Origin of the sequence: Streptomyces sp. CWNU-52B (genome assembly GCF_047444975.1) — a bacterium.
Lineage (GTDB): Bacteria > Actinomycetota > Actinomycetes > Streptomycetales > Streptomycetaceae > Streptomyces.
In genome coordinates this window covers 1-172,010 of record NZ_JBLFJV010000060.1, presented here as the reverse complement: position 1 = coordinate 172,010, position 172,010 = coordinate 1, and the positions used below count along the sequence as shown (strand labels likewise).

The 172,010-nt window shown below is 71.0% G+C and carries 163 protein-coding genes, 1 pseudogene and 1 riboswitch; of the genes and pseudogenes, 73 read left to right on the top strand and 91 right to left on the bottom strand.

Going from position 1 to position 172,010, the window contains the following annotated elements; genetic code table 11:
• Positions 1 to 308 precede the first annotated feature (308 nt).
• On the bottom strand, positions 309 to 950 hold the full coding sequence (locus ACLVWQ_RS38855) for a DNA-3-methyladenine glycosylase (protein ID WP_414114027.1): 642 nt from the start codon (positions 948 to 950) through the stop codon (positions 309 to 311).
• Between the two features lie 168 nt (positions 951 to 1,118).
• On the opposite strand from ACLVWQ_RS38855, the gene ACLVWQ_RS38850 reads away from it, so the two are divergent.
• From ACLVWQ_RS38850 to ACLVWQ_RS38840, 3 genes are all read left to right on the top strand, one after another.
• A complete protein-coding gene (locus tag ACLVWQ_RS38850; RefSeq protein ID WP_414114026.1) occupies positions 1,119 to 1,904 on the top strand; it encodes a sporulation protein in 786 nt (261 codons plus the stop codon).
• A gap of 50 nt (positions 1,905 to 1,954) precedes the next feature.
• Positions 1,955 to 2,494: a YbhB/YbcL family Raf kinase inhibitor-like protein gene (locus ACLVWQ_RS38845; protein ID WP_414114025.1), complete on the top strand. Its 540-nt coding sequence runs from the start codon at positions 1,955 to 1,957 to the stop codon at positions 2,492 to 2,494.
• 144 nt (positions 2,495 to 2,638) lie between these two features.
• Entirely contained in the window at positions 2,639 to 3,142 is a 504-nt protein-coding gene (locus tag ACLVWQ_RS38840; RefSeq protein WP_414114024.1) for an HNH endonuclease, read from the top strand.
• A 142-nt stretch (positions 3,143 to 3,284) separates the two neighbouring features.
• Here ACLVWQ_RS38840 and ACLVWQ_RS38835 read toward each other — a convergent pair whose 3' ends face one another.
• The 3 genes from ACLVWQ_RS38835 to ACLVWQ_RS38825 all read right to left on the bottom strand — a co-directional run bounded on the left by ACLVWQ_RS38835 (position 3,285) and on the right by ACLVWQ_RS38825 (position 5,687).
• Entirely contained in the window at positions 3,285 to 4,238 is a 954-nt protein-coding gene (locus ACLVWQ_RS38835) for an SPFH domain-containing protein (RefSeq protein WP_414114023.1), read from the bottom strand.
• A 153-nt stretch (positions 4,239 to 4,391) separates the two neighbouring features.
• Complete coding sequence (locus tag ACLVWQ_RS38830) at positions 4,392 to 4,823, bottom strand: NfeD family protein (RefSeq protein WP_414114022.1); 432 nt, start codon at positions 4,821 to 4,823, stop codon at positions 4,392 to 4,394.
• A gap of 72 nt (positions 4,824 to 4,895) precedes the next feature.
• Positions 4,896 to 5,687, bottom strand: coding sequence for an ABC transporter ATP-binding protein (locus tag ACLVWQ_RS38825; protein WP_414114021.1), 792 nt, complete (start codon positions 5,685 to 5,687; stop codon positions 4,896 to 4,898).
• Between the two features lie 134 nt (positions 5,688 to 5,821).
• Between ACLVWQ_RS38825 and ACLVWQ_RS38820 the strand changes: the two genes are divergently transcribed.
• Positions 5,822 to 6,610: a hypothetical protein gene (locus ACLVWQ_RS38820; protein ID WP_414114020.1), complete on the top strand. Its 789-nt coding sequence runs from the start codon at positions 5,822 to 5,824 to the stop codon at positions 6,608 to 6,610.
• Between the two features lie 169 nt (positions 6,611 to 6,779).
• Here ACLVWQ_RS38820 and ACLVWQ_RS38815 read toward each other — a convergent pair whose 3' ends face one another.
• From ACLVWQ_RS38815 to ACLVWQ_RS38800, 4 genes are all read right to left on the bottom strand, one after another.
• Positions 6,780 to 7,019, bottom strand: coding sequence for a chaplin family protein (locus ACLVWQ_RS38815; RefSeq protein WP_414114019.1), 240 nt, complete (start codon positions 7,017 to 7,019; stop codon positions 6,780 to 6,782).
• Between the two features lie 223 nt (positions 7,020 to 7,242).
• On the bottom strand, positions 7,243 to 7,491 hold the full coding sequence (gene chpE / locus ACLVWQ_RS38810; RefSeq protein WP_414114018.1) for a chaplin ChpE: 249 nt from the start codon (positions 7,489 to 7,491) through the stop codon (positions 7,243 to 7,245).
• Between the two features lie 196 nt (positions 7,492 to 7,687).
• The gene (locus ACLVWQ_RS38805; protein WP_414114017.1) at positions 7,688 to 8,329 is read right to left on the bottom strand and encodes a response regulator; all 642 of its coding nucleotides are present in this window, start codon (positions 8,327 to 8,329) and stop codon (positions 7,688 to 7,690) included.
• Entirely contained in the window at positions 8,322 to 9,467 is a 1,146-nt protein-coding gene (locus ACLVWQ_RS38800) for a GAF domain-containing sensor histidine kinase (protein WP_414114016.1), read from the bottom strand. The genes ACLVWQ_RS38805 and ACLVWQ_RS38800 overlap by 8 nt, the downstream gene beginning before the upstream one ends.
• Positions 9,468 to 9,945: 478 nt before the next feature.
• Between ACLVWQ_RS38800 and ACLVWQ_RS38795 the strand changes: the two genes are divergently transcribed.
• Complete coding sequence (locus ACLVWQ_RS38795; protein WP_414114015.1) at positions 9,946 to 10,629, top strand: transglycosylase SLT domain-containing protein; 684 nt, start codon at positions 9,946 to 9,948, stop codon at positions 10,627 to 10,629.
• Positions 10,630 to 10,752: 123 nt separating this feature from the next.
• On the opposite strand, the gene ACLVWQ_RS38790 is transcribed toward ACLVWQ_RS38795, so the two are convergent.
• On the bottom strand, positions 10,753 to 13,254 hold the full coding sequence (locus ACLVWQ_RS38790; RefSeq protein ID WP_414114014.1) for an FHA domain-containing protein: 2,502 nt from the start codon (positions 13,252 to 13,254) through the stop codon (positions 10,753 to 10,755).
• A 241-nt stretch (positions 13,255 to 13,495) separates the two neighbouring features.
• Here ACLVWQ_RS38790 and ACLVWQ_RS38785 point away from each other — a divergent pair, with 241 nt between their 5' ends.
• Positions 13,496 to 15,307: a streptophobe family protein gene (locus tag ACLVWQ_RS38785; protein ID WP_414114013.1), complete on the top strand. Its 1,812-nt coding sequence runs from the start codon at positions 13,496 to 13,498 to the stop codon at positions 15,305 to 15,307.
• A gap of 189 nt (positions 15,308 to 15,496) precedes the next feature.
• Complete coding sequence (serB, locus tag ACLVWQ_RS38780; protein WP_414114012.1) at positions 15,497 to 16,714, top strand: phosphoserine phosphatase SerB; 1,218 nt, start codon at positions 15,497 to 15,499, stop codon at positions 16,712 to 16,714.
• Positions 16,715 to 16,855: 141 nt separating this feature from the next.
• Here serB and ACLVWQ_RS38775 read toward each other — a convergent pair whose 3' ends face one another.
• From ACLVWQ_RS38775 to ACLVWQ_RS38760, 4 genes are all read right to left on the bottom strand, one after another.
• Positions 16,856 to 17,374: a SixA phosphatase family protein gene (locus ACLVWQ_RS38775; protein ID WP_414114011.1), complete on the bottom strand. Its 519-nt coding sequence runs from the start codon at positions 17,372 to 17,374 to the stop codon at positions 16,856 to 16,858.
• Between the two features lie 76 nt (positions 17,375 to 17,450).
• Entirely contained in the window at positions 17,451 to 17,666 is a 216-nt protein-coding gene (locus ACLVWQ_RS38770) for a hypothetical protein (RefSeq protein WP_414114010.1), read from the bottom strand.
• Between the two features lie 182 nt (positions 17,667 to 17,848).
• On the bottom strand, positions 17,849 to 17,965 hold the full coding sequence (locus ACLVWQ_RS38765; protein ID WP_414114009.1) for an SGM_5486 family transporter-associated protein: 117 nt from the start codon (positions 17,963 to 17,965) through the stop codon (positions 17,849 to 17,851).
• Positions 17,966 to 18,008: 43 nt separating this feature from the next.
• Complete coding sequence (locus ACLVWQ_RS38760) at positions 18,009 to 19,529, bottom strand: CynX/NimT family MFS transporter (RefSeq protein ID WP_414114008.1); 1,521 nt, start codon at positions 19,527 to 19,529, stop codon at positions 18,009 to 18,011.
• A gap of 103 nt (positions 19,530 to 19,632) precedes the next feature.
• On the opposite strand from ACLVWQ_RS38760, the gene ACLVWQ_RS38755 reads away from it, so the two are divergent.
• A complete protein-coding gene (locus ACLVWQ_RS38755) occupies positions 19,633 to 20,319 on the top strand; it encodes a FadR/GntR family transcriptional regulator (RefSeq protein WP_414114007.1) in 687 nt (228 codons plus the stop codon).
• Between the two features lie 15 nt (positions 20,320 to 20,334).
• Here the strand turns inward: ACLVWQ_RS38755 and ACLVWQ_RS38750 are convergent, their stop codons facing one another.
• From ACLVWQ_RS38750 to fabG, 3 genes are all read right to left on the bottom strand, one after another.
• Positions 20,335 to 20,661: a hypothetical protein gene (locus ACLVWQ_RS38750; protein WP_414114035.1), complete on the bottom strand. Its 327-nt coding sequence runs from the start codon at positions 20,659 to 20,661 to the stop codon at positions 20,335 to 20,337.
• 320 nt (positions 20,662 to 20,981) lie between these two features.
• Complete coding sequence (gene fabI, locus ACLVWQ_RS38745) at positions 20,982 to 21,752, bottom strand: enoyl-ACP reductase FabI (RefSeq protein ID WP_414114006.1); 771 nt, start codon at positions 21,750 to 21,752, stop codon at positions 20,982 to 20,984.
• Positions 21,753 to 21,757: 5 nt separating this feature from the next.
• Entirely contained in the window at positions 21,758 to 22,477 is a 720-nt protein-coding gene (gene fabG, locus ACLVWQ_RS38740) for a 3-oxoacyl-[acyl-carrier-protein] reductase (protein WP_414114005.1), read from the bottom strand.
• A 267-nt stretch (positions 22,478 to 22,744) separates the two neighbouring features.
• Here fabG and ACLVWQ_RS38735 point away from each other — a divergent pair, with 267 nt between their 5' ends.
• From ACLVWQ_RS38735 to tyrS, 3 genes are all read left to right on the top strand, one after another.
• On the top strand, positions 22,745 to 24,268 hold the full coding sequence (locus ACLVWQ_RS38735) for a TldD/PmbA family protein (RefSeq protein ID WP_414114004.1): 1,524 nt from the start codon (positions 22,745 to 22,747) through the stop codon (positions 24,266 to 24,268).
• Positions 24,265 to 25,659, top strand: a complete 1,395-nt coding sequence (locus ACLVWQ_RS38730; RefSeq protein WP_414114003.1) for a metallopeptidase TldD-related protein — start codon at positions 24,265 to 24,267, stop codon at positions 25,657 to 25,659. Before ACLVWQ_RS38735 ends, ACLVWQ_RS38730 begins: the two co-directional genes overlap by 4 nt.
• Positions 25,660 to 25,735: 76 nt before the next feature.
• The gene (gene tyrS, locus ACLVWQ_RS38725) at positions 25,736 to 27,001 is read left to right on the top strand and encodes a tyrosine--tRNA ligase (RefSeq protein WP_414114002.1); all 1,266 of its coding nucleotides are present in this window, start codon (positions 25,736 to 25,738) and stop codon (positions 26,999 to 27,001) included.
• A gap of 199 nt (positions 27,002 to 27,200) precedes the next feature.
• Here tyrS and ACLVWQ_RS38720 read toward each other — a convergent pair whose 3' ends face one another.
• Complete coding sequence (locus ACLVWQ_RS38720) at positions 27,201 to 27,488, bottom strand: GlsB/YeaQ/YmgE family stress response membrane protein (protein WP_414114001.1); 288 nt, start codon at positions 27,486 to 27,488, stop codon at positions 27,201 to 27,203.
• Between the two features lie 217 nt (positions 27,489 to 27,705).
• Between ACLVWQ_RS38720 and ACLVWQ_RS38715 the strand changes: the two genes are divergently transcribed.
• Positions 27,706 to 28,092, top strand: coding sequence for a DUF3099 domain-containing protein (locus tag ACLVWQ_RS38715; RefSeq protein ID WP_414114000.1), 387 nt, complete (start codon positions 27,706 to 27,708; stop codon positions 28,090 to 28,092).
• 240 nt (positions 28,093 to 28,332) lie between these two features.
• Positions 28,333 to 28,599, top strand: a complete 267-nt coding sequence (locus ACLVWQ_RS38710; RefSeq protein ID WP_414113999.1) for a hypothetical protein — start codon at positions 28,333 to 28,335, stop codon at positions 28,597 to 28,599.
• A 4-nt stretch (positions 28,600 to 28,603) separates the two neighbouring features.
• Here the strand turns inward: ACLVWQ_RS38710 and moaA are convergent, their stop codons facing one another.
• From moaA to ACLVWQ_RS38695, 3 genes are all read right to left on the bottom strand, one after another.
• A complete protein-coding gene (gene moaA / locus ACLVWQ_RS38705) occupies positions 28,604 to 29,593 on the bottom strand; it encodes a GTP 3',8-cyclase MoaA (RefSeq protein ID WP_414113998.1) in 990 nt (329 codons plus the stop codon).
• A gap of 191 nt (positions 29,594 to 29,784) precedes the next feature.
• A complete protein-coding gene (locus tag ACLVWQ_RS38700) occupies positions 29,785 to 31,428 on the bottom strand; it encodes a cation acetate symporter (RefSeq protein ID WP_414113997.1) in 1,644 nt (547 codons plus the stop codon).
• Positions 31,425 to 31,781 (bottom strand): DUF485 domain-containing protein, encoded by a 357-nt coding sequence (locus ACLVWQ_RS38695; protein WP_414113996.1) that lies wholly within the window; start codon positions 31,779 to 31,781, stop codon positions 31,425 to 31,427. Before ACLVWQ_RS38695 ends, ACLVWQ_RS38700 begins: the two co-directional genes overlap by 4 nt.
• Before the next feature lie 448 nt (positions 31,782 to 32,229).
• On the opposite strand from ACLVWQ_RS38695, the gene ACLVWQ_RS38690 reads away from it, so the two are divergent.
• From ACLVWQ_RS38690 to ACLVWQ_RS38680, 3 genes are all read left to right on the top strand, one after another.
• A complete protein-coding gene (locus ACLVWQ_RS38690; RefSeq protein WP_414113995.1) occupies positions 32,230 to 33,768 on the top strand; it encodes a S8 family peptidase in 1,539 nt (512 codons plus the stop codon).
• A 95-nt stretch (positions 33,769 to 33,863) separates the two neighbouring features.
• Positions 33,864 to 35,399 (top strand): S8 family peptidase, encoded by a 1,536-nt coding sequence (locus ACLVWQ_RS38685; protein WP_414113994.1) that lies wholly within the window; start codon positions 33,864 to 33,866, stop codon positions 35,397 to 35,399.
• Positions 35,400 to 35,509: 110 nt separating this feature from the next.
• The gene (locus tag ACLVWQ_RS38680) at positions 35,510 to 36,532 is read left to right on the top strand and encodes a CopD family protein (protein ID WP_414113993.1); all 1,023 of its coding nucleotides are present in this window, start codon (positions 35,510 to 35,512) and stop codon (positions 36,530 to 36,532) included.
• Here ACLVWQ_RS38680 and ACLVWQ_RS38675 read toward each other — a convergent pair.
• From ACLVWQ_RS38675 to ACLVWQ_RS38640, 8 genes are all read right to left on the bottom strand, one after another.
• Entirely contained in the window at positions 36,501 to 37,391 is an 891-nt protein-coding gene (locus ACLVWQ_RS38675; RefSeq protein WP_414113992.1) for a sterol desaturase family protein, read from the bottom strand. The genes ACLVWQ_RS38680 and ACLVWQ_RS38675 overlap by 32 nt on opposite strands.
• A 129-nt stretch (positions 37,392 to 37,520) precedes the next feature.
• On the bottom strand, positions 37,521 to 38,192 hold the full coding sequence (locus ACLVWQ_RS38670) for a hypothetical protein (protein ID WP_414113991.1): 672 nt from the start codon (positions 38,190 to 38,192) through the stop codon (positions 37,521 to 37,523).
• Positions 38,189 to 38,536, bottom strand: a complete 348-nt coding sequence (locus ACLVWQ_RS38665) for a hypothetical protein (RefSeq protein ID WP_414113990.1) — start codon at positions 38,534 to 38,536, stop codon at positions 38,189 to 38,191. Before ACLVWQ_RS38665 ends, ACLVWQ_RS38670 begins: the two co-directional genes overlap by 4 nt.
• A 7-nt stretch (positions 38,537 to 38,543) precedes the next feature.
• Entirely contained in the window at positions 38,544 to 43,814 is a 5,271-nt protein-coding gene (locus tag ACLVWQ_RS38660) for a caspase family protein (RefSeq protein WP_414113989.1), read from the bottom strand.
• Positions 43,815 to 43,939: 125 nt separating this feature from the next.
• Positions 43,940 to 45,178 (bottom strand): amidohydrolase family protein, encoded by a 1,239-nt coding sequence (locus ACLVWQ_RS38655; protein WP_414113988.1) that lies wholly within the window; start codon positions 45,176 to 45,178, stop codon positions 43,940 to 43,942.
• Positions 45,175 to 46,470, bottom strand: a complete 1,296-nt coding sequence (locus ACLVWQ_RS38650) for an amidohydrolase family protein (RefSeq protein ID WP_414114034.1) — start codon at positions 46,468 to 46,470, stop codon at positions 45,175 to 45,177. The genes ACLVWQ_RS38655 and ACLVWQ_RS38650 overlap by 4 nt, the downstream gene beginning before the upstream one ends.
• 18 nt (positions 46,471 to 46,488) lie before the next feature.
• Complete coding sequence (locus ACLVWQ_RS38645; protein WP_414113987.1) at positions 46,489 to 47,373, bottom strand: SDR family NAD(P)-dependent oxidoreductase; 885 nt, start codon at positions 47,371 to 47,373, stop codon at positions 46,489 to 46,491.
• The gene (locus tag ACLVWQ_RS38640; protein ID WP_414113986.1) at positions 47,373 to 48,170 is read right to left on the bottom strand and encodes an acetoacetate decarboxylase family protein; all 798 of its coding nucleotides are present in this window, start codon (positions 48,168 to 48,170) and stop codon (positions 47,373 to 47,375) included. Before ACLVWQ_RS38640 ends, ACLVWQ_RS38645 begins: the two co-directional genes overlap by 1 nt.
• A 212-nt stretch (positions 48,171 to 48,382) precedes the next feature.
• On the opposite strand from ACLVWQ_RS38640, the gene ACLVWQ_RS38635 reads away from it, so the two are divergent.
• The 5 genes from ACLVWQ_RS38635 (at position 48,383) to ACLVWQ_RS38615 (ending at position 53,316) form a co-directional block, all read left to right on the top strand.
• Positions 48,383 to 49,375 (top strand): DEDDh family exonuclease, encoded by a 993-nt coding sequence (locus ACLVWQ_RS38635; protein ID WP_414113985.1) that lies wholly within the window; start codon positions 48,383 to 48,385, stop codon positions 49,373 to 49,375.
• Positions 49,376 to 49,524: 149 nt separating this feature from the next.
• Positions 49,525 to 49,758, top strand: coding sequence for a hypothetical protein (locus tag ACLVWQ_RS38630; protein WP_414113984.1), 234 nt, complete (start codon positions 49,525 to 49,527; stop codon positions 49,756 to 49,758).
• Positions 49,759 to 49,807: 49 nt separating this feature from the next.
• Complete coding sequence (locus ACLVWQ_RS38625; RefSeq protein ID WP_414113983.1) at positions 49,808 to 50,605, top strand: SURF1 family protein; 798 nt, start codon at positions 49,808 to 49,810, stop codon at positions 50,603 to 50,605.
• Between the two features lie 79 nt (positions 50,606 to 50,684).
• On the top strand, positions 50,685 to 52,556 hold the full coding sequence (locus ACLVWQ_RS38620; protein ID WP_414113982.1) for a glycoside hydrolase family 15 protein: 1,872 nt from the start codon (positions 50,685 to 50,687) through the stop codon (positions 52,554 to 52,556).
• Positions 52,557 to 52,560: 4 nt separating this feature from the next.
• On the top strand, positions 52,561 to 53,316 hold the full coding sequence (locus ACLVWQ_RS38615) for an SDR family oxidoreductase (protein ID WP_414113981.1): 756 nt from the start codon (positions 52,561 to 52,563) through the stop codon (positions 53,314 to 53,316).
• A 124-nt stretch (positions 53,317 to 53,440) separates the two neighbouring features.
• On the opposite strand, the gene amaP is transcribed toward ACLVWQ_RS38615, so the two are convergent.
• From amaP to ACLVWQ_RS38590, 5 genes are read right to left on the bottom strand one after another with little or no spacing between them, the layout of a single operon-like run.
• The gene (gene amaP, locus ACLVWQ_RS38610; RefSeq protein ID WP_414113980.1) at positions 53,441 to 54,028 is read right to left on the bottom strand and encodes an alkaline shock response membrane anchor protein AmaP; all 588 of its coding nucleotides are present in this window, start codon (positions 54,026 to 54,028) and stop codon (positions 53,441 to 53,443) included.
• A complete protein-coding gene (locus tag ACLVWQ_RS38605) occupies positions 54,025 to 54,714 on the bottom strand; it encodes a DUF6286 domain-containing protein (protein WP_414113979.1) in 690 nt (229 codons plus the stop codon). The genes amaP and ACLVWQ_RS38605 overlap by 4 nt, the downstream gene beginning before the upstream one ends.
• The gene (locus tag ACLVWQ_RS38600; RefSeq protein WP_414113978.1) at positions 54,711 to 55,109 is read right to left on the bottom strand and encodes a hypothetical protein; all 399 of its coding nucleotides are present in this window, start codon (positions 55,107 to 55,109) and stop codon (positions 54,711 to 54,713) included. The genes ACLVWQ_RS38605 and ACLVWQ_RS38600 overlap by 4 nt, the downstream gene beginning before the upstream one ends.
• 5 nt (positions 55,110 to 55,114) lie before the next feature.
• Positions 55,115 to 55,309 (bottom strand): hypothetical protein, encoded by a 195-nt coding sequence (locus ACLVWQ_RS38595; RefSeq protein ID WP_414113977.1) that lies wholly within the window; start codon positions 55,307 to 55,309, stop codon positions 55,115 to 55,117.
• Positions 55,310 to 55,351: 42 nt separating this feature from the next.
• Entirely contained in the window at positions 55,352 to 55,840 is a 489-nt protein-coding gene (locus ACLVWQ_RS38590) for an Asp23/Gls24 family envelope stress response protein (RefSeq protein ID WP_414113976.1), read from the bottom strand.
• A gap of 84 nt (positions 55,841 to 55,924) precedes the next feature.
• Here ACLVWQ_RS38590 and ACLVWQ_RS38585 point away from each other — a divergent pair, with 84 nt between their 5' ends.
• Positions 55,925 to 56,677 (top strand): nucleopolyhedrovirus P10 family protein, encoded by a 753-nt coding sequence (locus tag ACLVWQ_RS38585; protein WP_414113975.1) that lies wholly within the window; start codon positions 55,925 to 55,927, stop codon positions 56,675 to 56,677.
• A gap of 79 nt (positions 56,678 to 56,756) precedes the next feature.
• On the opposite strand, the gene ACLVWQ_RS38580 is transcribed toward ACLVWQ_RS38585, so the two are convergent.
• From ACLVWQ_RS38580 to ACLVWQ_RS38570, 3 genes are all read right to left on the bottom strand, one after another.
• On the bottom strand, positions 56,757 to 57,548 hold the full coding sequence (locus ACLVWQ_RS38580) for an enoyl-CoA hydratase/isomerase family protein (protein WP_414113974.1): 792 nt from the start codon (positions 57,546 to 57,548) through the stop codon (positions 56,757 to 56,759).
• A gap of 131 nt (positions 57,549 to 57,679) precedes the next feature.
• Positions 57,680 to 57,901: a helix-turn-helix domain-containing protein gene (locus ACLVWQ_RS38575; protein ID WP_055513143.1), complete on the bottom strand. Its 222-nt coding sequence runs from the start codon at positions 57,899 to 57,901 to the stop codon at positions 57,680 to 57,682.
• Between the two features lie 452 nt (positions 57,902 to 58,353).
• Positions 58,354 to 59,952, bottom strand: coding sequence for an ABC-F family ATP-binding cassette domain-containing protein (locus tag ACLVWQ_RS38570; protein ID WP_414113973.1), 1,599 nt, complete (start codon positions 59,950 to 59,952; stop codon positions 58,354 to 58,356).
• 267 nt (positions 59,953 to 60,219) lie between these two features.
• Here ACLVWQ_RS38570 and ACLVWQ_RS38565 point away from each other — a divergent pair, with 267 nt between their 5' ends.
• Together ACLVWQ_RS38565 and ACLVWQ_RS38560 are read left to right on the top strand one after the other, a co-directional pair.
• Positions 60,220 to 61,113 (top strand): neutral zinc metallopeptidase, encoded by an 894-nt coding sequence (locus ACLVWQ_RS38565; RefSeq protein WP_414113972.1) that lies wholly within the window; start codon positions 60,220 to 60,222, stop codon positions 61,111 to 61,113.
• Between the two features lie 107 nt (positions 61,114 to 61,220).
• Positions 61,221 to 61,634, top strand: coding sequence for a VOC family protein (locus tag ACLVWQ_RS38560; protein ID WP_414113971.1), 414 nt, complete (start codon positions 61,221 to 61,223; stop codon positions 61,632 to 61,634).
• A 32-nt stretch (positions 61,635 to 61,666) separates the two neighbouring features.
• Here ACLVWQ_RS38560 and ACLVWQ_RS38555 read toward each other — a convergent pair whose 3' ends face one another.
• The 3 genes from ACLVWQ_RS38555 to ACLVWQ_RS38545 all read right to left on the bottom strand — a co-directional run bounded on the left by ACLVWQ_RS38555 (position 61,667) and on the right by ACLVWQ_RS38545 (position 65,243).
• Positions 61,667 to 63,172 (bottom strand): hypothetical protein, encoded by a 1,506-nt coding sequence (locus ACLVWQ_RS38555; protein ID WP_414113970.1) that lies wholly within the window; start codon positions 63,170 to 63,172, stop codon positions 61,667 to 61,669.
• Between the two features lie 157 nt (positions 63,173 to 63,329).
• Positions 63,330 to 64,463, bottom strand: coding sequence for an alpha/beta hydrolase (locus tag ACLVWQ_RS38550; protein ID WP_414113969.1), 1,134 nt, complete (start codon positions 64,461 to 64,463; stop codon positions 63,330 to 63,332).
• 72 nt (positions 64,464 to 64,535) lie between these two features.
• Complete coding sequence (locus ACLVWQ_RS38545) at positions 64,536 to 65,243, bottom strand: class II aldolase/adducin family protein (protein WP_414113968.1); 708 nt, start codon at positions 65,241 to 65,243, stop codon at positions 64,536 to 64,538.
• A gap of 203 nt (positions 65,244 to 65,446) precedes the next feature.
• Here ACLVWQ_RS38545 and ACLVWQ_RS38540 point away from each other — a divergent pair, with 203 nt between their 5' ends.
• From ACLVWQ_RS38540 to ACLVWQ_RS38520, 5 genes are all read left to right on the top strand, one after another.
• A complete protein-coding gene (locus ACLVWQ_RS38540; RefSeq protein ID WP_414113967.1) occupies positions 65,447 to 66,199 on the top strand; it encodes a lysozyme in 753 nt (250 codons plus the stop codon).
• Between the two features lie 168 nt (positions 66,200 to 66,367).
• On the top strand, positions 66,368 to 67,612 hold the full coding sequence (locus ACLVWQ_RS38535; protein WP_414113966.1) for an anion permease: 1,245 nt from the start codon (positions 66,368 to 66,370) through the stop codon (positions 67,610 to 67,612).
• A gap of 13 nt (positions 67,613 to 67,625) precedes the next feature.
• On the top strand, positions 67,626 to 67,847 hold the full coding sequence (locus ACLVWQ_RS38530) for a hypothetical protein (protein WP_414113965.1): 222 nt from the start codon (positions 67,626 to 67,628) through the stop codon (positions 67,845 to 67,847).
• A 536-nt stretch (positions 67,848 to 68,383) separates the two neighbouring features.
• Positions 68,384 to 69,241, top strand: a complete 858-nt coding sequence (locus ACLVWQ_RS38525) for a helix-turn-helix domain-containing protein (RefSeq protein WP_414113964.1) — start codon at positions 68,384 to 68,386, stop codon at positions 69,239 to 69,241.
• Positions 69,242 to 69,283: 42 nt separating this feature from the next.
• Positions 69,284 to 69,856: a hypothetical protein gene (locus ACLVWQ_RS38520; protein WP_414113963.1), complete on the top strand. Its 573-nt coding sequence runs from the start codon at positions 69,284 to 69,286 to the stop codon at positions 69,854 to 69,856.
• Between the two features lie 264 nt (positions 69,857 to 70,120).
• Here the strand turns inward: ACLVWQ_RS38520 and ACLVWQ_RS38515 are convergent, their stop codons facing one another.
• Positions 70,121 to 70,342: a DUF397 domain-containing protein gene (locus tag ACLVWQ_RS38515; RefSeq protein WP_414113962.1), complete on the bottom strand. Its 222-nt coding sequence runs from the start codon at positions 70,340 to 70,342 to the stop codon at positions 70,121 to 70,123.
• A 192-nt stretch (positions 70,343 to 70,534) separates the two neighbouring features.
• A riboswitch (cobalamin riboswitch) is annotated at positions 70,535 to 70,668 on the top strand.
• A 121-nt stretch (positions 70,669 to 70,789) separates the two neighbouring features.
• Here ACLVWQ_RS38515 and ACLVWQ_RS38510 point away from each other — a divergent pair.
• Genes ACLVWQ_RS38510 through ACLVWQ_RS38490 form a run of 5 tightly spaced genes read left to right on the top strand, consistent with a single transcriptional unit; the run spans position 70,790 to position 77,567 of the window.
• A complete protein-coding gene (locus ACLVWQ_RS38510) occupies positions 70,790 to 71,800 on the top strand; it encodes a cobalamin biosynthesis protein (RefSeq protein ID WP_414113961.1) in 1,011 nt (336 codons plus the stop codon).
• Positions 71,797 to 73,329 carry a cobyric acid synthase gene (locus ACLVWQ_RS38505; RefSeq protein WP_414113960.1) on the top strand — a complete coding sequence of 511 codons (1,533 nt, stop codon included), beginning with the start codon at positions 71,797 to 71,799 and terminating at the stop codon, positions 73,327 to 73,329. The genes ACLVWQ_RS38510 and ACLVWQ_RS38505 overlap by 4 nt, the downstream gene beginning before the upstream one ends.
• Before the next feature lie 49 nt (positions 73,330 to 73,378).
• The gene (locus tag ACLVWQ_RS38500) at positions 73,379 to 75,481 is read left to right on the top strand and encodes a putative cobaltochelatase (RefSeq protein ID WP_414113959.1); all 2,103 of its coding nucleotides are present in this window, start codon (positions 73,379 to 73,381) and stop codon (positions 75,479 to 75,481) included.
• Entirely contained in the window at positions 75,481 to 76,080 is a 600-nt protein-coding gene (gene cobO, locus ACLVWQ_RS38495; RefSeq protein ID WP_414113958.1) for a cob(I)yrinic acid a,c-diamide adenosyltransferase, read from the top strand. The genes ACLVWQ_RS38500 and cobO overlap by 1 nt, the downstream gene beginning before the upstream one ends.
• Positions 76,080 to 77,567, top strand: coding sequence for a cobyrinate a,c-diamide synthase (locus tag ACLVWQ_RS38490; RefSeq protein ID WP_414113957.1), 1,488 nt, complete (start codon positions 76,080 to 76,082; stop codon positions 77,565 to 77,567). The genes cobO and ACLVWQ_RS38490 overlap by 1 nt, the downstream gene beginning before the upstream one ends.
• An 11-nt stretch (positions 77,568 to 77,578) precedes the next feature.
• Here ACLVWQ_RS38490 and ACLVWQ_RS38485 read toward each other — a convergent pair whose 3' ends face one another.
• The gene (locus ACLVWQ_RS38485; RefSeq protein WP_414113956.1) at positions 77,579 to 78,307 is read right to left on the bottom strand and encodes a ZIP family metal transporter; all 729 of its coding nucleotides are present in this window, start codon (positions 78,305 to 78,307) and stop codon (positions 77,579 to 77,581) included.
• A 146-nt stretch (positions 78,308 to 78,453) separates the two neighbouring features.
• Here ACLVWQ_RS38485 and ACLVWQ_RS38480 point away from each other — a divergent pair.
• From ACLVWQ_RS38480 to cobC, 3 genes and pseudogenes are all read left to right on the top strand, one after another.
• Positions 78,454 to 79,233: pseudogene (locus ACLVWQ_RS38480) on the top strand (cobalamin biosynthesis protein); the annotation flags it as partial.
• A gap of 167 nt (positions 79,234 to 79,400) precedes the next feature.
• Positions 79,401 to 80,282 (top strand): sirohydrochlorin chelatase, encoded by an 882-nt coding sequence (locus tag ACLVWQ_RS38475; protein WP_414113955.1) that lies wholly within the window; start codon positions 79,401 to 79,403, stop codon positions 80,280 to 80,282.
• Positions 80,272 to 81,378 carry an Rv2231c family pyridoxal phosphate-dependent protein CobC gene (gene cobC / locus ACLVWQ_RS38470; RefSeq protein ID WP_414113954.1) on the top strand — a complete coding sequence of 369 codons (1,107 nt, stop codon included), beginning with the start codon at positions 80,272 to 80,274 and terminating at the stop codon, positions 81,376 to 81,378. Before ACLVWQ_RS38475 ends, cobC begins: the two co-directional genes overlap by 11 nt.
• Before the next feature lie 251 nt (positions 81,379 to 81,629).
• On the opposite strand, the gene ACLVWQ_RS38465 is transcribed toward cobC, so the two are convergent.
• The 5 genes from ACLVWQ_RS38465 to ACLVWQ_RS38445 form a co-directional block, all read right to left on the bottom strand.
• Positions 81,630 to 82,532: an SCO1860 family LAETG-anchored protein gene (locus tag ACLVWQ_RS38465; RefSeq protein ID WP_414113953.1), complete on the bottom strand. Its 903-nt coding sequence runs from the start codon at positions 82,530 to 82,532 to the stop codon at positions 81,630 to 81,632.
• A 361-nt stretch (positions 82,533 to 82,893) separates the two neighbouring features.
• Entirely contained in the window at positions 82,894 to 83,985 is a 1,092-nt protein-coding gene (locus ACLVWQ_RS38460) for an amidohydrolase family protein (protein WP_414113952.1), read from the bottom strand.
• Positions 83,986 to 84,024: 39 nt separating this feature from the next.
• A complete protein-coding gene (locus ACLVWQ_RS38455) occupies positions 84,025 to 84,828 on the bottom strand; it encodes an amino acid ABC transporter ATP-binding protein (RefSeq protein ID WP_414113951.1) in 804 nt (267 codons plus the stop codon).
• Positions 84,825 to 85,658, bottom strand: a complete 834-nt coding sequence (locus tag ACLVWQ_RS38450; RefSeq protein ID WP_414113950.1) for an amino acid ABC transporter permease — start codon at positions 85,656 to 85,658, stop codon at positions 84,825 to 84,827. The genes ACLVWQ_RS38455 and ACLVWQ_RS38450 overlap by 4 nt, the downstream gene beginning before the upstream one ends.
• Positions 85,655 to 86,497: an ABC transporter substrate-binding protein gene (locus ACLVWQ_RS38445; protein WP_414114033.1), complete on the bottom strand. Its 843-nt coding sequence runs from the start codon at positions 86,495 to 86,497 to the stop codon at positions 85,655 to 85,657. The genes ACLVWQ_RS38450 and ACLVWQ_RS38445 overlap by 4 nt, the downstream gene beginning before the upstream one ends.
• 200 nt (positions 86,498 to 86,697) lie before the next feature.
• Between ACLVWQ_RS38445 and ACLVWQ_RS38440 the strand changes: the two genes are divergently transcribed.
• The 5 genes from ACLVWQ_RS38440 (at position 86,698) to ACLVWQ_RS38420 (ending at position 91,652) form a co-directional block, all read left to right on the top strand.
• Positions 86,698 to 87,744: a pyridoxal-phosphate-dependent aminotransferase family protein gene (locus ACLVWQ_RS38440; RefSeq protein ID WP_414113949.1), complete on the top strand. Its 1,047-nt coding sequence runs from the start codon at positions 86,698 to 86,700 to the stop codon at positions 87,742 to 87,744.
• Positions 87,745 to 88,017: 273 nt separating this feature from the next.
• Positions 88,018 to 88,734 carry a DsbA family oxidoreductase gene (locus ACLVWQ_RS38435; protein WP_414113948.1) on the top strand — a complete coding sequence of 239 codons (717 nt, stop codon included), beginning with the start codon at positions 88,018 to 88,020 and terminating at the stop codon, positions 88,732 to 88,734.
• A 115-nt stretch (positions 88,735 to 88,849) separates the two neighbouring features.
• A complete protein-coding gene (locus ACLVWQ_RS38430) occupies positions 88,850 to 89,899 on the top strand; it encodes an aminotransferase class V-fold PLP-dependent enzyme (RefSeq protein WP_414113947.1) in 1,050 nt (349 codons plus the stop codon).
• Positions 89,900 to 89,962: 63 nt separating this feature from the next.
• On the top strand, positions 89,963 to 90,580 hold the full coding sequence (locus tag ACLVWQ_RS38425) for an RNA polymerase sigma factor (protein WP_414113946.1): 618 nt from the start codon (positions 89,963 to 89,965) through the stop codon (positions 90,578 to 90,580).
• A 25-nt stretch (positions 90,581 to 90,605) separates the two neighbouring features.
• Positions 90,606 to 91,652, top strand: a complete 1,047-nt coding sequence (locus ACLVWQ_RS38420) for a maleylpyruvate isomerase family mycothiol-dependent enzyme (RefSeq protein WP_414113945.1) — start codon at positions 90,606 to 90,608, stop codon at positions 91,650 to 91,652.
• A gap of 80 nt (positions 91,653 to 91,732) precedes the next feature.
• Here ACLVWQ_RS38420 and ACLVWQ_RS38415 read toward each other — a convergent pair whose 3' ends face one another.
• Complete coding sequence (locus tag ACLVWQ_RS38415) at positions 91,733 to 92,275, bottom strand: MarR family winged helix-turn-helix transcriptional regulator (protein ID WP_414113944.1); 543 nt, start codon at positions 92,273 to 92,275, stop codon at positions 91,733 to 91,735.
• A gap of 136 nt (positions 92,276 to 92,411) precedes the next feature.
• Between ACLVWQ_RS38415 and ACLVWQ_RS38410 the strand changes: the two genes are divergently transcribed.
• Positions 92,412 to 93,473 (top strand): alkene reductase, encoded by a 1,062-nt coding sequence (locus ACLVWQ_RS38410; protein WP_414113943.1) that lies wholly within the window; start codon positions 92,412 to 92,414, stop codon positions 93,471 to 93,473.
• 102 nt (positions 93,474 to 93,575) lie between these two features.
• On the opposite strand, the gene thpD is transcribed toward ACLVWQ_RS38410, so the two are convergent.
• The 6 genes from thpD to ACLVWQ_RS38380 form a co-directional block, all read right to left on the bottom strand.
• Entirely contained in the window at positions 93,576 to 94,463 is an 888-nt protein-coding gene (gene thpD / locus ACLVWQ_RS38405; protein WP_414113942.1) for an ectoine hydroxylase, read from the bottom strand.
• Between the two features lie 4 nt (positions 94,464 to 94,467).
• A complete protein-coding gene (locus ACLVWQ_RS38400) occupies positions 94,468 to 94,872 on the bottom strand; it encodes an ectoine synthase (protein ID WP_414113941.1) in 405 nt (134 codons plus the stop codon).
• Positions 94,873 to 94,949: 77 nt separating this feature from the next.
• Positions 94,950 to 96,221, bottom strand: a complete 1,272-nt coding sequence (gene ectB / locus ACLVWQ_RS38395; protein ID WP_414113940.1) for a diaminobutyrate--2-oxoglutarate transaminase — start codon at positions 96,219 to 96,221, stop codon at positions 94,950 to 94,952.
• Positions 96,222 to 96,248: 27 nt separating this feature from the next.
• Positions 96,249 to 96,788: a diaminobutyrate acetyltransferase gene (gene ectA / locus ACLVWQ_RS38390; protein ID WP_414113939.1), complete on the bottom strand. Its 540-nt coding sequence runs from the start codon at positions 96,786 to 96,788 to the stop codon at positions 96,249 to 96,251.
• Positions 96,789 to 97,121: 333 nt separating this feature from the next.
• A complete protein-coding gene (locus ACLVWQ_RS38385) occupies positions 97,122 to 97,730 on the bottom strand; it encodes a DUF1349 domain-containing protein (protein WP_414113938.1) in 609 nt (202 codons plus the stop codon).
• Between the two features lie 169 nt (positions 97,731 to 97,899).
• Complete coding sequence (locus ACLVWQ_RS38380) at positions 97,900 to 99,429, bottom strand: aldehyde dehydrogenase (NADP(+)) (RefSeq protein ID WP_414113937.1); 1,530 nt, start codon at positions 99,427 to 99,429, stop codon at positions 97,900 to 97,902.
• 131 nt (positions 99,430 to 99,560) lie between these two features.
• Here ACLVWQ_RS38380 and ACLVWQ_RS38375 point away from each other — a divergent pair, with 131 nt between their 5' ends.
• The 3 genes from ACLVWQ_RS38375 (at position 99,561) to ACLVWQ_RS38365 (ending at position 102,348) form a co-directional block, all read left to right on the top strand.
• Positions 99,561 to 100,334 (top strand): IclR family transcriptional regulator, encoded by a 774-nt coding sequence (locus ACLVWQ_RS38375; protein WP_414113936.1) that lies wholly within the window; start codon positions 99,561 to 99,563, stop codon positions 100,332 to 100,334.
• Positions 100,335 to 100,344: 10 nt separating this feature from the next.
• The gene (locus ACLVWQ_RS38370; RefSeq protein WP_414114032.1) at positions 100,345 to 100,818 is read left to right on the top strand and encodes a GNAT family N-acetyltransferase; all 474 of its coding nucleotides are present in this window, start codon (positions 100,345 to 100,347) and stop codon (positions 100,816 to 100,818) included.
• Positions 100,819 to 100,896: 78 nt separating this feature from the next.
• On the top strand, positions 100,897 to 102,348 hold the full coding sequence (locus tag ACLVWQ_RS38365; protein ID WP_414113935.1) for a peptidoglycan D,D-transpeptidase FtsI family protein: 1,452 nt from the start codon (positions 100,897 to 100,899) through the stop codon (positions 102,346 to 102,348).
• Between the two features lie 155 nt (positions 102,349 to 102,503).
• On the opposite strand, the gene ACLVWQ_RS38360 is transcribed toward ACLVWQ_RS38365, so the two are convergent.
• Positions 102,504 to 103,955 carry an NCS2 family permease gene (locus ACLVWQ_RS38360; RefSeq protein WP_414113934.1) on the bottom strand — a complete coding sequence of 484 codons (1,452 nt, stop codon included), beginning with the start codon at positions 103,953 to 103,955 and terminating at the stop codon, positions 102,504 to 102,506.
• 151 nt (positions 103,956 to 104,106) lie between these two features.
• On the opposite strand from ACLVWQ_RS38360, the gene ACLVWQ_RS38355 reads away from it, so the two are divergent.
• The 3 genes from ACLVWQ_RS38355 to ACLVWQ_RS38345 all read left to right on the top strand — a co-directional run bounded on the left by ACLVWQ_RS38355 (position 104,107) and on the right by ACLVWQ_RS38345 (position 106,524).
• Positions 104,107 to 104,700 carry a SigE family RNA polymerase sigma factor gene (locus tag ACLVWQ_RS38355; RefSeq protein WP_414113933.1) on the top strand — a complete coding sequence of 198 codons (594 nt, stop codon included), beginning with the start codon at positions 104,107 to 104,109 and terminating at the stop codon, positions 104,698 to 104,700.
• On the top strand, positions 104,697 to 105,557 hold the full coding sequence (locus ACLVWQ_RS38350; protein ID WP_414113932.1) for a hypothetical protein: 861 nt from the start codon (positions 104,697 to 104,699) through the stop codon (positions 105,555 to 105,557). The genes ACLVWQ_RS38355 and ACLVWQ_RS38350 overlap by 4 nt, the downstream gene beginning before the upstream one ends.
• A gap of 133 nt (positions 105,558 to 105,690) precedes the next feature.
• Positions 105,691 to 106,524 carry a pectate lyase gene (locus ACLVWQ_RS38345; protein WP_414113931.1) on the top strand — a complete coding sequence of 278 codons (834 nt, stop codon included), beginning with the start codon at positions 105,691 to 105,693 and terminating at the stop codon, positions 106,522 to 106,524.
• Between the two features lie 245 nt (positions 106,525 to 106,769).
• Here the strand turns inward: ACLVWQ_RS38345 and ACLVWQ_RS38340 are convergent, their stop codons facing one another.
• From ACLVWQ_RS38340 to ACLVWQ_RS38270, 15 genes are all read right to left on the bottom strand, one after another.
• Positions 106,770 to 107,912, bottom strand: a complete 1,143-nt coding sequence (locus ACLVWQ_RS38340) for a right-handed parallel beta-helix repeat-containing protein (RefSeq protein ID WP_414113930.1) — start codon at positions 107,910 to 107,912, stop codon at positions 106,770 to 106,772.
• A 117-nt stretch (positions 107,913 to 108,029) separates the two neighbouring features.
• Positions 108,030 to 109,259 (bottom strand): dienelactone hydrolase family protein, encoded by a 1,230-nt coding sequence (locus tag ACLVWQ_RS38335; RefSeq protein ID WP_414113929.1) that lies wholly within the window; start codon positions 109,257 to 109,259, stop codon positions 108,030 to 108,032.
• On the bottom strand, positions 109,243 to 110,307 hold the full coding sequence (locus ACLVWQ_RS38330; RefSeq protein WP_414113928.1) for a pectinesterase family protein: 1,065 nt from the start codon (positions 110,305 to 110,307) through the stop codon (positions 109,243 to 109,245). The genes ACLVWQ_RS38335 and ACLVWQ_RS38330 overlap by 17 nt, the downstream gene beginning before the upstream one ends.
• A gap of 1 nt (position 110,308) precedes the next feature.
• Positions 110,309 to 111,457 carry a pectinesterase family protein gene (locus tag ACLVWQ_RS38325; protein WP_414113927.1) on the bottom strand — a complete coding sequence of 383 codons (1,149 nt, stop codon included), beginning with the start codon at positions 111,455 to 111,457 and terminating at the stop codon, positions 110,309 to 110,311.
• A 2-nt stretch (positions 111,458 to 111,459) separates the two neighbouring features.
• Positions 111,460 to 112,776 carry a pectate lyase family protein gene (locus ACLVWQ_RS38320; protein WP_414113926.1) on the bottom strand — a complete coding sequence of 439 codons (1,317 nt, stop codon included), beginning with the start codon at positions 112,774 to 112,776 and terminating at the stop codon, positions 111,460 to 111,462.
• 149 nt (positions 112,777 to 112,925) lie between these two features.
• Positions 112,926 to 113,726, bottom strand: coding sequence for a rhamnogalacturonan acetylesterase (locus tag ACLVWQ_RS38315; RefSeq protein WP_414113925.1), 801 nt, complete (start codon positions 113,724 to 113,726; stop codon positions 112,926 to 112,928).
• 198 nt (positions 113,727 to 113,924) lie between these two features.
• Positions 113,925 to 115,286: an ABC transporter substrate-binding protein gene (locus ACLVWQ_RS38310; protein ID WP_414114031.1), complete on the bottom strand. Its 1,362-nt coding sequence runs from the start codon at positions 115,284 to 115,286 to the stop codon at positions 113,925 to 113,927.
• Between the two features lie 112 nt (positions 115,287 to 115,398).
• Entirely contained in the window at positions 115,399 to 116,706 is a 1,308-nt protein-coding gene (locus ACLVWQ_RS38305) for a family 43 glycosylhydrolase (protein ID WP_414113924.1), read from the bottom strand.
• Positions 116,707 to 116,768: 62 nt separating this feature from the next.
• A complete protein-coding gene (locus ACLVWQ_RS38300) occupies positions 116,769 to 117,611 on the bottom strand; it encodes a PmoA family protein (protein ID WP_414113923.1) in 843 nt (280 codons plus the stop codon).
• On the bottom strand, positions 117,611 to 118,840 hold the full coding sequence (locus ACLVWQ_RS38295; RefSeq protein ID WP_414113922.1) for a Gfo/Idh/MocA family protein: 1,230 nt from the start codon (positions 118,838 to 118,840) through the stop codon (positions 117,611 to 117,613). The genes ACLVWQ_RS38300 and ACLVWQ_RS38295 overlap by 1 nt, the downstream gene beginning before the upstream one ends.
• On the bottom strand, positions 118,837 to 119,703 hold the full coding sequence (locus tag ACLVWQ_RS38290) for a carbohydrate ABC transporter permease (RefSeq protein ID WP_414114030.1): 867 nt from the start codon (positions 119,701 to 119,703) through the stop codon (positions 118,837 to 118,839). The genes ACLVWQ_RS38295 and ACLVWQ_RS38290 overlap by 4 nt, the downstream gene beginning before the upstream one ends.
• 32 nt (positions 119,704 to 119,735) lie before the next feature.
• Positions 119,736 to 120,674 carry a carbohydrate ABC transporter permease gene (locus ACLVWQ_RS38285; protein ID WP_414113921.1) on the bottom strand — a complete coding sequence of 313 codons (939 nt, stop codon included), beginning with the start codon at positions 120,672 to 120,674 and terminating at the stop codon, positions 119,736 to 119,738.
• Between the two features lie 174 nt (positions 120,675 to 120,848).
• Positions 120,849 to 122,621: an L-arabinonate dehydratase gene (gene araD / locus ACLVWQ_RS38280; protein WP_414113920.1), complete on the bottom strand. Its 1,773-nt coding sequence runs from the start codon at positions 122,619 to 122,621 to the stop codon at positions 120,849 to 120,851.
• Positions 122,618 to 123,535, bottom strand: a complete 918-nt coding sequence (locus ACLVWQ_RS38275) for a dihydrodipicolinate synthase family protein (protein ID WP_414113919.1) — start codon at positions 123,533 to 123,535, stop codon at positions 122,618 to 122,620. The genes araD and ACLVWQ_RS38275 overlap by 4 nt, the downstream gene beginning before the upstream one ends.
• On the bottom strand, positions 123,532 to 124,188 hold the full coding sequence (locus ACLVWQ_RS38270; protein ID WP_414113918.1) for a GntR family transcriptional regulator: 657 nt from the start codon (positions 124,186 to 124,188) through the stop codon (positions 123,532 to 123,534). Before ACLVWQ_RS38270 ends, ACLVWQ_RS38275 begins: the two co-directional genes overlap by 4 nt.
• Before the next feature lie 355 nt (positions 124,189 to 124,543).
• Between ACLVWQ_RS38270 and ACLVWQ_RS38265 the strand changes: the two genes are divergently transcribed.
• The 5 genes from ACLVWQ_RS38265 (at position 124,544) to ACLVWQ_RS38245 (ending at position 130,097) form a co-directional block, all read left to right on the top strand.
• Positions 124,544 to 125,545: an NAD(P)-dependent alcohol dehydrogenase gene (locus tag ACLVWQ_RS38265; RefSeq protein WP_414113917.1), complete on the top strand. Its 1,002-nt coding sequence runs from the start codon at positions 124,544 to 124,546 to the stop codon at positions 125,543 to 125,545.
• A gap of 379 nt (positions 125,546 to 125,924) precedes the next feature.
• Entirely contained in the window at positions 125,925 to 127,097 is a 1,173-nt protein-coding gene (locus ACLVWQ_RS38260; protein ID WP_414113916.1) for a prenyltransferase/squalene oxidase repeat-containing protein, read from the top strand.
• Positions 127,094 to 127,957 carry a hypothetical protein gene (locus tag ACLVWQ_RS38255; protein WP_414113915.1) on the top strand — a complete coding sequence of 288 codons (864 nt, stop codon included), beginning with the start codon at positions 127,094 to 127,096 and terminating at the stop codon, positions 127,955 to 127,957. Before ACLVWQ_RS38260 ends, ACLVWQ_RS38255 begins: the two co-directional genes overlap by 4 nt.
• Before the next feature lie 130 nt (positions 127,958 to 128,087).
• Positions 128,088 to 128,711, top strand: coding sequence for a class I SAM-dependent methyltransferase (locus ACLVWQ_RS38250; RefSeq protein WP_414113914.1), 624 nt, complete (start codon positions 128,088 to 128,090; stop codon positions 128,709 to 128,711).
• A 96-nt stretch (positions 128,712 to 128,807) separates the two neighbouring features.
• Positions 128,808 to 130,097 carry an MFS transporter gene (locus ACLVWQ_RS38245; RefSeq protein ID WP_414113913.1) on the top strand — a complete coding sequence of 430 codons (1,290 nt, stop codon included), beginning with the start codon at positions 128,808 to 128,810 and terminating at the stop codon, positions 130,095 to 130,097.
• Here ACLVWQ_RS38245 and ACLVWQ_RS38240 read toward each other — a convergent pair.
• The gene (locus tag ACLVWQ_RS38240; RefSeq protein ID WP_414113912.1) at positions 130,031 to 131,200 is read right to left on the bottom strand and encodes a hypothetical protein; all 1,170 of its coding nucleotides are present in this window, start codon (positions 131,198 to 131,200) and stop codon (positions 130,031 to 130,033) included. The two genes, ACLVWQ_RS38245 and ACLVWQ_RS38240, sit on opposite strands and share 67 nt — an antisense overlap.
• The gene (locus ACLVWQ_RS38235; RefSeq protein WP_414113911.1) at positions 131,197 to 132,138 is read right to left on the bottom strand and encodes a 5-dehydro-4-deoxyglucarate dehydratase; all 942 of its coding nucleotides are present in this window, start codon (positions 132,136 to 132,138) and stop codon (positions 131,197 to 131,199) included. The genes ACLVWQ_RS38240 and ACLVWQ_RS38235 overlap by 4 nt, the downstream gene beginning before the upstream one ends.
• Positions 132,139 to 132,410: 272 nt before the next feature.
• On the opposite strand from ACLVWQ_RS38235, the gene ACLVWQ_RS38230 reads away from it, so the two are divergent.
• From ACLVWQ_RS38230 to ACLVWQ_RS38195, 8 genes are all read left to right on the top strand, one after another.
• On the top strand, positions 132,411 to 133,235 hold the full coding sequence (locus ACLVWQ_RS38230; RefSeq protein ID WP_414113910.1) for an NAD-dependent epimerase/dehydratase family protein: 825 nt from the start codon (positions 132,411 to 132,413) through the stop codon (positions 133,233 to 133,235).
• Positions 133,236 to 133,527: 292 nt separating this feature from the next.
• Positions 133,528 to 134,298 carry a DeoR/GlpR family DNA-binding transcription regulator gene (locus ACLVWQ_RS38225; RefSeq protein ID WP_414113909.1) on the top strand — a complete coding sequence of 257 codons (771 nt, stop codon included), beginning with the start codon at positions 133,528 to 133,530 and terminating at the stop codon, positions 134,296 to 134,298.
• A gap of 121 nt (positions 134,299 to 134,419) precedes the next feature.
• Positions 134,420 to 135,790: an ABC transporter substrate-binding protein gene (locus ACLVWQ_RS38220; RefSeq protein WP_414113908.1), complete on the top strand. Its 1,371-nt coding sequence runs from the start codon at positions 134,420 to 134,422 to the stop codon at positions 135,788 to 135,790.
• Positions 135,787 to 136,725, top strand: a complete 939-nt coding sequence (locus tag ACLVWQ_RS38215; RefSeq protein ID WP_414113907.1) for a carbohydrate ABC transporter permease — start codon at positions 135,787 to 135,789, stop codon at positions 136,723 to 136,725. The genes ACLVWQ_RS38220 and ACLVWQ_RS38215 overlap by 4 nt, the downstream gene beginning before the upstream one ends.
• On the top strand, positions 136,722 to 137,603 hold the full coding sequence (locus tag ACLVWQ_RS38210) for a carbohydrate ABC transporter permease (protein WP_414113906.1): 882 nt from the start codon (positions 136,722 to 136,724) through the stop codon (positions 137,601 to 137,603). Before ACLVWQ_RS38215 ends, ACLVWQ_RS38210 begins: the two co-directional genes overlap by 4 nt.
• Positions 137,600 to 138,589: a zinc-dependent alcohol dehydrogenase family protein gene (locus ACLVWQ_RS38205; protein ID WP_414113905.1), complete on the top strand. Its 990-nt coding sequence runs from the start codon at positions 137,600 to 137,602 to the stop codon at positions 138,587 to 138,589. The genes ACLVWQ_RS38210 and ACLVWQ_RS38205 overlap by 4 nt, the downstream gene beginning before the upstream one ends.
• 137 nt (positions 138,590 to 138,726) lie before the next feature.
• Positions 138,727 to 138,948: a hypothetical protein gene (locus tag ACLVWQ_RS38200; protein ID WP_414113904.1), complete on the top strand. Its 222-nt coding sequence runs from the start codon at positions 138,727 to 138,729 to the stop codon at positions 138,946 to 138,948.
• Between the two features lie 64 nt (positions 138,949 to 139,012).
• A complete protein-coding gene (locus tag ACLVWQ_RS38195) occupies positions 139,013 to 140,224 on the top strand; it encodes a TerD family protein (RefSeq protein WP_414113903.1) in 1,212 nt (403 codons plus the stop codon).
• A 222-nt stretch (positions 140,225 to 140,446) separates the two neighbouring features.
• Here ACLVWQ_RS38195 and ACLVWQ_RS38190 read toward each other — a convergent pair whose 3' ends face one another.
• Positions 140,447 to 141,910 (bottom strand): alkaline phosphatase PhoX, encoded by a 1,464-nt coding sequence (locus ACLVWQ_RS38190; protein WP_414113902.1) that lies wholly within the window; start codon positions 141,908 to 141,910, stop codon positions 140,447 to 140,449.
• Positions 141,911 to 142,215: 305 nt separating this feature from the next.
• Here ACLVWQ_RS38190 and ACLVWQ_RS38185 point away from each other — a divergent pair, with 305 nt between their 5' ends.
• The gene (locus ACLVWQ_RS38185) at positions 142,216 to 142,404 is read left to right on the top strand and encodes a hypothetical protein (RefSeq protein ID WP_414113901.1); all 189 of its coding nucleotides are present in this window, start codon (positions 142,216 to 142,218) and stop codon (positions 142,402 to 142,404) included.
• Between the two features lie 97 nt (positions 142,405 to 142,501).
• Here the strand turns inward: ACLVWQ_RS38185 and ACLVWQ_RS38180 are convergent, their stop codons facing one another.
• Entirely contained in the window at positions 142,502 to 143,944 is a 1,443-nt protein-coding gene (locus tag ACLVWQ_RS38180; protein ID WP_414113900.1) for a hypothetical protein, read from the bottom strand.
• Between the two features lie 416 nt (positions 143,945 to 144,360).
• On the opposite strand from ACLVWQ_RS38180, the gene ACLVWQ_RS38175 reads away from it, so the two are divergent.
• Positions 144,361 to 146,193 carry an endonuclease/exonuclease/phosphatase family protein gene (locus ACLVWQ_RS38175; protein WP_414113899.1) on the top strand — a complete coding sequence of 611 codons (1,833 nt, stop codon included), beginning with the start codon at positions 144,361 to 144,363 and terminating at the stop codon, positions 146,191 to 146,193.
• 69 nt (positions 146,194 to 146,262) lie between these two features.
• On the opposite strand, the gene ACLVWQ_RS38170 is transcribed toward ACLVWQ_RS38175, so the two are convergent.
• From ACLVWQ_RS38170 to ACLVWQ_RS38160, 3 genes are all read right to left on the bottom strand, one after another.
• On the bottom strand, positions 146,263 to 147,243 hold the full coding sequence (locus ACLVWQ_RS38170; protein ID WP_414113898.1) for an Lrp/AsnC family transcriptional regulator: 981 nt from the start codon (positions 147,241 to 147,243) through the stop codon (positions 146,263 to 146,265).
• Between the two features lie 263 nt (positions 147,244 to 147,506).
• Complete coding sequence (locus ACLVWQ_RS38165; RefSeq protein WP_414114029.1) at positions 147,507 to 149,114, bottom strand: DHA2 family efflux MFS transporter permease subunit; 1,608 nt, start codon at positions 149,112 to 149,114, stop codon at positions 147,507 to 147,509.
• 254 nt (positions 149,115 to 149,368) lie between these two features.
• Complete coding sequence (locus ACLVWQ_RS38160; RefSeq protein WP_414113897.1) at positions 149,369 to 150,169, bottom strand: LysR family substrate-binding domain-containing protein; 801 nt, start codon at positions 150,167 to 150,169, stop codon at positions 149,369 to 149,371.
• Here ACLVWQ_RS38160 and ACLVWQ_RS38155 point away from each other — a divergent pair.
• Both ACLVWQ_RS38155 and dapA read left to right on the top strand, forming a co-directional pair.
• Positions 150,162 to 150,317, top strand: coding sequence for an SDR family oxidoreductase (locus ACLVWQ_RS38155; protein ID WP_414113896.1), 156 nt, complete (start codon positions 150,162 to 150,164; stop codon positions 150,315 to 150,317). The genes ACLVWQ_RS38160 and ACLVWQ_RS38155 overlap by 8 nt on opposite strands.
• Before the next feature lie 108 nt (positions 150,318 to 150,425).
• Positions 150,426 to 151,376, top strand: coding sequence for a 4-hydroxy-tetrahydrodipicolinate synthase (gene dapA / locus ACLVWQ_RS38150; RefSeq protein ID WP_414113895.1), 951 nt, complete (start codon positions 150,426 to 150,428; stop codon positions 151,374 to 151,376).
• 34 nt (positions 151,377 to 151,410) lie between these two features.
• Here dapA and dapD read toward each other — a convergent pair whose 3' ends face one another.
• From dapD to ACLVWQ_RS38135, 3 genes are all read right to left on the bottom strand, one after another.
• Positions 151,411 to 152,400, bottom strand: a complete 990-nt coding sequence (gene dapD, locus ACLVWQ_RS38145; protein WP_414113894.1) for a 2,3,4,5-tetrahydropyridine-2,6-dicarboxylate N-succinyltransferase — start codon at positions 152,398 to 152,400, stop codon at positions 151,411 to 151,413.
• Positions 152,401 to 152,621: 221 nt separating this feature from the next.
• A complete protein-coding gene (locus tag ACLVWQ_RS38140; protein ID WP_414113893.1) occupies positions 152,622 to 153,158 on the bottom strand; it encodes a TetR/AcrR family transcriptional regulator in 537 nt (178 codons plus the stop codon).
• A complete protein-coding gene (locus tag ACLVWQ_RS38135; protein WP_414113892.1) occupies positions 153,158 to 153,478 on the bottom strand; it encodes a DMT family transporter in 321 nt (106 codons plus the stop codon). Before ACLVWQ_RS38135 ends, ACLVWQ_RS38140 begins: the two co-directional genes overlap by 1 nt.
• 274 nt (positions 153,479 to 153,752) lie before the next feature.
• On the opposite strand from ACLVWQ_RS38135, the gene ACLVWQ_RS38130 reads away from it, so the two are divergent.
• Positions 153,753 to 154,643, top strand: coding sequence for an AbfB domain-containing protein (locus ACLVWQ_RS38130; RefSeq protein WP_414113891.1), 891 nt, complete (start codon positions 153,753 to 153,755; stop codon positions 154,641 to 154,643).
• Positions 154,644 to 154,784: 141 nt separating this feature from the next.
• Here ACLVWQ_RS38130 and ACLVWQ_RS38125 read toward each other — a convergent pair whose 3' ends face one another.
• The 8 genes from ACLVWQ_RS38125 to ACLVWQ_RS38090 all read right to left on the bottom strand — a co-directional run bounded on the left by ACLVWQ_RS38125 (position 154,785) and on the right by ACLVWQ_RS38090 (position 161,429).
• The gene (locus tag ACLVWQ_RS38125) at positions 154,785 to 155,117 is read right to left on the bottom strand and encodes a metal-sulfur cluster assembly factor (RefSeq protein ID WP_053741509.1); all 333 of its coding nucleotides are present in this window, start codon (positions 155,115 to 155,117) and stop codon (positions 154,785 to 154,787) included.
• Positions 155,114 to 155,581, bottom strand: coding sequence for a Fe-S cluster assembly sulfur transfer protein SufU (gene sufU, locus ACLVWQ_RS38120; RefSeq protein WP_414113890.1), 468 nt, complete (start codon positions 155,579 to 155,581; stop codon positions 155,114 to 155,116). The genes ACLVWQ_RS38125 and sufU overlap by 4 nt, the downstream gene beginning before the upstream one ends.
• A 16-nt stretch (positions 155,582 to 155,597) precedes the next feature.
• Positions 155,598 to 156,854, bottom strand: a complete 1,257-nt coding sequence (locus tag ACLVWQ_RS38115; RefSeq protein ID WP_414113889.1) for a cysteine desulfurase — start codon at positions 156,852 to 156,854, stop codon at positions 155,598 to 155,600.
• Entirely contained in the window at positions 156,851 to 157,615 is a 765-nt protein-coding gene (gene sufC / locus ACLVWQ_RS38110) for a Fe-S cluster assembly ATPase SufC (protein ID WP_414113888.1), read from the bottom strand. Before sufC ends, ACLVWQ_RS38115 begins: the two co-directional genes overlap by 4 nt.
• 7 nt (positions 157,616 to 157,622) lie before the next feature.
• The gene (locus ACLVWQ_RS38105; protein WP_414113887.1) at positions 157,623 to 157,958 is read right to left on the bottom strand and encodes a non-heme iron oxygenase ferredoxin subunit; all 336 of its coding nucleotides are present in this window, start codon (positions 157,956 to 157,958) and stop codon (positions 157,623 to 157,625) included.
• On the bottom strand, positions 157,958 to 159,136 hold the full coding sequence (sufD, locus tag ACLVWQ_RS38100; protein ID WP_414113886.1) for a Fe-S cluster assembly protein SufD: 1,179 nt from the start codon (positions 159,134 to 159,136) through the stop codon (positions 157,958 to 157,960). The genes ACLVWQ_RS38105 and sufD overlap by 1 nt, the downstream gene beginning before the upstream one ends.
• A gap of 68 nt (positions 159,137 to 159,204) precedes the next feature.
• A complete protein-coding gene (gene sufB, locus ACLVWQ_RS38095) occupies positions 159,205 to 160,629 on the bottom strand; it encodes a Fe-S cluster assembly protein SufB (protein ID WP_414113885.1) in 1,425 nt (474 codons plus the stop codon).
• Positions 160,626 to 161,429 (bottom strand): helix-turn-helix transcriptional regulator, encoded by an 804-nt coding sequence (locus tag ACLVWQ_RS38090; protein ID WP_414113884.1) that lies wholly within the window; start codon positions 161,427 to 161,429, stop codon positions 160,626 to 160,628. The genes sufB and ACLVWQ_RS38090 overlap by 4 nt, the downstream gene beginning before the upstream one ends.
• Positions 161,430 to 161,589: 160 nt before the next feature.
• Here ACLVWQ_RS38090 and ACLVWQ_RS38085 point away from each other — a divergent pair, with 160 nt between their 5' ends.
• The 4 genes from ACLVWQ_RS38085 (at position 161,590) to ACLVWQ_RS38070 (ending at position 165,332) form a co-directional block, all read left to right on the top strand.
• Entirely contained in the window at positions 161,590 to 162,429 is an 840-nt protein-coding gene (locus ACLVWQ_RS38085) for an aminoglycoside N(3)-acetyltransferase (protein ID WP_414113883.1), read from the top strand.
• Positions 162,430 to 162,497: 68 nt separating this feature from the next.
• Positions 162,498 to 163,421 (top strand): ABC transporter ATP-binding protein, encoded by a 924-nt coding sequence (locus ACLVWQ_RS38080; RefSeq protein WP_414113882.1) that lies wholly within the window; start codon positions 162,498 to 162,500, stop codon positions 163,419 to 163,421.
• Positions 163,418 to 164,221, top strand: coding sequence for an ABC transporter permease (locus ACLVWQ_RS38075; RefSeq protein WP_414113881.1), 804 nt, complete (start codon positions 163,418 to 163,420; stop codon positions 164,219 to 164,221). Before ACLVWQ_RS38080 ends, ACLVWQ_RS38075 begins: the two co-directional genes overlap by 4 nt.
• Positions 164,222 to 164,324: 103 nt before the next feature.
• Complete coding sequence (locus ACLVWQ_RS38070; protein WP_414113880.1) at positions 164,325 to 165,332, top strand: COX15/CtaA family protein; 1,008 nt, start codon at positions 164,325 to 164,327, stop codon at positions 165,330 to 165,332.
• 58 nt (positions 165,333 to 165,390) lie between these two features.
• Here ACLVWQ_RS38070 and ACLVWQ_RS38065 read toward each other — a convergent pair whose 3' ends face one another.
• The 4 genes from ACLVWQ_RS38065 to ACLVWQ_RS38050 all read right to left on the bottom strand — a co-directional run bounded on the left by ACLVWQ_RS38065 (position 165,391) and on the right by ACLVWQ_RS38050 (position 169,029).
• Entirely contained in the window at positions 165,391 to 166,152 is a 762-nt protein-coding gene (locus ACLVWQ_RS38065; RefSeq protein ID WP_414113879.1) for a nucleotidyltransferase domain-containing protein, read from the bottom strand.
• Positions 166,153 to 166,170: 18 nt separating this feature from the next.
• On the bottom strand, positions 166,171 to 167,277 hold the full coding sequence (locus ACLVWQ_RS38060) for an amidohydrolase family protein (protein ID WP_414113878.1): 1,107 nt from the start codon (positions 167,275 to 167,277) through the stop codon (positions 166,171 to 166,173).
• A 126-nt stretch (positions 167,278 to 167,403) separates the two neighbouring features.
• Positions 167,404 to 167,727 carry a hypothetical protein gene (locus tag ACLVWQ_RS38055; RefSeq protein ID WP_414113877.1) on the bottom strand — a complete coding sequence of 108 codons (324 nt, stop codon included), beginning with the start codon at positions 167,725 to 167,727 and terminating at the stop codon, positions 167,404 to 167,406.
• Positions 167,728 to 168,072: 345 nt separating this feature from the next.
• Entirely contained in the window at positions 168,073 to 169,029 is a 957-nt protein-coding gene (locus tag ACLVWQ_RS38050) for a heme o synthase (RefSeq protein ID WP_414114028.1), read from the bottom strand.
• 355 nt (positions 169,030 to 169,384) lie between these two features.
• Here ACLVWQ_RS38050 and tkt point away from each other — a divergent pair, with 355 nt between their 5' ends.
• Positions 169,385 to 171,487 (top strand): transketolase, encoded by a 2,103-nt coding sequence (gene tkt, locus ACLVWQ_RS38045; protein ID WP_414113876.1) that lies wholly within the window; start codon positions 169,385 to 169,387, stop codon positions 171,485 to 171,487.
• Between the two features lie 50 nt (positions 171,488 to 171,537).
• The coding region (locus tag ACLVWQ_RS38040; RefSeq protein WP_414113875.1) for a transaldolase family protein at positions 171,538 to 172,010 on the top strand (473 nt) is incomplete at its 3' end.

Below are 172,010 nucleotides of genomic sequence, written 5' to 3'. Positions count from 1 at the left end.
GTTCTACTGTGTTGTGCTTGTCTTGCTGTCCTGCGTTTCCGACTCTATCAGACCGTTTCGGGCCGTGATTCCCAGTCGAGGGGTTTTGCCTTTTGGCCTCGCGGCCTTTCGACATTCACTACGTTAGCCGATTCCCTCAGCAACTCATAATCGAGTTCCGCGAGTTCCAATTCAGGCATGCGGACATGCTGAATAGACCCTCGCTGAGAGGAAGTCGTAGGTAGTGGGTTGGCCACTTCCGGCTGCTGACTGAACGCAGTACCCGGTTCAAGCGGCTCGGGCTACGTTACGTATCGCCCAGGTGCGAGTCAAGTTCGGCGGCGGCGGGGGGTGTGGGCCCGATAAGGGCTCACGGTCGGGTCGTCGGTGATCCAGAAGCGCCACGGGTGGACGCTCCCGTCGCCGGCCACTCCCGTGCGCGGACCGCTGAGTACCTGGTCGGAGGTCGCGGGGGTGCCGCGCAGGAGGCTCAGCGGTGAATCCTCGATGGCGCAAGCGTCCGTACCGTCCAGGGACCTGTCCACCCCCAGGGCCGTGGCCAGGCGGGCCGGTCCTTTGGCCAGTTCTCTGTCGTGTCGGGCCGAAAGTCGACGTTTGCGAGCGACTTCGACCCCTTCGGTGATCTCCCCCGCGCGCAGCAGGACCCCGCTCGCCCTGCCCTCCGGACCGCAGACCAGGTTCATGCAGTGCCACATGCCGTACGTGAAGTAGACGTACACGTACCCGGGCGGACCGAACATCACGGCGTTGCGGGGCGTGCGGCCGCGATAGGCGTGCGAGGCGGGGTCGTTCGGGCCGTCGTAGGCCTCCACCTCCGTGAGGCGCAGTTCGATCGGACCGTCCGGGGTGCTGCGTACGAGGACGCGCCCCAGGAGGTCGGGGGCGACCTCCAGTACAGGTCGGTCGAAGAAGTCCCGTGTGAGGGGCGTACGGTCAGGGGCCGCGATCATGGCTTACGAGCGTAGTGCAGGTGTGTGACCGCGCGCGGGGTGGTCAGGGAGCGTCCTGCTTTGCCAGGGTGAGGACGCGGAACCGGACGCGGCTGGATCGCGTATGTATGGATCAAGGATCCGATCCGTACGGAACATCAACTGGGCGTTGCCCGAGGAGGAAATGACATGGGGTTCAAGCGGCTGCTTGCGAGCCTGGGGGCCGGTGGGGCTTCGGTCGAGACGGAGCTGACCGAGGTCAACGTCGTTCCCGGCGGTGTCGTCCAGGGTGAGGTGCGGATCCAGGGCGGATCCGTGAACCAGGCGATCGAGGGACTGGCGGTCGGGCTGCAGGCCAGGGTCGAGGTCGAGGGCCCCGACGACCAGGAGCACAAGCAGAACATCGAGTTCACGAAGCTCCAGCTCGGCGGTGCCTTCGAACTGCAGGCGGGCGGGGTGCACTCGGTGCCGTTCGGGCTGGAGATCCCGTGGGAGACGCCGATCACGAGCATCGACGGTCAGTCGCTGCGCGGTATGAACGTCGGCGTGACCACGGAGCTGGCGATCGCGCGCGCGGTGGACTCCGGTGACCTGGACCCGATCAACGTGCACCCGCTGCCGGCGCAGCAGGCTCTCCTCGACGCCTTCATCCAGCTGGGCTTCCGCTTCAAGAGCGCGGACCTCGAGCGCGGTCACATCCGGGGTACGCGGCAGAAGCTGCCGTTCTACCAGGAGATCGAGTTCCACCCGCCGCAGCAGTACCGCGGTCTCAACCAGGTCGAGCTGACCTTCGTCGCGGACGACCGCGAGATGGACGTCATCCTGGAGATGGACAAGAAGCCGGGTCTGTTCAGCGAGGGAAGCGACTCCTTCCGCTCCTTCCAGGTCGGTCTGGGCGACTTCCAGGGGACCGACTGGGCGGCGTACCTCAACCAGTGGCTGTCCGAGGTGGGTAGCCGCCGCAACTGGTTCTAGGCTCGGCTCACAAGTTTCCACGGAGCAGGAACCGATCAGGAGGTACCGAGGTGACGGAGTCCAAGAGGCCGCCCCTTCCCCATGACTTCCATCCCGTCGTGCCGTCGTTCACGGTCACGAGCGAGGACGTCGAGGCGGGTGGGACGCTGAAGGACGCTCAGGTCCACGCGGCCGGGAACACCTCGCCGCAGGTGCGCTGGGAGGGTTTCCCGGCGGAGACGAAGAGTTTCGCCGTGACGTGCTTCGACCCGGACGCCCCCACGGGGAGCGGCTTCTGGCACTGGGTCGTGTTCGACATTCCTGTCTCGGTGACGGAACTGCCGACGGGCGCGGGTACGGGGAAGTTCGAGGGCCTGCCCGCGGGTGCCGTCCAGGCGCGCAACGACTACGGGTCGAAGGACTTCGGGGGCGCCGCGCCTCCGGCGGGTGATCCGGCACACCGGTACGTGTTCACGGTGTACGCGGTGGACCAGGAGAAACTCGGTCCGGACTCGGATGCCTCACCGGCTTTCGTGGGCTTCAACCTCCGGTTCCACACGCTGGCGAGGGCGCAGTTCGTCGCCGAGTACGCGGCTCCCGCGGAGAGCTGACCGTTCACTGAACGTTTGCCCGTCTCTGGTCATGGAATTGATCAGAGACGGGCATTTTTATTGCGTTGTCCATCTCGGCGTGCCCGGCCAGAGTTGATCCAAGCCCGCCAGGTGGTGGGCCGGTGCACATGGGAGGTGGGCTGGATGCGTGACACGCTGGTGCTGAATGCGAGCTTCGAGCCGCTGTCGACGGTGACGTTGAACCGTGCCGTCGTTCTGGTGCTGCAGGACAAGGCAGTCGTCGAGCAGGCCCACCCCGAACTGCGCATGCGCGGAGCCGCGCTGGACATACCCGCGCCTCGGGTGATCAGGCTCTGCCGTTATGTACGGGTGCCGTTCCGAAGACAAGCGCCGTGGTCGAGGCGGGGTGTGCTGGTGCGTGACCGGCACAAGTGCGCGTACTGCGGGCGGCGGGCGACCACGGTGGACCATGTCGTGCCGCGGGCGCAGGGTGGGCGGGACTCGTGGTTGAACACGGTGGCGTCGTGCGCGGAGGACAATCACCGCAAGGCCGCGCGTACGCCTGACCAGGCGGGGATGCCGTTGTTGCGGCGGCCGTTCGAGCCCACGCCGGCCGATGCGATGTTGCTGGCGCTGGGGCGGGACGATCTTGAGGCTTTGCCGGAGTGGCTTGCCCAGCCGGCGTGACGATCCACCGGGGGGGGGTGGGGCGTCGGGTGCAAGTGCGTTGTAGCTGGTCGCGCCCACGCGGCGGAGCCGCACGTCGGCACAGCCCCGCGCCCCTAGAAGACGGCAGGGGCTCGCCTCCTTGGAGGGGAGCCCCTGGGGGTCAGTCCGTCACCGGAGGGTTCTCTCGGCGTTCCGTGGGCGCGTTGCCCTGCTGGTTGCCGCCTCCGCCCATTCCGCCCATCGGGCCGAAGTTGCCCATGGCGCCGCTCAGGCCCTTGAGCGCGTCGCCGATCTCGCTGGGCACGATCCAGAGCTTGTTCGCGTCGCCCTCGGCGATCTTCGGGAGCATCTGGAGGTACTGGTAGGCGAGGAGCTTCTGGTCCGCGTCACCGGCGTGGATCGACTCGAAGACCGTACGGATCGCCTGGGCCTCACCCTCGGCGCGCAGGGCGGCCGCCCTGGCCTCACCTTCGGCCCGGAGGATCGCGGACTGCTTCTCGCCCTCGGCGGTGAGGATCTGGGACTGCCGGATGCCTTCGGCCGTGAGGATCGCCGCGCGCTTGTCGCGGTCGGCGCGCATCTGCTTCTCCATCGAGTCCTGGATGGAGGTGGGCGGCTCGATCGCCTTGAGCTCGACACGGTTGACGCGGATGCCCCACTTGCCGGTGGCCTCGTCGAGGACACCGCGCAGGGCCGCGTTGATCTCCTCGCGGGAGGTCAGGGTCCGTTCCAGGTCCATGCCACCGATGATGTTGCGGAGCGTGGTGACGGTGAGCTGCTCGATCGCCTGGATGTAGCTGGCGACCTCGTAGGTGGCGGCGCGGGCGTCGGTCACCTGGTAGTAGATGACGGTGTCGATGTTCACGACCAGGTTGTCCTGGGTGATCACCGGCTGGGGCGGGAACGGCACGACCTGTTCACGGAGGTCGATGCGGTTGCGGATCGAGTCTATGAACGGGACGACGATGTTCAGACCCGCGTTGAGGGTCCGTGTGTAGCGGCCGAAGCGCTCGACGATGGCAGCGCTGGCCTGGGGGATGACTTGGATGGTCTTGATCAACGCGATGAAGACCAACACCACCAGAATGATCAGGACGATGATGATCGGTTCCATCGTGGCTCCCCGTACCCTTCTCCGCCTCGGTGTTTCCGGAAGATCCTGTGTCTGTCGAAGATCTTGCTGGACGAGTGTGTCAGACCACAACTCGCCCCGTGGGACGTTCCGTTCAGTGGACGCCGCGACGGCTGCCGCGAGGTCCTCCGTGGGTCACACAATGATCGCGGTGGCCCCTTCGATCTCCACCACGTCCACCTCTTGCCCCACGTCGTAGGCGCGGCTGGTGTCGAGGGAGCGTGCGGACCAGATCTCGCCGGCCAGTTTGATCCGGCCGCCCGAACCGTCCACCCGCTCCAGGACGACGGCTTGTCTGCCCCTCAACGCGTCGATGCCTGTGGCCAGTTGGGGCCGTTGGGCGCGGTGCCGGGTCGCGACGGGGCGTACGACCGCGATGAGCGCGACCGAGACGACGGCGAAGACCACGACCTGGAGGACCACACCGCCCCCGAGCCCCGCGGTCACGGCGCCCGCCACGGCGCCGACGGCGAGCATTCCGAATTCCGGCATCGCGGTCACGACCAACGGGATTCCCAGCCCGGCCGCGCCGATCAGCCACCACACCCATGCGTCGATGTCGTCCACGTGGTCATGGTAGGTCCGCAGGTCCCGTCCCCGACAGGGCGCCGATCCGGTTGGGGCGGGTGTTTCCGGTTGTCAGGAGAGGGGCAGGCCCTGTGCGGTCCAGCGGTCACCGGCCTGGGCGACGACGAGCGGGAGCCCGAAGCACAACGACAGGTTGCGTGAGGTGAGTTCGAGTTCGAGGGGACCTGCCGCGAGCACCTTGCCCTGGCGGATCATCAGGACGTGGGTGAATCCCGGGGCGATCTCCTCCACATGGTGCGTGACCATGATCATGGAGGGGGCGATCGGGTCGCGCGCGAGGCGGCCGAGGCGGCGCACCAGGTCCTCGCGGCCGCCGAGGTCCAGGCCCGCGGCGGGCTCGTCGAGGAGCAGCAGCTCGGGGTCGGTCATCAGCGCGCGGGCGATGAGGGTCCGCTTGCGCTCGCCCTCGGAGAGCGTGCCGAACCTGCGGTCCACGAACTCGGTCATGCCGAGGCGGTCGAGGAACGCGCGGGCGCGCTGTTCGTCGATGTCCTCGTAGTCCTCGTTCCAGCCCGCCGTCATGCCGTACGCGGCGGTCAGCACCGTCTGCAGGACGGTCTGGCGCTTGGGGAGCTTCTCGGCCATCGCGATGCCGGCCACGCCGATGCGCGGGCGCAGCTCGAAGACGTCGACCTTGCCGAGGGTCTCGCCGAGGATGGTGGCGGTGCCGTGGCTGGGGAACAGGTAGCTGGAGGCGAGGTTGAGAAGGGTCGTCTTCCCGGCGCCGTTGGGGCCGAGGATGACCCAGCGCTCGCCCTCCTTGACCGACCAGGAGACCTGGTCCACCAGAGCCCGGCCCTCTCGGACCACGGATACGTCCTCAAGCTCCAGAACATCGCTCATGAGCGCGCTGTCTCCCATTGCAGTCTCGGCCGTCGCTGACGTCTGTGGACGCAGCCCCCAGGGAAAACCTACGCCACCGGCCGACCCGTCCAATCCATCGGCCGTGCCTTAAGCCTGTCCCTAAGGTGGGAGTCATGCTTTCGGAACCACGTTCAGGACGGCTGGCAGCATGGGGAAACGCCCTGTTGGCCGGATTTGTCTCGCCGGACGACGCGGTCGTCGCCATCGTCGGCGAGGACGCCGTGCACCGGGTCGAGGGGCTGCCCGGTGAGACGGCGCCCGTCGGACTCTCACTCGCGCTGGGGCGGCTGCGCGCGCTCGGGGTGACCGGCCTGCGGGTCGCGCTGCCCGCCCCCGGCCATCCGCTCGGGCTGAGCGGGCCGCCGGAGTTCAACGCGCGCGCCCTGGAGGCCGAGGAGGCGGTGGTCTGCCACGGGGTCGCCCTCGGCCTCGTACCCGAGGTGTACGAGGCCGGGCCGGAGGGCGATGTGCATGTGGAGGTCGTCTGGCACTGTCTGGCCGTGCGCGAGGCGCCGCCCGCCGACGTGCCGTCCCTCGGTGAGGCGGAGCGGGAGCTCGCGGAGGCGCTGCGTGACGCGACCGACGTGCTGTCGCGGCTCGATGTGGCGGGTTCGGGTCCGGCGGCCGAGGCGGCGATCGACGCGTACCGGGCGCGGGCCGAGCGGGACGGCGAGGCGCTCGCTCCCGGCTATCCGCCGCGGGCGGTGCGGGTACTGGCGCTGTCCCGGCGGGTGGGTCTGCTCGTCTTCGTGGCGTACGGCAACGGGCACGGCGGGGCGGTGAGCGCTTCGGAGATGGCCGCGCGCTCCGAGGCGCTGCGACCGGTCGAGCGTACGGCCCGGCGGGCTCAGGTGGCGGCGTACAACGCGTTCGTGGAGGAGCGGGAGCGCGGGGTTCGCTGAGGAACCGGCGGGGCTCGGCGGAACGGCGGCAGAAGGGCGCGGCGGAGGCCCGTCCCGGTGCGGGTCCTGTTCCGGGTCCGGCCGTGTCCGGTCCGGTTCCGCCTGCTGCCGAAAAGGCGAGGGCCCCGCGGACCGTGTGGTCCGCGGGGCCCGCCGGCCGGACGTGGCGTCAGCCGTTGACGCCCGTGTTGCCGAACGCCGGGTTCAGGAGCCCGATCACGTTGATGCTGTCTCCGACGACGTTGACGGGGACGTGGACCGGGACCTGGACCGCGTTGCCCGAGGCGACGCCCGGGGACTTGACGGCAGCACCCTGGGCACCCGAGTCGGCGGCAGCGGCACCGGCCGAGGCGCCCGCTGCGATACCGGCGACGGTGATGGCCAGAGCGGCCTTCTTGGCGATGTTCATGAAAAACGTTCCTCCTGCGATTGCGTATCCGGCCCTGCCGCGGGCCGTAGCTTGAGCAACGCCCGAGGGGCCGGGACGGCACGGCGGACGGGCAGGGTCAGCCCGTTCGGTCCAGTGATGTGACGAACCGACAACCGGACCGGCCTCCCAGGCGGACCTGGAAGGCCGGTGGTCACTTCGACCCGGGACGTACGTCAGCGGTCGAACACGTCGGCTGAATACGTCAGCGGTTGAGGCCGTGGTTGCCGAACGCCGGGTTCAGGACGCCGATGACGTTCACGGTGTTGCCGACCACGTTCACCGGGATGGCGACCGGGACCTGGACGAGGTTGCCCGAGACGACACCCGGAGAGCCCACGGCCTTGCCGCCGGCGTGCGCGCCGCCGTCGGTGGCGGAGGCGAAACCGGCGCCGGCGGCAACGAGGCCACCGGCCACCATCGTGACGGCTGCGGCCTTCTTCAGGTTCTTCACTTCTGAGCCCTCTCCTTGTGAACCACTGCGGCAAAGCGCCGCAGCACGCACTGGAGAACGCCTCCGGGCCCGGAAGGATGCGCCATTCGGGGGACATTCCCACGACGGTATGAATCTCATTCCGGAGCGAGGTGCTCCGCCTCGCCGTCCCGGAGACCCGCCGTTTCCGCGGATCAGCAGGTCACCGGCAGGGCCGTCAGCCCGCCACGCCGTGCCGCACGGCCCACAGCGCGGCCTGGGTGCGGTCGGAGAGGTCCAGTTTCATCAGAATGTTCGAGACATGCGTCTTGACGGTCTTCTCGGACAGGACGAGGGCGCGGGCTATCTCCCGGTTGGAGCGGCCGTCGGCGATCAGGCCGAGCACCTCGCGCTCCCGCTCGGTGAGCGAGCCACCTCTCCCCTGGCCGTAGTGGGTCTCCTCCTGGGACAGCAGCGCGCCGGCCACCTCGGGCTGGAGCAGGATGTGCCCGGCGTGGACCGAGCGGATCGCTCCGGCGAGGGCGTCGGGATCCACGTCCTTGTAGACGTAACCCGCGGCGCCCGCGCGCAGGGCCGGGATCACCGTGCGCTGCTCGGTGAAGCTGGTGACGATGAGCACGCGCGCGGGGTTGTCGAGTTCCCGGAGCCTGCGCAGCGCCTCCACGCCGTCCATGCCCGGCATCTTCACGTCCATGAGGACGACGTCGGGCTTCAGCTCCTCGGCGCGCGCGACTCCCTCGGCGCCGTCGGACGCCTCCCCCACGACCTCGATGTCGTCCTGCACCTCGAGGAAGGTGCGCAGTCCCCGGCGGACCACCTGGTGGTCGTCGACGAGCAGCACCTTGATTGCGTCAGCCACCAGGGACCTCCATCTCGATCATGGTGCCCTTTCCGGGCGCCGACTGCACCGTGAGCGTCCCGCCGACGCCGTTCGTCCGGTCGCGCATGGACACCAGGCCCAGGTGGCGGCCCGCACGACGGGTCATGCCGGGCTCGAAGCCACCGCCGTCGTCGCCGACCCGCAGGACCGCTCCAGGGCCGCGTCTGGCCAGGGTGACGTCGACGCGGGCCGCGCCCGAGTGCCGCAGCGCGTTGTGCAGTGCCTCCTGGGCGACCCGCAGCATGGCTTCCTCCTGTGCGGCGGGCAGTGCGCGGACCCCGTGGCTGTCGAAGGTCACGCGCGCGGAGTGGGCCCGGTCGAGGACCTGTATCTGGGTGCGCAGGGTGGCGACCAGGCCGTCCTCGTCGAGAGCGGCGGGACGCAGCTCGACGACGGCGGCGCGCAGTTCCTCGGCGGCCTCGGCCGCGAGGGCGGCCACCTGCTGGAGCTCGCCCTTGGCCCGGCCGGGGTCGCGGTCCACCAGGGCCGCCGCGGCCTGGGCGGTGAGGCGCAGGGAGAACAGCTTCTGGCTGACGGCGTCGTGCAGCTCGTGGGCGAGGCGGGAGCGCTCCTCGGCGATGGTGAGCTCGCGGCTGCGCTCGTACAGGCGGGCGTTCGTGAGGGCGATCGCGGCGTGCTGGGCGAGGATCCCGAGGAGGTCCTCGTCTTCCTCGGTGAAGCCGCAGGTGCCTTCCGGCTTGGCACAGTTCTTGTTGGCGAGGAAGAGGGCGCCCAGGACCTCGTCGCCGTCCCGGACGGGCAGGCCCAGGAAGTCCGACATGTCGGGGTGGGCGGCGGGCCAGCCCTCGAAGCGCGGGTCCTTCCGCACGTCGGCGAGGCGCTGCGGGCGGGCCTCGTGCAGCATCGCGGCGAGGATGCCGTGCTGGCGCGGGAGCGGGCCGATGGCCTTCCACTGGTCGTCGCTGACGCCGTCGACGACGAACTGGGCGAAGCCTCCGTGGTCGTCGGGGACCCCCAGCGCCGCGTACTGCGCGTCGAGCAGCTCGCGGGCCGAGGCGACGATCGTCTTGAGGACGTCGCGCACCTCGAGATGCCTGCTCATGGCCAGCAGCGCGGTGCTCACCGCGAGCAGGCCCGCACGGGGTCCCTGACTCATGTCCTCACGGTACCGGCGGGGTGTGACAGCGCGTATCGGACCGGTGGGGGGCCTGCCTGGGCCGCTGGACCTAGGTCCAGCGGCAGGTCGTGTCCACGACCGTCGAGGACAGCTTCCGCGACCCCGCGTCCTGAAGGCGCGGAGCCCCTCACACAGAGGGTTGCTTCAGCAACTGCGGGTGAGTTCGGAGGGTGGCCGATGTGAGCCCGCACATAGGGCACACATCACGTACGAACGGACATAGGAGATAAACGGACTCGTCTTGAGCGGGAAGGACGTAGTGGTCTGTCCCGTTTTGCCCTGTGGGGGTCCACTACCTCGGGTCGTACGTCACACCTTTGCCAGCGAAAATTCTGGCCGCTAACAATGGCTGCCGTCGCTCGACATCGCTGGTGCTTACCCGCGGTGTTAGTTCCGGAAACCTTTTGTCCCCGCCGGACCAGAGCGGCCTCCGCTACTTCGAAGAGGTCCCTCAGCCATGCCCAAGCAGCACACCACTCCTGGTCATAGCCGCACGCTGACCAAGGCCCGTAAGCTCTCGTTCGCCGGTGTCGCCACCCTCGGCGCCGCCGCCCTCGCGTTCTCCCTCGCCCCGGCCGACACAGAGACCAGCACCGAGTCGGCCTCCGCCGCTCCGGCCGCGCTCTCCTCGGAGCACCTCAAGGTCAAGACCGTCGGTCTCAGCGGCCAGCTCGCCGAGGCCCAGGCCGCGGCCTCGAAGAAGAAGACCGCGGACGCCGCCGCGGCGGCGAAGAAGGCGGAGGACGCCCGCAAGGCGAAGGAGGCCGCGAGCCGCTCCTCCCAGCGCGCCGCGATCAAGCCGACCGCCGCGAAGACCTACACGAACAACCTCGACGGCTGGATCCGCCAGTCGTTGGACATCATGAAGAAGCACAACATACCGGGCACCTACGAGGGCCTGCACCGCAACATCATCCGGGAGTCCTCCGGTAACCCGAACGCGATCAACGGCTGGGACATCAACGCCATCAACGGCGTCCCGTCCATCGGCCTGCTCCAGGTCATCAAGCCGACCTTCGACGCGTACCACGTCGCCGGCACGGTCAAGAGCCAGTACAACCCGGTCGCCAACATCACCGCCGCCGCCAACTACGCGGCGGACCGGTACGGCTCGATCGACAACGTCGACAGCGCGTACTGAGTCCGGGGACCTCTGACCCGTACGCCGAAAGGGCGGCACCCCACCGGGGTGCCGCCCTTCGCGCGGCCCTGACCGCTCGGGCCCTGCCCACTCGGGTCCGGGCCGTTTCCCACGGTCAGGGTGCTACTTGCGCATGACCTCGGGCTCGTGGCGGCGCAGGAAGCGCGCCACGAGGATGCCGCAGATCACGGCGATCACGAGCAGGGCGGCCATGTCCATGCCCCAGGCCGCGATCTCGTGGTCCCAGAGCGGGTCCGTCTTGCCCGGGTCGTCCTTGTTCGGGCTGAGCACGTTGAAGTCGAGCGTGGTGCCCGCGGCGCCGACCGCCCAGCGCGAGGGCATCAGGTACGAGAACTCGTTGATGCCGATCGCGCCGTTCAGCGGGAACAGGCACCCGGTGAACACGACCTGGATGATCGCGAACATCACCAGCAGCGGCATGGTCTTCTCGGCGGTCTTCACCAGGGCGGAGATGATCAGGCCGAACATCATCGAGGTGAAGCCGAGCGCCATGATCGGCAGGCAGAGCTCCAGCAGCGTCAGGTTGCCCAGGACGAGACCCTCCTTGGGGATCTCGCGGGTGGAGAAGCCGATGACACCGACGAACGCGCCCTGGAGCACCGTGATGAAGCCGAGGACGATCACCTTCGACATCAGGTAGGCGGAACGGGACAGGCCCGTCGCCCGTTCCCGTTCGTAGATGACCCGTTCCTTGATCAGCTCACGGACGGAGTTGGCCGCACCCGCGAAGCAGGCACCGACCGCGAGGATCAGCAGGACCGTCTGGGCCGTGGCGTTGCCGATGTTCCGGCCGTTCGCGGCGGTGCGCGGCAGCAGGTCGTCGCCCGCGTCGATGAGCAGGCTGACCGAGCCGAGCACAAGCGGCAGGATCACCGTCAGGGCCAGGAAGCCCTTGTCCGACACGATGACCGACACATAGCGCCGGATCAGCGTGGTCAGCTGGGACAGCCAGCCCTGCGGCTTCTGCTGCCGCATCACCTGCGCCGGCGGCATGTCCACGGACTGCGCGGCGACCGCGTCGATGTCCGCGGCGTACATCTGGTAGTGCTGCGAGCCCTTCCAGCGGCCCGCCCAGTCGTAGTCGCGGTAGTTCTCGAAGGCGGAGAAGACATCGGCCCAGGTGTCGTAGCCGAAGAAGTTCAGTGCCTCCTCGGGCGGGCCGAAATAGGCCACCGCGCCGCCGGGCGCCATGACCAGAAGTTTGTCGCAGATGGCCAGCTCCGCCACGGAGTGCGTGACGACGAGGACGGTACGGCCGTCGTCGGCCAGGCCGCGCAGCAGCTGCATGACGTCGCGGTCCATGCCCGGGTCGAGGCCGGAGGTCGGCTCGTCCAGGAAGATCAGCGACGGCTTGGTGAGCAGTTCGAGGGCCACCGACACGCGCTTGCGCTGGCCACCGGAGAGGGAGGTGACCTTCTTCTCCTTGTGGATGTCCAGCTTGAGCTCGCGCAGCACCTCGTCGATGCGGGCCGAGCGCTCGGCCTCCGTGGTGTCCGCGGGGAAGCGCAGCTTGGCCGCGTACTTGAGGGCCTTCTTGACGGTCAGTTCCTTGTGCAGGATGTCGTCCTGCGGGACCAGACCGATGCGCTGGCGCAGCTCGGCGAACTGCTTGTACAGGTTTCGGTTGTCGTAGAGGACGTCGCCCTCGTTGGCGGGGCGGTAGCCCGTGAGCGCCTTCAGGAGGGTCGACTTGCCGGAGCCTGAGGGGCCGATGACCGCGATGAGCGACTTCTCCGGGACACCGAAGGAGACGTCCTTGAGGATCTGCTTGCCGCCGTCGACCGTGACGGTCAGGTGGCGGGCCGAGAAGGAGACCTCACCGGTGTCGACAAACTCCTCGAGGCGGTCGCCCACCAGGCGGAACGTCGAGTGGCCGACGCCGACGATGTCGTTCGGGCCGAGCAGCGCGGAGCCGCTCTTGGCGATCGGCATACCGTTGACGTACGTGCCGTTGTGCGAGCCGAGGTCGCGGATCTCGTAGCGCCCGTCGGGCGTCGCGTGGAACTCGGCGTGGTTGCGTGAGACCTGCAGGTCGGACACGACCAGCTCGTTCTCCAGCGCACGGCCGATCCGCATCACACGGCCGAGGGACAGCTGGTGGAACGTGGTCGGGCTGCGGTCTCCGTAGACCGGCGGCGCCCCCGCGCCCCCACCGGGACCCTGCTGCTGCGGGATGTTCCCGCCCTGCTGCGACTGCTGCCAGCCCTGCTCCGGCGCCTGGGGCTGCTGCTGCGGCGCCTGCTGCGCCCAGCCGGCCGCGGGCGCCCCCTGGGCGGCGTACGGCTGCTGCTGGGGCTGCGCCTGCTGCGCGGCGGCGCCCGAGAGGCTCAGCCGTGGTCCGTCGGTCGCGTTGCCGAGGTTCACGGCCGAGCCGGGGCCGATCTCCAGCTGATGGATCCGCTGCCCCTGCACGAATGTGCCGTTGGTGCTGCCGTGGTCCTCGATGACCCAACTGCGGCCGCCCCAGCTGATCGTGGCGTGCCGCCAGGACACCCTGGCGTCGTCGAGCACGATGTCACCCTGCGGATCCCGTCCGAGGGTGTAGGGCCTGGACGCGTCGAGCGTCCAGGTCCGTCCGTTCAATTCCAGTACTAGTTCCGGCACTCCATGCCCCACTGTGTTGTCCCCCGGTTTATCCCCAGCACAGGGAGTCTAGGGATGTCGAACATCGGGGGGAACTATTTCAGTAGGAGCCCCTTGACCGAAAGTCGGGCCTCGGGAAGACGGCGTACGGGCGGCTTGTCCGTTTCCGTTGACGGGGTTGAAACCGGACCGGAGAGTGGTAATCCCACGCGAGGGGGACACCGCGACGGGAGCGTCGTGGTGCGGAGTCGGGGGGCTGACGATGAGCGACGGGTCGGTGGGGCACGGCAGGCGCGTACCGGTGGGTGATGTTCTGCTGTCCTCGGTCGCCGCCGTGAGCTGGGCGTTGATAGGCATGGCAGGCGTGGGGGCGCTGGGGCTCCATCTGCTCGAAGCGGACGCGACGGCCTCGCTCGGGCCGATGACCGCGGCGGTCGTGGCGCTCGGGGCGGGTGGGTCGGTGACCCCGTCGGGCGACGTGTCGGCGTTCGGCCTGGAGGGCGCGCAGGCCGACACCGCCCTGCAGATCACGCCACTCGGTGTGAGCCTGGTGGGCGCGCTGCTGCTGGCCTGGTTCTTCCTGCGTTCCCTGCGCTCGGCGGGCGCGGTGATCTCACCCGCCGAACTGGTGGCGCGGGCGGGCACGGTGGCCGGCCTCTTCGTGGCGATGCTCGGCGGTCTGGCCTGGGCGGGCCACGACATCGTCACGATCGACGGCGGTGCCCTCGGGCTCGACCGGCTGCCGGGCGGCGGGCTGCCCGACGACGTGAAGGTGCCGGGGCTCGGCGACATCGGCGGCCTCCTGCCGGACCGGCTCGGCGATCTCGCGGACGCGAACGCCAAGGTGGGCTTCACCGTCGACACCGTGCCGACGCTCCTCGGCGGCCTGGGCTGGGTGCTCGGCGTCCTGCTGATCGCGCTGCTGGCCTCCCGCAGGACCCCGCTGCCGCGCGGCTGGCAGTCGGTGCACCGTGTGGTGCGGCCCGCGGTGTCCGCACTCGTCACGGTGTTACTCGTGGCGGTCCTCGCGGGGTTCGCGGCGGCGGCGTACGCGGCCGTGGGCGACGACCACCCCAAGCGGATCGCCGGCGCCGCCCTGCTCGGGGCGCCCAACGGCGTGTGGCTCGGCATCCCGATCGGGCTCTTCGTGCCCTGGGACGGGAAGGCCACGGGCCCCTTCCTCCAGTTCCTGCCCGATCCCCTGGACGACCTGCTGAAGTTCTCCACCGACCAGCCCGTCACGCTGGGCAGACTGGCCGAACTGGACGGCCGGGTCTGGCTGCTGGGCATCGCGACGGCGCTGATGATGCTGTTCGCGGGCGTGCTGACCGCCGCGCGCACACCGTTCGTACGGGAACGGGGTGTCCTCGGTCTCGCCGGCCGCTGCGCGCTGCGCCTGGCGATCGTGACCGCGCTCGCGCTGCCGTTGCTGGCCTGGCTGACCGAGGTGTCCGTGAACGCCTCGCTGTCGGTGCTCGGCATCGACGGGTTCGACTCCGGGCTCGAACTGCGCGGGCAGCTCGGCATGGCCCTGCTGCTCGGAGCGCTGTGGGGTGCTGGGGCGGGGGCGGCGGGCGCGCTGCTCGCGAGCGCCACGGGCGCGGCCGGCCGGCAGGCGGCACCGCTGGCACGCGGTGACGCGGTCATACCGGAACCCGTCGCCCCGTACGCGGATCTCGCCGGGGAGAGCGGGCACGGCGAGCAGGTGCACGGGGAGAGCGGGCCCTACAGCCCGGGGGCGCCGTTCCGGCCGGCGAACCCGGAGACGAACCCCTATCTGCGGCTGCCCGACGAACTGCGGGAGCCCGGCCCCGGCGGGCAGCCACGGCCTCCTGGCGGGGGCGGACGGACCCCCGGTGAGCAGGCTCCCGGTGGGCAACCGCCCGGCGCCAGGCCGCCCGACGACGTGTACGGGGCCCAGACGGTGGCCGGACCCTTCGCGCCGTCGCCCCGTCCGGCGCCGCCCGCTCCAGGGTCCCGGCGCCGGCCCCGGTCGTCGCAGGACGGGCCTCCTCCGCCGCCGGACGAGCTCCCGCCGCCGCCACCGCCCCGCAAGCCGGGCGGACGACGTTGACCGGCACGACCGGCACCGACCGGCGCCGACCGAGGTGACCGGGAGTGATCGGATGTGGACCAGGGGTGAAAGGCGGGGCGGACACGGCCTGTGCAGGCCGCGGACATCCGGACGACATGTACTGTTCCCCGTCCGTCAGGCGGACCTCAGGGGCATCCGGCACGGAGTGCCGGATACGGTGGAAACACCATGAGCGCATCGCAGACCTCTGATATCCCCTCCGATATCCCCACTCTCCTTGTCAAGATCTTCGGCAAGGACCGCCCCGGCATCACCGCCGGGCTCTTCGACACCCTCGCCGCCTACTCGGTCGACGTGGTCGACATCGAGCAGGTCCTCACCCGTGGCCGGATCATGCTGTGCGCACTCCTGACCCATCCCGCGGCCGGTCTGGAAGGCGATCTGCGCGCCACCGTGCACAGCTGGGCGGACTCGATGCGGCTGGAGGCCGAGATCATCTCCGGGCACGGCGACAACCGGCCGCGCGGGCACGGCAGGTCGCTGGTGACCGTCCTCGGGCATCCGCTCACCGCGGAGTCGACGGCCGCCATCGCCTCCCGGATCACCGGGACCGGCGGCAACATCGACCGTATCTTCCGGCTGGCCAAGTACCCCGTGACGGCGGTCGAGTTCGCCGTGTCCGGCACGGAGACCGAGACGCTTCGGACGGCGCTGGTGACCGAGGCGGCGGCCCTCGGCGTCGACATCGCGGTGGTCGCGGCCGGGCTGCACCGGCGGGCTCAGCGCCTGGTCGTGATGGATGTGGACTCCACGCTCATCCAGGACGAGGTCATCGAGCTCTTCGCGGCGCACGCCGGCTGCGAGGACGAGGTCGCCGAGGTGACGGCGGCCGCGATGCGCGGGGAGCTGGACTTCGAGCAGTCGCTGCACGCGCGCGTACGCCTGCTCGCGGGGCTCGACGCCTCCGTGGTGGACAAGGTGCGCAGCGAGGTACGGCTGACGCCGGGTGCGCGCACACTCATCCGTACGCTGAAGCGGCTCGGCTACCAAGTCGGGGTCGTCTCGGGCGGGTTCACCCAGGTGACGGACGACCTGAAGGAACGGCTCGGGCTGGACTTCGCCCAGGCCAACACGCTGGAGATCGTCGACGGGAAGCTGACGGGCCGGGTCACCGGCGAGATCGTGGACCGCGCGGGCAAGGCGCGGCTGCTGCGCCGGTTCGCCGCGGAGGCCGGGGTGCCGCTCGGTCAGACGGTGGCGATCGGTGACGGCGCCAACGACCTGGACATGCTCAACGCGGCCGGTCTCGGAGTGGCCTTCAACGCCAAGCCGGTGGTGCGTCAGGCCGCGCACACCGCGGTGAACTTCCCCTTCCTGGACACGGTCCTCTATCTGCTGGGCGTGACACGCGAAGAGGTCGAGGCGGCGGACATGCACGTGGACTGAGCCCCACGGCCAACGCGCCTCCCCGAGGTCACCGCCTCCCCTGAGGCTCCTGTGCTTTCTGTGCCTCCCGCGGCAGAGACGGGGCCCGGCACCCACACGATCGACCGTGGGTGCCGGGCCCCGTCCGCGCTCACGGTGCGGTCACTCGGACGGGTTCCAGTGGTCGAGCAGAGTGGCCACGCCCGGCTCCAGGCTCTTCCACGAGCCGGTGAAGGAGAGCACGGCGAAGGCGGCGGCCGGGAACTCCTGGTGGCTCATCCGCTCCTGCGCGTCACCCTCGGACCGGCCGGCCAGGACGTCGGCGAGGCCCTGCACTCCGGGGTTGTGACCGATCAGGACCACGTCGTGCACGTCGTCGGGGGTTTCGTTGAGCACGGCGATCAGCTGGCCCGGGGCGGCTTCGTAGAGCCGCTCCTCGTAGACCGTCTTCGGCCGGTGCGGAAGCTCCTGGACGGCGAGCTTCCAGGTCTCGCGGGTCCGGACCGCGGTGGAGCAGAGGGCCAGCTCGAAGGGGATGCCGGTGTCGGCCAGCTTGCGTCCGGCGACGGCGGCGTCCTTGCGGCCCCGCTCAGCGAGCGGACGCTCGTGGTCGGGCACCTCGGGCCAGTCGGCCTTCGCATGCCGGAAAAGGACAATCCTGCGGGGTTCTGCGACGCTCATGGGTCCCAGCTTCGCACGAAACACTCCATGGGGCGCAGGGAGTTGATGCGCTGCCCGGCCGTGAGTCGCGGAGGGCTCAGGAGGCCCTGTGCAGCAGGATCTGCCGGATCCGCTCGATGAGGTCGCCGATCACCGGGTCCCCGCCCGCCGCCTGGGCGTCCGCGGGGTTGGCTATCAGCAGCAGGAGCGCCGCGAAGGCGAGCACCGGGAGCACGAGGGCCCACCAGGGCAGCCGGGCTTCGACGCCGCGCCCGGTCGCCGGGTGGGGCGGGGTGTGCGTAGGGGCCGACATGCCGCCTCCGTGGGGCTCCGAGTGGTCCGTGGTCCGCGTCCTCGCGGTCACATCTCGAAGGTACGGACTCGGAGTCCCTCAACCCATCCGGTGATCCACCCACTTGACCCTGACACTCGCCCCCTAGGGGACAGGGGGGTTAGCCCCACCGTCCGGGCCGGATCAAGATCACTCCGGCTCGGTCAGGGTGAGGCGATCGTCGCGATGACGCCGATGACCACGAAGATGACGAGGAACGCGCCGAAGACGAGCAGCATCTTCTTCTGGCCGTTCTGGGGGTTCGGATCGAGCACGGGCATGGGACAAGTCTCGCACTGTTCGCCCGGCTCCTCACCGGTGGGGTCACCGCGCGGCCTCGTCCTCCACCGTGCGGTCGCGGCCCGCCAGGACGCCCACCACGATCTGCGGGACCATCAGGCCCGCCATCAGTGCGATCGGCAGTCCCCAGCCGCCGCTGTGCTGGTAGAGCACGCCGACCAGCACCGGGCCGGGGATCGATATGAGGTAGCCGGTGCTCTGCGCGAAGGCCGACAGCTGCACGACCCCCGCTCCGGTCCTGGCCCGCATGCCGACCATCGTGAGGGCCAGCGGGAAGGCGCAGTTGGCGACCCCGAGCAGCAGGGCCCACACCCAGGCGCCGCCCGCCGGAGCCAGGTAGAGCCCGGCGTAGCCGACGAAGCCGCAGAGTCCGAGGGCCACGACGATCGGCCCCTGGTTGGGCAGCCGGGTGGCCAGCCGCGGTATGACGAAGGCCAGCGGGACACCCATCACCATCGTGACGGCGAGCAGCAGTCCGGCGGTGCCCGCCGAGACTCCGGCGTCCCGGAAGATCTGTGCCATCCAGCCCATCGTGATGTACGCGGCGCTCGCCTGGAGCCCGAAGAAGACGGCGAGCGCCCAGGCGGTACGGCTCCGGGTGATCCGCAGCGGAGCGGCCGCCCGGCCGGTTCCGGAAGCCGGCACCGAGGCGGGCACGGCGGCGGGGACGGAAGCCGGGTCGGTCGGCTGGTCGGGAGCCGGGACCGATGCCGGTACCGAGGACGGAGCCGAGGCCTGGCCGGGGGTCTGGACAGGCGCCTGGACAGGGATCCGGGCGGGGGCGGGATCGGCGGACAGGACCGTGCCCTTGGCCCGCGCCAGTGGGATCCACGGCAGGAGCGCGGCGACCGCGAGGCCCGCCCAGACCGCGAGGCCCCACTGCCAGTCACCGCCCAGGGACCTGGTCATGGGCACGGTGACGGCGGCAGCGCCGGCGGTGCCGAGAGCGAGGGCCATCGAGTAGAGGCCGGTCATGGAGCCGACCCGGTCCGGGAACCAGCGCTTCACGATCACCGGCATGAGGACGTTGCTCACCGCGATGCCCATGAGGGCCAGGGCGCTGGCGACGAGGAAGCCCACCGTGTTCCCGGTGAACGGCCGGATCGCCAGGCCCGCGCCGATCGCCACCATGCCGGCGCACACCACGGCGGCGGGCCCGAAGCGACGGGCGAGGCGCGGCGCCATGACGCCGAAGACGGCGAAGCAGAGCGGGGGCACGGAGGTGAGGAGTCCGGCGACGCTGCCGCTCATGCCGAGCCCGTCGCGCACCTCTTCCAGGAGGGCGCCCAGGCTGGTGATGGCGGGACGCAGGTTGAGAGCCGCCAGGACGATGCCGGCGATCACCAGTCGCGTCAGCCACGCGCGCGTGACGGGCGGGCGGAGATCCACGTCGTGGTCCGCGCCCCGGCCCTGCCCCGGGCCCCGGCTCTGCCCCGGGCCCTGGCCCTCGCTCCGGGCGGTGTCATGGCCCGTGTCCGGTGCGGAGCCGCGTATCGACGGGGACACGGCCGTCCGGCTCTCTTCGCTCGTCATGAGCACCATCATAGAATCATGGGATGATTGGTTGTCCAATCCCTTGGTGCACAATCGCCGGACACCCGCATCGCGGTACGTCCTCCTGGTGCACCCCCTGGCGCGAAGGGCCGTCATGTCACTGAGTCACCCCCGCCGTTCGGCCCTGTCCGAACAGGTCATCGCCGCGTTGCGGAACGAGATCACGTCGGGCGAGTGGCCGGTGGGCTCCCGTATCCCCACCGAGCCGGAGCTGGTCGAGCAGCTGGGTGTCGCCCGCAACACGGTCCGCGAGGCCGTCCGGGCGCTCGCGCACAACGGTCTGCTCGACATCCGGCAGGGTTCGGGCACCTACGTCGTGGCGACCAGCGAGCTGGCCGGCGTGATGCAGCGCCGATTCGCGGACGCCGACCCTCGGCACGTCGCCGAGCTGCGTTCCACGCTGGAGTCGAGCGCGGCGAGGCTGGCCGCCGAGCGCCGCACCGAGCGTGATCTCAAACAGCTGGACGCGCTTCTCGTACGCCGGGAGGAGGCCTGGGCGTCGGGTGACGCGGACGCCTTCGTGGCCGCCGACACGACCTTCCACCTGGCGGTGGTCGCCGCGTCCCACAACGACGTCATGACGGCGATGTACGCGGACCTGGGCGAGGTCGTGCGCGACTGGCTGCGCGAGGACATCGGCGAGGAGCTGACGCCCGAGACGTACTCGGACCACGCGCGCCTGGTGGACGCGATCCGCGCGGGCGACGTGCAGACGGCGGGCTCGGAGGCGGCCGGCTATCCGTATCTGTGCCGCCCGGGGCTGGGCGGGCCGGGGGCCTGAGCGGCCCGGGAAGCGTCACTTCCGGTGGCTGACCCACGCCGAGCGGACTTCCTTCCAGCAGCGGCCGGTCAGCCGCACGTTCTGCGCGGGGCCCGCCTCGACGCTGACCCCGTCGGCGTCGATGTCCCACCACCGCTCGCACTCGATGTGCAGACCGAGGTGGTCGGGCTCCGGATAGGGGTTGCGGCAGTACGCCGTCACGTGCGAGCCGTCGACGACGGTGCGGCACGCCGCTCCGAAGGGCCGTTCCTCCACCGGCACGCGCGCGTGGGGCGCTGTTCTCGCGGTGTGCGAGGCGGCGCCGGCGGGCACCGCGAGCAGGAGGGTCAGAGCGGCGAACAGTGCCGCAGGGGGTGACGCGAAGCCATTCCTGTGGAGCCGATGCTCGCATCGGCGCGGGGACAGGCGCACAAGGGGACCTCCTCGGCTGGGCTCGGGAGGGTCTCGGGAGAAGAACTCCTACTCCAGAGTGGGCCGTTACCCCCCTTCGCCGCCCGGCCGGTGGGGCCGAACGGGTGACGCCCCGCTCCCCGCGCGCTGCGGGGAACGGGGCGCCGACTCCGTACGGGAACACTGGCGCAACCGCTTACGCAACCGTTCGCGTAAACGCTTGCGCAAGCGTGTGCGTGAACGCTTGCGCAAGCGTTCACGCACCTCTGCGCCTAGGCGCCGATCGCGTGCAGTCCGCCGTCGACGTGGATGATCTCGCCGGTGGTCTTCGGGAACCAGTCGCTGAGCAGCGCGACGACGCCGCGCCCGGCCGGCTCGGGGTCCTTGAGGTCCCACTCCAGGGGCGAGCGGTTGTCCCAGACGGAGGCCAGCTCGGTGAAGCCCGGGATGGACTTGGCGGCCATCGAGCCGAGCGGGCCGGCCGAGATGAGGTTGGAGCGCACGTTCTGCTTGCCCAGGTCGCGGGCGAGGTACCGGCTGGTGGCCTCCAGGGCGGCCTTCGCCGGGCCCATCCAGTCGTACTGCGGCCAGGCGTACTGGGCGTCGAAGGTGAGGCCGACGACCGAGCCTCCGCCGTTCTGCATCAGCGGCAGGCAGGCCATGGTCAGCGACTTCAAGGAGAAGGCGGAGACGTGCATGGCCGTGGCGACCGACTCGAACGGCGTGTTGAGGAAGTTGCCGCCCAGGGCGTCCTGCGGGGCGAACCCGATGGAGTGCACGATGCCGTCAAGGCTGCCCAGCTCTTCGCCCACGGCCTCGGCGAGCCGCCCGAGGTGCTCGTCGTTGGTCACGTCGAGTTCGAGGACCTTGGTGGGCTTGGGGAGCTTCTTGGCGATGCGCTCGGTCAGCGTGGGCCGCGGGAAGGCGGTCAGGATGATCTCGGCGCCCTGTTCCTGGGCCAGCTTCGCGGTGTGGAAGGCGATGGACGACTCCGTCAGCACGCCGGTGATCAGGACACGCTTGCCCTCGAGAATTCCACTCATGGTGATCAGTGACCCATTCCCAGTCCGCCGTCTACGGGGATGACGGCTCCAGTGATGTACGAGGCTGCGTCCGAGGCGAGGAACCGCACCGTCGCGGCGATCTCCTCGGGCTGCGCGTACCTGCCGAGCGGCACCTGCTTCACGATGGCCGCGCGCTGTTCGTCGGTGAGCGCCTTGGTCATGTCGGTGTCGACGAAACCGGGTGCCACGACGTTGAAGGTGAGGTTGCGCGAGCCCAGCTCACGGGCGAGCGAGCGAGCGAACCCGACCAGGCCGGCCTTGGAGGCGGCGTAGTTCGCCTGCCCCGGCGAACCGAGCAGGCCGACCACCGAGGAGATGAGGACGACCCGGCCCTTCTTGGCGCGCAGCATGCCGCGGTTGGCGCGCTTCACGACCCGGAAGGTGCCCGTCAGGTTGGTGTCCAGGACGGACGTGAAGTCCTCCTCGGACATCCGCATCAGCAACTGGTCCTTGGTGACACCGGCGTTGGCGACGAGGACCTCGACCGGGCCGTGCTCGGCCTCGATCTCCTTGTAGGCCTGCTCCACCTGCTCGCTGTCGGTGATGTCGCACCTGACGGCGAGGCAGCCCAGTTCGGTCAGAGCGGCCGGCGGCTCGCCCGAACGGTATGTGATCGCGACCTTGTCACCCGCGTCGGCGAATGCGCGGGCGATGGCGAGGCCGATGCCCCGGTTGCCTCCGGTGACGAGAACCGAGCGGCTCAACGGATCACCCTTTCAGTAGCCGGTCTGGTACCTCGAAAACCTATCGGTACGACCAGCTCTGCGGAGAATCGGGCACCGACAGTGACGCACCCTGCCTGCTGTCGGATCCCTACATCGTGTCACGTCCTGCCGCGGGAACGGAACGACGCGCGGACGGAGCTCCCCTGAGCAGAACGCGAATCCGCTGGAAGCCGGGTTGTCCGCGCTGCATGATTCACTGCGAGGCATCTCGACGACCTCGACAACAGTGACAAAGGGAGGCCGCTCGTGGCCCACGAAGTCGATCAGTCATTCCTGGCGCTGCCGCTGCGGGCCCTGGCCGACGCGGCGCTCGCCCGTGCCCGCGCGCTCGGCGCCGATCACGCGGACTTCCGGTTCGAGCGGGTGCGCGGCGCGACCTGGCGGTTGCGGGACGCCAAGCCGGCCGGGTCCTCGGACACCACCGACCTGGGGTACGCGGTGCGGGTGGTGCACGGCGGGACCTGGGGGTTCGCCTCCGGCGTGGATCTGACGATGGACGCCGCCGCGAAGGTCGCGTCGCAGGCCGTGGCGATGGCCAAGCTGTCGGCGCAGGTCATCAAGGCGGCGGGGTCCGACGAGCGGGTCGAGCTGGCGGGCGAGCCCGTGCACGCCGAGAAGACATGGGTCTCCTCGTACGAGGTCGACCCCTTTTCCGTGTCCGCCGAGGAGAAGGCCGGGCTGCTGGCCGAGTGGAGCGCCCGGCTGCTCGCGGCGGACGGCGTCAGTCATGTCGACGCCTCGCTGATGACGGTGCACGAGAACAAGTTCTACGCGGACACCTCCGGCACGGTGACCACCCAGCAGCGGGTCAGGCTGCACCCCCAGCTGACCGCCGTGGCCGTCGACGAGTCGAGCGGCGAGTTCGACTCGATGCGCACGATCGCGCCGCCCGTCGGGCGCGGCTGGGAGTACCTGACCGGTACCGGCTGGGACTGGGCCGGCGAGCTGGAGCGCATCCCCGAGCTGCTCGCCGAGAAGATGCGGGCGCCGAGCGTCACGGCGGGCGCGTACGACCTGGTCGTGGACCCGTCCAACCTGTGGCTGACCATCCACGAGTCCATCGGCCACGCGACCGAGCTGGACCGTGCGCTCGGCTACGAGGCCGCGTACGCGGGGACCTCGTTCGCCACCTTCGACCAGCTGGGCAAGCTCAGGTACGGCTCCGAGCTGATGAACGTCACCGGCGACCGCACCGCCGAGCACGGGCTCGCGACCATCGGGTACGACGACGAGGGCGTGGCCGGGCAGTCCTGGGACCTGGTGAAGGACGGCACGCTCGTCGGCTACCAGCTGGACCGCAGGATCGCGAAGCTGACCGGCTTCGAGCGGTCCAACGGGTGCGCGTACGCCGACTCCCCCGGCCATGTGCCCGTACAGCGCATGGCGAACGTGTCGCTCCAGCCTGATCCCGCCGGGATGTCCACCGAGGACCTCATCGGGAGTGTCGACCGGGGGATCTACGTGGTCGGCGACCGGTCCTGGTCCATCGACATGCAGCGCTACAACTTCCAGTTCACGGGCCAGCGCTTCTTCAAGATCGAGAACGGGCGGATCACGGGCCAGCTGCGGGACGTCGCCTACCAGGCGACGACCACGGACTTCTGGGGCTCGATGGCGGCCGTCGGCGGCCCGCAGACCTACGTCCTGGGCGGCGCGTTCAACTGCGGCAAGGCCCAGCCGGGCCAGGTCGCCTCCGTCTCGCACGGCTGCCCGTCCGCCCTCTTCAAGGGCGTCAACATTCTGAACACCACCCAGGAGGCCGGTCGATGAGCGCCGTCGCGAACAAGCCGCACGAGATCGTCGAGCGCGCTCTCGCACTGTCCCGGGCCGACGGGTGCGTCGTCATCGCCGACGAGCAGTCGACCGCCAACCTGCGCTGGGCGGGCAACGCGCTGACCACGAACGGCGTCACGCGCGGGCGCACGCTGACCGTCGTCGCCACGGTCGACGGGCGTGCGGGCACCGCCTCCGGGGTCGTCTCGCGTTCGGCCGTGACCGCCGACGAACTGGAGCCGCTGGTACGGGCCGCCGAGGCCGCGGCACGCGGGGCGAGCCCCGCGGAGGACGCGCAGCCGCTCGTCGAGGGCGTACCCGCCTCCCCCGACTTCACGGACGCGCCCGCCGAGACCTCGTCGGCCGTCTTCACGGACTTCGCCCCGGCGCTCGGCGAATCGTTCGCACGCGCGCGTGCGGGTGGCCGCGAGCTGTACGGCTTCGCCAACCACGAGCTCGTCACCAGCTACCTCGGTACGTCCACGGGGCTGCGGCTGCGCCACGACCAGCCCAACGGCACGCTGGAGCTGAACGCCAAGTCGCCGGACCGTACGCGCTCCGCGTGGGCCGGGCGTTCCACGCGGGACTTCAAGGACGTGGACCCGGCGGCGCTCGACGCAGAGCTGGCCGTCCGGCTGGACTGGGCCCGGCGCCGCGTGGACCTGCCCGCCGGGCGGTACGAGACGCTGCTGCCGCCGACCGCCGTCGCGGACCTGCTGATCTACCAGATGTGGTCGGCGGCGGCCCGGGACGCGGCGGAGGGCCGGACGGTGTTCAGCAGGCCCGGCGGCGGTACCCGCGTCGGTGACCGCCTCACCGAGCTGCCGCTGACCCTGCGCAGCGACCCGAACGAGGCCGGACTCGAAAGCGCCCCGTTCGTCCTCACCCACTCCTCCGGGGACGACGCGTCCGTCTTCGACAACGGGCTGCCGCTCAGCGCCACGGAGTGGATCCGCGAGGGCGAGCTGAAGCGTCTGACCAGCACCCGGCACAGCGCGGGCCTGACCGGTCTGCCGGTGGCCCCCGGCATCGGCAACCTCGTCCTCGACGGCGGCGAGGACACCTCCCTGGCGGAGATGGTCGCGGCCACCGAGCGCGGGCTGCTGCTGACCTGCCTCTGGTACATCCGCGAGGTCGATCCGGCGACCCTGCTCCTGACCGGGCTGACCCGGGACGGCGTCTACCTCGTGGAGAACGGCGAGGTCACGGGTGAGGTGAACAACTTCCGGTTCAACGAGTCGCCGGTGGGGCTGCTGGGGCGGGCGACCCAGGCGGGGCGGACCGAGAAGACGCTGCCGCGCGAGTGGAGCGACTGGTTCACCAGGGCCGCGATGCCGGCGCTGAGGGTGCCCGATTTCAATATGAGCTCTGTCAGTCAGGGCGTATAACCTCGGTAGCCTCGGGTCGGTCGGCCACGTCGGCCACCCGGGCATCTGAACGATCATTCGAGGAGACACGAGAACCGTGACGGACATCGTCGACGAGCTGAAGTGGCGTGGGCTGTTCGCCCTGTCCACCGACGAGAACGCACTGCGCAAGGCGCTCGCGAACGGTCCCGTCACGTTCTATTGCGGCTTCGACCCCACCGCGTCCTCGCTGCACGTCGGGCACCTGGTGCAGGTCCTCACCATGCGCCGTCTCCAGCAGGCGGGGCTGCGCCCGCTGGCCCTGGTGGGCGGGGCGACCGGCCAGATCGGCGACCCGCGCCCGACGGCGGAGCGCACACTGAACGACCCGGAGACGGTCGCAGCCTGGGTCGGCCGGCTGCGCTCCCAGATCGAGCCGTTCCTGTCCTTCGAGGGCGAGAACGCCGCGGTGATGGTGAACAACCTCGACTGGACGGCCGGTCTCTCGGCCATCGAGTTCCTCCGGGACATCGGCAAGCACTTCCGCGTCAACAAGATGCTCACGAAGGACTCGGTCGCCCGGCGTCTGGAGTCCCAGGAGGGCATCAGCTACACGGAGTTCAGCTACCAGCTGCTCCAGGGCATGGACTTCCTGGAGCTGTACCGGAGGTACGGCTGCACGCTCCAGCAGGGCGGCAGCGACCAGTGGGGCAACCTCACGGCGGGCCTGGACCTGATCCACCGGCTGGAGCCGGACGCCGAGGCGCACTGCATCGCGACGCCGCTGATGGTCAAGGCGGACGGCACCAAGTTCGGCAAGACCGAGGGCGGCGCCGTCTGGCTCGACCCGGAGATGACGACGCCGTACGCGTTCTACCAGTTCTGGCTGAACGTGGACGACCGTGATGTGTCGACGTACCTGCGCATCCTGTCCTTCAGGTCCCGTGCGGAGCTGGAGGAGCTGGAGCAGCAGACCCAGGAGCGTCCGCAGGCCCGTGCCGCCCAGCGCGCGCTGGCCGAGGAGCTGACCACGCTGGTGCACGGCGCCGACCAGACGGCCGCCGTGATCGCCGCGTCGCGGGCGCTCTTCGGCCAGGGCGAGCTGGCCGGGCTGGACGCGGCGACGCTGAGCGCGGCGCTCTCCGAGCTGCCGCGCGTCCAGGTCGCCGAGCTGGGCCCGGTGGTGGGCCTCTTCGCCGAGGCGGGTCTGGTGGCCAGCAAATCCGCGGCACGGCGGACGGTCAAGGAAGGAGGCGCCTACGTGAACAACGTGAAGGTCGCTTCCGAGGACGCCGTTCCCGACGCGGGGGATCTGCTGCACGGGCGGTGGCTGGTGTTGCGGCGGGGCAAGAAGAACCTTGCCGCGGTCGAGGTCGGCGGGTAGCTCCACGCGGGCGTTCCGCCGGGGCCGCCGGGTCGGTGCGGCCGAGTGGGGTGCGGCCGGGTTGTCCGTGGGGTGCGGGTACGTGGGGGCTTGTCACCGCCGTTTCCCCGCGCCCCTTTCGGGCGCCACCAGAAGTGCGCGACGGCGCGAGGAGGGGTACGCGTCCGGTGTCGGACACGTACCCCTCCTCGCGCGTTTCTCAGATGCGCTGTCTGCTGTTTCCCTTGTTGCCTCGGATCGCCGAGTAGAGCATGTCGCCCAGAAAGACGATGACGATGGCGGCGACGAGCTGGAGGGCGTGCCGGCCCCAGTCGATGCCCTTGGTCTCACCGATGCCCATGCCGCGGGCGATGGCATTGCCCACGATGGCACCGATGATTCCGAAGATCGTGGTGAGCCAGAGCGGACTGTGCTGCTTGCCAGGAATGATCGCCTTGGCCAGCAAGCCCAGTACGAATCCCACGATGATTGCCCACAACCAGCCCATGGCTGCCTCCTATACGGCTACGGCTCTACGCGAGCATTACGCCCAGTGTCGACCCGTGTGCCGTACGGCGCATGTCGGGCCCGCCATACGCGGTACGACGCAGTCGGCACCCTCCTGACCGGTGCCGCCCCCGGTCTCGTCGGCGGCACGGCCGCCGCGTACCGTTGGTGCCACGTACGGGCCGGGAGCGTCCGATGCAGGTGGGTGGTGGAACGTGATGCGGAAGCAGAGCGACGCGGAGGTCTTCCGGATCACGGGAGCCAGGCAGGGGCTCGCGGACGACGTACGCGGCAGGCAGCGCCGGTACATCATCTCGATGTCCGTGCGCACGCTGTCCGTGATCCTCGCGGCCACGCTCTGGAACGTCGAGCGGCATGTCGCCGTCGTCGCCCTGGTGCTCGGCATCCTGCTCCCGTACATCTCCGTGGTGATCGCCAACGCGGGGCGGGAGAACGCGCCTTCGCTGCCGTCCACCTTCGTGACCGCGCCCACCCGTCCGATGCTCACGGGGCCGGCCGCGGGCGGTGTCGCGGAACCCGCCCCGGAGGACCTGCCGGACGATCCCGACGCACGGCTGCGGGACGAGCCGCACGAGCGGGCCTGAGCACTCCGGGTGGACCCTGAGCACGGGATTCCGGAAAAGCGGAGTCCTGTGTCCCGCTCAAGTCTGAGAAAAGCTTCAGATCAATCATGTTGTTCCGTTGCCGGGCCATGGGCTACCCGTGACATACTTGATGGGCGCTCCGCATCCCCCGTCGGAGCGACAGACCGACGCCGGGCAGCTCCCCCCGTGGCTGCTCGGCGTCGCCTTTTCAGGTCGAGCACGTCGACTACTGTCGGGGACGTGATTCTGAACGTTCCCGGTTCCGGCCCGTCGCCCGAGTCCTCGCCGTCCTCCCCCGTCTGCTCCGCCAAGGGCTGCCGGGCGGACGCCGTGTGGGTGCTCGCCTGGAACAACCCGAAGCTGCACACCCCTGAGCGCCGCAAGACCTGGCTCGCGTGCGAGGAGCACCGCGACCACCTGTCGAAGTTCCTGAGCATCCGCGGCTTCCTGAAGGACGTGGTGCTCCTCCAGGAATGGGAGTCCGCGCAGCAGCCGCCCGAGAGCTGAGCGGTCAGCCGCCGATCGCGGACATCGGGCGGTCCGGCTGGACGAACGACGGGTCGTCCAGACCCGCTCCGGCCTTCTTCCCCCACATCGCCAGCCGCCAGATCCGGGCGATCTCCTCGTCCGGCGCGTCCGAGCGGAGCGCCGCCCGCAGGTCGGTCTCCTCCCTGGCGAAGAGGCAGGTGCGGACCTGGCCGTCCGCCGTCAGCCGCGTACGGTCGCAGGCCGAGCAGAACGGGCGGGTGACCGAGGCGATCACTCCGACCCGGTGCGGACCGCCGTCCACGACCCAGCGCTCGGCGGGGGCCGAGCCCCGCTCGCCGGACCCTTCCTCGGTGAGCTCGAAGCGCGTACGCAGCGAGGCGAGGATGTCGCCCGCGGTGACCATGCCGTCGCGCTTCCAGCCGTGCTGCGCGTCCAGGGGCATCTGCTCGATGAACCGCAGTTCGTAGTCGTGCTCCACGGCCCAGGCGAGCAGGTCCGGCGCCTCGTTCTCGTTCAGTCCCGGCATCAGTACGGAATTGACCTTGACCGGTGTCAGGTCCGCCGCACGGGCCGCTTCGAGGCCCTCGATGACGTCCTTGTGGCGGTCACGGCGGGTGAGGGTCTTGAAGACGTCCGGGCGCAGCGTGTCGAGCGAGACGTTGACCCGGTCGAGGCCCGCCGCCTTCAGGGCGGTCGCGGTGCGCTTGAGACCGATGCCGTTCGTCGTCAGGGACATCTGGGGGCGGGGGGCGAGCGCGGCCACCCGCTCCACGATCCCGACCAGACCGGGGCGCAGCAGGGGCTCGCCGCCGGTGAAGCGGACCTCTTCGATGCCCAGCCGGGTCACGGCTATGTCGATGAGGCGGACGATCTCGTCGTCCGTGAGCAGGTCGGGCTTGCCCAGCCACTGCAGGCCCTCCTCGGGCATGCAGTACGTACATCTGAGGTTGCACCGGTCGGTCAGCGAGACGCGCAGGTCGGTGGCCACCCGGCCATAGGTGTCGATGAGCACGTGGGCCCCTCCCTCGATACGGACCGCGGCACGGACCGGACTGCGACGAACGCCTGGACGGCTTCGAACGATCAGTCGACCCGATACCAGCGAGCGTACGTGACGGGACCGACAACACGAGTGGCCCGATCCCACGAGACGCACGACGGCCGCGTCGTAGGGATCTACGACGCGGCCGCGGTGTGGGTCGGTCAGTGCGCCCCGGTTCCGGTGAGGGAGCGGACCTCCAGCTCGGCGTACTTGCCGGTGTCCGGCTCCTCCTTGGACAGGAGGGTGCCGATGATGCCCAGCAGGAAGCCGACCGGGATCGAGATGATGCCCGGGTTCTCCAGCGGGAACCAGTGGAAGTCGACGTCCGGGAACATCGAGGTGGCCTTGCCCGAGACGACCGGCGAGAACAGCACCAGGCCGACCGCCGTGGTGAGGCCTCCGTAGATCGACCACAGCGCGCCCTGGGTGGTGAAGCGCTTCCAGAAGAGGCTGTAGAGGATCGTCGGCAGGTTGGCGGAGGCGGCGACCGCGAAGGCGAGCGCGACCAGACCGGCGACGTTGAGGTCACGGGCCAGGGCGCCGAGGCCGATGGAGACGATCCCGATGCCGATGGTGGCGTATCGGGCGGCCCTGACCTCTTCCTTCTCGGTGGCCTGGCCCTTCCTGATGACGTTCGCGTAGATGTCGTGGGCGAACGACGAGGACGAGGCCAGGGTCAGCCCGGCGACCACCGCGAGGATCGTGGCGAAGGCCACCGCGGAGATCGTGGCGAGCAGGATCGCGCCCCAGGCCGAGTCGACGCCGCCGAGATGCAGGGCGAGCAGGGGCGCGGCCGTGTTGCCCGCCGGGTTGGATTCGACGATCTCCTTCTTCGAGATGAGGGCCGCCGCGCCGAAGCCGAGCGCGATGGTCATCAGGTAGAAGCCGCCGATGATGCCGATCGCCCAGTTGACGGACTTCCGCGCGGCCTTGGCGTTGGGGACCGTGTAGAAGCGGATCAGGATGTGCGGCAGGCCCGCGGTGCCCAGCACCAGGGCGATGCCCAGCGAGATGAAGTCGATGCTGGAGGTGGTCGTGAGCCCGTACTTCAGGCCGGGCTCCAGGAAGGCCGAGCCCTGGCCGCTGTTCTTGGCCGCGGAGCCGAGCAGGTCGGAGATGTTGAAGTCGAACTTCAGCAGCACCAGGAAGGTGATGAGCAGGGTGCCGCCGATGAGCAGCACGGCCTTGACCATCTGGACCCAGGTGGTGCCCTTCATGCCGCCGATGGTGACGTACACGATCATCAGGACGCCGACCAGGGCGACGATGCCGACCTTGCCCGCGTCGCTGGTGATGCCGAGCAGCAGCGAGACCAGGACGCCCGCGCCCGCCATCTGTGCCAGCAGGTAGAAGATCGAGACGACGATCGTGGAGGTACCGGCGGCCGTACGCACCGGACGCTGGCGCATGCGGTAGGCGAGGACGTCGCCCATCGTGTAGCGGCCGGAGTTGCGCAGCGGCTCGGCGACCAGGAGCAGCGCCACCAGCCAGGCGACGAGGAAGCCGATGGAGTACAGGAAGCCGTCGTAGCCGAAGAGGGCGATGGCGCCCGCGATGCCGAGGAACGAGGCCGCGGACATGTAGTCGCCGGAGACGGCGAGCCCGTTCTGGAAGGCGCTGAACTGGCGCCCGCCCGCGTAGAAGTCGGCGGCGTCCTTGGTCTGCCGGCCCGCCCAGACGGTGATGACGAGGGTGGCGAGGACGAAGACCGCGAACAGGGAGATGATCAGCGGCCGGTGCTCGCTGGCCTCCCCCGCCGCGAGCTGCACCTGGGTGAGCTGAACCTGACTGATCGCGGGGCTCATGCGCCGCCCTCCATCCGGGACTTGATCGCCTCGGCCTTGGGGTCGAGCTTGCTGGAGGAGTGCCGCTCGTACCACCAGGCGATGAGGAACGTACTGAGGAACTGGGCGAGGCCCAGGACGAAGGCGACGTTGAAGTTGCCGAACAGCTTGGTGGCCATGAAGTCGTCCGCCCAGATCGAGAGCAGGACGTACACCAGGTACCAGGTGATGAAGCCGACGGTCAGCGGGAAGGCGAAGGAGCGGTGGGCGCGGCGCAGTTCACCGAACTCCGCGCTCTCCTGCATCTCGACGAACTCCGCGGTGGACGGGAGATGGGGTTCGGTTTTCGAGGGGGGCGGTGCGTCGGTGGCCACGGAGTCTCCTCGCGTTGCGGGTGCGGGTGCGGCGTCGGACGGGGGTGTCTCGGGTTCGGCGGACGGTTTCGGTCCAGGGGGCGGATCCGCCTCGGGGGACGGATCGGATTCGGAGGACGGACTGGGTGCGGGCATGGCTGATTTCTGACCTCACGGTGACGTGGATCACGTGGGCCGGGTGGTGATGCTAGGTGCCCCGGGCGTGATCCAACAGAGGGCACGACGGTGCTCGTGCTCCCTGCTCAACGTCACGGCGCCGCAGCGGGAGCGGTTCAACTGCGGGCACTTCTTTCGGAACTCGGCCGCGCCGTTCGCGAAGACATCCCCGTAAGTCATTGCTGGCCAGGGACGACGGGGGATAGTTTCGGCCCAGCACCACCCGTCATGTACCTGCCCGAGCACCACCTGTGTTCGGGCCGGTTCCTTTTCCGGATGATGTGGAGACCCCATGGCTCATCTGCGTTCCAGACGCCGGCTCGCTCTCGCCGTGCCCGTCGTGCTGTCGCTCACCGCGTCACTCGGGTTCATACCGGGCGTCGCCTCGGCGGCCCCGCAGTCCGCGCCCGCCGTCACCACGGCCGGCACCGCTGCGGCCGACGGACCGAACCTCGCGTACGTGGTCAACACGAAGACCGACCACCGCACCGTCGGGTCGGTGAAGAAGGCGATAGCCAAGGCCGGCGGCACCGTCGTCGTCACGTACGACAAGATCGGCGTCATCGTCGTCCACTCGGCGAACCCCGGCTTCGGAGCGCAGATACGCGCCGTGCGCGGCGTCCAGTCCGCCGGTGCCACCCGTACGACCCCGCTGACCGCGGCGGGTACGACGGACGAGGGCGCCGTCGAGCGCCTGTCGGCCGCTCAGGCCGCCGAGGCCGAGGCCGCGGCCACCCCCGGGAGCGAGCCGCTCGAGGCCGACCAGTGGGACCTGCGCGCGATAGGCGCCGACAAGGCGGCACAGATCAACCCGGGCAGCAGGAAGGTCACGGTCGCCGTGATCGACACGGGTGTCGACGACACACACCCGGACCTGGCCCCCAACTTCTCCGCGAAGCAGTCCGCGAACTGCGTGGGCGGTGTGGCCGACACCAGTGAGGGCGCCTGGCGTCCGTACACCGCCGACGACTACCACGGCACGCATGTCGCCGGTGAGATCGCCGCCGCGCGCAACGGCATCGGCGTCGCCGGTGTCGCACCGGGCGTGCAGGTCTCCGGCATCAAGGTGAGCGACCCGGACAACGGACTCTTCTACTCGGAGAACGTCGTCTGCGCCTTCGTGTTCGCCGCCGACCACGGCGTCGAGATCACGAACAACAGCTACTACGTCGACCCGTGGCTCTACAACTGCCTGGACGACCCCGACCAGAAGGCGATCGTCGACGCCGTCGACCGGGCCCAGCGGTACGCCACGAAGAAGGGCACCCTGCACCTCGCGTCGGCTGGCAACTCCAACCACGACCTGGCCTCGGACGCCATCGTCGACGAGAGCAGCCCCAACGACTCGACGCCGGGCACCCGCACGATCGACCCGCACGAGTGCTACGACGTGCCGACCCAGCTGCCGGGTGTCGTCACGGTGAGCGCGACCGGCGTACAGGACCTCAAGTCGTACTACTCGACGTACGGCAAGGGTGTCATCGACATCGCCGCTCCGGGTGGTGACGGGCGCTACCAGATCCCGGACACCCCGTCGAAGAACGGCCGCATCCTCTCCACGCTGCCGGGCGGCCAGTACGGCTTCCTGCAGGGCACGTCGATGGCCTCGCCGCACGCCGCGGGTGTCGCCGCGCTGCTCAAGTCCGCGCACCCGAGGGCGACTCCGGCCCAGTTGCAGGCGCTGCTGAAGGCCCAGGCGAACAACCCGGGCTGCCCGGACTCCTACGACCAGGACGGCAACGGCACCCAGGACGCCACCTGCGAGGGCGGCCCGCGCGTGAACGGCTTCTACGGCTTCGGCATCGTCGACGCGCTGAAGGCGGTCAAGTAGCCCGCGTCCGCTCCCCGTCCTTCCCCGCTCCCTCCCGGAGCTGCCCGCAAGCCCGCACGGCCCGCAAGCACTCGCGAAACGAAACTGGAGACAGCATGACCGCGCCCACCGCACGCTCGCGCCGCGCCATAGCCATCCCGCTGGGAACGGCCATGGCCACGGCTCTCGCCTTCCTGCCGAACGTCAGCGCGACCGCGGCCCCGGTGGCCGGCTCGGCCGACGTGGCCGGGCAGATCTCGGCGGCGGCCACCCCGCTGAGCTACGTCGTCAACATCCGTGCCGGGCACGGGCCGTCCCCCCAGGTGAAGAAGGCCATCGCCAAGGCCGGCGGCACGATCGTGACGACGTACGACCGCATAGGCGTCGTCGTCGTGCACTCGTCGAACGCCGACTTCGCCAAGACGATCCGCACGGTGCGCGGTGTGGAGTCGGCGGGCTCGACGCGTACGGCGCCGCTGCCCGCGCAGTCCACGACCGACGTCGGCACCCCGAAGGCGCTCAGCGCGGACGAGATCGCGGACGTCGAGGCGGCGGACGGCCAGGACCCCCTGGAGCCGCTGCAGTGGGACCTGCCCGCCATCAAGGCGGACAAGGCCCATGAGAAGACGCTCGGCAGCAAGAAGGTCACCGTCGCCGTGATCGACACCGGCGTCGACGACACGCACCCCGACATCGCGCCGAACTTCGACCGCGCCGCCTCGGTCAACTGCGTGTCGGGCAAGGCCGACACCACCGACGGGGCCTGGCGGCCGAGCGCCGCGGAGAGCCCGCACGGCACGCACGTGGCGGGCGAGATCGCCGCCGCGAAGAACGGCGTCGGCGTCACCGGTGTCGCGCCCGGCGTCAAGGTCTCCGGCATCAAGGTCTCCACGACGGAGGGCTTCTTCTACACGGAGGCCGTCGTCTGCGGCTTCATGTGGGCCGCCGAGCACGGCGTGGACGTCACGAACAACAGCTATTACACCGACCCCTGGTACTTCAACTGCAAGAACGACCCGGACCAGAAGGCGCTCGTCGAGGCCCTCACCCGGGCGACGAAGTACGCGGAGAAGAAGGGCACGGTCAACGTCGCGGCGGCGGGCAACGAGAACTACGACCTCGCCGCGGACGAGATCACCGACCCGACCTCGCCCAACGACTCGACCCCCGGGGACCGGGTCATCGACCCGTCCGAGTGCCTCGACATCCCGACCCAGCTGCCGGGTGTCGTCACGGTCGCGTCGACGGGCGCCAAGGGCATCAAGTCGTCCTTCTCCAACCACGGCCTGGGCGTCATCGACATCGCCGCACCCGGCGGCGACTCCACGAGCTACCAGACCCCGGCCCCGCCCGCCACCAGCGGCCTGATCCTCGGCCCGCTCCCGGGCGGCTCATGGGGGTACATGGCCGGTACGTCGATGGCGTCGCCGCACGTCGCGGGCGTCGCCGCGCTCATCAAGTCGACGCACCCGCACGCCTCGGCGGCCCTGGTGAAGGCCCTGCTGTACGCGGAGGCCGACGCCACGCCGTGCACGGACCCGTACGACATCGACGGCGACGGCAAGGTCGACGCGGTCTGCTCGGGGCCGAAGAACCGCAACAGCTTCTACGGCTGGGGCACCGCGGACGCGCTGGACGCGGTGACGAAGTAAGGCGCACCATCTGACGAAGGGGCCGGGCGGCCGAGCGCTGCCCGGCCCCTTCGCCGTACCTTCGTTCCCCGGACTTGCCCGGATCCGGGACGACTGGTGAAGATCTTGGGGTGAGTTCGATCAGACCGACTGCCGACACGGGTGGCGAGGCGGGCGCGCCCCGGGTGAGCGCGGCCGCCGTACGACGTTCCGTCACCGTCCTCGCCCTGGTAACCCTTGCCGCCCTGATCCCCCTGCTCGGGCCGCCCGTCGTGCTGCGCGGCACGGGAGAGGCGGCCGCGCCGGGGGCGGGCGGCATCGCGCTGCTGCGGGCGGTCCTGTTCGGAGCGGTGTGCGTGTCGGCCGGCGAGGTCTTCGTCACCCGGCTGGCCCGCGGGGTGCCCGGCGCCCCGTGGGAGGACGCCCCGCGGGCCTGGGCCCCGGCGGCGGCGGCCGCCGGCTTCGCCGCCGCGCTCGGGCTCGCCTCGGTGGTGGCCACCGGGAACCTGGTGCCGCGCGGCCTCTCCGACATGGACATCGGCGGGCTCTACCAGTCCAGGGACGGGGCGCTCGCGCTCCTGGAGGTCAACGCGTTCGTCGTCCTGGGGCTGTGCGCCCTGTCGAAGCGCCCGGCCGCCCAGGTGTGGCCACTGGCCGCGGTGGCCCTCGCGGAGGCCCTGCGCGCCCATCCGACGACCGAGCAGAGTCCGCTGATCGGCTCGGGCCTGACGCTCGTCCATGTGACCTGCGCGGTCCTGTGGGCGGGCGGGCTGCTGCAGGTGCTGCGCACGCTGGTCCGGTGGCGGGACACCGCCCCCGGGGAGGGCGTCGCGCTGTTGGGCCGCTACGCGCGCGTGGCGGCCGTTCTGCTCGCCGTGATCACCGCGACGGGGATCTGCAGCACCCTGCGCCGGATGCCGCCGGGCACGGTCCTGGACCAGTTGACGACGACGGCGTACGGGCGCGTCCTGCTCGCGAAGGTGCTCCTCGTGGCCGGCGTCGCCGTCCTCGCGCTGTGGGCCCGCAGGCGGCTGCGCCGGGCGGCCGAACCGCTCACCGCCTACTCGCCCGCGCGCGCGGAGGTGGTGGTTCTGGGTCTCGTGGTGGCGGTGTCGGCGGTACTCACGGCCGTGCCGGTGCCGATCCGCTGGTGACAGGGGCGGCCTCGGCCGCGGGCACGTGATCCGCCGGCTGCCAGCCCGGCCCCCCGAACACCCGCCCGGCCCGCTCGCGCCAGCTCCCGGCCGCCCTCAGGTCCCGGGCGATGGCGGCGTACTCGTGCGTGGCGACCTGGATCGGGTTGTACGTGTGGATGTTCTTGGTCAGCCCGTACACCGGCCGGTCGGTCTCCGGGACGAACGACCCGAAGAGACGGTCCCAGACGATCAGGATCCCGCCGAAGTTCCGGTCCAGGTAGCCGCCCTGGGAGGCGTGGTGGACCCGGTGGTGCGAGGGCGTGTTGAAGACGAACTCGAAGGCCCGCGGCAACTTGTCGATGCGCTCGGTGTGGATCCAGAACTGGTACACGAGGTTCGCGGACGAGCAGAACGCGAGCGCGGCCGGATGGACACCGAGGGCGATGAGCGGCAGGTAGAACGGCCACACGGTCCAGGTGGTCCAGGGCTGTCGCAGCGCGGTGGTGAAGTTGAACTTCTCGCTGGAGTGGTGCACCACGTGGCAGGCCCACAGGATGCGGATCACATGGTGCCCGCGGTGGGACCAGTAGTAGAAGAAGTCCTGCGCCAGCAGCATCAGCGGCACGGTCCACCACAGGACGGGCACCCGCAGGGGCGTCAGCTCGTAGACGGCCGTGTAGACGGCGACGATCGGGATCTTCCACAGGAAGTCGAAGGCCATACTGCCCAGGCCCATGCCGACACTCGTGGCGGCGTCCTTGGTGTCGTACCCCGCGGCGTCCTCGTCCGGGTGGATCCGGACACTCACCATCTCCACCACGGTGAGCAGCACAAACGCGGGTATCGACCACAACACGACATCGGGCAGGTTCGGCATGAGTGCACCGTAGATCGGCCGGACCGGTCTCCGCTAGACGTTGTTACTCACAAGTATTACCAGCGGTAAGTGCACGTTTCTTGGAGATCTCCACCAAAGAGTGCGGTCTGCCGGAGTCCGGTCCGCCGGTCAGCAGCCGCGGACGGGGGTGATGGAGCGCACCTGGTCGAAGGGGATGCTCCGCCACCGGCTCGCCGCCGGTGTCCGCCCGCCGGGCTGCCCGCTCTCCCCGGCGACCTCAAGTGTCAGCGTCCGGGGGCCACCCGCCACGAGCTCACCGCAGCGCGGGCCGTCGGCGGTCACCACCAGCACGTACGGCACCGCGCCGGCGGGCTCCCCGCTCCCTCCCGAACCCCCTCCCCCACCCTCCTCCACCGGAACGACCCAGGACACCGCGATGGCGGCGACGATCGCGCACAGTCCCACGACGGAGGCCCGGCGCGCGGCGGTCAGGGCGTCCTGGGTCCGTTCGACCTCGTCCAGCACGGCCGCGAAGAGCCGGTCCCCGGTCAGCCAGGTCTGCTGTCCCAACTGCCCGTGCGCGGCCCGGACGGCACCGAGGGCCCCGATCAGCAGCAGGACGAAAGCGGACACGAGCAGTGCCGCGGTGGTCCAGCGCCACACGGCGGGCATCCCGGCCACGCTCTCCCGGCCCTTGAGCACGAAGACCACACCGACCAGGCCGGTGAGCCCGGTCAGGCCGTTGCGCCACCCCTCGGCCTGCCTGCGTACGACGGTGAGCTGGTCCAGCTGCAACTGCTGGCCGAGTTGCGCGAACCGCTTCTTGGCCAGGTCCGTCACGTGGCCGTCCTCGGCGCGGGCGAGGGCACGGGGACCTCCCAGAAGGCACCGCAGCCCGAGTCGGGCGACTCCGGCGGCTTCTCCGCGTGGGGGTACCCGCACTGGCAGTAGACGGGAATGCTGCCGGTGAGCGGTTCGGGCGTACGCGGACCGCGCCTCCGGAGCCGCTTGGGCGGACCCAGCACCCCGTACGCGACACGGAAGACCACCGTCGCCCTGCACGTCGGGCACGGGCCGGTCACCGTGTACCAACGGCCGTCCTCGGACCGTACGACGGCGAAGGTGTCGGCGGGCGGGACGGCCGGCTCGTGTTCCCGGAACTCGGTCGGTACGTGGTCGGGCATCAAGTCCTCACTCGGTGTGGTCCCGGTAGGGACGGGATACCGGCGTCGGGGCCGGTTCGGCGGGGCAGTCCGCCGGCAGGGTGAGACCGAACGGCGCGGCGTAGAGGGCCAGGCGGTCGTGGACCCAACCGGTCGGCCGCTCCAGCTCCCGCGCGGTGAGGGCGATGCGCTCGGCCGTGACCTGCCCGCCGAGCGCCGGGGCCGAGCCCGTGCAGTGCTCGGTCAGGAGGATCAGGTCCTCCCAGGTCGGCACCGCGTCGAACTCCGGGCGCGCCACCATCAGTTCGAGCCCGAACGGACGGTAGACGGCCAGCCGGTCCCACGCGTGGTCGATCCGCCATCCGAACCGGGCCGCCACGCGCAGCAGTTCGAGAGGCCCCGCGGGGCGGTCACCCACCAGATCGGCGTCGAAGATCGCCTTGTCGTGCGCGGTGGGCCGGTGCTCCCGCCAGTCGGCGAGACCGGCCGGGCGCGGGTCCTGGCCCTGGACTCCGCCCTCTCCCGCGGGTTCTCGCCAGGGAGCGCCCAGCGGGGCGTAGCGGATCAGGACCGCCATGCTCTCGCCGAGGGTGCCGTTCGTGGCGAGGGCGTGCTCGACCAGCCTGGCGGGGTCGGAGTCGGTGCGCCAGTCCAGTCGGCCGTTCTCCAGCGCGCAGCACGCCTCGATGTCCGCCGGGGTGGGGCGCGTCTCGGCGAGGGAGGCCGGCAGCGCCGGAGCGGACACCGCGAGCCCGACGAGAGGGCCCACGGCCACCAGCCGCGCGACCGCGGTACGCAGGGGCATTCCGGCGTACGCAGCGGCCAGGACCGCGTAGGGACCGTGGAGCTCACCGTTCACCACTATGGGCGCTCCCTCCTGCGCATAGCCGTACAGCTCCTCGCGTCGGCGGCCGGGCGCCGGGAGCAGATCCCAGTCGTGCTGCGAGATGTCACGCCAGCGCCCGACCAGGGCCGGTGCCTCCGTGGCCACCAGACCGTCGGCCGCCAGTCCGCGAAGGCTCTCCGTGACCTGCTCCGCGGTCTCCTGCACCGCGCGTACGGCTGCCGCCGTCTCAAGCAGCGGAGCGGGACAGGTGGCCCCTCCCGGCGGGTGACGGACCCCGTCGTTCAGCGCGGCGCCCAGCAGGTCGCTGTCGAGTCGGCTGAAGACCCGGCCGGCCAGATCTCCGTAGTCGGGAATCCGTACGGAAGCGGCCCTGAGGGGAGCCTCGTACCGCGCGGCGACCTGCTCGACGGGCAGCGACAGCATCCCGGACCCGCGCGCCAGTTGACGCAGGGTGAGGGCACCCAACTCCCCGAACCAGGATGCCCCGAGGCTCCGCGAGAACTCCTCGCGCTGTTCCGACGGCATGATGAGGTACAGCGACCCCTGATGCCTGGCGTCGGTCCCGGGATTCCCGGCCTCCTCGGGCAGCGCCACAGGGGTCACTCCGAGCCAGGCGTACCGGTGCAGGACCTCCTCGTACTCCTCGGCGTCCGGGACCCCGCCGCGGGGCGGGGTCCCGGACCGCACGTACTGGAGGTGCCAGGACAGCAGCCGGAGTTCCTCCTGGGTGGCCACCTCGGTGCCGGGAGGTTCGGCGACCGTCTCGGGGACTGCCAGCGGAAACCCCGCGGCCACGAAGCGCCGGGCCCGGCCCACCGCCTCACGCAGCGGCAGCCCCTGTTCCACGCTGAAGCGGCTGAGCACGGACAGCACATCCGCTTCGTCATGGCGGTCCCGACCGAGAAGGGATCCGGGATAGCCGCGACCCCCCATCAGCAGCTCGCGGTCCGTGGCGTCCAGCGTCATGGCGTGCGCGGCGTCGAAGCCGGTCGCCGCGGGCAGCTCCAGGCCCAGGACGGCATAGGGCCGCAGCCTCCGCCACAGACCTCCGAGAGTCAGCACCTCGTCCGTGCGGTGCTCCAGCGCGGCTCGCCGCACGCCGTCGAACGGCCTCAGCGGAATGTTCCTGCCGACGTGCACCTCCCAGGCCTGTGGTGCCGGATGGCCGGCCGCCGTCTCCGGCACCGCCAGCCGGCCCAGCGGCACGCCGAGTTCGATACCCGCGGAGCGCAGTACGCCGGCGCGCCACGCCGTCAGAGTCTCCTCACCACGGCTGACGGAGCTGACGGAGCTGACGACACTGTGTCCACCGTGCTCCGTGCGGAGCGCCACCAGGCCCGAATCGAGCGGGAAGCAGCCCACCCTCCGGAACTCGATAACGGTCGACCGGTCCCAGCCGAGTCTGCTGGTGACGCGCGCGTCGGCGGCGAGCAGGCGCTCCGTGACGCGTACCGCCCCCTCCGGGTGCCGGACGGCGAAGGCCCAGAGCCACTCCATGGTCAGCCAGTCGGGTGCCTCGAAGTCCCCGCAGGCGTCCAGGACCCGATCGGCCACCCAGTCCCGGTCGTACGAGAGGAGACTCGTCCTGCTGGTACTGATGTCCGGGGCGTGTGTCTCCCGCAGGTCCACCACGCAGCCGAACGGAGGCCTTTCGGCCGCGCGTGTTCCCGCTTCGTCGAGGTGGTCGGGGTACGGCGCGTGACGGTCCTCCCGGAGCCAGGCCTGGGCGGTGCTGTCGCCCGTACCGAACATGGCTCCCGTGTCGACCAGCACCCCGTCCGCCAGCAGGCACCCCTTGCCCTCCACCCACCACATGTCCTTCCCCGCCGGCACCGGCCGGGTGTGGTCGCCGAAGTAGTAGAGGGCCTTCTTCTCCCAGGTCCGCACGGTTTCGCCATGGTCCTCCACGCGCATCGCGAAGTCCGACCGCCAGACGTGCTTGCCCAGTTGTCCGGCCACGTCGACGCCGTCGGCCTGCAGATAGAGCCGCACCCTCGTGCCGCCCCGGGCCTGTGCCTCGTCGTTCCTGCGGATGCGGAACAGGCTCCCGCTGGAGGCGATGTCGACGCGTAGCCCGCCGGACGGGTCCTCGCGTCCGTACTCGTCGGTGGCGCGGGTCCAGATGCTGATCTCGTCGGCCAGCATGAAGTAGCTGAAGACCCCCACGCCGAAACGGCTGTTGGGGTAGATCCTCAGCTCCGGGTCGGCCCGCCGCCAGTTGGCCTGTTCCCGCCGGTACTCGCGGGACTGCTCGAAGCGCCGGCCGGCCCGCGCGAAGGTGCCGCGCAGTGTCTCGTGCCCCATGCCGACGCCGTTGTCCTCGCACTCCACGTAGGGACGGCCCTCGTCGTCGACACCCTGCCGGAAGACGATCTCTCCCTCCCAGTTCCGGGCGGTCCTCCGGCGGACCTCCCCGTACCGCACCCGGGCCTCCCGGTAGCGGCAGGCGTCGAGCGCGTTCTGGTAGAGCTCCCGCAGCGCGAGGGCGGGGTCGCCGTACAGCTGGGTGCCCATGAGGAGTTCACGCATCTCGTCCTCGGCGAGGGCGAACCGCATCAGCGGCACTCCGTAGGCGTCGCTCCTGGTCGTGAGGTCGTACTGCGGGCGGAGCTTGCGGCAGGTGACCCGCTCGGGCAGGTGCGTGAGGAGCTCGGTCGGCCCCGTCGGCGCGGTGTGGGCCCGGATCCGCTGCACGGCGTCGTCGGTCCAGTGGGTCAGGGCCTCCAGCGCCGCGTGGACGGCGGGATGGGGGCAGGGCAGGTCGAGGTCGAGGGCCTTGCTGTGCCGGTCCCGGGACCACCTCAGCTCTCGTACGCTCTGGACGGCCTGGGCGGGTCGCAGGCCGTCGGTGATGCCGATGTTGTCCACCAGGACCCCGGGCAGCAGGCGCAGATCCCCTCCGAGCAGGCCCGCGACACCGGTCAGCCAGGACAGCTCACGGGGCCGCCAGCGCTCCACCACCGAGTCCGGGCGCACGAGTTCGTCCAGCCGCCAATGGGTGTCGGTGCCCGCGCGTTCGCCCTGGTGGGGCGGGGCGGGGACGATCGCGGTCTGACGGCAGACGCGTACCAGTTCGTCCGTGAGTTCGCCGATCCTGGCGGGGGCCGCGTCGGCGCCGATCATCGCCTTCGCGAGCGGGGTGAGGAGTTGCGGGGCGTAGGTGTCCCACAGCTCCTCCTTGCCGTCGACGTGCCGGTGGACGAGCCAGGCGGCGACGGCTCCGGCGTCCTCCTCGCGTCCGCGGCCCGCCAGTTCCCGGCCCTTGCGCCGCAGCAGGGCGTGCGCGGCGAACGTGTGCTCCAGGTCGACGCGTTCGGGGTCGCGTCCCGCGTCGCCCGTGGCCGGGTCGAGCCGGAGCGGGTCGAGGCCGGCCACGCTCCTGATCCCCATCGCGTGGACCGCCTCCCGTACGAACGGCGCGGCGGCGAGCAGGGCGAACTCGCCCGCGTCGAGCAGGGGTCCGCCCTGGGTCTGCGACGGTGCCAGGAGGGGTCTGAGTCCACGTGACAGGACCCGTACGGGATAGTCGTCGTCCTCCCAGGGGTCGGGGACCAGGGCGAGGGCGCCGCGGCGCCACTTCGCACACTCCTGTGTCAGCCGGACCAGGGCCCGCTGGAGCTCGGCGCGGCGTTCGTCCCCGCACCGGACCGACGCCCACAGCTCCGGGTCGCGGACCGCCAGGGTCCACTCCTCCTGGAGCGTGCGGCCCGCGCAGAGTTCGACCTCGTTGACGGCGTCCGGGCCGCTCGGATGGTAGTGGGTGGCCGGGGTCTGCTCCTCGCGAGCGGCCCGTGCGAACTCGGTGGTCCTGCGGACGGTGTGGGTGATGACGTCCGCCACGGTGCGCGGCGCGGTGTCGGCGTGCAGGGCCTCGGCGAGGGCCCGTGAGAAGTGGCTGCCGTGTTCCGCGTCGGAGCCGCACGTCTGGCCGGGGCCGCATCCGAAGAGAACGGCGACCCGCTTCCGCCAGGCCGGGAAGTTGGTCGCGGGGCCACCGTAGGAGGGGCCGTCCGCACCGGCGGTGTCGCGGCAGGCGTCCACGGTGAGCAGCACCGTGTCCGCCCGGCAGCCTTGGAGCAGTTCCGCGAGGTCGAGCCCGATGAGGCTGTCGAGCGCGACCTGCGGCGGCGCGGTCGCCCAGGTCAACTGGGCGTCCGCGGGGACGAGATGGTCGGCGCCGCCGACGGAGAGGCCGTGCCCGGTGAAGTGGATGAGAACGGTGCTGTCCTCCGGCGCGGTGGCGCACACCCGGCTGATGGTGCTGCGGATCCGGGAGCGCAGGGCGGGCTCGTGCGGGGGCGCGCCGACGAGTTCAACGCTGTAGCCGGAGGAGCGCAGCGCCTCGGTCATCAGCTCGACGTCCCGGCCGACGACGTCCGTCAAGTCCTCGAAGCGGTCCGCGAGTTCGTACTGGGGCACCGCCACGATCAGCGCCTGTCTGCTCTCCCCCATGCCGCCGCCTCCCCGTGTACGTCACCTGCGCAGGTCAGGATGGCACAGGGAGGCTGGACCGTTCCCCGGTTCACCCACCACGAGCGGCGGGCCGTGAGCGGCGGACAGCGGGCGGTGGGCGGTGTTCACCAGACCCGTACCGAGCCTCCCCTCGCGAACACCGGGCTCGTCGCGTCCGCCGGGGGCTCCCCCAGCGGTGCGGCGATCTCCTCGGCCGTCGGGCCCGTCCGCGCCGCGACGGCGTCCAGGAGGTCCAGGTCGAAGCCGTACACGCGGGCCGCGTTCCCGCCTGTCATCGCCGCGATCTCCGCTCGCGGCAGGCCCGCGTACGCGATCCGCAGGCCCTCCCGGCTGTAGGGGTACGTGCCCTCGTCGTGCGGGTAGTCGCTGCCCCACATGATCTTGTCGAGGCCGATGCGGTCCCGCAGCGGCACCTCGTGCGGGCGCATGAAGCTCGCTCCGACGAAGCAGTTGTCCCGCCAGACCTGCGAGGGCCCCTGCCCCATCGAGGCGGCGAGGCCCGCACCGAACTTGGACTCGGCGGTGGCCGCGTTCGCCCCCGCGGCCACCAGGCGGCCGTGGTAGTAGTCCAGCATGTCGAGCACCCCGGGGATCCAGCCCGAGCCCTGCTCGGTCAGGACCAGTTTCAGGCCGGGGTGCCGGCGGAAGGCGCCGCCGAAGATCAGGTGCCAGAGCGCGCGGTGCGAGAACCAGGTCGTCTCCACCATGAAGACCGCACGCGCCGCGGGCTCCTCCCCGAGCGGCGGCGAGGCCGAGCCCGCGTGGTGGTTCACGGGCACGTCCAGCTCCTCGCACACCGCCCAGATCGGGTCGTACGCCGACGAGTACAGCTCGGGAAGCCCCGAACCCGGCGGGGTGCCGGGCAGCAGCAGCCCTCCCTTGAGCCCCGCGCCGACGGCCCACCTGATCTCCTTCACGGCCTCCCCGACGTCGTTCAGGAGGATCTGGAAGACACCGGCGCGGCGGCCGGGCGCCGCCGCGCAGAAGTCAGCCAGCCAGCGGTTGTGGGCGCGCAGCCCGGCCCAGCGCCGCTCGAACTCCTCGGCCGTCGGCGCGGGCGCCATCAGGGACCCGGACGGGAAGAACGGCGGGACGGTGTTGGGGAAGACGACCTCGGCGACGATCCCGTCCTGCTCCAGTTCCGCGAGGCGGCGCCGCGAGTTCCAGTTCCGCTCGGCGGTGTCGGCCGTCAGGTCCTCGTACGGGTTGACGTACGTGGCCGCCCAGGCGTCGAACTCGTCGTGGAACGCCTTCTCCAGGTACGGCCGGTAGTCCAGGAGGTCGGCTCCCGCGTGGCAGTCGGCCGAGATGACCGTGTACCGGTCCGTGGCGTGGGTGTTCACGGGGTCACCCCCAGCGCCGGGAAGTCGTGGTCGGTCAGCCAGTGGCGGCCCACCTCGCGCGAGCGCGCCCAGGACGCCTCGACCGCCCGCTGGTCCTCGGGCTGGCCGAGAGCGGCCGGTGTCGGGCCGATGCGCCGCGCGAGCGGGGCCAGTCCGTCGGTGTCGAAGCCGAAGACCTCGGCGGCCGCGAGCCCCAGCATGCGGCGGGTCTCCGTCACCGGGATGTCGTGGAAGGTCCGCGTCAGCCACGCGCGCGTGTCGGGCCAGGTGCCCTCCGGGTGCGGGAAGTCGCTGCCCCAGAGGATGTTGTCGACCCCGATCTCGTACCGCTGGGCCAGCTCACGCCGCTTGGTGTTGGTTGCGCAGACGAAGACCTGCCGGTCCAGGTACTCGTGCGGCGGGCGCCGCAGCTCCGCGAAGGGGGACAGCTTCTTGCCGCCGTGCGCGCCCAGGTAGAGCCGGTCCATGAACCACAGCAGGTTCGGCAGCCACCAGCACCCCGACTCCGCCACCCCGAACCTGAGCCCCGGGTGGCGCTCGAAGACGCCGGACCAGAGCAGGAACCAGAGGGGCCGCGCGGGCCACCAGGTCACCTCGCTCACGTAGATGCCGAGGTGGTCGCCGTACTCGTGGCGCGGCGCCGCCCCGGAGTGCGTCACCACCGGCATGCCGCACTCGGCGGCCGCCGCCCACACGGGGTCGTAACGGCGGTCGTGGTACGGCTCCTTGTCGACCCACATGGAGGGGATCATCAGGGCGCCGAGTCCCGACTCCTTGGCGCGGTACACCTCCGCGACGACCTGTTCGGTGGGTCCCGTGACGGGCAGCAGCGCCACTCCGCAGTGCCGTTCGGGGTTCGCGCCGACGAACTCGGCGAGCCACCTGTTGTGCGCCCGCGCGCCCGCCATGCCCAGGTCGGAGTCGTGGTCGCCGGAGAGGCCGAGGCCCACGCCGAAGGGTGCCGCCGTCCGGCTGTCCACCGCGTCGGCGTCCGGGAAGACCACCTCGGCCGCCACCCCGTCGCCGTCCAGCTCCTTGAGGCGCTGTGCGGAGTCCCAACCGCCGCGCAGGCCCTCCTCGTTGTCGTGGAACCACTTGTCGGCGAACGCCTCGTTGCGGATGCCGAGGCGGGTCATCTCCTCGCGGCGGCGGCTCTGTCCCGCGAGGAACGCGTCGAATTCCCGGTGGAACCGGGCGTCCAGATAGGGCCGGTACTCCTCGGTGGGCAGTCCGGCGTGGCAGTCGGAGGAGATGATCAGGTAGGGCTCTGTCGCGTCGGCCACATCGGCCATATCAGCCACAACGACTCCTCAGTCAAGAATGAAGTTCTCCAGGTACGCCGGATCGGCGCGGTCGAGCATCGACCGCGCCCGCGCGCGGATCTGCGCGTCGCTGTGCTCGCTCTCGGGCAGCAGCCAGAACCGGTCCGCGCGGATGCCGTCCACCACGAGCCCCGCGACCTCCTCGACCGGCGTGAACCGCACCTCGCGCCCCGCCTCCCGCATCGCGGCCTCCCACTGGCCGAGGCTGCGGTACGGCGTCCTGCGGGGCCGCTGCTTGGCGTACCGCGCCGGCCGGTTGCGGTGCGACTCCCACAGGCCCGTACGGAGCATGTGGGGCCCGGGGAAGAGCACGGAGGCGCCCACGCGCGCGTGCTCGGCCCGCAGATGCGCGTACAGGGACTCGGTCATCGTCACGACGGCCGCCTTCGTGACGGCGTACACGGACGCGGTGGGCAGCGGCGCGATACCGCCGTCGCCGGACGAGGTGTTGACGACGTGTCCGGGTTCGCCGCCGGCCAGCATCCGCGGCACGAAGGCCTGGACGCCGTGGAAGACACCCCACACGTTGACCGCGAAGGCCCACTTCCAGTCGTTCGGGTCGTGCTCCCACATCCGGCCCTCGGCGCCGGAACCGACCCCCGCGTTGTTGCACAGGACGTGCACGGCGCCGAACCTGCCGTACGTCTCCTCGGCGAGCGCGACGACCTGCTCGCGCTCCCCGACGTCCACCACGCGCGCGTGCACCACGGCTCTGTCCGCGCGCAGCGCGTCGGCGGCCTTCGCCAGGGCGCCCTCCTCCACGTCCGCGAGGACGACCTTCAGCCCCTCGGCCGCGAACCGCCGTGCCATGGCCAGCCCGACACCGCTCGCCGCGCCCGTGACGACGGCGACCTGTCCCCCCGCCAGTTCCATCAGGCACTCCCCCGGGGCGGCCCGTCGAGGATCTGCTGGGGGTCGTCGTACCGCTGGTGGATGTAGGGCAACAGCGCCCGCGCGTCGACCCGTCCGGCGACCGTGCCCTTCTGGTCCGTCGTCTTCTCGCCGATGGTGATCCCGACGAGCGCGCGGACCGGGAGGTCGGCGACCGGGTCGTACATCGACTCCCGCAGGACGACGTCACCGGTGATCCGCTCCAGCCTGCGCACCTTCTCGTCGCGTACGCAGTGCACGAGGACGGGGTCACCGTCGAACCCCGAACCGTCGACCGCGGGCAGGAACTTGAAGTAGAAGTCGGTCTTACGCACGGGCTCCGGCAGGGGCAGCGGCCCGCTCACGGCGCCGCGCACCTCCACGAACTCGATGCCGTGCCGGGCGAGGGCCGCGCGTACGACGAGACCGTCGCGCTCGACCGTCACCTCGCCCAGCTTCTTGGGCTCGCCGAAGACCTCCCGGCCGCCGATGAGGGCCCGCTCATGGGTCATCGGCATGACGAGCGGATACCAGCCCTCGATCCCGTCGTGCGCGGCGGCGACCGCGAACGAACCGGCGCCCAGGGGGTATCCGGTCAGCTCGACCTTGCTGATGTTCACCCGGACGAGGGGGCGTCCGGTGGGTTTGAGCGGCGGCGGCAGGACCGCCGCGACCGCGTCCGGGTCGCTCTCCCAGACGGCCACCACCCCGGTCGACCAGATGTCGGGGAGCCGGGAACCCGCGGTGCGCGCGGCGGCGGTCTCCGCCTCGGTCCGCGCGCCGTACCGTACGCGTGCCATGCCGTACCGCCCTTCGCGTCGAGTGCAGTCCAGGCGGGAGCACCGTCGCACCGGGCGCGGCAATGGTCCATAGCCGTGCAGGGACGAGCCCGCGCCAAATCCCCCGCGCCGGACCGGAGAACCCCGGACGCGCCCTCCGCCGGCCCCGGCTCGGCCCCGAGTTCGGACGCCGGGGACAGGAGTGTCAGTCGCGCCCCTTATCCTCAGTGACCATGCTCGAAGACCGTCAGACCGCACCGTCCGCCGCTCCGTGGCCGGCCGCCTACCCCCAGGGGTACGCGGTCGTCGACGTGGAGACCACGGGGCTGGCCCGCGACGACCGCATAGTGTCGGCCGCGGTCTACCGCCTCGACGCGCGCGGCGAGGTCGAGGACCACTGGTACACGCTGGTCAACCCGGAGCGGGACCCGGGCCCGGTGTGGATCCACGGTCTGACGAGCGACGTGCTCGAAGGGGCGCCCCTTTTCCCGGAGATCGCCGAGGAGTTCGCGGCCCGGCTGGCGGGCCGGGTGCTCGTCGCGCACAACGCGGTCTTCGACTGGTCGATGATCGCCCGGGAGTACGCCCGCGCGCAGCGCGAGGCGCCGGTCCGTCAGCGGCTGTGCACCATCGCGCTCTCCAAGGAGCTCGGCCTGCCGCTGGCCAACTACAAGCTGGAGGCGCTGGCCTCGCACTTCGGCGTCGTACAGCAGCGCGCGCACCACGCGCTGGACGACGCGCGGGTGCTCGCCGAGGCGTTCCGGCCGAGTCTGCGGGCCGCCGCGCGGGAGGGCCTGCGGCTGCCGCTCCTGGAGTGCCTGCCGCTGACGGAGTGGACCGACCGGGCGACGCCGCGCATCGGACGGCAGTCCGCGGGCCCGTCCGGTGGTTATCCGTCGGGGAGTTGGCGGCCCTCGCGCAAGCGGCCCGCCTGCCCGTACCCGAATCCGGGGCGGTACGAACCGGGCAAGCAGCTCAAGCAGGGCATGCGCGTCGCGTTCTCCGGGGACACCTCGACCGAGCGGGACCTGCTGGAGGACCGTGCCGTCGAGGCCGGGCTGCATGTCGCGACCAGCCTGTCCCGGCTGACCAGCCTGCTCGTCACGAACGACCCGGACTCCGGTACGTCCAAGGTGGTCAAGGCCCGCCAGTTCGGCACGCCGGTCGTCGACGAGGCGGCGTTCGGGCAGCTCCTCGGGAACGTGGCACCCGCGTCACAGAAGTGACCGCGGGACGAGACCTGCGTGACCGGGCCGACGGGTGAACGGACGGATGGGCAGACGGGTGAGCGGACCGGTGAGCGGACGGGTGATTGGAGCGCGACTCGCCCGGAGCCCCCTCGCCCGCGCCCCGCTGACGGCCCACCCTGTGGCGCATGGCGACATGTGAAGTTTGCGGCAACAGTTACGGAATGACCTTCGAGGTGCGCGCCCAGGGTGCGACGCATGTCTTCGACTGCTTCTCCTGCGCGATCCACCGCATGGCTCCCCTCTGCGAGCACTGCCGGGTCCAGATCATCGGGCAGGGCGTCGAGGTCGAGGGGCACTGGTACTGCGGCGCGCACTGCGCGCGGGCGGAGGGAAAGGCGGGGATCGTCGACAGGGTGTGACCCGGTACCCGACGGAACGCGCCCCACGACCCGGTTGTACCGTCGTGGGGTGTACCGCTTCCTGGTGTCCCGGCAGTGGGTGATCCTCACCCTCCTCGCGCTCGCGCTCATCCCCACGATGATCGAGCTGGGCTTCTGGCAACTGCACCGGCACGAGCACAAGGTCGCGCTGAACCAGGTGATCTCCGAGTCGCTGTCCGCGGAGCCGGTCCCCGCCGAGTCGCTCACCGCGCCGGGCCGCGGGGTCGAGCACGAGGACCTGTACCGCCGGGTGACCGCGAAGGGCACCTTCGACACCGCCGACGAGGTCGTGGTCCGGCGCCGTACCAACTCGGACGAGGAGGTCGGCTTCCATGTGCTGACGCCGTTCGTCCTCGACGACGGCCGGGTCCTGATGGTCAACCGCGGCTGGATCCCGGCGGACGGCGCGCAGACCGAGTTCCCGAAGGTCCCCGCGCCCGCGAAGGGCGAGACCACGGTCACCGGCCGGCTGATGGCCGACGAGACGACCACCGACAGCGGCATCAAGGACGTCCGCGGCCTCCCGGACCGCATGGTCATGCTGATCAACAGCGAGCAGCAGTCGAGGGCGCTCGGCAGGCAGGTCCTCGGCGGCTATGTCGAGCTGACCGCGCCGGAGCCGAAGGGGGACGTCCCCGAGCTGATCCCGGCGCCCGACCACAGCGACATCGGCCCCCACATGGCGTACGCGGTCCAGTGGTGGCTCTTCGCCGCCGGCGTCCCCGTGGGCTGGGTGGTCCTGGTCCGCCGCGAGCGCAGGGACCGCGCGGAGGCCGCCGAGTCCGAGTCGGAGTCCGCCACGGAGGCGGAGCCCGCCGCCGTCTAGGGCCTGTCCGGCCGATACGTGCCCACCGACACACCCTGTCCCTGGATTGATCACCCGATGCCCCGGGAACGCGGCACACGTGCACCCTTCCATCGAGGACTACGCGCTCATCGGCGACCACCAGACCGCGGCCCTGGTCGGGCGGGACGGGTCGGTCGACTGGCTCTGTCTGCCCCGGTTCGACTCGGCGGCCTGCTTCGCGAAGCTGCTGGGGGACGACGACAACGGACACTGGCGGATCGCGCCGAAAGAGCCGACGGGGTCGGGCGCCTGCACCCGCCGGGCGTACCGGCCCGACACCCTCGTGCTCGACACCGAGTGGGACACCGAGGAGGGCTCGGTACGCGTCACCGACCTGATGCCGCAGCGCGACCGCGCACCCGATGTCGTACGGATCGTCGAGGGCCTCAAGGGCCGGGTGACCATGCGCAGCACCCTGCGGCTGCGCTTCGACTACGGCTCGGTCGTCCCGTGGGTCCGCAGGTCGGACGGCCATCGGGTGGCCGTGGCCGGCCCGGACTCGGTGTGGCTGCGCAGCGAACCCGAGGTGCGCACCTGGGGCGAGGACTTCGGTACGCACGCGGAGTTCACCGTCGCCGAGGGCGAGAAGGTCGCCTTCGTACTGACCTGGCATCCCTCGCACGAGCCGCGCCCCAAGCTCGTCGACCCGTACGAGGCGCTGGACCAGAGCGTCTGCGACTGGCGGGCCTGGGCGGCCCGCTGCCGCTACGACGGACCGCACCGTGACGCGGTCGTCCGCTCCCTGATCACCCTCAAGGCCCTCACCTACGCCCCGAGCGGCGGAATCGTCGCCGCCCCCACGACCTCCCTCCCCGAGGAGATCGGCGGGGTCCGCAACTGGGACTACCGCTACTGCTGGCTGCGCGACTCCACGCTCACGCTGGGCGCGCTGCTCGCGTGCGGCTACCAGGAGGAGGCGGAGGCCTGGCGCGACTGGCTGCTGCGCGCGGTCGCGGGCGATCCGGCGGATCTGCAGATCATGTACGGCCTGGCGGGCGAGCGGCGGATCCCCGAGTACGAGCTGGCGTGGCTGCCCGGGTTCCGCGGCTCGGCGCCGGTGCGGATCGGCAACGACGCCGTGCACCAGTTGCAGCTCGACGTGTACGGGGAGGTCGTCGACTCCCTCACGCTGGCGCACCACGCCGGTCTGCCCGTCGAACCGGACATGTGGCGGCTGCACCAGGCCCTGATGGACTTCCTGCACTCGGCGTGGCGCAAGCCGGACGAGGGGCTGTGGGAGGTGCGCGGACCGCGCCGGCACTTCGTCCACTCGAAGGTGATGGCGTGGGTGGCCGCCGACCGTACCGTGCGGACCCTGGAGGAGAACCCCGGTCTCGACGGTGACGTGGAGCGCTGGCGCGCGATGCGCGACGAGGTGCACCGCGAGGTGTGCGAGCGCGGCTACGACCCGGAGCGGAACACGTTCACGCAATCCTACGGCTCCCGTGAGCTGGACGCCGCGCTGCTGCTCCTCCCCCGCCTCGGCTTTCTGCCGCCGGACGATCCGCGGGTGGTCGGCACGGTCGACGCGGTGCGCGCGGAACTCGCCCGCGACGGGTTCGTACGCCGCTACGACGCGGCCCGGACCGCCCCGGGCCGGCCCGGCTCGGACCTGGCGGAGGTCGACGGGCTGCCGGGCGGCGAGGGGGCGTTCCTCGTCTGCTCGTTCTGGCTGGCGGACGCGCTGCATCTGACGGGCCGTACGGAGGACGCCCGGGACCTGTTCGAGCGGCTGCTCGCGCTCCGCAACGACGTGGGGCTGCTCGCGGAGGAGTACGACCCCGTGGCCGGACACCTGCTCGGCAACTTTCCGCAGGCGTTCAGCCACATCGGTCTGGTGGGCACGGCCCTGACCCTGTTCGACGGCGAGGGGACGGCCGACGCCGGCGGGCGGACCGCTGGAGTGCCCGGGAGCGAGGAGGCAGGATAGGGCCATGGATCTTGGACTGAAGGACCGCGTCTACGTCGTCACCGGAGCAACCCGCGGCCTGGGCCACGCCTCCGCGCGTGAACTCGTCGAGGACGGCGCGAAGGTGATCGTCACGGGGCGCGACAAGAAGACGGTGGACGAGGCCGCGGCGGCGCTCGGCCCGAACGCCCACGGGGTGGCGGTGGACAACGCCGACCCCACGGCCCCGGAGACTCTCGTCGCGGCCGCCCGCGCGCGCTTCGGCGGCTTCGACGGCATCCTGATCAGCGTCGGCGGCCCGCCGCCCGGCTCCGCCGCCGGCAACACCGACGAGCAGTGGCGGGCGGCGTTCGACTCCGTCTTCCTCGGCGCGGTGCGGCTGGCCAGGGCCGCCGCCGCCGAGCTGGGTGAGGGCGGGGTCATCGGGTTCGTGCTCTCCGGCTCGGTGCACGAGCCGATTCCGGGCCTGACCATCTCCAACGGGCTGCGTCCCGGGCTCGCGGGCTTCGCCAAGTCGCTCTCCGACGAGCTCGGGCCGCGCGGGGTGCGGGTGGTGGGGGTGCTGCCGGCCCGGATCGACACGGATCGCGTGCGCGAGCTGGACGGGTACGCGGCTGATCCGGTGGCCGCCCGTGCGGCCAACGAGGCGCGGATTCCGTTGCGGCGGTACGGGAGGCCGGAGGAGTTCGGGCGGGTGGCGGCGTTCTTGTTGTCGCCTGCCGCGGGGTATCTGACGGGGGTCATGGTGCCGGTGGACGGTGGGGCGCGGCACGGGTTCTGAACCCGTGCCCGACCGGGCCGGTGCCACCGGTGGGCGTCGTCTCGTACGTGCGGGCCGGTGGGGGCTTGTCGCACAGTTCCCCGCGCCCCTCGATGCACAAGGCCCCGCCGACCCGCGAGTGGGCTCAGGTGACCCTTTCCGGGGTGTGTTTGGTGGCTCGCAGGCGTACCTCTGTCGGGAGGGAGGCCAGGCCCGCGGAGTCTCTCGCGTGGGTCAGGGACTGTGTCGTCAGGCGGTGCAGGGTGTCCCCGGGGTCGGCGTGCGGCCGCAGGCGCAGGCGGACCCGTGCCTCGGGGGAGCCGCGCCGCCCCGTGAGCGACGCCTGCGCGCCCTGCACCCCCTCCAACGCGCCCGCCTCACCGGCCAGTACGCCTTCCAGGGCCCGCCCCCGCAGCAGCGCGCCCGAGCCGTCGCCGGTGTCGACCAGCACCTCGGCCAGCCGGCGCCGCCGCAGTACCGCCGCGAGCCATCCCAGGCCGAGCAGCAGGGCCACCGCGAGGACGGCGACGACCGTCGGCCACCACCAGCCCTCGTCCCGCCACCGCGTCCGGTCGGCGCCGCTCAGGAGCACGTCGTGCCGCCCGTCGTGGATCCACCACGAAGGCGGCTTCACACCGAGGCCGACGGCGAGCACGGAACCGCCGAGCACGACCAGGAGCAGTCCCGTGAGCCCCAGCAGGACCCGGTTCACGATCCTCAGCACTGACGTCACCCCTTCTTGGCCGGCCGGGCGACCCGCACCGACAGCGAGGGCCGCCGGGTGAGGCCGAGCCCCCTGATGCCGTCGGCGAGCGTGGCGTCCAGGTCGGCGCGTACGTCGTCGAGTTCACGGAAGTGCGAGACCGCGCGGACGTCGGTCTTCCGGCGCCGCATACGCACCCGGACCGACTGCACGCCGGAGACCTCCATGGCCCGGTCGCGCAGCACCATCGCGGCGGCGTCCCGGTGCAGTCCCGCGCGCACGTCGGGATGGGGGCGCCGCATCGGCAGGACCTGGCGCAGGCCGGGGGTCGCGGCGAGGATCAGCAGCCACAGGCCCAGGGCGGTCGCGACACCGGCGCCGACGAGCACCCAGGTGTCGTCCAGGGGCCGCTCGGCGAGTTCGCGGGCCAGGGACCCGCGCCAGCGCATGGCGGGCCGGTCGGCGCGGACCGCGACGACGTCGTACAGCAGGAGGCCCGTGGCGGCCAGGAGCAGCAGCGCAAGGACGGCCGCGGGGATCCTGCGCGCCGACCAGAAGCGGCCGCTGCCGTCCTTGGCTCCGTCGAGGGTCGGCAGGGGGGTGTAGTCCGCCGCGGAGGCGGACTGGCCCAGTTCGCCCTCGGTCTTCCCGGGCTTCCCGGACTTCTCGATGACGGGCAGGTGCTGGGTGCTTCCCAAGCCCTGGGGCTCGCTCACTGCGTCCTCCCCTGTACCGCGCCGCGTGTCCGTGCGGAGTGCAGCCGTTCCACCTGGACGGCGACCTCGGGCACTTTCATTCCCGCCAACGCCTCTACCCGCTGGGCGACCTGACGACGCACGGCGCCGCACCGGCCGCCGATGTCGCTCGGGTAGTCGAGTTCGAGGCTGACCCGGACGCGGGCGAGGTCATGGCGCACGACGACCGTGGCGTGCGGGGGCGCCGCTTCGGGGGGCAGCACGACGAGTGCCTCGCGTGCCGCCTGTGCCGCGATCTTCGCGACGACGCGGTCGGCGATCCTGGTGGCACCACGCTCGCCCGGTGCGACGGCGGCGCCATCGGTACCGCCGGACGGGACGACGGCCCCGGACCCGGCGGGCGGCTCACCGGACACGCGCGTCACCGCCGGCGGTCGTCGCGGCTGCCGCGGGAGCGGAAGAATTCACCGGGATCCAGGTCCCCTTCCACGAAGCGCCCCACGACGAAGCCGATGGCGCCCAACGCCGCCACCAGCAGGAAGGCACCGAACCCGCCGAAGTACCCGGCGAATCCCAGCGCCATTCCGGCGATCAAGCCGACCACGGCCATGCTCATGGTGCGCTCCTCAACAGGTCTCTGGCATATCAGGCATGTCACTCACTGGAGCCGGTTCTCCGGCTCGTCGTCCTCTTCGTCGGGCAGCTTGACGTCGCTGACCGCGATGTTGACCTCGACGACCTCCAGGCCCGTCATGCGTTCGACGGCCGCGATCACGTTCTCCCGTACGTCCCGGGCCACGTCGGCGATGGACACGCCGTAGTCGACGACGATCTCCAGGTCGAGCGCGGTCTGCACCTCGCCGACCTCGGCCTTGACGCCCCGGGTGACGGACTTCGAGCCGCCGCCCGGCACCCGGTCGCGAACGGCGCCGAAGGTCCGCGAGATCCCGCTGCCCATGGCGTGCACGCCGAGGACGTCGCGGGCCGCGAGCCCGGCGATCTTCTCGACGACTCCGTCGGCGATCGTGGTACGCCCCCGGGTCGACGGGGCGCCACCGCCGCGCTTGGTCGCCCCGGTCCTTCTCTGCTGGTCCGGCTGCTCGGCCTCCGGGCTCTCCGGCCGCTTCTGCTGAGTCATGTCGCTCATCGCCGCATCCCTTTCGGTAGGCCTCTTCGCCCACACTAAGGCGGGTTGCCGGGTCGCGCGCCGGGGATACGGCAGGCTGGGGCAATGACCGCGGACCGATTGACGCAAGCAGTACGGCAACAGCTCGGCCTGGGCAGACTGCTGCCGTTGGGCAGCCCGGGTGACGGCGCGTGGATCACGGAGGCGGCGGCCACCTCGGTGCTGCGCCGCGCGGTACGCCGGATGCCGGGCGTACGCCTCGGTTCGGTGCGCCTGGCCCTCGTCGACCCGGACGGCGCGGCCGAGCCCGCCGTGCCCCCGCCGCCGAGCGCGCTGCCGCCGGGGCCGCTGCGGGTCACCGCGGAGTTCACGGCGACGCTCACGCCCCGGGACCCCTTCCCCACGACCGCGGCCCGGCTGCGCGCGGCCCTCGCCTCGGCGGCGACGGACCGGCTGGGACTGGCGGTCACGGAGGTGGATCTACGGATGACGGGGCTGATCGAGGAGGACCCGGGTCCGGCCGCCGTGGACGACGACGAGGAACGGGCCGGGGGCGAGGCGGACGACCGTTCCGGTGAGCCGGGGCTCCGGACGGACGACGACGGGGCCCGGGTGGCCACCGCCGTGCGGTCCGTCCCCGGGGTCACCCGACTGGGCGCGGTCCATGTCACGCACCCCGCCGACGCGTCCGGCACAGCGGCGGCCGTCCCCCGCCGTCACCTCCGCGTGGAGTTCGAGGCGGGGGCGGCCGAGCGGACGCTGGACGTGGCCGGAGCCGTCCGCGCGGCGGTCACCCGTGAGCTGCCCGACCACCCGTCGGTGGCCGTGCTCGTGACAGCGGTGCGCTCCCCCGCGTAGGAGGACCAGTGGCAGGACCACAGTGGGAGGTACCAGTGAGCAGAACGCCGAGCAGTACAACGGTCGTCGGCGGAAGCCCTCAGTCGGACAGGCCCGCCAGGTCCCGCAGCCGTCGGCCCTGGGCGGCCCGCTCGGCGGCCCGCTGGTCCGCGTACGTACGGTCCACCGCTCCCTGGAGCAGGACCTTCGTCTCGACCAGGGCGTCGCGCGGCGCGGCCAGGAGCGCCGCCGCCAGCTCGGCCACCGCGTCGTCGAGCCGGTCGGCCGGCACGGCGGTGTTCGCGAGTCCGGTCCGCTGCGCCTCCTCGGCGAGCACGTACCGTCCCGTCGCGCAGATCTCCAGCGCACGGGCGTAACCGACGAGTCCGACCAGCGGATGCGTACCCGTGAGGTCGGGAACCAGGCCGAGGCTGGTCTCGCGCATGGCGAACTGCACGTCGTCCGCGACGACGCGCAGGTCACAGGCGAGCGCGAGCTGGAACCCCGCCCCGATGGCATGCCCCTGCACGGCGGCGATGGACACGATGTCGCTCCGCCGCCACCAGGTGAAACCCTCCTGGTACTCGGCGACGGCCGCGTCCAGCTCGGTGTCGGAACCGCGCGCGAGATCGATGAAGGACGGCTCGCCGTCGAACCCCTCGGGCGTGAACGCCTGCCGGTCGAGCCCCGCGGAGAAGGACTTGCCTTCCGCGCGCAGCACGACGACCCGGACGGTGCCCGGCAGCAACTGCCCCGCCTCGGCCAGGGCCCGCCACAGAGCGGGGCTCTGCGCGTTGCGCTTGGCCGGATTGGACAGTGTCACCGTGGCGATCGCGTCGTCGACGGTGAGCCGTACGCCGTCCTTGTCGAGCAGCGGGTCGAACGAAGCCATGGGACGCCTCCGATGGATGCGGTCAGAGGGAGCGCCGGAGAGGCACACCCTTAAGTGACTGCACAGTAACCACCCGGGCGGTCAATCGACCGACCGGGTGGTCACCATCGGAGAACGGGAACCGCCCGGCGTCAGCCCGACGCGGACTTCTTGCCCCGCGTCGCTCCGCCACGCCCACGGAGCGTGACGCCCGACTCACTGAGCATCCGGTGCACGAACCCATACGAGCGGCCGGTCTCCTCGGCCAGTGCCCGAATGCTCGCACCGGAGTCGTACTTCTTCTTCAGGTCAGCCGCGAGCTTGTCGCGCGCGGCACCGGTTACCCGGCTGCCCTTCTTCAGAGTCTCGGCCACCCGTGCCTCCTCATGGGAAGTGCGCTCTGGACTTCTCATGATCACCCCTCAAGAGCTTCCTGGCCACCCATTCGGCAAGGTCGGTGGGACGAGCTTGTGTCGTGAAAGGCCGTCACCACGAGCGGAATTCCACATTCCGTCGATTTCCGTGCCGCACGACTGACCGAGTTCTTCGGCGAAGTGCCAGGTCAGAGACGTGCGACGGCCGGGCCCCGGAGGAAAAGGGCCCGGCGCGGAAATCGGTGTAGGACACACCTCAGTACGAGGAGATCTCACACAGATGGTGGATCACGGATCGGCCGAATGATCCATAGGAAGTGGATCAGCTGATCGATCAAGCGATTGATCAGGCATGACCGACCGCTTTCGCACACGGCCGGTCACTCACCGTCGACCATTCACCGTCACTCACGGCCGTCACTCGCGGCCGACGTCCGGGCGGTGGGTGGTGATCAGGCCAGGGACACCAGGTCCGCGTAGTCGGCACCCCACAGGTCCTCGACCCCGTCGGGCAGCAGGATGATCCGCTCCGGCTGGAGCGCCTCGACGGCTCCCTCGTCGTGGGTGACGAGGACGACCGCGCCCTTGTAGGTGCGCAGCGCGCCGAGGATCTCCTCGCGGCTGGCCGGGTCGAGGTTGTTCGTGGGCTCGTCGAGGAGCAGGACGTTCGCGGACGACACCACGAGGGTGGCGAGCGCGAGGCGGGTCTTCTCGCCGCCGGACAGGACGGAGGCCGGCTTGTCCACGTCGTCGCCGGAGAACAGGAACGAGCCGAGCGTCTTGCGGACCTCGACGAGATCCAGGTCGGGGGCGGCGGAGCGCATGTTCTCCAGGACCGTGCGCGCCGGGTCGAGGGTCTCGTGCTCCTGCGCGTAGTAGCCGAGCTTGAGGCCGTGACCCTCGATGACCTGGCCGGTGTCGGGCTTCTCCGCGCCGCCGAGGAGGCGGAGCAGGGTCGTCTTGCCCGCGCCGTTCAGGCCGAGGATGACGACGCGGGAGCCCTTGTCGATGGCCAGGTCGACGTCGGTGAAGATCTCCAGGGAGCCGTACGACTTGGACAGGCCCTCGGCCATCAGCGGGGTCTTGCCGCACGGGGACGGGTCGGGGAAGCGCAGCTTGGCGACCTTGTCGGACTTCCGCACGGCGTCGAGGCCCGCGAGGAGCTTGTCCGCGCGCTTGGCCATGTTCTGCGCGGCGACGGTCTTGGTGGCCTTGGCGCGCATCTTGTCGGCCTGGGCGTTCAGCGAGGCGGCCTTCTTCTCGGCGTTGTGCCGCTCGCGCTTGCGGCGCTTCTCATCGGCCTCGCGCTGCTGCTGGTAGAGCTTCCAGCCCATGTTGTAGACGTCGATCTGGGCGCGGTTGGCGTCCAGGTAGAACACCTTGTTGACGACCGTCTCGACCAGGTCGACGTCGTGGGAGATCACGATGAAGCCGCCGCGGTACGTCTTCAGGTAGTCGCGCAGCCAGACGATGGAGTCGGCGTCGAGGTGGTTCGTGGGCTCGTCCAGGAGCAGGGTGTCCGCGTCCGAGAAGAGGATGCGGGCCAGCTCGATACGGCGGCGCTGACCACCGGAGAGCGTATGGAGGGGCTGGCCGAGCACCCGGTCGGGCAGGTTGAGCGCGGCGGCGATGGTGGCGGCCTCCGCCTCGGCGGAGTACCCGCCCTTGGTGAGGAACTCCGTCTCCTGGCGCTCGTACTGCCGCATCGCCTTGTCGCGGGTGGCGCCCGCGCCGTTCGCGATGCGCTGTTCGTTCTCGCGCATCTTGCGGATCAGGGTGTCCAGGCCGCGCGCGGACAGGATGCGGTCGCCCGCCAGCATGTCGAGGTCGCCGGTGCGCGGGTCCTGCGGGAGGTAGCCGACCTCGCCGGAGCGGGCGACGGTGCCCGCGGCGGGGGTGCCCTCGCCCGCGAGGACCTTGGTGAGCGTGGTCTTGCCCGCGCCGTTGCGGCCGACCAGGCCGATGCGGTCGCCCTTGAGGATGCGGAAGGTGGCGGACTCGATGAGCATGCGGGCGCCGGCACGCAGTTCGATACCGGAAGCGGAAATCACGGACAGACTCCTGGGCAGGGTGGTTGACGGGGCGGGCGGCTGAGGGCGTTCACGCCGTCTAATGCACGAGGAGAATGGCCATGGGCCAAGTCTAACGGGGCGATGCAACCACTTTTTCTGTGTGCGGGGGTTCGGGGGTGTGACGCTCATTGCCCCGGCCGGCACCGGCGGCGGTGTCCCCCGTTCGGCCCGCCGCCCGGCGCCGCGTCCCGGGGAGCGGGCGAGGATGACGCCAGGGGGACGACGTACGCAGAGGGTGGAGCGCCCATGCAGTTCGACGACGACGCCGGTCTGGACACCTCCGAGGTGCAGGATGTGCGCGGCAGTCGGATCCCCGGCGGCAAGGCCACGGTGGGCGGCGGCCTGGCCGGTCTGATCGCCCTCCTGCTGGGCCTCTTCTTCGGTGTCGGACCCGACCAGCTGGGCCTGTCCTCCGGGAACGAGGCGCAGCCCTCGCCGACGGCTTCGTCCCTGGCCCAGGTCCAGCAGACGTGCCGTACGGGGCGGGACGCGAACACCAAGGAGGACTGCCGCGTCGTGGCGGTGGTCAACAGCGTCCAGGACTACTGGGCACAGGAATTCGAGCGTCGCGGCGGTACGTACACCCGGTCGCCCACCGTCTTCTTCAGCGACCGGGTCGGCACGGCGTGCGGATCGGCGACCTCGGCGGTCGGGCCCTTCTACTGCCCGGGTGACCGGAAGGTCTATCTGGACCTGGGCTTCTTCGACGAGCTGCGGACCAAGTTCGGGGCCGGCGGCGGGCCGTTCGCACAGGCGTACGTGGTGGCACACGAGTACGGGCACCACGTACAGGACCTGATGGGGACCCTGGACCGTTCCCAGGACGGACGGACCGGCGCGGACAGCAACGCGGTGAAGGTCGAGCTGCAGGCCGACTGCTACGCGGGCGTGTGGGCGAACCACGCGACGACCACGAAGGACGAGTCGACGGGCAGGCCGCTGATCACCGACCTGACCGAGGCCGACATCCGGGACGGCCTCGACGCGGCGGCGGCCGTCGGCGACGACCGGATCCAGGAGCGGTTCCAGGGCCGGGTGACCCCGGAGTCGTGGACGCACGGGTCGTCCGCGCAGCGGCAGAAGTGGTTCCAGCAGGGCCGGCGCACCGGGGACATGGCCCGCTGCGACACCTTCGGCTGAACGTCCGCGGGCGTTGTCGGTGGCGGGTGCCACACTGTGGGGCAGGTCACATTCAGACGCTGTCCCGGCAGTGGTGCGGGGCGGGGCGACCGGAGGGAGTGGTCGGCATGGCAGGCACGGAGGGCGGACGCCCGAGCATCTGCCCGACGCTGTTGTACGCGGACGCCACAGCCGCGATCAGGCAGCTCACGGAGGCTTTCGGGTTCATCGAGTCGTCGGTGTACGAGGACGAGCGCGGCAAGGTGGTGCACGCCGAGCTGACACAGGGCAACGGCGCGGTGATGCTGGGCTCCAAGGGCACCGGCAGCCGCTTCGACGAGGCCATGAAGAGCGCGGGGCCCAGCGGGGTGTACGTCGTCGTGGACGACGTGGACGCCCACCACCAGCGGGCCGTCGACCACGGGGCGGAGATCCTGATGCCCCCGACGGACCAGGACTACGGGTCGCGGGACTACATGGCCCGGGACGTCGAGGGCAACATCTGGAGCTTCGGCACGTACGCCCCGGAGACGAGGGGCTGACCCGCCGCGCGGGCCGATCCGACCGAAACGCCTCAGTTCCCCCAGGTGTGGACCTGGAAGGCGGCGCGGCGTACGGCCTTGGCCAGGGCCGGGTCGGGGTGGGCGGCGGCGAGCGCGACCAGGACCTGGACGGTGCGGGGGTGGCCGACCGCGCGCACCTCGGCCAGGAGCGCGGGGACGGTCGGCTGCACCGCGGACTCCAAGTGGCGTACGAGGAGCGGGGCTTCGCCGTGGTCGGCGACGGCCGCGGCGGTGTCGACCCACAACCAGGTGGCCTCCTCGCGGGTGAGCACCAGGTGGGCGTCCTCGGGGTCGTGCCCGTCGTGCTCGGCGAGCCACAGCAGGGCGTACGGACGCAGCGGCGTCTCCTCCGCCACCGAGCGGACGTCGGGCTCCGCGGGGGCGCCGACCACCCGCAGCGCCTCGAAGGCGAGGCCGCGCAGGAGGGCGTCCTCGCCCCGTGCGGCGGCGAGGAGTTCGGTGACGGCGCTGCCGACGGGCCGGGCGGCGAGCCAGGCGCGGTACTCGGCGCGGGCCGCGTTGGGCCGCAGCTGGGCGCAGCCGCGGAGCATGTCCTCGGCGCCCTGCTCGATGTTCCCGGCGGGGCTCTGCGCGGCCACGCAGATCTGCTCCAGCTTGACCCAGACGGCCCAGCTGCCGAGCGGGGTGAGCGTGGCCTGGCCGTCGGCGCAGGTCAGAGCCCCTACGCCGGCGATGGCGTGCAGGGCCCAGTCGAGGAGGGGTTCGAGGGGGGTGTCCTCGGCCGGGCTCTCCACCGGCACCGGCACGGGCACGGGCTCGGGCTGTGGCCCGTAGGGGATCTCGCAGCGCTCGGTGCGCAGTTCCGTGACGCGCTGTCCGAGAAGGTCGAGCAGTTGCGGGACCGGGACGGGGCCCGCGGACAGCTGGAGGAAGGAGAGGACCTGCGGCATCGCGGAGACGACCTCGGCGACGGCGGAGGGCTCCTGTCCTTCGGGGCCGGGGTGGGCGATCGACCAGGCGTCGAAGAAGGCGACCCAGCCCCGCAGGACGGCGCTGTCGTCGCGGTTCCAGGCCCGCAGCCGCCAGCCGGGGCGCGCGGTGTCGCCGTGCACCTCGACGAGGCCGGCGAGCCGTGCGACGTCCCAGTCCGCCCGCACTTGATCCGGGCTCAGGCCCAGGTCCGTGGCGGCTCGTTGGGCGGTCGCGTCGGAGAGGGCGCCTTTGCCTTCGGACGGGCCGCCGGACCCGCCCTCGGAGCTGTCCTCGGAGGTGCCCGGTGAACCGCCCTCCGGACTGCCGTCGGGCGTACTGCCGAGGACCGTGCCTGCACGGTCCCTGGCGGGGTTCAGGTCCGTGTCGGCCCAGCGGGCGACCCGGGCCGCGCCGGCGAGTACGGCGCGCGCCATGCGGGCGAGCTCCGCGGGGGCCGGTGTGCCCTCCGGTGGGCGGGGTGCGGGGCGACGGGCGGGCCTCTGGGTCATCGCTCGGGGGGCGGCGGCCAGGGTTCGCGGGCGGACGAGTCGGAGCCTGGAGTCGCGCGGGATACGGGACGTCACGGGGGCAGTCTTCCGGTTGACGGTCCGAAAACCCAAACGGAATGCCGCGCGAGGTCGCGGAGGGGCTCGTCGAACCGTTCCCCGCGGGCGCCCTGGCAGGTACGTACCCACTGGTACACGGTTAAACGGAAGCTCCGGGGCAGGGCGTGCGCAGCGGCTACATCAGCGGGGTGAGAAAGCGGCGGAGTGCCTCTTCGTAGCCCGCCGGGTCGGCGTTCCACATGGCGCCGTGCGGGGCGTCGTGGACCGTGTGCAGGGTGACGAGGTCGGGGCGGCGGGCCGCGAGGCGGCGAGCGGGCCCCCAGGGGGCCACGACGTCGTCGGGCCCGTGCAGGACGAGGGCCGGTACCTCCAGCCGCTCCGGGTGGGCCCCGACGGCACGGTCGCCGCTCAGGCCCGTACGCCCCTGGGCGGCGCGGACGGCCAGCGGCAGCAGGGCGCCCGGGGTGCGGCGGGCCGTGGCGAGGGCGCGCAGGGTGGTCTCCCAGCTGAGGACGGGCGAGTCCAGGACGAGCCCGGAGATCCGCCCGCGCAGCGCGGAGTGCTCGGCGGCGCGCAGCGCCATGGTGGCGCCGGTGGACCAGCCGTGCAGGACGACCCGCTCGGCGCCGTACCGCACGGCGAAGCGGACGGCCGCGTCCAGGTCGCGCCACTCGGTCTCGCCGAGGTGGTTCAGCCCGTCCGGGGGACGGGGCGCGCCGGCGTCCCCGCGGTAGGCGAGGCCGAGCACGGGAAAGTGGTGGTGGTGCAGGAACTCCATGACGTTCATGGGGTGTTCTCGGGTGGTGCCGAGGCCGTGCACGGTGATGACCCAGGTGTCGCGGGCGGCGGGCACGAACCAGGCGGGCAGGGTGCCCAGCTGGCTGGGGATCTCCACGTCCGCGTGGTCGAGGCCCAGGGCGGTGCCGGGGTCGCCGACGTGCACGCCCGGGGTGAGCCACACCTTGTCCCCGGGGCGCAGGGTGCCGTGCGTGACGCGCTCCAGCCGGCGCACCACCGTGTCGGCGGTGTGCGGGGCGTCGGCCAGGAGGCGGCCGACGACGGCGTGGCTGCCCTCGCCGCGCAGGCCGTACACACCCGGGCGCCGGGAGGCGAGGGCGCGGGTCAGGGAGATCCGGCCCGCGGCCGCGTCGTGCACGGTGAGGCGGGGTTCGGTGGGCAGCGGCCGGTCAGGTGACGCCTTCAGGGCCGCGTCGCTGGCGTAGCGTCCTGCCGCTATACCGGCGGCGCCGGCCACGGCCATGGTGAGGGCGGTGGTCAGGGCCGCGGTCGTCGGCTTCACAGTGCGCACGGGTCCAGTCTCCTGACGTAACCCGCCGGCTGCCAGTGGAAGCGCGGCCGGGCCCGCGCGCCGGGCCCTGCGTCACCCCTGCCCGTATCCCTTCAGGCGCTCCCCCACCTCCGCCACCTGCTCCTCGGTCAGCAGGGTGGGCGTGCGGCCCGGTACGGACGACGCGGTGAGCCACACGCGGCACATCCATTCCAGCTGCGCCGTGCGGTCGTAGGCCTGGTCGAGGCCGGCGCCGTACGCGAGGGTGCCGTGGTTCTGCAGGATGCAGGCCGTGCGGTCGCGCAGGGCCGGGAGCATGTTCTCGGCCAACTTTTCCGTGCCGTAGGTGGCGTAGGGGGCGACGCGCACGGGGCCACCGAGCGCTGCCGCCATGTAGTGGACGAGGGGCAGCTCGGTGACGAGGGTCGAGACGGCCGTGGCGTGCACGGCGTGGGTGTGGACGACGGCGCGCGCTCCGGTGGAGCGGTAGACGGCGAGATGCAGGGGCAGTTCGCTGGTCGGAACGAGTGAACCGAGTACGCGCCGGCCGTCGAGACCGACCCCGCAGAGGTCCTCGGGGGTCAGCCGGTCGTAGGGGACCCCGGACGGTGTGACCAGGACGGTGTCGCCCACGCGCACGGACACGTTGCCGGACGTGCCGACGACCAGACCGTCGGCCACCGTGCGGCGGGCCGTGGCCACGAGGTCGTCCCAGGCCCGCTCCAGCTCCTCCCCCGCCCGGGGCGCGCCCGTCCCACCCGTGTCCCGTCCGCCTCCGGTGTCCCGCCGCCGCTCAGCCATGCCGCGATCCTGCCAGCCGCTCGCCCGCTCCGTCCCGCCGTGTCGGGGCGAGGGCACTGTAGGGCGGAATCCGCACATCCGACAGGTCGTGAACAGGTGCAAATCAACCGCCCGAACGAATGACCGGCGGGCGACGGGAGTTCGCGGATCTTCCAGTAATCTCTGGGAGATTTTTCGTACACGCCGCCATTCCGGGGGGAAATATGGCTCGTGATCACAAACCGTTCCGCCGGCACGTCCGTCAGCACGCCCGCCTCCTCGCCGCCTCCACGGCGGCCCTGGCGATCGGCGGCACCGCTCTCGTCGAGGTGCCGGCGTCGGCGGCCGCCAGACCGAAGGGGCACGACGTGTCCTCGCACCAGAAGAACGTGAACTGGTCGAAGGCGAGGAGCAAAGGCGCGAAATTCGTCTATGTGAAGGCGACCGAGTCGCACACGTACCGCAATCCGTACTTCGCCCAGCAGTACGACGGCTCGCGGGACGCGGGCATCCTCCGCGGCGCGTACCACTTCGCGCTGCCGCACAAGTCGTCGGGCACCAAGCAGGCGGCCTACTTCCTGCGCAACGGAGGCGGCTGGCGGGCGGACGGCTGGACGCTGCCGCCGGCGCTGGACATCGAGTACAACCCGTACGGCAAGAAGAAGTGCTACGGGCTGAGCAAGGCCGGGACGGTCGGCTGGATCAAGGCGTTCAGCAACGAGGTGAAGCGGCAGACCGGCCGCCGGCCGGTCATCTACACCAACTACAACTGGTGGAAGACGTGCACGGGCAACAGCGCCGCCTTCGCCGCGAACCATCCGCTGTGGCTGGCGCGCTACAGCGCCTCCGCGGGGTCGCTGCCGTCGGGCTGGGGCCACTGGACGTTCTGGCAGTACGACAACAGCGGCGCCCTGCCGGGTGACCAGAATCTCTTCAACGGTTCCCTGTCCCGACTGAAGAGCTTCGCAAGGGGGTAGCGGACCCCCGGATTCCGCCTCTGTTCGAGGACTCTCACCGCCACTTCGACACAAGCGGAGTGGCGGCACCTCAATCGGGTCACCCCACCGCCCAACTCAGTTCATCTTCCGTTCACTCAGGTTACTTACGTTCCTCGTGCCACTGTCGTCCAACAGAAGCCTGGGTAAATGGAACACATCACGCTCCTCCTCGGAATCGTGATCGTCACCGCTCTCGTGTTCGATTTCACGAACGGTTTCCACGACACTGCCAACGCGATGGCGACGACCATCTCGACCGGCGCTCTCAAGCCCAAGACGGCGGTGGCCATGTCCGCCGTGCTGAACCTCGTCGGTGCGTTCCTCTCCGTGGAGGTCGCCAGAACGATCTCCGGCGGCATCATCAACGAAGAGGGCATCCGCACCGAGGTGATCTTCGCGGCGCTCGTCGGCGCCATCCTGTGGAATCTGCTGACCTGGCTCCTGGGTCTGCCCTCCAGTTCCTCCCACGCCCTCTTCGGCGGCCTCATCGGCGCCGCGGTGATGTCGGCCGGCTGGTCGTCGGTGAACGGCTCGACCGTGGTCAGCAAGGTCCTGATCCCCGCGGTCGCCGCGCCCCTGGTGGCCGGACTCGCCGCGATGCTCGCCACCCGGCTGACGTACCGGATCAGCAACAAGGCCGGCGAGCAGGCCACGTCCAAGGGGTACCGCGCGGGCCAGATAGCCTCCGCGGGCCTGGTCTCGCTGGCCCACGGCACGAACGACGCGCAGAAGACCATGGGCATCATCACCCTGGCCCTGGTCACCGGCGGGGTGCTCTCGCCCGGCTCGAACCCTCCCCTGTGGGTCATCGTCTCGGCCGGCTGCGCCATCGCGCTCGGCACCTACCTGGGCGGCTGGCGCATCATCCGCACCATGGGCAAGGGCCTCACCGACCTCGCGCCGCCGCAGGGCTTCGCCGCCCAGACCAGCGCCGCGACGGTCATCCTGGCCTCGTCCCACCTCGGCTTCTCCCTCTCCACCACCCAGTCCTGCTCCGGCGCCGTGATGGGCTCGGGCCTGGGCCGCAAGGGCGGTGTCGTCCGCTGGTCGACCGCGACCCGGATGTTCATCGCCTGGGGCCTCACCCTCCCCGCCGCCGCCCTGGTCGGCGCGGGCGCCGAGTTCCTCACCCAGCAGGGCACCTGGGGCATCGTCGTCACCGGCGCGCTGCTGATCGCCGGCTCCGGGGTCATCTGGCACCTGTCCCGCCGTCAGCCCGTCACCGTCGACAACGTCAACGACGAGCCCGCCGGCGTCGTGACCACCGCGATCGCCGCCGTCACCCCGCCTCCCGCGGGCCCGGTCGCCGCGGCGGGCGACCTCGCGACGGGCGACCTGAAGACCACCATCCCGGGCCCGGACACCGAGCCCGCCCGTCCGGCCACGGTGTAAGGAATCCAACCGCATGAAGATCGACTGGGCAGCCCTCGGCTCCGTGTTCGGAGTCAGCCTCATCGCCACCGTCGCCCTCGTGGGCCTCTTCACCCTCGGCATCGTCGGCCTCTCCAAGCGGGAGTCGGCAGCGGCCCAGGGCGGCTCCGCGACCCTCGCGGTCACCGGCGCGTACGCGTGCTTCGCGGCCTGCGCGGCGGCCGTGGCCTACGGGATCCACCTGATCATCGTCTGACCCGGCCACCCGCCGGGCCCGTCCACCTCACCCCGGGCCCTCTCCACCGTCGTCCCACCCCGAGGCCGCCCCCGACCCACCCGGTCGGCAGGGCGGCCTCAGCCATGTCCGACGGTCGAATTCCGGTCACCTCACCCGCGCACCGGCGCGCACGGCACCGCGTAACGCCCCTGGCTCGTACGCCGGTCAGCGCCCCCTCGTGTCACTCCGGCCTCGCGCCGGCCACGCCGTGCCGCACCGAGCCGTACGAGCAGTGGTCGCGGATCCCGTGACCACGTGACGCACGGCACAAAACGGCTCCGGCGCAGGCGTGACTCCCCGGTCGGACCCCTGGCGCGATATAAGTCGGTCCGCGGCCCGTCGACATGCCATATGGCATTATGACGGAGACCCGTAGACGTATGGCATTAGGGTGCCCTTCCATCAGATCCCTGTCGGACCGGTGTATGCCTCGCATACGCAGCCGCACAAGGTTCTGGTGCCGCACCCGGCACACCACCCGACATACGTCTGACCGGTCCACGAGGAGCAACCCCATGCCCAGGGAAGTCGACCCAAGCCTGAATCGCCGCCGACTGCGCATCGAGCTGCGCAAGGCACGTGAGGCCACCGGCCAGACACAGACCGATGCCGCCCGAGCCCTCGAGTGGTCGCTCTCGAAGATCATGCGCATCGAGGCGGGCACGGTCAGCGTCTCGGTGACCGACATCCGGGCACTGATGCAGCAGTACGAGGTGACGGACCCGAAGCAGGTCACCGAGTTGGAGGACGCCGCGCGCGGCAGCAAGGGTCCCAGCTGGTGGGCGGCGTACAACGACATCCTCAGCCCCGGTTTCAGGAGCTACCTCGGGTACGAGTCCGCCGCCGCCTCGATCCGCACCTACCACCCCGTGGTCGTACCCGGCCTGTTGCAGACCGAGGACTACGCGACCGCCGTGCTGAGGCAGCGCGCGGACGAGGCGCGCACTCGGCGCATCGTGGAGCTGCGGACGGCGCGCCAAGAGCGTGCGCTGGAGGGCGACGCGCCCCCACCGTGGCTGTTCTTCGTCGTCGACGAGGCCGCGCTGCACCGGCAGGTGGGCGGCCCGCAGGTGCAGCGCAACCAGCTGCAGCACCTCGTCACCATGGCGGCACAGCCCCGTGTCTCGCTCCAGGTGCTGCCGTTCACCGCGGGCGCCCACTACGCCACGATGACGAGCTTCGTGCTCCTCGGCTTCCTGGACGACGAGGACCTGCTGTACCTGGAGCAGCAGGGCAGCACGACGGTGCGCGACGACTTCGAGCTGATCGTGCGCTACCAGGAATGCTTCGAGAAGCTCCGCGAGACGGCGTACGGCACGGAACGCAGCATCGACCTGATCAACCGGATCAGGGAGGGCATCGGCACCGCCTGACCCCGGGCCCTGTGCCCGGGGAGAATGAGGGGAGGCCGCGACATGACGGTCGCGTGGACGGAGTGGTGGCAGGGGGTTCGCGCGGCCCTCCTCCGCTTCCCCGGGCCGACTCCCGGGACGAGTGGGGCGGGTGGGACGAGCGGGGCGCCGGAGGGCGAGGGGGATCCGGACGAACCGGGTCCGGCGGCCGGGGTGCCGGGCCCCTCGTACAACCAGCTCGTGCGTGACGCGATAGCGGACGCCGCGCGTACGGACCGGATGAACAGCCTCGACGAGAACCGCACGGCGGACCGGATCAAGGTGCTGCGGGCCCGGAGCGAGGAGCAGCGGCTCTCACTGAGGACGACCGTCGTCTACTGCACCGGTGGCGTGGTCGTGGTGCTGTTCGCCTTGGCTGGACTGATGACGGTCGCGGGAGTCTTCCACCTCACCTCCGCCTGGGTGCTCGCCCCGATGATCGCGACGGCGATGTCCCTGGTCACCGGTTTCGGCGTCCGGCTGGGCCAGATCATGGCGCGGCACACGGCGGCGGACCACGACGCGGGTGCCGGTTCCCTCAGCGAAGACCGCCGGGCCGTGACACCGGACGAGACCTCGCCCAGCGGACGGGCCTGAGCCGGTCCGGATGCCGGCCCCGCCAGATTCCCAGGAGCAGCGCCACGACGGTGGCGACGGCCACCCACAGGGCCGGGCTCAGGGTGCCGCCCGGCAGCAGCCCGGCCGCCGCGACGCCCACGAGTGTGGCGCTCACCCCGCCGAACACACAGAAAGCGACCAGTCTCGGGGCCGAGGCCGGTTCGGAGGGCGGTAAGTGTGCGCTGTCGCTCCCCCGGTGGACCATGTCGGTCGGCTGACGGCCTGTCATCGCGCTCCCCCTCGTCATGTCCGGTGCCCGGCAACGGACTCCTGCGTGGCCACCGCGTCGAGAACACCGACGAACGCGAGCCACCGGGTTCGGGAGAAGACGACCTGGCCTCCGCTCCGGTTCCAGGAGTCGCGGACCGTCACCGAGTTCTCCGTGACCGCCACCTCGACGCATTCGTCTTCCCCGCTGTGGCTGCTGGTGTGCCAGCGCGGCACGGACAGGTCCTCGTGGTCCACACCGACCTCCTCCTGCCCGAGAGCCGGCGCCCCCCGCGCTGGACCGCCACCCCCGTGTCCGCCTTCCGTGCTCCGTTCAGTCTAGGAAAGCCCGGTGTGGCCCACCAGGGGAAAACCGGCCCGTTCCCAGGGGCCTGTGGGCCTCAGCACACTCTCTCTTCGCAGGTCAACAGCAAGTTGACGGGTGTTCGCGGGCCGTGGTGGACTGCCGGGGCCATCTACGACGGCAGAAGAGGAAGCCGGTGCGAATCCGGCGCGGTCCCGCCACTGTCACCGGGGGTCTCGATCCCCGGGAGCCAGGAACTCTCGTCGTCGGTCTCGTCGAACCAGGGCGCGGACACCCTGAGTGAGGACATATCGCCATGCGCGGCCGCCTGTTGTGGACCTGTGTGTCTCCTGCCAGGTCCTTTCCCGGGGCTCCACCGTCCGTGACGGCGGGCTGAAGCGGTGCGTGCCGATCGCGTCTTCGCGTACGGTGCCGCCGCCGGCCTCCTCGGTGACCTGCTGCTCGGCGATCCCCGCCGGGGGCATCCGGTCGCCGCGTTCGGCCGTGGAGCGCAGGCCGTCGAACGGGTCCTGTGGCGGGACCACCGGGGCTGGGGCGCCCTGCACACCGCGGTGTGCGCGGGCGGCGCCGTCGCCGCCGCCCGCGCCGCCGACCGCTCCGTCCGTGCCTCGGGTGCCGCGTCCGTCGCGCTGACCGCCGCCGCCACCTGGGCCGTCGTCGGAGGGACCTCGCTCGGCCGTGAGGCACGGGCCGTCGGCGCGGCGCTGGCCGCCGGGGACCTCGAGGTGGCCCGCGAGCGGCTGCCGCATCTGTGCGGACGGGACCCGCAGGCGCTGGACGCCGACGGGATCGCGCGGGCCGTCGTCGAGTCGGTCGCCGAGAACACCTCCGACGCCGTGGTGGGCGCCCTGGTGTGGGGCGCCGTGGCGGGGGTGCCCGGTCTGGTCGGGTTCCGCGCGGTCAACACGCTGGACGCCATGGTCGGACACAGGTCGGCCCGCCACCGTCGGTACGGGTGGGCCTCCGCGCGGCTCGACGACGTCGCGGGGTGGCCCGGGGCCCGGCTGACGGCGGCCCTCGCAGCCGTCGCCGGGGGCGATCCGCGCGGCGCCGTCCGCGCCTGGCGCGCCGACGCCGCCCGGCATCCCAGCCCCAACGCCGGCCCCGTCGAGGCCTCGTTCGCGGGTGCGCTCGGGGTGCGGCTCGGCGGGACCCTGTCGTACGCGGGACGGGTCGAGCACCGGCCCGTGCTCAACGGCGCGGGGCGGGCCGTGCGCACCGGGGACATCGAACGGGCCGTCCGGCTCTCGCGACGCGTGAGCCTGCTCGCGCTGGGCGCGAGCGTCGCCGGACGGCTGCTCGCGACATCGCTCACCAGAACGTCACTCACCGGAGCCTCGCTCACCGCACCGCGGCGCACGTCGCCGGTCCCGAAAGGTCGTACGTCATGAGCGGGGGGCCGGGCGCACGGCTGGGCGGCGGACTGCTCGTCGCCGGAACCACGTCCGACGCGGGCAAGAGCGTCGTGACCGCCGGGATCTGCCGGTGGCTGGTGCGGCGCGGCGTCAAGGTCGCGCCGTTCAAGGCGCAGAACATGTCGCTGAACTCGTTCGTGACCCGGGAGGGCGCGGAGATCGGCCGGGCCCAGGCCATGCAGGCACAGGCCGCCCGCGTGGAGCCCACCGCGCTCATGAACCCGGTGCTCCTCAAGCCGGGCAGCGACCGCAGCAGCCAGGTCGTCCTGATGGGGAAGCCCGTGGGCGAGCTGAGCGCGCGCGGCTATCACGGCGGGCGCCAGGAGGCGTTGCTCGGGACCGTCCTGGACTGTCTGGCCGAGTTGCGGGGCACGTATGACGCGGTGATCTGCGAGGGGGCGGGGAGTCCCGCCGAGATCAATCTGCGGCGGACGGACATCGTGAACATGGGGATCGCGCGCAACGCCCGACTGCCCGTGCTCGTGGTGGGCGACATCGACCGCGGCGGGGTCTTCGCCTCCTTCTTCGGGACGGTGGCCCTGCTCTCGCGCGAGGACCAGGAGCTCGTCGCCGGGTTCCTCGTCAACAAGTTCCGCGGGGATGTCTCGCTGCTCGAACCCGGCATCGACATGCTCCGCGGGCTCACCGGGCGGCCCGGCTACGGCATCCTGCCCTTCCGGCACGGGCTCGGCATCGACGAGGAGGACGGCCTGAGCCTCTCCCTGCGGGGCACGGTGCGGGAGTCCGAGGTCGCCGCCCCGGTCGGCGAGGACGTCCTGCGGGTCGCCGTCTGCGCGGTCCCCCTCATGTCCAACTTCACGGACCTGGACGCGCTGGCCGCCGAACCGGGCGTCGTCGTGCGGTTCGTGGACCGGCCCGAGGAACTGTCCGACGCCGACCTGGTCGTCGTACCCGGCACCCGGGGCACGGTCCGGGCCCTGGAGTGGCTGCGGCGGCGCGGTCTCGCGGACGCCCTGGTGCGCAGGGCCGCCGAGGGGCGCCCCGTGCTGGGCGTCTGCGGCGGCTTCCAGCTCCTGGGCGAACACATCGAGGACGACGTCGAGTCGAGGGCCGGCGCCGTCGACGGGCTCGGACTCCTCCCCGTACGCGTGCGGTTCGCGCGGGAGAAGACCCTCGCCCGGCCGGTCGGCGAGGCCCTCGGCGAACCCGTACAGGGCTACGAGATCCATCACGGCGTCGCCCGGGTCACCGGCGGGGAGCCGTTCCTGGACGGCTGCCGGGTCGGTGCGGTGTGGGGCACGCACTGGCACGGCTCGCTGGAGTCGGACGGCTTTAGGCGCGCCTTCCTGCGCGAGGTGGCCGCCGCCGCGGGACGCAGGTTCGTACCGGCCCCCGACACGTCGTTCGCGGGGCTGCGCGAGGAGCAGCTGGACCGGCTGGGCGATCTGATCGAGGAACACGCGGACACGGACGCGCTGTGGCGGCTCATCGAGTCCGGAGCGCCGGCGGGTCTGCCCTTCGTCCCGCCGGGAGCGCCCGCATGACCTCACTCGAAGGCGACTTGCTCGAAGGCTATTGGGAGGACGACAACCAGTGAGTACTCCGTTTCCGTTCACGGCCGTGGTCGGCCAGGACGACCTGCGGCTCGCGCTGCTGCTGAACGCCGTGTCACCCGCGGTGGGCGGTGTGCTCGTCCGCGGTGAGAAGGGCACGGCCAAGTCCACTGCCGTGCGCGCCCTCTCGGCGCTCATGCCGCAGGTCGACGTCGTCGCGGGGTGCCGCTTCTCCTGTGCGCCCGCCGCCCCCGATCCGGCGTGCCCGGACGGCCCCCACGAGGCGGGCGCGGGGGTGTCCCGACCGGCCCGGATGGTCGAGCTGCCCGTCGGGGCCTCCGAGGACCGGCTCGTGGGCGCGCTCGACATCGAGCGGGCGCTCTCCGAGGGCGTGAAGGCCTTCGAGCCGGGCCTGCTGGCCGACGCCCACCGCGGGATCCTGTACGTCGACGAGGTCAACCTCCTCCACGACCACCTGGTCGACCTGCTCCTCGACGCGGCCGCGATGGGTGCCTCGTACGTGGAGCGCGAGGGCGTCTCCGTACGGCATGCCGCGCGGTTCCTGCTCGTGGGGACCATGAACCCCGAAGAGGGCGAGCTGCGGCCGCAGTTGCTCGACCGCTTCGGGCTGACCGTGGAGGTCGCGGCCTCGCGCGAGCCCGAGCAGCGGGTGGAGGTCGTACGGCGGCGGCTCGCGTACGACGACGACCCGGCCGGGTTCACGACGCGCTGGGCCGACGAGGAGTCGGCCGTACGGGCGCGGATCGTGGCCGCGCGGGAGCTGTTGCCCTCGGTGCGGCTCGGCGACGGCGCGCTCCTGCAGATCGCGGCGACCTGCGCGGCGTTCGAGGTGGACGGCATGCGGGCCGACATCGTGATGGCCAGGACCGCCACCGCGCTGGCCGCCTGGGCGGGGCGGACCGACGTGCTGGCCGAGGACGTGCGGCAGGCCGCGCTCCTCGCGCTGCCGCACCGCCGCAGGCGTAACCCCTTCGACGCGCCGGGACTCGACGAGGACAAGCTCGACGAGACGCTGGAGGAGTTCGCGGGCGACGACGAGACCGGCGCCCCCGACGGCTCCGACGGTTCCGACGACGAGGACCCTGATCCGGACGGGCCCGGCGGCGGCGGTGGGCGGCCTCCGCAGGACGGCCCCGACGACGGTGGCGCGGGCAACGACACCGACACCGACAGCGGTGACGGCGAAGGCTCCGGTGAGGTGCCCGCGCAGGGCGAGTCCTCCGAGAACGGGCAGGTACCGGCGCCCGGCGCGGGCGAGCAGGCCCCCGTGCGGGCCGCCGAGCCCTTCCGTACGAAGACGCTGAGCGTGCCGGGGCTCGGCGAGGGGGCCGCCGGGCGGCGGTCGCGGGCGCGGACCGAGCACGGCCGCACCACCGGCGCACGCCGGCCGCGCGGGGCGCTCACCAAGCTGCACCTGGCCGCGACCGTGCAGGCCGCGGCCCCGCACCAGCGGGCGCGCGGACGGTCCGGGCCCGGCCTCGTCGTCCGCCGTGACGATCTGCGGCAGGCCACGCGGGAGGGGCGCGAGGGGAACCTCGTGCTGTTCGTCGTGGACGCGTCCGGGTCGATGGCGGCCCGGCAGCGGATGAGCGCCGTGAAGGGAGCGGTGCTGTCCCTGCTCCTCGACGCCTACCAGCGGCGGGACAAGGTGGGGCTCGTGACCTTCCGCGGGTCCACGGCGGAGGTGGCGCTGCCGCCCACGTCGTCGGTCGACGCCGCCGCCACGCGGCTGGAGTCGCTGCCCACGGGCGGGCGTACGCCGCTGGCGGCCGGGCTGCTGCGGGCGCACGACGTGCTGCGCGTGGAGCGGTTGCGGGATCCGGCCCGGCGCGCGCTGGTGGTGCTGGTCACGGACGGCCGGGCCACGGGCGGGCCCGAGCCGGTGGCGCTCGCCGGGCGGGCCGCGCGGCTGTTCGCCGCCGACAAGGTCGCCTCCGTCGTCGTCGACTGCGAGTCGGGGCTCGTCCGGCTCGGACTCGCCGGGCAGCTCGCGGGTGAGCTCGGCGGCAGCGCCGTGACGCTCGACGAGCTGCGGGCCGACTCGATCGCCGGGCTGGTCAGGGACGTCCAGGGCAACAGCAGCCGGACCGACGGTCCGGGCAACAGCAGGAGGGCCGCGTAATGCCGCAGGGACAGCCGAGTGTCGTACCGGACGACGGTCTGACGACTCGTCAGCGACGCAACAGGGCGCTCGTCATGGTGCACACCGGGATCGGCAAGGGGAAGTCCACCGCCGCCTTCGGACTCGCGCTGCGGGCCTGGAACCAGGGGTGGCCCATCGGGGTGTTCCAGTTCGTCAAGTCCGCGAAGTGGAAGGTCGGCGAGGAGAACGCGCTGCGGGTCCTCGGTGCCAGCGGCGAGGGCGGGTCCGTCGACTGGCACAAGATGGGCGAGGGCTGGTCCTGGGTGCAGCGCGACGACCAGCAGGACAACGAGGCGAAGGCCCGCGAGGGCTGGGAGCAGGTCAAGCGGGACCTCGCCGCCGAGACGTACAAGCTGTACGTGCTCGACGAGTTCGCCTACCCCATGCACTGGGGCTGGATCGACGTCGACGAGGTCGTGGAGGTGCTGCGGGGCCGGACCGGGACCCAGCACGTCGTCATCACCGGGCGGAACGCTCCTGAGAAGCTGGTGGAGTTCGCCGACCTCGTCACCGACATGTCCAAGGTCAAGCACCCGATGGACGCCGGTCAGAAGGGACAGAGGGGCATCGAGTGGTGATGTCCGCCGTCCCCCGGCTGGTCGTCGCCGCGCCCGCCTCCGGGAGCGGCAAGACCACCGTGGCCACGGGACTGATGGCCGCGTTCGCCTCGCGGGGGCTCGCCGTGTCCCCGCACAAGGTGGGGCCCGACTACATCGATCCCGGGTACCACTCGCTCGCCAGCGGGCGGGTGGGGCGGAACCTCGACTCCTACATGTGCGGTCCCGAGCTGATCGCCCCGCTGTTCGCACACGGTGCCCGCGGGTGCGACCTCGCCGTGGTCGAGGGGGTGATGGGGCTGTTCGACGGGGCCTCCGGGGAGGGTGAGCTGGCCTCCACCGCGCAGGTGGCGAAGCTGCTGCGGGCGCCCGTGGTGCTGGTCGTGGACGCGTCCTCGCAGTCCCGGTCGGTGGCCGCGCTCGTACACGGGTTCGCCTCGTGGGATCCCGGGGTGCGGATCGGCGGGGTGATCCTCAACAAGGTCGCGTCCGACCGGCACGAGGCGCTGTTGCGGGAGGCGATGGATTCGTCGGGGGTGCCGGTGCTGGGTGCCTTGCGGCGGGCCGAGCAGGTGGGTACGCCTTCCCGGCATCTGGGTCTTGTGCCGGTCGCGGAGCGGCGGGGGGAGGCGGTTGCCGCTGTCGCGGCGATGGGGGCGCGGGTGCGGGACGGGTGTGATCTGGAGGCGTTGTTCGCGTTGGCCTGTGGGGCCGGGGAGTTGTCGGGGGTCGCCTGGGACGCGGGTGAGGTGCTGGCTCTTTCGCCCCCGCCGCCCCGTCCCCTCCCGGCCCTGGGGGCTGCTCCCCCAGACCCCCCTGTCGGCCTTGCGGCCTCGTCCTCAAACGCCGGACGGGCTGAACGGCGAACGCCGGACGGGCTGAACGGGCCGGCCAGGCCCCTTGTCGCCCTGGCCGGTGGGGCCGCCTTCACCTTCTCCTATGCCGAGCACGCCGAGTTGCTGACCGCCGCCGGGGCCGAAGTCGTGAGTTTTGATCCGTTGCGGGACGAGCAACTGCCGGACGGGACCCGGGGACTGGTCGTCGGCGGGGGGTTTCCCGAGGTGTTCGGGCCGGAGCTGTCCGCCAACGAGCCGTTGCGCAAGGCGGTCGCCGCGCTCGCCGAGAGCGGGGCGCCGATCGCGGCCGAGTGCGCGGGGCTGCTCTATCTCTCCCGTGAGCTCGACGGCCTGCCGATGTGCGGTGTCATCGACGCCGAGGCCCGGATGGACACGCGGCTGACACTCGGGTACCGGGACGCCGTGGCGGTGTCGGACAGTGTGCTGGCCGAGGCGGGCAGCCGGATGCGGGGGCACGAGTTCCACCGGACCGTCGTGGAACCGGGGGCGGGAGCGGTTCCCGCCTGGGGGCTGCGCACTCCGCAACGGCGGGTCGAGGGCTTCGTACAGCGGGGTGTGCACGCGAGTTATCTGCACACGCACTGGGCGGCCGCGCCCGGGGTCGCCCGTAGGTTCGTGGAGCGGTGCGTGGAGAGGCACGTGGAGCGGTGAACGGCCGGGGCTCACTCCGCGATGCCCACGACCAGCCACATGAAGGTCACTCCGGCGAGCGTGCAGAGCAGGGTGGAGCGGGCCGGGTGTTCGTGGTGGGCCTCGGGGAGGATCTCGGCGGCGGCGAGGTACAGGAGCGCGCCGCCGAAGAACCCGAGATAGCCGCCGAGCAGGTGCTCGGGGATGGTGAACAGCAGCGTCGAGGCGGCGCCCGCCACGGGGGCCGCCGCGTCCGCGAACAGCATGGCCACCGCCTTGCGGCGGGCGTTCCCGTACAGGGTCGTGATCGTGTACGTGTTGAAGCCGTCCGCGAAGTCGTGGGCGATCACCGCGACGGCCACGGCGGCTCCCATGCCGCCGCCCACCTGGAAGGCCGCGCCGATCGCCACGCCGTCCATCGCGCTGTGGCCGACCATCGCCGCGGCGGCGGTCAGGCCCACCTCCGGCGTACGGCCGTCGTGCTCCTCTCCCCCGTGCGCGGCCCGGCGCACGGCGAGGAGACGCTCCACCATGTGCGCCAGGAGGAAGCCGGCCACGAACAGCAGCAACGCGGCCGGTACGCCGAAGATCTCCTCGCCCGCCGCGCCCAGTGCCTCGGGGAGCAGGTCCAGGCCCACCACGCCCAGCATCAGGCCGCCGGCCAGGCCGAGTACGAGGTGGCGGCGGTCGGTGACGCGTTGCGCCGTCCAGCCGCCGGCCAGCGTCATGAGGAACGCGCCGAGCGCGACGAACACCGCCATACGCCCTTGCTATCCGATCGGCCCGCATTCACACAGGTCCGCCGCACTTCAGCGTCCTCATGGCGGCAAGAATGGACCCTGTTCCCCGCCCTGCGCGCCGTCACCGTCGACGTCGGCGCCGACGAGGCCGGGGTCCAGGTCGACGAGGTGGAAATGTGGAGGTTTGTCTCGTGAGCGAGAGCGGCGGTACGGGGACGGGGGCGCCCGTGCCCCCGGGGAGCCGGGCGGAGAGCGGGGCGGGCGTCGGGTCCGGCGCCGGACCGGTGTTCGACGCGGGGTGGCTCGGGCTGCTCGCGGAGAAGGGTCTGGCCGAGGGGGATCTGGCGGGGGTGACACGAGCCATCCGCGAGGGCGGACCGGTCGTGCTGCACTCCGAGCTGCCCTGGCCGCTGCCGCCGTTGCCGCCGGCTCCGGAACCGTCGCTGCCGGCCGCCGGTGCCGAGGGCGCGTACTCGATCCGGGTGACCGACAGGGCCGTCGGGCCCGCCGAGCGCGAGGTCGTCGTCCGTCCGCCGTCCCTCGTCGTCGGCGTCGGTGCCTCCAAGGGGGCCCCGGCCGACGAGGTGCTCGGGCTCGTCGAGGAGGCGCTGTGGGACGCCGGGCTGTCCGCCAAGTCCGTCGCCTGGTTCGCCACGGTCGACACGAAGGCCGACGAGCCCGGCATCCTCGGGGCGGCCGAGTGGCTGGAGGTACCCGTGGTGACGTACGCCGCCGAGGAGTTGGCGACGGTCGAGGTGCCCCACTCCTCCGACGCGTCGCTCGCCGCCGTCGGTACGCCCTCCGTCGCCGAGGCCGCCGCCCTCGTCCGGGGCGGCGAACTCCTCGTCCCCAAGCGCAGGTCCGCCGCCCGGCCCGCGATGGCGACCTGCGCGGTCGTACGCCGGGCGGCGCGGGCCGGCGAGTCCGGCAGGGTCACCACCCCTGGTGGGAGTCGATCCGGCCACGGTGGACATGATGACGGGGGACGCGATGCCGAGGGTGACCCTGAGCAACACGGTGACCGTTGAAGTCGTCGGCCGTATCGTGACGCAGCGCGGCTGACGTCATCCCCCACCGTTCCACCCCGTTCTGTTGTGTATGTCGAGGAGAAATCGTGACCACCCCCGCCCCCGCCCTGCTCATCGCCGGCCATGGCACCAGGGACGACGCCGGCGCCGAGGCGTTCCGCGACTTCGTCCGGGAGCTGGGCCGGCGCAACCCCGGCCTGCCCGTGGCGGGCGGCTTCGTCGAGTCGTCCCCGCCGCCGCTCGGCGACGCGGTGACCGAGCTGGTCGGCCGGGGAGTGAGCCGGTTCGTCGCGGTCCCGCTGACGCTCGTGGCCGCCGGGCGCGCCAAGGGTGACATCCCGGCCGCGCTGGCCCGCCAGCAGGAGCGGCACCCCGGGATCTCATACACGTACGGGCGTCCGCTGGGCCCGCACCCGGCGCTGCTGTCCGTGCTGGGGCGGCGGCTCGACGAGGCGCTCGGCGGCTCGGTGCGCACGCCCCAGGACCGGGCCGAGGTGACGGTGCTGCTCGTCGGACGCGGCTCGACCGACCCGGACGCCAACGCGGAGGTGCACCGGACGGCGCGGCTGCTGTGGGAGGGCAGTGGTTACGCCGGCGTGGAGACGGCGTTCGTGTCGCTGGCCGCGCCGGACGTGCCGTCGGGCCTGGACCGCTGTGTGCGGCTCGGCGCGCGGCGGATCGTGGTGCTCCCCTACTTCCTGTTCGCCGGTCTCCTCCCGGACCGGATCCAGTTGCAGGCCGAGGGATGGGCGGCGGCCCATCCGGAGGTCGAGGTGCGCTCCGCCGACGTCGTCGGGCCGGAGCCCGAGCTGCTCGACCTCGTCATGGACCGGTACCGGGAGGCGACCGAGGAGGACAGGACGGGATCCGCCCGGCAGGCGGGCCTCCGCCCGGACGACGAGGCGCGGCACCTCGGACATCATCAAGGTCGTCACCACGACAGCCACGCACACTCCCATGCGCACTGACGACGACGGCAGAGACCGCGGAGACGGCGCGTACGTCAGGTCGCACGATCTGCGGCACCACGGTGACGCCGAGGTGCGCGACGACGGCTCCTCGCTCGTCGACCTCGCCGTGAACGTCCGGGCCCGCACTCCCCCGGACTGGCTGCGCGTCCGTATCGCCGAGTCGCTGGGCGGGCTGGCCGCCTACCCGGACGGGCGGGCCGCGCGGGCCGCGGTGGCGGCACGGCACGGGCTGCCCGTGGAGCGGGTGCTGCTCACGGCCGGGGCCGCCGAGGCCTTCGTGCTGCTGGCCCGGTCCCTGAAGGTCCGTCATCCGGTGGTGGTGCACCCGCAGTTCACCGAGCCGGAGGCGGCGCTGCGGGACGCGGGGCACACCGTGGACCGGGTGCTGCTCCGGCCCCAGGAGGGGTTCCGGCTCGATCCGTCGGCCGTCCCCGAGGACGCGGACCTGGTGGTGATCGGCAATCCGACCAATCCCACGTCGGTCCTTCATCCGGCCGGTCTGATCGCTGGACTCGCCCGTCCCGGGCGGACGTTGGTGGTCGACGAGGCGTTCATGGACGCGGTACCCGACGAGCGGGAGGCGTTGGCGGGGCGGACGGACGTGCCGGGGCTCGTGGTGTTGCGCAGCCTCACCAAGACGTGGGGGCTCGCGGGGTTGCGGATCGGGTACGTGCTCGCGGCGCCCGAGACGGTCGACGAGCTCGGCCGCGGTCAGCCGTTGTGGCCGGTGTCCTCGCCGGCGCTGGCCGCGGCCGAGGCGTGCATGACTCCGAGGGCTCTCGCCGAGCAGGCGGAGGCGGCCCGGCAGGTCGCCACGGACCGGGCCCATCTGGTCGCGGGGCTCGCGGAGTTCGCGTCCGACGGGGTGCGGTTGGCGGAGCCCGCCGAGGGGCCGTTCGTGCTGGTCGGGCTGCCGGGGGCGGTGGCTGTGCGGGCGCGGCTGCGGCGGCTGGGGTTCGCGGTGCGGCGGGGGGACACGTTTCCTGGGCTGGACGAGACGTGGTTGCGGTTGGCGGTGCGGGACCGTGCGACGGTGAACCGCTTCCTCCAGGCCCTGGACCAGGCCCTGAGCCTGACCGGCGGGTGCGCCTGACGGGCGGTTCGGCCGATTCGCCTGCGGGCCCGGTGGGGGCTGATCGCGCAGTTCCCCGCGCCCCTGAAAAACCGGGGCTACGCCCCAGCCTTTTCAGAGGCCGCGAGGACCTTGAAGGGGCGCGGGGAACGGCGCAATCCTTTAGGGGCGCGGGGAACTGCGCAATCTTTTAGGGGCGCGAGGAACTGCGCGGGCAGCCCCCACCGGGCCGCGGGTTGATGGGCGCGCCGCGGGCCGGGGGGACTCCGGGTTCAGGCTCGGCGGCGGGACAGGGCGACCGCTCCCCCACCCGCGGCCAGCAGCGCGACCGCCCCCGCCGCCACATACGGCGTGGCCGAACTACCCCCCGTCTCCGCCAGGTCGGCCCCCGCCGCAGCCCCCTGCGGCTTCACCCCCGGCGCCGCCGCGGCAGGCGTCTCAGCCGCCGCAGGCGCCCCCGGTGCCTCGCAGGTGGCCCGCGCCAGCGTCACCTTCCCCTCGACCTCCGCCACATTGAGCTTCAACGGGTTCACGGAGACCGTGAGTTCGAGCGCGGTCGCGGCCGCCGTACGGGACGTGGTCCGGGTCGACGACAGGTCGAGCCGCACCTCACCGACCCCCGGCACCGTCACCCGCGTCGTCCCACCGGAGGTGACCGTGGTCCGCTTGCCGAGCACCGTCACCGCGCCCAGCGGATCGGCCGAGGCGACCGGCTTCTCGCCCGCCACGCAGACCGCCTTCGCGGTGACCTGCTCGACCTCGATCAGGGACAGCAGCGGCAGCCCCGGGATGTGCACCTTGGCGTGGGCAAGCCGCACCGACCCCTCGGCCTTCTCCTCGGAGACGGACGCCCGCGCGTCGGCGACCTCCGCGCCGAGCACGGTGAACGGCCGGCCGCCGTCGACACCGTCGAGCTTCGCGGTGAGCGCGGTCTTCTCCGCGCTCTGCGGTGCCTGTACTTCGTTGAGCGAGACCGCGAGCGGGACGTTCACGGTCTTGTTGAGCAGGGAGACGTCGAGTCCGGTACGGAGCACGACGGCACCTGCGCGACCCTGGTCGCCGGTCGCGTGGGCCGGGCCCGCGCCGGCCAGGACGGCGGGACCCGCGGTCAGGGCGACGGCGGCCGCGGTGGCGGCCAGCCTGCGTGCGGGCATGCGGAAAGCGTTGCTGTTCAAGGTGGTGGGACCCCCACAGGAGACAGAACTGGAGACATGGCTCCGCCGGTCGCTTCACGCACAGGGACATGTGAGGAAGATCCGGCGATGCCGATGCGTGAATACTTACGCACGGAGAGTGAACAGTCAGCAAGCTGACGGGAGTTCACCCATACGTGGAGTTTCCGCGCACTTCTTCGATTCGATCTGCACGTACGTTCCTCAAGTCCACCCGGACCACTGAACCGACAGGACAGCGCCGGTTGACGCGCCGGAGCCCGGGGAGAAGTGCAGAACGACCGAACAGGCCACCCGGTCACGCTCCGTCAACTCACCGCCCACCGCCCGCCACCGACGCCCCGGCTCGGCTCGGCTCGGCGCGCTAGCCGACGACCCGGCCGCCCAGCACCACCCGCCGCGGCGCCCCCAGCACCCGTACGTCCGCCCGCGGGTCCTCCCCGTACACGACGAGGTCCGCCGGGGCCCCCTCCTCCAGGCCGGGCCGCCCCAGCCAGGCACGCGCGCCCCAGGCGGTGGCCGAGAGCGCCTCGACGGGCGGGATCCCCGCGGTCACCAGCTCGGCGACCTCCCCGGCCACCAGCCCGTGCGGAAGCGTGCCGCCCGCGTCGGTGCCCACGAACACCGGGATCCCGGCGTCGTACGCGGCGCGCACGGTGTCGTAACGGCGTTCGTACAGCCGCCGCATGTGCGCCGACCACCGGGGGAACTTGCCGTCGCCCCCGGCCGCGAGCTGCGGGAACGTCGCGATGTTGACCAGGGTCGGCACGATCGCGACGCCGCGTTCGGCGAAGAGCGGGATCGTGTCCTCGGTCAGCCCGGTGGCGTGCTCGACGCAGTCGATGCCCGCCTCGACGAGGTCCCGCAGCGAGTCCTCCGCGAAGCAGTGCGCGGTGACGCGGGCGCCGAGCCGGTGCGCCTCGGCGATGGCCGCCTCCACGGCGTCGCGCGGCCAGCAGGCGCCGAGGTCGCCCGTGCCGCGGTCGATCCAGTCGCCCACCAGCTTGACCCAGCCGTCGCCGCGCCGGGCCTCCTGGGCGACGTACGCGACGAGGTCCGCCGGCTCGATCTCGTGCGCGAAGCCCCGGATGTAGCGGCGGGTACGGGCGATGTGGCGCCCCGCCCTGATGATCCTCGGCAGGTCGTCGCGGTCGTCGATCCAGCGCGTGTCGGAGGGCGAACCCGCGTCGCGGATCAGCAGGGTGCCGGCCTCGCGGTCGGACAGGGCCTGCTTCTCCGCGACGTCCTCGGGGACCGGGCCGTGCGGGCCGAGGCCCACATGGCAGTGGGCGTCGACGAGGCCGGGGAGGGCCCAGCCGTCGACGGTGCGGATGTCGCGGGCGCCGGCGGGGCGCTCGTACGAGATCCGCCCGCCGACGACCCAGAGTTCGTCCCGGGCCTCTTCGGGGCCGACGAGGACCCGGCCCCTCACGTGCAGTACCGCCTCATCGCTCATGGGCTGCACCTTAGTTCGCGGCTCCGGGGCGGTTCGCGACTACGGAGCCCCGTTCTCCTCCACCTCCGCCTTCGCCGGGTCCAGCAGGCGGGAGAGGAAGTGGCGGGTGCGTTCGTGGCTCGGGGCGCCGATGACCTGGGACGGGGCGCCCTCCTCGACGATCACTCCGCCGTCCATGAAGACGACCCGGTCGGCGACCTCACGGGCGAAGGACATCTCGTGGGTGACGACCATCATGGTCATGCCCTCGTCGGCGAGCATGCGCATCACCGCGAGGACGTCCCCGACCAGTTCCGGGTCGAGCGCCGAGGTCGGCTCGTCGAAGAGCATCACCTCGGGGCCCATGGCGAGCGCGCGGGCGATGGCGACGCGCTGCTGCTGACCGCCGGAGAGGGACCCGGGGTAGGCCGTCGCCTTCTCGGCGAGCCCGACGCGCCGGAGGTTCTCGGCGGCGACCTTCGCGGCCGCCGCCTTGTCCCGGCCCAGCACCCGGCGCTGCGGCAGCGTCAGGTTGTCGGTCACGGTCAGGTGCGGGAAGAGGTTGAACTGCTGGAAGACCATGCCGATCCGGCGGCGTACCGCGTCGATGTCGACGTCGGGGTGGGTGACCTCGGTACCGCCGACGAAGACCTGCCCCTTGGTGGGCTCCTCCAGGAGGTTCACACAGCGGAGCAGGGTCGACTTGCCGGAACCGGAGGGGCCGATGACACACACGACCTCACCGGTGCCGACCTCCAGGTCGATGCCGCGCAGCACCTCGTTGTCGCCGAAGGACTTGTACAGGCCCTGGACCTGGATCTCGGGGCCGGCCGGTGTGTCCCGTGTGTCCGGTGCGCTGCTCACTTGGTGGCCTCCCCGGCCTTCGTCTCAAGACGGCGTACGACGAAACCGAGCGGGATCGTGACCAGCAGATAGCACAGGCCCGCCACCAGGATCGGCGTCGAGTTGGCGGTCTCGCTCGCCAGGTCGCGGCCGAACTTGGACAGTTCGCGCTCCTCAAGGGTGACCCCGAGGAACAGCACCAGCGAGGAGTCCTTGAAGAGGAGGACCAACTCGTTGGTGAGCGGCGGGATCACGATCCGGAACGCCTGCGGAATGATGATGGAGACCATGGCACGGCCGTACGAGAAGCCCAGTGAACGGGCCGCCTCCATCTGCCCCTTGGGGACGGCCTGGATGCCCGCGCGGATCGTCTCCGCCATGTACGCGGCCGCCACCAGGCCGAGCGCGAGCGCGACCTTTCCGTACGTGCCGCCGGGGATCTCCGTGCCGGGGAACGCCAACGGCACGGCGACGCCCACGAAGATGAAGATCAGCAGGGCGGGCAGCCCGCGGAAGATCTCGATGTAGACACCGGCCAGCCAGCGGTACGGGCCGACCGAGGAGAGCCGCATCAGGGCGACGACCACGCCGAGGGCGAGGCCGAAGACGAAGCCGGACACCGTGTAGAGGACGGTGTTCTTCAGCGCCAGCGTGATGATGTCCGGGAACATCCGCTGGGCCAGGTCGAACTGGGCGAACTGGTTCCGCAGTTGCCCCCAGTCGGCCGTGAAGCCGAGGGCCACCAGGGCGGCGACGAACACCGCGTACTGCAGGCCGCGCGACACGGCCCGCTTCTGACGCCGGCTCAGACCGCTCTTGCGGGGCTGGACCCGGGTACCGGCCGCACTCATGAGGTGGCGGACGGCGAAGCGGAGGCCGCGTTCTCGTCGTACGGGCCGATCCACTTCTCGTACAGCTTCTTGTACGTGCCGTCGGCCTTGGCGTCGGACAGGGCCTTGTTCACGGCTTCGAGGAGCTTGGTGTTGCCCTTCTTCAGCGTGATGCCGTACTGCTCACCGGTGTTGATGTTGTCGGCGATCTCGAAGGCCGCGGCGTTGGCCTTGTCCTTCAGCCAGCCCTGGACGACCGGGTAGTCGATGACGACGGCCTTGACCTGTCCGGTGCGCAGCCCGTTGAGGAGCGCGTCCGAGGACTCGAAGGAGACCGGGTTGAGGTCCTTGCTCTTCGCGAACTCCTCGCCGGTGGTCTGCGCCTGTGCGCCGACCTTCTTGCCCTTGAGGTCCGCGAGGGAGGAGATGCCGCTCTTCTTGGCGGTCAGGATGCCCTGGGTGGCCTCGAAGTACGGGTCGGAGAAGTCGACGTTCTTCTTGCGCTCGTCGGTGATCGTCATGCCGGCCGCGGCGAGGTCGCACTGGCCGGAGTTGAGGGATCCGCCCGTCTTGAAGTTCTCGAAGGGCTGGTCGAGGATCACCTGCTTCACGCCCAGGTCCTTGGCGACCAGGTCGACCAGCGACACGTCGAAGCCCTGGACCTTGCCGTCGATCTCCGACTGGAACGGCGGGTACGGCAGGTGCGTGCAGGTGGTGAGCTGGCCGCCCTTCACCAGTTCGACCCCGTTCGCGGTGGTCTTCTTGCCCCCGTCGTCGTCCGAGGAACAGCCCGCCACGAGCAGCAGCCCGGCCGTCGCGGTGGTGGCGGCCAGCATGCGGGATCGGCGTCCGGGGACCATCTTCACGAGGGGACCTCCTGTGGGGAAACTGTGGCTTCTGATTATAAGGATTTGTTTGAGGTGCTCAAACCAATCCCATGACCGTTGGGCCGTCCGGCCTCGGAAGTCACCGGTGGGGCCGGAAGGCCCGGACGGCCGCCGGCGCCGGGGCGCCGGTTACGCTCGATGCTGCCTACCCCGTGAGTGAAGAGAGCAACACCGTGACCCATCCCTTCCTGGACCTGGCGCCGCTGAGCGCCGCGCACTTCGCGTCGATCGAGGACCGCGTGGCGCGCCTGCTCTCCACCGAGCAGGACGTCGTGGTCCCGCAGGGCGAGGCGCTGCTGCCGCTGGAGGGTGCCATCCGTGGCGCCGCCGGCCCCGGTACGACGGCACTCAACGTGATCACCGGTCCGTACGGGCAGACGTTCGGCGACTGGCTGCGGGACTGCGGCGCGACCGTGTACGACCTGGCCGTTCCCTTCCACACGGCGGTCAAGGCCGCGCAGATCCGGGAGGCGCTCGCCGAGCACCCGGAGATCGACTTCGTCTCCCTGGTGCACGCGGAGGCGGCCACCGGGAACACCAACCCGGTCGCGGAGATCGGCGAGGTCGTACGGGAACACGGCGCGCTCTTCTACCTGGACGCGGTGGCCTCCGTGGGCGCCGAGCCGGTGCTGCCGGACGCGTGGGGCGTGGACCTGTGCGTGATCGGGGCGCAGAAGGCGATGGGCGGGCCCGCCGGAGTCTCGGCGGTGTCGGTGAGCGAGCGGGCGTGGGCCCGGATGGCCGCGAACCCGCACGCTCCGCGCCGCTCCTACCTCTCCCTCCTGGACTGGAAGGAGCGCTGGACGGACGCCGGACGGAAGGTCCTCCTGCACGCCCCGGCGCAGCTGGAGATGCTGGCGCTGGAGGCGTGTCTGGAGCGGATCGAGTCGGAGGGCCCTGCCGCGGTCATGGCCCGCCATGCCGCGGCCGCGGCGGCGACGCGGGCGGGGGTGCTCGCGCTGGGCGGGGGGCTCGAACCGTATGTGTACGAGGCGGTGGACGCGGCGCCGGTGGCCACGACGCTGCGGACGCCTGCCGGCGTGGATGCCGGCGAGGTGGTCGCCGTCGCGCTCGCCGGTGATCCTTCGCTTCCGCTGGCCGCGGGTGGTGGGACGCTGGGCAAGGAGATGATCCGGGTGAACCACTACGGGGCTGCGGCGGACCCGGTCGTGGTGGAGCGGTGCCTCTCCGCGCTGCGGCGGGCGCTGGCGGGTAGCTGAGCCCGGTCGGTCTGCCTGAGCCCCGATGCCACCTGCGGCCCAGTGAGGGCTGGACGCGCCGTTCCCCGCGCCCCCAAACGGGGGCGCGGGGAACGGCGCAGACTTTCCGGTACGCGCGGAACGGCGCAGTTTTTCAGGGGCGCGGGGAACGGCGCAATCTTTTGGGGCGGCCCCCACCAAGCCGCAGGTGGGAATCAGGACGGGTGGCTGGGTGTTCTTGTCGGGGCGGAGGGTGCCTCCGTCTTTGTCGGACGAGTGGGAAGGGCCCAAGACATGCGCGTCGAGATCTGGAGCGACATCGCCTGCCCGTGGTGCTACGTGGGCAAGGCCCGCTTCGAGAAGGCGCTCGGCGACTTCCCGCACCGCGACGGCGTCGAGGTGGTGCACCGTTCCTTCGAGCTCGACCCGAACCGTGCCAAGGGCGACATCCAGCCGGTCATCCCCATGCTCACCAAGAAGTACGGCATGAGTGAGGCACAGGCCCAGGCGGGCGAGGAGAACCTGGGAACGCAGGCCGCCGCCGAGGGCCTGGCCTACCGCACCCAGGACCGTGACCACGGCAACACCTTCGACATGCACCGCCTGCTGCACCTCGCCAAGGAGCGGGGCCGCCAGGACGAGCTGATCCAGCTCTTCTACCGGGCGAACTTCGCCGAGGAGCGTTCCGTGTTCGGCGACGACGAGCGGCTCGTGGAGCTGTCGGCCGCCGCCGGACTCGACGCGGACGAGGCCCGCAAGGTGCTCGCCGACCCGGCCGCGTACGCCGACGAGGTCCGCGCCGACGAGCGCGAGGCCGCCGAGCTGGGTGCGAACGGCGTGCCGTTCTTCGTCCTGGACCGCAAGTACGGCGTCTCCGGCGCCCAGCCCGCCGAGGTCTTCGCCCAGGCCCTGGAGCAGGCGTGGGCCGGCCACTCGCCGCTCCAGCTGATCCAGCAGGACGACGCCGAGGCGTGCGGTCCCGACGGCTGCGCGGTGCCCCACCAGCACTGAGCCTTCCGTCGGAGCGGGAAAGCGCAGGTCGGGGCCGATCCATAAGCGTTCCTAAGGTGAACCACGTAAAAGTCGGCAATGGACGGGGGGTCCGTCGGGCCGCAGAGTGGTTTCCATGGAGACCTTCGAGAGCCTCGTCCGCGCCGAGTTCGCCCCGGAGAACACGTATCTGAACACCGCGAGCACCGGGCTGCTCCCGGCCCGTGCGGTCACCGCGATGCGGTCCGCCGTCGAGTCCGTGGCGGCCGGGCAGCCGCAGGACATGTTCGCGGACGTGGAGGCGGCCCGCGCCTCCTTCGCCCGGCTTCTCGCAGTCCCGGACAGCCGGGTCGCGGCCGGTGCCTCGGTCGCCGTCTACACCGGTCTGATCGCCGCCTCGCTGCCCTCGGGCGCCGAAGTCCTCACCGCCGAGGGCGAGTTCACCTCGGCGGTGAACCCCTTCCACGTACGCCGTGATCTGAAGGTGCGCACGGTGCCGCTGGAGCGGATCGCCGAGTCGGTGCGTCCCGGCACCGCGCTCGTCGCGGTGAGCGCCGCCCAGTCCGCGGACGGCCGCGTCGTCGACCTTCCGGCGCTGCGCGAGGCCGCACGCGAGCACGGCGCCCGTACGTACATCGACGCATCCCAGGCCGCCGGCTGGCTGCCGCTCGACGCGGACGCGTACGACTATGTCTCCTCCGTCGCCTTCAAGTGGCTCGTCTGCCCGCGGGGCGTGGCCTTCCTCGTCGTTCCGGAGGACTTCGGCGGACTCGACCCGGTCTTCGCGGGCTGGGTCGCCGGCGAGAATCCCTGGGACAGCTGCTACGGGCCGGTCGAGGAACTCGCCCACTCCGCGCGGCGGTTCGACGAGAGCCCCAGCCTCTTCTCGTACGCCGGTGCCCGCCACTCCCTCGAACTGATGGAGGAGCTGGGGGTGGAGACCGTACGTGCCCATGACCTCGGCCTCGCCGACCGCTTCCGGGCAGGTCTGGCCGCGCTGGGGCAGGAGCCGGTGCCGGCGCCGGGCTCCCCCATCGTCTCCGTGCCCGGACTCGGCGTCCGGCAGCCGGAGTTGAGCCGGGCGGGCATCCAGGTCTCCGACCGGGCGGGCAACCTGAGGGTCGCCTTCCACCTGTACAACACGGCCGCGGACGTCGACCGGATGCTGGACGTCCTGTCCGGCTGAGCCCCCGACATTCCCCTGCCCACTGGCGCGCGGCCCACGAGGACGCTAGGAAGGCACCACGAGGTGGTGGTGCCGGTGGAGCCAACTCTCCACACGTCCGAACGGCCGTCCCCGGATGCGGAGTTGCAGCGGCGGCTGGTGTACGGCGACGAGACCGCGCTGGCCGAGGCGTACACGGCGTACGGCGGTCTCGTCCGGGGTGTCGCCGTACGGGTCACGCGCAGCGCGGTGGCCGCCGAGGACGTGGCGCAGGAGGTCTTCGCCCAGCTGTGGAGCAGGCCGTACGCGTTCGACGCGCGCCGGGGCTCGCTGCGCACCTGGCTGTCCCTGCTGGCGCACCGGCGGGCGGTGGACTGGGTGCGCAGTGAGGCCCGGCACCGCAAGGACACCCGCGCGGACGACTCGGCGCTGCACGCCATCCCGGACACCGGACCCGGCCCCGACGAGGCGGTCGTGGACCGCGAACGCTCGCTCCTGCTGCACTCCGCGCTCGCCGAACTCCCGCAGCCCCAGCGGGAGGTGGTCCACCTCGCCTACTTCGCGGGCCGCACCTACCGCCAGGCGGCCGTCGAGCTCGGTATCCCGGAGGGCACCGCCAAGACCCGATTACGGTCCGCGCTGCGGAAGTTGGCCGTGTCCTTGGCGGACCCGACGGATCCGGCGTGGGAAAGGGGCGCATGATGGCGACAGGGGAAGGAGGCCGCCGGTGAGCGAGGACCACGACGGCGTGCCGGAGCTGCTGGCGGCGTGGGCCTTCGGCGCGCTTCAGCCCGCGGACGAGCGGACCGTGCTGCCGCATCTGGCCGGGTGCGCGAGCTGTACCGCCCAGGCGGAGCAACTGCGCCAGACCGTACGACTGTTGGACGGCCCGCCGGGAGCACCGGAACCGGCCGCCGCCGGCCACGGCTCCGCCCTGCCGGACGGGGTGCTCGCGGTCGCGCTGCGGGCCCGGCCCGCCGCGCCTGAGGTCGCCTCGCACGCGGCCCCGTACGCGGCCGCGGTCAGCGGTCTCACGGCGCTGCTGCGCGAGGTGGACGGCGTGGACGGCCGTGGGCCGTGGGGCACGCCGGTCGTGCACGACTGGGACGTCCGCGACACCGTCGGCCATCTGATCGCCGCCGACGAGGCGCTGGCGCGGCGGCTCGGGGTGCGCACGCCCGCGCCGCCCTCCCGGACCACGGAGGAGATGCCGTGGGAGGAGGCATGGGAGGCACGGACCACCGACATGATCGCGTACGAGCGGACGCGCGCGCCCGGGGAGACGGTGGCCGCGTGGTCCGCGCAGAGTGCCGCGCTGCTGGCCACGCCCGAGGCCCGGGACCCCGAACGGGCCGCGCTCGCGACGGTGTTGATGGGCATCCGGCTGCCGGTGGCCGACCATTTCCTGGGGCGTGCCTTCGAGACCTGGATCCACACGGACGACATCGGCCGCGCGCTCGGGCTCACCGTGCCCGCGCCGCCCGAGGCGCATCTGGGCCAGCTGGTCCGCCTCGCCGTCCGCATGCTCGGCATGGCGCTGGGGCCCGCCGCGCCGCCGGTCCTTCTCTCCGTGACGGGGGTCGGGGGCGACGCCCGGTGGGTGCTCGGCGCCGAGGCCGAGCCGGTCCAGGGTGAACTGGCCCTGCGGGCCGTGGACTTCTGCCTGCTGGTGGGCGGACGCCAGACACCGGCCGCGGTCCCCAGGGGCACGGCGGGCGACGCGGACGCCGTACGGAACGTACTGGACCGAGCGGCGTCACTGGCCTGGCTCTAGGGCCTGTTGCCTCAGTCCCCACCGGCCCGCAGGCACCGACACCCTCCGGAGTCCGGGTAACTCCGCCGGCCCCGGCCGGACTAGGTTGCGTCGGGTCCCGGCCCCGTTCCCGTTCCCGTCGGGCAGTCGGACGCCCCCGCGTACAGGTTCGCCTCGACGCGGGCGAGGAGCCCGGTCAGCTGTTCGCGCTCGGTGGGGGTCAGGCCGGCGAGGCTCTGTTCCTCCAGGCCGGTCCAGGCCCGGGTGACCTCGTCGTGCAGCCCGCAGCTGTCGTCCGTCGCCTCGACGAGGACCGCGCGGCCGTCCCTGGGGTCGGGCCGGCGGCGGACGTGCCCCGCCAGCTCCAGGCGCTGGAGCATCTTCGTGACCGTCGACGGATCGAGCTCGACCGCCTTGATCAGCTCCGACTGGCGCACCGGGCCCGCGTCCCACAGGTGCATCATCACGAACTCCTGCCCGGGGTAGAGCCCCGCGCCGCGCAGCATCCTGCCCGCCGCGGCGCGGTGCATCCGGGCCACCCTGGAGATGGCATAGCTGACCGCGCCACCGCACGCCGCGGAGGGCAGGGCTTCGGTACAGGCGGGGTCGGCCTGAGAGGCCGCGACCTCGGGGGTGGCACTCATCCTGGCTCCCGGTTCCGTGCACGTTCGTGTCCGCCAAGCTTTTCACGGAGCATTACTTGGTCGGCCAAGGAATGGTTTACGGTGGCCCCTTGTTCCAATCATTGGCCGACCACATACATTCCCCTCAGGAGCTGCTGTGACCACCGCATACGACCCGATCGACCTGTCCGGCACCCCGCTCACCAACCGCATCGTGATGGCGCCGATGACGCGCAGCCGGGCCGGCGACGGCGGGGCGCCGACCGATCTCAGCGCCGAGTACTACGCCCAGCGCGCCTCCGCGGGCCTGATCGTCACCGAGGGCATCCAGCCGTCCGCGGTGGGCCAGGGCTACCCGGACACCCCGGGCCTGCACAGTGCGGAGCAGATCGCGGCCTGGCGGAAGGTGACCGACGCCGTGCACGCCGCCGGCGGCCGGATCTTCGCCCAGCTCATGCACGCGGGCCGGATCGGTCACCCGACCCTGCTCCCCGACGGACTCGTCAATGTCGGCGCGTCGCCCGTGCGGGCCGAGGGGCAGGTCTACACCCACGAGGGCCCCCTCGACTTCGTCACCCCGCGCGAGCTCACCGGCGACGAGGTACGCGCCACCGTGGGCGAGTTCGCCGCCGCCGCGCGAGGCGCGATCGAGGCGGGCTTCGACGGTGTCGAGCTGCACGGCGCCAACGGCTATCTGATCCACCAGTTCCTCGCCCCCGGCTCGAACCGGCGCACCGACGAATGGGGCGGCTCGGTCGAGAACCGCATCCGGTTCGCGGTCGAGACCGTCAAGGCCGTCGCCGCGGAGATCGGCACCGGACGGACGGGCATCAGGCTCTCGCCCGGCAACCCGTACAACGGCATCCAGGAGCCCGAGCCGGAGCCGACGTACACCGCGCTGGTGGCCGCGCTCGACCCGCTGGACCTGGCCTACCTGCACATCACCGAGGTGGACGAGGCCCGTGAGCTGACGCTCGCGCTGCGCAAGCGGTTCAGCGGCACCTTCATCCTGAACCCGGCGACCGAGGGGCCGACCGGGCCCGAGTCCCTGTCGCTCGTCGAGGACGGCGTCGCCGATCTCGTCGCCTACGGCCGGCTGTTCCTCGCCAACCCCGACCTGCCCGCCCGGCTGCGGGCCGGCGGTCCGTTCAACGAGGCCGACCCGGCGACGTTCTTCGGCGGGGACACGAAGGGCTACACGGACTACCCCGCGCTGTAACCGGCCGGCGAAGCAGCCGGCCCGGTGTCCGGCCCGCGTGGGTTCACGCGGGCCGGACACCGGGCCGATCGCCTGCGGGCGGGACAGCACCGACCGCGGGGGTCACCTCACCGGAGTGAAGTCCCTCGCGCCGATGAAGTCGGGCCGGCGCACCGGCGCCGCGAACGGCTCCACCGCCGCGTTCTCCACGCTGTTGAACACGATGAAGACGTTCGAGCGCGGGAACGGCGTGATGTTGTCACCCGAACCGTGCATGCAGTTGCAGTCGAACCAGGTCGCCGAGCCGGCCCGGCCCGTGAAGAGCTTGATGCCGTGCCGGGAGGCGAACTTGGTGAGCGCCTCGTCGGAGGGCGTGCCCGCGTCCTGCATCTGCAGCGACTTCTTGTAGTTGTCCTTCGGCGTCGCCCCCGAGCAGCCGAGGAACGTGTGGTGCGACCCCGGCATGATCATGAGGCCGCCGTTGGTGTCGAAGTTCTCGGTCAGCGCGATCGAGACGGACACCGTCCGCATGTTCGGCAGACCGTCCTCGGCGTGCCAGGTCTCGAAGTCCGAGTGCCAGTAGAAGCCACTCGCACCGAAACCGGGTTTGACGTTGATCCGCGACTGGTGCACGTACACGTCGGAGCCGAGGATCTGCCGGGCGCGGCCCACCACCCGCTCGTCACGCACGAGTTGGGCGAAGATCTCGCTGGTGCGGTGGACCTCGAAGACCGAGCGGATCTCCTGCGACTGCGGCTCGACGATCGAACGCTCGTCGGCGCGGACCGCCGGGTCGGTGACCATGCGCTCCAACTCGCCCCGGTAGAGCGCGACTTCGTCGTCGTCGATGAGCTGCTCGACGGCGAGGAAGCCGTCCTGTTCGTACGCCCGCAGCTCCGCCCCCGGGATCGGCCCCGGCGCCTGGGGCTCGCTCCACACGACCGGGTCCTGCCGGGGCACGGACACCTCAGCGGCGCCGCGGCTGGGATACAGGTCGGCGACCGTCGTCATCGGATCAGACCTCCTCGGGCTCGGTCAGCAGGGGGTAGACACCGTTCTCGTCATGGTCCTCCCTTCCGGTCACCGGCGGATTGAAGACACAGATGCACCGGAAGTCCTCCTTGACCCGCACCCGGTGCCTCTCGTGTCCGTCGAGGAGGTAGGTGGTGCCCGGCGTGATCGTGTACTTCTTGCCGGTCTCGTCGTCGGTGAGTTCGGCCTCGCCCTCCACGCAGACGACGGCCTCGATGTGGTTCGCGTACCACATCGGGGTCTCCGTGCCCGCGTAGAGGATCGTCTCGTGCACCGAGAAGCCGACCCCCTCCTTGGCGAGGACGACGCGCTTGCTCTCCCAGGTGCCCGACGCGGATTTCACGTGTCGGTCAGTGCCTTCGAGCTCCTTGAACGAACGGACTATCACGGCGGTTCGAAGCCTCCTTCAGGCTGTTTTCCCTGTTTTCTGCCCTGTTTTCCAGGTGTCTTCCCGCTGGGTGCGGTTCAGACCGTCTCTCGGACGGCTCGGGCGAGGGTACGAAGCCCCTCGTCCAGCTCTTCGGGGGTGATGGTGAGCGCCGGGAGGAGTTTCACGACCTCGCTCTCCGGGCCCGACGTCTCGATCAGCAGGCCGAGTTCGAAGGCGCGGTGGGCCACCCGGCCCGCGCGCTCCTTGTCGTGGAACTCCATGCCCCAGACCAGGCCGCGACCGCGGTACTCCTTGACGTCGGCGAGGTTCTCCTCGGTGATGGAGATCAGCGACTGCTCGATCTGCTCACCGCGGGTACGGGTCTGCTTCTCCATGGCGGGCCCGTCGGACCAGTACGTCTCCAGGGCGGCGGCGGCCGTCACGAAGGCGGGGTTGTTGCCGCGGAACGTGCCGTTGTGCTCGCCCGGCTCCCAGACGTCCAGCTCGGGCTTGAACAGGCACAGGGACATGGGCAGCCCGTAGCCGCTGATGGACTTGGAGACGGTCACGATGTCGGGCACGATCCCCGCCTCCTCGAAGGAGAAGAAGGCGCCCGTACGGCCGCAGCCCATCTGGATGTCGTCGACGATCAGCAGCATGTCCTGGCGCTCGCACAGTTCGGCGAGCGCGCGCAGCCACTCGACCCGGGCGACGTTGATGCCGCCCTCGCCCTGCACGGTCTCGACGATGACGGCGGCGGGCTTGTTGAGGCCGGAGCCCTGGTCCTCCAGGAGCCGCTCGAACCAGAGGAAGTCCGGGACCTGGCCGTCGAAGTAGTTGTCGAAGGGCATCGGCGTGCCGTGCACGAGCGGGATACCGGCGCCCGCCCGCTTGAAGGCGTTGCCGGTCACGGCGAGCGAGCCGAGCGACATGCCGTGGAAGGCGTTGGTGAAGGAGACGATGGACTCCCGGCCCTTGACCTTCCGGGCCAGCTTCAGCGCGGACTCGACGGCGTTCGTCCCGGTCGGGCCGGGGAACATGACCTTGTACGGCAGGTCGCGGGGCCGCAGCACCACGTTCTGGAACGACTCCAGGAAGCTGCGCTTCGCGGTCGTCGACATGTCGAGACCGTGGGTGACGCCGTCGCGCTCCAGGTAGTCGATCAGGGCGCGTTTCAGTACCGGGTTGTTGTGCCCGTAGTTGAGTGATCCGGCGCCCGCGAAGAAGTCGAGGTACTCATGGCCGTCCTCGTCGAACATGCGGCTGCCCTGCGCCCGGTCGAAGACGGTGGGCCAGCTGCGGCAGTAGCTGCGCACCTCCGACTCCAGGGTTTCGAAGACGCTCAGGTCGGGCTGGGTGATGGTCATGGTGGTACTCCTCAGGCGTGGGGGTGTTCAGAGCGACAGGGGGCCGATGCGGTGCAGCACTTCTGGATCGTGCGGGCCGTCGGGGAACTGCCCTGTGGCGAACAGGACCTCACGCTCGACGGTCGCACCGTGACGCGCGGCGTACGAGGTGAACAGCCGCTCGGAGGCGGTGTTGCCCGGGGTGATCGTGGTCTCCATGGCGGTCAGCTCGCCCTGGCCGGCGACCTGGAGGGTCAGCCCGTCGAGGAGTGCCGCGGCGAGACCGCGTCCACGGTGTGCGGCGTCGACGGCCACCTGCCACACGAAAAGTGTGGAGGGGCGCTCGGGCCGGAGGTAGCCGGTGACGTAGGCGACCGGCTCGCCGTCGGCCGTGCGCGCCACCGCGGAGGTGCCGGCGAAGTCACGGCACCACAGCAGGTAGCTGTAGGAGGAGTTCAGGTCGAGGGTCTCGGAGTCCTTGGCTATGCGCCAGAGTGCGGCTCCGTCGTCCACGTGCGGACGGTCGATCCGCAGCCCTTCTGGCATTTCCAGGAATTCCGCTTGCAGGTCTGCTTGTGCGGCGGTCATGCCGATTAAATTTACCCAGCAAAAATCGAAATTGCATCGTCGGACGGGGTTACGCGAACGGACCTTGTGTGTTACCCCGCGGGCGCGGGCAGCGCGTACCGTCGATCGAAAGCGCCGTTTTGTCCGGGATATATCAGGCAAAACGACGTGGTTGTGTATTGCGTCACAACCGCGTAATCACCACGAGACGTGCCCGTATCGCGAGATCGATGATCGAAAAATCGTGGTGTTTAAGGTCGGAGAAAGCGGGCAGAAGCTTATGGGAAGCTGCACTGAATTAGAGCAGAATAAGGCGTCTAATTAAAAGCGGATAAGAATTCATGACCGCGGGGTTCAGGAACCGTCCCGCAGATCCGCCGGCCAGTCCGGGCGGAACTCGATGTGGTCGTACGTGACCACGCAGCCCTCCCCCATCGGCGACTGGGTCATGAAGCCGACCAGCGCGGCGCCGGTCTCCTTCTCGTCGGCCAGGGTGAAAAGGCGGACGAAGGTCCAGCGCTCGCCGTCCTTCGAGGCGTGGAAGGCGAAGGCCCTGCCGGTGCGGCTGATCCGGAGCCAGACCGAGCTGCCGTCGACCGTGAAGGAGTTGGCGTCGTCCGAGTGGCCCCGGGTGACGACCGCGCAGACGGTGGGCACGTCCGGGGAGTATTCGAGGCAGAGCTTGGCCCAGGCCCGCTCGGCCACGTGCGCGTAGAGAACACCCGCGTCGAAGGCCCCGCCGAAGCCGACCGTCACGCGGGCGACGAGCTGGAAGTCCCCCTCGGGCGCACCCAGCAGCCGGGGCGCGTCGGACGCCGGGTCCAGCCCCTCGTCGGTGGGCGGCACGAACCGGTCCTGCCGCGGCCCGGCCCACCCGGTGAGCACCCCGCCCTCGTAGGACCAGTGCCCGTCGGGCCCGTAGGTGCGAAGGGGGAAGGGAAGTTCAGGAATTGTCACGTCCATGGACAGATCCTCCCAGCCCCCACCCCCGAACGAGACGAACACCCCCGTTCCCACCCTCTCAGGCCCCCTCAGGGACGCGGGGAACGGCGCGACAAGCCACAGCGGGCCCGCAGCCGACAACCGGCCACGGGCCCAACGGCGCAACCTCGTACTACGGCTACGGCTACGGCTACCGCTCCAGCCGGCCGTCATACCTCCGCGGCAACCCCAACGGATTCCCGTCCCGCAACTCCGCCGGCAACAACGCCTCCGGCGCGTTCTGGTACGCCACCGGCCGCAACCACCGCTCGATGGCCGTCCCACCGACAGACGTGGACGTCGACGTGGTGGCGGGATACGGCCCCCCGTGCTGCTGCGCCGCGGCCACCGCGACCCCCGTGGGCCACGCGTTCACGACCACCCGCCCCGCCAGCGGCGTCAGCTCGGCGAGGATCTCCGCGCCACGCCCCTCCCCGGCCGCCTCCTCCGTGGACAGGTGGACCGTCGCGGTCAGGTTCCCGGGCAGCCGGGCCAGCACCGCGTTCGCCTCGGCGTCGTCCTCGTAGCGGGCGACCACCGTCACCGGCCCGAAGCACTCCTCCAGGAGCAGGTCGTACGCGCCCTCGGCGGTCAGGTTCCCCGCCGGAACCGTCAGGAAGCCGGGGCTCACCGTGTGCTCACTGCCCGCCCCCGGCGTCACCGGCGCGTCCACGTCGGGCAGCCCGATCCGCTCGGCCACACCCGCGACGAAGTTGTCGCGCATCCGGTGGTCGAGGAGGACACCCGCCTCCGTGTCGCTCACCGCGTCCGTCAGGGACTTCAGCAGACGGTCGCCCGCCGCGCCGGCCGGCGCCAGCACCAGGCCGGGCTTCACACAGAACTGGCCGACACCCAGCGTCATGGAGCCCGCCAGCCCCGTACCGATCGCCTCGGCGCGCTCGGCAGCCGCCGCCTCGGTGATCACCACCGGGTTCAGCGACCCCAGCTCGCCGTGGAACGGGATCGGCACGGGCCGCGCCGCCGCCGCGTCGAAGAGAGCACGTCCGCCCCGTACCGAACCGGTGAATCCGGCGGCCGCGATCAGCGGGTGCCCGACCAGCTCGACGCCCGCCTCGAAACCGTGGACCAGGCCGAGGACGCCGTTCGGGATGCCGTGCTCGGCGGCGGCCCGGCGCAGGACGGAGGCGACCAGCTCGGACAGGCCGGGGTGGTCGGGGTGCGCCTTGACGACGACCGGCGAGCCCGCGGCGAGCGCACTGGCGGTGTCGCCGCCGGCGACCGAGAAGGCGAAGGGGAAGTTCGACGCCGAGTAGACGGCCACGACCCCCAGCGGCACCTTGTAACGGCGCAGGTCCGGGATCGGCGGGGTCGCCGTGGCGTCGGGGTGGTTGATCACGACACCGAGGAACTCGCCCTCGTCGACGATGTCCGCGAAGGCCCGCAGCTGATAACAGGTGCGGGCGAGTTCGCCGGTCAGCCGGACCGGGCCGAGCGCGGTCTCCGCGTCGGCCGCCTCCACGAGGTGTTCCTTGGCGCCTTCGAGCTGGTCGGCCGCGGTACGCAGGAAGGCCGCGCGGACCGTGCGGTCGGCGAGAGCCCCCCGGGCTGCGTGCGCGGCGCGGACGACCTCGTCCACCTCCTGGGCTGTGGCTTCCACCGCAACCTGCTCGCGCTGCTTCCCGGTTCGGGGGTCGACACTCCAGACTGGTGCTGCTGCCACCGCGGGTCCCTCCAGATGTAATGCCGCAGTACATGTGCCACTCGCCAGGGGCGTTCGATATGCTGAACGCTGTCTCTGATGGTGAATGTGCTGTCGAGACTATTTCCCGGCGAACTAGGGGGTCAAGGCCGATGTCGGCAGGCGAGACGGGCGGCGGAGCGCAGGTCAAGTCCGCGGTGCGGACGGTTGAATTGCTCGAGTACTTCGCCGGACGCCCCGGCATGCACTCGCTGGCCGCCGTCCAGGAAGCCGTCGGGTACCCCAAGTCAAGTCTTTACATGTTGCTGCGCACGCTTGTCGAGCTCGGCTGGGTCGAGACCGACGCGACGGGCACGCGGTACGGCATCGGCGTACGGGCGCTGCTCGTCGGCACGTCGTACATCGACGGCGACGAGGTGGTGGCCGCGGCCCGGCCGACGCTGGACCGGCTCTCCGACGACACGACGGAGACGATCCACCTGGCCCGTCTGGACGGCACGAACGTCGTCTACCTCGCGACCCGCCAGTCACAGCACTATCTGCGCCCCTTCACACGCGTGGGACGCCGGCTGCCCGCCCACTCCACCTCCCTCGGCAAGGCACTCCTCGCGACGCACACGGACGAGCAGGTCCGCAAGCTGCTGCCGGAGACGCTGCCCGCGCTGACCGAGCACACGATCAGCGACCGGGAGAAGCTCATCGAGGAGCTGCACCAGATCCGGGAGCAGGGGTTCGCGGTGGACCGCGAGGAGAACACGCTGGGGCTGCGCTGCTTCGGCGTGGCGATCCCCTACCGCACGCCCGCGCGGGACGCGATCAGCTGCTCGGTGCCGGTGGCACGGCTGACGCCGGCGCACGAGCAGATGGTGAAGGACGCGCTGTTCGACGCGCGGGACCGGCTCACCCTCGCGACCCGGAGGCTCTGACGTGTACGAGATGGAGGTCGTGCTCCGTGAGGTCCACGACAGCGATCTGCCGGTGTTCTTCCGGCTGATGAACGATCCCGAGTCCCTGCGGTTGGCCGCCTTCACGGCCGCGGACCCCACCGACCGGGACGCCTTCGACGCCCACTGGAAGCGGGTGCTCGCCTCGTCCGCCGTGAACCGTACGGTCCTCGTCGACGGGGACGTCGTCGGCACCGCGGCGGTGTACGGGCCGCCGGGCGAACGCGAGGTGACGTACTGGATCGACCGCGCCCACTGGGGCCGCGGCATCGCCACGGCCGCGCTGCGGGAGCTGCTCGCCGCCGTTCCCGAGCGCCCGCTGTACGCGCGCGCGGCGGCGGACAACGCGGGGTCGCTGCGCGTCCTGGAGAAGTGCGGTTTCCGGGTGACCTCTCGGGCCAGGGGTTTCGCGAACGCGCGCGGCGAGGAGATCGACGAGGTCGTGCTGTCGCTGCGGGACGCGTGAGCGGCTTCATGAAGGGCCGATGAAAAAACCGGATCGAAGGGAACGAACCGCCGCCGCCCGCTCGTCCTTACGAGCGGAATGAACAAAACGATCAGGCGCGCCTCCGTCTTCACCCTGCTGCTCGTGCTCGCTCTGCTGGTCAGGGCGACCTGGGTGCAGTTCTACGACGGCCAGGCGCTCGCAGACGACAAGAACAACCGGCGGAACGCGATAGAGCAGTACGCGCTCCCGCTCGGGAACATCATCGTGGGCGGCAGCACGGTCACCGGTTCCACGCAGACGACAGGGGGCGACCTCAAGTACAAGCGCACGTACACCGACGGCAGTCTGTACGCGGCCGTCACCGGGTTCAGCTCCCAGGTGTACGGGGCCACGCAGCTGGAGGGTGTCTACCAGCAACTGCTCGACGGCACCGACAACCGGCTGAAGAACACCCTCGACACGGTCACCGGCAAGCGCGCCGATCCGGGCGATGTGATCACCACCGTCGACCCGGCCGTGCAGAAGGCGGCCTACGAGGCGCTCGGTGACAAGAAGGGCGGAGCCGTGGCGATCGACCCGAGGACCGGGCGGATCCTCGGCGCCGTGTCCACCCCGTCGTACGACCCCTCGGCGATCAGCACGAGCGACTCCGACGCATGGGACAAGCTGACCAAGGACGCCGACAAGCCCATGACGAACCGGGCGCTGCGGCAGCCGCTGCCGCCGGGCTCCACGTTCAAGCTGGTCGTCGCGGCCGCCGCCCTCGAGGACGACCTGTACTCCTCGGTGGACGAGAAGACGGACAGCGAGAACCCGTACACGCTGCCGGGCACGGCCACCGTCCTGCCGAACGAGAGCAAGTCGGCCCCCTGTGAGAACGCGACGATCCGGGTCGCGCTCCAGTACTCGTGCAACAACGTCTTCGCGAAGATGGCCGTCGAGCTCGGCCAGGACAGGCTGAAGGCGATGGCCGAGAAGTTCGGCTTCAACAACACGTCGCAGGACGTGCCCGTGCGGGCGTACACCAGCGTGTATCCGTCGGACATGGACAAGTCGTCCACGGCGCTGACGGGTATCGGGCAGTTCGACGTGACCGCGACGCCGTTGCAGATGGCCATGGTCTCGGCGGCCATCGCCAACGGCGGGAAGCTGGTCTCGCCCCACATGGTGTCGAAGATCAGCGACGCGGACGGCAACGTGCTGGAGAACTACGACGACCGGACGGAGAGCAAGGAGATCGTCAGCTCGTCCACGGCCGAGCAGCTCCAGTCGGCGATGCAGACGGTCGTCGAGGAGGGCACGGGGACGAACGCGCGGATCTCCGGGGCGACGGTGGGAGGCAAGACCGGTACGGCTCAGCACGGCGAGGACAACAGCAAGACGCCGTATGCCTGGTTCACGTCCTATGCGAAGTCCGACTCCTCGGACAAGGAGGTGGCGGTGGCCGTGCTGGTGGAGCAGTCGGACGCGGCGCGGTCGGAAGTGAGCGGGAACGGGTTGGCTGCGCCGGTTGCCGAGGCGATGATGCGGGCCGCGCTGAAGGGGTGAGCCCGGGGGTCGGCTGCCGGCCCGGTGGGGGCTGGTCGCGCAGTTCCCCGCGCCCCTGAAAGATTGCGCAGTTCCCCGCGCCCCTTGACGGGGCGCGGGGAACTGCGCGACCAGCCACGGCGTGCCCGCGGGCGGCCGGTCTGTTCCGGCAGGGGCTACTTCACGTTCAGGATCTGTTCTATCGGGTCTATCGCGAAGTAGATCAGGAACAGCGCCGACGTTCCCCACAGCAGCCAGTGGACCTCCCGCGCCCTCCCCAGCACCGTCTTGATCAGGACGAACGCCACGAACCCCGCCCCGATGCCGTTGGTGATCGAGTAGGTGAACGGCATCACCGCGATCGTCAGGAACGCCGGGATCGCGATCTCGTACCTGTCCCAGTCGATGTGCTTGACCTGCGTCATCATCAGGAACCCGACCGCGACGAGCGCCGGCGCCGCCGCCTGCATCGGGACGATGGTCAGCAGCGGGGTCAGGAAGAGCGCGCAGGCGAACAGCCCGCCCGTGACCAGGTTCGCGAACCCCGTACGGGCCCCCTCCCCGACCCCGGCCGCCGACTCGATGTACGAGGTGGCGGAGGAGGCGGACGACGCGCCGCCCGCGACCGCCGCGGCGCCGTCGATGAGCAGGACGCGGCCGAGGTTCGGCACCTTGCCCGCCTCGTCGAGGAGCCCGGCCTCGGCGGTGATCCCCACCACGGTGCCCATCGTGTCGAAGAAGTCCGACAGGACCAGCGTGAAGACCAGCAGCACCACGGTGATCACGCTGACCTCACCGAACGCGCCGAACAGGCTGAAGTCGCCGAGCAGCCCGAAGTCGGGCGAGGCCACCACGTCGTCGGGCACCTGTGGCGTGGTCAGGCCCCAGCTCTTGACGTCCGCGATCTCGTTGACGACGACCGCGACGACCGTCATGGCCACGATGCTGATCAGGATCGCGCCCTTGACCTTGCGGGCGAGGAGCCCGATCGTCAGCAGCACCCCGAGACAGAAGACGAGGACCGGCCAGCCGGTCAGCGCACCCGTACCGCCGAGCTGCACCGGCACGGTGGTGCCGGCCGCGTCCGGTATACGGCTGACGAAGCCCGCGTCGACGAAGCCGATGAACGCGATGAACAGACCGATGCCGACACTGATCGCCTGCTTGAGCGGCTGCGGGATCGCGTGCATGACGGCCTCGCGCAGCCCCGTCACCACCAGGACGCAGATCAGCAGGCCTTCGAGGACGATGAGGCCCATCGCGTCGTCCCAGCTCATCAGCGGGGCGATCTGGAAGGCGACGACGGCGTTGAGGCCGAGACCGGCGGCGAGCGCGAGCGGGAGGTTGCCGCCGACCCCCATCACGATCGTCATCACCGCGGCCACCAGGGCGGTGGCGGTGACCAGTTGGACGCTGTCGAGCTGATCGCCGAACTTGTCCTTCGCGCTGCTGAGGATGATGGGATTCAGGACAAGGATGTAGGCCATCGTGAAGAACGTGGCGAAGCCGCCACGCACTTCCCGGCCGAAGGTGGAACCCCGGTCGGAGATCCTGAAGAACCGGTCGACGCTGTTGGCCGGGGGCGGTCCGGCGGCCGGCCGGTCCTCCACCTTCTGTGTTTCGGACATGACTGATACTCCTCGTCACCTGCGTGCCGGGTGTGCGGATGCTGGCTGGATTGTTCCCGCGTTGAACCGGATTCAGGTTTTCATCGTGTTACGGAATGGGGTTCGGCCCGCCAAGGTGTACCGCAGAGGAATCGACAGGGAGAGGTCGTCCGTGGGCACTGTCGTCGACGACGCCGCCTCCGTGGAGTTCCACGACTTCTTCGAGCGGCACTATGCCGAACTGGCCCGCCTGGCCCATCTGCTGACCGGCGAGTCGGACACCGCGGACGATCTCGCGGCGGACGCCCTGCTCGCGCTGTGGCACCGCTGGGACCGGGTGCGCGCGGCGGACCACCCGGTGGCGTACGCGCGCGGCGTGGTCGCCAACATGGCCCGCAGCCGGATCCGCAGCGCGGTGCGCGAACGCAGACGGGTCACCCTGTTCTGGTCGCAGCGGGAGGACAGGACCGAGAATCCGGATGTGCCCGGCATCGTGGACGTCCAGGAAGCGCTGCGCAGACTGCCGTTCCGCAAGCGGGCGTGTGTCGTGCTGCGCCACTCCTTCGACCTCTCGGAGAAGGACACCGCGCTGGCCCTCGGCGTCTCGGTGGGTACCGTGAAGAGCCAGACGTCCAAGGGAATGGCGGAGTTGCAGCGGCTGCTGGGCTCCCCGGAGACCCCGCCCCGGGTGCACGCGGCTGCGCTGCGGGCCGGTGCGACCGGTGAAGTCCCCGGGATCGAGGGGACCGGGGGGAGGGGACGATGAAGGACGTGCACGACGGACCGCACCACGAACTGCACCACGGACTGCACCACGAACCGTACGACGAACGGTACGACGAACTGCGGGGCCGGCTGCGGGACTCGGCCGGGGCGTACGAGCCGGACCGCGCGCGCATCCTGGCTCGCGTCGAGCGCGGCAGGGCGAGCGAGGAGAGCCGGCGGCACCCCTCCCCGAACCCGTCCCCGCTCAGCTGGTTCCGTGTCGTCGGTGCCACCGCCGCGGTCGCGGGTGTGCTCGCGGTGGGCGGGTACGCCGTCACGTCGGCGGTGCGGGCCGAGGAGACGACCGACCAGACGGTGGCGGTCACCCCCAGCCCGGCACCCAGCCCGTCCCCGTCCCCGTCCCCGTCCCCGGAGCAGCGGGCGTCGAGCCGCGCCCCGCTCCCGCCGGACCCGGCCGACTCGTCTGCGGGCGCGCGGACCGAGGACGGCCCGCTGTGGTCGGACGGCTCGGTCGACCCGCACAGCAACGAGTTCTGGGCGCAGAGCAACGTGACCGTGCGGACACGTGAGCAACTCACCTCGCTGACCGTGACGTTGAAGGTCGGTCAGACCGGCGGGGTCACGTCGACGGGTGCCTGGCGCTCCGCTCCCGAGGACGACTTCACGGCGTCCGTCGCCGAGAAGGACGGCTTCCTCGTGTACCGGTGGGTGCTCAAGCCGGGCCGCATCGTGTGGCCGGGCACATGGGTGTTCGCCGGCCAGTACGACCACGACCGCGGCGGCCGCGACGCCGGGGACGACGCCTACACGGTCACCGCCCGTGCCGGTGGCGAAGGGCTGGGTGTGGCGGGGGACTTCGCGCGCATCGGGTCCGACGAGGACGACGACGGCTCGTAGGTCTCATAGGTCTCGTAGGCCTCGGGGCGAGAAAACTCCGGCGGGCGGCAACCCCTGCCGTCCGGGTGGCGACCATGGAGACGCAACACCTCTCCCCACCTGAACGCCTTTCCCCACCTGAAGGAACCGGGACATGACCTCACGCATGGAACCCCGTACACGTGCCCGTCACCGTCGCAGAGCCGGCCGCGAGCGTGCCCTCGTCGGCGGTGTGTCCGCGCTCGCCCTGACGGGAGCCGCACTCTTCACGAGCACGCTGATGCCGACGGCGAGCGCCGCCACCACCTGGCCGACCGCCAACGGCAGCGAGGCCGTCTCGGCGACGATCGCCGTCTCGGGCACCCGGGACGGCGGCCTGAAGCGCTACTACGGCAGCGGTGATCTGGCCGGTGACGGTCAGGAGGAGGGCCAGGACCCGATCTTCCAGCTCGCCGACGGCGCGACGCTGAAGAACGTCATCATCGGCAAGCCCGGCGCCGACGGCGTCCACTGCCAGGGCAGTTGTACGTTGCAGAACGTCTGGTGGGAGGACGTCGGCGAGGACGCCGCGACCTTCCGGGGCGGCAACTCGGCCGTCTACACGGTGTACGGCGGCGGTGCGAGGAAAGCGGCGGACAAGGTCTTCCAGCACAACGGCGGCGGCAAGCTCGTCGTCTCGAAGTTCGCGGTCGAGGACTTCAAGACCCTGTACCGGTCCTGCGGCAACTGCTCGACGCAGTACAAGCGCACCTCGATCTTCAACACCGTCGAGGTGACCGCACCGGGTTCGCGGCTGGTCGGCATCAACACCAACTACGGCGACACCGCGGCCCTGCGGAACATCACGGTCGTCGGCGACAGCGGCAAGAAGATCGTGCCGTGCCAGAAGTACATCGGCAACAACACCGGTGCCGAACCGACCACGAACGGTTCGGGTCCGGACGGAACCTCTTGCAACTACACGGCATCTGACATCACGTACCAGTGACACCCCGCCGGAGCCCGACGGCCGGACGGCCGAACCGGCAGGGTGCACAGATCTGCTGGCCTGAGCCCCCCTCGGCCAGACAGAGGAACGCCCCTCGCCGGTGACGACCGACGAGGGGCGTTCGCACCTCTCTCCCCCGGCTCCCGGCTCCCGGCCCGCGGCGATGGAGAGGGTACGGGCCCTGCGGTGGCGTCCCTCCCCTGCCGAGCCGGCTGCCTGGTGGGCCGGGGAAGGTTGCCGGGAGGTCAGTCCATCGTCGCGCCGATCGTGGTGCTGCCCGTGGTCAGGAACGTGGTCACCGGCAACGAGCCGTTCGACTGACGGGAGTTGTACGTCGTCGTGGCGTCCGTGGAGCGGAACGCGGGCGTGGAGATGCCGGAGTCCCAGTTGTTGCCGGCCGAGACGACCGAACCGCCCTTGCTGACCGTCCCGGAGCCGTTGCCCACGGCCAGGTTCTTGCCGAGCCTGGCCGCACTCGTGGCGAAGTAGTAGCCCCACTTGGCGTTGGCGTAGGCGGTGGTGCGGTTGATGACGATGGCGCCGGTGTTGCTGTTCTCGGTGAAGCCGTTGCCCGCGTTGTCCCAGGCCGCCGAGTTGTTGATGACGTGGGCCACCACCTCGCCGTCGCCGCCGAGCTTGTAGCCGTTGCCGTCACCCGCGAACGACGAGTCGGACCAGCGGTTCTTGCCGTTCCCGAACGCCCAGGTGTGTTCGATGGTGACCGGCGACGAGAACGACCAGAAGTCCAGCCCGTCGTCGGAGTTGTTGTAGAGGCGGGCCCCGGTGACCAGGTTGCCGCTGCCGGAGCCGAACTTGATGGCGACGCCGTCCGCGTTCTCCCCGTGGGTGGCGGCGTCGTAGTTGCCGTAGGAGTCGATGTTCCGGACGGTGTTGTTGGTGGTGCTGTCTCCGGTGAGGGTGAAACCGGAGTCGCCGCCGTTGATCGTCTTGATGTTCTCCCAGACCGTCGAGGCGCACGACTGGCAGACGACCGCGCTGTCCGGCGAGTTCTGGAAGGTGATGCCCGAGACCGTCCAGTAGTCGGCGGTGAGCTTGAAGATCCAGTCGCCGTCGGGGAGGTTCGAGCCGTCGATCTTCACGGTCTCGGAGCCGTAGGGCTGGAGGTAGACGCGGCTGGACGAGGTGCCGTTGGCGGTCGACTGCAGGGTCGCCGTCGGGTAGTAGGTGCCGGCGCGCACCTGGATGACCGTGCCGGCGGTGGCGTTCTTGATGGCGTTGGACAGGTCGGTGGTGTTGCTGACGACCACGGTGGCCGCCTGCGCCTGGGTGGGGATCACGGCGAGTCCTGCGCCGAGAGCGAGAACTGCGCCCAGGGACAGGGCGGAACGGCGGAACGGTGCACGACGGGACGCGGTACGACGGGACATGAGTGCGGGGTCCTTTCGTCGAATGGTGCGCGGAGTGGTGCGGGGATAGGGATGGAGATGGGGATGGGGACTTGAAGGCGAGGATCGAGATGGGGATCGGTAGGGGGAGTGCGCCGGTCACAGGACGGAGTCGAGCCAGGTGAAGACCTCGTCCTGCTGGGGCGCCGTGAACACATGGCCCAGCTCGGGCCAGACCTCGGTGCGCAACCGCTCCCCGGCCCGCTGTGAACGCCAGACGGCGCGCAGCTTCTCGTACGCCGCCCGGACCCCTTCCTCGGGGAACAGCGCGTCCTGGGCGCCGTGGAAGAAGAGCATCGGCCTGGGTGCGGCGATGCCCGCCACGTCGGGGAAGTCGAGGTGCCGGGCGAGCCCGGGGTGGAGCATGTAGTAGGCCGACTGACCGCGCAGGATGTTGTTGCCGGGCACCATGACCTCCTTCAGCCCGGTCATCCAGCACACGCTCGCCGCCGCCGCGATGTCGTCACTGAGGGCGGCCGTCTGCCAGGCCCGGAAGGCGCCCATGGAGAAGCCGACGGCGGCGACCCTGCGCCGGTCCACGCGGTCGAGGCCGGCCAGGAAGCGGGCGGCGCGCACGTCCTCACGGGCCGTCAGCCCGGCGAGCGAGGAGCCCAGGTTGAAGAAGTTGCTCGCCAGGGCCTGCTGTTGCTCGTAGGTGACGGGCCCGCGGTCGCCCCAGCCGAGCGCGTCCAGGGCGAGGACCACATATCCGCGCCGGGCCAGTTCGTCACCGACGAAGCGTCCGCTGAAGTAGCGGTCCGCCCAGGCCTGCGCGGAGGCCAGGCGCGTGTCGTCGTCCCAGGGCCGGACCAGCTTCTCCTTCCCGATGTCGAACTTGGAGCCGTGGTCGTGGAGCAGCAGGACCGCGGGGAAGGGCCCGGTGCCGTGCGGGGTCAGCAGGGCGCCGCGGACCCGCTCGTACCGGGTGAGGGAGAGGGTCACCGACTCCCGGGTGTATCCGCCTCCACCGGCCTCGGCCGCCTCTCCCCGTTCGTACGACGGCTCGAACGGGGTGTTGTCCCGCTCGACGAGCAGGTGCTCCTCGACCTTCGAGCGGGCGGTCCGCCGCCAGGCCCGGAAGTCCCGGACCGGGGAGGCGCCCCAGGCGAGCGGGAAGCGCAGCTCGTCCTTGAGGAGCGGGTGGAAGTCGGGGAGGCCGCCCTCCACGACACCTGCGACCTGGGCCGCGGGCGCCGCGGTACCGGCCGCCGCGCGTGCCGTGGCGGCCCCGGCTCCCGCCGCCCCGAACAGCGCCGCGGTCCCGGCACCCGCCACCAGCGACCGTCGGCCCAGGTGACCCGGGACCGACCGTTCAGCTCCGCCGCTCATACGGCCTCCAGTCCCCGAGATACGTCCTGCGGGTGTGCGCCGCGGCTTGCGCCGCCGTGAGCTGCGGGCGGTTCTCCGGCACCTGGATCACCGAGCCGGGACCGGAGTTGGCGTACTCGCGAAAGCGCATGGTCTGCCAGGGGTACGCCTCGCGCATGTCGATGTACGGCTCCACCGCGTCGATGCCCGGCCCCAGCCAGGTGTCCCGCACCACGAGCGACGGCCAGGCGGTCGTCTCGTAGGACGGCACCCACGGCCGGGCGATCTTGTACGCGCCGTCCTCGGCGCCGGAGGTGACCCGGCACCGCACGGCGAGGAAGCCGCAGGGATTCGCGCGGGCCGTGGCGGGGGCGAACACCATGCCCTCCGGCCTGAAGCTCACGTCCCGGTCGAGCGTGTGGAGGCGGCACCTCTCGAAGACCGCCCGCGCCCGCCCGAACACGAAGTCCACGTCACCCTCGACATGGCAGTCCCGGTAGTACTGCCGGTCGAAGGAGGCCGGCTCGGTGGTGTCCGCGAACAGGGTGTCCTGGTGGGCCAGGAACCGGACCCGCTCGAAGCGCGACCGGTCCCCGGTGACGTACGCGGCGACCGCCTGGGTCCCGGTGATCTCCGGGTGGTCGGCGCGCAGCCAGTCGTTGGCGAGCGTCAGGCCGCGCACGGTCAGGCCGGGCGCCGCGGAGGTGAAGGTGGCGGAGCCTGCGGTGCCGTAGGTGCCGGAGCCGTCCGGCTTCGGCGTCCCGTTGGCGTTGTCGTGGACGATGACCGCGTCGCGCGGGTCGCGGCCGGCCCCGAGAAGTGTCAAGTCACCTTTCTCCACGGGGATGTTGACGACTTCCCGGTAGATACCCGGGTGTACGACGATCGTCCGGCCCGGCCCGTCGACCGCGTCGACGGCTGCCTGCACGGAGTCACCGGGACGGACGTGCAGCACGCGGTGGCGCGGGTCCGCGGCGGCCGGGGACGCACCGGCCGCCGCCGGAGCGCCGAAGGCCCCGAAGGCGCCGGCAGTGCCGACCGCCCCCGCGAGCAGGGTGCGCCGTCGCATCTCAGCCCTCCTTCCAGGGAGCCCAGTCACCGAGGTACGTCCGGCGGGTGTGTGCCGCCGCCTCGGCGCGCGTGAGCTGGGGCCGGTTCGCGGGGACGGTGATCGCGGCGCCCGGACCGCTGTTGCGGTACTCGGCGAACCGCTGGCTCTGCCACGGATAGGTCTCCGACATGTTGGTGTACGGCTGCACCGCGTCGATCCCGGCTCCGAGGCGGCTCTCGCGCACGGTGAGCATGGGCCGGGCGGTGGTGTCGGACCCCGGCACCCAGGGCCGGGCCAGCTTGTAGAAGGCGTCCGGGGCTTCGCTCGTCACGCGGCTGTCCGTCACGAGGTACCCGCGCGGATTGGCGAGGGCGGTGGAGGGCGCGAAGACGAAGCCGTACGGGGCCCCGGTGAGGTCCGTCCGCTTCAGGGTGCGGAAGTGGCAGTGCTCGAACACGGCGGTGGCCCGCCCGAACACGAAGTCCACGTCCCCCTCGGCGTAACAGTGCGCGAAGTACTGCCGGGCGAAGACGCCGAGCGCGAGGGAGTCGGCGTACAGCGTGTCCTGGTGGCCGAGGAACCGGCAGCGGAGGAAGGCCGACCGGTCGCCCTGCACCTTGACGGCGACGGCCTGGGTGCCGGTGATCTCGGGATGGTCGGCGCGCAGCCAGTCGTTGGCGAAGGTGATGTCGCGGGCGGTGAACCCGTCGGCCTGCACGGTCGTGGTGGCGGACCCGGTGGTGCCGTAGGTACCGGAGCCGTCGGGCTTCGGCGTCCCGTTGGCGTTGTTGTACACGATCACCACGTCACGGGCGTCCCCGGAGGCGCCGAGCCAGGTCAGCTCCGTACGGGTGGCGTCGACGGCGACCGTCTCGCGGTAGGTGCCCGGGGCGATGACCAGGGTGTGTCCGCCGCCCTCGCCCCCGCCCGCGGCGCTCACGGCGGCCTGGACGGTGGTGTGGTCGCCGAGGCCGCCGGGGTGGACGTACAGGGTCCGCGCGTCCAGCCGGTGCGACGGCGAGCCGTACCGTCCGAAGGGGGACCGTCCGCGCGCCTGGGCGGTACCGCCGGCCCCCAGCGCGAGCGCGGCCCCGACACTCGCGACCAGGAAGGACCGTCTGCCGGTCGTCGCCGCGCTGGTTGTCTTGTTCGTCGTCGGAGAGGTCATGGTCAGCGGACCTTCCCGGCGCCCGCGCGGCCGTCGACGATGCCCGGCACGGCACGCGGCGAGTCGACCTTCGTCCGCAGGGTGGGCGTCCACCCGGCGCCCGACTGGAGGGTCTCCGCGGGGATCTCCGCGTTGTGGACGGCGATGAGGTCGGTCTTCCTGCCGTTGACGTAGTTGTTCTCGGCGGTGAGCGGTGCCTCGCTCCACTTCTTGAGGGTCTTGGCGGCGCTGACGCCGGCCGGCAGCGAGAAGGCGTTGTCCGAGGCGTACAGCTGCGAGGAGATGCCGACGCCGAAGGTGTAGCCGTACGACTGCCCCTCGTCGACCACGAAGTGGTTGTTGTACGAGTCGACCTGCCCGAAGCGGACCCGCGGCGCCCGCTCGACGATGCCCTCGAACTTGTTGTGGTGGAGCGTGACCTTGAGCTTGCCGGTGTCGTCCGCGCCCGCGCTGTCGCTGTTGCCGATCAGCATGGTCTTGTCGTGGTCCTCGACCGAGTTCCAGGACACCGTCACGTGGTTGGCGCCGCGCACGATGTCGAGCAGGCCGTCGTGCTGCTGGTAGGTCTGGCCGAAGTAGGTGGGCAGCGTGCTGTCCGGGTAGCGGCCGTCGGTCAGGGTGTTGTGGTCGACCCACACATGGGTGGAGCCGTACACGACGACCGCGTCGTACTCGGAGTTCCAGGCGCCGGTGTCCGTGTCGGTCGGGTCCCACTGCGGGAAGCAGTCCAGCGGGGCCTCGACGGTGAGGTTGCGCAGGATGACGTTGTCGACGCCCTTGATCTGCAGGCTGCCGCCTCTGATCCCGGCGCCCTTGCCGACACCGACGATGGTGGTGTTGGCGGGGACGTTCACCTTGATGGCCTTGTCCTGGTTGGCGGCGGAGACCGCTCGGAGCCCCTCGGGACTGTCGGCGGGCTCCCCGGACAGATCCGTGTCCAGACCCCAGTTCTCCGGCGAGTACTTCTCCAGATAGGCGTCGAAGTCGTACCCCGGAGCGGCGAAGGAGGCACACCCCTCGGCGACCGGATCGATGACGCCCGCGACCTTGATGATCTTCGGCGCGTCTCCGCCGGCCGCCAGCGCGGCCTTGAACTCGGCCCACGTGGCGACGGTGTGGACCTGGGCGGCGGTGGCGGCGGCACCGCCCGTGGTGCCACTGCCCTCGGACCCCCACCCGTCCCCGACGGGGAGGGTCTCCCGCCCGAGATCACGGACGTGGGGCTGGGCCTGGGCGACGGCCCCGGTGAGGCCGAGCACGAGAGCGGTGCAACCGACGACGGACACGATGACAGGTGCATGCCACATACGAGTACGCATAGGTGCGGGTTCCTTCCAAGCGGGGAGCGGGTCGACTGCTTCTCTCAGGGGCGCGGGGAACCGCGCAATCTTTTAGGGGCGCGGGGAACCGCGCGACCAACCACGACGGACCGGCACGTACGAACGAACCGTCAGAGCACTCAGAGCACTCAGGCCTCAGGCCAGCTGATCCAGGACTCGGGAATCACCTCGTCGAGCCGCCGGACGTCCCGGGGCCCGACCACCCGGCGCCGCACCGACTCCCCCGCCACCATCCGGGCCACGGCGATCGCCCCCGGCGGATTGAAGTGCGTGTTGTCCTGCTCGGTGTCGGTCCAGTTGAAGTACTTCTTCGTCTCCTCGACACCGAGTTCCTGCCAGAGCGCGATCGACAGCGCCTGGACGTCGAGCAACGCCACCCCCTCCTCCTCGGCGAGAGCCCGAGCGGCGGCGGGATAGTCGCCGTGCGTCGCCACCGCGTTCCCGTCCGCGTCGAACCTCCGCCGCTCCACGGACGTGGCGAGCACCGGCCGCGCCCCGCGCGCCCGCGCCCCGTCGACGTACTGACGGAGGTAGTCCTGGTACGTCGTCCACGGCTCGGTGTACCGCGTGGGGTCGTCGGCCTTGGAGTCGTTGTGCCCGAACTGGACGAGCAGCAGGTCTCCGGGCCGGACGGCGGCCAGCACGACGTCCAGCCGCCCTTCGTCGATGAAGCTCTTCGAACTGCGGCCGTTCACGGCGTGGTTGGCGACGGTCAGGCGCTCCTGGAGGAAGAACGGAAGCGCCATGCCCCAGCCGGTCTCGGGCGCGGCGTCGGCGTACTTCTGGGCGGCGGTGGAGTCACCGGCGATGTAGAGCGTGCGCCCCCGTCGCGGCGACGGCGAGGAGGCGACCGCGGGCCCCGTCGCCGCGACGGCGAGCGGGACGGCGGCGAGCGCCGCGGTGGTGACCTGTCTGCGGGTGAGGGTCACGTCGGTGTGCCTTTCAGGCGATGGGATCAGTGGGTCCGGTGCACGTACCTGGCTCTCGACGGCTGGACGGTCTCGGACGGCTCGGCCGGCTCGGCGGCGGGGCGGTGGGACGCGGGGAGCCGCGCGGCCGGGCCACAACGGCCCCGCGGCTCCCCCGCAGTTCCCACAGCTCCGCTGCGGCCCGCTACGACGGACCGACTAGCCCTTCTGCTCGTTCCACTCCGCCTGGGCCTTGTTGAGCTGGTCGGCCAGGGTGTTCAGGAAGTCCTTCGCGCTCAGCGACCCGTTCAGGACCTTCTGGAACGCCGGCTCGTTGTCGGTCTTCGAGATGGTGTTCCAGTCGGGCAGGTAGTACGGCAGCTGCACGATCGTGGTCGAACCGTCGGTCAGCGCCTCGGCGGCGAGCTTGGTCGGCTCGGCCTCGGAGACCCACGCGTCCTTCCCGGCGTCGTTGTTCGACGGCACCTGCCCCGCGGACTCGTTGAACTTGGAGTTCTCCGCCTTTCCGGTGGCGAACTCGATGAACTTCCAGGCGGCCTCCTTGTTCTTGGAGGTCTTGAACACGCCCAGCCCGTCGACGGGGTTGGAGACCTGGACCCGCTTCCCGCCGGGGCCCACCGGCTGCGGAATGCCGCGGAACCTGTCGGCGCCGAACGCCTTCACGTGGTCTTGGTAGGAGCCCAGGTTGTGGTTGAGCATGCCGATCGTGCCGGAGTCCCACTGGGCGACCATCTTGGTGAAGTCGTTGTTGAGGTCGGCGGCCGGGGTGACCTTCTTGAAGAGGCCCACGTACTTCTCCAGGCCCGCCACGTTCTTCGGGTCGTCGACGGTGGTCTTCTCGTTGCCCGAGTCCCAGAAGGAGGTGATGCCGGACTGCCCGTACATCGCGTCCAGCGCCTGCGCGATGGAGCCCGCGCCACCGCGGATCGTGTAGCCGAAGGCGTTCTTGTCCTTGTCGGTGAGCTTGTCGGCGGCCTCGTAGAACTTGTCCCAGGTGGTCGGCGCGTCCAGGCCCGCCTTGTCGAACAGGTCCGTGCGGTAGTAGAGGACACCGTTGTTGGCGGAGGTCGGGACCGAGTACAGCGTGCCGTCGCCGCCGCCCGCGGCCTTCAGCGACGTGACCATGTCCTCGTTGAGCTTGCCCTTCAGGGAGGACTTCGCGAGGCGGTCGTCCAGCGGCTCCAGCGCGTTCTGCGCGGCGAAGCCCGCGAGCATCGCCGCGCCGACACCGCCGACGTCCGGCAGGCCGTCGGCCTGGATGGAGGTGTCGACCTTGGACTGGTACTCGGTGGCGGCGATCGGGACGTACTTGACGTCGATGTCCGGGTTCGCCTTCTCGAAGTCGGAGATGATCTCCTTCCAGATGTCGGTGCGCACACCGCCGTTGTTGTCCCAGAAGGTGATCTCGCCCTTGCCGCTGCCCTCGGCGCCCTTGTCGCCCGAGGAACCGCTGCCGTCGTCACCGCAGGCGGTGGCGGTCAGGGCGAGTACGGCGCCCACGGCGACGGCGGTGACGGAGCGGCGCGCTCCTCTGCTGCTCCTGCGAATGCTGCTCTTCATCATCGGCTCTCTTCTTCTGGATCCAACGAGGGTGGTGTCGCTGTGAAGTTGTGAGGCTGTGAAGCCGTGAGCGGTGAGGCTGTGAGGCTGTGAGGCTGTGGCGTCCGACCGGTCAGGCGGGCGGCGCGGTGATGCGGAACCGCGTGAACGTGGCGGCCCCGGCATGTCCCGCGCCGGCCGGCGCGGCCCCGAAGAGGCCGAGCAGGGCGCCGACCCAGCGCCAGGGCGTGGCGGCGAAGACCTGCCCCGAGGACTCCCAGCCCGTCCCCAGGTCGAAGAAGAAGCGGCACCGCGCCCCCGCGCCGGCCTCGATCCGCAGCCGGACCCGCCCCTCGGGGGCCATCCGCGGATGCGCGGCGTCCCGTTCCCGCTCGGCGACGGACTCCGCGAACCGGTGCACGAGGTGGACCGTCCCGTCGGCCCCCCGTTCGAGCCCGATCCAGCTGAACGCGTCGCCCAGCACGGCGAGTCCGGCCCGCGCGCCCGGCTCCTCGGCGTCGAGCCGCAGTTCGACCTCGACGGCGCAGGGTGCCCCGGGCAGCCGCTGGGTGAGCACGCTCGGCAGCTTGCGCAGATCGTGCGCGTCCGCGGTCCGTACGCAGCTCAGCCGCAGTCCGTCGCCGGAGTGCTGGGTCGCCCAGCCGTCCTGGGGGGGGCCGTTGACGTCGGTGTCGCCCTGTTCGAGGACGACCCTCTCCTCGTACGGTCCGAAGAACCCGCGTGAGCGGAGCGCGCCCTGCCAGCCGGTCGCGACGCCGCCCGCGGGGGCGAAGATCCAGAACCAGCCGTCGTGGCGGTAGAGCTTCGGCCCTTCGAGCGTGAACCAGCCGGGGATGCGGTCGCCGTCCACGATCAGCTTGCCCTCGTCGAGCAGCCCGGTGCCGTCGGGCCGCATCCGGTGGCCGGTGAGCCGGTTCTTGATGCCGGAGCGGGACCTGGCCCAGCCGTGCACGAGGTACGCCTCGCCGCTCTCCTCGTCCCACAGGGGGCAGGCGTCGATGAGTCCCCTGCCCTCCTTGACGAGGTGGGGCCGGGTCCAAGGGCCGCGTATCTCGGGGGCGTTGACCTGGTAGACACCGTGGTCGGGGTCGCCCCAGAAGATCCAGTACCGGTCGTCGTGGTGCCGTAACGAGGGTGCCCAGACACCGCAGTCGTGCCGCGGCTTCGCGAAGTCCCGTGCGGGCTCCAGGCGTTGGAGGGCGTGTCCGACGAGGGTCCAGTTGACCAGGTCGCGGGAGTGCAGCAGCGGCAGGCCCGGGGCCCGGCCGAAGCTGGAGGCGGTCAGGTAGTAGTCGTCGCCGACGCGCAGCAGATCGGGGTCGGACCAGTCGGCGTTCAGGACCGGGTTGCGGTAGGTGCCGTCGCCGAGGTCGGCGCTGAAGGCCCGTGCGCCCTGGCGGCCGCCGGCTCCGGGGGCCACGGGGACTGAGGGGGTGGCGGGGACTGAGGGGGTGGCGGGGACGTCGGGTGTGTGCCGGCTGTTCACGGGCTCACCGCCTTGCGGACGAGCGCCGCCGCCTCGCCCCGTTCGAGGCGGCCGTCGGCGACCACGGTGACGACCCGGCGTACGACGGTCTCCCCGGCCGGGACGGGCAGCCGCTCCTCGTGGGCGAGCGACGAGCCGATGCCCGGGTACTCGGTGGTGCGCACGAACCAGGGGTCGCGGCGGGTCCGGTCCGTGGCCCCGGCGAACACCAGCGTCCAGGCGGCCCCCGCGAGCGCCACCCAGCCGGCCCGGGTGCCGTGCACCGCGTGCTCGCCCTCGGTGCCGGCGGTGAACACGGCGGGCGGCTCGGCCTCCTTGCGGGCCCGCCAGAAGAAGCCGCCGTAGGCCGCGCCGGGCCGGCCGTTGGTCGCCGGGCTGCCGATCGACAGGTGCTCGGAGGTGGTGTTGGTGAGTGAGAAGGTGAAGTCCAACGCCCAGGCGCTGTCGGTCAGTTCGGTCGCCGCGACGGTACGCCGCTCACGCAGCAGCTCGGCCCCGGCGGCGACCCAGCGCAGCTCCTCCACGAAGCCGTCGGGGTCGCGCAGCTGGAACGCGGCGTGCCGCTGGGCGCCGTGGTTGTCCAGCTCGGTCGGCCCCCGGTCGCGTACATAGGTGCGGCCGCCCCAGAAGTTGTGCCCCTCGACGTCGGGAACGGCGACACCGACGCCGAGGTGATGGAGATGGTCGGCGGGGCTGAGTTCGGTGACAGCCGTGCCGGCCAGGGTGGTGACGGGGTGCAGGTAGGGGCGCGGGGACAGCTTGGGCGCCAGTTCGGGCCGGGTGACGTAACGGCCGACCGGGCGGCCCGCGACGCGCAGGACCAGCGACTCGTTGTTCATCAGGTGCTCACCTCTTTCGGGAGTGCCCACGAGGCGCCCAGTTCGGAGTAGAGGGCCAGGGTGTCGGCGGCGGCGACGACGAGCGCGTCGACCCCGGGCACGATCCGGCGGTGTTCGCCGGCGTCGAGGTGCCAGGCGTCGCCGGGCAGCGCGACCGGGTCCGGTGCCTGTCGAATCGCTTCAACGACCTTCATGAAGGCGCCCGTCTCGTCGGGTGCGACCAGCAGTTCGGCGCGGCCCCGCAGATGCTCGACCAGGTTCTCCAGCAGATCGGTCCTGCCGTACGTGAACTCCCGCGGGCCGTGTCCCGGGCGCTGGACGAGGACGCGGTCCTGCTTGTACCAGAAGGTGATCCGGCCGCCGGTGCCGTGCACGAGGACGTACGGCTCGTCGGGGTGTTCGGCGCACAGGGTCGCGGCGACGGTGATCCGGCGGCCGGTCGCGGTGGTGACGCGGACGCAGGAGGTGTCGTCGGACTCGATGTCGTTGGCGCGCAGCAGCTCGGTCTCGATGCCGGCGACGTCCTCGGCGCGGGTGGCGCCGTCGAGCGCGAGCGCGGTGGCCACGGCGTGGGCGAGGGGGTTCGTCAGGACGCCGTCGACGACGTCCGCCCCGGCCATCCGGCGCCGCCCGGCCCAGGGCGCGCGGCGGTAGTACGACTCGGGGCGGCCCCAGGCCCCGGCGCCGCCGATGCCGCTCACCCGGCCGACCGTGCCCTGCGCGACGAGCTCCCGGATCGCGGGCACGGCGTGCGAGCCCATCGACTGGAAGCCGATCTGACAGACCACCCCGGCCCGCGCGACCCCGTCGGCCATCCGGCGGAACTCGGCGTACGACGGGGCCGGCGGCTTTTCGAGCAGCAGGTGGACGCCCCTGGCTGCGGCCGTGAGGGCCAGGTCGGTGTGGGTCGGGATCGGTGTGCAGATCACGGCGATCACGGCACCGGTGGAATCCAGCAGGCCCCCGAAGTCATCGGACTGCTCCGGAACCCCACCGCCTTCGACCGGCCCACCACGCTCGGCCGCCCCGGTCCGCCCGGAGAAACCCCCCAGCTCCTCCTCCGTGAGCGGGGTCAGTTCGCAGATTCCCGCGAGGCGTACCAGGCCCGCGGCCTGGAGGCGGCCGATGTTCTCCAGGTGCCAGCGGCCGTGACCGCGGGCGCCCGCGAGGACGAGGGGAAGGGGAGCTTCGTACGAGAGCGGGGACTTTCCTGTCCTGCCTTCCCTCATCCCTTCACCGCCCCGGCGCTGAAGCCCGTGATCAGCCACTTCTGGATGAAGGCGAACACGATCACGACGGGCACGGCCGCGATGATGCCGCCGGCGGCGAGCGCGCCCAGGTCGACGCTGTCGGCGCTCATCAGGCTGTTGAGGCCGACGGGGATCGTCTGCTTCTCCTGGTCGCTGAGGAACATCAGGGCGAACAGGAAGTGGTTCCAGGAGTGCACGAAGGCGAAGGAGCCGACCGCGATCAGTCCGGGCCGCAGCAGCGGCAGGACGACCACCCGGAAGCCGGTGAAGCGGTCGCAGCCGTCGACCCAGGCGGCCTCTTCGAGGGAGTACGGCACGTTCCGGATGAAGCCGCTGATCAGGATCATCGACAGCGGCAGCTGCAGGACGGTCTCGGCGATGATGACGCTGCTCAGCGAGTTGATCATCTGCAGCTCGGCGAAGATCTGGAACAGCGGCACCATGAGCAGCGCGCCCGGCACGAACTGCGAGCAGAGCAGCGCCAGCATGAAGGCACGCTTGATCTTGAAGTCGAAGCGGGCGAGGGCGTAGCCGCCGGCCAGCGCGACGACCGTGGTCATCAGGAGCGTGGCGACGCCGACATAGACACTGTTCTCGAAGTACGTGCCGAAGCTCCGCTCGTTCCACACCTTGTCGAAGTGCTCGAACGTCATGGGCCAGGGCACGAGCGAGCTCGATCCCGGCTCGCGCAGGGCGAAGAGCAGGATCCAGTAGAACGGGACGAGGGTGAAGAGCAGGTAGATGCCGAGCGGAAGGTAGATCTGCCAGCGCGGGGCCTCGTCCCAGGCGCGCCTGCTCTTCCCCGGGCGCCGCGGCGGCTCGTCGGCCACCGGCGTCGGCATGGCCGGGGCGACGGTGTCGATGTCCTTGGTGATCACTTGTCCCCACCCACTCCGAACTTGCTCAGCCGCAGATAGACCACCGAGCAGAAGAGGAGGATCACGAACGCGACGGTGGTCAGGGCCGAGGCGTAGCCGAAGTTGTGCGCGTCGACACTGGTGTTGGCGATGTAGAGCGGCAGTGTCGTCGTCTCCCCCGCCGGTCCGCCGCCGGTCAGCGTGTAGAGCAGGTCGACGTTGTTGAACTCCCACACCGCGCGCAGCAGCGTGGAGAGGATGATCGCGTCCTTGAGGTGCGGCAGGGTGATGTGCAGGAACTGCCGGAAGCGGCTGGCGCCGTCGACCTCGGCGGCCTCGTAGAGGTCCTTCGACACGGACTGGAGGTCGGCGAGGATGAGGATCGCGAAGAAGGGCACCCCGCGCCAGAGGTCGGCGACCACCGCCGCGGGGAAGACCGTCGAGGTGTCGGAGAGCCAGCTCGTGCCGTACTCCCCGATGCCCAGGTCCGCGAGGTAACGGGTGATGCCCGTCTGGGAGTTGTAGAGCAGCACCCAGATCGCGGAGGTGAGCACGCCGGAGACGGCCCAGGGCGAGAAGACCATGGCGCGGCCGAGCGAGCGGCCCACGAAGGTCTGGTTGACGATCAGCGCGAGCGCCAGCCCGAACAGCAGCTGGAGCCCCACCTCGACGACGACCCACTTGGCGCTGAAGACCAGCGTGTCCCAGAACTGCGGGTCCTCGGTGAAGGCGTGCACGAAGTTGTCGAAACCCGCGAAGCCGTTGCGCCACGGTTTGGTGGGGTTGTAGTTCTGCAGGCTGTAGTAGAAGACGCTGAGCACCGGGTAGGCGATGAAGCCCAGCATCAGCAGTCCCGCCGGGGCGATCAGCAGATACGGGAGCCTGCGAGGCGTCGCCGAGCCACGGCGCCGCCGGGGTGGCGCGGGCTGCTTCGCCACGGCTGCGGCTTGGGCCATGACTGTTCTCCGTTCTCGGGTGTGCGGGTCGAGCCGGTGGTACGGGCGCGCGATCCTGAGAGTGAGCAATCCTGAGCGATCTTGATGGCAAGCGCTTTCACGTACGGTGTGCGGAGTCCCGGCCGCGAGGCGCACGGCTCAGGGGCGGTACGGATGGAGACCGGGGGTTGCGAATCAGCCCGCGTACGGGTCAGGCACCTGGCCCGGCCGGGCCAGGAAGGTGAAGTCGCAGCCGGTGTCGGCCTGGGTGATCTGGTCGTTGTAGAGCGCGCCGTAGCCCCGCTCGTAGCGCTCGGGCGGCGGCGTCCACTGCGCCCGGCGCCGCGCCAACTCCTCGTCGTCCACGTTCAGTCGGAGCATGCGCGCCTCGACGTCGAGCGTGATGGTGTCGCCGGTGCGGACCAGCGCGAGCGGCCCGCCGATGTACGACTCGGGCGCCACGTGCAGCACACAGGCGCCGTAACTCGTACCGCTCATCCGGGCGTCGGAGATCCGCACCATGTCCCGTACGCCCTGCTTCAGCAGGTGGTCGGGGATCGGCAGCATCCCGTACTCGGGCATCCCGGGGCCGCCCTTGGGCCCCGCGTTGCGCAGCACGAGGACGGTGTCGGCGGTGATGCCCAACTCCGGGTCGTTGATGGTGCGTTGCATGGTCCTGTAGTCGTCGAAGACGACCGCTGGACCGGTGTGTCCGAGCAGGTGCGGCTCGGCGGAGATGTGCTTGATGACCGCGCCGTCGGGGCAGAGGTTGCCGCGCAGGACGGCGACGCCCCCCTCGGCGGCGACGGGGTTGTCCCGGGTGCGGATGACCTTGTCGTTGTGCACCCGCGCGGGGGCCAGTTGCTCGCGCAGGGTGTCGTGGGAGACGGTCGGCCGGTCCAGGTGCAGCAGGTCGGTGATGCGCGACAGGAAGCCGGGCAGTCCGCCGGCGAAGTGGAAGTCCTCCATGAGGTACGTCCGGCCGCCGGGCCGTACGTCGGCCAGCACCGGCACCGTGCGGGCGATCCGGTCGAAGTCGTCGAGGGTGAGCCGGGCTCCGGCGCGCCCGGCCATGGCGATGAGGTGGATCACGGCGTTGGTGGAACCGCCGAGTCCCAGGACGGTCGTCACGGCGTCCTCGAAGGCGTCCTGGGTGAGGATGTCCGACAACTTGCGGTCCCGCCGGACGAGTTCGACGATCCTGAGCCCCGAGGCGGCGGCCATCCGGTCGTGCCCGGAGTCCACCGCGGGGATGCTGGAGGCGCCGGGCACGGTGACCCCGAGCGCCTCGGCCGCCGCGGTGAGCGTGGACGCCGTACCCATGGTCATGCAGTGGCCGGGCGAGCGCGCGAGGCCGCTCTCCAGCTCGGTCATCTCGCAGTCGCCGATGAGTCCGGCGCGCTTGTCGTCCCAGTACTTCCACATGTCGGTGCCGGAGCCGAGGATCTCGTCGCGCCAGTGGCCCGGCAGCATGGGCCCGGCCGGCACGAACACGGTCGGCAGGTCGACGGACGCGGCGCCCATGAGCAGCGCGGGCGTGGACTTGTCGCAGCCGCCCATGAGGACGGCCCCGTCCACGGGGTAGGACCTGAGCAGTTCCTCGGTCTCCATCGCGAGCATGTTGCGGTAGAGCATCGGGGTCGGCTTCTGGAAGGTCTCGCTGAGCGTGGACACCGGGAACTCCAGCGGGAAGCCGCCGGCCTGCCACACGCCCCGCTTGACCGCCTGGGCGCGGTCCCTGAGGTGGACGTGGCAGGGGTTGATGTCCGACCAGGTGTTGAGGATCGCGATGACCGGCTTGCCGAGGTGTTCCTCGGGGAGGTAGCCGAGCTGACGGGTGCGGGCCCGGTGGCTGAAGGAGCGCAGGCCCTCGGTGCCGTACCACTGGTGACTGCGCAACTGCCTTGGCGCGTGCGGGCCCTGGCCCTCTCCGGAGGGTGCTGCCGCCGCCTGGCTGACGTCGGTCATATGGACCACCCCGCGGCGATGGCGGCGACCTCCGCGCGTTCGGACTCGGGCAGCTCCTTGCTCGGCGGGCGGACGTCCCGGCGGCACAGGCCGAGCGAGGCCAGGGCCTCCTTGACGACCGTCACGTTGTTGGCGGAGCCGCCCGCCGCGCGCAGTTCCTCGAAGCGGCGGATGTGCCCCCAGACCTTCATGGCGCCCGCGTAGTCACCGGATCGAAGCGCTTCGATCATGTTCAGCGAAACGGCCGGGGCGACGTTCACCAGGCCGGAGGTGAAACCGGTGGCGCCCGCCGAGAAGTACGAGGGCGCGTACGGCTCCGCGAGACCGGCCACCCACACGAAGCGTTCCAGCCCGGCGTCCCGCGCGAAGGCGGCGAAGCGGGCGGCGTCCGGCACGGCGTACTTCACGCCGATGACGTTCGGGCAGGCGTCGGCCAGTTGGGCGAGCCGGGCGCCGGCCAGCACCGGATTGCGGATGTAGGGCACCACACCCAGCTCGGGGACGGCCTCCGCGATGGCCCGGTGGTAGTCGACCCAGCCTCCCTCCGACACGTACGGGTGCACCGGCTGATGGACCATCACCATCTGGGCACCCAGCTCGCGGGCGTGGCGGGCGGAGGCGACGGCGGTCGGCAGGTCGTGCCCCACCCCGACCAGGATCGTCGCCCGGTCCCCCGCCTCGTCGATGGTCAACTCCGTGACCAGACGCCGCTCTTCGGGGCTGAGGGCGTAGAACTCGCCGGTGTTGCCGTTCGGCGTCAGGGTGCGTACGCCCCCGTCGAGCACCCGGCGCAGCAGCGCGCGGTGCACGTCCCGGTCGATGGAGCCGTCCGCCGCGAACGGGGTCACGGGGATCGCCACCACGTCGGCGAGGGCGGCCCGTTGGGCCTCGAACGTGGTCGTGGTCGCGGTCATTCCTGCTCACCCTTTCCCTGGGCCTCGGGGAAGGCCCGTTGCACGAACGAGGCGATGTGCGAGTGCAGGGCGCGTGCCGCGCCGTCCGAGTCGCCTTCGAGGGCGAGCCGCAGGATCTCCCGGTGCTCGGTGGCCTCGCGCTCCCAGGACGGGTTGGCGGCCCAGGCGACCGCGGAGACCAGGGCGGCCTGGTCCCGTACCTCGTCGAGCATCCGGCCGAGCAGGGGGTTGCCGCAGCGGACGTACAGGGAGCGGTGGAACTCGCGGTTGGCGAGCGACCGTTGGGCGGTGTCGGTGGCGGCGTCGGCGCGTTCGAGCGCCTCGCGGGCCGTGTCGAGAGAGGAGCCGCGCCGCACGGAGCGCCGCAGCGCCTCCGGCTCCAGGAGCAGCCGCACGTCGTAGACCTCGCGCGCCATGTCCGCGTCCACCATGCGCACCGTGACGCCCTTGTACTGGTTCATCACGACGAGCCCGGTGCCGGCCAGGGTCTTGAGCGCCTCGCGCACCGGAGTCTTGGACACCCCGAACTGCGCGGCGAGCTCGGTCTCGACCAGGGCCTGACCTGGCGTCAACTGGCCGGTGAGGATGCGGTGTTTGATCCCTTCCTGCACGAACTGCGTGCGGGAGGGGATCGGCGTGGGCACAGAGGTCATGCGCGCCTCTCGGTGTCACGGAGCCCCAGGCGGACCAGGACCTCGCGGGTCTGGTCTCGCGTTTCTGGATCTCGCGTATCGCGTCTCATATATGACGTACGAAGTACGACGCGACGAAGCTAGAAGCGCCTCTGTGTTTCGTCAATGCTTCTGACAGAAGAAGTTGTGGAGCGGCGTCCGGGGCATGACACCGGCTCGGCACAAGGGCTCGGCGCGGGTCGACCGCCTGCCGTACGGAAAGTCATCGCTTCCGCGCCCCGGATCGTGCTCAGGAGTCTGGTCAGCCCTTCGGGCCGCCGGGATGCTCGGGGCAACCGGGACACCGGGTGCCGGGAGCGGGAAGGGGAGTCACGCCATGAGGGCGATCGTGCAGGATGCGTACGGATCGGCGGATCGTCTGGAACTGCGGGAGATCGACCGTCCCGTGCCCCGCGAGGACGAGGTGCTGGTCGAGATCCGCGCGGCCGGTCTCGGCCCGGAGGTGTGGCACCTCATGACGGGCCGGCCCCTGGTGGCGCGCGTCGCCCTGGGACTCCGTAAGCCCAAGAACCCGGTACGGGGCTGGGACGGCGCCGGGCGGGTCGAGTCCGTCGGGGCGAAGGTGACCGACTTCAAGCCGGGCGACGAGGTCTTCGGCAACTGCGAGGGCTCGTTCGCCGAGTACGCGCGTGCGAAGGCGTCCAAGCTCGCCCTCAAACCGGTCAACCTCACCTTCGAGCAGGCCGCGGCCCTGCCCGTGTCGGCGATGACCGCCCTTCAGGCGCTGAGCGGCACGGCCCGTCCCCGGCCGGGCCAGCGGGTCCTCGTCATCGGCGCGTCCGGCGGTGTCGGCTGCTACGCCGTGCAGCTCGCCACGGGGTACGGCGCCGAGGTCACCGGTGTCTGCGGCCCCGGCGGCGCGGACTTCGTACGCTCCCTGGGCGCGACGCACGTCATCGACTACACCACCGAGGACATCATCGAGAGGAGCGCCGACGGCCACCACGACAGCTCGCACGACGGCCCGCGCTACGACGTCGTCGTCGACAACGCGGGGCAGCGCCCGCTGTCCGTCCTGCGCCGGGTCCTCGCCCCGCGCGGCACCCTGGTGATCGTCGGCGGCGAGGGCGGCACCGCGTTCCTCGGCGGCCTGAGCCGCGGCCTGCGGGCCGTGCTGCTCTCGCCGTTCGTGGGCCAGAACCTGCGCAACCTCGTCTCCGTGGCCCGCCGCGAGGACCTCCTGACCCTCAAGGACCTGGCGGAGAACGGCAAACTCGTCCCGCCCGTCGACCGCGCCTATCCGCTCGCCGAGACCGCCGAGGCCGTCCGCCATCTGGAGAAGGGCCACCCCCGGGGCAAACTCGTCATCACCCTCTGACGCCGTCGTCGGCCCGGCCACGCCGGGAGGGCAAGTCCTCGGCAACGGCTGACCGGAGGGGCCCGGCCGAACATCAGGGAGGACACCCAGTTTCTTCAGCACACCGAATCCCATATCGAACTGGAGTTTATTTCCCGCCCTGGGCGTACGGCCGATACTCAGGAAAAGTGAAGGACCGCTACCTTCTGCGTGCATGCCGTAGTACCTTCAAATGAACTGGGGAAACGGCAGGTGGACGGGGGCCCGCCTCATGGTGTCGGCAATCGGCTTCGGTATCGATCTAGCCCGCACGGAACAGGCATTGGAAAATGCCCTGTCTTTTATGCGGAACCGATTTCGGCCGGGGCAGTCTCCCGGCGCCGGCGGGTGGTACCACCAATTGGACGCGCCCGCCCCCGGCCCCACGGCCACAGCCGTCGGCCTCGACATGTTCCAGCGTGTCGGGGCCCCCTTCAGCCACTTCGACGAATGCCTGGGTTTTCTGCGCGAGCGTCAGGCCCGGTCGGCGGACTCCCTGGTGCACGGCGGCTGGTCGACCAACACCAGCCTCGGTCACCCCGTCATGGAGGCCACCGGCTGGGTCTCCTACGTCATCGGAACGGCCCGCACCGGTCTGGTCGGCAACGGCCCCGACGCCCGGTCGGCGTACGAGTGGCTGGTGAACAACCAGAACGCCGACGGCGGTTGGGGTTCACTGGCCGGCTGCCCCTCCCGGGTGTGGCTGACGTGTTTCGGACTGCGCGCGCTCCACCAGCTCAACCCGTACGCACCCGCGATCGAGAAGGGCCTCGAATGGCTGCTGGCCGCGCGGGGCGAGTCGGGCGGCTGGGGCGAGACACCGGGGCGGCCCCCGACCGCGACCCACACCTCGTTCGCCCTGATGACGATCCTCGAACTCCGCCCGCAGTGGAACGACACCCGCACGGGCCCCGCCTTCACATGGCTCACCGCCCACCTCGACACCACCAGACTCGACGACCGGAACGCGCGCGTGGAGAGCTACAACACCTCGGCCCTCGACGAGACCGGCACGCCCGTGGTCTGGCAGACCGTCATGCCGCACTACGGTCTCGCGTTCGCCGCGTCCGCGCTGCTCCGGCACCCCAAGGGCGCACCCGCCGAGCTGATCGCCAAGACCTTCGAGACCATCACGTCGGAGCAGTTGCCCAGCGGCGCCTGGCCCAACGTGCACGGCGGGTCGGGGGAGTCGATCTGGTCCGTGGCACCGTTCGTGAACGCCCTGTCCGACCTGCGGCGCGTCTCCCCGGCGACCTCGTCCGACCACATCCTCTGGTCGCCGTCCCTGGTCGTGATCCAGCGGGCCGACGCCGGCGACCAGCCGCTGACCGCGATCATCCGCGCGCAGCGCCGGGCCCGGTTCGCCCGCGCCTTCGGCCGTCACTGGTCGGTGGCCCTGCTCTCCCTGTCCGCGCTCCTCGGGATTCTCCTGGTGGGACTGGAGAGATTCACCTGGAAGGATTTCACACTCGGCCTCATTCTCCCCCTGGGGCTGTTCGCGACGGAACAGTACAAGAATCGGCGCACGGCATGAGGGGGGTCTCGTTGGACGATTTAGGGTGCACGTTCTGCCAGGTGCTCGCCACCGGACTGCCCACGGCGGAATACGTGGAGATGGCGCGGTCCGCCACCACGTTCGGGCCCGTCCGGCAGCACTGGCTCGTCGACCGCCTTCTCCTGCTGGCCGAGGTGGCTCCGCTCAACGCCGGACACGTACTGCTCATTCCGGATCTGCACATTCTCGCCGCCGCCCTCTTGTCGGCCGCCGAGACGATCAGATTCGACCAGATCTGCCGCGCGGTGGGCCTGCGACTGACCGAACGCTTCGGCCAGGACTCCTATCTGACCTTCGAGCACGGAACGGGCCGGACCGGAGCGCTCCTGCCCCGCCGGGTGAAATGCGCGCCCACCGAACACGCCCATGTGCACATCCTGCCGAACTCGGTCGGCCCGGAAGTGCTGGACCTGCTGGACCGGTACACGAGGGCGGACGGTTACACCGGAAGCCCCTTCGATCCAGCGGACTGGACAACCCGCAGGTCAGCGCTGGAGAAGCAGGGCTCCTCCTATCACTCCTTCACGGTCGGGACGCGCGAGGGGGAACGCGGCCTGCTCTTCCTGCCACCGGACGGCGCCTTGCCCTCACAGTATTTCCGGCGATTCGTCGCGCGGTACGCGCAGGGCTCCCCCGAAACATTCTCGGTGCGCTCGGACTGGCGGGACGAGGTCGTTTTCGCCGACGGCGCGGTACTGCACGACATCGCCGAGACAGCGCTGTTCCTGGAGGCGGGCGAGTGGCAGGAGAACCCGAGTGCACTCGGGAACCCTGGGGCCACCCGACAGAGTGACGCGAATCGCACAAGCACTCTGACGCCCACTCACGGGCATGAATGAGAGCAATGGCACAGCGATCATTGAGTGACGTTGCTAGGCTGCAACAACAGATCAATGCCAATCAATAGCAGATCAATAGAAGATCGACAGAGGGAAGGTGATCAAAATATTTCCCGCCGGATTATTGGACTTGGACGAAGAACAGGAGGCGGATCAGTTCTACAGCGGAACGATCGCCTCCTATGATCGCTGCGCCGCCCGTTACGCGGCCCAGAACGACTCGGTCGACGAAGTAAAAGATCTCCTCACGTTCTTCAACGAGGAAATCCCCTGCACCGCGTCCCTGCTCGACGTCGGATGCGGGCACGGTCGCGATGCCGAGTATCTGAGCTCACTCGGGCATCTGGTGTACGGAATCGACCGATCCGAAAAGCTTCTGCGCATGGCGCGCGAGCGAGTGCCCAAGTCGCACTTCGCACAGGGCGACGCCCGCGCACTCCCCTTCCGGGACGAGTCGTTCGACGGCCTCTGGATGAATGCGGTCCTGCACCATCTGATTCCGCCGCACATGCGTCAGTCACTGGCCGAATGCCACCGGGTACTGAAAGCCTCGGGTCTGCTCTTCATCAGCGTCCATCTCGACGATTCGTCGGGCTGGCAGGCCAAGGATCCTGACTTCGTGCGCTACTACGCCCGCATTTCGGGTGCCGTCCTCACGGAATTCCTCGATGACGCCGGGCTGACCCCGGTCCGGATGACGTCCCGCAGCGCGGAGTCCCGCTGGCTGCACTGCTTCGCCCGCCGCACCGGCTGACCCACCCCGCGGCAGCTCACCGCAACCCACGCCTGCTCACGGCTAGGGCACCTGCCCGATCCCCACCCCCGGGCCTTAGCCCCACGATGACCAGGCATGACGGAACACCCTGCACGAACACCACGGACGGCACGGACGGCACGCACGGCTCCCGCGGTGGTCCGCGTCCTGCGCGACCGCAACGCCGCCCTCTACCTGGGCGGAGTCGTGGTCTCCGGGTTCGGCTCGTCGGCGATGTGGCTGGTGGCCGGGGTCTGGGTGAAGGACCTGACCGGCTCCGACGGTCTGGCCGCGCTCTGTGTCTTCGCCCTCTGGGCACCCACACTGGCCGGCCCCGCCCTCGGCACCCTCGCGGACCGCACCCGCCGCAGACCGCTGCTGGTGTGGACGAACCTGGGCCTGGCCGTACTCCTCCTGCCGCTCCTCGCCGTCGACTCGCCGGGCACCCTGTGGGTCCTGTTCACCGTGCTCCTGCTCTACGGGGCCGCGGGCGTCGTCCATGACGCGGCGGAGTCGGCGCTGGTGGCCTCCGCCGTCGACGGTCAGCTCCTCGGCGACTTCAACGGCCTGCGCATGACGGCGGGCGAAGGCGTGAAACTCGTCGCGCCGCTCGCCGGAGCGGGCCTGTACGCGGCGTACGGCGGGGCCCGCGTCGCCCTCCTGGACGCGCTCACCTTCGCCCTGGCCGCGGGTCTCTACACGCTCCTGCGCGTGCGCGAACCGAGGCCGTCCCCCGCCGGGCCCTCCGCCGACCGGCGATCCCGGACCGCCGAAGGAGCCCGCTACCTGTGGAGCCACCCGGTCCTGCGCCCGCTCGTCCTCGCCGGCGGCACCACGATGTTCTTCTCGGGCCTCAACGGCGCGACGGTCTACGCGGTGGCGGAGGGCCTCGGCCACTCCCCCGCGTACGTGGGACTCCTGTACGTGGCGCAGGGCGCCGGTTCCGTGCTGATCGGGCCCGCCGCGGGACCGCTCATGCGGCGCCTGGGCGAGCGCCGGTTCGCGGGGTACGGCATCGCGCTGACCGCCGTGGCCGTGGCGGCCCGCGCGCTCCCGTACGACGCGGTGGCCCTCGCCTCGGCCGCGGCGGTCGGCGTCGGGCTCCCCTGCGTCCTGATCGCCGCCCTCACCGCCGTCCAGCGGGAGACCCCGGACGCCCTCCTGGGCCGTACCGCCGCGACCGCGGGCACCCTGCTGTTCGCGCCGAGCGCGGTGGGGCTCGGGCTCGGCGCGGGGCTGGTCGAACTCGTCCCGTACCAGGCGCTGCTGGTGATCCTCGGCAGCACCCGGCTGGTGACCGTGCTGCCTCTGCTGCGGCGTCAGCCCAGCCGCGCCAGCGCCCCCGCGACCAGCGACAGGTCCGCGTCGGACGCCAACCCCGCGTGATACAGCCGCACTTCGGTGGCGCCGAGCCCGGCCGCCGCCGTCGCCTCCTCGAAGAGGTCCGCGGGACGGCCGCCCATCCCGCTCACCACGGTGAAGTTGGCCGCCAGCACGGTCCCCTCGACGGCGTGCGCGGCGAAGGGCCTCAGCAGCCCCGCCCCTCCGGTGCACGGCACGACCACGCCGTCGGCGACCGTCAGGACGTGCCCGGGATCCACCCCGGCGTTCGCACCCACGTGGTAGGAGTCCGGGTCCGCGTGCAACAGGATCTGGAAGCCCTCGGGGGCCGCCGCGCGCACGGCGCCGACCACCTCCGTCTGGAGGGAACGCGCGACGGAGTCCCGCCACGCGCGCGTGGCCGTCGCGAGCTCACCGCCCAGCAGCTTCTCCACGGCCTCCCAGCCCCCGGTGGGCGTCTCGCCGCGCCACACGGGCTCCAGTGCGCGCCGGACCGCGTCCGCCGACTCGTCCGGGTCGAGACCCAGTCCCGTATATCCGTCGCGGCACGCGGGGCAGAAGCACAGCGACATCAGATACGTCCCGGCATCCCCGAGCGCCACGCCCGCCGTCTTGTCGTGGGCGTGCAGATGCGGGAGCCCGTACCAGCCCAGGGACTCCAGTTCCGTACCCGCCGCGCCGGGCCGGACCGCCGCCTCGACGGCCAGGCCGGTCAGGTAGGCGCGGGTCTCGGGCTGTGCGACGCACGGGGCCCACGGATAGCGGTCCCCGTAGGCGTTGACCACGGAGGTGTCCGGGAACTCCTCGCCCATACGGGAGTTGTGCGCGAGGACCACCCAGGTGTGCACGTCCAGGCCCGCCCCGGCGAGCGCCTCGGCGGCCTGCCCGTACGCGTCACCCGGCGCCCAGTCCCCGGCGGCGTACGGCCGCAGCCTGCGCCCCTGCCAGCGGGCGGGGTCCGCCGGGTAGAGCACGGCCGCGTGCGAGGCGGTGACGATACGGTGCCGGGGGTGGCGGGGGGTCAGCGCGCGCGTGGAGTGGTACGCGGACGCGAGCGTCGCCTGCCGCACCCCGAGCCCGGCGACGCGCTCCGCCGCCCCGGGGTCGCCGTTGACGTCCCACGGATAGACGAACGCCGACGCCTTCACTTGCCCTCCTCGACGAGCGCGTGGCCACGCTCGATCAGCCGGCCGAGCTGCTTGATGTGGTCCTCGGCGGGCTCGTTCAGCGGTGACCGCACCTCGCCCACGTCGAGCCCCCGCAGCCGTACGCCCGCCTTGACCAGGGAGACGGCGTATCCGCGGCCCTGGGCGCGCAGTTCGACGAACGGCCGGTAGAAGCCGTCGAGCAGCCGGTTCACGGTGGCGTCGTCGCCGGAGCCGAACGCCCGGTGGAAGGCCAGCGCGATCTCGGGCGCGAAGCAGAAGACGGCGGAGGAGTAGAGCGTGATGCCGATGCCCCGGTAGGCGAGGCCGGTGAGTTCGGCGGTCGGCAGCCCGTTGAAGTACAGGAAGTCGCCCGGGACTTCGGACCGTACGGCGCTGACGATGCGCTGCATGAGGTCGAGGTCGCCGGTGCCGTCCTTGAAGCCGATGATCCCCTCGGTGCGGGCCAGCGCCACCACGGTCTCCGGGGTGAACACGGCGTTGTCCCGCTGGTACACGACGACGTCGAGCGAGGTGGCGGCGGCCAGTTCCGTGTAGTGCCGCAGCAGCCCCTCCTGCCCGGCGACGACGAGGTACGGCGGCATGGCGAGCAGCCCGTCCGCGCCGGCCTCCTCGGCGAGTCGCGCGTACCGCAGCGCGAGCGCGGTCCCGTAGCCCGCGCCCGCGACGACCGGCACCCGCCCCGCGGTCTCCTCGACGGCCGCCCGGACGCAGTCCTGGAACTCCTCGGGGGTGAGCGCGTGGAACTCCCCGGTGCCGCAGCAGGCGAAGACGGCGGCGGCACCGGCCTCGACACCCCGCCTCACGTGCTCGCGGTAGACGTCCAGGTCCACGGCCCCGGCACGGTCGTACGCCGTGACGGGGAAGAACAGCGGCCCGCTGGGGATACTGAGTCGGGCGGCGAGGGGGGCTGACGACACGGGCTCTCCCTGAGGCAACACGCACACGCCACCCGTGCACGTTTCTGACTAGCGTCTATATCCCTGAACATACCCAAGCTAAAGCGCCCTCTTGGGGCCGGTCAAGCGGGCAAACCCGCATTCCCTGAGCAATAAAAGACCGGAAACGAAACGGAAGGGCAGCGGATTTTCCGCCTCCGCGCGACACTTGACGCGGCCGGTGAACGATCCTTAGCGTGTCCAAGGATGTGAACGCCGTGTGCGCACGGCTGCTGATTCTAGGAGACCCGAGGATGCCCGCTCCCCGCACCGTTCTGCTCACCGGCGCCGCCGGCGGCCTCGGCACCCTGATGCGCGGGCTGCTGCCCGCCTACGGCTACGAGCTCCGCCTCCTCGACCTGCGCCCGATCGAGGGCGAGCCGGACGCGATCACCGCGGACCTCGGCGACAAGGAGGCCCTGCGCGAGGCCGTCCGAGGCGTGGACGCCGTCATCCACCTCGCGGGCATCTCCCTGGAGTCCACCTTCGACAAGATCCTCAAGGCGAACATCGAGGGCACGTACAACCTGTACGAGGCCGCGCGCGAGGAGGGTGTCGGGCGGATCGTCTTCGCCTCCTCCAACCACGCGGTCGGCTACACCCCGCGCCCCGAGGGCGAGGCGCCCCACGAGCCGGGCGCCCTCATCCCCATCGACACCCCGGTCCGCCCGGACACCTTCTACGGCCTCTCCAAGGCGTTCGGGGAGGACCTGGCGCAGCTCTACTGGGACAAGCACGGCCTGGAGACCGTCTCCGTACGCATCGGCTCCTGCTTCCTGGAGCCGACCACCGTGCGCATGCTGTCCGTCTGGATGAGCCCCGGTGACGGCGCCCGCCTCTTCCACGCGGCCCTGACCGCCGAGGACGTCGGGCACACCATCGTCCACGGCTCCTCCGCGAACACCCGCCTGTGGTGGGACCTGTCGACCGCCCGCGCCCTCGGCTACGCACCGCAGGACGACTCGGAGCAGTACGCGCAGAAGCTGATCGCCGAGCAGGGCGAGCTGGATCCCGCCGACCCCGGCCACGCCCGGCTGGGCGGCGCCTTCGTGACCAGTCCGCCGATATGGCCCTACTGATGCCCGTGTCCGGCGATAGCGGGCCCGGCTGACACTTCCAGCCACTCCGTTCGGACCGTCCCACAGGACGGACGGGCACCGAACGGACCCGTTCACCCCGCCGTTCGGGCATGCCCGATGCCCGAATTCCGCTCCGCCCCAGGTCCGACGCGGGCGACAGGCCCGTCGAACGGGCGCATACGGGCGTCATCGGGCCCGCAACAGACCTGGTCAGCGGCGCGTACCCGCTGTAGAACTTCCCCCATGGGTCGTACCGGGCCCGAACGGGCAGTACGCGAAGGAGCGGGAGCGGGTGTCGGGCATGAGTGCGGAGGACCGCCAGAGGGAAATCGTCAAGACCGCCCGCCGCGCCGGCGCCGTCGACGTGAACGAACTCGCCGCCGAGCTGGGCGTCGCCCGGGAGACCGTGCGCCGTGATCTGCGCGCCCTGGAGGACCACGGGCTCGTCCGCCGTACGCACGGCGGCGCCTACCCCGTGGAGAGCGCCGGCTTCGAGACGACCCTCGCCTTCCGCGCCACCAGCCACGTACCCGAGAAGCGCAGGATCGCGGCAGCCGCGGCCGAGCTGCTCGGGGACGCCGAGACGGTCTTCGTCGACGAGGGCTTCACCCCCCAGCTCATCGCCGAGTCACTGCCCCGGGACCGGCCACTGACCGTGGTCACCGCGTCCCTGGCCACCGCGGGCGCGCTCGCCGAGTCCGAGAACAAGACGGTGCTGCTGCTCGGCGGCCGGGTCAGGCCCGGCACGCTGGCCACCGTCGACCACTGGACGACGAAGATGCTCGCGGGCTTCGTCATCGACCTGGCCTTCATCGGCGCCAACGGCATCTCACGCGAACACGGCCTCACCACCCCTGATCCGGCCGTCAGCGAGGTCAAGTCCCAGGCGATCCGGGCCGCGCGACGGACCATCTTCGCGGGCGTGCACACCAAGTTCGGCGCCGTCAGCTTCTGCCGGTTCGCGGAGGTCAGCGCCCTGGAGGCGATCGTCACCAGCAGTTTCCTCCCCGCCTCCGAGGCACATCGCTACTCGATGCAGGGGCCGCAGGTCGTCCGAGTCTGACCGCGAGCGAGCCCCACCAGGAGTCCAGAAACCCAGTCCATCCACCGCACAGGCATCACATCAGAGGCACCGCACACTCTCCACGCCATCCCTTTTGTACTGATAAATCCAGGAGCGATCCATGCGAACCCAGAGCCGACGGAGGCCGCGCGCGATGTTCGCCGCGGCCGCCGCAGGGACGCTGCTCGCCCCGCTGCTCTCCGGCTGCTGGGCCGGAGCCGGCGGGGCGGGCTCCGGTGGCAACTCCATCAACGTCCTCATGGTCAACAACCCCCAGATGGTGGAGTTGCAGAAGCTCACCGCCGCTCACTTCACCAAAGAGACCGGCATCAAGGTGAACTTCACCGTCCTGCCCGAGAACGACGTCCGCGACAAGATCAGTCAGGACTTCGCGAACCAGGCCGGCCAGTACGACGTCGCCACCCTGAGCAACTACGAGATACCGATCTACGCCAAGAACGACTGGCTGCACGAGATGGACTCGTACGTCGCGAAGGACCAGGCGTACGACGAGCAGGACGTGCTCAAGCCCATGCGCCAGTCCCTCACCGCGGACGACGGCAAGCTCTACGGACAGCCCTTCTACGGCGAGTCGTCCTTCCTGATGTACCGCAAGGACGTGTTCGCCGAGAAGGGCCTGACGATGCCCGACAAGCCGACCTGGACCGAGGTCGCCGACCTGGCGGCCAAGGCCGACGGCGCCGAGTCGGGCATGAAGGGCATCTGTCTGCGCGGCCTGCCCGGCTGGGGCGAGATCATGGCCCCGCTCACCACGGTCGTGAACACCTTCGGCGGCACCTGGTTCGACAAGAACTGGAAGGCGCAGCTCGACTCCCCCGAGTTCGTGAAGGCGACCAAGTTCTACGTGGACCTCGTCCGCAAGCACGGCGAGTCCGGCGCGGCCCAGTCGGGCTTCGCCGAGTGCCTCAACAACCTGACCCAGGGCAAGGTCGCGATGTGGTACGACGCCACTTCCGCGGCCGGTTCCCTGGAGGCGGCCAAGTCCCCGGTCAAGGGCAAGATCGGCTACGTGCCGGCGCCGGTCGAGGAGACCAAGTCGTCCGGCTGGCTCTACACCTGGGCCTGGGGCATCCAGGACGCGTCCCGCAACCCCGACAAGGCGTGGAAGTTCGTCTCCTGGGCGTCGAGCAAGGAGTACGAGCAGCTGGTGGGCGACGAGATCGGCTGGTCCAACGTGCCGGCCGGCAAGCGCGCGTCGACGTACACGAACGCCGACTACCGCAAGGAGGCCGGCGCCTTCCAGGAGATGACCAAGCAGGCCATCGAGGACGCCCGGCCCACCGATCCCGGCGTGCAGCCGCGGCCCGCGCCCGGTATCCAGTTCGTCGGCATCCCCGAGTTCACGGATCTCGGCACCAAGGTCTCGCAGGAGATCAGCGCGGCCATCGCCGGACGCCAGTCCGTCGAGTCGGCCCTGAAGAAGTCCCAGAAGCTGGCCGAGGAGATCGCCGAGGAGTACGAGGGACGATGACCGCGACAACGACAGCCCCAGTGGCCGCACCACCCGTACGCACCGAGAAGCGCCCCTCCGGCCGCATGCGCGCCTGGGCGACCAGGGCCCCGCTCCTGCCCGCCCTGATCTTCATGGTCGCCGTGACCCAGCTCCCCTTCGTGGCCACGCTGGTGATCTCCTTCTTCGACTGGAACGCCCTCTATCCGGACGCCCGCAGCTTCACCGGATTCGGCAACTACTCCGAGGTCCTCACCGACGCCGCCCTGCGCAAGTCGGTCTGGACGACGATCCTGCTGACCGCCTCCGTGGTGATCGCCAGCCTGGTCCTCGGCCTGGCGCTCGCCCTGCTCCTGGACCGCAAGTTCCGGGGCCGCGGCGTGGTCCGTACGCTCCTGATCGCACCCTTCCTCGTGGTCCCCGTGGCGGCGGCACTGCTCTGGAAGCACGTCCTCTACAACCCCGAGTACGGCCTGTTCAACGGCCTGTTGCACTACGTGGGCGGGCCGGAGCCCGACTGGATCTCCAACACCCCGCTGCTCGCCGTCGAGATGTCCCTCGTCTGGCAGTGGACGCCGTTCATGATGCTGATCCTGCTGGCCGGCCTGCAGAGCCGGGACAGCGCGCAGATCGAGGCGGCGGAGGTCGACGGCGCGAGCGCCTGGCAGGTCTTCCGCTATCTGACGCTGCCCCATCTGCGCCGCTACCTCGAACTGGGCGCCCTGCTGGGCTCGATCTACATCGTCCAGAACTTCGACGCGGTCTTCACCATCACGTCCGGCGGACTGGGCACCGCGAACCTGCCCTACACCGTCTACCAGAGCTTCTACCAGGCCCACGAGAACGGCCTCGCCTCCGCGGCCGGCGTCCTGGTCGTCATCGGCTCGATCATCATCGCGACCTTCGCACTGCGCGTGGTCTCGTCCCTGTTCCGCGAGGAGGTGTCCCGCGCATGAGTGCCACCGCTGCAGACGTACGTCCCCGCACCACCGAGTCCGCCCGACCCGGACCCCGCCGCCCCAAGGGCAGGGGGCTGGGCCTGGTCGCCTGGCTGGTCGGCATCATCTTCTTCCTGCCGATCGCCTGGATGGCCCTGACGTCCTTCCACTCCGAGCAGGACGCGGCCACCAATCCCCCGTCCTTCGGAGCGGCCCTCACCCTCGACGGCTACCGCGAGTTCTTCGGCACCGGCGGCGGCGCGAGCCCCTGGCCGGCGCTCACCAACTCCCTGGTGGCGTCGCTGGCGTCGACGCTCCTGGTCCTGATCCTCGCCCTGCCCGCGGCCTACGCGCTCTCCATCCGCCCGGTGAAGAAGTGGACGGACGTCCTCTTCTTCTTCCTCTCCACGAAGATGCTGCCGGTCGTCGCGGGCCTCCTGCCGATCTATCTCTTCGCGAAGAACACCGGGATGCTGGACAACATCTGGCTCCTGGTCATCCTCTACACCTCGATGAACCTTCCGATCGCGGTGTGGATGATGCAGTCGTTCCTCTCCGAGGTCCCGGTGGCGATCATCGAGGCGGCACAGATCGACGGCGCGAAGCTGCCGACGATCCTCACCCGCGTCGTGGCGCCCATCGCCCTGCCGGGCATCGCCGCCACCTCCCTCATCTGTTTCATCTTCAGCTGGAACGAGCTGCTCTTCGCCCGCGTGCTGACGGGTGTGGTGGCGGAGACCGCCCCGGTCTTCCTCACCGGCTTCATCACCAGCCAGGGCCTGTTCCTGGCGAAGGTGTGCGCCGCGTCGCTCGTCGTCTCCCTGCCGGTGCTCGCCGCGGGGTTCGCCGCCCAGGACAAACTGGTCCAGGGCTTGTCACTGGGAGCCGTCAAATGAAGGCCGCCGTCATCGAGTCCGTGGGAAAGGCCGTCGTCGCCGAGGTCCCGGACCCGACGCCAGGACCCCGCGAGGTCGTCGTGGAGGTCGCGGCCTGCGGGCTGTGCGGTACGGATCTGCACATCCTCCAGGGCGAGTTCGCGCCCAAGCTGCCGATCGTCCCCGGGCACGAGTTCGCGGGCGAGGTCGTCGGAGTGGGCAGGCAGGTCACGGAGGTGTCGGTCGGCGACCAGGTCGCCGTGGACCCCTCGCTCTACTGCTACGAGTGCCGGTACTGCCGTACGGGCCACAACAACCTCTGTGAGCGCTGGGCCGCGATCGGCGTGACCACCGCGGGCGGCGCCGCCCAGTACGCGGTCGCCCCGGTGGCGAACTGCGTGAAGCTCCCCGAGCACGTACGCACCCAGGACGCGGCCCTGATCGAGCCCCTGTCCTGCGCGGTACGCGGCTACGACGTGCTCAACTCCCGCCTGGGCTCCCACGTCCTGATCTACGGCTCGGGAACGATGGGCCTGATGATGCTGGAGCTGGCCAAGCGGACCGGCGCGGCGAGCGTGGACATGGTGGACATCAACGAGAAGCGTCTGACGACCGCCAAGCAGCTGGGCGTCTCGGGCTCCGCCACCAGCGCCGACGAGCTGGAGCGGCCGCAGGGCTGGGACCTGGTGGTCGACGCCACGGGCAACGCGGCGGCGATCCAGGACGGGCTCGGCCGGGTCGCGAAGGCCGGTACGTTCCTCCAGTTCGGCGTGGCGGACTATGCGACCCGGGTCTCGATCGACCCGTACCGCATCTACAACCAGGAGATCACCATCACCGGCTCGATGGCCGTGCTCCACAGCTACGAGCGCGCGGCGGAGCTGTTCGCGACGGGTGTCCTGGACCCGGACGTCTTCATCAGCGACCGCCTCCCGCTGGACCAGTACCCGCAGGCCCTGGAGCAGTTCGCCTCCGGCGTGGGCCGAAAGATCGTCGTGATCCCGTAGGCACCCCCGGACCCCGCTGAAAGATCGCGCAGTTCCCCGCGCCCCTGAATACCTGGGGCGCGGGGAACTGCGCAGTTTTGTGGCGGGGGCGCGAAAACCCGTGGGCGCCCCCGTCCGCTCCCCCTTACCATCCCCTCATGTCCAAGCCCCACGGCTTCGCCTACACCCACCACCCCGACGACTCGGTGACGATCACCCACAACGCCCGCCCGGCCACCACCCTCCGCGGCCCGAGAGCCACCCGGTTCCGCGCGGAAGTGGAATCCGGCGACCCCCAACTGGTCATGGCCCGCTGGACGGGCAACTACAAGCACGGCAACGAACGCACCGCCCGCAACCACCCCCGCAACCGCCCCTGACCCGATTGGCGGCTTGGTAAGGGAACGGCAAAGCGGGTCCGCTCGTTCACCCGGCATGACAGCTATGACCCCCGGCTCGAACATCCCTCTCCCCGTCACCCGCGTGACGGTGGACGTCGCCGCCCCGGTGCGGCTCGACGTATCGGGCCTGCTGCTCACCGCCGACGGCAAGGTGCGCTCCGACGACGACTTCATCTTCTACAACCAGCCGTCCGGCCAGGGCGTGACGTACCGCTCCGGCGGCGGCACCGCCCCCGACTCGATCACGGTCGACACGACCGCCGTGCCCCCGGGCATCGAGAAGATCGTCGTCACCGCGAGCCCGGACGCGGCGGGCCAGACGTTCCAGGGCATCGAGCCGACCGCGACGATCCGCAGCGCGGACGACGGCGCCGTCCTGGCCTCCTTCACCCCGCCCCAGCTCGGCGCGGAGACGGCCCTGGTCATCGTCGAGGTGTACCTGCGCAACGGCGCGTGGAAGGCCCGAGCGGTGGGTCAGGGCTACTCGAACGGCCTGGCGGGCATCGCCACGGACTTCGGCGTCACGGTGGAGGAGCCCGCCGCCGCACCCCCGGTCGCCCAGCCGGCCCCGCCCGTCCCGACGTTCCAGACCCCGGTGACCCCCCAGGCCCCCGTCACCGCCCCGCCGGTCCCGCCCGCGCCTCCGGCGGCCCCGCCGGCCCCCGCCCCGGGCACCGGAAAGATCAACCTCGACAAGGGCCGGGTGAACCTCCAGAAGAACCAGACGGTATCCCTGACCAAGGGCGGCAGCCCCTTCCTCTCCCAGGTGAAGATGGGCCTGGGCTGGGAGCCCGCGTACCGCGGCAAGGACATCGACCTGGACGCCTCGGTCATCGCCTACGGCCCCCAGCGCAACCACATCGACAGCTGCTACTTCGGCAAGCTCTCGATCGTGAACGGCGCGATCAAGCACTCCGGCGACAACCTCACGGGCGAGGGCGGCGGTGACGACGAGGTGATCGTCGTCGACCTCGGCCGCCTCCCCCAGGAGGTCACGGGCCTGGTCTTCACGGTGAACTCCTTCTCCGGCCAGAAGTTCACCGAGGTCGCCAAGGCCTACTGCCGCCTCCTGGACGCCGCCACGGGCGAGGAGCTGGTCCGCTTCGACCTCACCACGGCGGAGCCCCAGACCGGCGTGATGATGGCCAAGCTCATCAAGCAGTTCTCCGGCGAGTGGGAGATGACGGCCCTCGGCAACTTCGTCAAGTCCCGCACGGTCCGAGGCATGGTCAAGCCGTCGGCCCAGTCCCTCTAGGCCTACCCGGCAGCACCACGGCCCCGCCCCCCGCCCACGAACGCGACCGGGGCGGGGCCGTGCCGGTATGTCATGCCCGTCGCGTACGGCTCCCGCAAGATGCGAGCACATGTCCCGGCTGACAGCCGTATACACGGAAGGCGACAGGCGGACGTACCGGCACGGCCCCGCCCCCACCCACGACGGACGGAGGCCACTCGTCCATGAGGCCGGGCCCTGCCGTCAGCGGCGCCGCTGCCTCTTCCAAGGCCCCTTGATCGCGACCATGATGCCCGGCACCTGGATATTCGCGTACAGGGTCTTTCCGTCGGGCGAGAAGGTGACGCCGGTGAATTCGCTGAACTCGGGCTCGTCCTCGGTGCCGATGTTCAGGTCGTTGCGGGCGATGGGATAGGTACGACCGCTGTCGGTCGCGCCGAAGAGGTGGGAGACGCCCTCGCCGTCCTCGGCGATGACGAGGCCGCCGTACGGGGAGACGGTGATGTTGTCGGGACCGTCGAAGGCGCCGTCCGCCGACGGGTCGGGGTTCACGCCGAGCAGGACCTTCAGCGTCAGCGTGCGGCGCCTGGGGTCGTAGAACCAGACCTGCCCGTCGTGCTGGACCGGGCTCTCCTCACGGGCGTAGGAGGAGACGAGGTAGGCGCCCCCGTCGCCCCACCACATGCCTTCGAGCTTGCGGGCCCGGGTGACCTCGCCGGTGTCGAACTGCTCGCGCACCGGGACCTGGGCACCGTCCCGGTCGGGTACGTCGATCCAGTCGACCCCGTACACCGTGCCGATCTTGGTGGCGCGGGACAGGTCGTCGACGTAACGGCCGCCGGAGTCGTAGCACTTGGGCGCCTGGAGCACACCCGCGTCGTCCGCGAGGGTACGGAACCTGCCGCGGCCGTGGGTGAAGCCGTGCGGGGGCTTCCAGCGGAAGAACAGGCCGTTGGGCTCGGCGTCGTCCTCGGTGAGGTAGGCGTGGCCGCGCTTCGGGTCGATGACGACGGCCTCGTGGTCGTACCGGCCGAAGAACTTCAGCGGTTTGGGGTCGCGGTTGGCACGGCGGTCGCTCGGGTCGACCTCGAAGACGTAGCCGTGGTCCTTGGTCATGCCGTTCTCGCCGGCCCGGTCGGAGTTCTCCTCGCAGGTGAGCCAGGTGCCCCACGGGGTGCTGCCGCCCGCGCAGTTGGTTGAGGTGCCCGCGATGCCGACCCACTCCGCGACGGCTCCGCCGGGACGCACCTCGACGACCGTGCAGCCGCCGGACGCGGCCGGGTCGTAGACGAGGCCCTCGGTCAGCGGCACCGGGTGCTCCCAGTCGGCGCGCGGGCCCTTCAGCTCGTGGTTGTTGACGAGGAGGGTCGTACCGCGCGGCCCGTCGAAGGTGGCCGTGCCGTCGTGGTTGGAGGGGGTGGACTCGCCCGACTCCAGCTTGGTCTTCCCGCTGTAGGTGATGACGCGGTACGAGAACCCGGCGGGCAGCGCGAGGATGCCTTTCGGGTCGGGCAGCAGCGGCCCGTAGCCGACGGCTCCGCCGTGCCGCCCTGCGCCGTGCGCGTCGGGGCCGTCGCCCGCGGTCTCGGTGTCCGTGGACGCGAGGGCGCCGGGCGCGGTGGCGAGCGCGCCGACGCTGCCGATCAGGGCGACACCGGCACCGGTGAGCGCGGATCGTGCGGTGAAGTCTCTGCGGGTGAGCGACATGCTGTCTCCTGTGACGGTGGAGTGTGACCGTGAAGGGCGACCCTGGAGAGTGGCGGACCCGGCTGTCGGCCACACGCTCCCGTCCGCGACTTAACGCCGGTTGAACGCCACCCGTCATCGCGGGTACCCCTTGCGTGAACGCGACTCGTTCGGCCCGTCCGCACCGCACCCACCCGTACGGCCCAACAGCCCTCGCATCCGAACGGTTGGCCGGAATAATCTCGGTACCAAGGATCCGCACGACCCATGGGAGGCGAGCCGAAGTGGACGCGCGTCAGGCACGCCATCTCCATGAGGACCGGCTGATGGCACTCGCCCACGTGAGCGGCGTGGGCACCGGCCGCGACGAGGAGTCGGGCGAGGACGTCATCGTCGTCTTCGTCACCCGCAAGATCCCCCGCGAGGAGCTCCGCCCGGAGGACGTGGTCCCGGACGAACTGGAGGGCGTCCCGGTGCGGGTGCTGGCCATGGAACCCCCGGACCCCGCCGACTAGGGGCGCGGGGAACGGCGCAATCTTCCAGCGGGGGTCTGGGGGCGCAGCCCCCAGGGACGGGGAGGGAAGGGGCGGCGGGGGCGGGAAGAACGCCCCCCTAACCCCCCTGCTGCGACCGCGCCTTGAACGCCGCCTTCCGCGCCTCCTTCGCCACCCTCTTGTCAGGATGCAACCGCCCCATCGCCTCCAGCACGTCCGGCGTAGCGGGATGCTCCACCCGCCACGCCGCGGCGAAGAAACTCCCGTGCTGCGCCGCGAGCCCCTCGACCAGCGCCTGCAGTTCCTCGGAGTTCCCCTCCGCGGCAAGCTGCGCGGCGATCGTGTCGACGGTCAGCCAGAACACCATCTCCTCGGACGGCGCGGGCACATCCGCGACCCCCCGCTCGGCGAGCCAGACCCGCGCGAGCCCGCCCAGCTCGGCGTCGTCGAGCACCTCGTGCAGCGCGGGCGCGGCCGCCCCGCCGACGAGGGACAGCGCCTGCTGACAGTGCAGCCGCCGCAACGGCGCCCCCACGTCGGCCCCGCGCGCCGCGGCGAGCAACTCCCGCGCGGCGTCGAGGGGTTCACGCCGGGCGAGCCACTGCTCGGTCTCCGCCTGCGCGGCCGTCGGCGGAAACGTGGAGGTGCTGTCGAGGAGCACATCGGCCCCCTTGTCCGCGAGGTCGCCCACCGCGGGCGCCGCGAACCCGGCCTCCAGAAGCCGCGCCCTGATGCCGTACACCCCGAGCGGGGTGAGCCGCACCATGCCGTACCGGGAGACGTCCGTGTCGTCCACGCCCCCCACCGCGGCGGCGGCCTCCTCACCGGCGTCGACGTCGGCCATGAGCGCCTCGTCGACGGGCTGGAAGTCGACGAGCCCGACCGGCTCCAGCAGCCGGAACTGGTCGTCGAGCCGCATCATCGCCTCCGACACCTGCTCCAGGACGTCGTCGGTGGGCTCCCCCATGTCGTCCGGCACGATCATCGACGCGGCGAGGGCGGGCAGCGGCACCGTGCCCTCGCCCGGCCCCTCCTCACCGGCGGTCAGCAGATAGAGGTTGCCGAGGACCCCGTCCAGGAAGTCCGCCTCGGCCTCGGGGTCCCAGTCCAGCGCGGAGAAGTCGATGTCGCCGCCCTCGTCCATGGCCTCCATGAGGTCGTCGAGGTCGGGCACGCTCGCGTCGGCCAGCACCGTCTCCAGGGCACCGAGCCACAGCCCCAGCACGTCCTGCGGCGCGCCGGAGAGGACGAGACCGAGGTCCTCGCCGGCGGTGACGGTCCCCTCCTCCTCGTCCACGACCGCGAGCAGCCCGGTGTCCACGGCGACCCGCCAGGACTCACTGGCGTAGGCCGCGGCGTCCTCGCCGTCGAGCCCCAGTTCCGCGGCCGCGGCGGCCAGTTGTTCCTCGACGAGTTCGCCGCCGGCTCCGACCCGGGTGTCCGGACCGGCCCAGCGGGCGAGCCGCACGGCACGCGAGAGGAGCGGTGTGGCGAGCGCGTCCCGCGCGAGCTCCGCTTCGGAGCGCAGACGCACCGGCGGCAAGGGGGAGCTGTCTGACATCGGCTGGTTCTCCTAGGACGAACGGTCGGACGTATACCTCGGCGGACTCGGCGGACGCGACGCGCACGAGGCCCGCGGGACACCGGGGAGAACGCTCTCCGGCCGCCCCGGAAGTGCAACCTCAGCCTAGACGGATTTGGGCCCATGCCGCCCGGTTCATGAACCTGTCAGAAGTGTTCAACCGGGAAACCTTGACAAGTGTCGTGACCGGATACGAGATTGACGCGCGTAGAAACTCACGGACGACTCCGCGAATCCGTCCTCTACGCGCGTCACGGACTCGCCCGTCGAACACCTCACCACCCGCCTTCTCCCCACTCCCCACTCCCCACTCGCACCTCGCACCTCGCCACCATCGCCATTTCACCGTCTCGCCCTCGCCCCGGGCGCCCACGCACGTCCCCGGAGGGATTCCCTTGCCGAGCAAGACTTCCGCACGTATAGCCGCCCTCACCGTCGCCGCCGTCTGTTCCACGGTCTCCTCGGTGGTCCTCACCTCGCCCGCCCACGCGGACACCGTGGCCGTTCACGACATCCAGGGCGCCACCCGGACGTCCCCGCTCGTGGGCCGCCAGGTCACGGACGTGGCCGGCATCGTCACGGGCGTACGTACCTATGGTTCCTCCCGCGGTTTCTGGATCCAGGGACCGTCCGCGGACGACGACCCGGCCACCAGTGAGGGCGTCTTCGTCTTCACCAGCTCCACGCCGACGGTCGCCGTCGGGGACGCGGTCACCGTCTCGGGCACGGTCACGGAGTTCGTGCCGGGCGGCGCCTCGACCGGCAACCAGTCGGTCACCGAGATCACCCGGCCGGCGGTCACCGTCGTGTCGAGCGGCAACGCGCTGCCCGAGGCGGTCGTCGTCAACAGCCGTTCCGTACCCGCCGCGTACGCGCCCGAGGGTGACGCGGCGGCGGGCGGCTCGACCGGGGGCCTCGTCCTGCGGCCGAAGAAGTACGCCCTCGACTTCTACGAGTCCCTGGAGGGCATGAACGTCACGATCGGCTCGTCGCGCGTGGTCACCGCGACCGATCCGTACTCCGAGCTGTGGGTGACGGTCAAGCCGCACGAGAACCCGAACCGCCGCGGCGGCACCGTCTACGGCGCGTACTCCGCGCAGAACACCGGCCGTCTCCAGATCCAGTCGCTGATCCCCACCGCCACGGAGCCGTTCCCGACGGCGGACGTCGGGGACACCCTCAAGGGCACCACCGAGGGCCCGCTCGACTACAACCAGTTCGGCGGCTACACGCTGACCGCCCGCACCCTGGGCACGGTCGAGGCCGGCGGCCTGGAGCGCGAGACGACCCGCGGGCAGTCGCGCACGGAGCTGGCGGTCGCCACGTACAACGTCGAGAACCTCGACCCGGCGGACGACACGTTCGCCGACCACGCGGCCGCGATCGTGGACCGCCTCCGGTCGCCCGACATCGTGTCCCTGGAGGAGATCCAGGACAACAACGGCGCGACGAACGACGGTACGGTCGCCGCCGACCTGACGCTGCGCAAGCTGACCGACGCGATCGTCGCCGCCGGCGGCCCGGCCTACGCGTGGCGCTCCATCGATCCGGTGGACCTCGCGGACGGCGGTGAGCCGGGCGGCAACATCCGCCAGGCGTTCCTCTACAACCCGGCGCGGGTCTCCTTCGTCGACCGTGCGGGCGGCGACGCCACCACCGCCGTCGGCGTCACGAAGGTGCACGGCAAGGCGCGGTTGACGCTCTCGCCCGGCCGTATCGACCCGGCGAACGAGGCGTGGACGAACAGCCGCAAGCCTCTCGCGGGCGAGTTCGTCTTCCGCGGCAAGTCGGTCTTCGTGATCGCGAACCACTTCGCCTCGAAGGGCGGCGACCAGGCGCTGCACTCGCAGTTCCAGCCGCCGGCGCGCAGCTCGGAGACCCAGCGCCACCTCCAGGCGACCGCTGTGAACACCTTCGTCAAGGACATCCTGGCGAAGCAGCGGAACGCGGACGTCGTCACGCTCGGCGACATCAACGACTTCGAGTTCTCCAGGACGACGAAGCTCCTGGAAGGCGGCGGCGCCCTCTGGTCGGCCGTCAAGTCCCTGCCGGAGAGCGAGCGTTACAGCTACGACTACCAGGGCAACAGCCAGGTCCTCGACCAGATCCTGATCAGCCCGTCGATCCGTGGGGGAGGCGGCTTCAGCTACGACAGCGTGCACATCAACTCGGAGTTCCACGACCAGATCAGCGACCACGACCCGCAGATACTGCGGTTCCGCCCGTAGCGGCTTTGCCCGTAGCGGTTCTGCCCGTGCGGTTCCAGCCGTGGAGAGGCACCGGTCCCGGCCGCGCGGTCAGCGGCCGGGCTCGTAGGTGAGCTGTTTGACCTGCCGCAGGGTGAGGACGGTCTCGACGGCCCGGACCCCGTCGAGTACCCCGACCTTCTCGCTCAGGTACGCGTACAACGCGCTGGTGTCGCGGCAGAGGACGGACGCGGCGACGTTGGCCTGGCCGGTGATGGCCGCGGCGAAGCCGACCTCGGGGTGTTCCGCGAGAGCGCGCCCGACGTCGGCGAGGGCCGAGGGCGCCACCGTGAGCCAGAGCATGGCTCCGGTGGTGTGCCCCAGGGGCTCGCGGTCGTGCTGTACGTCGAAGTAGAGGGCCCCGCAGGAACGCAGCCGGTCGAGCCGCCGTTTGACCGCCGACTCCGTCTGCCCGGTGCCGGCCTGGAGTTCGGTGAGCGGGGTCCGGCCGTCGCGCCGGAGCACGGCGAGCAGCGCCTCGTCGTCCGCGTCCAGGGCGACGGGAGCGGTGGACGTCTCGACGGGCGGCGGGGCCAGGGCGGCCTCCTCGTCGGGGTCCAGGGCCCCTCGTTTGTTGAGCCAGCCGAGCGCGCCGCCGTAGAAGGAGTGCAGGATGCAGTGCGCGCTGACCGAGATGACGCGCGGGGTGCGCGGCAGCCGGTCGAAGAGCAGCTCGTCCCGTTCCTGCCGTGAGCGCGGTTTCATCGCGCACAGCACCTCGGTGCCACCCGAGATCAGTTCGATGTACGTGGTGTCGGGGCGCCGGGCCAGCGCGCCCGCCAGTTGTTCCGCCATGTCCGGGGTGCAGCGCAGCCGGACCATCCAGCTCTGTCTGCCCAGCCGGCTCTCGTCGGTCATGCCCAGCACCCGCAGGCCCACCGTGGTCCGCAGCCGTCGGTAGCGCCGGGCGACGGTCTGGTCCGAGACGCCGAGCACTTCCGCGAGCCGGCTGAACGGCGCACGGCCGTCGATCTGGAGCGCCTGCATCAGCTTCAGATCGAGGGGGTCGGGCGGTTCACGAGGGTCGAGCACCTGGGACTCCACCGGGCTGGACTGCGGATACGGGGCTGCGGCTGCGGCTGCGGCTGCGGCTGCGGCTGCGGCTGCGGCTGCGGGAGATCATCCTAGCGAGCGCCTGCCGGGTGCCGGCCCGAGCGCCTGTGGAGTGGGTCCCGGGAACCGCGCGAGGCCCGGGTCCAGGAGTATGTTCCCGCACCCGGGCCTCTCACCGGCGCCCATCCCGTCCCCACGGAGGGCGCCCGGTAAGACGCCGGATCACCGCCGGGGGTTCATCGCTACCGGGGGTCGAGTTCCGGCTGGGACTCGACCGGCCCGCGCTGCCGCGGTGTCCCCTCCACGCCGGAACCGGAACCGGAACCGGAACCGGAACCGACGACGGTGCCGCCACCCGAGCCGGTCACCGGCGTCGTCGTCCGCCGCGGGCTGCGCAGCAGGACCGCGGAGACCGCCGCCGCGAGCAGGGTCAGGACCGCGGACACGACCAGACACAGGTGGAGGCCGTCGAGGAACGCCTCGGACAGCGCTCCCAGGGCGCGCCCTTGGGCCGGACCCAGGTTCATCCGTGCGACCGCGCCCAGTCCGCCCTCGTCCACGGCCGCCAGGACGCTCTGCCGCTGGGCGCCCGTCAGGCCCGCGTCGGCGAGGTGCCCGGACAGGGAACCGGTGGCCCGGCTGGTGAGCAGGGCTCCCAGGACGGCGGGTCCGAGCGCGCCGCCGACCTGCCGGAAGGCGTTGTTCCCGGCCGCCGCCATACCCGCCAGGTGGTGCGGTACGGAGGCGACCGCGGTGGCGGTCATCGGCGTCATGACCAGGCCCATGCCCAGGCCGAGCAGCGCCAGCCGCCAGACCAGCGAGCCGTACGAGGTGTCGGCGTCGATCGTGGTGAGGGAGAGCAGGGCGCCCGCGCTGACGAGCAGGCCGCCGGTGATCAGGACACGTGCGGACACCCGGTGCATCAGGCGGCCGACCGGTGCTCCCACCAGGATGGCCATCAGGCTGACCGTCACCATCCGGGCACCCGCCTCCAGGGTGCTGAGCTGCTGGACCGTACCGAGGTAGAGGCTGAGGGCGAAGAAGAACCCGATCAGGCCCAGGAAGCTGATCATGGCGACCAGGGTGGTGGCGCTGAAGGCCGCGCTGCGGAAGAGCTTCAGGTCCAGCATCGGGCTGTCGCTGCGCCGCTCCACGAGGACGAAGGCGACACCGCTGACGACGGCCGTGAACAGGGCCACCATCACCTTCACGTCCGAGAAGGACTCGGCGCCGCCCTCGATGACCCCGTAGACCAGTGCGGTGATCGCCAGCGCGGCGGTGATCTGGCCGGGCCAGTCCAGCCTGCGCGAACCGGCGGCGCGCGAGTCGGTCAGCAGCCGGGCCGCGCAGCCCATGGCGACGAGCGAGGCGGGGACCGCCAGCAGGAAGATCCAGCGCCAGGCGAAGTGTTCGAGGATGAGCCCGGCGATGATCGGGCCCAGGGCGAGGGCCGAGAGCAGCGACGTGGCCCACAGTCCGATGAACTTGCCGCGTTCGCGGGGGTCGGGGACGACATGGCTGATCAGGGCCAGGGTCGTGGGCAGCAGCGCCGCCGCGCCGATGCCCGCGAAGGCCTGGCCGACCCAGAGGACCTCGATCGACTGGGCGAACAGGGCTATCGCGGCGCCCGCGGCGCAGAAGGCCAGGCCCGCCTGGAAGACCTTCTTGCGGCCGTGGACGTCACCGACGACCCCGGCGGTGAGGATGAGGGCGGCCATCGGCAGGACGAACGCGTCGGACACCCAGGCCAGCTGGGACGTCGACGCGTGCATCGCCCGCTGGATGGCCGGCAGGCTCACCGAGACGGTGGTCACCGGCAGATAGGCGACGAACACGCCCACGCAGGCCATGACGAGCGTGGCCGCCCGCCGGCCCTGTGGGACGCTCTCGGCAGTTGTGATGTTCACACGACTCTCCCTTGCGGCGGCACACGCCGCGGTTCGGCTGTTTCCGCGCTCACTCTCGGCCGCACCGCCGAAGCAGAGCCAGCCACGGCGTCGATATCCGGGAAATCCGACACCCGGACAGGGTTCTCGGTGGATTTCCGATACGACGACGGGACCGGTGATCGCTGCTCGCCGCGTGCGACGCCCGCCCTCCGACCTCAACCGAGCTTCAGGTCGAGCCCGCCCCTCGCCCCTCCGTCCGCCGCCCCTCCCTCACCCGCACCGCCGCTCCTCGCGTCACGGATGAGCGCGGTCCTGAAGGCCGCCACGAGGGGGTTGCGATCGCCGACGCGGGTGGCCAGCACGACGTGGCCGGGCTCGACGCCCTCCAGGGGGACCGTGGTGAGTTCCGGGCGCATCCGCCTGGTGTGTTCGCCGGCCGGAATGATCGCGACGGCCTGCCCCGCGGCGACGAGCTCGGTCTTGTCCTCGACGTCCTCGACGAGCGGCCCGTCGGGCGCGGGGCGGCCGTCGGGCCGGGGGTCGATGCGCCAGAAGGCGTTCCAGCCCGGGTCGGGCACGCGCGGCATGGGCTCGTCGGCGATGTCGTCGAACGTGACGGACTCCCGGCCCGCCAGGCGGTGACCGCGGGAGACCAGCAGGACCCGGGGCTCGTCGTAGAGGACGGTCACGTGCAGGCCCGCGCTCTCCAGCGGCAGCCTGGTCACCACCGCGTCCACGCTGTGGTCGAGCAGCGCCCGGCGCTGTTCGTTCCAGGGCAGGTGCGAGGTGCGCACCTCCGCCTCCGGGTGGCGGTGCCGCACGTCCCGCACGGCCGCCGTGACGATGAGGTTCATGGTGTAGCCGATGGTGATCCGGCTGGGATGGGCGGCGGCGCGGGTGCGCGTCATGGCCTGGGCCGCGGAGCGCAGCAGCGTTCGGGCGAGCGGCAGGAAGACCTCGCCCGCTTCGGTGAGGCCGGTGCCGCGCGGGGAGCGGTCGAGCAGGCGGGTGCCCATCTCGTCCGCCGCCGCCCGTATCCCGTTCGGTCGGTTCGGCACCGCCCGCGAGGTGGCCGAGACCGTCGCCTTCCTCGCCTCGGACGCGGCCGGTTACGTCACCGGCCAGAACATCGTCGTCGGCGGCGGCATCGGGATCGGGGTGTGAGCGGCGCGCGCTGAAGCAGCACAGGCGAACGATCCAGTAGCTCTCCTTACACATAGGACGTAGAAGAATTAAGTGGAGCTTCCACGTCGGCGCGCCGAGACTACGTCCATGACCACAGCCGCACCCCCGCCCACGCCCACGCACACGCCCCGATCCGCGCCCGCGCCCGCGCGTGACCGCCCCTTCGGCCGTGCCCTCTGCGCCATGGTCACGCCCTTCACCGACGAGGGGCTGCTCGACCTGGACGGGGCGCGGCGGCTGGCCGAGTCGCTGGTCGCCGAGGGCTGCGACGGGCTGGTGCTGTCCGGCACCACCGGGGAGTCCCAGACCACGACGGACGCCGAGAAGACCGCGCTCGTACGGGCGGTCGCCGAGGCCGTCGGCGACCGTGCCGCGGTCGTCGCGGGCGTCGGGACCGCCGACACCCGCCACACCGTCGAGCTGGCACGCGAGGCGGAAAAGGCGGGCGCGGACGGCCTGTTGGTCGTCACGCCGTACTACAGCAGGCCTCCGCAGGACGCCGTCGAGGCGCACTTCCGGGCGATCGCGGACGCCTCAGGCCTGCCTCTCGCGCTGTACGACATCCCGGGCCGCACCGGTACCCGTATCGAACCGGAGACGATGCTGCGGCTCGCCGAGCACCCACGGATCGTGGCGGTGAAGGACTGCGCGTACGACCTGCTCGGCACCCAGAAGGTGCTGGCCCGCACGGATCTCGCGTACTACGCGGGCTGCGACGAGTACGCGCTGGCCCTGTACGCGGTGGGCGGCGCCGGGTTCATCAGCACGGTGGCCAACGTCGTGCCCGGCCGGCTCCGCGGCATCCTGGACGCGTTCGACGCGGGGGACACCGCCGGGGCGGCTCGCCGCCAGCAACAGGCCAACGCCCTCGTCGAGTTGATGATGGCGTCGGGCCTGCCCGGCACGGTCACCACGAAGGCCCTGCTCAACTCCCTCGGCCTGCCCGCCGGTCCGGTACGGCCACCGCTGCGGCCCGCCGGCCGGGAAGCGGCCGACGGGCTGCGCGCCGAGTACGAGCGGCTGGTGGCCGCCTCCTGATCAGCGTCCGCCTCAGTTGTGGCTCAGTTGTGGCTCAGTTGTGGCTGTGGAGGATCTCGTTCAGCCCGCCCCACACCGCGTTGTTCGGGCGGGCCTCCACCTTTCCGGTGACGGAGTTGCGGCGGAAGAGGATGTTCGAGGCGCCGGAGAGCTCACGGGCCTTGACGATCTGTCCGTCGGGCATCGTCACGCGCGTACCGGCGGTGACGTACAGCCCGGCCTCGACGACACACTCGTCGCCCAGCGCGATACCGACACCCGCCTCCGCACCGATCAGGCACCGCTCGCCGATGGTGATACGGACATTGCCGCCGCCCGAGAGCGTCCCCATCGTGGAGGCGCCGCCACCGATGTCCGAGCCGTCGCCGACCACGACACCGGCCGAGATACGGCCCTCGACCATCGACGTGCCGAGCGTGCCGGCGTTGAAGTTCACGAAGCCCTCGTGCATGACCGTGGTGCCCTCGGCGAGGTGCGCGCCGAGGCGGACCCGGTCGGCGTCGGCGATACGGACGCCCTTGGGCGCCACGTAGTCCGTCAGGCGCGGGAACTTGTCGATGGACGTCACGGCCAGGTGGAGGCCCTCGGCGCGGGCGTTGAGCCGGACCTTCTCCACGTCGTCCACGGCCACCGGGCCGAGCGAGGTCCAGGCCACGTTGGCGAGGTGGGCGAAGAGGCCGTCGAGGTTCTGCCCGTGCGGCCGCACCAGCCGGTGCGAGAGCAGGTGCAGCCGCAGGTACGCGTCGTGCGCGTCGAGGGGCTTCTCGTCGAGCGAGGCGATGACCGTGCGGACCGCGACCACCTCGACACCCCGGCGGGCGTCCGGGCCGACCGCTTGCACGGCGCCCTCACCGAGCAGTTCCACCGCGCGTTCGGCGGACAGCCGCTCGGAGCCGGAGGGACCGGGCTCGGCGACCAGCTCGGGCGCCGGGAACCAGGTGTCGAGGACGGTGCCGTCGGCGGCGATCGTGGCGAGCCCGGCGGCGACAGCGCCGGTGGTGCGTACAGCAGTCGTGTCGGTCATGGCAGAAACCTAACGCGCCACAACCCACCCGAGCCAACCAGCACCCCGGCAGACGCCCCTGAGGCGCCGGGGCTCAGCCCGGCACTCCGGGGGCGCGGGGAACGGCGCAGTCTTTCAGGGGCGCGGGGAACGGCGCACCCAGCCACCGGCGACCCGCACCACACAACCCGCCGCACCCCACCGCCCCCCACACCCGACGGTTCCCCACACCCGACGGTGGATCACCCGATCACCCGCGCCAACACCTCCCGCGCGTACTCCTCCTCATACGCCGCCCCCGTCAACAACACCTGCAGACAGATACCGTCGATCAGCGCGACCAACGCCCGCGCGGTCACCGAATCGGTGCGCCGAGCGAGAAGGTCGGCGAAGTCCCGGCCCCACTCGTCCGCCACAGGCCGCAACGCGGGCCGCCGCAGCGCGGCGAGATAGAGCTCGTACTCCACCTCCACCCCCGTACGGTCCCCGGCGAGCCATTCCCGGCCGAGCGCCGCGAGTTCGGCCGCGAGGTCCGCGCCGGGGTCCCGCAGCGCGACCCGCGCCGCCACCGTCTTGGTGAAACCCTCGTTCGCCTGCCGCAACGCGGCGACCAGCAGCTCGTCGAGCGTCTTGAAGTGGTACGTCGTCGAGCCGAGCGGCACATCCGCCTCGGCCGCGACCGTGCGATGGCTCAGCCCGGCGATGCCCTTGGCCGCCACGACCCGGATCGCCGCGTCGATGATCCGCTGCCGCCGCTCGGGGTCGTAGCGCCGGGCCATCAGTGCGCCCCTCCCAGGTTCAGCACGACGACCCCGCCGATGATCAGCGCGATCCCGGCGAACTTGGTGACGCTGAGCCCCTCCCCGAGGAACACGATCCCGATCACCGCGATGGCCGCCGTGCCGACCCCGGCCCAGATCGCGTACGCCGTGCCGACGGACACCGTCTTGAGCGTCTGCGCGAGCAGCAGGAAGGCGACGACGTAGCCGAGGGCGGTCAGCAGGGAGGGCCACAGCCTGCTGAAGCCGTCGCTGTACTTCATCGCGGTCGTGGCGGCCACTTCCGCGGCAATGGCTCCGGCGAGCAACGCGTATCCCATGCGTACGAGAGTACACATCGATGCGTACGACCGTACACAGTGCCGGAACTTCGCCGGCGATTAGTCAACTTGCCGATGATTGCGGCCAGTTCGGGCAGTAGCCGCTCTCAGGAACGCTTACTCGACACGCCCGGCTTCCACTACTGTTCCCCTCGTCGCGCACGTGGACCTCCCGGCCAGGGCCGTCCCGTGGGCCCGCGACCTCCGCCTCCTCTTGTGCCACGACACCTGACCGATCCGCGTCCGCCCTCGGCGACGCCGGGAGGAACCGCGCATGCCGGAAAGAAGCACCGAGTCCGCTCCCGTCCCGTCCGCCCGTCTCCCGCAGGTGTGGGAGACCGGCGAGACCCTGGAGGAGCCCCGCATCCCCGGGACACGCAGGCTCTGGCTGGCCGGAGCCCTGCTGCTCGCGGTCCTCGCCTCCACCGTGACGGCGACCGTGCTGGACAACGGCAAGGACACCTCGGCCGAGGACCGCACGGAGAACACCGCCGCCACGGACGAACCGCTCGTGCCGGACCCGTCCGCCGCCACCGCGCCCAGCGGAAAGAGCGGTCTGGCCGCACCCGAGTCCTCCGGGGCCGCCGACGGCTCCACCGCACCCGCGGACCACCGGGCCGGCTCCGTACCCGGCCCCGCGCCCCGTCCGTCGGCCTCGAAGTCCGCCTCCGCCCAGAAGCCCCCCGCGTCCGGACACCAGCAGGCGTCCTCGCGGAAGTCCGTCCAGGCCGTCAACCACCCCGACCGCTACTGGCACCTCGGCGAGCGCTCGGCATGGGACGGTTCGGGCCGGGACAGCTCCGTGCGGCTCGACCGGATCGACTCCCGCAGCTCGTCGCGGACCAGGCAGGACGCCTCCTTCACGCTCGTCCCCGGCCTCGCCGACTCCCGCTGCGTCTCGTTCTCCCTCGGCGAGGGCCGCTATCTGCGCCACGCCCAGTTCCGGCTGCGCGCCGACCGCCACGACGGCTCCAGGCTCTTCGAGCAGGACGCCACGTTCTGCCCGCGCCCGTCGGCGTTCTCCGGCGCCGTCATGCTGGAGTCGGTCAACTACCGCGGCCGCTTTCTGCGCCACAGCGACTTCCGGCTCCGCCTGGACCCGTACGAGAACAGCGGCATCTACCGGGCGGACTCGGCGTTCCGCCTGGTCGACGGGCTGAGCTGAACCGCACACCCACGGCCCGCACACGCCAGGACCAGCACGGCACTCCCCGTACAACGCACACGGCCCCCGGCTCGGAAGCCGGGGGCCGCACACGTACCAGCACGCACACACACGTACGGAAGACTCAGGGACGACGCTCGCTCAGACGTTGAAGCCCAGCGCCCGCAGCTGATCGCGGCCGTCGTCCGTGATCTTGTCCGGGCCCCACGGCGGCATCCACACCCAGTTGATGCGGAGTTCGTTCACGATGCCGTCCGTGGCGGACTTGGCCTGGTCCTCGATGACGTCGGTGAGCGGGCACGCCGCCGACGTCAGGGTCATGTCGATCGTCGCGATGTTCGCGTCGTCGATGTGGATGCCGTAGATCAGTCCGAGGTTGACGACGTCGATGCCCAGTTCGGGGTCGACGACGTCGTACAGCGCCTCGCGGACCTCGTCCTCGGAGGCCGGTTTCATCTCGATGGTCTCGCTCATGCCGTCTTCCTTTCGGCGTCGGCCTCGCCCAGGGCCTGGGCCGTCGCGTCCTTCCAGGCCATCCAGCTCAGCAGCGCGCACTTCACGCGGGCCGGGTACTTGGAGACCCCGGTGAACGCGACCGCGTCCTCCAGGATCTCCTCCATCGCGTCGTCCGGCTCGATGCGGCCCTTGGACTGCATCAGCTCCAGGAAGGTCTCCTGGATCTTCTGCGCCTCGGTCAGGTCCTTGCCCACGAGCAGGTCGTTCAGCACGGAGGCCGAGGCCTGGCTGATGGAGCAGCCCTGGCCCTCGTACGACACATCGCTGATCGTCGTGCCGTCGTACTTGACGCGCAGCGTGATCTCGTCGCCGCACGTCGGATTGACGTGGTGCACCTCGGCGTCGCCATCCCGAAGACCGCGCCCGTGCGGGTGCTTGTAATGGTCCAGGATGACTTCCTGGTACATCGAATCCAGCTTCACGTCCAGGTCACGTCCCTCAGCCGAAGAAGTTCCGTACATGCTCCAGGCCGTCGACCAGTGCGTCGATCTCGGTCGGCGTGGAGTACAGATAGAACGACGCTCGCGTGGTCGCAGGAATTCCGTACCGCAGGCAGACCGGCCGTGCGCAGTGGTGTCCGACCCGGACGGCGATGCCCTGCTCGTCGAGGACCTGGCCCACGTCGTGCGGGTGGATGTCACCCAGCGTGAACGAGATCGCCGCGCCGCGGTCCTCGGCCGTCGTCGGGCCGATGATCCGCAGGCCGGGGACCTCGGCGAACCGCTTCACCGCGTACTCGGTGAGGGCGTGCTCGTGGGCGAGGATCTTGTCCATGCCGATCGCGCTCAGGTAGTCGATGGCCGCACCGAGACCGACCGCCTGGGCGATCGGCGGGGTGCCCGCCTCGAACTTGTGCGGGGCGGGCGCGTACGTCGACGAGTGCATCGACACCGTCTCGATCATCTCGCCGCCCCCGAGGAACGGCGGCAGGTCCTCCAGCAGCTCCTGGCGGCCCCAGAGGACGCCGATGCCGGTCGGGCCGCACATCTTGTGGCCGGTGAAGGCCACGAAGTCGGCCTGGAGGGCCTGGACGTCCAGCGGCATGTGCGGGGCGGCCTGCGAGGCGTCGATGCAGACCAGCGCACCGACCTCCTGGGCGCGGCGCACTATCGCCTCGACCGGGTTGACGGTGCCCAGGATGTTCGACACCAGGACGAAGGAGACGATCTTCGTCTTCTCCGTGATGATCTCGTCAATGTCGGACAGGTCGAGCCGGCCGTCGTCGGTCAGGCCGAACCACTTCAGCTTCGCGCCCGTGCGCTGCGCGAGCAGCTGCCACGGCACGATGTTGGAGTGGTGCTCCATCTCCGTGATGACGATCTCGGTCTCGTGGTCCACGCGGTAGGGCTCGTCGGCCCAGCCGAGCATGTTGGCCACGAGGTTGAGCGACTCGGAGGCGTTCTTCGTGAAGATGACCTCGTCGCGGCTCGGCGCGTTGATGAACGCGGCGACCTTGTCACGCGCGCCCTCGTACAGCGCCGTGGCCTCCTCCGCGAGCACATGCACACCGCGATGGACGTTGGCGTTGTGGCTCTCGTAGTACTCGTTCAGGGCGTCCAGCACCTGGCGCGGCTTCTGCGAGGTCGCCGCGTTGTCCAGGTACACGAGCTTGTGCCCGTCGTGGACCCGGCGGTCCAGGATGGGGAAGTCCTTGCGGATCGCCTCGGTGTCGAGGAGGCCCGACAGCTGCGTCACGCGGATGCGCCACCCTTCACGTACTTGTCGTAGCCCTCGGCCTCGAGCTGGTCGGCCAGCTCCGCGCCGCCGGACTCGGCGATGCGGCCGTTCGCGAACACGTGCACGTGGTCGGGCTTGATGTAGCGCAGGATGCGCGTGTAGTGCGTGATCAGCAGGGTGCCGACCTCGCCGCTCTCACGGACCCGGTTGACGCCCTCGGAGACGACGCGCAGGGCGTCGACGTCCAGGCCGGAGTCGGTCTCGTCGAGGATCGCGATCTTCGGCTTGAGCAGCTCCAGCTGGAGGATCTCGTGGCGCTTCTTCTCACCGCCGGAGAAGCCCTCGTTCACGTTCCGCTCGGCGAAGGCGGGGTCCATGTTGAGGCGCTGCATGGCCTCCTTGACCTCCTTCACCCACAGGCGGAGCTTGGGGGCCTCGCCGCGGATCGCGGTGGCGGAGGTCCGCAGGAAGTTCGAGACGGAGACACCGGGGACCTCGACCGGGTACTGCATGGCCAGGAAGAGGCCCGCGCGGGCGCGCTCGTCGACGGACATCTCCAGGACGTTCTCGCCGTCGAGGGTGACGGTGCCGCCGGTGATCGTGTACTTGGGGTGACCCGCGAGCGAGTAGGCGAGCGTCGACTTGCCGGAGCCGTTCGGGCCCATGATGGCGTGGGTCTCGCCCTGCTTCACGGTGAGGTCGACGCCCTTGAGGATCTCCTTCGTGGCGTTGTCGGCCTCGACGGTGACGTGCAGGTCGTGGATTTCAAGCGTTGCCATGGGTTCCTCAGGACTCCTGGGTGAGGGAGACGAGCACGTCGTCCCCTTCGATCTTTACGGGGTATACGGGGACGGGGCGCGTCGCGGGAAGGCCGGACGGCTTGCCGGTGCGGAGGTCGAAGCTGGAGCCGTGCAGCCAGCACTCGATCTGACAGTCCTCCACCTCGCCCTCGGAGAGCGAGACGTTCGCGTGCGAGCAGATGTCGTTGACCGCGAACACCTCCCCCTCGGTACGGACGACCGAGACCGGCGTGCCGTCGAGTTCCACCCGCTTGGGGGTGTCCTCCTCCAGCTCGCCCAGTCCACAGGCCCGTTGGAAACGAGCACGGTCGAGGTCGGTCATCAGACGGACGCCTCCAGCTCCTCGTCGATCCTGGCGAGGAGACGCTCCTGGATGTCGGCCACCCGGATCTGCTGGACCAGTTCGGCGAAGAAGCCGCGGACCACCAGACGGCGGGCCTCGTCGGCCGGGATGCCGCGAGCCATCAGGTAGAAGAGCTGCTCGTCGTCGAAGCGGCCGGTCGCCGAGGCGTGTCCGGCGCCGACGATCTCGCCGGTCTCGATCTCCAGGTTCGGCACGGAGTCGACCCGGGCACCGTCGGTCAGAACCAGGTTCCGGTTCATCTCGTAGGTGTCCGTGCCCTCGGCCGTGGCCTCGATGAGGACGTCGCCGATCCACACCGCGTGGGCGCCTTCGCCCTGGAGCGCGCCCTTGTAGGCGACGTTCGACTTGCAGTGCGGGGCGTTGTGGTCGACCAGGAGGCGGTGCTCCTGGTGCTGGCCGGCGTCCGTGAAGTACAGGCCGAAGAGCTCGGCCTCGCCGCCGGGTCCGGCGTAGGCGACGCGCGGGTGGAGGCGTACGAGGTCGCCGCCGAAGGTGACCACGAAGGACTTGAAGGTGGCGTCCCGGCCGATCAGCGCGTTGTGCTGGCCGACGTGGACGGCCTTGTCGTCCCAGTCCTGGACGGAGACCACGGTGAGCTTGGCGCCGTCGCCGACCACGTAGTCGACGTTGGCGGCGAGCACCGCGTCACCGGTGTGGTCGATCACGACGACGGCCTCGGCGAAGGCTCCCAGCTCGATGACCTGGTGGCCGTAGGCGACACCGCCCTCGCCGTGCACGGAGATGCGGATCGGCTCGGTGAGCACCGTCTCCTTGGGGACGGTGACGACACCGGCCTTCTCGAACGCCGAGTACGCCTGGGCGGCGATCCGGTCGACCGGGGTCGCCCGGCCGAGCCGGTCGTCGTCGCGGCCGACGGTCTCGACGACGACGCCCTCGGGCGCGTCGATGCCGACCTTCACGCCGTCGCCGGTGGCGACCGCGGTGCCGTCGTGCAGCCCGCGCAGCCGCTCCAGCGGCGTGAACCGCCATTCCTCCTCACGGCCGTGGGGGACCGGGAAGTCCGCCACGTCGAAGGAGGCGGGCGCGCTCATGCGCGTGGCGACGGTCGACTCGGCGGCCACCGCGATCTGACCGGCGGTGGTGGACCCCACCGGAATACTCTGAGCCTCAGCCATGGCTGTCGGTCTGCTCTCTTCCTACGTCAAGCGTCAAGAAATCTGGGACTGCTTCGGGGGGCGGGGTGTTAACCGACCGCGCCTTCCATCTGCAGCTCGATCAGCCGGTTCAGTTCGAGGGCGTACTCCATGGGCAGCTCCTTCGCGATGGGCTCCACGAAGCCGCGCACGATCATGGCCATCGCCTCGAACTCGGAGAGACCGCGGCTCATCAGGTAGAAGAGCTGGTCGTCCGAGACCTTGGAGACGGTCGCCTCGTGGCCCATGGACACGTCGTCCTCGCGGACGTCCACGTAGGGGTACGTGTCCGAGCGGGAGATGGTGTCGACGAGCAGCGCGTCGCACAGCACGTTCGACTTGGAGCCGTGGGCGCCCTCGCCGATCTCGACGAGACCGCGGTAGGACGTACGGCCGCCGCCGCGTGCCACGGACTTCGACACGATGTTGGAGGACGTGTTCGGCGCCATGTGGACCATCTTGGAACCGGCGTCCTGGTGCTGGCCCTCGCCCGCGAAGGCGATCGACAGGGTCTCGCCCTTGGCGTGCTCACCCATCAGGTAGACGGCCGGGTACTTCATGGTGACCTTGGAGCCGATGTTGCCGTCGACCCACTCCATGGTCGCGCCCTCGTAGGCCACGGCGCGCTTGGTGACCAGGTTGTAGACGTTGTTCGACCAGTTCTGGATGGTCGTGTAACGGCAGCGGGCGTTCTTCTTGACGATGATCTCGACGACCGCGGAGTGCAGCGAGTCCGACTTGTAGATCGGAGCCGTGCAGCCCTCGACGTAGTGCACGTAGGCACCCTCGTCGACGATGATCAGGGTCCGCTCGAACTGGCCCATGTTCTCCGTGTTGATACGGAAGTAGGCCTGGAGCGGGATCTCCACCTGCACGCCCTTGGGCACGTAGATGAAGGAACCGCCGGACCACACCGCGGTGTTCAGCGACGCGAACTTGTTGTCGCCGACCGGGATGACCGTGCCGAAGTACTCCTTGAAGAGCTCCGGGTGCTCCCGCAGGGCGGTGTCGGTGTCCATGAAGATGACGCCCTGCTCCTCCAGGTCCTCACGGATCTGGTGGTAGACGACCTCGGACTCGTACTGGGCCGCGACACCGGCGACGAGGCGCTGCTTCTCCGCCTCGGGGATGCCGAGCCTGTCGTACGTGTTCTTGATGTCCTCGGGCAGGTCCTCCCAGGACTCCGCCTGCTTCTCCGTGGAGCGCACGAAGTACTTGATGTTGTCGAAGTCGATGCCGGAGAGGTCGGAGCCCCAGTTCGGCATGGGCTTCTTGCCGAAGAGGCGCAGGCCCTTGAGACGGAGCTTGGTCATCCACTCCGGCTCGTTCTTCTTGGCGGAGATGTCCCGGACGACGTCCTCGTTGATACCTCGCTTGGCAGAGGCACCAGCCACGTCGGAGTCGGCCCAGCCGTATTCGTAGTTGCCCAGACCCTCGAGCTCGGGGTGGGCGGTCTCCTCGATGGGGAGCGTCATGCGGGGTTCCTCCCGGCGGTGCTTACGGATGCGTTATCGGTGGTCTTGGAAATCTGTGGGGTCTTCGAAAACTGTGGAGTCGCGGAGATCTTGGGGGTGTGGGCCTCGGGGATGTCAGGGATGAACGTCGTGCAGACGCCGTCGCCGTGGGCGATGGTCGCCAGCCGCTGGACATGCGTCCCGAGCAACTGGGAGAAGAACTCGGTCTCCGCCTCGCACAGCTGCGGGAACTGCTCGGCGACATGGGCCACCGGGCAGTGGTGCTGGCAGAGCTGCTCTCCTACCGGCGCGCTGCGCGCCGTAGCAGCGTACCCGTCCGCGCTCAGGGCCTTGGCCAGGGCTTCCGCGCGCTTGCCGGGCGCGGCGGACTCGACGGCCTCGCGATACGCGCCGGCCTGGGCGGCCATCCTGGCGCGGGCGAAGGCGACGAGCGCGCCCTCCCCGCCCTCGCGCTCCGCGATCCAGCGCAGGGCGTCCGCGGCGAGCTGGTCGTAGGACTGGTCGAAGGCGTCCCGGCCGCAGTCGGTCAGGGCGAACACCTTGGCGGGCCGTCCGCGCGTACGAGCGCCGTAGACCCGCTGCTCGCGGGCCTCCACGACGTCGTCGGAGACGAGGGCGTCAAGGTGCCGGCGGACCGCCGCCTGGGTCAGGCCCAGCCGTCCGGCGAGGTCGGCCACGGTCGAGGGACCGTGGTCCAGGATGGATCGCGCGACGCGGTTGCGCGTGGAGCGCTCACCGGTCGCGAGTTCCTCCTGAGGGGCCCCCGTGGGGGTCTCCCGAGCCTCGCCAACGTTTTTCACAACGCCATTGTTGCGTAATTCCTCAGGGCCTGACAACCCACGTCCACGCCGGGCGGGGTGCGGTGCATCACTTAGGTAAACCTAATCTGACCTGCGGGAACGATCTTTGATCGATCAATCGGGTGGCGGGGCCCCGGGCCGTCGGCAAGACTGGCCCACCATGCCGACACCCCCTCCCACCGGCCCTCTCGTCACCCGCGCCACCCTCGCCGCCGACCTGCTCGCGCTCGGCGTACGCCCCGGTGAGACGCTCCTCGCCCACTCGTCGCTTCGTTCACTCGGCTGGGTGAACGGAGGCGCGGTCGCCGTCGTCCAGGGACTCCTCGACGCGCTCGGCCCCGACGGCACCCTCGTGGTCCCCACCCAGTCGGGCGACCTCTCCGACCCGGCCCTGTGGACCGATCCGCCCGTGCCCGAGCAGTGGTGGGCGGCGATCCGCGCCACGATGCCCGCGTACGACCCGCTCCTGACGCCCTCACGCGGGGTGGGGGTGATCCCCGAGACCGTGCGCACCTGGCCGGGCGCCCTGCGCAGCGCGCATCCGCAGACCTCGTTCGCGGCTCTCGGACCGGGCGCGGCGGCGGTCGTCGAGGGCCACGCCCCGGACTGCCGGCTGGGCGAGCGCAGCCCGCTGGCCCGCCTGGAGGCGTGGGGCGCCCGGATCCTGCTGCTCGGCGCGGGGTACGACACCTGCACCGGATTCCACCTCGCCGAGTACCGGATACCCGCCCCGCGCGTCGAGGTGGGCCGCCCCGTCCGTACGCCGCAGGGGCCCCGCTGGGAGGTCGTCACGGAGGTGTCGATCAGCTCGGACGAGTTCGACACCCTGGGCGCCGACTTCGAACGGGACCGTCCGGTCGTACGGGGCCGGGTGGGCGCGGCCGAGGCGCGGCTGTTCCCGCTGGCCGACGCGGTGGCGTACGCGCAGCGGTGGCTCGCCGTGCACCGCTCGCGCGAGGAGTGGATCACGACCGAGGTGCCCGCTCCACGCCGCTCGTGACGCGACCCGCCGACATACGGCCGCTCGGCCGTACCTAGACTTGGCGCCCATGCGAAGTGAGGCCGCCCATGCGAAGTGAGCCCGTCGTCCAGGTCAGCGGTCTGGTGAAGCGGTACGGCAGGAAAACCGCGGTGGACGGCCTGGATCTGGTGGCCGGGGCGGGCATCACCGCCGTACTCGGCCCGAACGGCGCGGGCAAGACGACCACCGTCGAGAGCTGCGAGGGATACCGGCGGCCCGACTCCGGAACGGTCCGGGTGCTCGGCCTCGACCCGGTGCGTGAGGCCGCCGCCCTGCGCCCCCGCATCGGCGTGATGCTCCAGTCCGGCGGCGTCTACTCCGGCGCCCGCGCCGACGAGATGCTCCGGCACGTGGCGAGGCTGCACGCGCGTCCGCTCGACGTGGCCGCGCTCATCGAGCGCCTGGGTCTCGGCAGCTGCGGCCGGACGACGTACCGGCGGCTCTCCGGCGGCCAGCAGCAGCGCCTCGCGCTCGCCATGGCGGTCGTGGGCCGACCCGAACTGGTCTTCCTGGACGAGCCGACCGCGGGCCTCGACCCGCAGGCACGCCGGGCCACCTGGGAACTCGTCCGCGAGCTGCGGGCCGACGGGGTCTCGGTCATCCTGACCACCCACCACATGGACGAGGCCGAGCAGCTCGCCGACGACGTGGCGATCATCGACGCGGGCCGGGTCATCGCCCACGGCTCCCCCGACGAGCTGTGCCGCGGCGGCGCCGAGAACACCCTGCGGTTCGGCGGCCGCCCCGGTCTGGACGTCACCTCCCTCCTCAAGGCCCTCCCGGCGGACTCCACGGCGGTCGAGCTGACCCCGGGCTCGTACCGGGTGGGCGGCAAGATCGACCCGCAGCTGCTCGCGACCGTGACGACCTGGTGCGCCCAGCACGGGGTGATGCCAGAGAAGATCTCGGTGGAGCGGCACAGCCTGGAGGACGTCTTCTTGGAGCTCACCGGTAAGGAGCTGCGCGGATGAGCGCGGAAACGACACGTGCCGACGCCCGGAGCACGGCCGAGGGCACCTACGCGCCCAGTCCGGGAGCGGCCCCGCTCCGCCGCATGATCGCGACGCAGGCGGCGCTGGAGACGAAGATGCTGCTGCGCAACGGCGAGCAGCTGCTGCTGACGGTGATCATCCCGACGCTGCTGCTGGTGCTGTTCAGCGCGGTGGACGTCGTCGACACCGGCGAGGGAGAGGCTGTCGACTTCCTGGCGCCGGGCATCCTCGCGCTCGCCGTGATGTCGACGGCGTTCACCGGCCAGGCGATCGCGACGGGCTTCGAGCGGCGGTACGGCGTGCTGAAGCGGCTGGCCGTCTCGCCCCTGCCCCGGTGGGGCCTGATGACGGCCAAGACCCTGTCCGTGCTGGTCACGGAGATCCTCCAGGTGCTCCTGGTGACGGTGATCGCCCTCGCGCTCGGCTGGTCGCCGCACGGCAACCCCCTGTCGGTGCTGCTCCTGCTCGTCCTGGGCACCGCGGCGTTCTCGGGGCTCGGCCTGCTGATGGCGGGGACGCTGAAGGCGGAGGCGACGCTGGCCGCCGCGAACCTGGTGTTCCTGCTGCTGCTCGTCGGCGGCGGCGTGGTCGTCCCGCTGGACAAGTTCCCGCAGGCGGCGCAGGACGTCCTCGGTCTGCTGCCGATCACGGCTCTCTCCGAGGGGCTGCGGGACGTGCTCCAGGACGGAGCCGGCCTGCCCTGGGGGAACCTCGGGATCCTGGCGGTGTGGGCGGTCGTGGGCCTGGCCGCCGCGGGGAAGTTCTTCCGCTGGGAGTGACCACCGCGGTGGTCGTGGTCGGTCGCCAGTCGTCGGTGGCCGGTGATCGGTGGCCGGTGAAGTCGAGGGGGCTCGTGAACGCGTGCACAAGCGGCCCCCTACGATGGAGCCCGTGCCCAACCTGACCCGAGCGGACGCCGCTCAAGCCGTGCGCAACCCGCTCGCCTTCATCGCCGGGCGCTGGACCCCGTCACCCCGGACGGTCCAGCGCGCCGCTCTCGCCGCGCTCGTCATGGCGGTCCTGATCGTGGTCACCGGTGGTGCCGTCCGGCTGACCGGGTCGGGCCTCGGCTGCCCGACCTGGCCCAAGTGCACCGACGACTCGCTCACCAACACGAGCGCGATGGGCGTGCACGGCGTCATCGAGTTCGGCAACCGCATGCTGACGTACGTCCTGTGCGCGGCGGTCGGCTGGGCGATCATCGCCGCGCGCTCCCGCAAGCCCTACCGCCGCAGCCTCACCCGGCTCGGCTGGACCCAGTTCTGGGTCGTCATGGGCAACGCGGTCCTCGGCGGGGTCGTCGTCCTCGTGGGCCTGAACCCGTACACGGTCGCCGCGCACTTCCTCCTCTCCACCGCCCTGATCGCCGTCGCCACGGTCATGTGGCAGCGCACCCGGGAGGGTGACGACGCACCGCGTCCGCTGGTCGGCGGGCCGGTGCGGCAGATGGGGTGGATCCTGGTCGCCGCCACCGTGCTGCTGATCGCCGTGGGCACGGTCGTCACCGGTGCGGGCCCGCACGCCGGCGACTCCAGCGAGGTCAAGCGCATCCCGCTGGACTGGGAGAACGTCACCAAGCTGCACGCGGTCCTGGCCTGGATCGTGGTGACGCTGACCTTCGCCCTGTGGTTCGTCCTGAAGGCCGTCGACGCCCCCGAGGGGCCCCTGCACCGCACCCGCGATCTCTTCCTGGTGCTGCTCGCGCAGGGCGCCATCGGCTACGTCCAGTACTTCACCGAACTGCCGGAGGTCCTGGTCGGCTTCCACATGTTCGGCTCCTGCCTGGTGTGGATCGCCACGCTCCGCGTCCTGCTGGCGCTGCGGGAACGGCCCGAGGCCACCGCGGACCTGCCGGAGCAGTCGACGCGGTCGGCGCTCACCCGTACCTGACCGGGCGCGGCCCACGCCCGCTCAGGTACCGGCCGGCCGTTCGGATCAGGTGCGCGCGTCAGGCGTACGCGGCCACGAGCCGGTCGATCGCCGGCCCCAGGAAGTCCCGGGTCAGCTCCCCTCGGCGGGCCGACCACTCCTGAACCGGCGCCGACTCCCCCGGCTCGTCCTCGCCGTACCGGCGCCGCCTGATGTCCGTGACCACCTCGACGGGCGCGCCGAGGCCGGGCAGCAGGTCGAGCGCCTCCCGCTTGGTGATCAGCCGCCCGTCCCGCACCGTGACCGCGGCACGCGCGTGGGTGGTCATCCCGACGTCCACCCAGGAGTCCTCCGTCCAGTTGCCGACGCGGTCCACCTCGCGCCGCCAGTAGTCCCGCTGGTCCCGTACGACGAACGCGGCGAGCTCCCCGTCCGTGACCGGCGGCAGCAGCCGCTCGGGCCGTTCCCCGGACAGGACAAGGCCGAACGTGCGCAGTTCACGCCGGGTCACCGGGGTGACCGGTCGGGCGAAGAGCTGCTGGTGCGCCCAGGTGAGGTGCCGCCGCTCCGCGTCGGCCGCCGTGCCGGGCGTCAGGTAACTGCAGTGCAGCTTGGCGACGAGCGGTTCGTCGCGCAGCCGGGCGTGCAGCCGGCCCACCCGCCAGAGGGTCCTCGGTGTGATCGGGCCGTCCAGGACCGCGATCAGGTCCAGGTCGCTGCGGCCCTCCTGGTAGTCGCCCCCGCCGAGCGAGCCGTGCGCCCACACAGCCACAGGGGCGAGATCGCGCAGTTCGGCACGGAAGCGGTCGAGGAGCCGGTCGGTCGCGTCGCTGCGAGTCATGCACCCAGTCTGGACATCTCAGCCCAGTCCGTACACCCGTTTCGCGTTCCCCGCCGCGATCATGCCCGCCACCCGCTGCGCGTCGCCCGGCGACCAGGCGTCCTCGGCCACCCAGGTGCCGAGCACCCGGGCGAGCGCCTCACGGAAGAGACAGGCCCCGACCACGTGGAGTTCGGGCAGGCCCTGGGCGCCGCTGGAGAAGAGGAGCTTGCCGAAGGGGGCGAGTTCCAGGATCTCCGAGAGCACGGCCGCCGCCCGCGCCCCGGTCCGCACGAGCGCCGCGCCCAGGTCGGCGTACACGTGCGGGAACACCCCGGCGAGATGCGCCGCGTAACGGTGGTACGGGTAGCCGTGCAGCAGCACCAGATCGGTACGGAGCCCCGCGGTGGCGCGTGCGAAGTCGGTGAGCAGGACCGGGTCGGTGCGGTCGACGCGCAGTCCGGGCTCGCCCAGTCCCGCGTGGAGCTGGAGCGGCAGGCCTGAGGCGACCGCGATCCACAGCAGGTGTCCGAGCAGGACCGGGTCGCTCAGCGCACCGCCCACCGGACGGCCCGCCAGCCAGCGGCCGGCCGCGCCGCGCACCTCCGTGGCCCCGGGCGGTTCGGTCGCGAGGGCCAGTCCGTGGCGTATGCCCGCCACGGAGGTGAAGGCCACGGCGGTCGCGGCCGCCCCGTGCACCGACTCGGCGAGGTTGGCCAGGAACGACTCGACGGTGCCGGAGGTGTCGGCGACCTGCTCGGCGAGCAGTTCGAGGCGGACGATCTCATGGGCGTCGGCGGCCGCGGTGGCGGCCATCTCACCGGGCCCCGTGAGGTCGCCCGGCAGTCCGGTGTCGACCAGGTACGTCGTGACGCCGCTCCCGCGCAGCAGCCTGCGGCCCGCCTCCAGGACACCGAGTTCCCTGCGGCGCGCCAGGTAGCGGGCGGGCGGGCAGTGCGGTTCGAGTCCCAGCAGAGGGGGGCACCAGCGGCGGACGGCGAAACCGGTCTGCGTGTCGAAGAAGGTGGTGCCGGCGGCGGGCGGGCCCTCGCCCCTGGCCAGGTGGGCCTCGAAGGTCCCCAGACCCAGCTCCGTCCGCAGTACGCCGTGGCAGTACTGGTCCACCAGCGACGGCGTTTCGATCATCCGGACTCCCCCACGTGTGGCTCCGCCTGATGCAGGGCTTAACGGGTGAGGGGGGTCTCGGGTGTGGGTACCGGGTGTTTCCAGGGTGCGGGCGCGCGGTGACCGACCACGCGGTTCCCCGCGTCCCTAGGGCCTGTTGCCGGGGCCGCCGACCTGGATGCCCGCCATGCGGGTCCATTCGTACGGGCCCGTCCTGACCTTGTTGGCGAAGTCGCCGTCGAAGTCGTCGTGGACGGTGATGCCGGACTGCTTCACGGCTTCTTCCGCGACGGCGTAGCTCGGGGCCACGAGGTCGCCCCACTCGCCGTCCTCACCGACCAGGACGATCCGGGCGCCCTTCTGACCGAGGTACGCGATCTGCCCCTCGGCACCGCCATGCGCCTGGGCGAAGGAGGAGATCTGCTTGGCGAACTTCGCCACCCGCCGCTCAACCTGCTGATTGTCTGCCATACCAGAATGCTACCGACGGGTAGCCCCTCCGGGCTACGCCCACCCCACCAGGGCCGCTGAGAACAGCGCAACATTCCGCCCCACAGGCCCACGGGGACAGCGCAGCCTTTCGCCCTTCAGGGGCGCGGGGAACGGCGCAGTCTTTCGTCGGGAGGCCGCCGGGGAACGGGCAGCCTTTCGCCCTTCAGGGGCGCGGGAAACTGGCGCCGGTCTTCGTCTTGGGGGCGCGGGGAACGGCGCGATCTTTTAGGGGCGCGGGGAACTGCGCGACCAGCCACGACGAACCGGCACCCGACAACGACACGACACACCAACCCACCCCACCCGGCATGACCGAGCGGCGCGCTACCGCAAGAAGGGATCCACCGCGACCGCCACGAACAGCAGCGACACATACGTGATCGACCAGTGGAACAGCCGCATCTCCTTCAGCTTCGCCCCCACCGCTCCCCCCTTCGCCCGCGACTGCAACCCATGCGCCTCCCACAGCCAGAACGCTCCGGTCACCAGCGCCACGACGGTGTAGAACCACCCCGTGTAGCCGAGCGGAGTCAGCAGCAGGGAGACGGCCACCATGGCCCAGCTGTAGAGGACGATCTGCCGCGCGACCACCTTGTTGGAGGCGACGACCGGCAGCATCGGCACACCCACGCGCGCGTAGTCCTCCCGCACCTTCATGGACAGCGGCCAGTAGTGCGGCGGCGTCCAGAAGAACATGACGAGGAAGAGAATGATCGGCGCCCACGACATGGAGTCGGTGACGGCCGACCAGCCGATGAGCACGGGCAGACAGCCGGCGATCCCGCCCCACACGATGTTCTGCGACGTACGCCGTTTGAGGATCATCGTATAGACGACGACGTAGAAGAGCAGGGCTCCCAGCGACAGCCAGGCCGACAGCCAGTTGACGGTCAGGCCGAACAGAAGAGTGGAGACCACGGCGAGCGTGATGCCGAAAGCGAGGCACTCACGGGGGCTCACCATTCCGGTGACCAGCGGACGCTGCGACGTACGCTCCATGAGCGCGTCGATGTCACGGTCGATGTACATGTTGAGCGCGTTGGCTCCCCCGGCGGAGAGATAACCGCCGAGGCAGGTGAGGAGAACCAGCTTCAGATCGGGCACACCCTGCTGCGCGAGGAACATCACCGGCACGGTGGTGATCAGCAGCAGTTCGATGATCCGCGGCTTGGTGAGAGCGACGAACGCTTTGACCCGGGCCCCGAACGGCCGGCGGTTCGTGCCCTGGTTCGTCCCACCGACTACTCCCGCTGGACGGGATTCAACGGCCGTCACGCACACCCCTGACAGAGACATCCCAGCGAGCCCCGGGTGTGAACTCCCGGTAAAGGCTCGCGCGTACCACGCCACTGTAGACGTTGCCCAGACCCCGGCCTTCGCGGGGGTCGGGTCGTGTTGAAAGGGCCCTTCGGAGGACTGATCGGCCGCGGATTGAGCAGTCGGATCACCCGCTCCGTATTCACTTGCCACATACGGAACCCGCCGGTCGGGAGGCGGAAGAGGGAGAGTCCCGGCAGTCTGGAATGACTCGAAATAATGCGCGTACCCGCGGGGGTAGGCTCGACGATGAGCCGGTGGGCGCCGCGTGCACCGGCATTCGACATGTGGAACATGTGGAGAGGAGCCCTGACCCAGGGTGAGCACCAAGCCGACCACAACAGACCTCGAGTGGACCGAATTGGACCAGCGGGCGGTCGACACCGCCCGCATCCTGGCCGCCGACGCCGTACAGAAGGTCGGCAACGGCCATCCGGGTACCGCGATGAGCCTGGCACCTGCCGCGTACACCCTCTTCCAGAAGGTGATGCGGCACGACCCGGCGGACCCGGAGTGGACCGGCCGCGACCGCTTCGTGCTGTCCGCGGGCCATTCGTCCCTGACGCTCTACACCCAGCTGTACCTGGCCGGCTTCGGCCTGGAGCTGGACGACCTGAAGTCCTTCAGGACCTGGGGGTCCCGGACCCCGGGGCACCCCGAGTACGGGCACACCCGCGGTGTGGAGACGACGACCGGGCCGCTGGGCCAGGGTGTCGCCAACGCGGTGGGCATGGCGATGGCCGCCCGCTACGAGCGCGGTCTGTTCGACCCGGAGGCGGCCCCCGGCACCTCCCCGTTCGACCACTTCGTCTTCGCGATCGCGGGTGACGGCTGCCTCCAGGAGGGCATCTCCGGCGAGGCGTCCTCGATGGCGGGCCACCAGAAGCTCGGCAACCTGGTCCTGCTGTGGGACGACAACCACATCTCGATCGAGGGTGACACGGAGACCGCCGTCTCCGAGGACACCGCCAAGCGGTACGAGGCCTACGGCTGGCACGTCCAGCGTGTGGCGCCGCAGGAGAACGGCGACCTCGACCCGGCCGCCCTGTACGCGGCGATCGAGGCCGCGAAGGCGGTCACGGACAAGCCGTCGTTCATCGCGATGCGCTCGATCATCGCCTGGCCCGCCCCGAACGCCCAGAACACCGAGGCCGCGCACGGCTCGGCGCTCGGCGACGACGAGGTCGCGGCCACCAAGCGTGTCCTCGGCTTCGACCCGGAGAAGAGCTTCGAGGTCGCCGACGAGGTGCTGGCGCACGCGCGCCGGGCGCTCGACCGCGGCCGTGAGGCCAAGGCCGAGTGGGAGAAGGGCTTCGCCGCGTGGCGGACCTCCTCCCCGGAGCGCGCCGCCGAGTTCGACCGCGTCGCCGCGGGCGAGCTGCCGGCCGGCTGGGAGGAGAAGCTCCCGGTCTTCGAGACGGGCAAGGGCGTCGCCACGCGTGCCGCGTCCGGCAAGGTGCTCCAGGCGCTCGGCGCGGTCATCCCCGAGCTGTGGGGCGGCTCGGCCGACCTCGCGGGCTCGAACAACACGACGATCGACAAGACGTCGTCGTTCCTCCCCGCGGACAACCCGCTGCCGGAGGCGAACCCGTACGGGCGCACGATCCACTTCGGTATCCGTGAGCACTCGATGGCCGCGGAGATGAACGGCATCGCGCTGCACGGCAACACCCGTATCTACGGCGGCACCTTCCTGGTGTTCTCCGACTACATGCGCAACGCCGTCCGGCTGTCCGCCCTGATGCACCTGCCGGTGACGTACGTGTGGACGCACGACTCCATCGGCCTCGGCGAGGACGGCCCCACCCACCAGCCCGTCGAACACCTGGCCTCGCTGCGCGCCATCCCCGGACTGAACGTCGTCCGCCCGGCCGACGCCAACGAGACCACGATCGCGTGGCGCGAGATCCTCAAGCGCTACACCAAGGTCTTCGGCAAGGGCGCCCCGCACGGTCTCGCGCTGACCCGGCAGGGCGTTCCGACGTACGAGGCGAACGAGAACACGGTCAAGGGCGGTTACGTGCTCTTCGAGGCCGCGGGGCCCGAAGGACAGATCGCCGAGCCCGAGGTCGTCCTCATCGCCACCGGTTCCGAGGTGCACGTGGCCGTCGAGGCACGTGAGCGGCTCCAGGCGGCGGGCACCCCGACCCGGGTCGTGTCCATGCCGTGCGTGGAGTGGTTCGACGAGCAGGACCAGGCGTACCGGGACTCGGTGCTCCCGCCGTCCGTCAAGGCGCGTGTCGCGGTGGAGGCCGGTATCGGTCTGACCTGGCACCGTTTCGTCGGGGACGCGGGCCGCATCGTTTCCCTGGAGCACTTCGGTGCTTCGGCCGACGGCAAGGTCCTCTTCCAGGAGTTCGGTTTCACTGCCGAGAACGTCGCGGACGTCGCTCGGGAATCGATCGCCGCAGCCCAGCGCTGACGCCGACACACGACACGGCCGACACACGACACGTAGGAGATGCATTTTCCATGACAGACGCACTCAAGCGCCTCTCCGAGGAAGGCGTCGCGATCTGGCTGGACGACCTGTCGCGCAAGCGGATCACGTCCGGCAACCTCGCCGAACTGATCGACCAGCAGCACGTCGTGGGCGTCACCACCAACCCCTCGATCTTCCAGAAGGCGATCTCGCAGGGCGACGGCTACGACCAGCAGCTGTCGGACCTCGCCTCCCGCAAGGTCACCGTCGAAGAGGCCATCCGCATGATCACGACGGCGGACGTCCGTGACGCCGCCGACATCCTGCGCCCGGTCTTCGACGCGACGCAGGGCCAGGACGGCCGGGTCTCCATCGAGGTCGACCCGCGTCTCGCGCACAACACCAAGTCGACCGTCGCCGAGGCCAAGCAGCTCGCCTGGCTCGTCGACCGCCCGAACACGCTCATCAAGATCCCGGCGACCAGGGCGGGCCTGCCCGCGATCACCGAGACGATCGGCCGGGG

Coding starts and splice junctions, on each gene's coding strand:
- ACLVWQ_RS38715 (WP_414114000.1), top strand. CDS start 27,706: ATGCGGAAGCAGAGCGACGCGGAGGTCTTCCGGATCACGGGAGCCAGG.
- ACLVWQ_RS38685 (WP_414113994.1), top strand. CDS start 33,864: ATGACCGCGCCCACCGCACGCTCGCGCCGCGCCATAGCCATCCCGCTG.
- fabI (WP_414114006.1), bottom strand. CDS start 21,752: ATGAGTGGAATTCTCGAGGGCAAGCGTGTCCTGATCACCGGCGTGCTG.
- cobO (WP_414113958.1), top strand. CDS start 75,481: ATGCCGCAGGGACAGCCGAGTGTCGTACCGGACGACGGTCTGACGACT.
- ACLVWQ_RS38275 (WP_414113919.1), bottom strand. CDS start 123,535: ATGACCGCGACCACGACCACGTTCGAGGCCCAACGGGCCGCCCTCGCC.
- ACLVWQ_RS38520 (WP_414113963.1), top strand. CDS start 69,284: ATGACGGTCGCGTGGACGGAGTGGTGGCAGGGGGTTCGCGCGGCCCTC.
- ACLVWQ_RS38815 (WP_414114019.1), bottom strand. CDS start 7,019: ATGAACATCGCCAAGAAGGCCGCTCTGGCCATCACCGTCGCCGGTATC.
- ACLVWQ_RS38630 (WP_414113984.1), top strand. CDS start 49,525: ATGGCGACATGTGAAGTTTGCGGCAACAGTTACGGAATGACCTTCGAG.
- ACLVWQ_RS38635 (WP_414113985.1), top strand. CDS start 48,383: ATGCTCGAAGACCGTCAGACCGCACCGTCCGCCGCTCCGTGGCCGGCC.
- ACLVWQ_RS38255 (WP_414113915.1), top strand. CDS start 127,094: ATGAGGGGGGTCTCGTTGGACGATTTAGGGTGCACGTTCTGCCAGGTG.
- ACLVWQ_RS38760 (WP_414114008.1), bottom strand. CDS start 19,529: ATGATGGTGCTCATGACGAGCGAAGAGAGCCGGACGGCCGTGTCCCCG.
- ACLVWQ_RS38825 (WP_414114021.1), bottom strand. CDS start 5,687: ATGAGCGATGTTCTGGAGCTTGAGGACGTATCCGTGGTCCGAGAGGGC.
- ACLVWQ_RS38195 (WP_414113903.1), top strand. CDS start 139,013: ATGACCCCCGGCTCGAACATCCCTCTCCCCGTCACCCGCGTGACGGTG.
- ACLVWQ_RS38190 (WP_414113902.1), bottom strand. CDS start 141,910: ATGTCGCTCACCCGCAGAGACTTCACCGCACGATCCGCGCTCACCGGT.
- ACLVWQ_RS38785 (WP_414114013.1), top strand. CDS start 13,496: ATGAGCGACGGGTCGGTGGGGCACGGCAGGCGCGTACCGGTGGGTGAT.
- ACLVWQ_RS38165 (WP_414114029.1), bottom strand. CDS start 149,114: ATGGCCTGCGTGGGCGTGTTCGTCGCCTATCTGCCGGTGACCACCGTC.
- ACLVWQ_RS38525 (WP_414113964.1), top strand. CDS start 68,384: ATGCCCAGGGAAGTCGACCCAAGCCTGAATCGCCGCCGACTGCGCATC.
- ACLVWQ_RS38490 (WP_414113957.1), top strand. CDS start 76,080: ATGTCCGCCGTCCCCCGGCTGGTCGTCGCCGCGCCCGCCTCCGGGAGC.
- ACLVWQ_RS38540 (WP_414113967.1), top strand. CDS start 65,447: ATGGCTCGTGATCACAAACCGTTCCGCCGGCACGTCCGTCAGCACGCC.
- sufB (WP_414113885.1), bottom strand. CDS start 160,629: ATGACGCTCCCCATCGAGGAGACCGCCCACCCCGAGCTCGAGGGTCTG.
- ACLVWQ_RS38105 (WP_414113887.1), bottom strand. CDS start 157,958: ATGACCGACCTCGACCGTGCTCGTTTCCAACGGGCCTGTGGACTGGGC.
- ectA (WP_414113939.1), bottom strand. CDS start 96,788: ATGACCGCCGCACAAGCAGACCTGCAAGCGGAATTCCTGGAAATGCCA.
- dapD (WP_414113894.1), bottom strand. CDS start 152,400: ATGACCGACACGACTGCTGTACGCACCACCGGCGCTGTCGCCGCCGGG.
- ACLVWQ_RS38385 (WP_414113938.1), bottom strand. CDS start 97,730: ATGGACGTGACAATTCCTGAACTTCCCTTCCCCCTTCGCACCTACGGG.
- ACLVWQ_RS38595 (WP_414113977.1), bottom strand. CDS start 55,309: ATGAGCATGGCCGTGGTCGGCTTGATCGCCGGAATGGCGCTGGGATTC.
- ACLVWQ_RS38665 (WP_414113990.1), bottom strand. CDS start 38,536: ATGCCCGACCACGTACCGACCGAGTTCCGGGAACACGAGCCGGCCGTC.
- ACLVWQ_RS38265 (WP_414113917.1), top strand. CDS start 124,544: ATGAGGGCGATCGTGCAGGATGCGTACGGATCGGCGGATCGTCTGGAA.
- ACLVWQ_RS38765 (WP_414114009.1), bottom strand. CDS start 17,965: ATGCCCGTGCTCGATCCGAACCCCCAGAACGGCCAGAAGAAGATGCTG.
- ACLVWQ_RS38660 (WP_414113989.1), bottom strand. CDS start 43,814: ATGGGGGAGAGCAGACAGGCGCTGATCGTGGCGGTGCCCCAGTACGAA.
- ACLVWQ_RS38325 (WP_414113927.1), bottom strand. CDS start 111,457: ATGACCTCTCCGACGACGAACAAGACAACCAGCGCGGCGACGACCGGC.
- ACLVWQ_RS38535 (WP_414113966.1), top strand. CDS start 66,368: ATGGAACACATCACGCTCCTCCTCGGAATCGTGATCGTCACCGCTCTC.
- ACLVWQ_RS38545 (WP_414113968.1), bottom strand. CDS start 65,243: ATGGCTGAGCGGCGGCGGGACACCGGAGGCGGACGGGACACGGGTGGG.
- ACLVWQ_RS38350 (WP_414113932.1), top strand. CDS start 104,697: ATGAAGGACGTGCACGACGGACCGCACCACGAACTGCACCACGGACTG.
- ACLVWQ_RS38300 (WP_414113923.1), bottom strand. CDS start 117,611: ATGAACAACGAGTCGCTGGTCCTGCGCGTCGCGGGCCGCCCGGTCGGC.
- ACLVWQ_RS38565 (WP_414113972.1), top strand. CDS start 60,220: ATGCAGTTCGACGACGACGCCGGTCTGGACACCTCCGAGGTGCAGGAT.
- thpD (WP_414113942.1), bottom strand. CDS start 94,463: ATGACGACGGTCGCCGACCTGTATCCCAGCCGCGGCGCCGCTGAGGTG.
- ACLVWQ_RS38590 (WP_414113976.1), bottom strand. CDS start 55,840: ATGAGCGACATGACTCAGCAGAAGCGGCCGGAGAGCCCGGAGGCCGAG.
- ACLVWQ_RS38700 (WP_414113997.1), bottom strand. CDS start 31,428: ATGAGCCCCGCGATCAGTCAGGTTCAGCTCACCCAGGTGCAGCTCGCG.
- ACLVWQ_RS38270 (WP_414113918.1), bottom strand. CDS start 124,188: ATGACCTCTGTGCCCACGCCGATCCCCTCCCGCACGCAGTTCGTGCAG.
- araD (WP_414113920.1), bottom strand. CDS start 122,621: ATGACCGACGTCAGCCAGGCGGCGGCAGCACCCTCCGGAGAGGGCCAG.
- ACLVWQ_RS38580 (WP_414113974.1), bottom strand. CDS start 57,548: ATGGCTTCGTTCGACCCGCTGCTCGACAAGGACGGCGTACGGCTCACC.
- ACLVWQ_RS38755 (WP_414114007.1), top strand. CDS start 19,633: ATGTCACTGAGTCACCCCCGCCGTTCGGCCCTGTCCGAACAGGTCATC.
- ACLVWQ_RS38135 (WP_414113892.1), bottom strand. CDS start 153,478: ATGGGATACGCGTTGCTCGCCGGAGCCATTGCCGCGGAAGTGGCCGCC.
- ACLVWQ_RS38795 (WP_414114015.1), top strand. CDS start 9,946: ATGCCCAAGCAGCACACCACTCCTGGTCATAGCCGCACGCTGACCAAG.
- ACLVWQ_RS38125 (WP_053741509.1), bottom strand. CDS start 155,117: ATGAGCGAGACCATCGAGATGAAACCGGCCTCCGAGGACGAGGTCCGC.
- ACLVWQ_RS38070 (WP_414113880.1), top strand. CDS start 164,325: ATGGAGCCCGTGCCCAACCTGACCCGAGCGGACGCCGCTCAAGCCGTG.
- ACLVWQ_RS38160 (WP_414113897.1), bottom strand. CDS start 150,169: ATGGGCACCCGCCTGCTCGACCGCTCCCCGCGCGGCACCGGCCTCACC.
- ACLVWQ_RS38330 (WP_414113928.1), bottom strand. CDS start 110,307: ATGCGACGGCGCACCCTGCTCGCGGGGGCGGTCGGCACTGCCGGCGCC.
- ACLVWQ_RS38230 (WP_414113910.1), top strand. CDS start 132,411: ATGCCCGCTCCCCGCACCGTTCTGCTCACCGGCGCCGCCGGCGGCCTC.
- ACLVWQ_RS38245 (WP_414113913.1), top strand. CDS start 128,808: ATGACGGAACACCCTGCACGAACACCACGGACGGCACGGACGGCACGC.
- ACLVWQ_RS38140 (WP_414113893.1), bottom strand. CDS start 153,158: ATGGCCCGGCGCTACGACCCCGAGCGGCGGCAGCGGATCATCGACGCG.
- ACLVWQ_RS38415 (WP_414113944.1), bottom strand. CDS start 92,275: ATGAGTGCCACCCCCGAGGTCGCGGCCTCTCAGGCCGACCCCGCCTGT.
- ACLVWQ_RS38560 (WP_414113971.1), top strand. CDS start 61,221: ATGGCAGGCACGGAGGGCGGACGCCCGAGCATCTGCCCGACGCTGTTG.
- ACLVWQ_RS38185 (WP_414113901.1), top strand. CDS start 142,216: ATGGCACTCGCCCACGTGAGCGGCGTGGGCACCGGCCGCGACGAGGAG.
- dapA (WP_414113895.1), top strand. CDS start 150,426: ATGACCACAGCCGCACCCCCGCCCACGCCCACGCACACGCCCCGATCC.
- ACLVWQ_RS38530 (WP_414113965.1), top strand. CDS start 67,626: ATGAAGATCGACTGGGCAGCCCTCGGCTCCGTGTTCGGAGTCAGCCTC.
- ACLVWQ_RS38055 (WP_414113877.1), bottom strand. CDS start 167,727: ATGGCAGACAATCAGCAGGTTGAGCGGCGGGTGGCGAAGTTCGCCAAG.
- ACLVWQ_RS38855 (WP_414114027.1), bottom strand. CDS start 950: ATGATCGCGGCCCCTGACCGTACGCCCCTCACACGGGACTTCTTCGAC.
- ACLVWQ_RS38080 (WP_414113882.1), top strand. CDS start 162,498: ATGCGAAGTGAGCCCGTCGTCCAGGTCAGCGGTCTGGTGAAGCGGTAC.
- ACLVWQ_RS38365 (WP_414113935.1), top strand. CDS start 100,897: ATGAACAAAACGATCAGGCGCGCCTCCGTCTTCACCCTGCTGCTCGTG.
- ACLVWQ_RS38375 (WP_414113936.1), top strand. CDS start 99,561: ATGTCGGCAGGCGAGACGGGCGGCGGAGCGCAGGTCAAGTCCGCGGTG.
- ACLVWQ_RS38800 (WP_414114016.1), bottom strand. CDS start 9,467: ATGAGTCAGGGACCCCGTGCGGGCCTGCTCGCGGTGAGCACCGCGCTG.
- ACLVWQ_RS38850 (WP_414114026.1), top strand. CDS start 1,119: ATGGGGTTCAAGCGGCTGCTTGCGAGCCTGGGGGCCGGTGGGGCTTCG.
- ACLVWQ_RS38775 (WP_414114011.1), bottom strand. CDS start 17,374: ATGAGCGTCGCAGAACCCCGCAGGATTGTCCTTTTCCGGCATGCGAAG.
- ACLVWQ_RS38720 (WP_414114001.1), bottom strand. CDS start 27,488: ATGGGCTGGTTGTGGGCAATCATCGTGGGATTCGTACTGGGCTTGCTG.
- ACLVWQ_RS38835 (WP_414114023.1), bottom strand. CDS start 4,238: ATGGAACCGATCATCATCGTCCTGATCATTCTGGTGGTGTTGGTCTTC.
- ACLVWQ_RS38290 (WP_414114030.1), bottom strand. CDS start 119,703: ATGCCGACGCCGGTGGCCGACGAGCCGCCGCGGCGCCCGGGGAAGAGC.
- ACLVWQ_RS38060 (WP_414113878.1), bottom strand. CDS start 167,277: ATGATCGAAACGCCGTCGCTGGTGGACCAGTACTGCCACGGCGTACTG.
- ACLVWQ_RS38435 (WP_414113948.1), top strand. CDS start 88,018: ATGCGCGTCGAGATCTGGAGCGACATCGCCTGCCCGTGGTGCTACGTG.
- serB (WP_414114012.1), top strand. CDS start 15,497: ATGAGCGCATCGCAGACCTCTGATATCCCCTCCGATATCCCCACTCTC.
- ACLVWQ_RS38310 (WP_414114031.1), bottom strand. CDS start 115,286: ATGAAGAGCAGCATTCGCAGGAGCAGCAGAGGAGCGCGCCGCTCCGTC.
- ACLVWQ_RS38820 (WP_414114020.1), top strand. CDS start 5,822: ATGCTTTCGGAACCACGTTCAGGACGGCTGGCAGCATGGGGAAACGCC.
- ACLVWQ_RS38690 (WP_414113995.1), top strand. CDS start 32,230: ATGGCTCATCTGCGTTCCAGACGCCGGCTCGCTCTCGCCGTGCCCGTC.
- ACLVWQ_RS38430 (WP_414113947.1), top strand. CDS start 88,850: ATGGAGACCTTCGAGAGCCTCGTCCGCGCCGAGTTCGCCCCGGAGAAC.
- ACLVWQ_RS38295 (WP_414113922.1), bottom strand. CDS start 118,840: ATGAGGGAAGGCAGGACAGGAAAGTCCCCGCTCTCGTACGAAGCTCCC.
- ACLVWQ_RS38675 (WP_414113992.1), bottom strand. CDS start 37,391: ATGCCGAACCTGCCCGATGTCGTGTTGTGGTCGATACCCGCGTTTGTG.
- ACLVWQ_RS38085 (WP_414113883.1), top strand. CDS start 161,590: ATGCCGACACCCCCTCCCACCGGCCCTCTCGTCACCCGCGCCACCCTC.
- cobC (WP_414113954.1), top strand. CDS start 80,272: ATGCGCACTGACGACGACGGCAGAGACCGCGGAGACGGCGCGTACGTC.
- ACLVWQ_RS38210 (WP_414113906.1), top strand. CDS start 136,722: ATGAGTGCCACCGCTGCAGACGTACGTCCCCGCACCACCGAGTCCGCC.
- ACLVWQ_RS38340 (WP_414113930.1), bottom strand. CDS start 107,912: ATGTCCCGTCGTACCGCGTCCCGTCGTGCACCGTTCCGCCGTTCCGCC.
- ACLVWQ_RS38505 (WP_414113960.1), top strand. CDS start 71,797: ATGAGCGGGGGGCCGGGCGCACGGCTGGGCGGCGGACTGCTCGTCGCC.
- ACLVWQ_RS38065 (WP_414113879.1), bottom strand. CDS start 166,152: ATGACTCGCAGCGACGCGACCGACCGGCTCCTCGACCGCTTCCGTGCC.
- ACLVWQ_RS38585 (WP_414113975.1), top strand. CDS start 55,925: ATGACCGCGGACCGATTGACGCAAGCAGTACGGCAACAGCTCGGCCTG.
- ACLVWQ_RS38640 (WP_414113986.1), bottom strand. CDS start 48,170: ATGGCACGCGTACGGTACGGCGCGCGGACCGAGGCGGAGACCGCCGCC.
- ACLVWQ_RS38335 (WP_414113929.1), bottom strand. CDS start 109,259: ATGAGCGGCGGAGCTGAACGGTCGGTCCCGGGTCACCTGGGCCGACGG.
- ACLVWQ_RS38360 (WP_414113934.1), bottom strand. CDS start 103,955: ATGTCCGAAACACAGAAGGTGGAGGACCGGCCGGCCGCCGGACCGCCC.
- ACLVWQ_RS38460 (WP_414113952.1), bottom strand. CDS start 83,985: ATGAGCGATGAGGCGGTACTGCACGTGAGGGGCCGGGTCCTCGTCGGC.
- ACLVWQ_RS38320 (WP_414113926.1), bottom strand. CDS start 112,776: ATGCGTACTCGTATGTGGCATGCACCTGTCATCGTGTCCGTCGTCGGT.
- ectB (WP_414113940.1), bottom strand. CDS start 96,221: ATGACCATCACCCAGCCCGACCTGAGCGTCTTCGAAACCCTGGAGTCG.
- ACLVWQ_RS38130 (WP_414113891.1), top strand. CDS start 153,753: ATGCCGGAAAGAAGCACCGAGTCCGCTCCCGTCCCGTCCGCCCGTCTC.
- ACLVWQ_RS38370 (WP_414114032.1), top strand. CDS start 100,345: ATGGAGGTCGTGCTCCGTGAGGTCCACGACAGCGATCTGCCGGTGTTC.
- ACLVWQ_RS38220 (WP_414113908.1), top strand. CDS start 134,420: ATGCGAACCCAGAGCCGACGGAGGCCGCGCGCGATGTTCGCCGCGGCC.
- ACLVWQ_RS38285 (WP_414113921.1), bottom strand. CDS start 120,674: ATGGCCCAAGCCGCAGCCGTGGCGAAGCAGCCCGCGCCACCCCGGCGG.
- ACLVWQ_RS38730 (WP_414114003.1), top strand. CDS start 24,265: ATGAGCGCCGTCGCGAACAAGCCGCACGAGATCGTCGAGCGCGCTCTC.
- ACLVWQ_RS38200 (WP_414113904.1), top strand. CDS start 138,727: ATGTCCAAGCCCCACGGCTTCGCCTACACCCACCACCCCGACGACTCG.
- ACLVWQ_RS38075 (WP_414113881.1), top strand. CDS start 163,418: ATGAGCGCGGAAACGACACGTGCCGACGCCCGGAGCACGGCCGAGGGC.
- ACLVWQ_RS38645 (WP_414113987.1), bottom strand. CDS start 47,373: ATGGAACTGGCGGGGGGACAGGTCGCCGTCGTCACGGGCGCGGCGAGC.
- ACLVWQ_RS38215 (WP_414113907.1), top strand. CDS start 135,787: ATGACCGCGACAACGACAGCCCCAGTGGCCGCACCACCCGTACGCACC.
- ACLVWQ_RS38345 (WP_414113931.1), top strand. CDS start 105,691: ATGACCTCACGCATGGAACCCCGTACACGTGCCCGTCACCGTCGCAGA.
- ACLVWQ_RS38650 (WP_414114034.1), bottom strand. CDS start 46,470: ATGGCCGATGTGGCCGACGCGACAGAGCCCTACCTGATCATCTCCTCC.
- sufC (WP_414113888.1), bottom strand. CDS start 157,615: ATGGCAACGCTTGAAATCCACGACCTGCACGTCACCGTCGAGGCCGAC.
- ACLVWQ_RS38770 (WP_414114010.1), bottom strand. CDS start 17,666: ATGTCGGCCCCTACGCACACCCCGCCCCACCCGGCGACCGGGCGCGGC.
- ACLVWQ_RS38485 (WP_414113956.1), bottom strand. CDS start 78,307: ATGGCGGTGTTCGTCGCGCTCGGCGCGTTCCTCATGACGCTGGCCGGC.
- ACLVWQ_RS38615 (WP_414113981.1), top strand. CDS start 52,561: ATGGATCTTGGACTGAAGGACCGCGTCTACGTCGTCACCGGAGCAACC.
- ACLVWQ_RS38205 (WP_414113905.1), top strand. CDS start 137,600: ATGAAGGCCGCCGTCATCGAGTCCGTGGGAAAGGCCGTCGTCGCCGAG.
- ACLVWQ_RS38450 (WP_414113950.1), bottom strand. CDS start 85,658: ATGAGTGCGGCCGGTACCCGGGTCCAGCCCCGCAAGAGCGGTCTGAGC.
- ACLVWQ_RS38180 (WP_414113900.1), bottom strand. CDS start 143,944: ATGTCAGACAGCTCCCCCTTGCCGCCGGTGCGTCTGCGCTCCGAAGCG.
- sufD (WP_414113886.1), bottom strand. CDS start 159,136: ATGGCTGAGGCTCAGAGTATTCCGGTGGGGTCCACCACCGCCGGTCAG.
- ACLVWQ_RS38840 (WP_414114024.1), top strand. CDS start 2,639: ATGCGTGACACGCTGGTGCTGAATGCGAGCTTCGAGCCGCTGTCGACG.
- ACLVWQ_RS38445 (WP_414114033.1), bottom strand. CDS start 86,497: ATGGTCCCCGGACGCCGATCCCGCATGCTGGCCGCCACCACCGCGACG.